At 72.0% G+C, this 179107-nt stretch carries 154 protein-coding genes, 2 tRNA genes, 1 pseudogene and 2 riboswitches; of the genes and pseudogenes, 88 read left to right on the forward strand and 69 right to left on the reverse strand.

Translation table 11 applies throughout. The annotated features are described in order from the left end of the window. Window positions 1–143 precede the first annotated feature (143 nt). Window positions 144–1046 carry an oxygenase MpaB family protein gene (locus ABZ565_RS05280; RefSeq protein ID WP_361020654.1) on the reverse strand — a complete coding sequence of 301 codons (903 nt, stop codon included), beginning with the start codon at window positions 1044–1046 and terminating at the stop codon, window positions 144–146. A 141-nt stretch (window positions 1047–1187) separates the two neighbouring features. Between ABZ565_RS05280 and ABZ565_RS05285 the strand changes: the two genes are divergently transcribed. After that, window positions 1188–2084 carry an oxygenase MpaB family protein gene (locus ABZ565_RS05285; RefSeq protein ID WP_361020656.1) on the forward strand — a complete coding sequence of 299 codons (897 nt, stop codon included), beginning with the start codon at window positions 1188–1190 and terminating at the stop codon, window positions 2082–2084. Here ABZ565_RS05285 and ABZ565_RS05290 read toward each other — a convergent pair. Then, the gene (locus ABZ565_RS05290) at window positions 2047–3087 is read right to left on the reverse strand and encodes a LacI family DNA-binding transcriptional regulator (RefSeq protein WP_361020658.1); all 1041 of its coding nucleotides are present in this window, start codon (window positions 3085–3087) and stop codon (window positions 2047–2049) included. The genes ABZ565_RS05285 and ABZ565_RS05290 overlap by 38 nt on opposite strands. Before the next feature lie 227 nt (window positions 3088–3314). On the opposite strand from ABZ565_RS05290, the gene ABZ565_RS05295 reads away from it, so the two are divergent. Next, window positions 3315–4640 (forward strand): M14 family metallocarboxypeptidase, encoded by a 1326-nt coding sequence (locus tag ABZ565_RS05295; protein ID WP_361020660.1) that lies wholly within the window; start codon window positions 3315–3317, stop codon window positions 4638–4640. Between the two features lie 74 nt (window positions 4641–4714). Next, complete coding sequence (locus tag ABZ565_RS05300) at window positions 4715–6460, forward strand: BCCT family transporter (RefSeq protein ID WP_361020662.1); 1746 nt, start codon at window positions 4715–4717, stop codon at window positions 6458–6460. A gap of 50 nt (window positions 6461–6510) precedes the next feature. On the opposite strand, the gene ABZ565_RS05305 is transcribed toward ABZ565_RS05300, so the two are convergent. Next, on the reverse strand, window positions 6511–7434 hold the full coding sequence (locus tag ABZ565_RS05305) for an FAD-dependent oxidoreductase (RefSeq protein WP_361021146.1): 924 nt from the start codon (window positions 7432–7434) through the stop codon (window positions 6511–6513). A gap of 73 nt (window positions 7435–7507) precedes the next feature. On the opposite strand from ABZ565_RS05305, the gene ABZ565_RS05310 reads away from it, so the two are divergent. The 3 genes from ABZ565_RS05310 to ABZ565_RS05320 all read left to right on the forward strand — a co-directional run bounded on the left by ABZ565_RS05310 (window position 7508) and on the right by ABZ565_RS05320 (window position 11160). Beyond that, entirely contained in the window at window positions 7508–9145 is a 1638-nt protein-coding gene (locus ABZ565_RS05310; RefSeq protein ID WP_361020664.1) for an ABC-F family ATP-binding cassette domain-containing protein, read from the forward strand. A gap of 107 nt (window positions 9146–9252) precedes the next feature. Continuing rightward, window positions 9253–9927: a GntR family transcriptional regulator gene (locus ABZ565_RS05315; RefSeq protein WP_361020666.1), complete on the forward strand. Its 675-nt coding sequence runs from the start codon at window positions 9253–9255 to the stop codon at window positions 9925–9927. Between the two features lie 39 nt (window positions 9928–9966). Beyond that, window positions 9967–11160 (forward strand): amidohydrolase, encoded by a 1194-nt coding sequence (locus ABZ565_RS05320; RefSeq protein ID WP_361020668.1) that lies wholly within the window; start codon window positions 9967–9969, stop codon window positions 11158–11160. A gap of 138 nt (window positions 11161–11298) precedes the next feature. Here ABZ565_RS05320 and ABZ565_RS05325 read toward each other — a convergent pair whose 3' ends face one another. Both ABZ565_RS05325 and ABZ565_RS05330 read right to left on the reverse strand, forming a co-directional pair. Then, the gene (locus ABZ565_RS05325) at window positions 11299–13668 is read right to left on the reverse strand and encodes a Tex family protein (RefSeq protein WP_361020670.1); all 2370 of its coding nucleotides are present in this window, start codon (window positions 13666–13668) and stop codon (window positions 11299–11301) included. Window positions 13669–13821: 153 nt separating this feature from the next. Beyond that, on the reverse strand, window positions 13822–14679 hold the full coding sequence (locus tag ABZ565_RS05330; RefSeq protein ID WP_361020672.1) for a hypothetical protein: 858 nt from the start codon (window positions 14677–14679) through the stop codon (window positions 13822–13824). A 134-nt stretch (window positions 14680–14813) separates the two neighbouring features. On the opposite strand from ABZ565_RS05330, the gene ABZ565_RS05335 reads away from it, so the two are divergent. Further along, the gene (locus tag ABZ565_RS05335; RefSeq protein WP_361020674.1) at window positions 14814–15779 is read left to right on the forward strand and encodes a GlxA family transcriptional regulator; all 966 of its coding nucleotides are present in this window, start codon (window positions 14814–14816) and stop codon (window positions 15777–15779) included. Between the two features lie 23 nt (window positions 15780–15802). Then, entirely contained in the window at window positions 15803–16438 is a 636-nt protein-coding gene (locus ABZ565_RS05340; protein WP_361020675.1) for a DJ-1/PfpI family protein, read from the forward strand. On the opposite strand, the gene ABZ565_RS05345 is transcribed toward ABZ565_RS05340, so the two are convergent. Further along, window positions 16425–17186: an enoyl-CoA hydratase-related protein gene (locus tag ABZ565_RS05345; protein ID WP_361020677.1), complete on the reverse strand. Its 762-nt coding sequence runs from the start codon at window positions 17184–17186 to the stop codon at window positions 16425–16427. The two genes, ABZ565_RS05340 and ABZ565_RS05345, sit on opposite strands and share 14 nt — an antisense overlap. Before the next feature lie 78 nt (window positions 17187–17264). Between ABZ565_RS05345 and ABZ565_RS05350 the strand changes: the two genes are divergently transcribed. After that, window positions 17265–17900, forward strand: coding sequence for a DUF308 domain-containing protein (locus ABZ565_RS05350; RefSeq protein ID WP_361020679.1), 636 nt, complete (start codon window positions 17265–17267; stop codon window positions 17898–17900). Window positions 17901–18033: 133 nt separating this feature from the next. Next, window positions 18034–18489 (forward strand): ATP-binding protein, encoded by a 456-nt coding sequence (locus ABZ565_RS05355; RefSeq protein WP_361020681.1) that lies wholly within the window; start codon window positions 18034–18036, stop codon window positions 18487–18489. Window positions 18490–18511: 22 nt separating this feature from the next. Here the strand turns inward: ABZ565_RS05355 and idi are convergent, their stop codons facing one another. The 3 genes from idi to ABZ565_RS05370 form a co-directional block, all read right to left on the reverse strand. Continuing rightward, complete coding sequence (gene idi, locus ABZ565_RS05360) at window positions 18512–19105, reverse strand: isopentenyl-diphosphate Delta-isomerase (RefSeq protein WP_361020683.1); 594 nt, start codon at window positions 19103–19105, stop codon at window positions 18512–18514. Between the two features lie 157 nt (window positions 19106–19262). Beyond that, a complete protein-coding gene (locus ABZ565_RS05365; RefSeq protein ID WP_361020685.1) occupies window positions 19263–20201 on the reverse strand; it encodes a cation diffusion facilitator family transporter in 939 nt (312 codons plus the stop codon). 406 nt (window positions 20202–20607) lie between these two features. Further along, on the reverse strand, window positions 20608–20742 hold the full coding sequence (locus ABZ565_RS05370; RefSeq protein WP_361020687.1) for a hypothetical protein: 135 nt from the start codon (window positions 20740–20742) through the stop codon (window positions 20608–20610). Here ABZ565_RS05370 and ABZ565_RS05375 point away from each other — a divergent pair. The 18 genes from ABZ565_RS05375 to ABZ565_RS05460 all read left to right on the forward strand — a co-directional run bounded on the left by ABZ565_RS05375 (window position 20680) and on the right by ABZ565_RS05460 (window position 40667). Beyond that, a complete protein-coding gene (locus ABZ565_RS05375; RefSeq protein WP_361021148.1) occupies window positions 20680–22389 on the forward strand; it encodes a DUF5941 domain-containing protein in 1710 nt (569 codons plus the stop codon). The two genes, ABZ565_RS05370 and ABZ565_RS05375, sit on opposite strands and share 63 nt — an antisense overlap. Beyond that, window positions 22386–23123 (forward strand): phosphocholine cytidylyltransferase family protein, encoded by a 738-nt coding sequence (locus ABZ565_RS05380; protein WP_361020689.1) that lies wholly within the window; start codon window positions 22386–22388, stop codon window positions 23121–23123. The genes ABZ565_RS05375 and ABZ565_RS05380 overlap by 4 nt, the downstream gene beginning before the upstream one ends. Further along, window positions 23111–24172, forward strand: a complete 1062-nt coding sequence (locus ABZ565_RS05385) for an iron-containing alcohol dehydrogenase family protein (protein WP_361020691.1) — start codon at window positions 23111–23113, stop codon at window positions 24170–24172. Before ABZ565_RS05380 ends, ABZ565_RS05385 begins: the two co-directional genes overlap by 13 nt. After that, the gene (locus ABZ565_RS05390) at window positions 24150–24929 is read left to right on the forward strand and encodes a CDP-alcohol phosphatidyltransferase family protein (RefSeq protein ID WP_361020693.1); all 780 of its coding nucleotides are present in this window, start codon (window positions 24150–24152) and stop codon (window positions 24927–24929) included. Before ABZ565_RS05385 ends, ABZ565_RS05390 begins: the two co-directional genes overlap by 23 nt. Before the next feature lie 8 nt (window positions 24930–24937). Next, window positions 24938–25810 (forward strand): glycosyltransferase, encoded by an 873-nt coding sequence (locus ABZ565_RS05395; protein WP_361021150.1) that lies wholly within the window; start codon window positions 24938–24940, stop codon window positions 25808–25810. Between the two features lie 106 nt (window positions 25811–25916). Further along, window positions 25917–26846, forward strand: coding sequence for an ABC transporter permease (locus ABZ565_RS05400; RefSeq protein WP_164404262.1), 930 nt, complete (start codon window positions 25917–25919; stop codon window positions 26844–26846). Further along, complete coding sequence (locus ABZ565_RS05405; RefSeq protein WP_361020695.1) at window positions 26839–27624, forward strand: ABC transporter ATP-binding protein; 786 nt, start codon at window positions 26839–26841, stop codon at window positions 27622–27624. Before ABZ565_RS05400 ends, ABZ565_RS05405 begins: the two co-directional genes overlap by 8 nt. A gap of 439 nt (window positions 27625–28063) precedes the next feature. Continuing rightward, on the forward strand, window positions 28064–28984 hold the full coding sequence (gene hpnC / locus ABZ565_RS05410; protein WP_361020697.1) for a squalene synthase HpnC: 921 nt from the start codon (window positions 28064–28066) through the stop codon (window positions 28982–28984). Then, the gene (gene hpnD / locus ABZ565_RS05415; RefSeq protein ID WP_361020699.1) at window positions 28981–29934 is read left to right on the forward strand and encodes a presqualene diphosphate synthase HpnD; all 954 of its coding nucleotides are present in this window, start codon (window positions 28981–28983) and stop codon (window positions 29932–29934) included. The genes hpnC and hpnD overlap by 4 nt, the downstream gene beginning before the upstream one ends. A 149-nt stretch (window positions 29935–30083) precedes the next feature. Next, entirely contained in the window at window positions 30084–31472 is a 1389-nt protein-coding gene (gene hpnE / locus ABZ565_RS05420; RefSeq protein ID WP_361020701.1) for a hydroxysqualene dehydroxylase HpnE, read from the forward strand. Continuing rightward, window positions 31469–32572, forward strand: coding sequence for a polyprenyl synthetase family protein (locus tag ABZ565_RS05425; RefSeq protein ID WP_361020703.1), 1104 nt, complete (start codon window positions 31469–31471; stop codon window positions 32570–32572). The genes hpnE and ABZ565_RS05425 overlap by 4 nt, the downstream gene beginning before the upstream one ends. 105 nt (window positions 32573–32677) lie before the next feature. After that, window positions 32678–34681: a squalene--hopene cyclase gene (shc, locus tag ABZ565_RS05430; protein ID WP_361020705.1), complete on the forward strand. Its 2004-nt coding sequence runs from the start codon at window positions 32678–32680 to the stop codon at window positions 34679–34681. Next, complete coding sequence (locus tag ABZ565_RS05435) at window positions 34681–35331, forward strand: 1-hydroxy-2-methyl-2-butenyl 4-diphosphate reductase (RefSeq protein ID WP_361020707.1); 651 nt, start codon at window positions 34681–34683, stop codon at window positions 35329–35331. Before shc ends, ABZ565_RS05435 begins: the two co-directional genes overlap by 1 nt. 5 nt (window positions 35332–35336) lie before the next feature. Next, window positions 35337–36356, forward strand: a complete 1020-nt coding sequence (hpnH, locus tag ABZ565_RS05440; protein WP_361020709.1) for an adenosyl-hopene transferase HpnH — start codon at window positions 35337–35339, stop codon at window positions 36354–36356. 84 nt (window positions 36357–36440) lie between these two features. Next, window positions 36441–38369, forward strand: coding sequence for a 1-deoxy-D-xylulose-5-phosphate synthase (gene dxs / locus ABZ565_RS05445; RefSeq protein ID WP_361020711.1), 1929 nt, complete (start codon window positions 36441–36443; stop codon window positions 38367–38369). Then, complete coding sequence (locus tag ABZ565_RS05450; RefSeq protein ID WP_361020713.1) at window positions 38366–39763, forward strand: aspartate aminotransferase family protein; 1398 nt, start codon at window positions 38366–38368, stop codon at window positions 39761–39763. Before dxs ends, ABZ565_RS05450 begins: the two co-directional genes overlap by 4 nt. A 62-nt stretch (window positions 39764–39825) precedes the next feature. Beyond that, entirely contained in the window at window positions 39826–40434 is a 609-nt protein-coding gene (locus ABZ565_RS05455) for an XRE family transcriptional regulator (protein ID WP_361020715.1), read from the forward strand. A gap of 56 nt (window positions 40435–40490) precedes the next feature. Further along, a complete protein-coding gene (locus ABZ565_RS05460; RefSeq protein WP_018520240.1) occupies window positions 40491–40667 on the forward strand; it encodes a DUF6126 family protein in 177 nt (58 codons plus the stop codon). Between the two features lie 11 nt (window positions 40668–40678). On the opposite strand, the gene ABZ565_RS05465 is transcribed toward ABZ565_RS05460, so the two are convergent. Then, window positions 40679–41491: a tyrosine-protein phosphatase gene (locus ABZ565_RS05465; protein ID WP_361020717.1), complete on the reverse strand. Its 813-nt coding sequence runs from the start codon at window positions 41489–41491 to the stop codon at window positions 40679–40681. A gap of 409 nt (window positions 41492–41900) precedes the next feature. Further along, a riboswitch (cyclic di-AMP (ydaO/yuaA leader) is annotated at window positions 41901–42060 on the forward strand. Between the two features lie 3 nt (window positions 42061–42063). Here ABZ565_RS05465 and ABZ565_RS05470 point away from each other — a divergent pair. Together ABZ565_RS05470 and ABZ565_RS05475 are read left to right on the forward strand one after the other, a co-directional pair. Then, window positions 42064–42987, forward strand: a complete 924-nt coding sequence (locus tag ABZ565_RS05470; RefSeq protein WP_361020719.1) for a LysM peptidoglycan-binding domain-containing M23 family metallopeptidase — start codon at window positions 42064–42066, stop codon at window positions 42985–42987. Window positions 42988–43170: 183 nt separating this feature from the next. Beyond that, the gene (locus ABZ565_RS05475; RefSeq protein WP_361020721.1) at window positions 43171–43998 is read left to right on the forward strand and encodes an SGNH/GDSL hydrolase family protein; all 828 of its coding nucleotides are present in this window, start codon (window positions 43171–43173) and stop codon (window positions 43996–43998) included. Between the two features lie 19 nt (window positions 43999–44017). On the opposite strand, the gene ABZ565_RS05480 is transcribed toward ABZ565_RS05475, so the two are convergent. The 6 genes from ABZ565_RS05480 to ABZ565_RS05505 are packed head-to-tail and all read right to left on the reverse strand — an operon-like array spanning window position 44018 to window position 50182. Continuing rightward, window positions 44018–44911 carry an STM4011 family radical SAM protein gene (locus tag ABZ565_RS05480; RefSeq protein WP_361020723.1) on the reverse strand — a complete coding sequence of 298 codons (894 nt, stop codon included), beginning with the start codon at window positions 44909–44911 and terminating at the stop codon, window positions 44018–44020. 7 nt (window positions 44912–44918) lie between these two features. After that, window positions 44919–46274, reverse strand: a complete 1356-nt coding sequence (locus ABZ565_RS05485; protein WP_361020725.1) for an STM4012 family radical SAM protein — start codon at window positions 46272–46274, stop codon at window positions 44919–44921. Next, window positions 46271–47083 (reverse strand): STM4013/SEN3800 family hydrolase, encoded by an 813-nt coding sequence (locus tag ABZ565_RS05490; protein WP_361021152.1) that lies wholly within the window; start codon window positions 47081–47083, stop codon window positions 46271–46273. Before ABZ565_RS05490 ends, ABZ565_RS05485 begins: the two co-directional genes overlap by 4 nt. 43 nt (window positions 47084–47126) lie before the next feature. Then, window positions 47127–48272: an STM4014 family protein gene (locus ABZ565_RS05495; RefSeq protein ID WP_361020727.1), complete on the reverse strand. Its 1146-nt coding sequence runs from the start codon at window positions 48270–48272 to the stop codon at window positions 47127–47129. Further along, on the reverse strand, window positions 48253–49227 hold the full coding sequence (locus tag ABZ565_RS05500; protein WP_361020729.1) for an STM4015 family protein: 975 nt from the start codon (window positions 49225–49227) through the stop codon (window positions 48253–48255). Before ABZ565_RS05500 ends, ABZ565_RS05495 begins: the two co-directional genes overlap by 20 nt. 7 nt (window positions 49228–49234) lie before the next feature. Further along, the gene (locus tag ABZ565_RS05505) at window positions 49235–50182 is read right to left on the reverse strand and encodes an STM4015 family protein (RefSeq protein ID WP_361020731.1); all 948 of its coding nucleotides are present in this window, start codon (window positions 50180–50182) and stop codon (window positions 49235–49237) included. A gap of 175 nt (window positions 50183–50357) precedes the next feature. On the opposite strand from ABZ565_RS05505, the gene ABZ565_RS05510 reads away from it, so the two are divergent. Both ABZ565_RS05510 and ABZ565_RS05515 read left to right on the forward strand, forming a co-directional pair. Beyond that, window positions 50358–50684, forward strand: coding sequence for a hypothetical protein (locus ABZ565_RS05510; RefSeq protein ID WP_018100127.1), 327 nt, complete (start codon window positions 50358–50360; stop codon window positions 50682–50684). Window positions 50685–50774: 90 nt separating this feature from the next. Next, the gene (locus ABZ565_RS05515) at window positions 50775–51779 is read left to right on the forward strand and encodes a DUF6745 domain-containing protein (RefSeq protein WP_361020733.1); all 1005 of its coding nucleotides are present in this window, start codon (window positions 50775–50777) and stop codon (window positions 51777–51779) included. 36 nt (window positions 51780–51815) lie between these two features. Here the strand turns inward: ABZ565_RS05515 and ABZ565_RS05520 are convergent, their stop codons facing one another. Then, the gene (locus ABZ565_RS05520) at window positions 51816–52406 is read right to left on the reverse strand and encodes a TetR/AcrR family transcriptional regulator (protein WP_361021154.1); all 591 of its coding nucleotides are present in this window, start codon (window positions 52404–52406) and stop codon (window positions 51816–51818) included. 88 nt (window positions 52407–52494) lie between these two features. Further along, the gene (locus tag ABZ565_RS05525; RefSeq protein ID WP_361020735.1) at window positions 52495–53703 is read right to left on the reverse strand and encodes a Glu/Leu/Phe/Val dehydrogenase dimerization domain-containing protein; all 1209 of its coding nucleotides are present in this window, start codon (window positions 53701–53703) and stop codon (window positions 52495–52497) included. 360 nt (window positions 53704–54063) lie between these two features. Between ABZ565_RS05525 and ABZ565_RS05530 the strand changes: the two genes are divergently transcribed. The 6 genes from ABZ565_RS05530 (at window position 54064) to ABZ565_RS05555 (ending at window position 59639) form a co-directional block, all read left to right on the forward strand. Further along, window positions 54064–55332: an MBL fold metallo-hydrolase gene (locus ABZ565_RS05530; RefSeq protein WP_361020737.1), complete on the forward strand. Its 1269-nt coding sequence runs from the start codon at window positions 54064–54066 to the stop codon at window positions 55330–55332. Window positions 55333–55646: 314 nt separating this feature from the next. Next, a complete protein-coding gene (locus tag ABZ565_RS05535; protein ID WP_361020739.1) occupies window positions 55647–57527 on the forward strand; it encodes an ATP-binding protein in 1881 nt (626 codons plus the stop codon). A gap of 7 nt (window positions 57528–57534) precedes the next feature. After that, complete coding sequence (locus tag ABZ565_RS05540) at window positions 57535–57969, forward strand: roadblock/LC7 domain-containing protein (RefSeq protein ID WP_361020741.1); 435 nt, start codon at window positions 57535–57537, stop codon at window positions 57967–57969. Window positions 57970–57971: 2 nt separating this feature from the next. Then, a complete protein-coding gene (locus ABZ565_RS05545; protein ID WP_361021156.1) occupies window positions 57972–58343 on the forward strand; it encodes a DUF742 domain-containing protein in 372 nt (123 codons plus the stop codon). Further along, window positions 58321–59055, forward strand: coding sequence for an ATP/GTP-binding protein (locus tag ABZ565_RS05550; RefSeq protein ID WP_361020743.1), 735 nt, complete (start codon window positions 58321–58323; stop codon window positions 59053–59055). The genes ABZ565_RS05545 and ABZ565_RS05550 overlap by 23 nt, the downstream gene beginning before the upstream one ends. Further along, complete coding sequence (locus ABZ565_RS05555) at window positions 59052–59639, forward strand: GAF domain-containing protein (RefSeq protein WP_361020745.1); 588 nt, start codon at window positions 59052–59054, stop codon at window positions 59637–59639. Before ABZ565_RS05550 ends, ABZ565_RS05555 begins: the two co-directional genes overlap by 4 nt. Here the strand turns inward: ABZ565_RS05555 and ABZ565_RS05560 are convergent, their stop codons facing one another. The 5 genes from ABZ565_RS05560 to ABZ565_RS05580 all read right to left on the reverse strand — a co-directional run bounded on the left by ABZ565_RS05560 (window position 59640) and on the right by ABZ565_RS05580 (window position 67742). Further along, a complete protein-coding gene (locus tag ABZ565_RS05560; RefSeq protein WP_361020747.1) occupies window positions 59640–61562 on the reverse strand; it encodes a DUF2264 domain-containing protein in 1923 nt (640 codons plus the stop codon). Window positions 61563–61589: 27 nt separating this feature from the next. Beyond that, complete coding sequence (locus ABZ565_RS05565; RefSeq protein WP_361020749.1) at window positions 61590–63992, reverse strand: polysaccharide lyase 8 family protein; 2403 nt, start codon at window positions 63990–63992, stop codon at window positions 61590–61592. A 29-nt stretch (window positions 63993–64021) separates the two neighbouring features. Beyond that, window positions 64022–65404 carry a M60 family metallopeptidase gene (locus tag ABZ565_RS05570; RefSeq protein WP_361020751.1) on the reverse strand — a complete coding sequence of 461 codons (1383 nt, stop codon included), beginning with the start codon at window positions 65402–65404 and terminating at the stop codon, window positions 64022–64024. Between the two features lie 158 nt (window positions 65405–65562). Beyond that, window positions 65563–66657, reverse strand: coding sequence for a LacI family DNA-binding transcriptional regulator (locus tag ABZ565_RS05575; RefSeq protein ID WP_361021158.1), 1095 nt, complete (start codon window positions 66655–66657; stop codon window positions 65563–65565). A 95-nt stretch (window positions 66658–66752) separates the two neighbouring features. Next, a complete protein-coding gene (locus tag ABZ565_RS05580; protein ID WP_361020753.1) occupies window positions 66753–67742 on the reverse strand; it encodes a hydroxyacid dehydrogenase in 990 nt (329 codons plus the stop codon). A gap of 340 nt (window positions 67743–68082) precedes the next feature. On the opposite strand from ABZ565_RS05580, the gene ABZ565_RS05585 reads away from it, so the two are divergent. The 9 genes from ABZ565_RS05585 (at window position 68083) to ABZ565_RS05625 (ending at window position 79166) form a co-directional block, all read left to right on the forward strand. Next, complete coding sequence (locus ABZ565_RS05585) at window positions 68083–69105, forward strand: ABC transporter permease subunit (protein WP_361020755.1); 1023 nt, start codon at window positions 68083–68085, stop codon at window positions 69103–69105. 82 nt (window positions 69106–69187) lie between these two features. Then, window positions 69188–70048, forward strand: coding sequence for a carbohydrate ABC transporter permease (locus ABZ565_RS05590; protein ID WP_361021160.1), 861 nt, complete (start codon window positions 69188–69190; stop codon window positions 70046–70048). Between the two features lie 51 nt (window positions 70049–70099). Next, window positions 70100–71773, forward strand: coding sequence for an extracellular solute-binding protein (locus ABZ565_RS05595; protein ID WP_361020757.1), 1674 nt, complete (start codon window positions 70100–70102; stop codon window positions 71771–71773). Next, window positions 71770–73236 carry a M1 family metallopeptidase gene (locus ABZ565_RS05600; RefSeq protein WP_361020759.1) on the forward strand — a complete coding sequence of 489 codons (1467 nt, stop codon included), beginning with the start codon at window positions 71770–71772 and terminating at the stop codon, window positions 73234–73236. The genes ABZ565_RS05595 and ABZ565_RS05600 overlap by 4 nt, the downstream gene beginning before the upstream one ends. Then, complete coding sequence (locus ABZ565_RS05605) at window positions 73233–75428, forward strand: right-handed parallel beta-helix repeat-containing protein (RefSeq protein WP_361020761.1); 2196 nt, start codon at window positions 73233–73235, stop codon at window positions 75426–75428. The genes ABZ565_RS05600 and ABZ565_RS05605 overlap by 4 nt, the downstream gene beginning before the upstream one ends. A 119-nt stretch (window positions 75429–75547) precedes the next feature. After that, a tRNA-Pro gene (locus ABZ565_RS05610) sits at window positions 75548–75621 on the forward strand. Window positions 75622–75863: 242 nt separating this feature from the next. Continuing rightward, window positions 75864–76469: an HAD family phosphatase gene (locus tag ABZ565_RS05615; RefSeq protein WP_361020763.1), complete on the forward strand. Its 606-nt coding sequence runs from the start codon at window positions 75864–75866 to the stop codon at window positions 76467–76469. A gap of 180 nt (window positions 76470–76649) precedes the next feature. Next, window positions 76650–77639 (forward strand): Gfo/Idh/MocA family oxidoreductase, encoded by a 990-nt coding sequence (locus ABZ565_RS05620; RefSeq protein ID WP_361020765.1) that lies wholly within the window; start codon window positions 76650–76652, stop codon window positions 77637–77639. Window positions 77640–77720: 81 nt separating this feature from the next. Beyond that, entirely contained in the window at window positions 77721–79166 is a 1446-nt protein-coding gene (locus ABZ565_RS05625) for a glyceraldehyde-3-phosphate dehydrogenase (protein ID WP_361020767.1), read from the forward strand. 47 nt (window positions 79167–79213) lie between these two features. Here ABZ565_RS05625 and fusA read toward each other — a convergent pair whose 3' ends face one another. The 3 genes from fusA to ABZ565_RS05640 form a co-directional block, all read right to left on the reverse strand. Beyond that, the gene (gene fusA, locus ABZ565_RS05630) at window positions 79214–81298 is read right to left on the reverse strand and encodes an elongation factor G (protein WP_361020769.1); all 2085 of its coding nucleotides are present in this window, start codon (window positions 81296–81298) and stop codon (window positions 79214–79216) included. A 301-nt stretch (window positions 81299–81599) separates the two neighbouring features. After that, window positions 81600–81899: a hypothetical protein gene (locus ABZ565_RS05635; RefSeq protein ID WP_361020771.1), complete on the reverse strand. Its 300-nt coding sequence runs from the start codon at window positions 81897–81899 to the stop codon at window positions 81600–81602. 103 nt (window positions 81900–82002) lie between these two features. Then, entirely contained in the window at window positions 82003–82908 is a 906-nt protein-coding gene (locus ABZ565_RS05640; RefSeq protein ID WP_361020773.1) for a DUF2510 domain-containing protein, read from the reverse strand. Between the two features lie 177 nt (window positions 82909–83085). Here ABZ565_RS05640 and ABZ565_RS05645 point away from each other — a divergent pair, with 177 nt between their 5' ends. The 8 genes from ABZ565_RS05645 to ABZ565_RS05680 all read left to right on the forward strand — a co-directional run bounded on the left by ABZ565_RS05645 (window position 83086) and on the right by ABZ565_RS05680 (window position 90050). Continuing rightward, on the forward strand, window positions 83086–83826 hold the full coding sequence (locus tag ABZ565_RS05645; RefSeq protein ID WP_361020775.1) for a methyltransferase domain-containing protein: 741 nt from the start codon (window positions 83086–83088) through the stop codon (window positions 83824–83826). Between the two features lie 32 nt (window positions 83827–83858). Continuing rightward, window positions 83859–84278 carry a DUF4440 domain-containing protein gene (locus tag ABZ565_RS05650; RefSeq protein ID WP_361020777.1) on the forward strand — a complete coding sequence of 140 codons (420 nt, stop codon included), beginning with the start codon at window positions 83859–83861 and terminating at the stop codon, window positions 84276–84278. Between the two features lie 9 nt (window positions 84279–84287). Further along, window positions 84288–85331: a S66 peptidase family protein gene (locus tag ABZ565_RS05655; protein WP_361020779.1), complete on the forward strand. Its 1044-nt coding sequence runs from the start codon at window positions 84288–84290 to the stop codon at window positions 85329–85331. 81 nt (window positions 85332–85412) lie between these two features. Further along, window positions 85413–86147 (forward strand): FCD domain-containing protein, encoded by a 735-nt coding sequence (locus ABZ565_RS05660; RefSeq protein WP_361020781.1) that lies wholly within the window; start codon window positions 85413–85415, stop codon window positions 86145–86147. A 166-nt stretch (window positions 86148–86313) separates the two neighbouring features. After that, entirely contained in the window at window positions 86314–87081 is a 768-nt protein-coding gene (locus tag ABZ565_RS05665) for a (Fe-S)-binding protein (protein WP_361020783.1), read from the forward strand. Next, complete coding sequence (locus tag ABZ565_RS05670) at window positions 87078–88616, forward strand: LutB/LldF family L-lactate oxidation iron-sulfur protein (RefSeq protein WP_361020785.1); 1539 nt, start codon at window positions 87078–87080, stop codon at window positions 88614–88616. Before ABZ565_RS05665 ends, ABZ565_RS05670 begins: the two co-directional genes overlap by 4 nt. Then, window positions 88613–89245, forward strand: a complete 633-nt coding sequence (locus ABZ565_RS05675; RefSeq protein WP_361020787.1) for an LUD domain-containing protein — start codon at window positions 88613–88615, stop codon at window positions 89243–89245. The genes ABZ565_RS05670 and ABZ565_RS05675 overlap by 4 nt, the downstream gene beginning before the upstream one ends. Window positions 89246–89282: 37 nt before the next feature. Continuing rightward, window positions 89283–90050, forward strand: a complete 768-nt coding sequence (locus tag ABZ565_RS05680; protein WP_361020789.1) for a sulfite exporter TauE/SafE family protein — start codon at window positions 89283–89285, stop codon at window positions 90048–90050. A gap of 65 nt (window positions 90051–90115) precedes the next feature. On the opposite strand, the gene ABZ565_RS05685 is transcribed toward ABZ565_RS05680, so the two are convergent. Beyond that, on the reverse strand, window positions 90116–91645 hold the full coding sequence (locus ABZ565_RS05685; protein ID WP_361020791.1) for an amino acid permease: 1530 nt from the start codon (window positions 91643–91645) through the stop codon (window positions 90116–90118). A gap of 50 nt (window positions 91646–91695) precedes the next feature. Continuing rightward, window positions 91696–92682: a hypothetical protein gene (locus ABZ565_RS05690; RefSeq protein WP_361020793.1), complete on the reverse strand. Its 987-nt coding sequence runs from the start codon at window positions 92680–92682 to the stop codon at window positions 91696–91698. 341 nt (window positions 92683–93023) lie between these two features. Here ABZ565_RS05690 and ABZ565_RS05695 point away from each other — a divergent pair, with 341 nt between their 5' ends. The 3 genes from ABZ565_RS05695 to ABZ565_RS05705 are packed head-to-tail and all read left to right on the forward strand — an operon-like array spanning window position 93024 to window position 97145. Then, complete coding sequence (locus ABZ565_RS05695) at window positions 93024–94457, forward strand: FGGY family carbohydrate kinase (protein ID WP_361020794.1); 1434 nt, start codon at window positions 93024–93026, stop codon at window positions 94455–94457. A 40-nt stretch (window positions 94458–94497) separates the two neighbouring features. Further along, window positions 94498–95937 carry an NAD(P)/FAD-dependent oxidoreductase gene (locus ABZ565_RS05700; protein WP_361021162.1) on the forward strand — a complete coding sequence of 480 codons (1440 nt, stop codon included), beginning with the start codon at window positions 94498–94500 and terminating at the stop codon, window positions 95935–95937. Then, the gene (locus ABZ565_RS05705) at window positions 95934–97145 is read left to right on the forward strand and encodes an FAD-dependent oxidoreductase (protein ID WP_361020796.1); all 1212 of its coding nucleotides are present in this window, start codon (window positions 95934–95936) and stop codon (window positions 97143–97145) included. The genes ABZ565_RS05700 and ABZ565_RS05705 overlap by 4 nt, the downstream gene beginning before the upstream one ends. Before the next feature lie 12 nt (window positions 97146–97157). On the opposite strand, the gene ABZ565_RS05710 is transcribed toward ABZ565_RS05705, so the two are convergent. Further along, window positions 97158–97556 carry a hypothetical protein gene (locus tag ABZ565_RS05710; protein WP_361020798.1) on the reverse strand — a complete coding sequence of 133 codons (399 nt, stop codon included), beginning with the start codon at window positions 97554–97556 and terminating at the stop codon, window positions 97158–97160. Window positions 97557–97635: 79 nt separating this feature from the next. Then, window positions 97636–98130, reverse strand: coding sequence for a DUF309 domain-containing protein (locus ABZ565_RS05715; RefSeq protein WP_361020800.1), 495 nt, complete (start codon window positions 98128–98130; stop codon window positions 97636–97638). Window positions 98131–98240: 110 nt separating this feature from the next. Between ABZ565_RS05715 and ABZ565_RS05720 the strand changes: the two genes are divergently transcribed. The 3 genes from ABZ565_RS05720 to ABZ565_RS05730 all read left to right on the forward strand — a co-directional run bounded on the left by ABZ565_RS05720 (window position 98241) and on the right by ABZ565_RS05730 (window position 105528). Then, entirely contained in the window at window positions 98241–100874 is a 2634-nt protein-coding gene (locus ABZ565_RS05720; RefSeq protein ID WP_361020802.1) for an AAA family ATPase, read from the forward strand. A gap of 50 nt (window positions 100875–100924) precedes the next feature. Next, window positions 100925–100998 (forward strand) — tRNA-Pro (locus ABZ565_RS05725). Between the two features lie 636 nt (window positions 100999–101634). Further along, window positions 101635–105528: a glycoside hydrolase family 2 TIM barrel-domain containing protein gene (locus ABZ565_RS05730; protein WP_361020804.1), complete on the forward strand. Its 3894-nt coding sequence runs from the start codon at window positions 101635–101637 to the stop codon at window positions 105526–105528. A gap of 94 nt (window positions 105529–105622) precedes the next feature. Here ABZ565_RS05730 and ABZ565_RS05735 read toward each other — a convergent pair whose 3' ends face one another. The 4 genes from ABZ565_RS05735 to ABZ565_RS05750 are packed head-to-tail and all read right to left on the reverse strand — an operon-like array spanning window position 105623 to window position 111401. Next, entirely contained in the window at window positions 105623–107320 is a 1698-nt protein-coding gene (locus tag ABZ565_RS05735; RefSeq protein ID WP_361020806.1) for an ABC transporter family substrate-binding protein, read from the reverse strand. Window positions 107321–107345: 25 nt separating this feature from the next. Continuing rightward, window positions 107346–109472 carry an ABC transporter ATP-binding protein gene (locus ABZ565_RS05740; RefSeq protein ID WP_361020808.1) on the reverse strand — a complete coding sequence of 709 codons (2127 nt, stop codon included), beginning with the start codon at window positions 109470–109472 and terminating at the stop codon, window positions 107346–107348. After that, window positions 109469–110404: an ABC transporter permease gene (locus ABZ565_RS05745; protein ID WP_361021164.1), complete on the reverse strand. Its 936-nt coding sequence runs from the start codon at window positions 110402–110404 to the stop codon at window positions 109469–109471. Before ABZ565_RS05745 ends, ABZ565_RS05740 begins: the two co-directional genes overlap by 4 nt. Before the next feature lie 13 nt (window positions 110405–110417). Beyond that, entirely contained in the window at window positions 110418–111401 is a 984-nt protein-coding gene (locus tag ABZ565_RS05750) for an ABC transporter permease (protein ID WP_361020810.1), read from the reverse strand. A 584-nt stretch (window positions 111402–111985) separates the two neighbouring features. On the opposite strand from ABZ565_RS05750, the gene ABZ565_RS05755 reads away from it, so the two are divergent. Continuing rightward, window positions 111986–112114 carry an LPFR motif small protein gene (locus ABZ565_RS05755; RefSeq protein WP_275408390.1) on the forward strand — a complete coding sequence of 43 codons (129 nt, stop codon included), beginning with the start codon at window positions 111986–111988 and terminating at the stop codon, window positions 112112–112114. 400 nt (window positions 112115–112514) lie between these two features. Further along, a complete protein-coding gene (locus tag ABZ565_RS05760; RefSeq protein ID WP_361020812.1) occupies window positions 112515–113450 on the forward strand; it encodes a helix-turn-helix domain-containing protein in 936 nt (311 codons plus the stop codon). A gap of 242 nt (window positions 113451–113692) precedes the next feature. Here ABZ565_RS05760 and ABZ565_RS05765 read toward each other — a convergent pair whose 3' ends face one another. Continuing rightward, complete coding sequence (locus tag ABZ565_RS05765; RefSeq protein ID WP_361020814.1) at window positions 113693–115075, reverse strand: cytosine permease; 1383 nt, start codon at window positions 115073–115075, stop codon at window positions 113693–113695. Continuing rightward, a riboswitch (TPP riboswitch) is annotated at window positions 115066–115160 on the reverse strand. (Overlaps the previous gene by 10 nt.) Window positions 115161–115492: 332 nt before the next feature. Here ABZ565_RS05765 and ABZ565_RS05770 point away from each other — a divergent pair. Next, window positions 115493–115732 carry a hypothetical protein gene (locus tag ABZ565_RS05770; RefSeq protein WP_361020816.1) on the forward strand — a complete coding sequence of 80 codons (240 nt, stop codon included), beginning with the start codon at window positions 115493–115495 and terminating at the stop codon, window positions 115730–115732. Window positions 115733–115786: 54 nt separating this feature from the next. Here ABZ565_RS05770 and ABZ565_RS05775 read toward each other — a convergent pair whose 3' ends face one another. The 5 genes from ABZ565_RS05775 to ABZ565_RS05795 form a co-directional block, all read right to left on the reverse strand. Further along, on the reverse strand, window positions 115787–116281 hold the full coding sequence (locus ABZ565_RS05775; protein WP_361021166.1) for an FBP domain-containing protein: 495 nt from the start codon (window positions 116279–116281) through the stop codon (window positions 115787–115789). A gap of 58 nt (window positions 116282–116339) precedes the next feature. Further along, window positions 116340–116837, reverse strand: a complete 498-nt coding sequence (locus tag ABZ565_RS05780; RefSeq protein ID WP_361020818.1) for an NUDIX domain-containing protein — start codon at window positions 116835–116837, stop codon at window positions 116340–116342. Between the two features lie 63 nt (window positions 116838–116900). Then, window positions 116901–117800: a hypothetical protein gene (locus ABZ565_RS05785; protein ID WP_361020820.1), complete on the reverse strand. Its 900-nt coding sequence runs from the start codon at window positions 117798–117800 to the stop codon at window positions 116901–116903. Further along, window positions 117797–118804, reverse strand: coding sequence for an SPFH domain-containing protein (locus tag ABZ565_RS05790; protein WP_361020822.1), 1008 nt, complete (start codon window positions 118802–118804; stop codon window positions 117797–117799). The genes ABZ565_RS05785 and ABZ565_RS05790 overlap by 4 nt, the downstream gene beginning before the upstream one ends. Before the next feature lie 207 nt (window positions 118805–119011). Then, window positions 119012–119641, reverse strand: a complete 630-nt coding sequence (locus tag ABZ565_RS05795) for a TetR/AcrR family transcriptional regulator (protein WP_361020824.1) — start codon at window positions 119639–119641, stop codon at window positions 119012–119014. 132 nt (window positions 119642–119773) lie between these two features. Between ABZ565_RS05795 and ABZ565_RS05800 the strand changes: the two genes are divergently transcribed. Next, window positions 119774–120589, forward strand: a complete 816-nt coding sequence (locus tag ABZ565_RS05800; RefSeq protein WP_361020826.1) for a phosphatase PAP2 family protein — start codon at window positions 119774–119776, stop codon at window positions 120587–120589. Further along, window positions 120586–121521: a hypothetical protein gene (locus ABZ565_RS05805; protein WP_361020828.1), complete on the forward strand. Its 936-nt coding sequence runs from the start codon at window positions 120586–120588 to the stop codon at window positions 121519–121521. Before ABZ565_RS05800 ends, ABZ565_RS05805 begins: the two co-directional genes overlap by 4 nt. 32 nt (window positions 121522–121553) lie before the next feature. Here the strand turns inward: ABZ565_RS05805 and ABZ565_RS05810 are convergent, their stop codons facing one another. After that, entirely contained in the window at window positions 121554–122090 is a 537-nt protein-coding gene (locus tag ABZ565_RS05810; protein ID WP_361020830.1) for a PadR family transcriptional regulator, read from the reverse strand. A 43-nt stretch (window positions 122091–122133) separates the two neighbouring features. Next, window positions 122134–124149 (reverse strand): NADPH-dependent 2,4-dienoyl-CoA reductase, encoded by a 2016-nt coding sequence (locus ABZ565_RS05815; protein WP_361020832.1) that lies wholly within the window; start codon window positions 124147–124149, stop codon window positions 122134–122136. 234 nt (window positions 124150–124383) lie between these two features. On the opposite strand from ABZ565_RS05815, the gene ABZ565_RS05820 reads away from it, so the two are divergent. Next, window positions 124384–124908 (forward strand): DoxX family membrane protein, encoded by a 525-nt coding sequence (locus tag ABZ565_RS05820; protein ID WP_361020834.1) that lies wholly within the window; start codon window positions 124384–124386, stop codon window positions 124906–124908. 46 nt (window positions 124909–124954) lie between these two features. On the opposite strand, the gene ABZ565_RS05825 is transcribed toward ABZ565_RS05820, so the two are convergent. Then, complete coding sequence (locus tag ABZ565_RS05825) at window positions 124955–126589, reverse strand: FAD-dependent oxidoreductase (RefSeq protein WP_361020836.1); 1635 nt, start codon at window positions 126587–126589, stop codon at window positions 124955–124957. Window positions 126590–126614: 25 nt separating this feature from the next. Then, window positions 126615–127529: a diiron oxygenase gene (locus tag ABZ565_RS05830; protein WP_361020838.1), complete on the reverse strand. Its 915-nt coding sequence runs from the start codon at window positions 127527–127529 to the stop codon at window positions 126615–126617. Between the two features lie 620 nt (window positions 127530–128149). On the opposite strand from ABZ565_RS05830, the gene ABZ565_RS05835 reads away from it, so the two are divergent. The 5 genes from ABZ565_RS05835 to ABZ565_RS05855 all read left to right on the forward strand — a co-directional run bounded on the left by ABZ565_RS05835 (window position 128150) and on the right by ABZ565_RS05855 (window position 132118). After that, window positions 128150–129709: a pectate lyase gene (locus ABZ565_RS05835; protein ID WP_361020840.1), complete on the forward strand. Its 1560-nt coding sequence runs from the start codon at window positions 128150–128152 to the stop codon at window positions 129707–129709. 98 nt (window positions 129710–129807) lie between these two features. Then, window positions 129808–130857, forward strand: coding sequence for a YihY/virulence factor BrkB family protein (locus tag ABZ565_RS05840; protein ID WP_361020842.1), 1050 nt, complete (start codon window positions 129808–129810; stop codon window positions 130855–130857). A gap of 120 nt (window positions 130858–130977) precedes the next feature. After that, the gene (locus ABZ565_RS05845) at window positions 130978–131391 is read left to right on the forward strand and encodes a phage holin family protein (protein ID WP_361020844.1); all 414 of its coding nucleotides are present in this window, start codon (window positions 130978–130980) and stop codon (window positions 131389–131391) included. After that, on the forward strand, window positions 131388–131855 hold the full coding sequence (locus ABZ565_RS05850; protein WP_361020846.1) for a DUF3618 domain-containing protein: 468 nt from the start codon (window positions 131388–131390) through the stop codon (window positions 131853–131855). The genes ABZ565_RS05845 and ABZ565_RS05850 overlap by 4 nt, the downstream gene beginning before the upstream one ends. After that, on the forward strand, window positions 131852–132118 hold the full coding sequence (locus tag ABZ565_RS05855) for a DUF4235 domain-containing protein (protein ID WP_361020848.1): 267 nt from the start codon (window positions 131852–131854) through the stop codon (window positions 132116–132118). The genes ABZ565_RS05850 and ABZ565_RS05855 overlap by 4 nt, the downstream gene beginning before the upstream one ends. Before the next feature lie 67 nt (window positions 132119–132185). On the opposite strand, the gene ABZ565_RS05860 is transcribed toward ABZ565_RS05855, so the two are convergent. From ABZ565_RS05860 to ABZ565_RS05870, 3 genes are read right to left on the reverse strand one after another with little or no spacing between them, the layout of a single operon-like run. Beyond that, window positions 132186–132944, reverse strand: coding sequence for a metallophosphoesterase (locus tag ABZ565_RS05860; protein WP_361020850.1), 759 nt, complete (start codon window positions 132942–132944; stop codon window positions 132186–132188). Further along, window positions 132941–133195: a hypothetical protein gene (locus tag ABZ565_RS05865; RefSeq protein ID WP_361020852.1), complete on the reverse strand. Its 255-nt coding sequence runs from the start codon at window positions 133193–133195 to the stop codon at window positions 132941–132943. Before ABZ565_RS05865 ends, ABZ565_RS05860 begins: the two co-directional genes overlap by 4 nt. Then, window positions 133192–133887 carry a hypothetical protein gene (locus tag ABZ565_RS05870; RefSeq protein ID WP_361020854.1) on the reverse strand — a complete coding sequence of 232 codons (696 nt, stop codon included), beginning with the start codon at window positions 133885–133887 and terminating at the stop codon, window positions 133192–133194. The genes ABZ565_RS05865 and ABZ565_RS05870 overlap by 4 nt, the downstream gene beginning before the upstream one ends. Before the next feature lie 212 nt (window positions 133888–134099). Here ABZ565_RS05870 and ABZ565_RS05875 point away from each other — a divergent pair, with 212 nt between their 5' ends. Together ABZ565_RS05875 and ABZ565_RS05880 are read left to right on the forward strand one after the other, a co-directional pair. Further along, complete coding sequence (locus ABZ565_RS05875) at window positions 134100–134345, forward strand: DUF6480 family protein (protein ID WP_361020856.1); 246 nt, start codon at window positions 134100–134102, stop codon at window positions 134343–134345. A 153-nt stretch (window positions 134346–134498) separates the two neighbouring features. After that, window positions 134499–136154, forward strand: coding sequence for a catalase (locus ABZ565_RS05880; protein ID WP_361020858.1), 1656 nt, complete (start codon window positions 134499–134501; stop codon window positions 136152–136154). 50 nt (window positions 136155–136204) lie between these two features. Here the strand turns inward: ABZ565_RS05880 and ABZ565_RS05885 are convergent, their stop codons facing one another. Continuing rightward, entirely contained in the window at window positions 136205–137677 is a 1473-nt protein-coding gene (locus ABZ565_RS05885; RefSeq protein WP_361020860.1) for a non-reducing end alpha-L-arabinofuranosidase family hydrolase, read from the reverse strand. A gap of 303 nt (window positions 137678–137980) precedes the next feature. Between ABZ565_RS05885 and ABZ565_RS05890 the strand changes: the two genes are divergently transcribed. The 3 genes from ABZ565_RS05890 (at window position 137981) to ABZ565_RS05900 (ending at window position 142265) form a co-directional block, all read left to right on the forward strand. Continuing rightward, window positions 137981–139441 carry an endo-1,4-beta-xylanase gene (locus ABZ565_RS05890; protein ID WP_361020862.1) on the forward strand — a complete coding sequence of 487 codons (1461 nt, stop codon included), beginning with the start codon at window positions 137981–137983 and terminating at the stop codon, window positions 139439–139441. A gap of 125 nt (window positions 139442–139566) precedes the next feature. Next, the gene (locus ABZ565_RS05895; protein ID WP_361020864.1) at window positions 139567–141102 is read left to right on the forward strand and encodes a glycoside hydrolase family 43 protein; all 1536 of its coding nucleotides are present in this window, start codon (window positions 139567–139569) and stop codon (window positions 141100–141102) included. Between the two features lie 104 nt (window positions 141103–141206). Next, window positions 141207–142265: a LacI family DNA-binding transcriptional regulator gene (locus tag ABZ565_RS05900; RefSeq protein WP_361020866.1), complete on the forward strand. Its 1059-nt coding sequence runs from the start codon at window positions 141207–141209 to the stop codon at window positions 142263–142265. A gap of 36 nt (window positions 142266–142301) precedes the next feature. Here ABZ565_RS05900 and ABZ565_RS05905 read toward each other — a convergent pair whose 3' ends face one another. From ABZ565_RS05905 to ABZ565_RS05925, 5 genes are all read right to left on the reverse strand, one after another. Continuing rightward, a complete protein-coding gene (locus ABZ565_RS05905; protein ID WP_361020868.1) occupies window positions 142302–144098 on the reverse strand; it encodes a CocE/NonD family hydrolase in 1797 nt (598 codons plus the stop codon). Further along, window positions 144095–145594, reverse strand: a complete 1500-nt coding sequence (locus tag ABZ565_RS05910) for an alpha-N-arabinofuranosidase (RefSeq protein ID WP_361020870.1) — start codon at window positions 145592–145594, stop codon at window positions 144095–144097. The genes ABZ565_RS05905 and ABZ565_RS05910 overlap by 4 nt, the downstream gene beginning before the upstream one ends. A gap of 119 nt (window positions 145595–145713) precedes the next feature. After that, the gene (locus ABZ565_RS05915; protein ID WP_361020872.1) at window positions 145714–146607 is read right to left on the reverse strand and encodes a carbohydrate ABC transporter permease; all 894 of its coding nucleotides are present in this window, start codon (window positions 146605–146607) and stop codon (window positions 145714–145716) included. After that, a complete protein-coding gene (locus tag ABZ565_RS05920; protein WP_361020874.1) occupies window positions 146607–147629 on the reverse strand; it encodes a sugar ABC transporter permease in 1023 nt (340 codons plus the stop codon). The genes ABZ565_RS05915 and ABZ565_RS05920 overlap by 1 nt, the downstream gene beginning before the upstream one ends. A 10-nt stretch (window positions 147630–147639) precedes the next feature. Continuing rightward, window positions 147640–148929, reverse strand: coding sequence for an extracellular solute-binding protein (locus ABZ565_RS05925; RefSeq protein ID WP_361020876.1), 1290 nt, complete (start codon window positions 148927–148929; stop codon window positions 147640–147642). A 327-nt stretch (window positions 148930–149256) separates the two neighbouring features. Here ABZ565_RS05925 and ABZ565_RS05930 point away from each other — a divergent pair, with 327 nt between their 5' ends. The 6 genes from ABZ565_RS05930 to ABZ565_RS05955 all read left to right on the forward strand — a co-directional run bounded on the left by ABZ565_RS05930 (window position 149257) and on the right by ABZ565_RS05955 (window position 155339). Continuing rightward, window positions 149257–150804: a xylan 1,4-beta-xylosidase gene (locus ABZ565_RS05930; protein WP_361020878.1), complete on the forward strand. Its 1548-nt coding sequence runs from the start codon at window positions 149257–149259 to the stop codon at window positions 150802–150804. Window positions 150805–150888: 84 nt separating this feature from the next. Continuing rightward, window positions 150889–151770, forward strand: a complete 882-nt coding sequence (locus ABZ565_RS05935) for a fructosamine kinase family protein (protein WP_361020880.1) — start codon at window positions 150889–150891, stop codon at window positions 151768–151770. A gap of 376 nt (window positions 151771–152146) precedes the next feature. Next, window positions 152147–153724 (forward strand): hypothetical protein, encoded by a 1578-nt coding sequence (locus ABZ565_RS05940; protein WP_361020882.1) that lies wholly within the window; start codon window positions 152147–152149, stop codon window positions 153722–153724. A 145-nt stretch (window positions 153725–153869) separates the two neighbouring features. Continuing rightward, window positions 153870–154295: an aspartate 1-decarboxylase gene (panD, locus tag ABZ565_RS05945; RefSeq protein WP_361020884.1), complete on the forward strand. Its 426-nt coding sequence runs from the start codon at window positions 153870–153872 to the stop codon at window positions 154293–154295. Between the two features lie 30 nt (window positions 154296–154325). After that, window positions 154326–154679, forward strand: coding sequence for a GNAT family N-acetyltransferase (locus ABZ565_RS05950; RefSeq protein ID WP_361020886.1), 354 nt, complete (start codon window positions 154326–154328; stop codon window positions 154677–154679). 21 nt (window positions 154680–154700) lie between these two features. Then, window positions 154701–155339 (forward strand): aspartate/glutamate racemase family protein, encoded by a 639-nt coding sequence (locus tag ABZ565_RS05955; RefSeq protein ID WP_361020888.1) that lies wholly within the window; start codon window positions 154701–154703, stop codon window positions 155337–155339. A gap of 374 nt (window positions 155340–155713) precedes the next feature. On the opposite strand, the gene ABZ565_RS05960 is transcribed toward ABZ565_RS05955, so the two are convergent. From ABZ565_RS05960 to ABZ565_RS05990, 7 genes are all read right to left on the reverse strand, one after another. Then, window positions 155714–156148, reverse strand: a complete 435-nt coding sequence (locus ABZ565_RS05960; RefSeq protein ID WP_361020890.1) for a hypothetical protein — start codon at window positions 156146–156148, stop codon at window positions 155714–155716. Between the two features lie 2 nt (window positions 156149–156150). Then, the gene (locus ABZ565_RS05965; protein ID WP_361020892.1) at window positions 156151–156627 is read right to left on the reverse strand and encodes a MarR family transcriptional regulator; all 477 of its coding nucleotides are present in this window, start codon (window positions 156625–156627) and stop codon (window positions 156151–156153) included. 76 nt (window positions 156628–156703) lie between these two features. Beyond that, window positions 156704–158080: a diaminopimelate decarboxylase gene (locus ABZ565_RS05970; protein ID WP_361020894.1), complete on the reverse strand. Its 1377-nt coding sequence runs from the start codon at window positions 158078–158080 to the stop codon at window positions 156704–156706. Window positions 158081–158218: 138 nt separating this feature from the next. Then, window positions 158219–159835: a helix-turn-helix domain-containing protein gene (locus ABZ565_RS05975; RefSeq protein WP_361020896.1), complete on the reverse strand. Its 1617-nt coding sequence runs from the start codon at window positions 159833–159835 to the stop codon at window positions 158219–158221. A gap of 40 nt (window positions 159836–159875) precedes the next feature. Next, window positions 159876–160613 carry an MgtC/SapB family protein gene (locus ABZ565_RS05980; protein WP_361020898.1) on the reverse strand — a complete coding sequence of 246 codons (738 nt, stop codon included), beginning with the start codon at window positions 160611–160613 and terminating at the stop codon, window positions 159876–159878. 162 nt (window positions 160614–160775) lie between these two features. Further along, a complete protein-coding gene (locus ABZ565_RS05985; RefSeq protein WP_361020900.1) occupies window positions 160776–161891 on the reverse strand; it encodes a lytic polysaccharide monooxygenase in 1116 nt (371 codons plus the stop codon). A 191-nt stretch (window positions 161892–162082) separates the two neighbouring features. Continuing rightward, complete coding sequence (locus ABZ565_RS05990) at window positions 162083–163105, reverse strand: LacI family DNA-binding transcriptional regulator (RefSeq protein ID WP_361020902.1); 1023 nt, start codon at window positions 163103–163105, stop codon at window positions 162083–162085. 242 nt (window positions 163106–163347) lie between these two features. On the opposite strand from ABZ565_RS05990, the gene ABZ565_RS05995 reads away from it, so the two are divergent. Both ABZ565_RS05995 and ABZ565_RS06000 read left to right on the forward strand, forming a co-directional pair. Then, window positions 163348–164736: a cellulase family glycosylhydrolase gene (locus tag ABZ565_RS05995; protein ID WP_361020904.1), complete on the forward strand. Its 1389-nt coding sequence runs from the start codon at window positions 163348–163350 to the stop codon at window positions 164734–164736. Window positions 164737–165021: 285 nt separating this feature from the next. Next, window positions 165022–165606 (forward strand): TetR-like C-terminal domain-containing protein, encoded by a 585-nt coding sequence (locus tag ABZ565_RS06000; RefSeq protein WP_361020906.1) that lies wholly within the window; start codon window positions 165022–165024, stop codon window positions 165604–165606. Window positions 165607–165623: 17 nt separating this feature from the next. On the opposite strand, the gene ABZ565_RS06005 is transcribed toward ABZ565_RS06000, so the two are convergent. From ABZ565_RS06005 to ABZ565_RS06035, 7 genes and pseudogenes are all read right to left on the reverse strand, one after another. Beyond that, complete coding sequence (locus tag ABZ565_RS06005; RefSeq protein WP_361020908.1) at window positions 165624–165806, reverse strand: hypothetical protein; 183 nt, start codon at window positions 165804–165806, stop codon at window positions 165624–165626. Between the two features lie 47 nt (window positions 165807–165853). Next, a complete protein-coding gene (locus ABZ565_RS06010; protein ID WP_361021184.1) occupies window positions 165854–166309 on the reverse strand; it encodes a hypothetical protein in 456 nt (151 codons plus the stop codon). Between the two features lie 181 nt (window positions 166310–166490). Further along, a pseudogene (locus ABZ565_RS06015) lies at window positions 166491–166643 on the reverse strand (MerR family DNA-binding transcriptional regulator); the annotation flags it as partial. A 150-nt stretch (window positions 166644–166793) separates the two neighbouring features. After that, on the reverse strand, window positions 166794–168152 hold the full coding sequence (locus tag ABZ565_RS06020; RefSeq protein ID WP_361020910.1) for a GH1 family beta-glucosidase: 1359 nt from the start codon (window positions 168150–168152) through the stop codon (window positions 166794–166796). A 20-nt stretch (window positions 168153–168172) separates the two neighbouring features. Next, a complete protein-coding gene (locus tag ABZ565_RS06025) occupies window positions 168173–169081 on the reverse strand; it encodes a carbohydrate ABC transporter permease (RefSeq protein ID WP_361020912.1) in 909 nt (302 codons plus the stop codon). Then, complete coding sequence (locus ABZ565_RS06030; protein ID WP_361020914.1) at window positions 169074–170084, reverse strand: sugar ABC transporter permease; 1011 nt, start codon at window positions 170082–170084, stop codon at window positions 169074–169076. Before ABZ565_RS06030 ends, ABZ565_RS06025 begins: the two co-directional genes overlap by 8 nt. 10 nt (window positions 170085–170094) lie before the next feature. Further along, window positions 170095–171408: a sugar ABC transporter substrate-binding protein gene (locus tag ABZ565_RS06035; protein ID WP_361020916.1), complete on the reverse strand. Its 1314-nt coding sequence runs from the start codon at window positions 171406–171408 to the stop codon at window positions 170095–170097. Between the two features lie 145 nt (window positions 171409–171553). Here ABZ565_RS06035 and ABZ565_RS06040 point away from each other — a divergent pair, with 145 nt between their 5' ends. Continuing rightward, window positions 171554–172912, forward strand: coding sequence for an ROK family transcriptional regulator (locus ABZ565_RS06040; protein ID WP_361020918.1), 1359 nt, complete (start codon window positions 171554–171556; stop codon window positions 172910–172912). A gap of 32 nt (window positions 172913–172944) precedes the next feature. On the opposite strand, the gene ABZ565_RS06045 is transcribed toward ABZ565_RS06040, so the two are convergent. Together ABZ565_RS06045 and ABZ565_RS06050 are read right to left on the reverse strand one after the other, a co-directional pair. Further along, window positions 172945–174036, reverse strand: coding sequence for a LacI family DNA-binding transcriptional regulator (locus tag ABZ565_RS06045; protein ID WP_361020920.1), 1092 nt, complete (start codon window positions 174034–174036; stop codon window positions 172945–172947). Window positions 174037–174044: 8 nt separating this feature from the next. Then, complete coding sequence (locus ABZ565_RS06050; RefSeq protein ID WP_361020922.1) at window positions 174045–176579, reverse strand: glycoside hydrolase family 3 C-terminal domain-containing protein; 2535 nt, start codon at window positions 176577–176579, stop codon at window positions 174045–174047. Window positions 176580–176759: 180 nt separating this feature from the next. On the opposite strand from ABZ565_RS06050, the gene ABZ565_RS06055 reads away from it, so the two are divergent. Both ABZ565_RS06055 and ABZ565_RS06060 read left to right on the forward strand, forming a co-directional pair. Further along, window positions 176760–177725 carry a hypothetical protein gene (locus ABZ565_RS06055; protein WP_361020924.1) on the forward strand — a complete coding sequence of 322 codons (966 nt, stop codon included), beginning with the start codon at window positions 176760–176762 and terminating at the stop codon, window positions 177723–177725. Between the two features lie 121 nt (window positions 177726–177846). Continuing rightward, window positions 177847–179107 (forward strand): transglycosylase family protein (locus ABZ565_RS06060; protein WP_361020926.1); only part of this gene is annotated, 1261 nt, incomplete at its 3' end.

Here is a 179107-nt window from a genome sequence, read left to right on the forward strand (position 1 = left end):
TGGGCCTGGGCCGCGTCACCGAAGCCCGCGCCCGGGCCGAAGCCGCCCACGACGCCTGCCTGGCCTCCTTCGGCCCTGACCACCGCCGCACTGGGGAGGCCCGAGAACTGCTGGCCCGCTTCGACCCCGCCTGACCGGACGCCTCAGCCGCTCTCCGGGTCCGGCCGGACGGCGGCCTCGTCCGGCAGCGGTTCCAGCGGCCGGCTGCGCGCCCAGTGCGGCCCGAGCTCGTCCAGCCGCCAGCCGAACGGGTACGAACGCGGCCGCGGCCGGGACGGGAAGAGACGGGGCCTGGCCGGCATCAGGCGTACGCACCGCGCCCGCAGCCGCAGCGCCGCCGACGCCGAGGTCCGCATCCAGGGGGGCTGCGGCCGGAAGCCCAGCGCCCTCAGCAGCGGCTCATCGAGCAGCGCCAGCGAGAACCGGGCCACGAACGGCCGCAGCGGGCGCGGGTACCAGCCGGCCATCACCCGGAACGTGGCGCCGGCCACCCGCCGGTTCGCCGGGTCGTACGCGAACATCCGCTCCTCGTACGCGTCGAGCAGCCGCTCGAACTCCTCGTAGGTGTCGGGCACGTCCTCGATGCCCATCATCGCCCCGGTCTTCCGCCCCGCCTCAGCCAGCGCCCGCACCTCCTGCGCGCACAGCGGGCGCCAGCCGTACCGGTCGATCCAGCGCTTCGGCCCCACGACCGTCGTCGCCAGGACGTAACGGAAGTCGTCGTTCTCGATGCGGTACTTGCCGTGGATGCGGTTCAGATGCCGCGCCGCCGCCCGCCCCCGCTCCGAGTCGAAGCCGTCGACGGCCATCTCGTACCCGATCAGCACCGTGTCGTCGTACCGCTTCTGTCCGTTGCGCTCGAATTCCTGGGTACGGTCGAGGAGCTCGGAGATCCGGGGGACACCGTAATCCCGCAGGAACGCCACGCTGACGCCCTGGCGGTAGTCCCACGGGAACTCGTACTGGGAGATGAGCCGAAGGATCTCGGCGTAATCCCGCGCCGGATCCATCCGGCGGATCTCATGCAGGCGGCTGTACCGGCCCATGGTGCGCCCTCCTGTCCATGCCCCGGCTCCCACGCGCGTGTTCGGAACGATGTGACGGCACGTCTGTTCCGGAGAGTCAAAGTTACAAATACTATTGACTTGTTTCATCGATGCCGTCAACACCACCGCCGGGAGCACCCCATGAGCAGCAGGAACGACCCCGCGCCGCCCCCGCCCGGCGGCGTGCTGTGGAGCCTGTCCGGTGATGTACGGGCCCTGCTGATGCTGCCCGCCGCCCTCACCCTCCAGGTCGCCCACCCCGCCGTCGGCGCGGGCGTGGACGAGCACTCCGTCTTCCGTACGGACCCCTGGGGACGCGGCGAGCGCTCCCTCAGCTCGCTCCAGCTCTGGGTGTACGGAGGCGAGGAAGCCGCCGAGGAGGGGCGCAGGCTCCGCCGGCTGCACCGCACCATCCAGGGCAGCGACACCCGGGGCCGCCCCTACCACGCCCTGACCCCGGCGAACTACGCCTGGGTGCACGCCACCGGCTACCCCGTCTACCGGCACGGCGCCCGCTATCTGCTGCGTCCGCTCAGCCGCGAGCAGGAGCGCGCGCTGTACGCGGAATGGCTGCAGGTGGGCCGGGTGCTCGGCATCCACGACCGGGACATGCCCCGGACCATCGAGGAGTTCTGGCCGTACTACCGCGCCATGCTGGCCGAGGAGATCGAGAGGACCCCCGTCGTCGCGGAGCTCGTCGCCACCGACACCGCCGTCCCGCCGCCGGACCGGGGACCGTGGGCGCTGCGGCTGCTGCTCAGGGCGCTGTGGCCGGTGCTGCTCCCGCCGCTCGCCCGGTTCCGCTCCTTCCTGACCGTCGGGCTGATGCCGCCCGACGCCCGCGAGGCCATCGGCCTGGAGTGGACCGACGCGCAGGAGCGCGCCCTGCGGAGGTTCTGCGCGGTGGTCCGGCTGGTCGTCCCCGTCCTGCCGGAGCGCCTGCGCTACCTGCCCCGGGCCCGCCGCGCCCGGGCGGCATACCGGGCCCGCACGGGCGGGCTCAGGCCGAGGCGCGGCGGACCAGCCGCGTCGGCGTGATCACCGACTCCGGCCCCGTGCCCCCGTCCTCCAGCCGCTCCATCAGCAGCCGCACCATCAGCCGGCCCATCCCGACCACGTCCTGACGTATCGTCGTCAGCGGCGGGTCCGTCGCCTCGGCGACCGACTCCATGTCGTCGAACCCGACCAGCGCCACATCCTGCGGCACCCGCCGCCCCCGCTCCCGCAGCACCCGCAGCGCGCCCGACGCCATCAGGTCGTTCGCCGCGAACACCGCGTCCACGTCCGGCCGCCGTGCCAGCAGCTCGGCCATGGCCCGCGCGCCGCCCTCCACCGTGAAGTCGCCGTCCGCGAGCAGCGCGGGGTCGGCGTCCGGCAGGATGTCCGCGTAGCCGTCGATCCGGTCGAGCGCCGAGGTCTGATCGCGCGGGCCCGCGATGTGCGCGATGTGCCGGCGGCCGAGCCCGGCCAGATGCCGTACCGCCTCCCGGGCGCCGCCCCGGTTGTCGCAGTCCACGAAGGGCACCGCGTCGACCGGCGCGCCCGGCCGGCCGGGCCTGCCGCCGTAGACGGCCGGGACGCGGAAGCGCCGGATGGCGGCCGGGAGCTCGTCGTCGGTGTGCAGCGAGAAGGCCAGTACCCCGTCGACATGGCCCCCGCCCAGATAGCGGCTGACCCGCTCGAAGTCGCCCCGGCCCTCCACCAGCAGCAGCACCAACTGCGCGTCGTGTGCTTTCAGTTCCCGGCTGATGCCCCGGATGTGCTGGGAGAAGAACGGGTCGGAGAAGATCCGCACCTCGGGCTCGTCGATGATCACGGCCACCGCCCCGTTGCGCCGCGTCACCAGGGTCCGCGCCGCGTGGTTCGGGATGTAGCCCAGCTCCTCGACCGCCTTGCGCACCTGGTCCACGAGCGGCTGCCGGACGCCCGCGCCCCCGTTCACCACCCGCGAGGCCGTCGCCCGCGAGACTCCGGCACGGGCCGCCACCGCTTCCAGCGTGGGGCGCGCGTGGAGCGGGGCATCGGGGGACGGACCGGGCAAGGGACGCTCCTCTGTGGCACAGCGGGGGCGGATGCGGCCGGGGCGGGCCGATCGGCGCGAACAACCCCGCCAGCCTAGGGCCTTTCGTTCGGCCGGGCCCGGCCCGCGGGGGTGCCCGCCCGGCGAGCGCCGTGTCGGGGCCGACGGGCCGGAGCTGCCTGCCCGCTTCCGGAAATCGCCCGTGCACGGGTCTATCGCGGGCCACGGCGCCGCTGTACCTTCCGCCCATGCCGATCGCGCCGACGGCCGGGGGACGGCGGCTGCCCCGGCGCGGCCGTGCCCGCGATCTCGCCCTGGCCGTCGCCACCGCCGCCCTGACCGTCCCTCTTCTCACCGTCCCCTCGGACGCGGCCCGCACCCCCGCGCCCCGCACCGGCTTCGAGGTCTCCGGCGGGGCGCGCTGGACCCGGCAGTCCGAGGAGGCGTCCCTGCTCGCGGGAATCGCCCGGCGCGGCGACCGGGTCTCCGTGCGGCGGATCGGCACCACGGCCGGGGGCCGCCCCCTGCGCCTCGTCCGGATCGGCAGCGCCGACCCCGACGCGCTCACCGTGCTCGTGGTCTGCGGCCAGCACGGCGACGAGCCCGCCGCGCGCGAGGCGTGCCTGAGCACGGTCCGGGACCTCGCGTACGCCACCGACGACCGCACCCGCGCCCTCCTCGCCCGGACCGAGATCCTGGTCGTGCCCACCGCCAACCCCGACGGCCTCGCGGCGGGGACCCGGGCCAACGGCGACGGCGTGGACGTCAACCGGGACCACCTCGCCCTGCGCAGCGCCGAGGCCCGAGCCGTCGCCGCCGTCCTGCGCGACCACGAGCCCGATGTGATCGAGGACGTGCACGAGTACGCCGCGACCGCGCCGTACTACGACAAGGACCTGCTCGTCCTGTGGCCCCGCAACCCCAACACCGACGGACGGCTGCACGACGAGGCCCGGGCGCTGGCCCTGGACCGGGTGCGGCCCGCCGCCGAGGAGGCCGGCTTCGGCACCGGTGTCTACGGCGTCCGGACCGACCCGGTCACCGGCCACCCGGTCAAACGGAGTGCGGGCGACGGCCAGGAGCGCATCCTGCGCAACCTCGCCGGCCTCACCCACGCGGTCGGGCTGCTGGCCGAATCGCGTACGGACGCGCTCTCCGCCGAGGAGCGTGCCGACCCCGCCCTCGCCGCCCGCCGCCGTGTGACCTCCCAACTGGTGGTCCTCAAGGCGCTCTTCCGGTACGCGGACGAGCGGCGCGCGGGAATCGCCGCCGCCACCGCCGCCTCCCGCGCGGCGGGGGCCGAAGACCGGGGCCCCGTGTTCCTCGGGGGCTCGGACGACGAGGACCCGGGGCCGGGCGACACCCTCACCGAACCGCCCTGCGGCTACCGCCTCACGGAGGCGCAGTTCGCGGGCGTCCGGGACGAACTCGCGCTGCACGCCGTCACCTCCCGTCCCGACGGGGACGGGGCGTACGTACCCCTGCGGCAGCCGGCCCGGAAGCTGGTCCCGCTGCTCCTGGACGTACGGGCGACCTATCACCTCGTACAGGGGCAACCCGATACCGCTTGTTGATACCGAAAGATACGTCTTGGGTGTGGTACTGCCTACGGAGAGCGAATTGTCTGTTTCCGTGAAAGGTGCCATTCGTGTCGCAGGACGATCAGAGAACGGGCGGCAGAGGGGACGTGCCGGTGACGGCGGACCTCCCCGGCGAGCCGGCCCACGGCCGGCACCCCGTCACCGACCGGGTGGTGTTCGGCGTCACGGCCTGCCTCACCCTGGCCTTCGTCATCTGGGGGGCCACCGCCACCGACTCGTTGGAGAACGTCTCGGGCAAAGCCCTCACCGGCCTGATCCACAACGGCGGCTGGGCGTTCATGCTGGCCGCGTCCGGGTTCGTGGTCTTCGCCCTGTGGCTCGCCATCAGCCGGTACGGGAACATCACCCTGGGCCAGGAGGGCGAGGAGCCGGAGTTCCGCACCGTCTCCTGGGTCGCGATGATGTTCAGCGCCGGCATGGGCATCGGGCTGATGTTCTACGGGGTGAGCGAACCGCTCGCCCACTTCACGAACCCGCCGCCCGGCACCCGCCCCGCTGACGCGGCCGAGGCGCTGCAGACGGCGATGGCCACCACCCTGTTCCACTGGACGCTGCATCCGTGGGCGATCTACGCCGTCGTCGGCCTGGGCATCGCGTACAGCACCTTCCGGCGCCGCAGGCGGCAGACCATCAGTGCCGTCTTCGAGCCGCTCATCGGCCCACGCCACGCGCACGGCGGCCTCGGCCGGTTCATCGACATCCTGGCGATCTTCGCGACGCTCTTCGGCTCGGCCGCCTCGCTGGGTCTCGGCGCCCTCCAGATCGGCAGCGGATTCCACGAGCTGAACTGGAAGGAGAAGACCGGCACCGGCCTCCTCGTCCTGATCATCGCCGTGCTGACCGTCGCGTTCATCGCCTCGGCGGTCTCCGGTGTGGAGAAGGGCATCCAGTGGCTGTCGAACATCAACATGGTGCTCGCCCTGATCCTGGCCGTGTTCGTGTTCGTCGCGGGCCCCACCATCATCGTGCTCGACCTGCTGCCCACCTCGATCGCCTCGTACTTCGGCGACCTGCCGCAACTGGCCGGCCGCACGGAGGCGACCGGCGAGGGCAAGGTCGCCGAATGGCTCGGCAGCTGGACCGTCTTCTACTGGGCCTGGTGGATCTCCTGGACGCCCTTCGTCGGCATGTTCATCGCGCGGATCAGCCGGGGCCGCACCATCCGCCAGTTCATCGGTGGCGTCATTCTGGTGCCCAGCACCGTGAGCCTGATCTGGTTCGCCATCTTCGGCGGCACCGCCATCAAGCTGGAGGAGGCCGGGAAGCTCGGCGGTGCCGACACTCAGGAGGCCCAGCTCTTCGGCGTACTCCAGCAGTTCCCCGTCGCCACACTGATGAGCATCCTGGTGATGGTGCTCGTCGGCATCTTCTTCGTCTCGGGCGCCGACGCCGCGTCCATCGTGATGGGCACACTGTCCCAGAAGGGCATTCTGGAACCCGCCAAGTGGGTCGTCGTCTTCTGGGGCGTCGTCACCGGCGCGGTCGCGGCGATCATGCTCCTCATCGGCAACGGCAAGGGCGACGCCCTGGCGGGCCTCCAGAACCTGACCATCCTGGTCGCGGCGCCCTTCACCATCGTCATGATCTGCATGTGCGTGGCCCTGATGCGGGACCTGCGCGAGGACCCCCTGATCGTGCGCCGCGAGTTCGGCGTGGAGGCCGTGGAATCAGCGGTCATCGAGGGCCACGCCAAGTACGACGGCGACTTCGAGATCCGCATCGGTCCGGGCGGCAGCCAGATCACCACGGAACGCCACGACCGCGACAGCCCGGGAGGCTCCACCCCGGCCTGACGGGCCCGCCGGGGCGGGCGGGCCGACGGGGACCCGCCGCCCCCGGCCCCTCACCCCACCAACCGCGCCGCCTCCCGCGCGCAGCCCAGCGCCACCGTCACGCCCGCGCCCCCGTGTCCGTAGTTGTGCACCAGCCGAACGCCCCCGGCCAGGGACTCCGCCTCGATGCGGACCCCCGCGTCCCGGGCCGGGCGGAGGCCCACCCGGTGGCCGATGACCTTCGCGCCGGCGATCTCCGGGCGTACCCGGGCGCAGCGGGCCACGATCTCCTCGGCCGTACGGGGATCGGGCGCGGCGGACCAGTCGTCGGCCGTCGCCGTGCCGCCGAGCACCAGACGGCCCGGCTGCGGGAAGAAGTACGTGGTCTCGCTCGACGCCGGGCCGGCCTCCGTGAACCACTCCCGTATCCCCGGGTTCTCCACCAGCACCAACTGCCCGCGCACCGGGCGCACCCCGGCGTCCGGGACCAGGTCGCGGGCGCCGAGCCCGGCGCAGTTGACCACCGTCCCCGCCTCCGCGGCGGCCTCGGCGAACGTGGTGACCGTGCGGTGCTCGACCGCACCCCCGGCCGCCCGCACCCGGCCCTCCAGCCACGCCAGGTGCGCCGGCATGTCGATGAGCGGCAGCCTGCACCGCAGACCCTCGACCGTCTCCACGGCGTCCTTCAGCTCCCCGGCCCACGGCCCGAGGCCCGCCAGGCGCTCGCCCCGGTGGAGGCCGTCGACCAGGCGTACACCGGTCTCCTCCGGGCGTACGGCCAGCTCCTCGTACCATCGCAGCGCGGCCAGCGACCAGTCGCCGACGCGTTCCAGCGGCTCGATCCGGTAGGGCCACCACAGAGCGCCCGCCACGGCCGAGGTCGTGTCACCGGCCGGCTCCCGCGACCACACCCGCACCCGGTGGCCCCGCTCGGCCAGCACCTTCGCCGTGGTCAGCCCGCTGACCCCGCCGCCCACCACGATCACGTCCGCCACCACTGCCGCCTCCCGGTCCGCCTGCTTGCCCCGGACCTTAGACGGTGTCCCGCCGATTAGGATCTGCATCCTGATGACTGCCACTCTCGTCGCCAAGGATCTCGCCGCCGGACACGGCGACCGCACGCTGTTCGCCGGGCTCGACCTCGTGGTCGCCCCCGGCGACGTGATCGGTCTCGTCGGAGTCAACGGCGCCGGAAAATCGTCCCTGCTCCGGCTGCTCGCCGGTCTCGACCAGCCGGAGGAGGGCGAGCTGCGGCTCTCCCCGCCCACCGCCACCGTCGGCCACCTGCCCCAGGAGCCCGAGCGGCGCCCCGGCGAGACCGTACGGGAGTTCCTGGCCCGCCGGACCGGCGTCGCCGACGCCCAGACCGCCATGGACGCGGCCACGCAGGCCCTGGTCGACGGCGCCCCGGGCGCGGACGACGCGTACTCCGAGTCCCTGGAGCGCTGGCTCTCCCTCGGCGGCGCGGACCTGGACGAGCGGGCCGAGGAGACCGCCGCCGAGCTCGGCCTCACCGTCGGCCTCGACCTGCCGATGACCGCCCTCTCCGGCGGCCAGGCGGCCCGTGCCGGACTCGCCTCGCTCCTGCTGTCCCGCTACGACGTCTTCCTGCTCGACGAGCCCACCAACGACCTGGACCTGGACGGCCTGGAACGCCTGGAGAAGTACGTCTCCGGGCTGCGCGCCGGCACCGTCCTCATCAGCCACGACCGCGAATTCCTGATGCGCACGGTCACCAAGGTCCTCGAACTCGACCTGGCCCAGCAGCAGATCAACCTGTACGGCGGTGGCTACGCGGCCTACCTGGAGGAGCGCGAGCGCGCCCGGCTCCACGCCCGCGAGGAGTTCGAGGAGTACGCCGACAAGCGCTCCGCGCTGGAGAGCCGTGCGCTGATGCAGCGCTCCTGGATGGACAAGGGCGTCAAGAACGCCCGCCGCAAGGCCACCGACTCCGACAAGATCGGCCGCAAGTTCCGCAGCGAGTCCAGCGAGAAGCAGGCCGCGAAGGCCCGGCAGACGCAGCGCATGATCGAACGGCTCGACGTGGTGGACGAGCCGCGCAAGGAGTGGGAACTGCGCATGGAGATCGCCTCCGCGCCCCGCTCCGGCTCGGTCGTCGCCACCCTCCGCGAGGCCCGTGCCGTGCGCGGCGACTTCGTGTTCGGCCCCGCCTCGCTCCAGATCGACTGGGCGGACCGGGTCGCCATCACGGGCGCCAACGGTTCCGGGAAGTCGACCCTGCTGGCCGCGCTCCTGGGCCGCCTCCCGCTGGACTCGGGGCACGCGCACCTGGGCTCCGGCGTGGTCGTCGGCGAGGTGGACCAGGCGCGCAAGCTCTTCCACGGCTCGGAGACGCTCCTTGAGGCGTTCTGCGCGGCGGTCCCGGAGACGGAGCCCGCCGACGTGCGCACCCTGCTCGCCAAGTTCGGTCTGCGTGCCGACCACGTGATGCGCCCGGCGACCACCCTCTCACCGGGGGAGCGCACCCGGGCGGCGCTCGCCCTCCTCCAGGGCCGGGGCGTCAATCTCCTGGTGCTGGACGAGCCCACGAACCACCTGGACCTCCCCGCGATCGAACAGCTGGAGTCGGCGCTCGACTCGTACACCGGAACGCTGCTCCTGGTGACGCACGACCGCCGGATGCTGGAAGCGGTCCGCACGACGCGCCGGATCGAGGTGGCGGAGGGCCGCGTCACGGAGGTCTGACGAGACCTGGCATACCAAGCAGCGCATCAAGGTCGTTCGCGCCGGGGTATTCCTTAGGTACTCCCCATGATCGTGCCGCTTGGCATACCAGGTGTTACGGTCATCCGGTGACGACTCAAGCGAGCGACGGCTCCGGCGCCTCGCACGCCGACCGGGCCGAGCGGACGATCCGCGCGGGCATCCTCTCCGGCGGGCACCCGCCGGGCTCACGGCTGCGCGAGCGCGAGCTCTCCGAGAGCCTGGGCGTCTCGCGCATCCCGGTCCGCGAGGCGCTCACCCGGCTGACCGGTGAGGGCCTGGTCGTCATGTCCCCGCGCCGGGGCGCCTCGGTGCGCGACCTCTCGCTGCGGGATGTCGCCGAACTCTTCGACCTCCGCCTCAGCCTGGAGGTCTTCGCCGCCCGCCGGGCCGCCGAGGCGTGCGCGGCCGGGGGAGACGGGGAGCCGTTGCGGGCGGCGATGGAGGCGGCGGAGGCCGCCACCGCGCGGGGCGACGCGGCGGAGATCCCGGCGGCCAACACCGCCCTGCACGCGGAGATCGTCGCGATGACCGGCAACCGGCTGCTCCGGGACGCGCTGCAGCCCTCGCTCGGCCTGGTGCAGTGGCTGTTCAGCCTCACCGGCGGCCGCGACCCGCGCGTCCAGTGCGCGGAGCACCAGGACATCTGCGCGGCGATCCACGCGGGCAAGCCGGACCTGGCCGCGGCACTCGCGTACGCGCACATCGAGCGGGGGAGGGAGCCGTCCCTGACCGCCCTGACCGGGACGCTCCCGGCCGAGTGACCCCGTAGCACCCGCCCCCTCACACAGGAGAAGCGCCACATGCTGATCAGCGACGTCCGTCCGTGGGGCGGAGAGCCCAGCGACCTCACCGTGGAGGACGGGGTGATCACCGCGATCACCCCGCACGACCCGGCCCGCGCCGCCGCGGAGGACACGGTGGCCGGCCGGGGAAGGCTCGCCCTGCCGTCGTTCTCGGACGTCCACTGCCACCTGGACTCCACGCGCCTGGGCCTGCCCTTCCGCCCGCACATGGGCGCCCCCGGCGTCTGGGGCATGATGATGAACGACCGCGAGCACTGGCGCGAGGACGAGTGGGACGTCGCCCGCCGGGCCACGTACACTCTGGGCCGCATGATCGAGCGCGGCACCACCCGCGTGCGGAGTTACGCGCAGATCGACGCGGACTGCGGCCTTGAGCGGTTCGAGGGCGTCCTCGCGGCCAAGGAGGCGCACGCCGGGCGGTGCGAGGTCGAGATCATGGCGTTCCCGCAGGCCGGCCTCCTCCGCGAGAAGGGCGTGCCGGAACTGATGGACCGGGCCCTGTCCTCCGGCGCCGCCGTGGTCGGCGGCATCGACCCGTGCACCCTGGACCGCGACCCCGTACGCCACCTCGACATCGTCTTCGGCCTCGCCGAGCGCCACCACGCCCCGGTCGACATCCACCTCCACGAGCCGGGCGCCCTCGGGGTGTTCAGCGTCGACCTGATTCTGGAGCGCGTGCGCGCCCTGGACATGGCCGGCCGGGTGACGATCTCGCACGCCTACGACCTGGGGTCCGTCAGCGAGGCGACGACGCGCCGCCTGATCGAGGAGTTTGCCGAACTGGACATCGCGATGGCGACCGTGGCGCCCGCCCGGCACCACTCCCTGCCCCTGGCCGACCTGACCGCCGCGGGCGTCCGGGTGGGCCTGGGCGAGGACGGCCAGCGCGACTTCTGGTCCCCGTACGGCAACGGCGACATGCTGGACCGCACCTGGCAGCTGGCCTTCACGAACGGCTACCGCGCGGACGACCTGATCGAACACTGCGTGGCCGTGGCCACCATGGGCGGCGCCTCGATCCTCAGGAACGGCCCCGCCCGCCTGACCTCCACGACGGACCGCCCCGGCGTGACCGCGGGCGCGAGGGCGGACCTGCTCCTGCTGGACGGCGAGACGGTGACATCAGCGGTGATGGACCGCCCCGAGACCCGCACGGTGCTGCACGAGGGCCGAGTGGTGGCGGGCGGCTGACTCGCAGCCCCCCCGCAGGATTCCAGCATCACCGGCGCTTGAGGCGCGGGGTCCGGGGCGGAGCCCCGGTTACGGGAAGGGGCGGGGTGGGGAACAGGCCCGCCGCAGGCGAACCCCACCCGCACCTCACCCCACCCCCTACTCGCCCTTCAACAACCCCGCCCGCCGCAACGCATCAGCCATCGCCCCATCACCGCCCGAAGCGGCCGAAGGCCGCCCCGCACCACGCGACGAGGACCCGCCACCACGGCCGCCACCGCCCCCGCCCCCCTGCCGGGGCCGAGGCGGCCGCCCACCCCGCTCACCCCCGGACGACGCACCGCGGCCACCGGCCGCCTGCTCGTCGTCCAACCGCAGGGTCAACGAGATCCGCTTCCGCGGAATGTCGACCTCCATCACCTTCACCCGCACCACATCCCCCGGCTTCACCACATCCCGGGGATCCTTCACGAACGACCGCGACATCGCCGACACATGCACCAGCCCGTCCTGGTGCACCCCGATGTCCACGAACGCCCCGAACGCGGCGACGTTCGTCACGACGCCCTCCAGGACCATCCCGGACTCCAGGTCGCCGATCTTCTCGACGCCCTCCTTGAAGGTGGCGGTCTTGAAGGCGGGGCGCGGGTCGCGCCCCGGCTTCTCCAGCTCCTTCAGGATGTCCGTCACCGTCGGCAGCCCGAACTTCTCGGACACGAAGTCGTCGGCCCGCAACGACCGCAGGACACCCGTGTTGCCGATCAGCGCGGCCACGTCCCCGCCGGTCTTCTTCACCATCGCCCGCACCACCGGGTACGCCTCCGGGTGCACGCTCGACCCGTCGAGCGGGTCGTCGCCGCGAATGCGGAGGAAGCCCGCGCACTGCTCGTACGCCTTCGGACCCAGCCGGGCCACGTCCTTCAGGTTCTTGCGGGACCGGAACGGCCCATGCGCGTCGCGGTGCGCCACGATGTTCTCGGCGAGCCCCGAGCCGATGCCGGAGACCCGGGAGAGCAGCGGCGCGGACGCGGTGTTGACGTCGACGCCGACACCGTTCACGCAGTCCTCCACGACCGCGTCCAGCGACCGCGAGAGCTTCACCTCGGACAGGTCGTGCTGGTACTGCCCGACACCGATCGACTTCGGGTCGATCTTCACCAGCTCGGCCAGCGGGTCCTGGAGCCGGCGCGCGATCGAGACGGCACCGCGCAACGACACGTCCATGTCGGGGAGTTCCTGCGAGGCGAACGCCGAGGCCGAGTACACGGAGGCGCCCGCCTCCGAGACCATCACCTTGGTCAGCTTCAGCTCCGGATGCCTCGCGCACAGCTCACCGGCCAGCTTGTCCGTCTCCCGGGACGCCGTGCCGTTGCCGATGGCGATCAGCTCGACACGGTGCTCCCGGGCCAGCCGTTCCAGCGTGGCGAGCGACTGGTCCCACTTGTTGGCCGGGACGTGCGGGTGGATGACGTCGGTCGCGACGACCTTGCCGGTCGCGTCCACGACGGCGACCTTCACCCCGGTACGGAAACCGGGGTCGAGCCCCAGCGTGGCCCGCGTCCCGGCCGGCGCGGCGAGCAGCAGATCGCGCAGGTTCGACGCGAAGACGCGTACCGCCTCGTCCTCCGCCGCCGTACGCAACCGCAGCCGCAGGTCGATGCCGAGGTGCACCAGGATCCGGGTCCGCCAGGCCCACCGCACCGTGTCGGCCAGCCACTTGTCGCCGGGGCGCCCCCGGTCGTTGACGCCGAAGCGCCGGGCGACCATGTTCTCGTACGAGGACGGGCCGGGCGCGTCGGACGGCTCCTCCGGCTCCAGGACCAGATCGAGCACGTCCTCCTTCTCGCCCCGGAGCATCGCGAGGACCCGGTGCGAGGGCAGCGCGGTGAACGGCTCGGCGAAGTCGAAGTAGTCCGCGAACTTGGCGCCCGCCTCCTCCTTGCCGTCCCGCACCCGGGCCAACAGCCGCCCGCGCGTCCACATGCGCTCGCGCAGCTCGCCGATGAGGTCGGCGTCCTCCGAGAAGCGCTCGGTGAGGATGGCGCGGGCGCCCTCCAGGGCCGCCGCCGGGTCCGCGACGCCCTTGTCCGCGTCCACGAAGGCCGCCGCGGCGGCGAGCGGATCGACCGACGGGTCGTCGAGCAGGCCTGAGGCGAGCGGTTCGAGGCCGGCCTCCCGGGCGATCTGCGCCTTCGTCCGCCGCTTCGGCTTGAACGGGAGGTAGATGTCCTCCAGCCGCGCCTTGGTGTCGGCGGCCCGGATCCGCGCCTCCAGCGCCTCGTCCAGCTTGCCCTGCTCCCGTACGGACTCGAGGACCGCCGTCCGGCGCTCCTCCAGCTCCCGCAGATACCGCAGCCGTTCCTCGAGCGTGCGCAGCTGCGCGTCGTCGAGCATCTCGGTCGCTTCCTTGCGGTAGCGCGCGATGAACGGCACGGTGGACCCGCCGTCGAGCAGCTCGACGGCCGCCTTCACCTGCCGCTCGCGTACGCCGAGCTCCTCGGCGATCCTGCCTTCGATGGACGTCGTCACGGTTCTACCGACTCGCCTTCTCCTGCTGGCTGTGCTGGTCGGGCCCCGGGCCCGTCCATGGGGACGAGCCCGGAGTCACACGCCTGCATTGTGCCGGGTGGCCGGGCGCCGTGTCGCCCGGCCACCCCAGGGAGCGGTCCGCGGATTCGCGGGTCAGCCCGTCGCGCTCGCCGGGAAGGCGCCCGCCGCCGCTGCCGTGGCGAGGAAGCCGCGCCCCAGCTCGGTCAGCCGGGCCACACCCGGCCCGCCCAGGTGCTCGTACGGGCCCAGGTCCATCCGGTCCGTGGCCTCCTCCAGCTCCTTGCGCAGCGCGGCGCCCTCCTCGGTCAGCTCGCCCTCCGCCGTGAGCAGCCCGCGCCCGCGCAGCCGCTCCGACGCGTCCTCCCAGTCGGTGCGCCGCCAGCCCCGGCTGGACAGGATCCAGCGGATCGCCATGCCCTTGCCGGTCGCGGTGTGGCTGACCAGCGCTTCGAGCGGGTCCAGCTCAGCGGTGAGGAGCGCGGCGAGATGGGCGTCGCCCCGGTGCTCGCGGAGCAGCGCCGCCGCGTGCCAGTACGCCAGGTGCGGTTCGTCGGGCACCGGCAGACCGGCGTGCGCCGCGTACAGCGGCCGGGCGTGCCGGGTGCAGCCCTCCGCGGCGCGCAGGGCGAGCCGCGCGGCCTCGGCCATTTCGGGCGAGGCGATGATCTCCTCGCCGAGCAGCCGGCGCAGCGTCGCGTCGGCGGCGCGCAGCCGCGCGTCCAGGACCTTCGCGGGCGAGGCGATGTCCCAGATCGCGGGCACGTGCTGGGCCACGAGCGCGTGGTTGAAGTTGTAGAAGGTCGCGGTCACGGTGTCCGCACCGACCGCGCCCATCGCGGCGGCGCGGGTGGCGAAGTAGGCGGCCGCGGGGTCGTCTATCCCGATCCCGCCGAGCTCCTTGCCGAGGTCGGGGGAGAAGTAGAGCGAGGAGTGCAGCGGGTTCAGGGCGTTGTGGCAACGCCGCCCGGCACGGGGCGGGAGAGTACTCATGCCCGCACGTTACCGACTGGTTGGTACGGGCAGGAACCCCCTGGCCCACGTGAGCTGTGCCGCAGCCGGTGATGGCAGGAAAGGTGGGGAACCCGTCATTGCGGCCATCCCGGGGGCCGCCCAGGATGGCGGACATGAAGCAGCGATCCGTGCTCGTCGTCCTCTTCGACGGCATCCAGAGCCTCGACGTCACCGGCCCCATGGAGGTCTTCGCCGGGGCATCGCGCTTCCCGGACGTCTCGTACGAGCTGCGCACCGCCTCGCTGGACGGCGCCCCGGTCCGCACGTCCTGCGGCCTCACCCTGGTCCCCGACGGCAGCCTCGCCGACGCGCCGGAACCCCACACCCTCCTCGTCCCCGGCGGCGGGGGCACCCGGGACCCCGACCCCGCGCTCGTCCACTGGCTGCGCGCGCACGGGCCGCTGCCCGAGCGCCTGGTCTCCGTGTGCAGCGGGGCGCTGCTGCTCGCGGCGGCCGGACAGCTGGACGGGCACCGGGCGACGACGCACTGGAACGTCTGCGAGAAGCTGGCCCGCGAGCACCCGGCCGTCGAGGTCGACCCCGAGCCGATCTTCGTACGGGACGGCAGGATCGCCACCTCCGCCGGGGTCACCGCGGGCATCGACCTCGCGCTGGCCCTGGTCGAGGAGGACCACGGACGGGACGTCGCCCTGACGGTCGCCCGGCACCTGGTCGTCTTCCTGCGCAGGCCGGGCGGCCAGTCCCAGTTCAGCGCCCAGCTCAGCGCCCAGACGGCGCGCCGGGAACCGCTGCGCGAGGTGCAGCACTGGATCACCGAGCACCCCGGCGCCGACCTCTCCGTCGAGGCCCTGGCCGCCCGCGCCCGCCTCTCGCCCCGCCACTTCGCCCGCGCCTTCCAGGCGGAGACGGGGACCACGCCCGGCCGGTACGTCGACCGGGTCCGCCTCGAACACGCCCGCCGGCTGCTTGAGGACACCACCGACGGGGTCGCCGGGATCGCCCGCAGCTGCGGCTACGGCACGCCGGAGGCGATGCGCCGGGCCTTCGTCAAGGCGCTGGGCGCGGGCCCGGCCGAATACCGCCGCCGCTTCGGCACCCACACCCCCGCCCCCTCCTGACCCACCCGAGAGACAGGGAAACCATGCAGATCGCCATCGCCCTCTTCGACCGCTTCACCGCGCTGGACGCCGTCGGCACCTACGAGATCCTGTCCCGCACCCCGGGCGCAGAGACGGTCTTCGTCGCCGAACGGGCGGGGGCCGTACGCAACGACAACGGCAGCCTCGACCTGGTCGCGCACCGGACGTTCGACGAGGTCCCCGCCCCCGACCTGGTGATCGTCCCCGGCGGCCCGGGACAGCACCACCAGATGGAGAACGAGAACCTGCTCGGCTGGCTGCGCCGCGTGGACGAAACCACCACCTGGACGACCTCCGTGTGCAGCGGCTCGCTGCTCCTCGCGGCGGCGGGGCTCCTGAAGGGCCGCCGCGCCACCTCGCACTGGCTGGCGCTCGACCTGCTCAGGGACTACGGCGCCGAACCCACCGGCGAACGCGTCGTCTTCGACGGCAAGTACGTCACCGCCGCCGGCGTCTCGTCCGGCATCGACATGGGCCTCACCCTGCTCGGCCGCATCGCTGGAGACCGCACCGCCCAGGCCGTACAGCTCCTGACGGAGTACGACCCCCAGCCGCCCTACGACGCGGGGTCGCCGGACAAGGCGCCGGCCGACCTGGTCGAGGAGTGGCGGGGCCGGAGCCGCTTCATCCTCCAGTAGTCGCCCAGGTGAAGCGGGGCGCGCGGCGTTCCAGGAAGGCGGCGACCCCTTCCGCGGTGTCGCCGCTGCCCCGCGCCTGCGCGGCCCAGTGCGCGTCCCGGTCCTCGCGCCCGGCCGCGAATTCCTTGGCGGCCGCCTGGGTCAGCCGCGACCGGGACACCAGGGTGCGTACGTAGGCGGCGACCCGCTCGTCCAGCCCGTCGGCCGGCAGCACCTCGTCCACCAGGCCCGTCCGCAGCGCCCGCCCGGTGTCGATCAGCTCACCGGAGAACAGCAGGTGCTTGGCCGTCGCCGGACCCGTGAGGGCGACGAGGCGGCGGGTGGACGACGCGGGATAGACGATGCCCAGCTTGGCCGGGGTGACCCCGAACAGGGCGCCCTCCGCCGCGAAGCGCAGATCGCAGGCGGCGGCGAGCTGGCTGCCGCCGCCCACGCAGTAGCCGCGCACCGCCGCGAGCGTCGGCAGCGGGAACGCGGCCAGCGCCTCCTCGGCCGCCACGGCCAGGCTCTGCGGGTCGCGGCCGGGGTCCCGGAGCGAGGAGATGTCGGCGCCCGCGCAGAAGGTGTCACCCGCGCCCGTCAGGACCAGGGCGCCCACGGAAGGATCGGCGGCCAGCTTGTCGAGCAGCACCGGCAGGGCCTCCCACATGGCGGCCGTCATCGCGTTGCGCTTGGCGGGGTTGCTGATGACGACGGTGGCGACGCCGTCCGCGACGGTGTGCTCCAGCCGGGGTTCCGTACGGTCCATGGCCGGATGCTATCCGTGGTGTTCGAACCTACGATCAGGAAGGGGGCGCGAAGCAGGTACGCACCCGAGGAGCCCCACGTGGACGGTCCCGCACGCCAAGGCAGGAAGCTCAGCCGCAGCTTCGGCGGGCTGGCCCTGCTCGGCATCCTGCTCGTCGTCGCCGGCCTGGTGGGTCTCGTCTACACCGGTGTCGCGACGCTCACCTCGATGATCCTCTTCGGCTGGCTGCTCCTCGTCGGCGGTCTGGTCGGTCTGCTGCACGCCGTCCAGTCGCGCGGCACCAGCTACTTCTGGCTGGGCGTGGTGGTGGCCGCGCTCAACATCGCCGCCGGGCTCGTCGTCATCCGCCATCCGCACGGCACCGCCGAGGCGTTGACCATGTTCGCCGCGCTGCTCTTCCTGACCGGCGGGGTCTTCCGGCTCGTCGGCAGCGTGGTGGTGCGTGGACCGCAGTTCGGGTGGACGCTGCTCCAAGGCGCGTTCGGCCTGCTCCTCGGCCTGCTCGTCCTCTTCGACTGGCCGCACAGCAGCCTCTACGTGCTCGGCTGCTTCTTCTCGCTGGCCCTGCTCTTCGACGGGCTCGGGCTCATCGCCATCGGGATCGGCGGCCGGCGGATCGTCTCGATGGTCTCCGAGCAGATGACGCCAGGAGCGGACAAGGGAGAAGGAACGGACCCGCTCACCCATGACAGTCAGAAGCGGTCGGAAAGCTGACACTCTCGCGCGAATGAAGGCGAGTTCGGTCAACAGGAATCGACTTGTGTTCAATAGCACGGACCGGAGCAACCTCGGCCGCCACCCTGTACTCGACGTGAAGTCACTTCGAGTGGAGAGCGGGTACCGGACTATGGAGAGCCGCGGGAGTGTCCCCGCCCGGCCCGTGCCGTACGAAGGGGTCTGGCGGTTCACCGCCCCGGCCTCGGACGTCTCCGTACCCCGGGCCCGGCACGCCGTGCGTGATCTGCTGAAGCGCCAGAACGTGCCGATCGAGGACGACATCACCCAGGGCCTGCTGCTCATCGTCTCCGAGCTGGTCACCAACGCCGTCAAGCACGCGGCGCTGCTCTCGCCCGAGCTCGCCGTGGAGGTGGCCGTGGGCGCGGACTGGGTCAGGGTGTCCGTCGAGGACAACCACCCGTACCGCCCGACCGCGCTGGAGACCGACTACGCGCAGACCGGCGGCCGGGGCCTGCTGCTGGTCCGCGAGATCACCCGGGAAGCGGGCGGCACCTGCGACGTCGAGCACACCGCGGGCGGCGGCAAGGTCATCTGGGCTGCACTGCCGCTGCGCACCGCCCCCTGACCCGTCCGCCGCCGCACCGGACCTACCAGCCGGCGCCGTCCCCGGTCAGCTCGCGAATGGCGGGACGCGCGGCGTCCAGCACGGTCATGAACCACGCGGAGAACGGCTCACGGCCGTGCCGCTCGGCCAGCTCCGCCGCCGTCACGAAGGCCGTCCCGCCGACCTCCTCCGGATCGGGCCGCAGCCGCTCCTGCGCGAGCCCCACGAAGAGGTGGTTGAACTCCTGCTCCACCAGGCCCGACGCCGGGTCCGGGTGGTTGTAGCGGACGGTGCCCGCCTCGGCCAGCAGCGAGGGCGAGATCCCCAGCTCCTCGTACGTACGCCGGGCGGCGGCGGCGAAGGGCGCCTCACCCGGGTAGGGGTGGCCGCAGCACGTGTTGGACCAGACACCGGGGGAGTGGTACTTGCCCAGGGCGCGCTGCTGGAGCAGCAGCCGGCCCTGCTCGTCGAAGAGGAACACGGAGAACGCGCGGTGCAGCCGGCCGGGCGCCTGATGGGCGGCGAGCTTCTCCGCCGTGCCAATGGTGGTGCCGTTCTCGTCGACCAGTTCGAGCATGATCGCTTCCGCTGTGCCGTTCGACGAGGTGTTCGCCGCGGTGACTGGTGTGGTCGGCATACCCATCCTTCGCTGTGGTCCCGGCCCCGTGCAGCCGGTCCCGTCGAGTCTGCTCAAGTCTGCCGTACAAAAGCGGCTTGTCCGTACTTGAGGGCCTGGCATGTCCGCCCGCACACGTCCGCGAAACCCTACACCTCGGGCCGCATCGTCCCGGGTCTCAGCGGCAGAGCCTCGCCTCGTGCTGCGCGTGCCCGCTCGGCTCCAGCTGGAAGGTGCAGTGCTCCACGTCGAAGTGGTCACCGAGGCAGCCCTGGAGCTCGTGCAGCAGCTTCTCGTGGCCGATCGAGTCGAGCAGGTCCTGCTGCACCACGACATGGGCGGAGAGCACCGGCATCCCCGAGGTGATCGTCCAGGCGTGCAGATCGTGGACGTCCAGCACGCCGGGCAGGGCCGTGATGTGGTCGCGTACCTCGCCCATGTCGACGCCCGGGGGCGCCGCCTCCAGAAGCACGTTCAGCGTCTCGCGCAGCAGCCGCACCGTACGCGGGACGATCATGAGACCGATGACCAGCGAGGCGATGGGGTCCGCCGCCTGCCATCCGGTCGCCATGACGATGCCCGCCGACACCAGCACGGTCACCGAGCCCAGCGTGTCCGCCAGCACCTCCAGATAGGCGCCGCGCACATTGAGGCTGTCCTGCTGCCCGCGCGTCAGCAGCGAAAGCGACACCGCGTTCGCGACGAGACCCACCAGGGCGAACGCGATCGTGAGTCCGCCCCGGGTCTCCGCCGGGTCGATGAAGCGCCCCACGGCCTCGTAGAGCAGATAGCCGCCCACCCCGAGCAGCAGGCAGCAGTTGGCCAGGGCGGCCAGGATCTCCGCCCGGGCGTAGCCGAAGGTGCGGTTCGGGCCGGCCGGCCGGTTGGCGAAATGGATCGCCAGCAGCGCCAGCCCCAGCCCCAGGGCGTCGGTCGCCATGTGGGCCGCGTCGGCGATCAGCGCCAGGGAGCCGGACAGCACGCCGCCGACGATCTCCATGACCGTCACGGCCAGGGTGATGCAGAGCGCGATGCGCAGCCGCCCCCGGTGCGCGGCGGCCGCCGTGCCGGTGAGCGCCGGCCCGTGCGCGTGTCCGTGATCGTGCCCTGCCCCCATGGGGACGCCTCCCGGTCGTCTCGCGGACCCGGGCTTCCGGCCCGGGCCCTGCCAGTCAACTACGGGCGGGGGGTATCGGGCAACACGGCACTGAACACCGTTGTCAACGCCTCTGACCTGCGGGAACGAGTGCAGGTCAGAGCCTTGGTGCGGCGGGGTGCCACCCGGTTTTGTCAGGTGGGGTGGCCATCGACAATGATGATCGCGGGCGGAGCGCGTGGTCCGGCCCCGCCCGGAACGGGGCGCAAACGGGCAGTGAACTCGCGCTTCCGTTCATCCGATAGCCTCTGCCGACATGCCGCCGGCCGCTTCTGGCCGCACTGTCGCGTGCCGATCCGTGTCAGCACCCAAGGAGTGAGTTCGTCTGTCGACCGCCATTCTCACAGGTGCTCCGCTGCCCGGATCGTCACTGGAGGACGATCTGCGGTCGCTGGGCTTCGACGTCCGGACAGCCGTCGACGTCACCGAAGCGGCCACCCTGCTGGCCGCCGTCCCGGCGGCCCACCGCGTCGCCCTGGTCGACCCCCGCTTCGTCGGCCACCGCCACGCCCTGCGGCTCGCCCTGACCGACCCCCGCTTCCCCGCGGCGGCCGTGCCCGGCGCCCTCACCGCACAGGCCGAGGCGCGCCCCGCCCTGGTCGGCGCCCTGCGCGCCACCACCGACGCGGTCGGCGCCGGACTGCCGACGAGCGGTACCGCCACGGTCACCGACCGCACCGTGCCCGGAAGGCTCGCGGCGGCCATGGAGGCCGGGGGCACCCAGGTGCAGCGCCCGGAACTGGGCTCGCTCGTCGCCACCGTGCCCACCGACGAGACCTCCCGCGCCGCCGCCCGCTCGGACGTCGAGGCCGTGGACGACGAGGCGGTCCGCCTGCGCAGCGCGGTGAAGGCCCGCGACGGCTTCTTCACCACCCACTTCATCAGCCCGTACTCGCGCTACATCGCCCGCTGGTGCGCGCGCCGGGGGCTCACCCCGAACCAGGTCACCACCGCGTCCCTGCTCACCGCGCTGATAGCGGCCGGCTGCGCGGCCACCGGCACCCGGGGCGGCTACGTCGCGGCGGGCATCCTGCTGCTGCTCTCCTTCGTTCTGGACTGCACCGACGGGCAGCTCGCCCGCTACTCGCTCCAGTACTCCACGATGGGCGCCTGGCTGGACGCCACCTTCGACCGGGCCAAGGAGTACGCCTACTACGCGGGCCTCGCCCTCGGCGCGGCGCGCGGCGGTGACGACGTCTGGGCACTGGCGCTCGGTGCGATGGTCCTCCAGTCCTGCCGTCATGTCATCGACTTCTCGTTCAACGAGGCCAACCACGACGCGGTGGCGAACAGCAGCCCCACGGCCGCCCTCTCCGACAAGCTCGACAGCGTCGGCTGGACGGTCTGGCTGCGCCGCATGATCGTGCTCCCGATCGGCGAGCGCTGGGCGATGATCGCCGTCCTCACCGCCGTCACCACCCCGCGCATCGTCTTCTACGCGCTGCTCGTCGGCTGCGCCTTCGCCGCCTGCTACACCACCGCGGGCCGCCTCCTGCGCTCCCTGACCCGCAAGGCCCGGCGCACCGACCGCGCCGCCCAGGCCCTCGCCGACCTCGCGGACTCCGGCCCGGTCGCCCAGCTGATCGCCGCCCGGGGCCCGAAGATCGGCGGCGCCTGGACCGCCCCCGTGGTCGCCCTCGTCGGCACGGGCGCGCTGATCGCCGCCGCGCTCCAGCAGCCCTTCGGCAGCCGCCAGACGGTCATCGCCGCCGCCTTCTACGCGATCTGCTCCGGCATAGCCGTGGCCCGCCCCCTCAAGGGCGCCCTCGACTGGCTCGTGCCCCCGGTCTTCCGGGCCGCCGAGTACTGCACGATCCTGATCCTGGCCGCCCGCAGCGACATCGACGGGGCGCTCCCCGCGGCCTTCGGACTGGTCTCCGCCGTCGCCTACCATCACTACGACACGGTGTACCGCATCCGAGGCGGCACCGGTGCCCCGCCCCAGTGGCTGGTGCGCACGATCGGCGGACACGAGGGCCGGACCCTGGTCGTGGCCGTCCTCGCCGCCGCACTCACCGGAGCCTCCGGCTTCACGACGGCGCTCACCGTGCTCGCCGTGGCCGTGGCCGTGATCGTGCTGGTGGAGTCCATCCGTTTCTGGGTGTCCTCCGGGGCGCCCGCCGTTCACGACGAAGGAGAACCCGCATGATCGGCCTCGTACTGGCAGCCGGCGCAGGACGGCGCCTGCGCCCCTACACCGACACGCTGCCCAAGGCGCTCGTGCCGGTGGACGGCGACAAGACGATCCTCGACCTCACACTGGCCAACTTCGCCGGGATCGGGCTCACCGAGGTCGCGATCGTCGTCGGCTACCGCAAGGAGGCCGTCTACGCCCGCAAGGAGGAGCTGGAGGCGACGTACGGCCTGAAGCTGACCCTCGTGGACAACGACAAGGCCGAGGAGTGGAACAACGCCTACTCCCTGTGGTGCGCCCGTGACGTGCTGAAGCGCGGTGTGCTCCTCGCCAACGGCGACACCGTCCACCCGGTCTCCGTCGAGAAGACCCTGCTGGCCGCGCGCGGCGACGGCAAGAAGATCATCCTCGCCCTCGACACGGTGAAGTCCCTCGCCGACGAGGAGATGAAGGTCGTCGTGGAGGACGGCAAGGGCGTGCGCCGGATCACCAAGCTGATGGACCCGGCCGGGGCCACCGGCGAGTACATCGGCCTCACCTTCATCGAGGCCGAGGCCGCCGAGGAGCTGGCCGACGCGCTGAAGGCCACCTTCGAGCGCGACCCGGACCTCTACTACGAGGACGGCTACCAGGAGCTCGTCAACCGCGGGTTCACCGTGGACGTCGCCCCCATCGGTGACGTGAGCTGGGTCGAGATCGACAACCACGACGACCTCGCGAAGGGCCGGGAGATCGCGTGCCGGTACTGACCCGACTCATCCCGTCCCCGGTCTTCGTGGACATCAGCCGGGGCGCCATGCACGACCTGGCCGGTCTCCTCGCCGACCAGCGCATCTCCGCCTCCGGCAAGCTCGCCATCGCGATCAGCGGCGGCTCCGGGCTGGCCCTGCGCGAGAAGCTGGCCCCGGCCCTGCCGGGCGCCGACTGGTACTGCGTCGCCGGGGGCAACATCGACGCCGCGGTGCAGCTGGCCGACGACATCAAGGGCAAGCGCTACGACGCCGTGGTCGGCCTCGGCGGCGGCAAGATCATCGACGTGGCGAAGTACGCCGCGGCCCGGGTCGGCCTGCCGCTGGTCTCGGTCGCCACGAATCTCGCCCACGACGGCCTCTGCTCGCCCGTCGCCACCCTGGACAACGACAACGGCCGGGGCTCCTACGGCGTCCCCATGCCCATCGCCATGGTGATCGACCTGTCGGTGATCCGCACCGCCCCCGACCGCTTCGTACGCTCCGGCATCGGTGACGCGATCTCCAACATCTCCGCCATCGCCGACTGGGAGCTCTCGCACCAGGTCAACGGCGAACAGATCGACGGACTCGCCGCCGCCATGGCCCGTACCGCCGGCGAAGCCGTCCTGCGCCACCCCGGCACCGTCGCCGACGACGAGTTCCTCACCGTCCTCGCCGAGTCGCTGGTGCTCTCCGGCATCGCCATCTCGATCAGCGGCGACACCCGGCCCTCGTCCGGCGCCTGCCACGAGATCAGCCACGCGTTCGACCTGCTCTTCCCGAAGCGGGCCGCCAGCCACGGCGAGCAGGTCGGCCTCGGTGCCGCCTTCGCCATGCACCTGCGCGGCGCCGTGGACGAGTCCGGCCTCTTCTCCGACGTACTGCGCAGGCACGGCCTGCCGGTCACGCCCGAGGAGATCGGCTTCACCGCCGACGAATTCGTCCAGGCCGTCGAGTACGCGCCCCAGACCCGTCCGGGACGCTTCACGGTCCTGGAACACCTCAGCCTCTCCACCGACCAGATCAGGGACGCGTACGCCGACTATGCCAAGACCATCAGTAGCTGAACTCCGCCCGGTCGTTCACCCGCCGGGCGTCAAGGACCGGCGCAGCGGTGAACACTGGGCGGGCCGGATATACATGCGCGAGGTCTCCCTGCGCATCGACCGGTACCTGGTGAACACCAAGGTCACGCCCAACCAGCTGACCTACCTGATGACGCTGGCCGGTGTGCTGGCCGCCCCCGTGCTGCTCGTCCCGGGCATCTGGGGCGCGGTGCTCGGCGTGGTCATGGTCCAGCTGTACCTGCTGCTCGACTGCGTGGACGGCGAGATCGCGCGCTGGAAGAAGCAGTTCTCGCTCGGCGGCGTCTACCTGGACCGGGTCGGCGCCTACCTGTGCGACGCCGCCGTCCTCGTCGGCTTCGGCCTGCGCGCCGCCGACCTGTGGGGCACCGGCCGCATCGACTGGCTGTGGGCCTTCCTCGGCACGCTCGCCGCGCTCGGCGCGATCCTGATCAAGGCCGAGACGGACCTGGTCGGAGTCGCCCGCCACCAGGGCGGACTGCCGCCGGTCAAGGAGTCCGCCTCCGAGCCGCGCTCCTCCGGCATGGCGTTCGCCCGCCGGGCCGCCGGCGCGCTCAAGTTCCACCGGCTCATCCTGTGCGTCGAGGCGTCCCTGGTCATCCTGGTCGCGGCCGTCCTGGACGAGGTGCGGGACGACTTCTTCTTCAGCCGTCTCGCGGTCGCGGTCCTGGCGGGCATCGCCCTGCTCCAGACCCTGCTGCACCTCGTGTCGGTCATGGCATCGAGCAGGCTGAAGTGAGCACACCCATGAAACTCGGCGCGGTCATCATCACCATGGGCAACCGCCCGGCCGAGCTGCGCGCCCTGCTCGATTCGGTCGCCGCCCAGGGGGGCGACCGGATCGAGGTGGTCGTCGTCGGCAACGGCTCGCCCGTCCCCGACGTCCCCCCGGGCGTCCGCACCGTCGAGCTGCCCGAGAACCTCGGCATCCCCGGCGGCCGGAACGTCGGCATCGAGGCGTTCGGGCCCTCCGGCGCCGACGTGGACGCCCTGCTCTTCCTGGACGACGACGGGCTGCTGCCCCTCACCGACACCGCGGAGCTGTGCCGGAAGGCGTTCGCCGACGACCCCCGGCTCGGCATCATCAGCTTCCGCATCGCGGACCCGGAGACCGGGGTCACCCAGCGCCGGCACGTGCCGAGGCTGCGCGCCGCCGACCCGATGCGCTCGTCCCGCGTGACGACGTTCCTGGGCGGCGCCAATGCGGTGCGCACCCGGGTGCTGGCCGAGGTCGGCCCGCTGCCGGGCGACTTCTTCTACGCGCACGAGGAGACGGATCTCGCCTGGCGGGCGCTGGACGCCGGCTGGCTGATCGACTACCGCGCCGACATGGTGCTGCACCACCCCGCCACGGCCCCGTCCCGCCATGCCGTCTACCACCGCATGGTGGCCCGCAACCGGGTCTGGCTGGCCCGGCGCAACCTCCCCGCGCCCCTGGTGCCGGTGTACCTCGGGGTCTGGATGCTGCTGACCCTGCTGCGCAGGCCGTCCGGCGAGGCGCTGAAGGCGTGGTTCGGCGGCTTCCGGGAGGGCTGGCGGACGCCCTGCGGACCGCGCCGCCCGATGAAGTGGCGTACGGTGTGGCGACTGACCAGGCTGGGCCGCCCTCCGGTCATCTGAGAGGCTCCCCTCTGGGAGCATGAGGCGTATTTTTCTTGTCGGGACCTGTCCGCCCTGAGCCGCGCCCGCGACTGGCTGCGCATTTCGAATACGAGAGTTTCTTCTGGTGAGTGACACAACCCATGGTGGCGCGGTTGCGGTGAGCAGCCCGCCATCGGCCGACGACGGCCTGAGCGCGGCCGAGCTGGCCGCGAAGTACGGCCTCGCGGTCAGCGGTGCCCGGCCCGGACTCCTCGAGTACGTGCGCCAGCTCCAGGGGCGACGCCATTTCATCCTGGCGTTCTCCCGGGCCAAGCTGACCGCCCAGTACAGCCAGGCGAAGCTGGGCCAGCTGTGGCAGGTGGCGACCCCCCTCCTGAACGCTGCGGTCTACTTCCTCATCTTCGGGCTGATCCTCGGCACGAAGAAGGGGATACCGCAGGAGGTATTCATCCCGTTCCTGGTGACCGGGGTGTTCGTCTTCACCTTCACGCAGAGCTCCGTGATGGCCGGCGTACGCGCGATCTCCGGGAACCTCGGCCTGGTCAGGGCCCTGCACTTCCCGCGCGCCTCGCTGCCCATCTCCTTCTCGCTCCAGCAGCTCCAGCAGCTGCTGTACTCGATGATCGTGCTGATCGCGGTCACGGTCGGATTCGGCAGCTACCCCCGGCTCTCCTGGCTGCTGGTGATCCCCGCCCTGGTGATGCAGTTCTTCTTCAACACCGGACTGGCGCTCGCCATGGCCAGGATGGGCGCCAAGACCCCCGACCTGGCGCAGCTCATGCCGTTCGTCATGCGCACCTGGATGTACGCCTCCGGGGTCATGTTCTCCATCCCGGTGATGCTCGCGGACAAGCCGGCCTGGATCACCGACGTGCTCCAGTACAACCCGGCGGCCATCTACATGGACCTGGTCAGGTTCGCCCTGATCGACGGATACGGCTCCGAGAACCTGCCGGACCACGTCTGGGTGGTCGCCCTCGCCTGGTCGATCGTCGTGGGCATCGTGGGCTTCGTGTACTTCTGGAAGGCAGAGGAACGGTACGGCCGTGGCTGACGACAACACCGCGGGGCGCGTCCCCACCGTGATCGCCGACGACGTGCACATCGTGTACCGGGTCAACGGCGGCGGCGGTGGCAAGGGCAGCGCCACCGCCGCACTGAGCCGGATCATGCGCCGCGAGAAGGGCCAGGAGCGCGGGGTGCGCAAGGTGCACGCCGTGCGCGGGGTCACCTTCACCGCCTACCGGGGCGAGGCGATCGGGCTGATCGGGACGAACGGCTCCGGCAAGTCGACGCTGCTCCGCGCCATCGCGGGACTCCTGCCGACGGAGAGCGGCAGCGTCTACACGGACGGCCAGCCCTCGCTGCTCGGTGTCAACGCCGCGCTGATGAGCGACCTGACGGGCGAGCGCAACGTGGTGCTCGGCGGCCTCGCGATGGGCATGAGCCGCGAGGAGATCCGCGAGCGCTACGACGACATCGTGGAGTTCTCCGGCATCAACGACAAGGGTGACTTCATCACCCTGCCGATGCGCACGTACTCCTCCGGCATGGCCGCCCGCCTCCGCTTCTCCATCGCGGCCGCCAAGAACCACGACGTCCTCATGATCGACGAGGCGCTGGCGACCGGTGACCGCAAGTTCCAGATCCGCTCGGAGGCGCGGATCAGGGAGCTCCGCAAGGAGGCCGGGACGGTCTTCCTGGTCAGCCACAGCAACAAGTCGATCCGGGACACCTGCAACCGGGTGCTGTGGCTGGAGAAGGGTGAGCTCCTGATGGACGGCCCGACCGAGGAGGTCCTGCGGGCCTACGAACGGGAGACCGGCAAGTAGGACGCCCCGCGTCGCACGGCAACGGCCCCCGCAGGACCCTTCCGGCGGGGGCCGCGCCATGTCCGGACCGTGGACCGGAGTCCGGACATCCGCGCCTCGTCGTACGGCGGCCGTCGCGATCTCCTACCGCCGGATGACGTGAACGCGCTCCGGTGGGGGGAAAGTTGACGCGGGCCTCGGGTCCGGTGGACCGCGGCCCGTACCCCGGCGTTTGGATGAGCGTTGTACAACGTAAGCTGTACCGGTGCTGATTCGCCGCAAGTGGGGCGATACCGCCTGGGGGAACGGTCGGGAGCCGTCCTCGGCACTCGGATGGGCGGGCGGCGTGTCCGGAATGGGGTATTTTGGGTCAGCAGTGTAGAACGGGAGTTGTGACGGCTATGACGGAAGATCTCCCGCTCCGAGGTGCTCACGCCGTCCCCGCGCAGGGCGGTCCGCAGTGACCCGTACCCGGCAGACGCGGCTCGATACCGCCGCATCCGGAACCCTCGACAAAGCAGCCCACGAGAACTTTCCGGTCGCCCCCTTCTTCCTGCCGCGCGCCTGGCGCGACGACCTGATGGCCGTCTACGGCTTCGCCCGGCTCGTGGACGACATCGGCGACGGCGACCTGGCCCCCGGTGGCGCCGACGCCACGCACCTCGGCCTCGACCCGGCCCAGGGCGACGACAGGCTCGCGATGCTCGACGCGCTCGAGAGCGACCTGCGCCGCGTCTTCGCCACGACCGGCGAGACCCCGCACCACCCGTTGATGCGGGCGCTCCGCCCGACCGCCAGGCGCCGCGCGCTCACCCCCGAACCGTTCATCGGTCTCATCGAGGCCAACCGGCAGGACCAGAAGGTCCGCCGCTACGGCACGTACGAGGAACTCCTCGCCTACTGCGAGCTCTCCGCCAACCCCGTCGGCCGTCTCGTCCTCCAGCTCACCGGCACCGCGAGCCCCGAACGGCTGCGCCGCTCCGACGCCGTGTGCACCGCACTGCAGATCGTGGAGCACCTCCAGGACGTCGCCGAAGACCTCGGCCGCGACCGCGTCTACCTTCCGGCCGAGGACATGGCCCGGTTCCACGTCGCCGAGACCGACCTCGCGGCGCCCACCGCGAACGCGTCGGTCCGCTCCCTGATCGCGTACGAAGCGGAACGCGCCCGGGATCTGCTGAATGAAGGCACCCCACTGGTGGGTAGCGTCCACGGCAGGCTCAGGCTGCTTCTCGCCGGATTCGTGGGAGGAGGACGCGCCGCCCTCACCGCGATCGCGGCCGCCGGATTCGACGTATTGCCCGGACCACCCGGACCCACCAAGCCCAGCCTGCTGCGCGAAGTGGGAGTTGTCTTGCGAAATGCGCGGAGAGAGGGGTGAGCCGGACCGTGGAGGGACAGACGACGCACATGTCGGCACCGGTGCAGGCCGCTTACAGTTACTGCGAGGCGGTCACCGGACAGCAGGCGCGTAACTTCGCGTACGGCATCAGGCTGCTGCCGGCCGAGAAGCGGCAGGCCATGTCGGCCCTGTACGCCTTCTCCCGGCGCGTGGACGACATCGGTGACGGCGAACTGGAGCCGGAGACCAAGCGCGTCCGTCTGGAGAGCACCCGCACCCTGCTCGACCGCGTCAGGGCCGGCCAGGTCGAGGAGGACGACACCGACCCGGTCGCCGTCGCGCTCGCCGACTCCGCCCGCAGGTTCCCGCTGCCGCTCGACGGACTCGACGAGCTCATCGACGGCGTCCTGATGGACGTGGACGGCGCCGTCTACGAGACCTGGGACGACCTCAAGGTCTACTGCCGGTGCGTCGCGGGCGCCATCGGCCGCCTGAGCCTCGGCGTGTTCGGTACGGAGCCCGGCGCCCCCGGTGCCGAACGCGCCCCCGAGTACGCCGACACGCTCGGCCTCGCCCTCCAGCTGACGAACATCCTGCGCGACGTCCGCGAGGACGCGGGCAACGGCCGCACCTACCTGCCCGCCGACGACCTCGCCAAGTTCGGCTGCTCCGCGGGCTTCCAGCGGGCCACCCCGCCGCCCGGCTCCGACTTCGCGGGCCTCGTCCACTTCGAGGTCCGGCGCGCCCGCGCCCTGTTCGCCGAGGGCTACCGGCTGCTGCCGATGCTCGACCGGCGCAGCGGCGCCTGTGTGGCCGCCATGGCCGGCATCTACCGCAGGCTCCTCGACCGCATCGAGCGCGACCCCGAGGCGGTGCTGCGCGGCCGCGTCTCGCTCCCGGGCCACGAGAAGGCGTACGTCGCGGTGCGCGGCCTGTCCGGTCTCGACGCCCGGCACATCTCACGGCGCACGGCCCGAGGGCGTGTCTGAATGCGCCTCAGGTACATCTCGCGCACCATGTGCATCAAGGACGAACGCGGCGGACGGCGGGCAACCCCCGGCCGGGCGGCCGCGTCCCTGTCTGGGCAGGACCGATCCGAACAGGGCCGATGGGCAAGCAACCGGCGAGAGGGGGACGTGTGAACGACGACGCGCTGCGTCCGTCCCGCGCGGTGGTGATCGGCGGCGGACTCGCCGGTGTCACGGCGGCGCTCCGCCTCGCCGATGCCGGGCTTGACGTGACCCTGCTCGAAGGGCGGCCCCGGCTCGGCGGGCTCGCCTTCTCCTTCCGCCGGGGCGAGCTGACGGTCGACAACGGGCAGCACGTCTACCTGCGCTGCTGCACCGCCTACCGCTGGTTCCTCGACCGGGTCGACGGCGCCCGCCTCGCCCCGCTGCAAAACCGTTTGGACGTGCCCGTTCTGGACGTCGGGCGGCCCGCGGGCCCCCGGCTCGGACGGCTGCGCCGCAACGCGCTCCCGGTCCCGCTGCACCTCGCCGCCGGCCTCGCCGGGTACCCGCACCTGTCGCTCGCCGAACGCGCCGGCGTCGCCCGCGCCGCGCTCGCCCTCGGCCGGCTCGACCCGGACGACCCCGCCCTCGACGCCGTGGACTTCGGCAGCTGGCTCGCCCGCCACGGCCAGTCGCCGCGCACCATCGAGGCGCTGTGGGACCTCGTCGGCGTCGCCACCCTCAACGCCACCGCCCCCAACGCCTCGCTCGGGCTCGCCGCGAAGGTCTTCAAGACCGGGCTGCTCTCCGAACCGGGTGCCGCCGACATCGGCTGGGCCGCCGTGCCGCTCGGGGACATCCACGACACGATGAGCCGCAAGGCCCTGGACTCCGCCGGCGTCCGCACCGAACTGCGCACCAAGGCCCACGGCCTCGCCCGCACCGAGGACGGGCACTGGCTGGTGGACACCGGCGCCGAACGGATCGAGGCGGACTCGGTCGTCCTGGCCGTACCGCAGCGCGAGACCCACGCCCTGCTGCCCGAGGGCGCGCTCGACGCACCGGACAAGCTCCTGGAGATCGGTACGTCCCCGATCCTCAACGTGCACGTCGTCTACGACCGCAAGGTGCTGAAGCGGCCCTTCTTCGCCGCGCTCGGCTCCCCGGTCCAGTGGGTCTTCGACCGCACCGAGGCGTCCGGCCTCACCGGTCCGGGCCAGTACCTCGCGGTCTCCCAGTCCGCGGCCGGCGACGAGATCGACCTGCCCGTCGCCGAACTGCGCGCCCGCTACCTGCCCGAGCTGGAACGGCTGCTGCCCGCCGCCCGAGGCGCCGGCATCCGGGACTTCTTCGTCACCCGCGAGCGCACCGCGACCCTCGCGCCCGCGCCCGGCGTCGGCCTGCTGCGCCCCGGGACCCTCACCCGCGCCCCCGGACTCTTCCTGGCAGGTGCCTGGACCGCCACCGGCTGGCCCGCCACGATGGAGGGCGCGGTCCGCAGCGGCGCGGGTGCCGCGGACGCCGCACTCCTGGCGCTCGGCCGCCCCCACGAACATCCGCTGCAGGAGGCGGCATGAGCAGTACCACCGGAACAAGAGGAGAGTCAGTGACCCCGGCGAATCCGGCTTCCGACACCGTGGCGGACACCACGGACGTCACCGCGCTTCTGGAGCGCGGAAGGGCCCTTTCCGCGCCGGTGCTCCGGGCCGCCGTCGACCGGCTCGCACCGCCCATGGACACCGTGGCCGCCTATCACTTCGGCTGGATCGATGCCCAGGGCAGGCCCGCCGACGGCGACGGCGGCAAGGCCGTCCGCCCGGCGCTGGCCCTGCTGTCCGCCGAGGCGGCCGGCGCCTCGGCGGAGGCCGGTATCCCCGGCGCCGTCGCCGTCGAGCTCGTGCACAACTTCTCGCTGTTGCACGACGACCTGATGGACGGCGACGAGCAGCGGCGCCACCGCGACACCGTATGGAAGGTGCACGGCCCCGCCCAGGCCATCCTGGTCGGCGACGCCCTGTTCGCCCTGGCCTACGACATACTGCTGGAGCTCGGCACGGCCGAGGCGGGCCGCGCGGCCCGGCGCCTGACCACGGCGACCCGCAAGCTCATCGACGGGCAGGCCCAGGACATCTCCTACGAGCACCGTGAGCGCGTCACCGTCGAGGAGTGCCTGGAGATGGAGGGCAACAAGACCGGCGCCCTCCTCGCCTGCGCCTGCTCCATCGGCGCGGTGCTCGGCGGTGCCGACGACCGCACGGCCGACGTCCTGGAGGCGTACGGCCACCACCTCGGGCTCGCCTTCCAGGCGGTCGACGACCTCCTCGGCATCTGGGGCGACCCCGAGTCCACCGGCAAGCAGACATGGAGCGATCTGCGCCAGCGCAAGAAGTCCCTGCCGGTCGTCGCCGCGCTCGCCGCGGGTGGACCGGCCTCCGAGCGCCTCGGCGAGCTGCTCGCCGCCGACGCCAAGAGCAACGACTTCGACAGCTTCTCCGAAGAGGAGTTCGCCGCCCGTGCGGCGCTCATCGAGGAGGCGGGCGGTCGCGAGTGGACCGCCCAGGAGGCGCGTCGTCAGCATGCGGTCGCCATAGAGGTGCTGCACGGTGTCGACATGCCGGAACCCGTGCGGGCGCAGCTCACGGCGCTCGCGGACTTCGTCGTCGTACGAAAGAGATGATCACCATCTGGTCCATATGACTCGCAGTCGCCGGCCGGCGCCCCACGGGCGCCGGCCGACGGAGACCCCAGCACAGCAGAGGACCACCTGCACGAAGGGGAAGCCATGACAGCGACGACCGACGGAAGCACCGGGGCCGTTGACCCCCGCGCAGCCTCGGCCAGCCGAAAGACAACCGAATCAACGATCGCCGCGGACGCCGTACAGGCCGCCGCGCGGCGGGCCGCGGAACGCTCGGTGGAGCATCTCCTCGGCAGGCAGGACGAGCAGGGCTGGTGGAAGGGCGACCTCGCCACCAACGTCACGATGGACGCCGAGGACCTTCTGCTCCGTCAGTTCCTCGGCATCCAGGACCCCGCCACGGTACGGGCGGCCGCGGGTTTCATCCGCGGCGAACAGCTCGGCGACGGGACGTGGGCGACCTTCCACGGCGGCCCCGCGGACCTCTCCACCACCATCGAGGCCTACGTCGCGCTGCGGCTGGCGGGCGACCGGCCGGAGGACCCGCACATGGCCCGGGCCGCGGGCTGGGTCAGGGAGCAGGGCGGCATCGCCGCGAGCCGGGTCTTCACCCGGATCTGGCTGGCCCTCTTCGGCTGGTGGAAGTGGGACGACCTGCCGGAGCTCCCCCCGGAGCTGATGTTCTTCCCGAAGTGGGTCCCGCTCAACATCTACGACTTCGGATGCTGGGCCCGCCAGACCATCGTGCCGCTCACCATCGTGTCGGCGAAGCGGCCGGTGCGGCCGGCCCCCTTCGCCCTGGACGAGCTGCACACCGACCCCGAGAACCCGAATCCGCCCCAGCGCACCGCGTCGGCGCGGAGTTGGGACGGGCTCTTCCAGCGGCTCGACAAGGCGCTGCACGTCTACCACCGGTTCGCACCGCGCGGACTGCGCCGGGTCGCGATGAACGCCGCCGCCCGCTGGATCATCGAACGCCAGGAGAACGACGGCTGCTGGGGCGGCATCCAGCCGCCCGCCGTCTACTCGGTCATCGCCCTGCACCTCCTCGGCTACGACCTCGAACACCCGGTGATGCGGGCGGGCCTCGAATCGCTCGACCGCTTCGCCGTGTGGCGCGAGGACGGCACCCGCATGATCGAGGCGTGCCAGTCCCCGGTCTGGGACACCTGCCTGGCCACCATCGCGCTCGCCGACGCCGGGGTCGCCCCCGACCACCCGGCGCTCGTGAAGGCGGCGGACTGGATGCTCGCCGAGGAGATCGTCCGGCCGGGCGACTGGGCGGTGCGGCGGCCCGGACTGGAGCCCGGCGGCTGGGCGTTCGAGTTCCACAACGACAACTACCCCGACATCGACGACACCGCGGAGGTGGTCCTCGCCCTGCGCCGGGTCCGCCACCCCGACCAGGCCCGGGTGAACGCCGCGATCGAGCGCGGGGTGCGCTGGAACGTCGGCATGCAGTCCCGTAACGGGGCGTGGGGGGCGTTCGACGCGGACAACACCAGCCCCTTCCCCAACCGGCTGCCCTTCTGCGACTTCGGCGAGGTCATCGACCCGCCGTCCGCCGACGTCACCGGACACGTGGTGGAGATGCTGGCCGTCGAGGGCCGCGCCGCGGACCCCGTCACCCGGCGCGGCATCGAGTGGCTGCTGTCCGAACAGGACGCGAGCGGCGGCTGGTTCGGGCGCTGGGGTGTCAACTACGTCTACGGAACGGGGTCGGTGGTCCCCGCGCTGACCGCCGCCGGGCTGCCTCCGTCGCACCCGGCGATCCGGCGCGCGGTCGAGTGGCTGGAGTCCGTCCAGAACGACGACGGCGGCTGGGGCGAGGACCTGCGCTCCTACACCGAGGAGAAGTGGATCGGCCAGGGCGCCTCCACCGCCTCCCAGACCGCCTGGGCGCTCCTCGCGCTGCTCGCCGCGGGGCGCCGGGACACCGTCGCCGTGACCCGGGGCATCGCCTGGCTGACCGAGACCCAGCAGGCCGACGGCTCCTGGGACGAGCCCTACTTCACCGGCACCGGGTTCCCCTGGGACTTCTCCATCAACTACCACCTCTACCGGCAGGTCTTCCCGCTCACCGCACTCGGGCGGTACGTGCACGGCGACCCGTTCGCGGGCCGCACACCGACGCGCGAGGGGGCCTGATGGGAGAGGCGGGGCCGGCCGCCCCGCTGCTGATCGCCTGCGCGCTCGGCATCGAACAGCTCGCCCTGCGCACCGGCAGGGGGAGGGCGGTGGACGCCCCGGAGCGGGTCACCGTGCTCCGCACCGGCATGGGCCCCAGGGCGGCCGAGACCGCCGTGGCGCGCGCGCTGGGTCGGGACGGCGGGGCGCCGGACACCGCGGTCATCGCCTCGGGGTTCTGCGCCGGCCTCGCGCCCGGGATGCACCCGGGCGACCTGGTGGTGGCCGAGGAGACCCGGGCCGCCGGGGACCCCGTCCCGTGCACCGGTGCGGACCTGCTGGCCGACGCGCTGGCCAGGGCCGTACCGGGGCGCACCGTACACACCGGCCCGCTCACCGGGTCCGACCATGTCGTCCGGGGACATGAGCGGGCCGAACTGCGGGCCACCGGGGCGATCGCGGTGGACATGGAGTCCGCCGCGACCCTGCGTACCGCCCTGCGGTCCGGGCCACGCCCGGTTGCCGCCGTACGGGTGGTCGTGGACGCTCCGGAGCATGAGCTCGTCCGTATCGGCACGTTCCGCGGTGGAATATCGGCTTTCCGCGTTCTTCGTGCCGTCCTGCCGGCTTTCTATGAATGGCACCGATCTTTGCTGCTCCCCAGGAGGTGAGCCAGATGGCCATGCCGCTTCGTCAGTCCATCAAGGTTGCGACGTACCTCATTGAACAAAAGCTCCGCAAGCGGGACAAATTTCCGCTGATTGTCGAACTGGAGCCGTTGTACGCCTGCAACCTCGCCTGCGAGGGCTGCGGGAAGATCCAGCACCCGGCCGGAGTCCTCAAGCAGCGCATGCCCGTGGCCCAGGCCGTCGGCGCCGTGCTCGAATCGGGCGCTCCGATGGTCTCCATCGCCGGCGGCGAACCACTGATGCACCCTCAGATCGATGAGATCGTGCGCCAGCTGGTGGCGAAGAGGAAGTACGTCTTCCTCTGCACCAACGCGATGCTGCTGCGCAAGAAGATCGAGAAGTTCACACCCTCGCCCTACTTCGCGTTCGCCGTGCACATCGACGGGCTGCGGGAGCGGCACGACGAATCGGTCGCCAAGGAAGGGGTGTTCGACGAGGCGGTGGCGGCGATCAAGGAGGCCAAGCGGCGCGGCTTCCGGGTCACCACCAACTCCACCTTCTTCAACACCGACACCCCGCAGACCATCATCGAGGTGCTCAACTTCCTCAACGACGACCTCAAGGTGGACGAGATGATGATCTCGCCCGCCTACGCGTACGAGAAGGCGCCCGACCAGGAGCACTTCCTGGGCGTCGAGCAGACCCGCGAGCTGTTCAAGAAGTCCTTCGCCGGCGGCAACCGGAGCCGGTGGCGGCTCAACCACTCGCCGCTCTTCCTGGACTTCCTGGAGGGCAAGGCCGACTTCCCGTGCACCGCCTGGGCCATCCCCAACTACTCCCTGTTCGGCTGGCAGCGGCCCTGCTACCTCATGAGCGACGGCTACGTGCCGACGTACCGGCAGCTCATCGAGGAGACCGACTGGGACAAGTACGGCCGGGGCAAGGACCCGCGCTGCGCCAACTGCATGGCGCACTGCGGCTACGAACCCACCGCCGTCCTCGCCACCATGGGCTCCCTGAAGGAGTCCCTGCGCGCCATGCGCGAGACCGTCAGCGGCAACGGCTGAGCTGCGACACCCGGCCGGGCTCCCGCGCGGAGCCCGGCCATCACCGTGAGCAGGAACAGGACCACAGAGAGAGGGGGCCCGGGCATGACGCTGCTGCAGAGCATCCGGGGGCCGCACGATCTGAAGGCACTGAACGCGTCACAGCTCGGCGGACTCGCCGAGGAGATCCGCACCTTCCTGGTGCAGGCCGTGGCCAGGACCGGGGGGCATCTGGGCCCCAACCTCGGGGTGGTGGAGCTGACCATCGCCCTGCACCGGGTCTTCGACTCGCCCGTCGACCGCATCCTGTGGGACACCGGCCACCAGAGCTACGTGCACAAACTGCTCACCGGGCGCCAGGACTTCTCCAAGCTGCGCGGCAAGGGCGGGCTCTCCGGCTACGCGTCCCGCGAGGAGTCCGAGCACGACGTCATCGAGAACTCGCACGCCTCCACCGTCCTCGGCTGGGCCGACGGCCTCGCCAAGGCCAATGAGGTGCGCGGCCGTGACAGCCACGTCGTCGCCGTCATCGGGGACGGGGCCCTCACCGGCGGCATGGCCTGGGAGGCGCTGAACAACATCGCCGCCGCCAAGGACCGGCCGCTGATCGTCGTCGTCAACGACAACGAGCGCTCGTACGCGCCCACGATCGGCGGCCTCGCCCGCCACCTGGCCACGCTGCGCACCACCGACGGTTACGAGCGCTTCCTCTCCTGGGGCAAGGGCCTTCTGGAACGCACCCCCGTCATCGGGCAGCCGCTGTACGGGTCGCTGCACGGGGCCAAGAAGGGCTTCAAGGACTTCGTCGCCCCGCAGGGCATGTTCGAGGACCTGGGGCTCAAGTACATCGGCCCGGTCGACGGGCACGACACCGCCGCCGTCGAGGCCGCCCTGCACCGCGCCAAGGGCTACCGGGGCCCCGTCCTCGTCCACTGCATCACCGAGAAGGGGCGCGGTTACGCCCCCGCCCTGCGCGACGAGGCCGACCGCTTCCACACCGTCGGCGCGATGGACCCCCTGACCTGCGCCCCACTCGTGCCGGCCGCCGGTCCGTCCTGGACCTCCGTGTTCGCGGACGAGATCGCGGCGATCGGGGCGGAGCGCCCGGACGTCGTCGCGCTCACCGCCGCGATGCTGGACCCGGTCGGGCTGGCTGAGTTCGCCGAGGCGTTCCCGGACCGCGTCTGGGACGTGGGCATCGCGGAGCAGCACGCGGCGGTCAGTGCGGCGGGGCTCGCCACGGGTGGGCTGCACCCGGTCGTCGCCGTCTACGCCACCTTCCTCAACCGGGCGTTCGACCAGCTCCTGATGGACGTCGCCCTGCACCGGTGCGGGGTCACCTTCGTCCTGGACCGGGCCGGCGTCACCGGGCCCGACGGGGCCTCCCACAACGGCATGTGGGACATGTCCGTGCTCCAAGTCGTGCCGGGGCTGCGCATCGCGGCCCCGCGCGACGCGGACCGGCTGCGCGAGGAACTGCGCGAGGCGGTCGCCGTGGACGACGCGCCGACCCTGGTGCGGTACCCGAAGGAGTCGTTGGGGGAGGCGATCGAGGCGGTCGGCCGGATCGGCGGGATGGACGTGCTGCGGCGCGACGAGGACGCCGATGTGCTCCTCGTCGCCGTCGGCGTGATGGCCTCCGTCTGCCAGCGCACCGCCGAACTGCTGTCGGGCGCCGGCATCCGCTGCACCGTGGTGGACCCCCGCTGGGTCAAGCCCGTCGACGCGGCGCTGCCGCCGCTCGCCGCGGCGCACGGGCTCGTCGCGGTGGTCGAGGACAACAGCCGGGCCGGGGGCGTCGGTTCGGCGGTCGGGCAGGCGCTCCGGGACGCGGGCGTCGACGTACCGCTGCGCACCTTCGGCATCCCCGAGCAGTTCCTCGCGCACGGCAAGCGGTCCGAGGTGCTGGCCGACATCGGACTCACACCGGTCGAGATCGCCGGCCGGATCAGCGCCGTCACGGCCGCCCGGAAGGCGGCCGTCGGCACCGGGCACGACGTCCCGGGCAACGGGCACAAGGAGAGCGGGGCATGAAGGACGACGAGCCCAAGGGCTTCGATCTGGCGCGGCTCCTCGCCGAGCGCGGCGCCGAACGCTACGAACTGCACAGCAAGCACCTCAACCACCAGCTCCCGCGCATGCTGCACACCATCGGCTTCGACAAGGTCTACGAACGGGCCGAGGGCGCGCACTTCTGGGACGCTGACGGCAACGACTACCTGGACATGCTCGCCGGATTCGGTGTCATGGGTCTGGGCCGCCACCACCCCGTCGTACGCAAGGCGCTGCACGACGTCCTCGACGCCTCGCTCGCCGACCTGACCCGGTTCGACTGCCAGCCGCTGCCCGGGCTGCTCGCGGAGAAGCTGCTGAGTCACAGCCCGCACCTGGACCGGGTGTTCTTCGGCAACAGCGGCACCGAGGCCGTCGAGACGGCCCTCAAGTTCGCCCGCTACGCCACCGGCAGGCCGCGCGTCCTGTACTGCGACCACGCCTTCCACGGGCTCACCACCGGCTCCCTCTCGGTCAACGGCGAGGGCGGGTTCCGCGACGGCTTCGCCCCGCTGCTGCCCGACACCGCGATCCCGCTCGGCGACCTCGACGCACTGCGGCGGGAGCTGAAACGGGGCGATGTGGCCGCTCTGGTGGTGGAGCCGATCCAGGGCAAGGGGGTGCACGCGGCGCCGCCCGGCTACCTGCGCGAGGCCCAGGAGCTGCTGCACAGGCACAAGGCCCTCCTCATCGCCGACGAGGTGCAGACCGGCCTCGGCAGGACCGGTGACTTCTACGCGTACCAGCACGAGCAAGGGGTGGAACCGGACCTCGTCTGCGTCGCCAAGGCGCTCTCCGGCGGCTACGTCCCGGTCGGGGCGACGCTCGGCAAGGACTGGATCTTCAAGCGCGTCTACTCCTCGATGGACCGGGTCCTCGTCCACTCCGCGAGCTTCGGCTCCAACGCCCAGGCCATGGCGGCGGGGCTCGCGGTGCTGTCGGTGATGGAGGACGAGGAGACCGTCGCGCACGCGCGCCGCACCGGCGACCTGCTCCGCGAGCGGCTGTCCGCGCTCGTCGGGCGCTACGAACTGCTGCACGAGGTGCGGGGGCGCGGGCTGATGATCGGCATCGAGTTCGGCCGCCCCGCCTCGCTGAAGCTGCGGAGCCGGTGGACCATGCTCCAGGCGGCGCGCAAGGGCCTCTTCGCGCAGATGGTCGTCGTGCCCCTGCTCCAGAAGCACCGCATCCTCACCCAGGTCTCCGGCGACCACCTCGAAGTGATCAAGCTGATCCCGCCGCTGGTCATCGATGACGCGGACGTCGACCGCTTTGTGGAGGCGTTCACCGCCGTCATGGACGACGCGCACAGCGGTGGGGGACTGATGTGGGACTTCGGACGGACCCTGGTGAAGCAGGCCGTCGCCAACCGCTGAGGTGTTTTTGCCCCTGAGGCAAGAAATTTGCCTCAGGGGAAACAATTTGGCCCAATGGAGGCATGAACCCTCCGGACGACCTGGCGGCCGGCGAGCTGCCCGGTGTCGCGCCACGCCTGCGCGATCTGCGCCGAGGCCGTGGTCTCACCCTGGAGACCGCGGCCCAGCGGGCCGGGCTCTCGCCCGCCCACCTCTCCCGGCTCGAAACGGGCCGCCGCCAGCCCTCGCTGCCGATGCTGCTCCAGCTGGCCAGGATCTACGGTACGACGGTCTCCGAGCTCCTCGGCGAGATGCCCCCGGAACGTGACGCGATCGTGCGCGCCCGCCCGTTCGAGGGTGCGGCCGCCGACGGCTGGATGTACCAGCAGGCCGGCGGCTCCGGCCGGGCGATGCAGGCGCTGCGCGTCCGCGTCCCGTACGGAGCCCAGGGCGACCTGGTCCGCGTCCACCCCGGCGAGGAATGGCTGTACGTCCTGACCGGCCGCCTCCGGGTCACGCTCGGCGAGACGGTGCACGACCTCGGTCCCGGGGACGGCGCGCACTTCGACTCGCTCACCCCGCACCGGATCGCGGCTCCCGAACCCGAGGGCTCCGAGCTGCTCTTCGTGCACACCCTGCTGCAGAGCCCCGCCGCCGACCTGTGCCTCGGCGGCCCGGTCCACCGCAGCTGAGACGTTTCCGCCGCCGGACCCCCGGCAGCCCTCCCCGGCAGCCAGAGAGGCCAGTCATGTCCGATTCAGAGAATTACGACCCGCTCACCCCGGCCCCGCGCCCCGGCGCCGACACCCATGAGAAGAAGATGCCGCGGGGACTCGTCATCCGGCTCTTCGCCTACCTCGTGGCCGGGCACGTCATCGCCGCGTTCCTGTACCTGCTCTTCGCGGTCGGCATGCACAACCAGTAGGCCGAGCCGCCTCAGCTCTCGTCGAGGAGCCGGTCGCGCAACTGCTCACGGGTGGCGGGCGTGAGCTTCAGCCCGTCGGTGAGATAGCGGTCGGTGCCGCCCCAGGTCTCGTCGATGGCGGCGAAGGCCGCGGCGAGATAGTCGGGCTGGGCGCCGAAGAGCGGGTTCAGCAGCTCCAGCACCTCCGGGGACATCCCGGCCGCCGAGGTGTCGCTGCGCCGGATGCGGTAGCGGCGGTGCGCGTCGTTCGACTTCAGGTAGTCGGCCTCGATGGTCTCTCGCCCGACGCCCACCGCCAGCAGCGTCACCGCGATCGACAGCCCGGCCCGGTCCTTGCCGGCCGCGCAGTGCATCAGGGCGGGCACGCTGTCCTCGGCCAGGGCGTGCAGCACCCGGCTGTGCTCGGCGGTGCGCTCCAGGATGATCGAGCGGTACGAGGCGACCATCCGGCGGGTCCCCTTGCCGTCGGCCAGGATCGAGCGCAGCTGTGCCAGGTCGCCGTCGCGCACCATCCGCCAGAATTCCGCCCCGTCCGCCGGGTCGCTGAGCGGGATGCTCACATTCCGTACGCCCGGCAGCTCGATGTCCAGGCCGTCCAGCTTGTGGTCCGCCGCGTTGCGGAAGTCGAAGACCGTGTGCAGGCCGAGCCCGCCGAGGAACGCCGCGTCCTCGGCCGTGGCGTGCGCCAGGTGACCGCTGCGGTACAGACGGCCGTGCCGTATGCGGCGGCCGTCGGTGGTGGGCAGGCCGCCCACGTCCCGGAAGTTGCGGACACCGGTGAGAACGGGCTCCGTCGGCGGGGTCTGCGGCAGCTGCTGCGTCACGGTCACTCCTGGAGGCTCTGCCCCGGCGCGTATCGCCGACGGGCCCACGACCGCGACGATACGACATCGGTTCCTGGGGCAATCATTTCGGCCGCCCGCTCCGCGCCGATGCGGACGACAGGCGCGACATGTCCGTATTGCCGGTATATGCCGAACTTGCCCCGGTTGTGCGGGAGATGATCACCCGCTCGTGAGCGGGATCATATCCGTGACGGTGTGTGCTGGCGCCCCGGCTGGGTATTCCCCGTGCCGCGCGGAAAGCCAAGATCCGTAATCCACGGAGTGTGACCGGAATTCGGCACCGCAATTCCCCTGCGGAATCCGGTGCGGAAGCTGTGGCTTGTTTCCGCCGTCCCGGCTCGCTTACGTTCCATGTCCACCCGGACGGAACGCCCAATCCTGCCGCCGTCCGGGATTCGCACCCACTCACCGTGTGGCAGGAGCGGGGGAACCAGGTAAGCCGCCGACCGGGACGACCGGACGGCTAGGGGTGAAGTCGCGCCAGGCGCGGCCGGGCATCTCCAGCCCGAACCCGACAGCTCACCTCGCAGGCGCCGGAGAGGAAATTCTTCATGCCCAACTCGGGTAAGCACCGCCGTCCCAAGTCCAGCACCATAGCCCGCGGCGTCGTCGCCGCGAGCGCCGGCGGCGCCGTCATCGCGCTTCCGCTGCTCGGCGCCACCGGTGCCCACGCCGCGGAGCAGTCCGCCCCGGCCACGTCGCAGTCGGCCGCCGCGCACACCGCCCCGGCCAAGCCCGCGAAGAACACCGGCACCACCACCTACTCCGTGGTCTCCGGCGACTACCTGTCGAAGATCGCGGCCCAGCACCACCTCAAGGGCGGCTGGCACAAGCTGTACCAGGACAACCGCGAGGTCGTCGGCGAGAACCCGAGCCTGATCTTCCCGGGCATGAAGCTGACCCTCGGCGCCAAGGCGGCCCCCGCCGCCGCCACCCCGTCCAAGGCCCCCGCCGAGACGGCGGAGAAGACCGGGACGAAGGCCGCGCCCAAGGCCGAGACGAAGGTCGAGACCAAGACCGAGGCGCAGACGGAGGCCAAGACCGAGGCCCCGGCCGCCCAGGACAACGCCTCCGGCTACGTCCACCCGGTCCCGGGCAACCACACCACCGCCTACCGCGCCTCCGGTGCCAACTGGTCCAGCGGCAGCCACACCGGCATAGACTTCCCCGTCGCCACCGGCACCAGCGTGAAGGCCATCACCTCCGGCACCGTCGTCACCGCCGGCTGGGGCGGCGCCTACGGCAACCAGGTCGTCATCAAGCACGCCGACGGCCACTACTCCCAGTACGGCCACATGTCCTCGCTCTCCGTCTCGGCGGGCCAGACCGTGACCGCGGGCCAGCAGGTCGGCCTCTCCGGCTCCACCGGCAACGCCACCGGCCCGCACCTCCACTTCGAGGTCCGCACCGGCCCGGAGTACGGCTCGGACATCGACCCGATCGCCTACCTGGCGTCGCACGGGATCTACGTCTGATCCAGGCAGTACCGGCCCGGTGATCCGGGTCACTGAACGGCACAGAGGGACGACGCACGGCGGTGCGTCGTCCCTCTGCTTATTCCCCCTTTACCGAAAACTGACCGGGTGGTTTATCTCACCACCCGTCAACCCCTTATTACGGTCGCGTAGGTCACATTCCGGGGTGCAGGATATGCGGTTGTGGCAGACGATTCGAACAACCTTCAACAGGGCGTCATCGACCGACAGGGCGCCATCGGGTCGTACGCGGCGATTGGCGACAGCTTCACCGAGGGAGTCGGCGACCCCGGCCCGGACGGAACGTTCGTCGGCTGGGCCGACCGGCTCGCGGTACTCCTCGCGGACCGGCTCCCGGAGCCCGGCCCGGCGACCGGTGCCGGCTTCCGGTACGCCAATCTCGCCGTACGAGGACGCCTCCTCGACCAGATAGTCGAGGAGCAGGTGCCCCGCGCCAAGGAACTCGCCCCCGATCTGGTGAGCTTCTGCGCCGGCGGCAACGACATCATCCGGCCGGGCACCGACCCGGACGACGTGGCCGAACGCTTCGAGCGGGCGGTCGCCGACCTCACGCGGTCGGTCGGCACCGTCATGGTCACCACCGGCTTCGACACCCGTGGCATCCCCGTGCTGCGCCATCTGCGCGGCAAGATCGCCACCTACACCGCCCACGTCCGGGCCATCGCCGACCGCTACGACTGCCCGGTCCTCGACCTGTGGTCGCTGCGCTCGGTGCAGGACCGGCGCGCCTGGGACGGCGACCGGCTCCACCTGTCGCCCGAGGGACACACCCGGGTCGCGCTCCGCGCCGCCCAGGTCCTCGGCCTCGGCGTACCGGCCGACCCGGACCAGCCGTGGCCGCCGCAGCCCCCGCGCGGCACGCTGGAGATCCGCCGCGACGACATCCACTGGGCGCGCGAATACCTGGTCCCGTGGATCGGGCGGCGGCTGCGCGGCGAGTCCTCCGGGGACCACGTCGAGCCGAAGCGGCCGGACCTGCTCCCGCTCTGACCGGCCGCCTCCGCTGTCCTCAGCCGCCCCGCGACCGCGTCGCGGCGACCGGGGACAGCGGCAGCGTCGCCGGTATCCGCTCCAGGACCCCGCCCGCGAAGACGTCGTACAGCGGCAGCGTCTCCAGGTGCACATAGCCGATGTGGCAGTCGCAGACGGCGAGCGGGCAGGCTTTCGGCCCCAGCGCCCGGCGGTAACTGCCGTCGTACAGATTGCCCAGCTCCGCCCGGACGAAGTGGCAGCGGCGCACCGTGCCGTCCCCGTCCACCGAGATCACCGACTCACCGGTCCGGCAGGGCAGCCCCGCCGAGCGGTGCGGGTGGCGGCTGTACGGGAACAGCGGGTCGATCTCCGTCCACCGCTCCGCCTCCTCGTCCGTGTAGGTGTGCCCCTCGGCGGCGTTGACCCAGAGGTAGACCTCGTCGGCGAGCGCCGCGCGCAGCCGCCGTGCCTCGCCGAGATGGGCGTCGAACCCCACGACGCCCACGCTGTGCCGGACCCCGAGGTCCCTCAGCTCCGCGCACCGGCCGAGGAAACGCTCGTACGGCGTCTGCCCCGGGTGGTACGTGCACCAGAGCGCGATCCGCTCGCGGGCCGCCTCCGGCGCCTCGGCCAGCCAGCGCGTCCGGCCGCTCAGGTTCGTCTGGATCGCGACCCGGCGCACGTGCGGGAGGCCCGCCAGCTCGACGATCGCCCGGCGGTACCAGGAGCGCACCAGGCCCTCGCCCCACGGCGTGAACAGCACCGAGATCCGGTCACCGGTCTGCGCCGCCACCCACGCGGTGAACCGTTCGAGCGTCGCCCGGTCCGCCCGCAGCTGCTCCGGGGTGTCGCGCCGCTTGGCGAACGGGCAGTACGGGCAGTCGTAGTCGCAGGAGGCGAGCGGACCCCGGTAGAGAATCGTCAGGTCCACGGCCGGCTCACTTCAGCTCGTACGCGGCCATCGCGGCCCGCACGGCGGGGGAGAAGAGTTCAGGGCCCAGCGCGTCGGAGTACGCCAGCCCCTCCGGCGACAGCCGCAGCAGTCCCTCGGCCGGGGCCCCGCCGTCCAGCCAGCCCCGGGCCCCGAACCGGGCCAGCTCCTCCGGGAAGTCCTCGTACGGCGAGGTGCCGAACCGCTCGCGGTACTCGGCCACGGGCATGCCCCGCGCCTGGAGCACCGACTGGAGGAGATGGCGGCGGCGCGCCTCGTCCCCGTCGGTGTACCGCCCGACCTCGGCGCGGGAGAAGTCCTCGGTGGCCGTGTAGGCGTCGATGATGCCCCGGACCTCGTTCATCCGGACCGCGTAGTCGAAGGAGTAGTGCAGCCGCGAGGTGTAGGAGCGGGCGCCGCAGCCCAGGCCGATCATGCCGTCCGTCTGGCAGGCGTAGTCGTCGGGCCCCTCCGCGCGCGGGGCGCCGGCGCGGCGGAACATCCGCATCGACACCTGCTCGTATCCGTGGGCCAGGAGGTGGTCGCGGCCGGCCCGGTACAGGCGCAGGCGCTGCTCGTCCCAGGCGGCGTCGGCCTCGCCGGGGGAACGCCGGCCGAGGGCGGTCAGCGGGCGCACGTACAGCGGGTAGAGGTACAGCTCCTCCGGCCGCCAGCGCAGGGCCGCGTCCAGCGAGGTGTGCCAGCTCCGCTCGGTCTGGCCGTCTATGCCGTAGATCAGATCGATGTTGAGCACCGGTATCGAGGTGTCCCGGATGAGTCCGAGCGCCCGCTCCACGTCGGCCGCGTGCTGCGGGCGCACCGCCGCGCGGGCCTCCGCCGCCACGAAGCTCTGCACCCCGATGCTGATCCGGGTCGCGCCCCGCTCGGCGAGCACGGCCAGCCGGTCGGCGGTCGCGGTGGACGGGGACGTCTCCACGGACAGCGGCACGGACCGCAGACCGGCGCCCATCCGCTTCTCCGCGATGTCGCACAGCCGCTCCAGCTCGCCCGCCGTCAGAAAGGTGGGCGTGCCCCCGCCGAACGCCGCCGCCGCGAAGCGCACCGGCTCCGTGTCGCCCAGCGCGTCCCGTACCGCACTCGCCTGCCGGTCCAGCGCGTCCAGATAGCGCGAGGTCAGCTCGTCCGGGGCGCCGATCCGGGTGAAGAGGTTGCAGAAGCCGCAGCGGACCTCGCAGAACGGGATGTGCATATAGAGGGAGAGCGCGTCCTTGCGTTCCCCCGCCCACAGCTCGTCCAGCGCCGGCCGCCCGCCGGGCTGCTCGGCTAGCGGGCGGTACGCCGTCTTGTGCGGGTAGGCGTAGACATAGCTCTCGTACGGGCGGACGGTGTGCGTCAGGGTCATCGGGCGGTCCCCGGTTCCAGGAAGAAGTGGGCGTACGGGACGGTCCAGACGGACTCGTGGCCGAGCCGGTGACCGGCGTAGCCGTCGTCGCCGTAGGCCGTGCCGTGGTCGGAGCAGACGAGGGCGAAGGCACGGCGGCGGCTGCTCGCGGCGGCGAAGAGCCGGCCGATGTGGGCGTCCACGTATTCCAGGGCGGCGGCGTGCGTGGCACGGCTGTCACCGGCGTCGCGGGTCGCCCCGGGCCGGTGGAACCAGTTCGGCTGGTGGAGCGCGGAGACGTTGACGAAGAGGAAGAGCCGCTGCTCCGGCGGCAGGGCGGCGACCACCTCCTCGGCGCGGGTCACCTGCGCCTCGAACGAGGTGGGGGAGGCGACGCCGAACTCCGGCTCCCAGTGCGCCTCCTGGAACATCCCGGGGAGCACCGAGCCCAGCGGCCCCCGGAGGTTGAAGAAGCCGACTCCGCCGACGCACACCGTGCGGTACCCCTCCTTCGCGAGCCCCGACACCAGATCCGGGGTGTCGAACACGAAGGTGCGCTCCGCCGTGGTCTCGCTGCCGGCGAACCGCGCGGCGAACAGCCGGGGGTGTGGCCCGGGCGCGGCCGGGGTGGGCAGGAACCCCGCGAACATCGCCTGGTGGGAGGCGTAGGTGAAACTCCCCGGGGCGTGCCGCTTCTCCCAGACACCGCCCGGCAGATGGCGGGCCAGGTTCGGGATGCGCCCGGCGGCGGCCAACTCGGCCGCGACGTCGTACCGCAAGGTGTCCAGGGTGACGAACAGCAGGTCGTGACTGCCCACGACCTCGCTCATATCGGGGTCGGAGCAGTGCTCGGAGACGTGCTCGGCGCTGTACTCAGGGGGCGGTGCTGACACGGTCGTTCCTTGCTCGTTCCAGTACGGCGGCGATCTGCGCCGCGTAGGTGTCCAGGCCCTCGGCGCCGCTGCCGGGCAGACCGGTGAGGTTCGGCAGCAGGTCCCCGAAGGCGTTGACCTCGCCGACGGCGAAGCGCCGCCAGCCGGTCAGGGGCAGCAGGTCGACCCCGACGCACAGGGTGTCCGGGAAGGCGGCGGCGGCCCGCTCGCAGATGGCCAGGGCCTCGCCCCAACTGCCGCCCGCCGCCTCGACGGCCGCCCGCACCCCGGCCAGGTCGCCGCGCGCCCCGCCCAGGTGCAGATTGGTCATCGGTGAGGTGCTGGTGCGCACCACGGCGTGGGTGGCCCGGCCGGCGACCACGACGACGCGCAGGTCGGCGGCCCGGCCGCGCTGGGTGGCCTTGGGCACCCAGCGCTCGATGTGCAGCCCGTCGGGCGCCAGCGCGTCGATCACCGCCGCGACCTCGCGCTCCGTCGTGCACCGGCGGACCCGCAGCGAGTTGTAGAGCCGGCCGGCCGGGTCCCGCTCCACGGAGGTGGCCGCCCGGATCCGGCCCGCGCCGGCCGTCTCCACGGCCAGCACCCCGGAGGCCGAGGAGCCGTGCGCGGGCTTCACGAACACCCGGGGCATGCGGTGGGCGGCCATCAGGTCCCTTACGTCGTCCCAGCCGCGCACGGGCGCCCCGGCCGGTCCCGAGGTCGGCGAGGCGGGGACGGGCACCCCGGCCGCGTCCAGCACCCCGTGGCACAGCCGCTTGTCGAAGAGCGCCGCGATGTCGGCAGGAGCGTCCAGCAGTTGCGCGCCGGCCTCCCCGGCGGCGACCGCCACCTCGCGTACGGCGGCGGTGAACCGCGCGTACCAGAGGGCCGAACCCTCCACCCGGGCCGCGTCGTCGGCTCCACGCAGCAGCCGGTCCACCTCCGCGTCCTCGCCCGGGGACTCGATGCGCACGATCTCCCCGGGCAGGAAGCGCGCCCCGCCCCGCAGCACGCGGAGCCAGGAGACCGTACGCGCCTCGGGCAGGCCGGCGGCGGCCACCGCGTCTTGGAAGAGGGAGACGCGGCGGCTGCCCGGGTTGCCGACGACCGCGAGGCGCGGCGGACCGCTACTCGCTGACCGCGACATAGCGGGGCTCGTCCTCGTCGTCGGGGTCCCAGTCGTCCGCTTCGGAGAGGTCGACGTGGACGTCGTGGCGCTCGGACAGTTCCTTGAAGCGGTCCATCACCTCGTCGCTGAGGTAGTGGTGGTGCAGGTCCAGGCCCTCCAGATGGGTGAGCGGCTGTCCTTCGAGGAGGGCCAGGCCCCCCGCGTCGCTGAGGGTGCCCATCGAGAGCGCCAGGGACTCCAGCTGCGCGACGACCGGCGCGGAGGCGACCGCCACGGCGATCTCGTCCTGGATCTCGCTGTTCTGAAGTCCGAGATGACGCAGCCGGGGAAGGCTGCCCCCGGACAGCAGTGGGGTCATGTCCGCCACCGTGGCGTCGCCCGAGTACCACTGGGAGCCGAGCCACAGCTCCAGCCGCTCCAGCGCGGGCAGTTCACAGGCTCCGACCGCGCGCACGACATGACCGGGCAGACCGCCGGACTCGAAGCGCAGGGCCTTCAGGGCCTCGTGCCGCACCGGGTGCAGCTCCAGCGTCTCCTTGTCCAGCCCGCTGCCACCGCCCCGTACCACCAGCTCCTCCAGGCGCGGGAACGCCTGGAGCACCGGCGTGATGTCGCACATCTGGAGCCACGACACCTCGCACTCCTCGCCCACGACGTCGGCGAGGAACAGAGCGCGCAGCGCGGGGAAACGGGCCGCGTCCGAGGTGATCAGCTCCACCACGGGAGCCAGGGAGCTGTAGTCGCCGTCCCACCAGTGACCGATCACCAGGGCACGGACCTGCGCCGGGTCGACCTTTGCCAGGAAGTGCCTCCAGACAACGGCGAATTCATTCCCTTCCCAGCCACAGTCCAGCCGCCAGGCCATGGCGTCCGGCGTGGGCAGCGTCGCGGGCCACGGGCTGTCGTCACCCGGTTCCGGCAGGGTGAACACGGGCATGCCGTGGAAGGAGCAGGGGTGATTGATGCCGATCATCGCGCCGTCACTCCGACACCGTGACGTACCGGCCCGCCGGGCCCCGGTTGTCCCACGGCTCGCAGCGCTCCGAGAGGTCCACCCGCACCCCGTGCGGCGCCAGCGCCTCGGTGACGCGCCGCTCCATCGGCTCGGTGAGGAAGTGGTGGTGCAGGTCCAGCACATCGAGATGGGTCAGCGGCTGGCCCTCGAGCAGAGCGGCCGCCCCCTCGTCGCCGAGCGTGCCGCAGGACAGGTCCAGGGTGCGCAGCCGGGCGACCAGCGGGGCCGAGGCCATCGCGGTCGCGATCTCGTTCTGGATCTCGCTGTTGCGCAGGCCGAGGTGGTGCAGGGCGGGGAAACGCGTCCCGGCGAGCAGCGGGGCCAGATCCGACACGTCCGCGTCGCCGCCGTAGGCCGAGACACCGAGCCACAGGTCCAGCCGCTCCAGCGCGGGCAGTTCGCTCTCCAGGACACCGCGCACCACCTCGCGCGGCAGCCCGCCCGTCTCGATGGTCAGCGCCCGCAGCCGCTCGTGCTTCGCGGCCGGGAACACCAGCTCGGAGCCGCCGCGCACGCCCAGCTCCACCAGCGCGGGGAAGGCGTCGAGCAGCGCGGTGACATCGCTCTGCTCGATCCAGGAGATCTCCGCCTCCTCCATCGTCAGATCCCCGACGAACACCGCCTCCAGCGACGTCAGCCGGTCGGCGGCCGCGATGACGAGACCGATCGGATACGAGGACTTCTCCTCGTACGACTCGCCCCACTGCCCGATGATCAGGGCCCGGACGCCCGCCGGATCGACCTCCGCGAGGAAAGCGTCGAACTCCTCCTCCCAGGTCCCCTCGTCCTCGTAGGCGTCGATCGACACCCGCCAGGCGGCGGCATCGGCGGCGGGCCGGGGTCCGCCGTCCGTGCCGGACTGGAAATCGACGGCCGGAAGGCCGAGCAACTCGTGCAGGTGGTCCACGGACATGGCCCTGAGCTCCTGATGACGGCGACGGGTTGATGTCCGCAAGGTCTATCAAGGCCCACTGACAAAAGCGCGGCCGCCCCCGCCCGGGGCGGCTCGACGGCCGATTGTCAGACCCCCGCCGTAGCGTTTTCGATGTGGCCGGCACACCGGGTGCCGCCGCGGAGGGGAGAGGTCTGTGTACCGGCAGGGCGATGTACTGATCGTGCCACTGGAGGAGTCGGCGGTGCCCGCGCACCTCCTGGAGGCGGCGGGCGAACTGCGCGACGCGCGGGGCCGGCTGGTGCTCGCGCTCGGCGAGGTGACCGGCCACGCGCACGCCGTGCCGGGGCCCGGACGGCTGATCCGGGAAGGCGGGGTCTTCGGCCCGATGCTGCTCCACCTCCCCGAGGGCGGGCGCGTGGTCCACGAGGAGCACGCGACGATCCCGCTGCCCCAGGGCTGGTTCCGCGTGGTGCGCCAGCGGGAGTACGCGCCGGGGGCGGTCCGCATCGTCGCCGACTGAGCGACGGCGGGACGGGCACGGCGGCGGGACCGCACGGTGCGGGATCAGGGAATCAGAGCGGAACAGCGGAAGCAGGGGACGGGGAAACCGATGCAGTACGTGGACTCTTGGCGGGCCGTGGCGGCGGCGACGGGCGCGGCGGACCGGGCGGCCGCCGAGGACGGGGTGCGGCTCGCCTACCGCAGCGCGGGACTCGCCGAGCCGGAGGAGTTCGTCTGGGCCGGCTCGCCGAGGGAGGCCGTGGAGGCCGTCGGGAAGCTGACCGGCCCGGGGCGTTCCGTCCGCGACGAGGTGCGCACCCGCCCCTGGGCGGAGGAGCGGCGCCGGGTGTACGACGCGTTGGGCCCGGCCGGCTGGTCCGCCCTCTGGTCGGCCACCGGCGCCCAACTCTGGGAGACCACGGCGGGCCTCGCCGAGCGGATACGGGCCGGGGTGGTCGCCGACCTCGCCGGTGAGGACACGGACGCCGAGTCCCGGGTGCGCCTGATCCTGCTCGACGCGGTCCTCGGACAGCACGACGCGGCGTGGCTCGCCGCGTTCGACGGCCGGGGCGACCGGCTCGACGGACTGGCGGCGGTGGCGCGGAACGCGGGCTGGTGGTGGCCCTACGAGCGGGTCGTGGTGATCTGCGAGCGTCCGGAGGCCCTCCACCGCGACGAGGCGGGCCGCCTCGACCGGGGCGACGGACCGGCGCTCGCCTACCCGGACGGCTTCGCCCTGTACGCCTGGCGCGGCATGCCCGTGCCCGCGGAGTTCCTGGACGAGCTGGCCGCGCTGACCCCGAAGCGCATCCGCTCCGAGGAGAACGCGGAGCTGCGCCGCGTGATGCTGGAGTACTACGGCTACGACCGCTACCTCACCGAGTCGGCCGCCGAACCGGTCCACCGCGACGAGACGGGCATCCTCTGGCGCATCGCGCTCGCCGGTGACGAGGACGTCGTCATGGTCGAGGTGGTCAACTCGACGCCCGAGCCGGACGGCACCCACCGCACGTACTGGCTCCGGGTCCCGCCCAGGACCAGGACGGCCAGGGAGGGCGTCGCCTGGACCTTCGGCCTCGACAGCGATGTCTACGAGCCGCTTCGGCAGACGTGACCGGGGGAGGGGCCGGCGGAGCGAGGTGGAGCGCGGTCAGGCCGTCAGGGCCTCGTGGTCGATACCCAGTTCACGGGCGAGTGCCTGCTCGGTCCACTCCAGCATGGTCGCCCGGGACAGCGGACCGTTGTACGAGGTCATCTGCACGGCCAGTCCGTCCAGCAGGGCGGTCAGCCGCCAGGCCACGGACATCGGGTCGTCGCAGTGGAACTCACCCGCCGCCGCGCCCTCCTCGATGACCTCGGCCAGCTCGGCCTTCCACTGCTGGTCGAGATCGCCGGCCACATTGCGCAGCGCCGGGTCGCGGAGGGAGGCCGCCCAGCCCTCGATCCACAGCCGCCAGCCCTTGGCCTGGCCCGTCGGCGCGTACCAGCGGACGGCCGCGCGCAACCGGCGCACGGCGGTCGTGCGACGGCTCAACAGCGCGCGCAGATGGGCGAGATCGCTCTCGGCGGCGTGCGCGAAGGCGGCCGCCACCAGCTTCTCCTTGGTGGAGAAGTGATAGAGCACGAGCGCGTTGCTCACGCCGAGCACGGACGCCACATCGGCGATGCGCACGGCCGCGACACCGCGCACCTCGATCTGTTCGACGGCGGCACGCAGCAACTCCTCGCGCCGCTCCGCCACTCCCAACCGCACTCTCGCCACGCGGTCACCCTAACCAATGCCGGCCCGGGGGAGGTCGGGCGGACCGGGTACGGACGGACGGGCCCGGTCAGCGGTACCAGCCGAAGCGCTCGGCCATCACCGGCAGCCGGTCGGCGGCCACCGCGTGCGCCGCCGCCCGCGGTGTGCAGCCGTCCGCCTCCGCGCGGGCCAGCACGAGGCCGATCAGCTCGCGCATCGCACGCCGGGTGTGCGCGAACGCCTCGTCCGCGTCGGCCCCGATGTCACCGAACAGGGTCCACCACCACCAGGCGTTGGTCCCGGAGTTGACCACCACATCGGGCAGCACGGTGATCCCACGCGCCGCGAGCCTCGCCTCCGCCTCCGGCAGCACCGGCATGTTGGCGGCCTCCACGACCCAGCGGGCCCTGATCCCGGCCTGGTTCACCGCGTCCACGGCGTAGGACACGGCGGCCGGGACGAGCACCTCGGCGTCCTGGACGAGCCAGGCGTCGGCCGGCAGCTCCCGGTCGCCGGCGCACAGCGCGCCCCGGTCCACGGTGCCGTGCGCGTCCCGCGCGGCGAGCAGCGCCTCGACGTCGAGCCCGGCCGGGTTCGCGATCGTGCCCTTCACATCGGCTACGGCGACCACCCGCAGCCCCGCCCGGGACAGGAAGCGGGCGGTCGCCCCGCCCATGGTTCCGAACCCCTGGAGCGCCACCCGCGCGCCGTCGTACGCGACCCCGTCCCGGTCCAGCGCGGCGAGCGCCGCCTCGGCGACCCCGCAGCCGCCGACCAGCTCGTCCAGGCCGATGCCGTCCACCTCCAGGGCGAAGGCGTCGGCCAGCCGGCGCCGGGCCGCGGTCTCGTCCTCCAGCAGCGGGTAGACGGCCTGCACGGTGGAGACCAGCCCCGCTTCGGCCGCCGCGCGGTCCACCACGTGCTGGGAGAGGCCCAGGTCCTCACCGGTCGTCCAGACGTTCTCGATGTACGGGCGCATCGCCCGCAGATAGCGGACCAGGACGCCGTACGCCGCCGGGTCGCGCGGGTCGCAGTCGATGCCGCCCTTGGCGCCGCCCAGCGGTATGTAGCGGGACCCGGGCCGGTCCGCGTCGAAGTGCAGGGCCTCCTTCATCGTCATGCCCCGAGCCAGACCCGCCACCTCCTCCAGCGTGCAGCCCGGGCGCATCCGCAGGCCGCCGCTGGACACCCCGCGCACCAGCCGGTCCACCACGAGGTGGCCCCGGCAGCCGGTGGCGTGGTCGGTCCAGGTCAGCGAGATGAGCGGGGCGGGCGGGGACACCGGAGGCGTCGTCATCGGGAGTGCTCCTCGGTCGCTGTCGGCGGTCCTGGGCGGGCGGGTCCGGCGGGCCTGCGCCGGCGGCCGTATTACTGAATCGCCGGTCAGTATCGGGAGCCGGGGAGGGCCCTGTCAACGCGGCCTCCGCCGCCGCGCGGCCCCGGTGGCCGGAAGGCGCCGGTGCGCCGACGGCGTGAGGTGCGGTTCCGGTTCCCGCCGGGAACGGGGCGGCTTCCCACGTGCTCATGGCGAGCGCGCGTACGGACGGCGACGTGGGAAAGGCGGTCGGTGCGGAACGCCACCCACCCGGCTGTTCCGCTCTCGCACTGTCGTACCCCTTCGCCATAATGGGACGACCCCGACTCCTCAGGAGACCTCGTGACCGGCGCTGACCACAGCCTTCCGCTCCGCACCCGGCTGCGTGCGCTGCGCCCCGCTGCCTTCGGGGCCGACCCGGACGGCGCACGCATGGAGCGCATCCGCCGCTCGCCCAACTTCGCCGACGGCGTCTTCCAGAACCCGGTGGGCGCGCGGATCAGACCCTCCGGTTCCACCCTGGAATTCGCCCGGGTCTACTTCCGCAAGGAGGAGCGGGCGCTCCGGGCCCCCGCCGCCCCGGTGCCCGTGCACGCCACGACCGTCGCCGACCTCGCCCGGCCGCCCGCCTCCGGGCTCCGGATCACCTGGATGGGGCATTCCAGCGTCCTCGCCGAGATCGACGGCCGGCGCGTGCTGTTCGACCCGGTCTGGGGCGAGCGCTGCTCCCCCTTCGCGTTCGCGGGCCCCCGGCGCCTGCATCCGGCCCCCGTGCCGCTCGGCGCCCTGGGGCCGGTCGACGTGGTGGTGATCTCGCACGACCACTACGACCACCTCGACCTCCCGACGATCCGGGCGCTGGCCCGTACGGACACGGTCTTCGTGGTTCCGCTCGGCGTCGGCGCGCATCTGGAGCGCTGGGGCGTCGCGCCCGACCGGCTGCGCGAGCTCGACTGGAACGAGACCACGACGGTCGCCGGCATCGGCCTCACCGCCACCCCCGCCCGCCACTTCTGCGGACGCGGCCTGCGCAACCAGCAGCACACGCTCTGGGCCTCCTGGGCCGTCGCCGGACCCGAGCACCGGATCTACCACAGCGGCGACACCGGATACTTCCCCGGCTTCCGGGCCATCGGCGCCGAACACGGCCCGTTCGACGCGACCATGATCCAGATCGGGGCGTACAGCCAGTACTGGTCCAAGGACCGTACCGACGACATGCCGGAGCCGGGCGCCTGGCCGGACATCCACATGAGCCCCGACGAGGGCGTGCGCGCCCACCTCGACCTCCAGGGCGACGATCCCGGGGCGGGCGTCATGCTGCCGATCCACTGGGGGACGTTCAACCTCGCGTTGCACCCGTGGGCCGAGCCCGCCGAATGGTCGATGCGCGCCGCCGGGTCCGTGGGCGTCACCATGGTCTCCCCGCGCCCCGGCCAGCCGTTGGAGCCCGCCGATCCGCCGCCCGTCGAGCCGTGGTGGCGAGCCGTCGCCACCGAACCGGCCCCCGGCTGGGGCAACTGGCCCCCCGTGCACGTACAGCTCCACGAACCGGCGGGCAGCTCCGCCCCGGAGACCGGCAGGGACCGCGACCGGGCGCCCCAGCCCTGAGACCCGGCGGCATACGTTCCGGTCAGGCCCCCTCGGCCCACGTCGAGGGGGCCTTCGCGTGTCCGCGTCCCTGAAACGGGCCCGTCCGAATCGGTCGCCCGTGCGAGCGCTCATACCAGAGCGGGACGGATGGCGGGCAAGTTCCACAACTGCCCATCGCGGCCGCACTTCCGGCGACTACCGTGTGTGCCCGGTGATCAACGGTGGGCTCATATTCTCCGGGCCTGCCCGGCCGATGACCCGAGAATGCCCGACCACCGTAGGTGCCACCACATGAACGCAGATGCCTGGGGCCCCACGTACCGAGGACGCTGATGTCTCAACTTCGCGCACCCGACGCGCGACCGGATCGACGAGAGGGCGGGCGGCACGGCCGACCGGGCGCCCGTTCCCACTCGGCCGCGGCCAGACCACGCGCCGCCCGCCCCACCCCCGAGGCACGCATACGCCCTCAACTCCTGCGCACCGCCGTGCTGCCGGCCCTCGCGGTCGCCCTCGCCGGCGCCGCGGCCGTCATCTTCACCGCCCGCGCGGGCCACGCACGGCCGTCCACGGAACTCTGGATCGCCCTCGGCTCGGCGGCCGCCCTCGCGCTCGCCGCGGTGCTCGCCGCCTTCCTGGCCGCCAACCGGGCGGCCACCACGGTCTTCGGCCGCTGCCTCGCGCTGCGCCGGACCAGCGCCCAGGGCCAGGCCGAACTGCAACGCGTGGTGGAACAGCTGCGCAACGGCGAGCCCGTGTCCGTCCGGAGCGCCCCGCAGAGCCCGCCGTCCGGCGGGGACCCCTTCGAGCTGCTGGCCCAGGAGCTGGGCCGCCAGCAGGAGTCCGCCGTGGCCGCCGTCGTCCAGGCTTCCCGGCTCTCCGAGTCCAGCGGCGAGGACCAGAAGGTCGAGGTCTTCGTCAACCTCGCCCGTCGCCTCCAGTCGCTCGTGCACCGCGAGATCCAGCTGCTGGACGAGCTGGAGCACGAGGTCGAGGACCCGGACCTGCTCAAGGGCCTCTTCCACGTCGACCACCTCGCCACCCGCATCCGCCGACACGCCGAGAACCTCGCGGTGCTCGGCGGCGCCGTCTCCCGCCGCCAGTGGAGCAACCCGGTCACCATGACCGAGGTGCTGCGCTCGGCGATCGCCGAGGTCGAGCAGTACCCCCGGGTCAAGCTGGTCCCCCCGATCGACGGCACCCTGCGCGGGCACGCCGTGGCCGACGTCATCCACCTCCTCGCCGAACTCGTGGAGAACGCCACGGTGTTCTCCGCCCCGCACACCCAGGTCCTGCTGCGCGCCCAGCGCGTCACCGCCGGGCTCGCCCTGGAGGTCGAGGACCGCGGGCTCGGCATGCCGGGCGACGAGCAGAAGCGGATGAACGCCCTGCTCACCGACCCCGACCAGGTCAATGTCGCCCGCCTCCTCCAGGACGGCCGCATCGGCCTGTTCGTGGTCGCCTCGCTGGCCCGGCGGCACGGCATCGCCGTACGGCTGCAGAGCAACATCTACGGAGGCACCCAGGCCGTCCTGGTCCTCCCGCAGACCCTGCTCGGCGCCGACGAGGACGGCCCCGGCGAGACCGCGGACGCACCGCTCCCGCCCACCGGACCCGTGCACCGCCCACCGCCCCTGGAGGACCGCCCGGCACCGCGCGAGCCGGCGCCCGCCCCCGAGCCGGAACGCCGGCCCTACGTCCCCAGCCAGCAGCCCAGCCCGCACCGGACCCCCTCCCAGCCGGCCCCGGGCCGCCAGGGCGAGGCCCCGCCCCTGCCGCTGCGCGCCGAGCGCACGGACCGGCCGGCGGACGACGCACCACCCACGGCCGCGCCCGCCTCCGACGACGGGACCGCGCCGAAGACCGCGGCCGACCGGCCCCTGCTGCCCAGGCGCACCAACCAGGAGCACCTGGTCCCGCAGCTCAGGGAGGCCCCCGCGCCCAGGTCCGGGGACGAGCCCGTCCTGCACGACCCCGGGCTCGTCGCCGCCTTCCGGCGCGGCATCGACCTCGCCGAGGCCCGGGCCGAGGCCGAGCAGGAGCCCGCGCCCGATCCACCGGCCGGTGCCACGCACATGACGACGGCCGCCCAGCTGGGCGCACCGGCCCGGCCGCTCCCCGTCCGGGGCGCCGCCGCACCCGCGCGACTGCGCGGAGCCGGTGCCCACCCCGGCGACCACGACCCACTCGCAGCGAACCCCATCAAGGAGTAGATGCCCCATGGCGACCGATACGCCGTCCGGTCAGGTCTCGGACCTCGACTGGCTGCTGAGCGGCCTGGTCCAGCGCGTGCCGTACACCCGCAGCGCTGTCCTGCTCTCCGCCGACGGGCTGGTGAAGTCCCTCCACGGCATGGACGCCGACAGCGCCGACCACATGGCGGCGCTGGCGGCCGGCCTCTACTCGCTCGGCCGCAGCGCCGGGGCGAGGTTCGGGGACAACGGCGAGGTCCGGCAGGTGGTCGTGGAGCTCGACTCGACGCTCCTCTTCGTCGCGACCGCCGGCTCCGGCACCTGTCTGGCCGTCCTCGCCGGCCGCAACGCCGACGCCGCCGTCCTCGGCTACGAGATGACCATGCTGGTGAAGAGTGTGCGGCCCTATCTGATGACCCCGGTGAGACAGGCGGCCGGGACGCCGGGCACCGTGGGGCTGTGACCATGGCGGTCACCCAGGACGGGCCGCTGCTCGACGACGCGGCGGGCCGCCTCATCCGCCCCTACACGGTGAGCAACGGCCGTACCCGTCCCACGGCCGTGCTCGACCTGCTGTCCCTGGTGATGGCCACCGGGTCCGTTCCGCAGACCCACCTCGGCCCCGAGCACTCGGTGGCCCTGGGCCTGTGCGAGGGCCCCACCTCGGTGGCCGAGATCGCCGCACATCTGAGGCTGCCCGCCGTCGTGACCAAGGTCCTCCTCTCCGACCTGGTCGACTGCGGCGCCGTCACCGCGCACGCGCCCGCCTTCCATGACACGCCCACCGACCGACATCTGCTGGAGGCAGTGCTCGATGGCTTACGACGACAGCTCTGACGGCTACGGCTACCCGGACGGCTCCGGCTATGGCTACGGCTACGCGGACCACGGCTCCGGCGGCGGGTACGGGCAGGACACCGCCACCGCCGAGTACGCCGCGCCGCCGGCCGCGCCCGAGGGCTTCCCCGTCGCGTTGAAGGTGCTGGTCGCCGGCGGATTCGGCGTCGGCAAGACGACGTTCGTCGGCGCCGTCAGCGAGATCGCGCCGCTGAGCACGGAAGAGCTGCTGACCCAGGCGAGCGCCGCGACCGACAGCCTGGAGGGTGTCGAGTCGAAGACGTCCACCACCGTGGCGATGGACTTCGGCCGCATCACACTGGACGACCAGCACGTGCTGTACCTGTTCGGCACACCGGGCCAGGAGCGCTTCTGGTTCATGTGGGACGAGCTCTCGCAGGGCGCGCTGGGAGCGGTCGTGATCGCGGACACCCGCAGGCTGGAGGAGTGCTTCGCGGCCGTCGACTTCTTCGAGCGGCGCGGCATCGGATTCGTCGTCGCCGTCAACGAGTTCGACGGTGCCTACCGCTACGGCCCCGAGGAGGTCCGCGCCGCGCTCGACCTGTCGCCGGAGGTGCCGGTCGTCCTGTGCGACGCCCGCATCGCCAGCTCCGGCACCGGCACGCTGGTGACGCTGGTCCAGCACCTCATCAACGCCACCGACGACGCCGTGCCGCTCCCCGGACACGCCGGATTCGGGGCCCGGTCGTGATCCCGCGCGCCGCCGGGCGGCTGCTGCTGACCCCCGTCGACAGCGAGGCGCCCGCCCGCACCCGTCGGCTGCGCAGCCTCGGCCTGGGTGAGCGGGAGGACGCCTCGTTCGACAACTTCGACGCCTTCGCCGACCGGGTGGCCGAAGTGACGGACGTGCCGTTCTCGATGGTCAACTTCATCGACGGGAACCGCCAGTTCTACGCCGGACTGCACACCCCCGCCGGGACCCGCAAGGGCTCGGACCTGGGGGCCACCGCGGCGGGCAGCGGCCGCAGCGGCCGGTACGTGGCCCTCGACCACGGCTACTGCCCGCACGTGGTCGTCCGGCGCAAGGCGCTCGTTCTGGAGGACGTCTGCGACTACCCGCGCTTCGCGGGGAACCCGGTCGTGGACGACATAGGCATCCGCTCCTACCTGGGGGCACCGCTCATCGACCGCACCGGGATCGCCCTGGGCGCCGTCTGCGCCGTGGACACCGTGCCCCGCCCCTGGGGAAGGGCGGGGCTCGACACCATCAAGTCCCTGGCGCAGGAGCTCGTAGGCCATCTCGACCGCAGGGAGGACCACGCCCCCCGCTTCTGATCAGACCTCGACCGTGCGGCCGTCCAGGAAGCCCAGCGTCACCGCGTCCCCGGCCACCCGCACCCGTACGGCCGAGCGCAGGGCCTCCGGGTGGACACTGTCCCGGGACAGCACCACGAGCGTGACATGGACGGTGACGCCGCCCGGGTGGGGAGCGCTGCGCAGATACGGGACGGCCGAGTGCGGTCCGTACGCGTTGGCCTCGACGTCCCGCGCCACCTCGGCGTCCTCCGGCCCGCCGTCCCAGCCGTACAGCCCGACCACGGCGCTGGACAGGCCGTCGGCGGTACGGGCGAGCGCCCAGCCGGGCCCCGAGGTGGCGAACGGGCTCGTCGGGTGCGCGACGGCGTGGCCGCCCTCCCGGACCACGGCGCCCTCGGGCGCCTCGACCCGGTGCACCCGGATCTCCCACGGCCCGTGCAGCACGCTCGTCGTGGAGATCCGGTACGCGCGTTCGTCGCCCGGGAGCCGGGCCGCCGACCAGGACGCGGCGACGCGGTCCTCGCAGCGCACCGGGTGAATGCGGCGGCGCCGGGACGGGGTGCCGTCCGGGGCGAGGAGCGCCAGGTGATTGTCGATGTTCCGGGCGAAGGCGTGCGGCGCGGACTCCGGAGCGGTCGCCGTCGAGTACGCCAGCTTCGCGTAGTGCGGATCGTCCTCGCCCGCCCCCGCGTCCGGGTCGGTGCCGCCCGCTTCCGGGAGCGGGTTGTGGTCGCTGCCGTGGTTGACGAGCCGGACGATCCCGTCGTGCCGGGTACCGTGCAACAGCCAGCCGGGCGCCGGCAGCGCGGTGTACGTGTCGGACTCCTCGACGGGCAGCGGCAGTTCGCGCGCCGTCCACACCGCGTGGTCGGCCGGGAGCAGCAGCCCGAGGAAGCCCTTGCTCGCCCAGTACGGTGACGCCGGACCGGAGTACGGCTGTGTGGTGGGCAGGAACGTGTCGTACCAGCCCAGCGTCAGCAGCCCCCGTTCGTCGGGCACCCCGCGTTCCGCGAAGTGGCGCAGCGCCCCGGAGGCGAGGCGGCGGGTGAGCCCGGGCGCGAGCGGGGTGCAGTCCGCGAGGGCGCCCATCCACACCGGGGCCAGCGCCGCGAAGCGGTAGCACAGCGACCGGCCCTGGTGGACCGGGGCGCCGTCGGCGCCGAAGAAGTGGGGATAGTCCTCCAGGAAGCGGCCGAGGCGTTCCCGGTAGACGGCGGCCCGGCCTCCGTCGCCGTCCGGGCCGGCGATCCGCGCCCACAGCAGCGGGTACAGATGCATGGCCCAGCCGATGTAGTAGTCGAAGTTGCGCCCGCTGCCGTCGGTGTACCAGCCGTCACCGACGTACCAGTCCTCGATCCTGTCGAGGCCGCCCTCGATGTCGGACCTGCTGTACGGGGCGCCGACCGACGCCAGGAACTGCTCCGAAACCACCTGGAACAGACGCCAGTTGTTGTCCCAGGTGCGCCCGCCGACGAAGCCGGAGAACCAGTCGGCGACCCGCTCCTGCACCCGGGCGTCGAGCCGGTCCCAGATCCACGGCCGGGTCTCGTGCAGCGCGATCGCGACCGACGCCGCCTCCACCAGCTGCTGCGAGCAGTCCGTCAGGCGCGGCCACGCCTCCCCGCTCGACGGGTCGGTGCCCGCGGCGAGCCCCGCCGCGTACCGCTCGGTCAGCGCGGGGTCGACCGCTCCGCCCGCGCCCGCGATCCGGAACGCGGCCAGCAGGAACGACCGGGCGAAACCCTCCAGTCCGTCCGACACGACACCGGACCAGCTGTTCCGGCCGGGCAGCCGGTACTGGGCGAAGCCCGGTGTCGCGTACGGCGTCAGCGCGTCCAGCATCCGGTCGGCGGTCGCCTCCCAGTGGGCCCGGGTCCAGCCGGTGCGGGAGGACAGGATCCGGTCGGTGGGCGGCAGGTGCAGATGCGGGGCGACGGACATGGCGGTGGTGCTCCTGGTGTGTGCGGGTTACTGGACGAGTTCGGCGCGGTGGGTGCGGCCCCGGGAACCACCGACGGCGATGGTGAGCAACGGCCTGCGTCCCGGGGTGAGTTCGACGGTGTCGTCGGCCTCGGCCGCCCTGCGGACGGTGAACGGAAGGCCGACCGTGACGGAGGTCCCCGTCCGGCCCGGGTCGGCGACCGCCACGGACACCCGCGCACCCCGCCGCCGCACCAGGACCGTCGCGGGACCGGACGCGGTGATGCCCGCGGCCGTACCGGCGGCCCAGAAGTGCACGGCGGTCAGGCCGGTCCTGCGGTCCTCCACCGCCTGCGCGGTGGCGTCGTTGGCGAGGACGCGCACCGGCCGGGACGCCGACCAGACGGCGGTCGCCGCCGCGGAGGCACCGGGCAGCAGCACATAGGCGTACCCGGCGCCGTCGGGCGAGGGGCCGTGGTCGAGCCAGAGGGTGAGATAGCGGCGGGTGACGGGGTCGGTGCTGCCGCCGGTGTCCGCGCCCGTGTCGATGGCCCGCCAGGTGCCGGTGCGCTCCTCGCGCAGGGTGTGCAGGGCGGCCCCGCCGGGCAGCACATAGCCGCCGACCCCCTCGATGTGCGCCCAACGGGCCTGGCCGGGGGCGCCGTTGCGGCCCTGGCCCCCCGGGCGCGGGATTCCGTCCACGAGCAGCCGGTTGCGGCCGTCCGCGCCCAGGTTGCGGTTCTCGATGACCGTCTCGACCGGGCGGCCGTCGTCCGAGGTGATGCCCGCGCCGAGTGCCACGACGGTGTTGTCCAGCAGGAACCACGCCTTCCTGGCACGCAGGCTGCTGCCCGGGGCGCCGATCAGCTCCATCGCGGCGGCGCCGTAGCGGCCGTCCAGCGCGGCGCCGCCCGCCACCGCGTTCGGCGGCCGGTAGGTGGAGGTTCCGGCGCCGGTGCCGAGGTCGTCGCGCGGGCGGGTGTCGACCGTGGTGCCCGGCAGGCGGTACGGATCGACGGTCGGCCAGAAGCCGTCGTTGTACTGCCCGAGGTCGTCGCCGTCGTAGAGGTACGTCATGCCGTCGCCGGTGTACCAGCCGTGCAGGTTCTCGCCGTTGCCCGCCTCGTACGCGGAAATGCGCTTCGAGGACAGCGAGAGGGTGCAGGCCCAGCCGGGGCGGCGGTGGACGACGCGGTCCATGTCGGCGAAGACGAAGCTGCCCGTGGTGCGCGGGGCGGCGGGCACCTCCCGGTCGGCCAGCACCGCCTTGGCCAGGGCGAGCTGGGGCAGGGTGGCCAGCGAGGTGAACGGGGTGGTGCGGTTGCGGGTGAGCCAGCCCTTGACCAGCGAGCGCCAGCGGTCCGCCAGGCCGGCCGGGGCGCCGGTCGCCAGGAGCAGGATCGCGGCGACGGCCGCCACCCCGTCCCGGTGGTCGCCCGCCCGCTCCCGGGACACGGCGCGGCCGCGCACCGCGTCCATCATCAGCCCGTCGAAGATCACCGGGACGAAGCTCCGCTCCACGGCCTCGTACATCACCGACACCTTCGGGTCGGCCACCGCCCAGGCGGAGCCGGCCAGGAGCGAGAGCAGCCAGGCGGCGCCGCCGAGCAGCACGGTGCCGTAGGAGCCGGTGTACGCCACCACCGAGTGCTGGACGAACGAGCCGTCCTCGTAGAACCCGTCGCCCGAAGTCGTGTAGCGGAAAAGGCTGTTGCGGCCCGAGTCGCGTACGTCGGAGAGCGCGTCTCGGGCCGACGCCACCTTGTCCGCGTCCTTGCCGAGCAGCCCGCGCAGCGCCACGATCACCGCCTTGTCGGTGCGGTTGGCGCCGGTCTCCGGCAGTGTGGGGGAGTTGGTGCGGCGGTCCGCGTCGGGGCAGAACCGGTCGACGACCGCGAGGTAGTCCGCGAGATCGGCGGCCGGCAGCCGCTCGCGCAGCAGGACGCAGCAGTCCATCAGCGCGCGCGGCGCCCCGATCTCCCAGAACCACCAGTTGCCGGTCTCGCGCGCCGCGGGGTGGTAGGCCGAGTCGTACGCGAACCGCAGCGCCCCGAGCAGCGCCTCGGCCGTCTCCGCGCTTCCGGAGAGCGCCGTGCCGGGTGTGGCCCACGCGACGGCGAGCGTGCGCAGCCGCGTGTAGCTCTGGCCGAAGTTGCCCGGGTCGGTGAGCGGCGCGAGATCGGGCCACAGCGCGGTCCGCCCAGCGGTCCGGTCCAAGGTGTCCCACAGGGCGCCCGCCGTGCTGTCCAGGGCGGCGACGCCGGCGGCGAAATCGGGGTCCGAGGGGTCGAACGCGCCGCCGGTGAGCAGGGTCTGCGCTCGGTCCAGGAGGACGTCGAAGTCGTTCACGGACTCCTCCTCGCGTGCTGCCGCCCGGGCGGCCCCTGCCGTCAGGACCACCGACGCCGTGGCGCCGCTCACGGCGAGAAGGGTCCTTCTGCTCAGTTGCATGATGACTCCCTTTCCTCGTCGTCGTGGTCTCAGTCGGAGAGCGTGCCCGGGTCGACGGGCGGCTGGGGGAGACGCAGCGCGGCGAGTTCGGCGCGGCCCGTCGCGTCGATGGGGAAGGCCCAGGTGTGCACGAAGAAGTCCGTCAGGTCGTAGCCCGCGATCCGGCTGGAGTAGGTGGCCAGGGCCCGGTAGCGCTTGGCGTCCTCGGTGTAGTCGGACTGCGGGTTCTCCTCGCGCACCAGCTTGTGCAGGCGCGGCCAGAAGTCCTCCCCGAAGGCCAGTTCCAGCTGGCGCAGCGGAACCAGCTTCTCGTACGCCCCGAACGACTTCTCGTACGACAGTCCGGCCGTCCCGAACTTCGCCCGGGAGCTCTGGAACACGGTGAGCCCGGTCGCCGGGTCGACGGTGAGCAGGTTCGACGGCTGCTCCAGGGTGCGCTGCGCGGCCAGCGAGTAGATGTTCACGGTGACCTCGGTGAGGCCGCCCGGCTTGTACGCCATCTGCTGGTGGAGGTGACCGAGCTCGTGGTACAGACCCCAGCCCCGGGTGCGCAGGCCCTCGACGGTGGTGGCCCGGTCCAGGTAGGCGCGCGGGAAGCCGTTGTAGCCGTGCGTGGCGTAGGCGCCGACGCCGGCGGGGACCTTGCTGACCTCGGTGAAGTGGTACGGCCCCGCCTTGCGCCGGTGCACCGCCCTGGAGCCGTCGAGCCCGCTGATCCGGGCGTGCGAGTCGATGATGGTCTCGACCAGCCGGAGCAGCGCCGCGTGGTCCTCGTCGCGGTACAGCAGGGCGCCCTCGCGGGTCAGCGTCATGATCGTGTGCGGGGCGTGCAGCTCCACCCAGGGCGACTCGGTCAGCGTGTCCAGCTGGTGCTGGTAGTCCGCCTCGCCGGTCCGGCCCAGCGTGAAGACGGGCATGCGGACGGCACCGGACCGGAAGAGCACGCCCGCCCGTTCGCCGCTCCCGGTGAGCGTCAGGTAGACCGGGCCGCCGTGCGGGTCGGTCACCGTGTTGGCCCCGGCGGTCAGCGGGTAGCTGCGGGGTTCGGTGACCACGCCGTAGTAGTCCCAGGCGCCGATCCAGAGCGTGGGGACCAGGTCGTCGTACGGCTGGACGGTCAGCGCGAGCGGGGTGCCGGCGGGCACGTACAGGCCGGTCGGCTGGAACTCCGAGCCGCGCAACGCCTGGGCGAGCCGCAGCCGTTCGGCCTCGGCGGCGGGGCGTCCGGTGACGGTCACGGAGACGGGGCGGGCGGTCGCGGGCCCGGCGTGGGCGGCGGTGGCGGTGAGGCCGAGGGCCGCCGCGGCTCCCGCGCCCGCCGCTGCGCCGAGGACGGCGCGGCGGCTCGGAGAGGAGGCGGTCCGGGGGGCGGGGGAGGCGGCCGGGGCGACGGACGGGGTGTGCTTACGCATGCGGAACTCTCCCTGCAGTCATGAACGAGGGGCGAAGGCGTGCGGAACGGTGGGGGGTGCCCCGTCAGCATGTAAGCGGTTGCTGTGGAGCCGCAAGAGGAGTCGGGAAGTTACTGTGATTTTCTATGGCCAACTGCGGACAGGCGGGAAGTAACCGGTCACTTGCGGAGCGGTCTGCCGGACCGCGGCGCCACGGAATCGCGTACCACGATGTGCGTGCCGAGCCGCAGCGCCCCGGTGGTCGGCTCCCGCCAGTCGTCCTCGTCCCCGCCGGACACGGCGAGCCGCACCGCCTGGCGGCCCATCTCCTCCAGCGGCACATGGACGGTGGTCAGCCGGGGGCGCAGCTCCTGGGCGACCGGGATGTCGTCGTACCCCACCAGCGAGACGTTTTTGGGCACCCGCACGCCCGCCTCCTCCAGGGCTTGCGCGGCACCGGCCGCCACCATGTCGTTGGCCGCGAACACGGCGGTGAACTCCGGCCCGTCCCGAAGGAGTTCGGCCATCCTGCGGTACCCGAAGCCACGGCTGAAGGCGCCCGGCTGGGCCAGCTCGGGATCGACGGGGACACCCCGCAGCTCCAGGGCGCGGCGGTGCCCGGCGAGCCGGTCGCGGGTGGTCGAGAGCCTGGGCGGACCGCCCAGGTAGAGGATGCGCTCGTGGCCCTGCATCAGCAGGTGGTCGGTGATCGCGAAGGCGCCGCCCTCGTTGTCGTACTCCACGGCGGCGGTCGGCGCGGACTCGCCGATCGGGGGCCGGCCGCACAGGACCAGCTTCGAGCCGCCCGCGTCCAGCTCGCGCGCCCGGCGGGCCAGCTCCGAGGTGTAGCCGCGGTCCGCGATGGAGCCGCCCACTACCACGACCGCGTCCGCCCGGCGCTCGTGCATCAGGTCGATGAAGGCCAGTTCGCGCTGCGGGTCGCCCTGGGTGCAGCAGACCAGGCAGAGGCGTCCGCCGAGCGCCGCCTCCCGTTCGACCCCGCGAGCGATGTACGCGTAGAAGGGGTCGATGACCTCGTTGACGATGATGCCCACGGTGCGGTTGGAGACCCCGGCCAGGGCGCGGGCGTGCGCGTTGACCACGTAGCCGAGCTCGCGCATGGCGGACTCGACGCGCTCCCGGGTCGCGTCCGCGACGGGGTAGTTGCGGTTCAGGACGCGTGAGACGGTGGCCGTCGAGACGCCCGCGCGCCGGGCGACGTCGGTGACCGTCGCCCGCCGCTGTCCGTCCCCGGCCGTGCTCTGCCGGCGCATCCGGCTCACCCCCTGAAGGCTGTTGTGTGACGACGAGCCTAGTGCCGTGGCGGGCGCGGCCGGCCGCGAAGCCGGAGCCCGTGGGGGAAGGGCGGTCACGCGATCCTCCCCAGGTCGGCCCGGTGCACGGGGTGCCCGAACGGCTCGCCCCGGGCGTACCGTGCCAGCTCGTCCACGGCGAGGGCGCCGAGCCGCCCCACCTCGTTGCCCTGGGCGCCCGCCAGGTGCGGGGTCAGGAACACGTTGGGCAGGTCCCACAGGGGGTGGCCGGGCGGCAGCGGCTCGGGCGAGGTCACGTCGAGGACCGCGTCGAGCCGGCCGCTGACCAGGTGCCCGGTGAGCGCCTCGGTGTCCACGAGCGGGCCGCGCGCGGTGTTGACGAGCAGCGTCCCGGGGCGCATCAGGCCGATCCGGCGGGCGTCGATCATGTTCCGGGTCTCCGGCGTGTCCGGCGCGTGCAGGGTCACCACGTCGCTCGTCGCCACGAGGGTGTCCAGGTCTACGGGGGTGACGCCGAGGAGGGCCGCCCCGGCCGCGCTCACGTACGGGTCGTGGAGGAGGACCTCCGCGTCCAGCGCCGTCCGCAGCAACTCGATCACGCGGAGCCCGATGCGGGAGGCGCCGACCACCCCGACGGTCAGGCCGTGGGTGCCGAGCCAGTGGTGGCGGTCCAGATCGGCGGCGGTGCGGTGGGTGCGGCGGGTCCGGTAGAGGCCCGCGAGCGGGAAGACACGCTTGGCGCCCATGATGATCGCCGCGAGGGTGTACTCGGCCACCGGTACGGCGTTGGCCGCGGCGGCCGACGAGACGACGATCCCGCGGTCGAAGGCGGCCGGGGACAGAAACGTCTTCACGGTGCCGGCCGCGTGGACGACGGCCCGCAGCTCGGGCGCCCGGTCCAGCAGCGCCGGGTCCACGGGCGGACAGCCCCAGCCGGTCAGCAGCACCTCCGCCCGGGACAGCGCCCGGGCGGCGGCCGGGGAGTCGAACTCGCTGATCACCGACGGATCGAGCAGTTCCGCGGTCTCCTCGAGACGCGACCGGACGGCGGGCGGGAAGACGTCGTCCAGCAGCCCCGTGCTCATGACCAGGACCGTGCGCGGCCGCCTCCCGGGCGGATCCGCTGCCTCGGTACCGGAACGGGCCGGTGCCTCTTCGGTGGTTCGCACCCTGCCTCCGGATAGTAATCGTGTTCTATCGAGTGACCGGCACGCTAGGGAGGTCGACGGCCGACCGTCAAGCGCACGACCTGCCCCAATGGGCTGTTAATACCGCTTTGTTAGCCTTCGCCGCCTCTGAATTCGCCCCGGAGGCCGACGGTCGGTGAAGACGTTCGCCCGGATCCCTTGACGCTTGGGTTAACCGCTTACTAACTTGCCGCCGCAGAAGGCACACCACGCGCCACCCAGCCGAACAGGACCCACCATGGCTGACACAGCACCCCCGCTGCCGCGCGAAAAGCGGCGAACGCGGCGAAAGCGGGCCGAGGAGCCCGCACCGCCGCCCGGCCCGGCCCTCGCCGCCCCGCACCGGCTCACACTCGGACAGCGCCTCAAACGCGACCGGGTGATGCTGCTGCTCACCCTGCCCGGCCTGCTCTACTTCATCGTCTTCCACTACGTGCCGCTGCTCGGCTACGTGGTGGCGTTCCAGGACTACCAGCCGTACCTCGGATACATGCACAGCGTCTGGGTGGGCTTCGCCAATTTCTCCGCGGCGTTCAGCGAACCGGCCTTCTGGAGCGCGACGTTCAACACGCTGGAGATCGCCCTCGTCCAGCTGGTGTTCTTCTTCCCGGTGCCCATCGCCCTGGCCCTGCTGCTCAACAGCATCGCCAGCGACCGCATCCGGCGCTTCGTGCAGAGCGTCGTCTATCTGCCGCACTTCATCGGCTGGGTCATCATCGTCTCGATCTTCCAGCAGATCCTGGGCGGCGCCGGCGTCCTGCCCGACGTCCTGGGCGGCATGGGCCTGCCCCGCTACGACATGATGAGCGACCCGGACGCCTTCCCCTGGCTGCTCACCCTCCAGGTGGCCTGGAAGGACGCCGGCTGGGGCACGATCATCATCCTCGCCGCCCTCCTCAACATCGACCGGCAGCAGTACGAGGCCGCCGCGATCGACGGAGCCGGCCCACGGCGCCGCCTGTGGCACGTGACGTTGCCGGGCATCGCACCCGTGCTCATCCTGCTGCTCATCCTCAACCTCGGGCAGATCCTCTCCGTCGGCTTCGAGCAGATCCTGCTCCAGCGCGACGCGGTCGGCCCGGACGCCGGTGAGGTGCTCGACACCTACGTCTACTACCACGGCATCAGGGACAACGACTGGGGCGTCGCCGCCGCCGTCGGACTCGTCAAGGCGGTCATCGGCACCGCACTCGTGCTCGGCGCCAACAAGTTCGCCCACCGACTCGGCCACGAAGGGGTGTACCGCGGTGCTGACCGCTGAGAAGAAGCGCGCCACGGCCCGGACCACCGCGCCGCAGGCCCCGCCCGCCCCCGTACGCAAGTCCGACGGCCGCCCGCCCTGGATGGAGCGCCCGACCCGCATCGGGCAGACCGCGAAGGCCGTCGCCGTCGTCGTGGTCGTCCTGGCCGTCGCGTACCCGCTCGTCGGCGTCATCGGGACGAGCTTCGCCTCGCAGACCGACATCATCAAGAGCTCCGGCCTCGTCCTGTGGCCGGACCACCCCACCCTCGACGCCTACCGCACGATCTTCACGGGCGGTGTCGTCAGCCGGGCCCTGATCGTGTCCGTGGGCATCACCGTCTTCGGCACCCTCGCCAGTCTGCTCGTCACCGTCGGCATGGCGTACGGGCTCTCCCGCCGCGAGGTCACCGGCTCCCGCTTCATCCTGATGACGGCCCTGTTCACCATGCTGTTCAACGCCGGCATCATCCCGAACTTCCTGCTGGTCAAGGGGCTCGGCCTCTACGACACGTACGCGGCGCTCGTCATGCCCACCTTGGTCAGCGCCTTCAACCTGGTCGTCCTGCGGTCCTTCTTCATGAACCTGCCGGAGGAGCTGTACGACGCGGCGAAGGTGGACGGCGCCGGGGACTTCCGCATCCTGGTCCGCATCGTCCTGCCGCTGTCCAAGGCCGTCCTCGCCGTCATCAGCCTCTTCTACGCGGTGACGTACTGGAACGCCTTCTTCAACTCGCTCCTGTACCTCAACGACTCCGACAAGTGGCCGCTGCCCATGGTGCTGCGGACCTACGTCCTCCAGGGTCAGAGCCTCGACGCCGCGTCGGCCGGCGAGGTGCTCGCCCCGCAGCAGGCCGTGCAGATGGCGGTCCTGGTGATCGCGGTCGTCCCGATCCTCTGCGTCTACCCGTTCCTCCAGCGCTACTTCACCAAGGGCGTGCTCACCGGAGCCGTCAAGGGCTGAGCGCAGCTGCCGCCCCCCGCTCCTTCCCTTCCCTCTTCCAAGGAGATCCAGGTGTCGAGCTCCACCCCCATCAACCGCAGAGCACTCCTCCGACTGGGCGCAGGCGTCGGCCTCGGGCTGGCCGCGGCCCCGCTGCTCACCGCCTGCGGCGACGGCGGCACGACCGCGAAGGCCGAGGCGAAGAGCGCGTCCCTGCTCCCGCACAGCGCCGTCCGCAACATCGGGCTCAAGCCCGACCTGGAGGGCACCGCGGCCGGTGTCCCGCAGGGCTTCTTCAGCTATCCGGCCAAGCCGCTGCGGGCCACGAAGGGCACTCCGCTGAAGGGCGCGAAGGCGATCAGCGCCACGATGGAGACGTTCTCGCCGCCGCCGCCCTCGCGCGGCAAGAACGTGGCCTGGCAGGAGATCGAGAAGCTGCTCGGCGCCCGGGTGGACATCACCGGTGTGCCCTCCGACGACTACAGCACCAAGTTCTCCACGATGGTCGCGAGCGACAGCCTGCCCGACCTCTTCATGTACCCGGAGAGCGGCGGCGTCGACAACAAGGCCGCCTTCCTCCGGGCCAAGTGCGCCGACCTCACCCCGCACCTCGCCGGGGACGCGATCAAGGACTACCCCAACCTCGCCGCCATCCCGGAGGCCGCCTGGCAGGGCGCGATCTTCGGCGGCAAGCTCTACGGCATCCCGATCGCCCGCTCCGGGACCGGCGGTGCCGGCTTCTACCGCCACGACCTGTTCGAAGAGGTCGGCGTCACCAGCCTGGATCAGATCACCGACCTGGACCGTTTCGTGGAGGTCTGCAAGGAGCTGACCCGGCCCGAGAAGGACCAGTACGCGATCATCGCCGGGGCCACCGGCGTCATCGCCATGTCCGCCGGGGCCCCCGCGTCCTGGCGGCTGGACGAGAAGACCGGCACATTCACCCTCGACCTGGAGACCCCGGAGTACCGCAAGGCGGTCGAGACGGCCCGGCTGCTGTACAAGGCCGGCTGCTACTACCCGGGCACCCTCCAGATGTCCGGGGCCCAGAAGGCCCAGTACACGGACATGTTCAAGAACGGCAAGGGCGCGTACGTCTACGACGGCATGCCCAGCTACCTGGCACCCGGTGTCGGCTACGTCGCCACGATGAAGGCGATCAACAAGAAGTTCGACCCGCGCCCGTTCGTGCCCGTCGGCAAGGACGCCGTGACCTGGATGGACAACGTCGCACTCCAGAACACGCACATCAGCAAGGCGTCCGGCGACCGGGTCAAGGAGATCCTGCGGTTCGCCGACTTCGCGGCCTCGCCGTTCGGCAGCCTGGAGTACACCCTGATCAACTACGGGGTCGAGGGCAAGGACTTCACCCGCGACGCCAAGGGCAACCCGGCGCTCACCAAGCGGGGCACCCAGGACGTCACCGTGCCCTGGAAGTTCACCGCCTCCGCGGTCCCGGCGGTCTTCAGCGCCGACTCCGAGCAGGGCGTGCGCCATGTCCACGACGCCTTCACCAAGATGATCCCGATGATGGTGCCGGACGCGACGCTCCGCTACTCCTCGCCCACCTGGGACTCCAAGGGCTACGGCAGCCTCAGCACGCTCAAGGGCGATGTCATCAAAGACATCGTCGCCGGCCGCAAGCCGATGTCGGCCTACGACCAGCTGGTCAAGGACTACCTGGCCAAGGGCGGCGAGAAGGCCCGCGGCGAGTTCGAGGAAGCCTTCCAGAAGGGGAAGAAGTGACCACCCGACGCTCGGTCCTCGCGCTCGGCGGCGCCGCGGTCGCGGCAGCCGTCGCCGTCCCCGCCCTGGGCACCCCCGCCGCCGCCCGGCCGCACGGCTTCCACCCGGAGCCCGGCTCGGACGGAGTCGGCGACCCGCTCTTCCCGACCCTCGGCAACGGCGGTTACCAGGTCACCCACTACGACCTGACCTTCGACTTCACCCCGGTGACGTACGACTTCACCGCCACGGTGAAGATCAGCGCCGAGGCCACCCAGGACCTGTTCGCCTTCAACCTGGACACCGACGGCCACACCATCGACGCCGTCACCGTCGCCGGCCGCCCCGCCACCTGGCGGCTCGCCGCCGGCCGGAGCGGCCAGGAGCTGACCGTCACCCCGGCCCGCCCCCTCCGCGACCACCAGGCGTTCACCGTCGAGATCCGCTACCGGGGCAACGGCAAGGCACCCCGGCTCGGCCTCACCGGCTGGCGCTTCGGGAGCGACGGGGGCTTCGCCTCGGCCGCCCAGTCCTCCCGCGCCGACACCTTCCTGCCCTGCAACGACACCCCCTCCGACAAGGCGACCTGGACCTTCCACATCAGCGCCCCCGAGGGCTTCGTCGCCACCGCGAACGGCGAGCTGACGCACCGTACACCGCGCGCCGACGGCTCCACCGTCTGGCACTTCGCCCTCCGCGAGCGCATGGCCACCGAGCTCATCGGCATCGCCGTGGTCAAGGGCACCTACCTGTACGGCAGCAGCCACCGCGGCCTGCCCCTGCGCCACATCGTGCCCCTGGGCCAGGAGGACACGTACGCCCCGGTCGTGGCCCGCACCGCCGACCATCTCGCCTGGCTGGAGGCGAAGTTCGGCCGCTACCCGTTCTCCGTCTACGGGGTGCACATCTACGACGGCTACACCGACGCGCTGGAGAACCAGACGCTGTCCCTCTTCGGAACCAACTGGTTCAAGCCCAACGCCCAGGGGCAGCCCGGCTACGAGACCACCATGGTCCACGAGCTCGTCCACCAGTGGTTCGGCGACTCCGTCACCCCGCACGACTGGGAGCAGGCCTGGCTCAACGAGGGCCCCGCCGTGTACTACGCCGGTCTGTACGGCGAGGAGCGCGGCTGGTCCGTCCTCGCGGACAAGATGAAGGCCACCTACGAGAAGCTCGACGCCGTCCGCGCCGCCGACGGCCCGCCCGGACTGCCCAAGGCGCTCGGCGGCACCAACATCTACGACGGCGGCGCCCTCGTCCTCTACGCCCTGAACCAGCGCATCGGCCGGCGCTCCTTCGACACGGTGATGCGTGAGTGGGTGAGGCGCTTCAAGGACTCCACGTACACCTCGGAGCAGTTCATCCGGCACACCGTCGAGGTCACCCGCGACCGCTCCCTGGACCCGTTCCTCCGCGACTGGCTCTTCGGAGCCGTCAACCCGCCCATGCCCGGCCACCCCGACTGGAAGGCCACCGCGTGAACCGCCCCCTGAACGTCGTACGAGCCACCGCCGCATCCGCCACCGCGGCCCTGCTGACCGCCCTGCTCGCAGCCCCGTCCGCCGGGGCCGCGCCCGCGACCCGCACCCTGTACGCAGCCCCGGACGGCCGCGGCTCCGCCTGCACCACCGCCCGCCCCTGCACCCCGGAGGGCGCCCGCGACCTGGCCCGCACCGAGCACCGCCGCGAGGTCCGGGTCCTCCTCAAGGACGGCACGTACCGGCTCGACGCGCCCCTGGAGCTCGGCGCCGCCGACTCCGGCACCACCTGGGCCGCCGCCCCCGGCGCCCACCCGGTCCTCTCCGGCGGCCGGGACCTCACCGGCTGGCGGAAGAACCCCGACGGCACCTGGACCGCCGCCGTCCCCGCCGGTGTCACCCCGCGCCAGCTCTTCGTGGACGGCCGCCGCGCCACCCGCGCCCGGGGCGAAGCGTGCCCCGCCGCCACCTGCGACGCCACCACCACCGGCATGACCGGCGCCACCGCCACCGGCATCGACCACTGGGCGCACCCCACGGACGCCGAGGCCGTCATCCGCGTCCGCTGGCGCAACTACCACTGCCGGATCGCGGGCGTCAGCGGCGACACCCTCACCTTCGCCCAGCCCTGCTGGACCAACTCCGCGAGCGGCACGCAGCGCACGGGCCCCTCCTGGGACACCACCACGGTCGACTCGGGCCGCTACAGCGGTGTCGCGTTCTTCGAGAACGCCGCCGAACTTCTCGACGAGCCCGGCGAGTTCGTGTGGAACTCCGCCGGCCGCACCGTCACCTACCTCCCGCGCAAGGGCGAGAACATGCGCCACGCGCGGGCCGTCACCCCGCACACCGAACAGCTGCTCACCGTGGACGGCGCCCATGACCTCACGGTCAGCGGCATCGGCTTCGCGTACGCGGCCTACCGGCAGCCCGGCACCGACGAGGGCTACGCGGGGATGCAGGCCGGTCTCACCCTGACCGGAGCCACCGGCCCCGTCGACCACGCGGGCCGCTACTACACCAAACCGGCCGCCGCCCTCACCGTGCGCGGCGGCCGGCGGGTCACCGTCGACTCCGCGGACTTCACCCACCTCGGCGGCGCCGGAGCGATCCTGGAGGCCGGTACCAAGGACAGCGCGCTCACCCGCTCCACGTTCACCGACCTCTCCTCGGGCGCGGTCTACGTCGGCGACACCGAGCCCCTGCCCGAACCCGCACTCGCCGGGGAGCGCAACACCGTCGCGTACAACACGATCAGCCGCACCGGTGTCGAGTACACCGACGCGGTCGGCATCTGGGCCGGCTACGAGGCTGAGCTCACCGTCGACCACAACAGCCTGGACCACCTCCCGTACTCGGCGATCTCCGTCGGCTGGGGCTGGAACCAGCCCGAGGCGCGGAAGTCCGTGCTCCGCGACAACAAGGTGACGGACAACCGCATCACCGACGTCATGGAGGTCGCCCGGCAGCAGCACGACGGCGGCGCCATCTACACCCAGGGCGCCCAGCCCGGCACCGTCGTCAGCGGCAACTACATCAACCGCTCCGCGTACGGCAACACCGAGCGCGACGGCAACGGCATCTACCTGGACGAGCAGTCCTCGTACATCACCGTCGAGAACAACGTCATCACGCGCATCGGCTACAAGTGGGTGTCCAACTGGGCGGACTACGGCATGCAGAACACCGCGCGCGGCAACTGGACCGACACCGCCGCCCCCGCCCTCGGCGGCACCGGCTCCGTCATGACCGGCAACCACACCGGCCTGGACCGCCTCCCGGCCGACGCACTCGCCGTCGCCGCCCGCGCCGGCGCCCACGGCGGCCCGGTCGAGCAGCTGCGCACCGACCTCGCGCGCACCGGCACGGCCACCCAGTCCTCGACGGACGCCACCGCCACCGCCGCGCGCGCCCTGGACGCCGACACCAACACCGACACCCGCACCCTCGCCGAGCCCGGCGCCTGGTGGCACGTGGACCTCGGAGCCACCCGCCACATCCGCCAGGTCGAGGTCTGGAACGACGCCTCCACGACGACGTCCGACTTCGACATCGTCACCGACGACACCACGGTCCACGTCAGCGGCAAGGCCTTGCGCCCCACCGTCGTGAACCTGGACAGCCGCACCCGTACAGTCCGCATCGTGAAGACCGGCACGGGCCGGGTCGGCCTCTCCCAGGTATTGATCCACTGACCGTGACCGTGGGGACACGGTGCGCGGCGAACGGGAAAGCGGTTCGTGACCACCCGATGAAGTGCGGTATTGTTCTCATGCACGTTCGGCCAGGGGGAAACCCCAGGTCAGGCGGGCATCGGGACGTGGCGCAGCTTGGTAGCGCACTTGACTGGGGGTCAAGGGGTCGCAGGTTCAAATCCTGTCGTCCCGACTGGAGACAGTCGTAGATCAGGGCCGGTGCTGGAGGAATCCAGCACCGGCCCTGATGCGTTTCCGGCCGGGCGCCGCGACCGGGACCGGCGGTCAGGCGGTCCGGACCCCCTGGGCGCGGTCAGCGGCCGGCGTGCCCGAGCTGTCGCGCCCGTAGGAAAAGACGAACTCCCCCTGGGCCACCGAGCATCCGACGCTCCGGTTCGGGAGAGTGAGCACGGCCCCGGAGCTAGGCTGCCGCCCATGACGAAACCGCGGGCCTTTCTCTTCGATCTCGGCGGCGTCGTGTGCCGCTTCCACCCTGAGCGGCGGCTCGAACTCCTCGGGGCGGCGTGTGGGCTTCCCGCGCGGCGCGTCGAGTCGGAGCTGTACGGCTCAGGGCTGATCCCGGCCTGGGACCGTGGGCAGGGGAGCGCCGACGACGTCGAGCGGGAGATCCGGCGGCGCCTCGGCTTCGCCGGTACGGCGGAGGAGTTGCGTCGCATCTGGTGCGGGGCATTCGAGCCCGACCCCGAGGTCCTCGCCGCGGCCGACCTGGTACGGGATCGTCCGACGGCCCTGTTCACCGACAACGACGCGTTGCTGCGCGCAGGGCTGCCCGAGTGGCTGCCCGAGGTGAACGACCGCTTCGACGTGCTCGCCTTCTCGTGCGCGCTCGGCGCGACCAAGCCCGCCGACGAAGCCTTCGAGGGCGCGCTCGGGCTGCTCGGGGTCGCCCCCGGCGAGGCGTTCTTCGTGGACGACCGGGAGGCCAATGTCCGGGCGGCCCGTGAGCTCGGGCTGACCGCAGTGGTCTTCGAGGGCGGTGCGGCGCTCCGGCGGACGCTGGAACGGCTGCTGGCTGGGTGAGCCGGGAGGCGCGGGCGGGCCTCGCCGCTGGACGTTGGCCCCGCCGTACGGGAGCCCTGCGAGACGCCCAGGAACTGCCCGGAGTACAAAAGCTTGACCGAGGCGCGATCGGCGACGATACAAGGACGAAGATCAGGAGCGTCGGCCAGCCGGCCCCATCCGCCCCGGAGGCACCCGCGCATGCGCATCGGACTCATCGGAACGGGCCGCATCGGCACCTTCCACGCCGCCACCCTCGCCACCCTGCCCGCCGTCGACCGCCTCGTCCTGCATGACGCCGTGGAGCGGCAGGCCCGCGAGCTGGCCGGAAAGCTGGGCGCCGACTGGGCGGGCGACCTGGACGCGCTGCTCGGCTCCGGGCTGGACGGCGTAGTGATCGCCGCCCCCACCGCCGTCCACGACACGCTCATCCGTGCGGCGGCAGCCGCCGGGGTGCCCGTCTTCTGCGAGAAGCCGGTCGCCGCCGGCCTCGACGCCACCCGCGCCCTGCTGGCCGGAACCGCCGGCTCCGGGGTGCCGCTCCAGGTCGGCTTCCAGCGCCGCTTCGATGCCGGGTACGCCGCCCTGCGCGACGCGGTCGCGGCCGGGGAGCTGGGCTGGCTGCACACCGTACGGGCGTGCACCGCCGATCCGGCGCCCCCGCCGGCCGGATACCTGCCGCTGTCCGGCGGCATCTTCCAGGACTGCGCCGTGCACGACTTCGACAGCGTCCGCTGGGTCACCGGCCGCGAGGTCGTGGAGGTCAGCGCCGTCGGGGCCAACCGGGGCGACGACTCCTTCGCGGCGGCCGGTGACGTCGACACCGCGGTCGCCGTCCTCACGCTCGACGACGGCACACTCGTCAGCTGCACGGCCACCCGCTACAACGGCGCCGGATACGACGCGCGCATGGAGCTCGCCGGCTCGCGGTCCACGCTGGCAACCGGCTACGGCGACCGCGCGCCCCTGCGGACCACCGCCGACGGACCGCCGTCCGGCGCCGCTCCGTACGACGGGTTCCTGAGCCGCTTCCACGACGCGTACGTCGCCGAGATGGCGGCCTTCACCGAGGTCGCGGCCGGGCTCCGGCCCAGCCCCTGCACCGGGGCCGACGCCCTGGCCGCGCTGCTGATCGCGGAGGCCGCCGACCGTTCGCGGCGCACGGGGCGGCCGGTGCGGGTGGGGGAGTGAGGGCGGGGGCCGGACCGGGGTGAGGTATCGAATGAACGTCTGGTTACCATATGAGCGCCGCCTAGCTCGAAAGATAAACCTGTGACTGTCAATGACGACGCGTTCACCAACTGGAAGAACCGCGAGGAGATCGCGGAATCGATGATTCCGATCATCGGCAAGCTGCACCGCGAGCGGGATGTCACCGTGCTCCTGCACAGCCGCTCGCTGGTGAACAAATCGGTGGTGAGCATCCTCAAGACCCACCGATTCGCCCGGCAGATCGACGGCGCGGAGCTCTCGGTCACCGAGACCCTGCCCTTCCTCCAGGCCCTCACCACCCTCGACCTGGGCCCCTCCCAGATCGACATCGGCATGCTCGCCGCCACCTACAAGGCCGACGACCGGGGCCTCAGCGCGGCGGAGTTCACCGCGGAGGCCGTCGCCGGCGCCACCGGGGACAACAAGATCGAGCGCCGCGAGGCGCGCGACGTCGTCCTCTACGGCTTCGGCCGCATCGGGCGTCTGCTCGCCCGGCTGCTCATCGAGAAGGCGGGCTCCGGCAACGGCCTGCGGCTGCGCGCGATCGTGGTCCGCAAGGGAGCGGGCCAGGACATCGTCAAGCGCGCCTCACTGCTGCGCCGCGACTCCATCCACGGCCAGTTCCAGGGCACGATCACCGTGGACGAGGCCAACAACCGGATCGTCGCCAACGGCAACGAGATCCAGGTCATCTACTCGGACGACCCGACCTCCGTCGACTACACCGCCTACGGCATCGACGACGCCATCCTCATCGACAACACCGGCAGGTGGCGCGACCGCGAGGGCCTGTCCAAGCACCTGCGGCCGGGCATCGCCAAGGTCGTGCTGACCGCCCCCGGCAAGGGCGACGTCCTCAACGTCGTGCACGGCGTCAACCACGACATGATCAAGCCGGACGAGCAGATCATCTCCTGCGCCTCCTGCACCACCAACGCGATCGTGCCGCCGCTGAAGGCGATGGCCGACGAGTACGGCGTCCTGCGCGGCCACGTGGAGACCATCCACTCGTTCACCAACGACCAGAACCTGCTGGACAACTACCACGGCTCCGACCGCCGCGGCCGTTCCGCGCCGCTCAACATGGTCATCACCGAGACGGGCGCCGCCTCCGCCGTCGCGAAGGCGCTGCCCGACCTGGAGGCGACGATCACGGGCAGTTCGATCCGCGTCCCGGTGCCGGACGTCTCGATCGCCATCCTCAGCCTGAAGCTGGGCCGCGAAACCACCCGCACCGAGGTCCTCGACCACCTCCGCGAGGTCTCGCTGACCTCCCCGCTCAAGCGGCAGATCGACTTCACGACCGCCCCCGACGCGGTGTCGAGCGACTTCATCGGCTCGCGCCACGCCTCCATCGTCGACGCCGGCCCCACCCAGGTCGACGGCGACAACGCGATCCTCTACCTCTGGTACGACAACGAGTTCGGCTACTCGTGCCAGGTCATCCGGGTCGTGCAGTACGTCTCCGGCGTCGAGTACCCGACGTTTCCGGTGCCGGTCGCCTGACGCACGGCAGGTCCCGCCCGCCGTTGTGGCGGGCGGGACCCGTTCCGTCAGCCGGTCCCGGGGACCGTGGCGGCGGGCGCGGGCGCGTACCCGGTGGCCCGGGTGGTGAACGTGCCCCGGCCCTGCGTACGGCTGCGCAGCCGCGTCGCGTAACCGAACAGCTCGGCCAGCGGCACGGTCGCCGTCGCCACCGCCGCACCGCCGCGCGTGGTGGACCCGGAGACCCGGCCGCGCCGGGCGGCCAGGTCGCCGAGCACCCCGCCGACCGCGTCACCGGGCACGGTGACCGTCACCTCGACCACCGGCTCCAGCAGCACCATCGCGCTCGCCCGCAGGGCCTCCCGCAGTGCGAACCGCCCCGCCGTGCGGAACGCCATCTCCGAGGAGTCCTTGGGATGCGTCGCGCCATCGGTCAGCGTCACCCGCACCCCGGTCACCGGATGCCCGCCGAGCGGCCCCTCGGCCAGCGCGTCCCGGCAGCCGGCCTCGACCGCCCGCACATACTCCTGCGGCACCCGGCCGCCCACGACGGCCGAACCGAACGCGAACTCGGCCGCCTCCTCGCCGTCCCCGGCCGCCAGCGGTTCGACGTCGATGACGACGTGCGCGAACTGCCCGGCCCCGCCGTCCTGTTTGACGTGCCGGTAGACCAGCCCGGACACCCCGCGCACCAGCGTCTCCCGGTGCGCTACCTGCGGCCGGCCGACCCGGACGTCCAGACCGTGATCGCGGCGGATCTTCTCCGCGGCCACCTCCAGATGGAGTTCGCCCATGCCCGAGAGAACCGTCTGACCGGTCTCGGGGTCCGTGCGCACGACGAGCGACGGGTCCTCCTCGGCCAGCCGGACCAGGGCGGCCATCAGCCGCTCGGTGTCCGTGCTCCGCCGCGCCTCCACCGCCACGGACACGACCGGGTCGGCCACCGTGGGCGGTTCCAGGACCAGTGGGGCACCGGGCGCGCACAGCGTCGCACCCGGGCGGACGGCCTTCGGGCCGATGACCGCGACGATGTCACCGGCCACTGCCGCGTCCACGTCCACATGCCGGTCCGCCCGGACCCGCAGGATGCGCCCGACACGCTCGGTGCGCCGGGTGGTCGCGTCCAGCACCGTCTCCCCCTTCCGGATCGTTCCCGCGTACACGCGCAGATACGTCAGCCGGCCCGTCGCGGTCGCGTTCACCTTGAACGCCAGCGCGGCGAACGGCCCCTGGGGATCGGCGGCCCGCTCCTGCTCCGCCCCGTCGAGCACGCCCCGTACCGGCGGCACATCGAGCGGGGAGGGCAGATACGCGACGACCGCCGCCAGCAACGGCTCGACACCCCGGTTGCGGTACGCCGAACCGCACAGCACCACGACCCCCTCACCGGTCCGTGTCAGGTCCCGCAGCGCCCCGGTCAGCGTCTCCGCCGACAGCTCGGAGCGTTCGCAGAACTCCTCCAGGGCCGCCGGATGCAGCTCCGCCACCGCCTCCTCCAGGAAGCGCCGGCGTCGGGCGGCCTCCTCGCGCAGCCCGGCGGGCACCTCGCCCTCCTCGTACGCGTCGGCGCCGTCCGCCCACACCAGGGCGCGCATGCGCACCAGGTCGACCACCCCGCGGAAGGCGTCCTCCGCCCCGATGGGCAACTGCACCACGAGCGGGACCGTGTGCAGCCGGTCCCGGATCGAGGCGACCGCGGTGTCCAGGTCCGCGCCGGCCCGGTCCAGCTTGTTGACGAAGGCGATGCGCGGGACGGAGTGCCGGTCCGCCTGGTGCCACACCGACTCGCTCTGCGGCTCCACCCCGGCGACCGCGTCGAACACCGCGATCGCGCCGTCGAGCACCCGCAGCGAACGCTCGACCTCGTCGGCGAAGTCGACGTGCCCCGGGGTGTCGATGAGGTTGATCCGGTGACCGTCCCAGGTGCAGCTGACTGCCGCGGCGAAGATGGTGATGCCGCGGTCCCGTTCCTGGGAGTCGAAGTCCGTGATGGTCGTGCCGTCGTGGACCTCGCCGCGCTTGTGGGTGGTGCCGGTGGTGTAGAGGATGCGCTCCGTCACCGTGGTCTTGCCGGCGTCGACATGGGCGAGGATGCCCAGGTTGCGGACGGTGGTGAGCGCGGTGGCGGAAGAACGGTGCTGGTGGGTACGCACGGCCGGTGGCCTTTCGGGATGATCCGGAAGAAAGCGGCGCGATACCCCCGGACGAAGCGGCCCGGACGCGGGCCGACGGGCCCGCCCAAGTGACTGAGCGTCAGAAGTAAAGCGGGGACCGGGTGTTCGTCACGGGGTCCGGGGCCGGCCGCGCAGCCGGCGCCCGGTGGCGCGAGACACCAGGATCACCTCGAACCGCGACGGGGGGACGACGGCGGCGGTGCGATGACGCACGGCGGTCTCCCCTCAACGGTCACGGCGGACGCGCCGACGGAGGGCCGGCGCGCGGTGTGCGGCGAGTCTAGGGAATCCGGGGTGCGCGGGGGAACCGGTTTTTCGGCCGGGTCAGTACGGGACCCAGGGGCCGCCAGGCGGTACGGCACCGGCGCAGGGCACTCCGGCCGCAGCCGCGCCACTCGGCGGGCGAAGGCCCCACGCCCCGGCCGCCCCGGGTGATCAGGGCGTTCACCGGGGTGTGCGGGTCCAGCGCCATTGTGCGCGCGAACAGCACACCGATCACGAGCGGGGTGAGCGAGAGGGCCAGGGTGGTGCCGGCACTGGTGACGTGCCGGATGCGGAGGCGCTGGGCGTCGGGAGCCATGACACCATTTCAGCGGCGGCGCCCCGGGCCGGGATCGGGGAACGTACTCAGACCGCACGGCCCGGATACTCACCCGGGCCGTGCGGTGCGCCCCGCCGGACGCTCAGGCGTTGGTGCCTGAGCCCCCGCCGGACGCCGCCTTGATGCCCTTGGTGATCTTGTCCAGGACGGACAGCGAAGGCGCCTTGCTGTTGATGTCGAAACCGGAGCGGATCACCACCAGCATGTCCTTGGCCAGCGGGGACGGGAAGGCCAGCGACTCGACGTAGCCGTCGTCGCCGTTCTTCGTCACCACCTTCCAGCGCACCCGGTAGCCCTGCTGCCCGGCCACCGTCACCGCCTCGGACTTCAGCTCCTCGTGCGAGGTGATGCCGCCGTAGATCTTCTCGCCGTAGGACTCGTCGGCGTTGGACTCGATGTCCTTCTCGGCGGTGGCCTTCGCCGTCTTGGTGGTGAGCTTCAGCGCCTCGGCCGGGGCGGAGAATATCCCGCCGCGCACGCACGTCTGCTTGGTGTCACCGGGGCAGGCGTAGGACCCGGTGGTCACCCCGGCACCCATGCCCGACTCGCCCTTCCAGCCGTCGGGGACCGGGATGCTGATGCCGCTCGCCAGGTCCGTCGCGTACCCCTCCTCGATCTGCGGCTGCCCCTGCTCCGGGGACTCACTGCCACCACCGTTGCCGCCGTCGCCGCGCTCGTCGCCTTCACCCCCGCCGCCGCGCTGCCGGTCGGGTCCGGGGGAGGGGGAGCCGGACGGGGCGGTGGCGGCGGTGTCGCCCTTGCCGTCCGAGTCGTCCGTCAGCAGATAGACACCGCCTCCGATGGCGGCGAGCACCACCACGGCGGCGGTGATGCCGGCCCCCACCCGTATGCGCCTGCTGCGGACGGCCGCCGGCGGTACGCGCAGATGGTCGGTCCACTGGGTGCCGTCCCACCAGCGCTCGTGGCGGGGGCCAAATCCTGAATACCCGGGGTCTGGATGCCAGCCGGGCGGGCTCGTCTGGGTCACGCCCGACACGGTAACCGGACTGCCTGAGAATCCTATGAACTGGGTGGGTGATCCCCGCAGGCCGGCGGCCGGGCAGCCAGCCGCCTTCCTTGGTCTAGACAAGTGGAGGGGGTGTCGCTAGCATCCGCCGACGAGGTGCGGCGGACCCGCCTGACCGCGCCCGGAAGTGAGGGCCCCATGGAAGCGACCGCCCCCGACCGTCGTTTCGCCGAGGACTACCGCCTCGCCCGGGAGATACCGCGCGACGGGCTGACCGCGTGGCGCGCCGCCGTCGCCGCCGAGGTGGAACTCGCACCGGGCGACACCGTCCTGGACGTGGGCGCGGGCACCGGTTCCTTCGCCTCCGCCTTCGCCGACTGGTTCGGTGTCCGGGTCCTCGCCGTGGAACCGGCCGCCGCCATGAGGGCACTGATCCCCCGGAACGCACTGATCGAGGCGCTGGACGGGCGGGCCGAGGCGCTGCCGGTGGCGGACGGCTGCGCGGACGCGGCCTGGCTGGGGTCGGTCGTCCACCACATCGGCGATCTGCCCGCCGCCGCACGGGAGTTGCGCAGGGCCCTGAAGCCCGGCGCCCCCGTACTCATCCGCAACTCGTTCCCGGGCCGGTGCGCAAGGGACCTCCGGGTGCGCTTCTTTCCCGGCGCCGAACGCATCGTGGACGGCTACCCGACGGTGGAGCAGACGTGCGCCGCGTTCGCCGGGGCCGGCTTCTCCCGCGTCGCCCTGCACGCGGTGCCGCAGCAGAGCGCGCCGAACCTCGCCGCGTTCGCCGACCGGATCAGGCGGGACACCGACGCGAAGCTGCGGGACCTCGGCGACGACGAGTTCGAGCGCGGGATGCGCCGGCTGCGTACGGCGGCGGAACAGGAGCCGGACCGGCCCGCCGTGAGCTGGATGGACCTGCTGGTCCTGGTCTGACGGCCCGCGCCGCCGACGTAGAGTCGGGCGGCATGAAGCTGAGCGACGAGGAGGGGCGGGCCGTGCGGGCCGCCATGGCGGGCGAACTGCGGCTGCTCGACCCGGTGGTGCGGGCATCGCCCGAGGCGGTGACGGAACTGCTCGACCCGGAGTTCACCGAATTCGGCGCGTCCGGACGCCGCTACGACCGCGCCTCCATCCTCGCCGTCACCTCCGCCGTCGAGGACGACGACCCCGGCCCGGACGTCCACGACCTGTCCGGCAGCCTGCTCGCCCCCGACCTGGTCCACCTGACGTACGTCACCGAACGGAACGGCCTGCTGTTCAGGCGCAGTTCGCTGTGGCGCAGGGCTGGTGAGCAGTGGCGGATGTACTTCCACCAGGGCACCCCGGCCGGCCCGGCGCGGGGCACCGCCGAAAATGCTGCGGACACCCCCGGCGGCGCTGCGTAGGCTCACCCGATGACACGTTCCCGCTACCCGTCCAAGCCCCGGCCGGGAGACCGCGTCGCCGTGCTCTCGCCCTCGTCCGGACTGCCCGGCATCCTCCCGCTGCCGTACGAACTCGGCCTGCGCAGGCTCCGCGAGGACTTCGGCCTGGAGCCGGTGGAGTACCCCTGCACCCGGAAGATGGGCTCCACCCCGCAGGAGCGCGCCGCCGACCTGCACGCCGCGTTCGCCGACCCGGACATCAAGGCCGTCATAGCCAGCATCGGCGGCGACGACCAGATCACCGTGCTGCCGTACCTGGACCGCGAACTGCTGCGCGCCAACCCCAAGCCGTTCTTCGGCTACAGCGACAACACCAATCTGCTGGTGTTCCTCGACAACCTCGGCATTGTCGGCTATCACGGCGGCTCGGTCATGGTCGAGTTCGGCCGCCCCGGCGCACCGCACCCGCAGACGGCCGAGTCCCTGCGGGCCGCGCTCCTCACCCACGGCGCGTACGAGCTGACGCCGGCGAAGGAGAGCGGCAGCGTCAACCGGCCCTGGGAGGACCCCCGCACCTTCGACCACGAGCCGGACCTGCTCCCCGCCGACGGCTGGACGTGGCACAACGCGGACCGGGTGGTCGAGGGGGCGAGCTGGGGCGGCAACCTGGAGATCCTGGCCTGGATGCTCATGGCCGACCGGGAGATCCAGCCGCCCGAAGCGTACGAGGGCCGGGTGCTGTTCCTGGAGACCTCCGAGGAGATTCCCGGCGCCGACGAGGTGTACCGCATCCTGCGCAACATGGGGGAGCGGGGCCTGCTGCGGCGCTTCCCCGCCCTGCTGATGGCGCGCGCCAAGAACTGGTCCTTCGACCAGCCGCTCGACGCGGAAGCCGGTGCGCTGTACTGCCGGGAACAGCGGGAGGCGGTGCTGCGCGCCCTCGCGGAGTACGCCCCGGACACCATGGCCGTCTTCGACGTCGACTGCGGCCACACCGACCCGCAGATGATCATCCCGTACGGCGGCACCATCCGGGTGGACGGCGTGGCCCGGCGCATCGTCGTGACGTACTGACGGGGCGGCCTCCGGTTTGTGGTCCGACCACACACCATGTGTGACATAGTTGGATGTTCCGACCGGAACAGAGGATGGCCCATGCCCGTCGACTGGGAGCCCGTACGGCAGTCGCGCACACACGAGCTGGTGCTCCAGAGCATCGAGCAGCGGGTGTTCGCCGGTGACCTCAAGGCCGGTGACCGCCTGCCGCCCGAGCGGGAACTCGCCCCTGTCCTCGGCGTCAGCCGGTCGGCGCTCCGCGAGGCGCTGCGGGTGCTGGAGACCATCGGTGTGCTGGTCGCCCAGCCCGGCCGGGGGCCGGACGCGGGTGCCCGCATCGTCCGCAACCCCGACGACGCGCTGGGCCGGCTGCTCCGGCTCCACTTCGCCCTCGGCAGCTACAGCCTCGGGGACATGCTGGAGGCCCGCGTGGTGCTGGAGCGGTCCAGCGTCGAGGCGGCCGCCCGCCACGCCGCACCTGCTGCTCTGGACGAGGCCGAGGAACTGGTCGTACGCATGGGGGCGCCGGGTATCGGGGTGCCCGAGTTCAACGACCTGGACACCCGGTTCCACGTCCGGATCGCCCGGAGCTCCGGCAACGCGCTGACCTCGACGCTCACCTCCGCCGTCCGCGAGTCCGTCCGGCCGCTGATCCTGCGCGCCCTTGAGGCGGAGCCCGACTGGCCGGCCACCGCCGCCGCGCTCAACGCGGCCCACGCCGAGCTGCTGCGACTGGTCCGCGCGGGCGACGGGGCGCGGGCGGCCGACCTGGTCGAGGCCCACATCAGAGGGCTGCACGGCACCCTGGTGGACGATCCGGGCGCCGAAGCCTGATCCGTACGCGAAGAGCCGCCGCACCGGCACCCGATTCCGGGAGTTCGTCGCGGCGGCTCTTTCGTATGCGCGCGACCTACGACGCCTTGAGGAGCGAGCGTAGTATGGTCGGACCATAAGTCGGACGCACGGCGCCCGCCCACCCAGAGGCATGATCGGGAGACCCATGCGCATCGGACTCTTCGCCACCTGTCTGGGAGACACGCTCTTCCCCGAGGCGGTGAAGTCCACCGCGGTGCTGCTGGCCCGGCTCGGTCACGACGTGGTGTTCCCGCCCGGCCAGACCTGCTGCGGCCAGATGCACGTCAACACCGGCTACCAGCGCGAGCCCGTCCCGCTGGTCCGCAATTTCGCCGCCCAGTTCGGCGACTCCTCCATCGAGGCCGTCGTCATGCCGTCGGGCTCCTGCGCCGGATCGGTCCGCCACCAGCACGAGATCGTCGCCGAGCGCTACGGCGACGCGGCGCTGCGCGCGGGCGTCGCCACGGTCAAGGCGAAGACGTACGAGCTGTCCGAACTCCTGGTGGACGTGCTGGGGGTGACCGATGTCGGGGCGTACTTCCCGCACCGGGTGACGTACCACCCCACCTGCCACTCGCTGCGCATGCTCAGGGTCGGCGACAAACCGCTGCGGCTGCTGCGGGCCGTCGACGCGATCGACCTGGTCGAGATGGAGGAAGCGGATGCCTGCTGCGGCTTCGGCGGCACCTTCGCCGTGAAGAACGCCGACACCTCGACGGCGATGCTCCAGGACAAGATGCGCAACGTCACCGCCACCGGAGCCGCCGTGTGCACCGCCGGCGACTCTTCCTGCCTGATGCACATCGGCGGCGGGCTCTCCCGTATCAAGGCCGGAACGCGGACCCTGCACCTCGCCCAGATCCTCTCCTCCACCCGCACCTCGCCGCACGTCCTGACGGAGGCCGCCCGATGAGCGCAACCTTTCTCGGCATGCCCGCGACGCCGCCCCGCTCCCCATACGGCACGGGGAACCTGCGCGGCGACCGGAAGTTCCCCGCCGCCGCCCACGACGAGCTGCGCAACGAGCAGCTGCGCCGCAACCTCGGCCGCGCCACCCACACCATCCGCGCCAAACGCCTGAACGTCACCGGCGAACTGCCCGACTGGGAGGAGCTGCGCGACGCCGGATCGGCCATCAAGACCGACACCATGAACCGGCTCCCCGAACTCCTGGAGGAACTGGAACGCAACGTCACCGCACGCGGCGGCACCGTCCACTGGGCGCGCGACGGCGTCGAGGCCAACGAGATCGTCGCCCGGCTGGTCCAGGAGACGGGCAGCGACGAGGTGATCAAGGTCAAGTCGATGGCCACCCAGGAGATCGGCCTCAACGAACACCTCGAATCCCTCGGCATCACCGCGCACGAGACCGACCTCGCCGAACTCATCGTCCAACTCGCCCACGACAAGCCCTCGCACATCCTCGTCCCCGCCATCCACCGCAACCGGGACGAGATCCGGCAGATCTTCCTCAAGGAGATCCCGGGCGTCGACCCGGCCCTGGACAACGTCCCCGCCCACTTGGCCGCCGCCGCCCGCGCCTACCTGCGCGAGAAGTTCATGACCACCAGGGTGGCCGTCTCCGGAGCCAACTTCGGGATCGCCGAGACCGGCACCCTCTCCGTCGTGGAGTCCGAGGGCAACGGCCGCATGTGCCTGACCCTCCCCGACACGCTGATCACCGTCATGGGCATCGAGAAGGTCCTCCCGCGCTACCAGGACCTGGAGGTCTTCCTCCAGCTCCTGCCGCGCTCCTCCACGGGCGAGCGGATGAACCCGTACACCTCGATGTGGACCGGTGTCACCCCCGGCGACGGTCCGCGGACCTTCCACCTGGTCCTCCTCGACAACGGCCGCACCGCAGCCCTCGCGGACCGGATCGGCCGCGAGGCGCTGAACTGCATCCGCTGCTCGGCCTGCCTCAACGTCTGCCCGGTGTACGAACGGGCCGGCGGGCACGCCTACGGATCGACCTACCCCGGGCCGATCGGCGCGGTCCTGACCCCGCAGCTCGCCGGCATGGACGCCGCCAAGGACGACCCGAACAGCTCGCTGCCGTACGCCTCCAGTCTCTGCGGGGCCTGCTTCGACGCCTGCCCCGTCAAGATCGACATCCCCTCGCTCCTGGTCGAGCTGCGCCACCAGCACACCGAGCGGTCCGGCACCACCGCCGAGAAGCTGGCCATGAAGGCGGCGGGCGCCGTGATGGGCCGGCCCAAGGTGTACACCGCCGCGCAGAAGGCGTCCCGGCTCGGCCGCGTCCTGGCCCGGGACGGGAAGCTCCCGGCACTGCCGCCCCCGCTCAGCGGCTGGAGCGACAGCCGCGACACCCCCGCCCCGCCGAAGCAGACCTTCCGCGCCTGGCTGGCCTCGGCCGAGGGTACGGCCGCCATGCGCGAGGCGTCCGCCGAGCACACCCGCAACCAGCAGCAGGAGGAGGGCGAATGACGACCGCCCGTGACATCGTGCTCGGCCGCGTCCGGGACGCGCTGGCCCTCGCGCCCGCCGGGGAGACACCCGTCCCGCGCGCCTACCGCACCGGACGCACCCTCCCCGACGAGGAACGCCTCGCCCTCTTCACCGACCGGCTGGTCGACTACAAGGCGGAGGTCCACCCGTGTACCGCCGACCGGACCGCCGAGGTCGTCGCCGAGGTGCTGCGGGACCGGGGAGCCGAGCGGATCGGTGTGCCCCCGGGGCTCGACACCGGGTGGCTGGCCGCGTACGACGGCGAGGTCCAGCAGGACTCCGCGGACATCCCGGCGCCGCGCCTGGACGCCCTCGACGGTGTCGTCACCGCGTCCGCCGTCAGCTGCGCCGAGACCGGCACCATCTTCCTGGACGGCTCGCCCGACCAGGGGCGACGGGCGCTGTCCCTCGTGCCCGACCTCCATGTGTGCGTGGTCGACCTGTCGGCCGTCGAGGTGGGCGTGCCGGAGGCGGTGGCCCGGCTGGTGCCGGAGCGCCCGACGACGCTGATCAGCGGGCCCTCGGCGACCTCCGACATCGAGCTGGAGCGGGTCGAGGGCGTCCACGGCCCGCGCACGCTTGCGGTCGTGATTCGCACAGACGTTTAGGTGATCATGCCGGGCGGGATTACGCTCTCTGCCTGGCATGGACACACTTACCCTCTGGCAACTGGCGGCGCTGGCCGCGGCGTCCGCACTCGTCGGCTTCTCCAAGACGGCCGTCAGCGGCGCCAACACGATCAGCCTCGCGGTCTTCGCGGCGGTCCTCCCCGCCCGCGAGTCCACCGGGGTGCTGCTCCCGATCCTGATCGCCGGCCACGTGCTCGCCGTCCTAGTCTACCGGCGGCACGCGCACTGGCCGACCCTGCTGCGGCTCTTCCCCGCCGTCGCGGTGGGCGTGGTGGCGGGGACCCTGTTCATGATGTGGGCCGACGACGCCACCGTGCGGACCTCGATCGGCGCGATCCTGGTCTTCATGGCCGGGGTCACCGTCTGGCGCCGCCGCCGGGCGGAGACCGTCGCGGAGCCCGGCGCGGAGGACGGGCCGCCGAGCGCCGGTGAACGGCTCAAGGCACGTTCGTACGGGGTGCTCGGCGGTTTCACGACCATGGTCGCCAACGCGGGCGGCCCGGTGATGTCGCTCTACCTCCTCTCGGCCGGATTCCGGAAACTGGGCTTCCTGGGCACCTCGGCGTGGTTCTTCCTGATCGTCAACACCTCGAAGGTGCCGTTCAGCGTGGGCCTCGGGCTGATCGACGGGCACTCCCTGCTCCTGGACGCCTGCCTGCTGCTCTTCGTGCTCCCGGGCGCCTGGGTCGGCCGCCGGTGCGTGGACCGCATCGACCAGCGGCTCTTCGAGCGCATCGTCCTGGCCGCCACCGTCGTCGGCGGGCTCCAACTCCTCCTGACCTGACGGCGTTACGCGGACGGCCCCCGCGGACACGCGTCCGCGGGGGCCGACGGCCGGACGCAGGCCGGTCAGATGATGCCCTCCTCGATCTCCGCCTGCTCGCGCGCGTTCCCGTACGCCGACGGCGTGCCGTACGAGCGACGCGCGACGAACCACCACACCGTGGCCAGGACCAGCACGGCGACCAGGGCGATCGACGCGTAGTTCATCGAGTCGATGGTCACCGGGGACGACTGCGGCAGCAGGAACAGCACGGTCACGATCGCCACCCACACCACGGCGATCCAGCCGACCGGCTTCGACCAGCGGCCCAGGTGCCACGGCCCGCGCTGGAAGCGGCCCCCGGCGCGCAGCTTCAGGAAGATCGGGATCGCGTAGGCGGGCGTGATCCCGATGACGTTGATCGCGGTCACCGCGCCGTACGCGGTCTTCGAGTAGAGCGACGGCAGGGTCAGCACCCCGGCGACGGTCACCGACAGCCACACCGCCGGCACCGGCGTCTGCGTCCGGGCGCTCACCTTCCGCCAGAGCGAGGAGCCGGGCAGCGCGTTGTCCCGGCTGAAGGCGAACACCATCCGGCTGGCGGCGGCGACCTCCGCGTTGCCGCAGAACAGCTGCGCCGCGATCACGATCAACAGCATCACCGTGGCGCCCGAGGTGCCCAGCGCGTCGATCAGGATCTGCGCGGGCGGCACACCGGTGGCGCTGTCCTGCGTACCGGCGTAGTCCTGGATGGCGAAGGTGAGCCCGGCCAGCAGCACGAAACCGGCCACCCACGACACCCAGATCGCCCGGACGATGCCGCGCGCCGCCGAGACCGAGGCGTTCGAGGTCTCCTCCGACAGATGGGCCGAGGCGTCGTAGCCGCAGAACGTGTACTGGGCGAGCAGCAGCCCGATCGCCGCCACGTACAACGGGTTGTGCCAGCCGGTGTCGTTGACGAACTCGGTGAAGACGAATGAAGGCGACTGGTGGTGCGCGGGCACGATCGCCAGGACGGAGACGATCACCGCCACACCCGCCAGGTGCCACCACACGCTGATCGAGTTCAGGATGCTCACCAGCCGCACCCCGAACAGGTTGAGCACCGCGTGCAGCAGAAGGATGCAGACGAAGATGATCATCGTCTTGCCCGGGGTGGGCGTGAAGCCCCACTGGAGGTTCATCAGCGCGCCCGTGAACAGCGCGGCGCCGTAGTCGATGCCCGCGATGGCACCGAGCAGCCCGAGCAGATTCAGCCAGCCGGTGTACCAGCCCCACTTGCGGCCGCCCAGCCGGTCCGCCATGTAGTACAGCGCCCCCGAGGTCGGATACGCGCTCGTCACCTCGGCCAGCGCCATCCCGACGCACAGCACGAACAGGCCGACCCCGGCCCAGCCCCACAGCATCACCGACGGGCCGCCGGTCGACATGCCGAAGCCGTACAGGGTCATGCACCCCGACAGGATCGAGATGACGGAGAAGCTGATGGCGAAGTTGCCGAACCCGCCCATGCGGCGGGCCAGGACCGGTTGGTAGCCGAGCTCACGGAGCCGCTGCTCCTCGTCCTTCGGTGCGCTGGTCCCGGCACCCTTGCGGGGCGAGGTGGACACGGACATGGGGACCTCCTGGGGTGGGTGGGCAACTCGGAAACGGCGGGGGAGGGTGCTCAGCCGGGGTCCGCCGCCAGCGCACGGGCGCGGGCACGCACGAAGACCTCCTCGGCACCGCCGGGGCCGTCGGGCGTACGGGAGCGGCAGGCCCAGGGCAGCGAGGTGAAGTACGGGCCCAGCTCCCGGAACACCTCGGCCGCTTCGGCGAACCGGAGCGCCCCCCACAGGGCGTGCGCCAGGTGGTTGAGGTCGGGCAGGGCGCGGGTGGCGGCGGGGGCGCGCCGGTACCAGACCTCCAGAGCGCGCAGGGCCTCGCGTTCGGCGTCCTCGGTGACCCAGTGCAGGTCGAGGGCCTTGTCGTGGTCGTGCTCGCGGCGGTAGCGCTCGACCCGGACGTAGAGCGGGAGCACATGAAGGGCGGAGCCCTCGGGCGCCGTGGACGACGCCCACTGCACGAAGTTCACCGCCTCGACGAGTGTGCCGCCGGCCCTGCGCGCGTACACGAACTGGAGCATCCGGTGGTACGCCTCGCGGTTGTACGGGTCGCGCCGGTCGGACTCGGCCAGCAGCCCCCACGGGCCGGGGAACAGCATGGGCCCGGGCGGCGGGAGCCGGTGCTCGGCGAGGCGCTGGTCGTCGTCCAGCTGGGACAGGGCGAGGAGGCACACCCAGGGCACCGGGTCGGCCGGTGCGGCGTGCGCCGCCGAACGGCACGCCTCCCACGCCTCCTGCCAGAGCTCCCGGCCGCTGGGGTGGCCGGAGCGGTTGGCCCGGACGGCCCGCTCGACGGCGACCCGGGCGCGCATCACGGCCGCGGCGGTGCTCTCCGGCTCCTCGGTCAGCCAGGTCCGTATCGCGTCCGTCCCCGCCGCGACCGCGCCGAGGACCTGAGTGCGCTGGGTCCACAGGGCCCAGTCCGGGGTACGCGCCAGCAGGTCGCGCATGGCGATCCACCGCCCGGTGCGTAAGTCCTGTAACGCCGCGCGGAGTTCATTGTCATGGCCGGCCGGATGGTAAACCGGCCGGAATTCACCGTTGGCCATGGACGCGCTCGGGACTGGGTGCGGAATTCATCGATCCTCAGGGATTATTGCGGCGTAGAAACAGTTGAAGTACGAACCGCTTTTGGGCTTTCGGTTGCTGTTCGGCGGTGAGTGTAGAGCCCTTTGCGCGGAACTCTCGAACGAATCATTGATTCCACCCAAGTCGCTTGCCGGTTACTCGTGTTGGCGCGGCAGCGATCCCTTCCCGCCGCCTTCGAACGGTTCCGGACATACGGTCTGCGAGCGCTTGACGCCACCGCTGGGCTGCATCACTGTGGGTGGTCGCGACCGAAGATCACCATTCCGTTCGAGCGCCAGGCTCGCGTACCGCTGGAGAACCGATGGCAGGCCCGGTGCTGGCAATCGACCAGGGCACATCGGGAACGAAAGCGCTGGTGATCTGTCCCGAGCGAGGCGTCATCGGTTCCGGTTCCGCCCCCGTGCGGCCCCGGTACGGTCCCGGCGGAGCCGTCGAGACGGACCCGGCCGAATTACTCGCATCGGTGGTCGCGGCCGGCCGGCGGGCCCTGGCCGAATCGGGCGGCCCCGTCGATGCCGTCGGGCTCGCCAACCAGGGCGAGACGGTCCTCGCCTGGGACCCGGACACCGGGCGCCCGCTCACCGAGGCGATCGTCTGGCAGGACCGCCGCGCCGCGGACGTCTGCGCGGAACTCGCACCCCGCGGCGAGGAGCTGCACCACCTCACCGGACTCCCTCTCGACCCCTACTTCGCCGCCCCGAAGATGGCCTGGATCCGCCGCGAACGGACCCGCGAGGGAGTCGTCACCACCAGCGACGCCTGGCTCGTCCACCAGCTCACCGGAGCCTTCGTCACGGACGCCGCCACCGCCGGACGCACCCAGCTCCTCGACCTGGACCGCGTCGCCTGGTCACCGCAGGCGCTGGACGCCTACGGCCTCGGCGACGAGCGGCTGCCGGCCGTGACCGACGCCGCCGGGACCTTCGGTACGACGCGGGTGTTCGGCGGCGACATCCCGCTCACCGGACTCCTGGTCGACCAGCAGGCCGCCCTGCTCGCCCAGAGCGCCCTGGACCCGTCGGTCGCCAAGTGCACCTACGGGACCGGCGCGTTCCTCCTCGCCGGGACCGGCGCTGCCCCGCGCCGCAGCACCGGCGGGCTGGTCAGCTGCGTGGCCTGGCGGCTCGGCGGGCGCACCAGCTACTGCCTGGACGGCCAGGTCTACACGGCCGCCTCCGCGGTGCGCTGGCTCACGGACCTCGGGGTGATCGCCGGCGCCGCCGACCTCGACCCGGTCGGCGCCACCGTCCCGGACGCCGGCGGCGTCACCTTCGTCCCCGCGCTCGCCGGGCTCGCCGCCCCCTGGTGGCGGAGCGACCTGCGCGGCTCGGTCACCGGGCTCGGCCTGGACACCTCGGCCGGGCACCTGGTGCGCGCCCTGTGCGAGGGGATCGCCGCCCAGGTGGCCGAGCTGGCCGCCGCGGTCACCGCCGACCGGGGCACACCGCTGTCCGTCCTGCGCGTCGACGGCGGCCTCACCCGCTCCGCCCTCCTCATGCAGACCCAGGCCGACCTGCTGCAACGCCCCGTCGAGGTGTCCGCGCTCCCCGACGTCACCGCGCTCGGCGTCGGAGCAGTGGCCCGCATGGGCGCCGACCCCACGCTCCCGCTCGCCCGGGCCGTCCCCGGCTGGACACCGGCCGCCGTCTACGAACCACGCATCGGCCCGGACGAGGCGGCCGAACGCCTCGACGTGTTCCGGACCGCCGTGCGCCGACTGCTGGAGCGAGCGTGAGAGGCCCGGTACCGGCCGCTTCCCCGTGCGTGAGCACCACGTGGTAGCCCCGGCCGCACCCACCGTCACCCGCGCCGGGCACCCGCTCCCCGACGCCCCGCCGTACGACGTCACGGTCATCGGCGCCGGAGTCGTCGGCACCGCCATCGCCCGCGAACTGGCCCGCCGCCCCCTGCACACCGCCCTGGTCGAGGCCACGGACGACATCGCCAACGGCACCTCCAAGGCCAACACCGCGATCCTGCACACGGGGTTCGACGCCGCCCCCGGCACCCTGGAAGCCCGCCTCGTGCGCGAGGGGCGGCACCTGCTCTCCGCGTACGCCGCCCGCACGGGCATCCCCGTCGAACGCGTCGGCGCCCTCCTCGTCGCCTGGGACCGGGAACAACTCGACGCCCTGCCCGGCCTGCTGGCCAAGGCCGAGCGCAACGGCTACCCCGCGGCCCGGCTGCTGGACGCCGAGGAGACCGCCGCGCGCGAACCCCACCTCGGGCCCGGCGCGCTCGGCGCACTGGAGATCCCCGACGAATCCGTCATCTGCCCCTGGACCACCCCGCTCGCCTACGCCACCGAGGCGGTCCGGGCCGGGGTCCACCTCCACCTGGACTGCCCCGTCCAGGACATCGCGTACGCCGACGGGCCGCACGGCGGGGGCCTGCACACCCTCACCACCGGCCGGGGCACCCTGCGCACCCGCCTGCTGATCAACGCCGCCGGGCTGCACGCCGACGCGATCGACCGGCTGCTGGGCCTCGACACCTTCACCGTGCGCCCGCGCCGGGGCCAGCTCATCGTCTTCGACAAGCTCGCCCGCGACCTGGTCCGCCACATCCTGCTGCCCGTCCCCACTGCCGCCGGCAAGGGCGTCCTGGTGGCGCCGACCGTCTTCGGCAACGTCCTGCTCGGCCCCACCGCCGAGGACCTGGACGACAAGGAGGCCACCGAGTCCACCGCCGAAGGGCTCGCCCTGCTGCGCGAGAAGGGGCGTCGCGTCCTGCCCCGGCTGCTCGACGAAGAGGTCACCGCCGTCTACGCGGGACTGCGGGCCGCCACCGGTCAGGAGGACTACCGGATCACGGCGCACCCGGACCGTGCCCTCGTCACCGTCGGCGGTATCCGCTCCACCGGACTCACCGCATCCCTGGCCATCGCCGAGTACGTGGTCTCCCTCCTCCCCGACGCCGGACTCGACCCGGGAGAGCCCGCCGAACCGGCCCCGCTCACCATGCCCGGTCTCGGTGAAGGGGCCGCCCGCCCCTACCTGGACGCCGAGTTGATCGCGCGCGATCCCTCGTACGGCACGGTCGTCTGCCACTGCGAACGCGTCACCGAGGGCGAGATCCGCGACGCCCTCGCCTCGGTCCTCCCGCCGCGCTCGGCCGAAGGGCTCGCCCGCAGGACCCGGGCCGGCAACGGACGCTGCCAGGGCTTCCACTGCGGGGCCGCGCTCCGCGCCCGCATCGAGGGGGCCCGCCCATGACCCGCCGCGAACGCCGCGTCGATGTACTGATCGTCGGCGCCGGACCGGCCGGCCTCGCGGCGGCGGCCGGTCTCGCCGCCGCCGGGGTGCGGCGCGTGGAGGTCCTGGAGCGCGACCAGGCGTTGGGCGGCATCCCCAGGCACTGCGCCCACGGCGGATTCGGTACGCGCGCGAGCGGCGATCTCACGGGTCCCGCGTACGCCCTGCGCTGCGCGGCCGAGGCACGCGCGGCCGGCGCCACGCTCCGTGCCGGCATCACCGTCACCGGCTGGGCCGGGCCCCGTACGCTCGACGCCACCGGCCCCGGCGGCCTGGAACGCGTCACCGCACGGGCCGTCGTCCTCGCCACCGGCGCCCGCGAACGCCCCCGCGCCGCCCGGCTCGTCCCCGGCACCCGCCCGACCGGCGTCTACACCACCGGCGAACTCCAGCAGACCGTCCACCTCCACCACCAGCGTGTCGGCACCCGCGCCGTGGTCGTCGGCGACGAGCCGGTCAGCCTCGCGGCGGCCGACACCCTGCGCACCGCCGGGGTCCACCTCGTCGCCCGCGTCACCGAGCACCCGCCCCGGCCCTTCGCCGCCGTACGGCCGGCCGGCGGGGCACCCCTGCTCACCCGCACCACCGTGACCGCCCTGACCGGCCGCCCCCGCCTCACCGGAGTCCGCGTGCGCCACGCGGACGGGCGGACCGCCACCCTGGCCTGCGACACCGTGGTCTTCACGGCCGACTGGATCCCGGACCACGAACTCGCCCGGCGCGGCGGCCTCCCGCTGGACCCCGGTACGAGGGGACCCGCGCACGACCCCGCCCACCGCACCGGACAGCCGGGGGTCTTCGCCGTCGGGAACCTCCTGCACGGCGGGGAGAGCGCGGCCACCGCCGCCCGCGAGGGCCGGGCCGTCACCGGGCCCGTGCTGGCCCACCTCGCCGCCGGGACCTGGCCGGCGAGCGGGCCGCCCCTCGCCGTCGCCGCACCGCTGGAATGGGTCGCCCCCAACCTCACCGGGCCCGGCGGGCGGCGGCTCCGGCTGCGGACCGGCGGGCGGCTGACCGTACCGCTGCTCGTCGTCAGCCAGGACGGGGCACCGCTGCACCGGGAACGCCTGGCGCGCTCCGTCGCGCCGGGCCGCTCCTTCTCCCTCACCGCCGACTGGCTGGGGCGCGTCGACCCGCGGGGCGGCACGGTGCGCATCCGGATCGCGTGACCCCCGTACCGCTCAGGGAATCAGCAGCCAGTCCGACCCGATCGCGGCGACCAGCCCGGCGGCCAGCAGCCAACTTCCCAGCCGGGTACGCCCGTTCCGGCTCAGCTCGATCACGATCCCGCAGAGGATCAGCGCCAGCCCGTACACGCCGACCACCAGGACGGAGGCGCGGCTGGCGAGCCGCAGCCCGAGCACCACCGCCATCGCCACCATGCCGACCGAGGAGAGCACGACGCGCAGCCGTCTCGCCTGCCGCGGGGTCAGCCGGCGCTCACCGGCGTCCTCACTCTCCGCGAGACCGTCCGCGAGGTCGTCGTCCCCGGCGTCCTCGGCCGGGTCCCCGGCGGGGGTTTCGGCGGTGTCCCCGGCTATCGGGGCGTCCACGGCTCGGTCCTGGTCAGAAGTGCTCATGACGCGCGATCGTAATGGTTCCGCCCCGGCCCGTTCGCCGTTGTCAACCAACACCGTCGAAAGCAGGCCGAGTTGTGCCTCACGGTTGCCCCGCCCGCAGCCTCGGTGCCTCCGCCGCCGCGTCCACCGGCCCCGCGCCCGTACGCTCCACCCGCGCCGCGAGCTCCCGCGCCCAGCCGGTCAGCTCCCCGAGCCCCATTCCGTGCGTCTCACCTCCTCCGTACGCCTCCAGCGCCGCCGCGCCGCGCCGCAGCAGCCGCGCCCCGCCCGTCGCGTTGCCCCGGGCGGCATGGGTCAGGCCCACGGCCAGCTGGGCGAGCCCGCGCCACAACTCCCGTTCCCCGTCCGGGCCCGCCTTCCAGGCGTCCTCGAAGACCTCGTGCGCGTGGAACGGCATCCCCGCGTCCAGCAGCCGCTGCGCCTCCTGGACGGTCTCACCGGCGGTGCGTGCGACACCCTCCGGCTGGCGTTCCACCCCCGGCGTCCCGTACGGCAGCGGGCGCCCCAGCCCGTCACGGGGGCGCGCGTTGTGCGCCCGTCCCTCGGAGTCCCGGTCCCTGCTTGTCTCGTTCACGCCCCCGATTGTGCCCCGCACCTGCGGCGAACTGTCCGAACCACTGTCCGTGGGACCCCGCGCGCGACTAGGCTCGACCACCATGGTCACCACTTTGGGGGAGGGTAGGCATGAAGCCGTCCCGGCCGCTTTATGAGCGCGAACCGGAACTCGCCACTGCCGCACAAGCCATCGACGCGCTCTGCGGGGCGCAGGCCACCGGCGGGCTGCTGATTTACAGCGGCGAGGCAGGCATCGGCAAGACCGCGCTCCTGGACGAGATCCGGGCCATGGCGGCGGACCGGTGCACCATCTGGTCGGCACGCGGCGGTGAGACGGTCACCTCGGTGCCGTTCCACGTCGTACGGCAGCTGCTCCAGCCGGCCCTGGGCCAGTTCCCGCCCGACGACGTACGGGCCCTGTTCGGCCCCTGGTTCGACAGCGCCGCCCCGGCCCTGGGACTGGCCGAGCCCTCCGGGCCGCAGCCCGATCCGCAGGGTGTGCGCGACGGCCTCGACTACGTCGTCAAGCGGCTCGCCTCCCGGCTCAGCCACCGCCCGCTGCTCCTCATCATCGACGACGCCCACTGGGCGGACGGCGAATCCCTCGCCTGGCTCTCCTCGTTCACCGCCCGCCTCGGCGACCTGCGCGTCCTGGTCGTCCAGGCCCACCGCCCCGAGGAGCTGGCCGCCCGCGAGGCCGCGCGCAACGCGGCCGACGGCCATCCCGCGCAGATCCGCGTCGCCCTGCGCGCCCTCACCCCGGACGCCACCGCGGAACTGGTCCGCGCCACCCTCGGCGAGCACGCCGACGACCCGTTCTGCCGCGAGGTCTGGGCCGTCACCGGCGGCAACCCGTACGAGGCGGTCGAGCTCGTCGCCAAGGTCCAGGACAAGGAGCTGGCCCCGCTGGAGGAGTCCGCCGGGCTCCTGCGCGAACTCGGCGCCTCCGCCCGGGGCAGCGGCCTCGTCGCCCGCCTCGAACGGCTCGGCACCAACGCCAACCGGTTCGCCTGGGCGGCCGCCGTCCTCGGCACCGAAATCTCCCAGGATGTTGCCGCGTCCCTGGCCGGGATGAGCTCCGCCGAGGCCGCGGACTGCACGGCCCGGCTGCGCGAGGCCCGTATCGTCACCGGCTTCGACCCGCTTGAGTTCGTGCACCCGCTGATCGCCTCGGCCGTCTACCGCTCCATCCCGCCCGCCACCCGCACCGCGATGCACGGCAGGGCCGCCTGGGCCATCACCAACGCCGGGCTCGGCCCCGCCGCGGCCTCCCGCCACCTGCTCGAAGTCCACCCGGACGACGACCAGGAACTCGTCGCGCAGCTGCGGGCCGCCGCCGAACAGCACCTCGCCGTCGGCGCCCCCGAGGCCGCCCGGCGCTGCCTGGAGCGCGCGCTCGAAGAGCCGCCGCGCCACGACGTACGCGCCACCCTGCTGTACGAGCTGGGCTGCGCGACGCTGCTCAGCTCCCCGGCCACCACCGTGCAGCACCTTCGCGCCGCCCTGGACATGCCCGGCCTCGTGGACGAGCTGCGGGTCGACGCCACGTTCCGGCTCGCCGCCGCGCTCTCCCACAACAACCAGCTCAAGGAGGCGGCCCTGGCCCTCGCGGCCGAGGCCGAGCGCACGGCACCCGGGCCCGGCCTGATGCGGCTCCAGGCCGCCCACTTCCTCTGGGAGGGCATGCAGGCCACCGAGGAGGACGGCCCCGGCCGCTCGCGCCGGCTCGCCGCCAACGCCGACCACCTCACCGGCCGGGACAACGCCGAACGCGCCCTGCTCACCCTCCGCGCCTTCGACGCCATGCTGCGCGGCGAGAACGCGGAGGTCATCGTCGACTTCTGCGAGCGCGCCCTCGTGGACGGCCACCCCGCACGCGGACTCGGATGGACCGATTCCGAGTGGGGCTTCGAGCTCCCCGCCATGGTCGGGATCACCTACGCCTTCACGGACCGGCTCGACCGCGCCGAGGAGCTGTTCGGCGAGGCGGTCCGGGCCTTCGAGATCTCCGGCTGGAGCGGCGCCCACCTGGCCTTCGCGCACACCCTGCTCGGCCTGGTCCACCGCCGCCGGGGCCGTCTCGCCGAGGCGGAGGGCTTCCTGCGCGAGGGACTGCGCCTCGCGGACCGCGTCGGCAGCGGGCTCCCCGTCCACTGGGACGCGGCCTGCCTGCTCATCGACACCCTGCTCGCCCGGGGCCGGGTCCCCGAGGCCCGCAAGATCGCCGACCACTACGACTTCGGCCTGCCCTACCCCAGCGCCATGGTGCTGCCGGACGCCCCGTGTGTCCGGGGCCGCCTGCTGCTGGCCGAAGGCCGTACGAAGGAAGCGGTGACCGAGCTGGAGGCGGCCGGGCGCTCGCTGGAACCGCGCGGCAGGTTCAACGGCATCTGGGGCCCCTGGGCCGGCGACCTGGCCCGCGCCCTCGCCGACGAGGACCCGGGCCGCGCCGCCCAGCTCGCCAACACCGCCCGGGTCCACGCGGAGCGGTTCGGCACGGAGACCGCCATCGGCGAGGCCCTGCGCTGCGTGGCCCTCTTCGCGCGCCCGGAGGAGTCCGTACACCTCCTCGGCGAGGCGGTCCGCCACCTGGAGGCGTCACCCTCCGGCTACGAGTTCGCCCAGGCGCTCGTCGACTACGGCATCGCCACCCGCTCGCCCCGCGAACTGGCCCGCGCGCACAAACTCGCCACGGCCTGTGGCGCGGAAGGACTGGCCGCCCGCGCCCAGCAGGCACGCGCGTCGATCCGGTCCACCGAGTGAGGTAATGTTTTCCCTGCAGCCGCCACCCGGCCGGACCGGGTCAGTGGCAGCGGGACGTGGCGCAGCTTGGTAGCGCACTTGACTGGGGGTCAAGGGGTCGCAGGTTCAAATCCTGTCGTCCCGACGGAAACGTCGAAGATCAGAGGGGTCCTTCGGGGCCCCTCTTGATCGTTTCCAGAGGTGCCGTCTCGCGATTTCTCCCCCACGCTGTTGATCGAGGTCACCCGGTCAGTACGGCCGGCTTCTCCGAATCCGCCTTCTACGACTGCGGGCCGGGGTGCACGTCACATCTGCTGCGGGCAGGGGGCGCCGCAGTGGTCTTGGATGTGGACATGGAGCCTTGAAGGCTCGGCTCGTCACGCAAAGCACTGCGACCCGCTGCTCATCGAGGTGACATCGGCTCTGCCCCGGCCTCCGATGAGCACGGGCACATGGCCCTGCCCGTTCTCGGCGCTCCGCCAGTTTGCTGGGCAGTCGATCGAATCCGTGCAGCCGACCTCACGGTGAACGTGCAGGCACCGGCCCACGTGACAACGCGTCGCTTCGTCGATTTCGGAACACCGCGGCAGATCATTTCGTCACCTCGGTGGGCGGTCGCGAGGAGGTATGAAATGCCGCCCGCGGGATTTTCTCGTCAGAAACCAACAGAACCTGACGTCGTTATTGTGTTGGTTGTGTTCCCTTTCTAGAGTGGGTGCGTCGTCCCAGGAGCACCCACCCCACCCGGTTGCACATCTCGGCGTACGAGGAAGGTCCTGCCATGGCCCGTCCGACCCCGTCCCCCCACCCGCACCGCGGTTCCGTCAGCCGTCGCCGTCTGCTGGAGGCAGGTGCGGCCGTGCTCGGCGGCCTCGCTCTGTCCGGCGGCCCACGCCTTCCCTCCGCCTTCGCCGCCGAGGCACCGGCCGGCCAGGAGTGGAACGGGCACATCGACGTCTTCCGTCTCGGGACCGAGCCGCCGCACACCACCCTCATGCCGTACGCGAGCCTCAAGCAGGCACTGGCCGCCGACCGCTCCACATCACCGTGGCGTCAGAGTCTCGACGGCACCTGGAAGTTCGCCTACGTGGAGCGGCCCGCCGACAAGCAGGCAGACTTCTACCGCACCGACCTCGACGACTCCGGCTGGGAAACCACCCCGGTTCCCTCGGTCTGGCAGCTGCACGGCCACGACAGACCGATCTACGTCAACATCACCTACCCGTGGTGGGGCGCCAACGGCCTCGGCGAGGACGCCCAGCCGCCCGCCGCGCCGACCCTGTACAACCCCGTCGGCCAGTACCGGCGCACCTTCACCGTGCCGAAGGGGTGGGCGGGCAGGCGGGCCTTCCTGCACTTCGAGGGCGTCAAGGCAGCGCACTACGTATGGATCAACGGCCACTTGGCCGGCTACCACGAGGACTCGTACACCCCCGCCGAGTACGACATCACCCCGTACCTGAAGGACGGGACCAACCAGATCGCCGTCGAGGTGTACCGCTACTCAGACGGCGACTGGCTCCAGGACCAGGACATGATCCGGCTGAGCGGCATCTTCCGGTCCGTGTACCTGTACTCGACGCCCGGCGTCCACATCAGGGACTTCAAGCTCGACACCCCGCTCGGCGACGACCACACCACCGCCCGGCTGTCCGTCACCGCACACGTGCGGGACTACGCGGGCGACGCCGGTGACACCGCCTACACGGTCGAGACACAGCTGTACGACGCCGACGGGCACCCCGTATGGGCACGGCCGCTGACCGCGGGCGCGACACCGGCCGGCGGCGAGGTGACCGTGACGGCCGAGAGATCCGTACCCGCACCGCGCCTGTGGTCCGCCGAGGACCCCTACCTGTACACGGCGGTCCTCCAGCTCAGGGACCGTTCCGGCAAGGTCGTGGAGACACTGTCGCACCGGGTCGGGCTGCGCGAGTTCGCGCTGACCGACGGTTTGATGCACATCAACGGACAGCCGGTCACCTTCCGCGGGACCAACCGCCACGAGATGCACCCGGTGCGGGGCTCGGCCCTCAGCCGCGCCGACATGGTCGACGACATCAAGCTCATCAAGCGGCTGAACATCAACTCCGTACGTACCTCGCACTACCCCAACAACCCGCTCTGGCTCGAACTCGCCGACCAGTACGGTCTCTACCTGGTCGACGAGACCAACCTGGAGACGCACGGCATCAACAACGCGTATCCGGGCGACCGGCCCGACTGGACCGCGGCATGCCTGGACCGCGCGCGGAACATGGTCCACCGCGACAAGAACCACGCCTGCGTGGTCATCTGGTCGCTGGGCAACGAGGCCGGCTCGGGCTCCGCCTTCCGCGCCATGCACGACTGGATCCGCTCCTACGACCCGACCCGCGTCATCCAGTACGAGGGCGACGACAGCCCCGGCACCAGCGACATCCGCTCCCGGATGTACGAATCGCCGAGCCGGGTGGAGGCGCGGGCGAAGGACACCTCCGACACCCGGCCCTACGTGATGATCGAGTACGCCCACTCGATGGGCAACTCGACCGGCAACTTCACGGAGTACTGGGACGTCATCCACCGCTACGACGTCCTGCAGGGCGGCTGGATCTGGGACTTCGTCGACCAGGCACTCGCCTGGCCGGCCCCCACGCGCAAGCTGCTCGGCGAAACGGGACCCGCCGGACTGACCGGCGAGATCATCAACCCGTCGGGCTCCTTCAGCCGCGAGCACGGAGTGAGCGGCGCGACCGTCTTCCCGCGTGACGACCGGCTCGACCTCACCGGCTCGCTCACCCTGGAAGCCTGGATGACCCCGCACGTCCGCGGCTTCCACCAGCCGATCCTGGCCAAGGGCGACACCCACTACGCCCTGAAGCAAGCCGACAAGGGCCTGGAGTTCTACATCTACGCGAACGGGCAGTGGGTCGCGGCATCCTGGACCACACCGGAGGACGGCTGGACCGGCAGGGAGCACCATGTCGCGGGCGTCTACGACGCGGACGCGGGAACGCTGACCCTGTACGTGGACGGCGTCGCCCGGGCCACGAAGAGCACGGCCCACCGGCCGGACGGCAGCACGGCGCCGCTGTCGCTCGCCGGTGAGGTGGAGAACCCGACACGCGAGTTCAGCGGCACGGTCCGCCGGGCCCGGGTGTACGCACGCGCCCTCACCTCCGCCGAGCTCGGCGATGAGGAGCGCGGCCCGGGAGACGACGGCGTGTGCTTCTGGTTCGACGCCCGGACGACCCGCTATCAGCAGAAGAAGTCACGGGCCGAGACCTTCTACGCCTACGGTGGCGACTGGGGCGACAACCCCAACGACGGAGCCTTCTCCGGGGACGGTATCGTCCTGCCGGACCGCCGTCACACCGGCAAGGCGGCTGAGGTCAAACGGCTCTACCAGCCGATTCGCACGAGGCGTGCGGACGGGGCCGCGCCCGGCGAGGTCACCCTCGTGAACGACAACCTCTTCACCAGCCTCCGTACCTACAACGCCAGTTGGGAACTCTCGGCCGACGGCGAGACGGTGCGGCGCGGCCGCATCGGCCGCGACCAGCTCGACGTGCCCCCGAGGTCCGAGAAGACCATCACGCTGCCCGTGCGACTCCCCGACAACCCCGCCGCCGGAACCGAGTACTTCCTCCAGCTGTCCTTCACGACCAGGGAACGCACCCCCTGGGCGGACGCGGGGTTCGAGGTGGCGCGTATGCAACTGCCGCTCGGTGCCCGAGGCCCCGTTCCCTCGCCGGTCCCCTCGGCCGGAACCCCCGAGTTGTCGTTCCGCGAGAGCACGACGGACGTCACCGTCACGGGCCGCGGCTTCAAGGTCGTCGTCGACCGGTCGACCGGACTCATCACCTCGTACGAGGCGGCCGGTACCCGGCTCCTCGATTCCGGCCCGGTGCCCAACTTCTGGCGCGCCCCGACGGACAACGACCAGGGCAACGGACAGCATGTCCGCAACCGGACCTGGCGGGACGCGGGCGCCCGGCGCGAGGTGACCGGGGTGACCGTGCGCGGGCACGGCGGGCACGCGGTCGAAATCACGGTCGAGGGAACGCTGCCGACGAGCACTCCGTCGGCGTACACCACGACCCTCACGGTCTTCGGCAACGGTGAGATCAAGGTCGAGAACACCCTGGCCCCCGGTGCGACGAGCCTCCCGTACATCCCCGAGATCGGGACGATCCTGCACCTGCCCGCTGCCCTGGAACACCTCCACTACTACGGGCGCGGCCCGGAGGAGAACCACTGGGACCGCAAGGACGGTACGGACGTGGGACGTTGGTCGGGAACCGTCACGGAGCAGTGGACCCCGTACCTGCGCCCGCAGGAGAACGGCAACAAGACCGATGTGCGCTGGGCGGCGCTCACCGACCGGCACGGCCGCGGCCTGCTCGTCAGCGGCGACGGGCTCCTGGAGGTCAACGCCTCGCACTTCACCCCGGAGGACCTGTCCGTGGGCGCCCGCCACGACTACCAGCTCACCCCCCGTGATGAGGTCGTCCTGCGGGTCAACCACCGGCAGATGGGCGTCGGGGGCGACAACAGCTGGGGCGCGCAGACGCACGACGCGTACAAACTGCCCGCCGACCGGGAGTACACGTACACCTACCGGCTGCGCCCCCTCACCGACGTACGGCAGGCCGCGAGCCTGTCACGCCGGCGCACGGAGCTGAGCCGGTAGGACCGTCGTGCGGACACGGCACCGCCCGGCAGACCAGTGGTCTGCCGGGCGGTGCCGTGCTCCGGGGTTCCGAGTGGCGGAACCCCGGAAGGGATTACTTCTGCCAGCCGATGAGCTCGGGAGCGCCCATGTTTCCGTAGTGCCCGTAGAACTGGGCGGCGCCGAAGTTGGCGAGGCCCTTCTTGACGGCCCAGATGGTGGGGCCGTTGTGGATCGGCATGATGCCGTAGGTCTCCATGGCCTTCTTCTCGACCTCGTTACCGGCCTTGATCTGCTCGTCCAGGGTCGGCAGGTTGGTGACGCCCTTGGTCTCCTCGTCCATGCTCTTCGGGACCGAGCGCGAGACGTTCAGCGTCGAGTCGGAGCAGTACATCTGGCAGATGTAGAGCAGGCCGTTCGGGTCACTGGAGATGAAACCCATGCCGAAGATGTCGAAGGCGCGCTTGGTGAACACCTTGTTGAAGTCGGCGGACGGGTGCGCCTCGACGTTCACCTTGACGCCGATGTTCTTCATCATCTGGGCGATGGCGGTGGCACGCGCCTTGACGGTGGAGCTGTCGCCGATGGTCGGGAAGCTCAGCTCAAGCTTCTTGCCGTCCTTGGCGCGGACGCCGTCCGAGCCGGCCTTCCAGCCTGCGGCGTCCAGTTCCTTCTTCGCCTTCTCGGCGTCGAACTTCACCAGGTTGCCGAAGTTGTCCTGGTACCCCTTCTGGAAGGGGTAGAGGTTGAAGGAGCCAGGCAGGGGCTCGGTGTAGCCCATCCCCTGGAAGGTGATCTTCGCGAGCTGGGAGCGGTCGATGCCTTCCATCACGGCCTTGCGCACCGCGAGGTCCTTCAGCTGCGGCGAGGTGCTGTTGAAGACCAGGAGGTTGTTCGCGGTGGTCGTGCCGCGGCGCAGCTCGGTGCCCTTCACACCCTTCACCTGGTTGAGCTCCTCCGCGTTGGCCGCGGAGACCCCGTCGATCTGGCCGTTCTTGAACGCGTTGATGCTGGCGCTCGCCTCCATCTGGACGAAGGTGAACTCGTCCAGATGTGCTTTCTCGCCCCACCACTTGGGGTTGGGCTTGTAGGTGACGGTGCCGCCCTTGGCGTCGAACTTGGAGATGGTGTACGGACCGGCGCCCCACTCCGCGTGCGGCTTGCCCACGTACGCCTTGTTGAAGTCCCCGGGCTTGGCGATGTGCGGGTTGACGAGCGAGGAGAAGAGGGACTTCCAGTAGACGAACGTGCCCTTGTAGGTGACGACCGCCTGCTTGGCGTCCTTGCCCTGCTTCACGCCGGTGATGCTGGAGTACCCGTCGGTCGAGCTGACGTTGTACTCCTTGTTCTTCCCGTTCTGGGCGGTCCAGGTGTCACGGAAGGACGTCCAGTCGATGTCCTTGCCGTCGTTCCACTTGGCCTTCGGGTTGATGGTGTACGTGACCTGGGTGTTGCCACCCACCGTCTCCTGCTTGACGTCGGTCAGGTAGTCCTTGTTGAAGGTGATGTTGCCCTTCGGGTCATTGAAGGACAGTTGCGGCATGTAGAACCAGGCGATCTTCGCAGTGTAGAGCGACCCGTCACCGTTCAGCGCGTTGAGCTGGTCGGGGATCTCCACGATGGGGAGGGTCAGCTTGCCGCCCTGCTTCAGGTTGCTCGCAGGCTGGGGGTTGTACGAAGTCAGGACGTCCTTCTCGGCGGTGGCGCCCTTCGACTTCGGCTCCTTGGAGTCGTTGGAGTCGCTGCTGCACCCGGTGAGGACGAGAGACGAGGCGGCGGCGAGCGCCACCAGGCTCAGAGAGATTTTTCTCATGACGGCCTTGGCCTTTCTGGCTTGGTTAGTTGTCGGCAGACGTGGTCGTGCCCGCGAAGTGGCATGCGTCGCGGTGGTCCGGGTCGCCCCTGTCGGTGAGCAGGGGAGTGACCCCGCGGCACCGTTCCTTCTGGGGCTCCGACAGCGTGGCGTGAAGGGGGCACCGGGAGACGAACCGGCAGCCCGGCGTCTCGTCGGTGGGGCTCGGAAGGTCGCCCTGCAGCAGGACGCGTTCGCGCGTGCGCTCGGCCACCGGGTCGGGCAGCGGGATCGCGGAGAGGAGCGCCTTGGTGTACGGGTGCCTGGGGTTGTCGAAGACGGCGTCGGTGGTTCCGATCTCGACGATCCGGCCCAGGTACATCACCGCCACCCGGTCGGAGATGTGACACACCACCGACAGGTCGTGGGCGACGAAGAGGTACGACAGACCCAGCTCGGCCTTGAGCTCGTTGAGCAGGTTGATGACACCGGCCTGCACCGACACGTCGAGCGCCGAGACCGGCTCGTCGAGCACCAGCAGCCGGGGCTTGGTGGAGAGCGCCCGCGCGATGCCGATGCGCTGCCGCTGACCACCGGAGAAGGCCGAGGGGAAGCGGTCGCGGTGCTCGGGGTCGAGCCCCACCAGCTCCATGAGTTCCGCGACCTTGGTGGTGAGCACCTTCTTGTCGCGCTCGCCCGCCGCGCGCAGGGGCTCCGCGAGGATGTCGAAGACCGTCATGCGGGGGTCCAGCGCGCCCATGGGGTCCTGGAAGACCATCTGCATGTCGCGGCGGACGGCGTTGATGTCCTGCTTCCGCTTCAGTCCGGCCGTGTCCCGGCCGCAGACGGCGATGCTGCCCTGCTCCGGCGGCTTCAGTCCCATGATCTCCAGCAGGGTGGTGGTCTTCCCGCATCCCGACTCGCCGACCAGGCCGAGCGTCTCGCCCTCGCGGATGTCCAGGTCGATGCCGTTGACGGCGAAGACCGTGCCCACCTTGCGCTTGAGCAGGCCGCCCTTGGTGAGCGGGAAGGTCTTGGTGACCCCGGAGAGTTCCAGGACCCTGGGCCGGTCCTCGCGGGGGACGTCCGCGACGCGGTCCTCCCGCACGGCCGGGACCGGGAAGATCGGCTCGCCGCCGATGGCGCCGTCCTCGATCTCCTCGGCACGCCGGCAGGCGGCGGAGTGTGCGGCACCGGTGCCGGCCTCGCCGATCGTCAGCAGCGGCGGCTCGGCCTCCCGGCAGGCGTCCTCGACCGCGGGGCAGCGCGCCGCGAAGGGACAGGCGTCGGGCAGGTCCACCAGCAGCGGGGGAGTGCCCGGAACCGGCGTCAGGGCCTCCCGGTCGCGGTCGTCCAGGCGGGGAATCGCGCCCATGAGGCCGATGGTGTAGGGCATCCGGGGCTGAGCGAAGAGCTCGTCCACCCCGGCGTGCTCGACCGGACGTCCGGCGTACATCACCATGACGTCGTCGGCGGAGCCGGCCACCACCCCGAGGTCGTGGGTGATCATGATGACCGCGGCGCCGGTCTCGCGCTGGGCCGTCTTGAGGACGTCCAGGATCTGTGCCTGGACGGTGACGTCCAGGGCGGTCGTCGGCTCGTCGGCGATGATCAGGTCGGGATCGTTCGCGATGGCCATGGCGATCACGGCCCGCTGCCGCATACCGCCCGAGAACTCGTGCGGGAACCCCTTGGCCCGGCGGTCCGGGTTGGGGATGCCAACCAGGTCCAGGAGCTCGACGGCCCGCTTCCAGGCGACCGCGGACGAGATGTCCTGGTGGATCTGCAGGGACTCGACGATCTGGGCCCCGATGTTGAAGATCGGCGTGAGCGACGAGAGGGGGTCCTGGAAGATCATGCCGATCTGCCGGCCGCGGACCTTGGACATCCGGCGGTCGTCCAGGTCGAGGAGGTTCTTCCCGTCGAGCAGGATCTCGCCGGTGACCGACGCGTACTCGGGAAGCAGCCCCATGACGGCCATCGACGTGACGGACTTGCCGGAACCCGACTCGCCCACGATTCCGAGGGTCTTGCCGCGGTGCAGGTCGAAGGAGACACCGCGTACGGCGTCCACCCGGCCGGACTCCGAGGGGAAGGCCACCTTCAGGTCGCGCACGGACAGCAGGGCACGCTGGGTTCCGGGCTCGGTCTTGACTGCGCGCTGCTCGATCATGCGCGGCCTCCAGACTGCGATGTGGGGTCCAGGGCGTCGCGCAGACCGTCACCGATGAGTGCCATGGCCACGGTGAGCAGGACGACCAGGGCCGCTGGAAGGTAGAACAGCCAAGGGGCGGTGGACAGGGTGTTCTGCCCGTCGGCCAGCATGGAACCGAGGGACACATCGGGCTGCTTGACGCCGAACCCGATGAAGGAGAGCGCCGTCTCGGACTGCACGGTCGAGGCGACACCGAGGGTGAACGTCACGATCAGCAGGGACCCGATGTTCGGCACCAGGTGGCGGACGATGGTCCGGATCGCGCTGACGCCCATGAAACGGGCCGCCAGCACATACTCGCGTTCCCGCAGGGACGTGGCCAGGGACCAGATCACCCGGGCGGTCAGCATCCAGCCGAACAGCGTGAGGACCACGACCAGCACCTTCCACTCACCGCGGTAGTGCGTACCGACCAGCGCGATGATGAGGAACGAGGGCAGGACGAGCAGGAAGTGCACGAAGCCGAGCATCGCCCGCTCGACCTTGCCGCCGAAGTAGGCGGCGGTGGTGCCGAAGAGACCGGCGATGGCGGTCGTCATGAGCGACACCGACACGGCGATGATCAGCGACCTGCCGAGGCCGTGCACGAGCTGGGCGTAGACGTCGTTGCCCGCGCCGTTGGTGCCCAGGAGATGGCCGCCGACCCCAGGTGCGACGGAGAGAGCGGTGAAGTCCGCTTCCTCGTAGTTCCAGTCGGTCAGGAACCGGCCGAACAGCGAGAAGAGCACCAGCAGGACGAACAGGATGAGTCCGCCGAGCGCGGGCTTGTTGCGCGCGAAGCGGCGCACGTAGAGCCTGGTCGGAGAGAGGCGCTTCCCGCCGGTCGCGCCGGGCTCCAGTACTTCGGCGATCTCCGGGGCCTCTTCGGGGGCGGTTCCGGCGCCGGGCATGTTGATGGCCACGTCAGCTCACCCTGATCCTGGGGTCGAGGGCCACGACGACGAGGTCGGCCAGGATCGCGCCGATGGCCGTCATGAGGGCACCGAAGGCCGCGACGGCGACGGCGCCGTGCACATCGTTCGTGCTGATGGTCTTGGCGAAGTACTCACCCATGCCGTGCCATGCGAAGACGGTTTCCGTGATCACCGCGCCGGTGAAAAGGGCGGGCATCGCGAAGGCGACCTGGGTGGCGACGGGAATGATCGAAGTCCGCAGCCCGTGCCGGTAGATGGCCTGTTTCCGGGTCAGCCCCTTCGACCGTGCGGTGCGCACATAGTCGGAGTTGATGTTGTCCAGCAGGAGTGAGCGCTGCAGCAGGTGGTATCCGGCGTACGAAATGAATGTCAGCGACACCGTGGGAAGGATCGCGTGCACCACTCTCGACCCCAGCACCGGCCAGAACCCGGAGACTTCGGGACTCTGCGCTCCGGCGACCGGCAGCAGCGTGTCGCCGAGGGACTGGTTGAGCCAGATGGCCGCGAGCACCACGCCGAGCGAGGCCACGGCGGAGGGGGTGTTGAAGGAGATCACGGAGATGCCCTGCCACACCCGGTCGCCGGCCTTGTACTGGCGGGAGGCGGTGTAGACACCGAGCCCTACGCCGATGACGATGGACAGGATCGTCGAGGCGATGACCAGCTGGCCGCTGACGAAGATCCGGTAGGCGACCTGGTCGTTGACACTGCCCCCGGTCGGCGACTGACCCCAGTCGAAATGGGTCACGATCCCGGAAATCCAGTCCCACCACCGATCCAGGATCGGCTTGTCCGGATTGAGATTGAATTGTGCCAGCGATCGGTTGATCTGGGCTGGTGTTCGAGGCGGTCGCAACGCGGTGTAATTCGACGCGGGCTTAAGGAATGCATTGGCGAGGAAATACGTCAGGTTGGTTGCGACTGCGATCATCAAAAACCAGCCGACTGCTTTGCGGGCGATATAACGCAGCACTGTGAGCCGGCCTTTCTTGAAAGTTGGCCCGCAGATCCGGTGTGTGACCGGACGCTTGGCCGCGTTGACCGGGCCCCGGGTTGCGAGCGCTCGGACGGGATGTGCGGACTCTCGAGGTCAGAAAATGACTGGTGCGGAGACGCCCCTGTGGGGGAGTCTGTTGTGTGCCGACGGTGCTGCACGGGTAGGAGCGCCGAGGGCGGGTGGTGCGCCGGGCATGAAGCGTCAACCTTGCGTTGTAATGAGTCAATTCATGGCGGCTGCCCGATTCGGCAGCGCCTGTGCAGACGATTCCAACTGCCTGTGGGTGCGTCAAGGCTGGTCAGGTCGCGATCCGGTTAAATCGAATCCGCATATCGGTCATATGTTGCGAAAATTTTCAACGTCGTGGTGGACGCGCGGAGACCGGTAACTCGGTATGCCTTCAAAGGGTGTAAAGGCCACTCATATGGCCATGTGGGCCTTTCGGGACCTGTTGGCCTGCGCTGCGCCTGACGTTTCTCCGCCGAGAGCCCGGGTACCCGGTGGCAGACAGAGGACCGCGGCACTCCGGCGGAGGGGTGCGACCGAACAGAGGAGTAGCCATGCTGAAGGCGATCGCAGATGTGTTCCGTTCCATCGGCGGCGCCATCGCCACGGTGGTCACGCTGCCCTTCCGGGCCGTCGCACGGCTGTTCAGCGGCGCATCGAGCACCGCCCACGGCCACCACTGAGCGCGCGCCGACTCGTCGTTGCGGGTACCCGAAGGGCGGTTCCGGAGAAATCCGGAACCGCCCTTCGGTATTCCCGGGGGAACGCAGGTACGCCGATGGCCCTGGAGGTGACCGCAAGGGCTTCTGCCCTCACCCGGAGTGATGTGCTTGCGATGAGGATGCCCACGGCTCCCGCCCGGGTGTTGGCATCGCGTGCACGGTTATGTGGCACCCCGCGCAGACCTTCGCGGCGCCCTGAAGGCCCAGGCGGCCGGCGGGGCAGGCAGGCCCATGTCCGCGCCGCGCCACGCGTTCGAGCTGCTGCGGAGCTGTCGTGCACCCGATCTATTCTGTCCCTCGCGCCGCGTCGGTCCGGGGGAGGAGACGGCGCGTGGGGCGCACATGACGAGGGGGCTCCTGCATGTCGAACGCCAAGTCGGATCCGAAGAACCCGGCACCGGATGCCACGGCAACGGCCCGCGCACAACTGGGCGCTGAGATGCGGAGGATCAAGGAGGGTGCCCGGCTCAGCTTCGGCGGGCTGGCTGACCGTACGCACTACAGCCGCTCCTCGTGGGAGAGGTTTCTCAACGGCAAGCAGCTGCCGACCCCCGTGGCGGTCGAGGAGCTGGCGGCCGTGGCGGGCACCCCGCCGGAACCCCTGCTCGACCTGCTGGCCAGAGCGGGCGCGCCCGTCATGGAGCCGGTGCCGGTCACGGGCGGCCGGGACCGGCCGACGGCCCCGCACACCGCCGCCGGTGACACGGCCGCCGGGGCGGCGCGGACGCCGGGCGAGCGGCCCGGGGTGTCATGGCGGCGGCGCTGCGCGGTCATCGGTTACATCGCGGCGGGCGCCCTGATGGGCTCGGTGGCGACCGGGCTCCTCTCCCCGTACCTCGCGGGAGCGGACCAGGTCCCGGACGCCGCGAAGACCCGCACCGAGAGCAAGAAGGCGGGCGGACAGGGCGCGGACCTCGTCCCGGGCGCCGGCGACATCCGGGTCAAGTGCACATCGGACACCTGCTGGCGCAACGATCCCCAGGCCATGGAGTGCCAGTGGGACGCGAAGACCGCCAAGAGCACCTACCTGCGCGGCATGCAGATCGAACTGCGCTACAGCGCCGCCTGCCAGGCGGTCTGGGGCCGGATCGAGGGCGGGGCCGTCGGTGACAAGGTGATCATCAAGGACGCCCGGGGAATGGAGCTGGACGCCCTCATCCGCTTCGAGCACGACTCGTACACCAAGATGCTCGGGGTCTCCGAGGAGGCGCCGCTCGACTCCATGAGCGTGTGCGGGGAGATCCCCTCGGAGAAGCAGATGCAGTGCGCGCCGACGGGCACGGCCCGGATGCCCTGACGGCTGCAGCGCGCCCCGGCCCGACCCGCACCGGCCCGTCCACCGGGTGCTCGGCGAAGCGCTCGCCGGTCGCGGGGGCGCGTGTGGTGAAGGCGGCGGTGGCAGTGTCGTCGGTCGTCGGGGCGCCATTTCGCGGGAGTACCGTGTGAGTCGAAGATACTGAAACTGTTGAAGTGCTTCATGGGGTCAATACCGCTGACGGACCCGGAGGTTGAGGCGTCGGCGAGGGTGGGAAGAGTGGGTCAGCGCGGCCGGCGCATCCGCAGCGGGGCGTACACCACGAGCGCCGCGAGGAAGGCCACCCCGTACGCCAGGTCCGCCCCGTGCAGCGCCTCGGCCACCGGGCCCACGTACAGGCCGGTGCTCATGAACGGCACCGCCGCCGCGAAGGCCGCGGCGAACGCGGCGAGCGCCGGCCACCAGGGGCGCGGCCGGGCGTGCTCGGCGGCGAGGTCGACGGGTGCGCCCCGCCGGGCCCGGGCGCGGGCCAGCCAGTCCACGGAGACGATCGCCACGAAGCCGGGGATCCAGTAGCCGACGAGGAGCAGCACGTTCTGGAAGCGGGCCGTCGTGTCCGCCGCGTGCATCCACAGGACCAGCGGGAAGCCCAGGGCGGCGGCGAGCGCCGCGGCCGCCGGGCGCGGCAGGCGTACCCCCATCGTCTGCAACGCGAGCGAACCGCTGTAGTCGTTCATCGCGTTGCTGCACAGCGCGGCCAGCGCCACCGCGAGCAGCCCGAACGCCCCGAGCGCACCCCCGCCGAGCAGCGCGTCCACGCCGCGCGCGGTCTGGTCCGTGAAGACCGAGGCGCCCCACAGTCCGATGGCCTGGACCGCCACGAAGGACGCGCTGATCCCGCCCAGCGTGCACCAGAACATGCGCGCCCGGGACGTCTCGCGCGGCAGATAGCGGCTGAAGTCGCTCGCGTACGGCGCCCAGGACAACGCCAGGCTCAGGGCGACGGTGCAGGTCAGGACGAACGCCCCGGCCCGGTCGGCGCCGTGCACGGCGGAGGTCGTCACCGGGTCGGCCCCGTCCAGGAGCTTGGTGGCGAGCACGGCGAAGGCGGCGGCCAGGGCGAACGTCATGACGGTCTGGAGCCGGTGGATGACCTCGTAACCCAGCACCCCCAGCGCGCCCTGCGCGGCCATCATGACCAGGACCCCCAGCCAGAACGGCCAGCCGCACAGCTGCGCCAGCGCGTCCCCGCCGAACAGGCCGATCAGGGCGTCCCAGGCGATGGACGACAGCCATTGCAGCGCGCCCGGCAGCACCACGCCCGGCCCGAACGCCAGCCGCGCCAGAGGCAGCTGGCCGGAACCGGTGCGGCTGCCCCAGGTGCCCAGATACGCGGTCGGCGCGGCGCCGACGAGGGTACCGAGCACGACGGCCGCGAGGGCCGTCGCGAAGTCCAGGCCGAGCGCGATGCCGACGGTGCCGGTGAAGACGCCGGTCATGGTCAGGTTGGGCGCGAACCAGACGGTGAACAGCCGGCCCGCCCGGCCGTAGCGGCGGTCCTCGGGGACCGGGGCTATCCCGTGCGCCTCGACGCGCAGATCGCCGGGGGCGGTGGGCATGCGCCCGCCGAAAGCGGCGCGCTCGTCCTGGGCATGGGGCAACGACATGAAGACATCCCTCCGCCAGTGCTAACTGGTTCAGGTTCGACGGGTGTGATCTCAGCCCCTGCGCGGGGCACCCCGTGTCCGGTGTGGCGGCCAGGATAGCGCCGGCCTGCACGATGTCGTCGCGGGGGTCGGTCCGCGGGCCGGTCCGGGAGTTCCGCCAGGTCCAGGCCCGTCGAGCGCGGCCGGTTCCCCGTGGACCACGACGCGCTCCGGGCCCGCCCGGGCGGCGAGCAGAGCGGGTACGGGGATCAGTCCCTCCAGGCAGGCCCGGCCGCCGCGGTGGCACGGCTTGCCCTCGGGGCCGCAGCCGGTGTGCCGGATCTCGTCGGCCGCCCCGGCCGCCCCGGCCGCCCCGGCCGCCCAGGCCGCCCCGGGCCTCGTGGACGCGGACCGGCTCGCTCAAGAGCGACCGGCCGGGTGTGCGCCGGTACCGCACCACGGCCCGGCTTCAACCATGTCGTCCCGCAGCGGGAGTTCGTCATCCCGTCCGGCTTCCTGGAACCGCGCGGCGTCAACACCGTGGCGCTCACGGTCACGGCCGAGCGGACCGGCGTCGGCCCGGACCCGGTCCGGCTGGTGAATCAGGTCACCGTGCTCGGGGGCGTCGGCGGCGGACAGGACCCGGCGCCGGACTGCGCGGACCTGTTCACGAGGTGACGGACGGGCGCGCGCCCCGGACGTCCACCGGGGCGCGCGTCCGCGGCGTCCGGCTCAGCTGAAGAGCTTCGTCACGAACGCGTGGAGGTTGTCGACGGTGCGGGCGATCTGCTCCTCCGTGGTCAGGCTTTCCTTGAACCGGGCCCCGGAGGCCACCGCCTTCTTCCCGCGCACGTACAGCGAGCAGGCCAGGTCGGTGCACATGTACAGACCGACGGAATTGCCGTCGCGCCCGGCGGGACCGGTCTTGCGGGCGGTCATCAGGGACACCCCGCTGCCCGGGTGCGTGGTCAGGCAGAGCGAGCACATGCTCCGATGCAGGAAGCCGCGCTGCTGGGACGGGAAGCGCAGCGAGATCCCGGCGGGCTTTCCCTCGTGCTCGGTGACGATGTAGCTGCGTCCCGGCGCGGACAGGTCGCGCCAGCCGAGGAAGTCGAGGTCGTCCCACGGCAGCTCCTCGAAATCCCGGGGGAGCGGCAGACGCTTGGCTTCCCCCTTGGAGCAATTCACGAACGATGAGCGGATGTCCTGCTCGGTCAGGGCCTTCATACCCACGAAGCTAACTGTGCCTATGGTTCCTAGGCAAACGATTAATTCGGTTAGGGGCTCACCTGGGGCTCTTCGGTGCGAGGGGGAGCCGGTGCACGGGCGGGTGGGGGATACCCAGGTCCGGGCGCCAGGTCGCGAGGATCTGCGCCGACGGGTCGAAGAGCGGCGACGGCAGCGCGTCGAGCGGGGTCCACTCCCAGGTGCTGATCAGATGCGGCTCGGTCACCCGTGCCGTGCCGGTGTCCACGCGCACCAGGGCGGCCATCGTCACGCGGTTGATCCCGCCGAGGGCGTCGTGCAGCATCGCGAAGACGGTGACCTCGTCCTCGGTGACAACCAGCCCGGTCTCCTCGCGCAGTTCGCGCACGGCCGCCGCCGCGACGGACTCCGGCACCGGGTCGACCTTGCCGCCGGGCAGCTCCCAGGTGCCGCTGTGGTGCCGGCCGAGCAGGATCCGGCCCAGCGCGTCCTGCACGACGACGCCGACCCCCAGTGCCGCTTGGGCCCGGGGCGGCAGGGTGTTACGGGAAGGGGCGACGGGGTTCTCGGTGGCCATGCTGCTCCTCCGGAGGGGACGGTGGGCGTCGAGCCTACGGGGGGGCCGCGCCCGCCCCGTAGCTCATACCGTCAGCCGCAGCGAGGTCTCCGAGACGCCGAGCCGTACGCTCTGCCCCCACGTCAGCTCCAGCGCGTCCGCCTCCATCCCGTCGCCGAACACCACCACGCGGTCCGACTCCACGGTCAGCCGCAGCCCCTGGCCGGGCCCCAGCTCGCCCGAGACGAACGACGTACCCGTCGACGGCGAGGGCCACGCCTCCCGGACGAACCAGAGCAGCCGGGGATCGGCGGGCCCGGGCAGCGGGAGGGTGCTGCGGCGCTCCTGCCAGAGCGAGCGCAGCCAGCCGGTCGCCCCGGTGCCGGTGCCGACCAGGACGCCGGAGGACGCCTGCGGCTCGGCGGGGGAGTCCGCCGTGTCGGGGCCGAGCCGGTAGCGGGCGGTCTGATGGCCGGGCGGGCCGAGGTAGACCTCGTTCAGGGCGAGCAGCCGCTGCGTGTCGTCCGCCACCGCCTCCACCATCGTCAGCGCGTCGGCCCGGCCGCCCGGCGCCACGGCCGCCCGCATCAGCGCCGCCGCGTCGGCAGGCCGGTGGCGCACCAGTACGCCCGGATTGCGGCCCGGGTCGGTGTCGATGCCGATGACCGGCTGGCCGGAGAGGTACTTCGCGGCATTGGCGACCAGGCCGTCCTGCCCGACGACCACCACCACGTCCTCGGGCGCGAACAGGAACCGGTCCAGGTCGGCCCGCTCCACCCGGCAGTGCCGCCAGGTGAGCGGAACGGCCGCCGCCACATCCGCCAGGGCCTGCCGGGTGCGCTCGTGCCGGCGGGCCACCTCCTCGATGGACCGGCCCCGCGCGGCCAGGACGAACGCGGCCTGGCCGCGCGTGCCGTGGCGGGCGAGCAGCTCCTCGTACTCCGTGGTGCGGTGGACCAGGACCGCCCGCGGGGCCAGGCTCACGCCCCGGCCTCCGGGCGGCCCAGCTTGCTGAGCAGGCCCGTGAGCACGTCCGGCGACAGGGTGAGGCTGTCGATGTGCGGCAGGTTCTCGGCGAGCCGGGTGGCCGCCAGCGCGTGCAGCGTCCCGGCCTCCACCTCGCCGTGCGCCCGCAGCCAGGCCGCCTGGGCCTCGGCGCGCGCCGCGCCCACCTGCCGGGCCGCCTCGGCCTCGGCCCCGGCCAGCCGCACCGTGCGGGCGGCCTCCGCCTCGGCGCGTACCCCGTCGGCGGCGGCGCTCTCCTCGGCCTCGCGGCGGGCGTTGGTGCCGCGCTGCTCGACCAGCTGTTCCTCGCGCCGGGCCAGCTCGATCTGGCTGGCGAGCTCGTTCTCGGCGATGGTCCGCTCGCGCTCGACGGCCACGGCGCGCCGCTCGTACGTGGCCCGGTCGGCCTCCTGCTGGATCTGCTCGCGGGCGGGGGTGCGCAGAGCGCGCTCCACCTCGGCCTCGGGGCGGATGGCGACGACGCGCACGGCCACCACGTCGATGCCGGTGGCGGGGAGCCTCGGCTCGGCGGCGAGACCGGCCGCCACCCGCTCGCGGACGGCGGCGACGCCGTCCACCAGGGCGCCGGCCAGCGGGGTGCGGGCCAGCACGTCCAGGGTGTGCTGCTGGGCGGTCTCGGTGAGGAGGGTGGCGATCTGTTCCAGGGGTGCGCCGCGCCAGGCGCCGGTGTCCGGGTCGACGGAGAAGTCGAGGCGGGCGGCGGCCTCGGCCGGGTCGCTGATCCGGTAGGTGACGGTGGCCTGGACCGTGACGTCCTGGAAGTCGGAGGTGCGCGCGTGGAACGCCATGGCCAGCTCGCGGTCGTTGACCGGCACCTCGGAGAGCGCGGCGCTCAGCGACCGGTACCAGAAGCTCAGTCCGGCGCCGTCGTGGGCGAGCCGGCCGCGCTTGTGGTGGCGGATGTGGGCGGTGGGCGCCGAGCGGAGATGGCGCCAGCCGAAGCGGCGGGTGATGTCGGCCATGGGGACCCCCTGATCTCTTTTTCGTCATGACGACGATAACGAGCTTTCCGCCTTATCGTCAAGAGGACGATAGGAGGGGGTGCCAGGTACACGAACGGCCGGTGACTTCGGAGAAGTCACCGGCCGGCCGGGTTGCGCGCCGCCCCCGTCCCCACGGTGCGGCGCGGGCGGGCCGCCGCCATCCGCTCGGACGACGGCCCACGTCTGTCAGGACCCGGACGCCGGGGCGTCCAGGCCGAGGGCGGGAAGCACCGCGCCCTCCACGAAGCGGACGAGGTAGGTCTCGTCCGCATGGGCCCCCGCCAGCATCGGGCGGGCCCGCATCACGCCGAGCAGCTGCGCGGAGACGAACTCCGCCGCCGGGTTGTCCGGCGCCACCTCGCCGCGCTCCACCCCGCGTCGTACGATCGCGTCGATCGCGGCCAGCTCCGGCAGGATCAGCGACTCACGCAGGGCGCACAGCAGCTCCGGGCTCTGCAGCGCCGCATGGCTCAGCGCCAGCATCAGCGGCGTGTCGCGGCCCGCGCCCTCGCCGATCGCCCGCGCCGCCTCCACCAGGTCACCCGCCAGCGAACCGGTGTCGATCTTCCGCAGGGCGCCGCGCCGGGTGCCGTGCAGGGCGGCCACCACCAGCTCGGGCTTCGAGCCCCACTGGCGGTAGAGCGTGGACTTGCCGCAGCGGGACCGGGCGGCGACCCCCTCCATGGTCAGCGACTCATAGCCGTTCTCCCTCAGCATGTCGAGCACGGCGGTGTAGAGCTCCTGGGCCCGCTCCGGCGTGATCTTCGAGCGGCGCTGCGCGGGGGGCTGCTCCTGCTCGGTCTGCTGCGGCGACATGTGCTCTCCCTCTCTGCGACTCTGCGACGAGGTCCATCGATACGCCAGTGTACCGATACGCCGACGTATCGGTACACTGGCGTATCGATAAGGGCGGACGACCGCCGAGGAGCATCAGCGAAGGGGCACCGGATGAGGTACGCCGGCAACACGCCCGCCGATCGGAAGCCGGACACGTATGCCCGCCCGCCCCTGGTCCGCGAGCTTCTGCTCGTCGTCGGGCTCTTCCTGATCTACAAGCTCGGCCGCCAGGCGGCCAACGGCCATGTGGACGAGGCGTTCCGCAACGCGGGCCACGTCTGGGACGTCGAGCGCGCCGTGCACCTGCCCGGCGAGGGCGCCGTCCAGGGCCTGCTGCTGCACGACGAGTCGCTGATCCACCTGGCGAACACCTACTACGCGACCGTGCACTTCCCGGCCACGCTGCTCTTCCTCGTCTGGCTCTACTGGCGCAGCCCCCGCCACTACGTCTGGGCACGCCGGGTCCTCGCCGCGCTCACCGGCGCCGCGCTCGCCCTGCACCTGCTCTTCCCGCTCGCCCCGCCGCGCCTGCTCGCCGCCGCCCACCTCGTGGACACCGGCCGGGTGTACGGACCTTCGGTGTACGGGGCGCAGCCGGCCACCGACTCCATGGCCAACCAGTTCGCCGCGATGCCCTCGCTGCACTTCGGCTGGGCCGTCATGGTCGGCGCCGGGCTGGTCGTCGCGACCCGCTCCCGGTGGCGCTGGCTGTGGCTGCTGCACCCCGCGATCACGCTGTTCGTCATCGTCGCCACCGCCAACCACTACTGGCTCGACTCGATCGTGGTGGCCGCGCTGCTCTCCGTATCACTCGCCGCGCTCCGCCTCCCGCGCGCCGAACCGGTCCGCCCGCCGCAGCCGTGGCCGTCCGTCGTACGGCAGCGGGAGCACGCCGCCGCGTACGCCGCCTCCGGGGCGCACCGGTGAACGCCACCCTCGCGGCCGTCGCGCTCTCCCTCGTCTCCGCCGCCGCCTACGCCGCCGCGGCGGTCGCCCAGGCCCGGCTGGCCGGCCGCACCGCGCCCGGCACCGGCACGCTCCGGCTCCTCGGGCGCGGCGCCTGGTGGTGCGCGGTCGGCCTGAACGCGGGCGGTGCGCTGCTGCATGTGGCCGCCCTGAAGTACGGCCCGCTCACCCTGGTCCAGCCGCTCGGCGCGCTGACCCTGGTCGCGGCCGTCCCGCTCGGCGCCCGGGCCGCGGGCCGCCGGGTCACGGTCACCGAGTGGCGCGGCACGCTCCTGACCCTGCTCGGCCTCGGCGCCCTGCTCCTGACGGCGGGCGGCGCTGCCCCGCACGAGACCCTGACCATGACCGAGGCGCTGGCCGTGGGCGCCGGGACCATGGCGCTCGTCGCCGGGCTCAGCCGCCCCGGCGCCCGCCCCGGCCTGCGGCACGCCGCGGCTTCGGGCATCACGTCCGGCGTCGCCTCCGCGCTCACCCAGACCCTCACCGTCGCGGTGACCGACCACACCGGACCGCTGCTCGACGCGCGCCTGGTGGTCGTCGCCGTGCTGGTCTCCGCCTTCGCGATGGGCGGGCTGCTGCTCTCCCAGACCGCCTACCGGGGCGGGCTCGGGGCCCCGCTCGCCGTCGTCACCCTCGCCAACCCGGTCGCCGCCGCGGCCATCGGCCTGGCGCTGCTGGGGGAGCGGTTCCAGGGCGGACCGGCCGGTTTGGTCCCGGCGCTGCTCGGCACGGTGGCGGCGGTCCGGGGCGTGGTCCTGCTCACCCGGGCCCACGCGCAGACAGCGCCTGCGGTGGCCGGTGCCCCGACGGCCGGGCCGTCGCGGGTGGTCATCAGCAGCCCGCGCGTCGTGCGCCGCGAACAGCGCCGCCGGGTGGGTGCGGGGCGCCACTGATTTCGTACGCGGTACGAGTGGCGGGGCGCCCCTCACGCCGGCTTCGGGTAGTCCTCCAGCGCGCGGGTGATCCACCCGATCCAGAAGTTCTCCAGGTCGATGCCGCCCCGCAGCACCAGGTGCCGCAGCCGGTCCCCGGGTGTGTCCCGCTCCGGCGGAAAGTCCCGGATCTCGATCTCCCGGTACTCCGCCAGCTGCCGCCGGTGGAGTTCCAGATGGCGGCGCAGCTCCGCGTCGAGGCCGGGCGCCCCGACGACTGCCGCCGCCCGCATGCGCAACAGCAGCGGATCGCGGACCTGCTTGGGGTCCTCCTGCCGGGCGACCCACGCGGACAGCGCCTCGCGGCCCGCCGGCAGCACCTCGTACTCCTTCTTCTGCCCCCGGGCCGGCTGCGCGGGCTCCAGTGCCCTGATCTGCCCGGCCTGCTCCAGCTTGCCCAGCTCGCGGTAGATCTGCTGGTGCGTCGCCGACCAGAAGTAGCCGATCGACCGGTCGAACCTGCGGGTCAGCTCAAGCCCCGACGAGGGTTTCTCCAGCAGGGCGGTGAGGATCGCGTGCGGCAGTGACATGGAGTGCATCCTAGGGACGGCCGGGCAGGCCCGGCCGTCCGGTTCAGAGGGCGGCGGCCAGCTTCGTGCCCTGCCGGATCGCGCGCTTGGCGTCCAGCTCGGCCGCGACGTCGGCGCCCCCGATCAGATGCGCGCCGCGGCCGGCGGCGAGCAGTTCCTCGTACAGGTCCCGGCGCGGGTCCTGCCCGGCGCAGAGCACGATCGTGTCGACCGGCAGTACGTGCCGCTCGTCGCCGACCGTGAGGTGCAGGCCTTCGTCGTCGATCCGGTCGTACGTGACGCCGGCGGTCATCGTGACCCCGCGGTGGCGCAGTTCGGTGCGGTGGATCCAGCCGGTGGTCTTGCCGAGGCCCGCGCCGACCTTGCTGGTCTTGCGCTGGAGGAGATGGACGGTGCGCGTGGTCTTCGGGCGCTCCGGGGCCGCGAGGCCGCCGCGCCCCCGGTACTCGGTGTCGACGCCCCACTGACGGAAGAACACCTCCGGGTCGAGGCTCGCCTCCTCGCCGCCGTCCGTCAGGAACTCCGCCACGTCGAAGCCGATCCCGCCCGCCCCGACCAGCGCGACACGGTCGCCGACCGGTGCGCCGTGGCGCAGCACGTCGAGGTAGCTGACGACGCTCGGGTGGTCGATGCCGGGGATCGCGGGCGTGCGGGGCGTGACCCCGGTGGCCACCACGACCTCGTCGTATCCGTCGAGGTCTCCGGCGCCGACCGGGGTGTCCAGCCGCAGCGTGACCTTCTCCTCCGTGAGCCGGGTGCGGAAGTAGCGCAGCGTCTCGTTGAACTCCTCCTTGCCGGGGACCCGGCGGGCCACGTTCAGCTGACCGCCGATCTCGTCGGCGGCGTCGAAGAGCGTCACGTCATGGCCCCGCTCGGCGGCCGTGACCGCGCAGGCAAGACCGGCGGGTCCGGCGCCGACGACGGCGACGCGCTTGCGGGTGCGGGTCGGCGACAGGACGAGTTCCGTCTCGTGGCAGGCGCGCGGATTGACCAGGCAGGAGGTGACCTTGCCGCTGAAGATGTGGTCCAGGCACGCCTGGTTGCAGCCGATGCAGGTGTTGATCGCGTCCGCGCGGCCCGCCGCCGCCTTCGCGACGAAGTCCGGGTCGGCGAGGAACGGGCGGGCCATCGACACCATGTCCGCGCGGCCCGACGCGAGAACCCGCTCGGCCACCTCGGGGGTGTTGATGCGGTTGCTCGTCACCAGCGGTACGGAGACGGCCCCGCGCACCTTCTCGGTGACCCAGGTGAACGCGGCCCGGGGCACCGAGGTCGCGATGGTGGGGATGCGGGCCTCGTGCCACCCGATGCCGGTGTTGATGATCGTCGCGCCGGCCGCCTCGATCTCCCGGGCCAGCCGCACGACCTCGTCCAGGGACGAGCCGCCGGGCACCAGGTCCAGCATCGAGAGCCGGTAGATGATGATGAAGTCGTCGCCGACCCGCTCGCGGACCCGGCGCACGATCTCGACGGGGAAGCGGATGCGGTTCTCGTACGAGCCGCCCCAGCGGTCCTCGCGGTGGTTGGTCGCCGAGGCGATGAACTCGTTGATCAGATAGCCCTCGGAGCCCATGATCTCGACGCCGTCGTACCCCGCGCCGCGGGCCAGCGCCGCCGCCGTCACGAAGTCCTCGATCGTCGCCTCGACCTCGTCGTCGGTCAGGGCGTGCGGCGTGAACGCGCTGATCGGCGCCTGGAGCGCGCTCGGCGCCACCAGGCCCGGGTGGTGCGCGTACCGGCCGAAATGCAGGATCTGCATGGCGATCCGGCCGCCCGCCTCGTGCACCGCCGAGGTCACCCGGGCGTGCTCGGCCGCCTCCGCCTCGGTGGTCATCTTCGCCCCGCCGGGGAAGGAGCAGCCCCGCTCGTCGGGTGCGATGCCGCCGGTGACCATGAGGCCGACCCCGCCCCGGGCGCGCTCGGCGTAGAAGGCCGCCATGCGCTCGAAGCCGTTCTCGACCTCTTCCAGGCCGACGTGCATCGACCCCATCAGGACCCTGTTCGGCAGGGTGGTGAACCCCAGGTCGAGCGGGTTCAGAAGGTGCGGATACGGGCTCATGCGGCGGCTCCTCGCTGTGGCGTCGCCCCAGTTCTAAACCACCGCCGCGCCATTGTGCAACAAGTTGCACAATGGCATTCGTTGCACTGTGTCACGGCTCACGCCCCGGGGTGAGCCACCCGGATGGAGTAACACCGCGGTCCGCGGGTGCCGCGGGGCGCGGAGAGTGGTGTCGTACGGAATCGAGGGGCCCGCGCCGTCGGGGCGGGGCCCCGGAACCCACCGGAGACCCCCATGGGCTGCGTCAACCGTCACGACCTCGGTCTGCTCGTCCTGCGCGTCGGCACCGGCGCGGTGCTCGCCGCGCACGGAGCCCAGAAGCTCGTCGGCTGGTTCGGCGGCGGGGGAGTCGAGGGGACCACCGCCGCGATGGAGGCGATGGGCTTCCACCCGCCGAAGCACAGCGCGATCGCCGCCGGGCTCGGCGAGGCGGGCGGCGGCGTGCTGCTCGCCCTGGGCCTGGCCACACCGGCCGCCGGCGCGGCGGCGGCCGGTGCGATGGCGGGCGCGGTGGCCGTCCACGCACCCGCGGGCTTCTTCGCGCAGGGCGGCGGTTACGAGTACCCGGCGTTCCTCGGCTTCACCGCCGCCGCGATCGGCCTGACCGGCCCCGGCCGCTACTCCGTCGACCACGCGACCGGGCACGCGTTCAACCAGGCGTGGACGGTCGCACTCGCCTTCGCCGGCAGCGCGGCGGCGGCCGCGGCGGTGGTCGGCCGGCGGGCCCGGGCCCAGGTGCCGGAGCCGGAGGAGTTCTGAGCGGGGGCGCCACCCCGAAGCGGCGCCCCCCCAGCGGCACGTCGCCCTAGCGGCGCCCCTTCGACGCCGCGACCAGCTCCGGGATCGTGCCGAACTTCACCCGGGGGCGGCCCCCGTCCCGGCCCCGCGCCCGCTCGGCCCGGTCGATCGCGGCCAGACCCCGGGCGTCGACCACCTGGCGGGCGCGGCCACGGACCAGCCGCCCGAACGCCTTCACGGGGTGGGCCGGGGAGGGGAGCGCGCCGGCGACCGCGTCCGCGAGCAGCGTGCCGACCGTCTCGGCGGCGCAGGTGCGGTTGGCGCCGATACCCCCGGAGGGCCCCCGCTTGATCCAGCCGACGACATAGGTGCCGGGCATCCCCGCCACCCTGCCGCCCTCGTGCGGCACCGTGCCGCTCGCCTCGTCGAAGGGCAGACCGGGAAGGGCCAGGCCCCGGTAGCCGATGGCCCTCAGGAACAGCTGCGCCGGTATCGCGGACTCGCCCCCGTCCGCCGTGACCCGGACGCCCGCCACGTCGTCCCGGCCGGTGATCTCCACAGGCGACGAGTGGAAGCGGAGCACGATGCGCCGCCCCCCGGCGGGCGGGTTCGTCCAGTCCACGCGCTCCCGGCGGACCCCCCGCAGCACCGCGGCCGCGGTGCCGGACGCCGCACCCTCGATCGCGGGGCCGATGCGCGGATCGTGGTCGTCCACCACCAGTTCCACACCCGGCAGATGCTTGAGCGCGAGCAGTTCGGACGACGTGCAGGCGGCGTCCTCGGGACCGCGCCGCCCGAGCAGCACGACCTCGCGCACCCCGGAGCCGCGCAGCGCGGCCAGCGCGTGGTCGGCGATGTCGGTGCCCGCGAGTTCCGCCGGGTCCGCGACGAGGATGCGCGCCACGTCGAGCGCCACGTTGCCGTTCCCCGCGACGACCACCCGCTCGGCCCGCGACAGGTCCACGGCGTCCGGCGCCACCTCGGGGTGCGCGTTGTACCAGGAGACGAACGAGGTCGCCGCGATGCTCGACGGCAGGTCCTCGCCCGGGACGGCGAGTCGGCGGTCGGCGCCGGCCCCGACCGCGTAGATCACCGCGTCGTGGTGCGCGGACAGCTCCTCGGCGGAGATGTGCGTACCGACCTCGACGCCGAGGTGCATCCGCACCCGGGGGTGGGCGTGGAACCGTGCGAAGGTCTCGCCGACCCCCTTCGTCCCCGGGTGGTCCGGCGCGACGCCGTACCGGACGAGCCCGCCGGCCACCGGAAGCCGGTCGATCAGGGTCACCTCGGCGTTGGTGTGCAGCAGCAGGTCCTCGGCCGCGTACATCCCGGCGGGCCCGGTGCCGACGACCGCGACGCGGATCGGCGCGAAGTCGGACGGCAGGCTGCGCGTGAACGAAGGGGCGCCCCAGGCATGGAAGTTGGGCCCGGTGGCGGGCTCCGGCCGCCGGTCCGCGTAGTAGGCCGCGTTGATGGCGGCGTACTCCTTGCGCGCCCCGAAGAGGCTGTCCACCGGGAAGATAGCGTCCACCGGGCAGGCGTCGGCGCAGGCCCCGCAGTCGATGCAGGTCTCCGGGTCGACGTACAGCATCTCCGTACGGCCGAAGTCCCGCTCCTCCGGCGTCGGGTGGATGCAGTTCACGGGGCACACGGCGATACAGGTGGCGTCGTTGCAGCAGGTCTGGGTGATGGCGTAGGTCATGGTCGGCTCGGGCTCTCGGCTCGGGTCAGATCAGGTCGGCGCGCTTGTAGAAGAACAGGGCCGGCTTCGTCAGCAGACGGGCCGAGGCCAGGAACTCCATCAGCCCCGAACAGCTCGACCGCATCAGGGACTTGTGGTGCTCGTTGGTCTTCGCCTCGGCCCGCGCCCGGGCGCCGTCCAGGCCGGCGTTCGCGTAGACGTCCCGGTTCACCATGCTGGTGACGATGTAGTACGAGGCGATCGCGACGACGAGCGCGTTGAGGTGGCGGCGCACCGGGCCCGCGTCGCGCAGGCGCCTGCGGGTCTCGTCGCGGGCGAACTTCATGTGGCGGGACTCCTCCACCACATGGATGTTGTTGATCGTGCGGACGAACGGCGCGACGCGCTCGTCGCGCATCCAGTCGCGCTGCATCACGTCGAGCACCTCCTCCGCCACGAGGATCGCCGCGTACGCCGCCTCGCCGAAGGCCAGGGTCTTGAAGGCGCGGCCCAGTTCGAGCACCGGGCGGCGCGGCCGGTAGGCCGGTGCGCCCAGCTTCGCCGCGCCCCGGGCGAACATGATCGAGTGCCGGCACTCGTCGGCGACCTCGGTCAGGGCCCACTGGAAGCGCGGGTCGGTCGGGTCCTTGGCGTACATGTCGCGCAGCACCATCTGCTGGAGGATCATCTCGAACCAGATGCCGGTGCTGGCGACGGAAGCGGCCTCCTGGCGGGTCAGTGCTTTTCGTTGATCCTCCGTCAACTCGCCCCAGTACGCGGTGCCGTAGAGCGTGCTCCACTCGGGACTCGCCCCGTGGTGGTCCGTGTCCAGGGGGGTGTTCCAGTCCACCTCGGTGGCAGGGTCGTACGACAGCTTCGCGGACGAATCGAGCAGGCGCCGGGCGACGTCCCGCTCGGCGGCCCGGTCCTGGTCCTCCGGCCGGACGGTGCTGCTTGCCATGCTGCGGCTCCTTGACTCGAGAGATCGACCCCGGCGCCGTCCGGCCCTCATCGTGTACGGCCCGGTGAGATCGCCGGCCGTCGGACGCCGCCCTCGCTTGTTAGACGCGGCGTCTAGCAAGCTGTTAGACGGAAGGTATAGCAAGAGCCGCGCGCCCACTACCCCCGCGTAGGAAATTGCCACGTTCTCTCCACGGTGCGGGCGGGCTCGCGGAGTTGGTGCGGCCCTGGGCCCGGCGGCCCGGCCGGTGCGCCGGGCACGCCCCCGGGCTCCCCGGCGTCCGGTTCGTGGTCACCGGCGCCGTCCAGCCGGTTGTCCGGGCGGGGAGGGGGTCCGCCGTCGTTACGACCCGGTTGGGCCGTGAACGTCACGGTCTTGTCGTGCCCAAATCAAGAAAGCGCCTTCTTTCGACGTTCACATCCTTGTCCTCTCCTCATCGACGTGCCTATTCTCTGCGTTCAGAAAGCGCTTTCCCCCTCTGTGAGTCGCACGACGGCAGGCGTCACACCGCGGCACGACCCGCGGACTGCCCGCACCACCGCGGTACGCGGAACCGGCTCCCGGCACACATCCGCGCACGCGCTCCAGCACCCGTGAACCGACGACGAATGGGAACGAACATGAGGCGACCAGTCGCGCTGCGACTCTCCGCGGCGCTGTCCACGATGGCCCTGGCGGCCGCGGCCGGAGCGGTCCTGACGATGCCCGAGGCATCCGCCGCCGTCGCGGGCGGGGCCACGGGCTACGCGAGCCAGAACGGCGGTACCACCGGCGGCGCGGGCGGGCAGACCGTACGGGCCACCACCGGGACCCAGATCCACCAGGCCCTGTGCGGCCGGGCCAGCAGCAGCACCCCGATCACCATCGAGGTCGAGGGCACCATCAACCACGCCAACACCGCCAAGGTGTCCGGCGACAGCTGCAACACGGCGGCCGGTGTCATCGAGCTCAAGCAGATCAGCAACGTCACCATCGTGGGCGTCGGCAGCGGGGCCGTCTTCGACCAACTGGGCATCCACATCCGCCAGTCCAGCAACATCATCATCCAGAACGTGACCGTCAAGAACGTCAAGAAGTCCGGCTCGCCCACCTCCAACGGCGGCGACGCCATCGGCATGGAGAGCGACGTCCGCAACGTCTGGGTCGACCACGCGACCCTGGAGGCGTCCGGCGGCGAGGACGACGGGTTCGACGGCCTCTTCGACATGAAGGACAACACCCAGTACGTGACGCTGTCGTACAGCACCCTGCGCAACTCCGGCCGGGGCGGCCTCATCGGGTCCAGCGAGACCCAGCTCGACAACGGCTACGTCACGTTCCACCACAACCTGTACGAGAACGTCGACTCCCGCACACCGCTGCTGCGCGGCGGGACCGCCCACATCTACAACAACTACTACGTGAAGCTGAACAAATCCGGGATCAACTCCCGGGCCGGCGCCCACGCCAAGGTGGACAACAACTACTTCAAGGACTCCAAGGACGTCCTGGGCACCTTCTACACCGACGCCACCGGGTACTGGCAGGTCAGCGGCAACATCTTCGACAACATCACCTGGTCCGAGCCCGGCGAGGAGAACCACCCGGCCGGCCCGAACCCGCAGTCCAACACCTCGGTCAGCATCCCCTACGCGTACACCCTCGACGACGCCTCCTGCGTGCCGGCCATCGTGACCAGCACGGCGGGCGCCGGCAAGGGACTCAAGGTCTCGGACGGCGACTGCTCCACGACCACCCCGACGCCGGACCCGACCGACCCCACCCCGGACCCGACCGACCCGACGCCGGACCCGACCGACCCGACCACGCCCACCGGCACCAACCTCAGCCTCGGCGCGGGCTCGGACGGCTCCAGCAAGGCGAGCGGAACCAGCTACGGCAGCGTGCGCGACGGTGACCTGAGCACCTACTGGTCGCCCTCCGGCACGACCGGCTCCATCTCCGTCAAGTGGGGCTCCGCCACCACCGTCTCCTCCGTCAACATCCGCGAGGCCGCGGGCGCCCAGGGCGTCATCGGCGCCTGGCGGCTGCTGAACGCCGACACCGGTGCGGTGCTCAAGACCGGCAGCGGAGCCGGCACGATCTCCATCCCGGCCACGTCCCTGAGCAAGATCACCTTCGAGATCACCTCGGCCAGTGGCACACCGAGGATCGCCGAGTTCGAGACGTACGCGGGATAGCGGCCCCTCCCGCACAGCCGGGCCGGTCCGGGGAGCACCACCTCCCCGGACCGGCCCTTTGCACACATGAGTACCGCTCGGCGGGCAAACCGCACCGTATGAAGCGGACACCACACCCCGGCACCGGCCGGGAAGAACACCACCACGGCGGCGACGTACCCGCACCGGACGTGGGACCCGGCGAGGAAGTGGAGGAGCGGGCCCCCGACGAGCCGACCGAACTGAGCGGCCGGTCCTGGCTCGCCGTGCTGCGCTCCACCGCGAAAGAGTTCAAGGACGACGAACTCGCCGACCGGGCCGCCGCGCTCACCTACTACGGAGTCCTGTCGCTGTTCCCGGCGCTCCTGGTGCTGGTGTCCCTGCTGGGCATCGCGGGGGAGTCCGCCACCCGGCGGGTCATGGAGAACCTGCGCGAACTGGCGCCCGGCTCGGCCCGCGACATCCTCACCGACGCGGTGAGCCGGCTCCAGGGAAACGCCGGAGTCGGGTCCGTCATGGCCGTCGTCGGGCTGGCGGTCGCCGTCTGGTCGGCCTCCGGGTACATCGCCGCGTTCATCCGCACATCGAACGCCGTCTACGACCTGCCGGAGGGCCGGCCGGTCTGGAAGATCCTGCCGCTGCGCCTCGCCCTGACCGTGACGCTGATGGTTCTCGCCTGCGCCAGCGCGCTCATCGTCGTCTTCTCGGGCGCCCTCGCCCGGCAGGCGGGCACCGCCCTCGGCATCGGCGAAACCGCGCTCACCGTGTGGTCGATCGCCAAATGGCCGGTCCTGGTGCTCCTGGTCGTCGTCATGATCGCGCTGCTGTACTGGGCCGCCCCGAACGCCAAGGGGCGCGGCTTCCGGTGGATCACCCCGGGCAGCTTCCTGGCGCTGCTGGTCTGGCTCGCCGCGTCGGCCGGCTTCGCGTTCTACGTCGCGAACTTCGCCTCGTACAGCAAGACCTACGGCGCCCTCGCGGGCGTCGTCGTGTTCCTCGTGTGGCTGTGGATCACCAACCTCGCGATCCTGCTCGGCCTCGAATTCGACGCGGAGATGGCGCGTCGGCGCGCCATCGCCGGCGGACTGCCCGAGGACGAGGAGCCGTACGTGGCGCCCCGCGACACCCGTGCCTGGAGCGAGGAGGACCGTCGCCGGATGGAGGAATGAACAGGGTGGTATCCGGGCGGTCACAGGGTAGCCGTGCCAGGACCGGCACACGCGTCGCTGCGCCGGACGGATGGGCGCGGCCCGCGATTCGGACGATCGAGGAAGGCAAGGTGACCTCGTATGAGCACCATGGAGCGTCAGGCCCACGCCACCGACGAGTCGGTGAACGTGCTGGTTTCGCGTGCCTCGCAGCAGATCTCGGAGCTGGTCCGCGACGAGATGCGGCTCGCCCGGGCGGAAATGACCCGGAAGGGCAGGCGGTACGGCAAGGGCGGCGGCCTCTTCGGCGCCGCCGGCCTGCTGGGCTTCCTGACGGCCCAGGCCCTGGTGGCGACGTGCATCGCCGCCCTCGCGTCGGTGCTGCCGGTGTGGGCGGCGGCCCTGGTCGTCACGGCGGTGCTGGCGGTCGTGGCCGCCGTCGCCGCCCTGGCGGGTAAGCGGCAGTTCGCCGAGGCGGGGACGCCGGCACCCGGGCAGACCATCGACAGCGTCAAGGCCGATGTGGCAGAGATCAAGGAAAAGGCACACCGATGACCGACACACACCGGACGGACGACGGAGACCCCACCCCCGAGGACCTGCGCAGGCAGGTCGAGCACACCCGTGACGAGCTCGGGATGACCGTGGAGGCGCTGGCCGCCAAGGCCGACATCAAGGCGCAGGCGAAGGAGAGGACGACCGCTGTGAAGCAGCAGACCGCGGAGAAGGCCGCCCTGGCCACCGGCCAGGTACGCGACAAGGCGGCACTGGTCGCCCAGAAGCTGAGGGAACGCACGCCCGACCCCCTCCTGGAGAAGACGGCACAGGCCGCCGCCCAGGTACGCGAGAGCGCGGCCAGGGCCGGACAGTACGCGGCGGACAAGGCGCCCGAACCCCTGCGGGACACCGCGGGCCAGGCCGCCACCGCGGCGCGCACCCACCGCACGCCGCTGCTCGCGGCCGGGGCGCTGATCGTCGCGGTCATGCTCGTCCGCCGCGGCCGGGGCCACCGCCGGTGAACGCGGCCAAGATCGCCTACAAGCCGGTCGGCCTCGTCCTGGGCGCCGCGGGCGGCATGATCGCCGGCATGGCGTTCAAGCAGGTGTGGAAGGCCATCGAGGGCGAGGGCGACGCCCCCGACGCCATGGACGAGGACCGCCGCTGGAAGGAGATCCTGCTCGCCGCAGCCGTCCAGGGCGCGATCTTCGCCGTGGTGAAGGCGGCGATAGAGCGTTCCGGCGCGGTGACCGCCCGCCGCCTGACGGGCAGCTGGCCGGGCTGACGCGGCGAAGCGAAGCGGAGGGGGCCGGCGCCGTGTCACAGGCGCCGGCCCCCTCCGCGTACGGGACCTACCGGCTGCCGGCCGCTGCCTTCCCGCCGCTCCGGTCGCCGTGCAGGTGGTACACGTGGAACGCCTGGCGGATGACGGGCTGGGCGACATTGCGCACCGGGACGCCACCGCTGGTGATCCCGTGCTCGGTGCCCGCGTGCGCATGCCCGTGGACGGCCAGGTCCGCGCCCGCCGCGTCGATCGCCTCCGCCAGCAGATAGCTGCCCAGGAAGGGATAGATCTCCAGCGGCTCGCCCGCCAGCGTGTCCGGCACCGGCGCGAAGTGCGTCAGCGCGATGCGCTCCTCGCAGCCCTGCCCGGCCAGCTCCTCCAGCGAGGTCCGCAGCCCGTCGGCGCAGCGGCGGGTGTACCGGATGAACTCCTTCATCAGCGGCTCGCCGAACTCACCGCCGCTCCGCCCGGCGAACCCGCCGCCGAACCCCTTGGTGCCGGCGACCCCCACCCGCCGCCCCCCGGCCTCGATCACGGTGCCCTCGCCCTCCAGCACCCGTACACCCGCCTCGCGCAGGACGGCGGTGACCTCGTCGGGCCGTTCGTCGTGGTGGTCGTGGTTGCCGAGCACGGCGACGACCGGGACCGGGAGGCCGGTGACCTCGCGGGCGACGACCCGGGCCTCCTCCGGTGTGCCGTGGCGGGTGAGGTCACCGGCCAGGAGCAGCAGGTCCGCGCAGTCGCCCAGCGTCTCGAACGCGGGACGGAGGACCCCTTGACTCTCCGGGCCCATGTGGATGTCCCCGACGGCGGCGACGCGGATCATACGACCTCCTCCGGGTGGTCCGGGGCCGCCGCCTCGGCCACGACGACGTCGTAGCGGACCGTCAGCCCGGCCAGCTCGTCGCTGACCGTGTCCATCAGCTCCGCGCGGCAGTGGGCGGTGGGTACGGTGCCGATGACCGTCACGGACGAGCCCCGGTTCTCGATACGGATACCGAGGTCGGCCGTCTCCTCCGCGGCGAGCCGTTCCTTCAGATGGGCGATGCGGTACTCGATGTCCGGCGGGGCGTTCATCGTTCTCCTCCTTGCCCGGCGGCTTCCTGCCCGGTGGTTTCCTGCGCGGCGGCTTCCTTTGCGGTGATGACTCCGAGGCGTTCCAGCAGGTAGAGGAAGGCGCTCGGCATCGGCGACTCCCCGAACTCCCGGTGCAGCGCCGGCCAGTCGACCTTCTCGCGGAGCTGCCTGGCGATCGGCAGCACGGCGCCGAAGTCGCAGTGGTGCTCGGAGAAGGCGGCCAGCAGCGACCGCATCAGATCGGTCGGCGCCAGCACCGGCATGTGCACCGAGTCCACGGAGAGGTCCACGGCCCGGCCGAGCAGTCCGGGGCCGACGGGCCGGCCCCCGAGTTCATGGATGAGGTCGATGTCCTGGCCCAGACACTTGGCCTTGACCAGCCAGTCCTCGGGCGGCGTGAACACCGGAAGACCGGCCTTCTTCAGCGTCGCCGCGACCGCCTCCGTGTCCTCGGGCAGGACGCAGAAGTCCGCGTCGTGCTGGAGGTTCCCGGTCCCGCCGTGCGCGTAGACGGCGACGCTCCCGGCCAGGGCGAAGGCGTGCCCACCCCGCTTGAGGAGCACGGCGACCTGCTTGGCCGCCTCCAGGATGGCCTGGTTCAGGTCGGGCGGCAGCTCCTGCGCCGGGGCCTCGTGGTGCGCCGAGTCCCCGGCGGGCCGGTCGGGGGTGGTGTCCTTCGCGTTCCGTGTCACCTGCTGCTCCGTTCCCGGACGCCCGGCCGCCGCACCGGTCGGGCGGGCCGGCCGTCTCCGACGTTCCTGCCCAGGGAGAAACCGGTACCCGGTCCGGCGCTTCCGACACGGGCCGCGCGATGTGACCGTTCTACCGCAGGGGCCCCGGCGCCACCTCTTCGCCGTTGGCCGTGGGCGGGCGAATTCGGCGGTCATCGGGGAACGTGGATCACATGACTCCTTCGCAGACCCCGGACCCGGATCCGGAACCCCGCGAGACCACAGGACCGGAACGCGGCGGCGGAGTGCCGCCGGGGGAGACGCCGCCCGCCGAGAGCGGCCTGTCGGGGGCGGGGCCACAGGACACCACGTACAACCCGCCCAAGGGCTGGGCGAAGGCCCCGATGGCCCTGATCATCGGCGTGACGATCCTCATCGCGGCGTTCTTCCTGGTGTACGCGATCATCCTGCTGCTCTGACCCGGGGGAGGGGCGACCCGAACGGCCGAACCCGCCGCAGCGGGAAGGCCGTGTCCGCGCGCCCGCACGCGCGGTCCGCCCTGCCGGGTGCGTAAACCTCGCATAGCTTGATGAAAAGGCGCATAGGTACACGTTCCGAAGGAGTCGACGCACGTGACGGACGTATCGAGCAGGGGCCCCGCCGCCGGGGACGAGCGAGAGACGCTGACCAACCGGCAGGGCCACCCCGTCCACGACAACCAGAACCAGCGCACCGTCGGCGCGCGCGGCCCGGCCACGCTGGAGAACTACCAGTTCCTGGAGAAGATCAGCCACTTCGACCGCGAGCGGATCCCCGAGCGCGTCGTGCACGCCCGGGGCGTGACCGCGTACGGCTGGTTCGAGGCGTACGGCGCCTTCGGCGACGAGCCCATCGCCCGCTTCACCCGCGCCAAGCTCTTCCAGGAGCGCGGCAAGCGCACGGACGTCGCGGTGCGCTTCTCGACCGTCATCGGCGGCCGGGACTCCTCCGAGGCGGCGCGCGACCCGCGCGGCTTCGCGGTGAAGTTCTACACCGAGGACGGCAACTGGGACCTCGTCGGCAACAACCTGGGGATCTTCTTCATCCGGGACGCGATCAAGTTCCCCGATGTGATCCACGCGCTCAAGCCGGACCCCGTCACGTTCGAGCAGCAGCCCCGGCGCATCTTCGACTTCATGTCGCAGACGCCCGAGTCCATGCACATGCTGGTCAACCTGTTCAGCCCGCGCGGCATCCCGGCGGACTACCGCCATATGCAGGGCTTCGGCGTCAACACGTACAAGTGGGTCAACGAGGCCGGCGAGTCCTTCCTCGTGAAGTACCACTGGATGCCCAAAGCGGGTGTGCGCAGCATGACCGAGGAGGACGCGGCCAACGTACAGGCCGACAGCCTCGGCCACGCCACGAAGGATTTGTACGAGGCGGTGGGGCGCGGCGCCCACCCGGAGTGGGAGCTGCTCGTCCAGCTGATGGACGACCACGACCATCCGGAGCTGGACTTCGACCCCCTGGACGACACCAAGACCTGGCCCGAGCAGGACTTTCCGCCCAGGGCGGTCGGGCGGATGGTCCTCGACCGGATGCCCGAGAACTACTTCGCGGAGAACGACCAGATCTCCTTCGGCACCGGTGTGCTGGTGGACGGGCTGGACTTCTCCGACGACAAGATGCTGGTGGGCCGCACCTTCTCGTACAGCGACACCCAGCGCTACCGCGTCGGGCCCAACTACCTGCAACTGCCGGTCAATCAGGCCAAGAACGCCACCGTGCGCACCAACCAGCGCGACGGTCTGATGACGTACCACGTGGACGGCGGCGGCGGGAACCCGATCGTCAACTACGAGCCGTCCATCACGGGCGGTCTGCGTGAGGCGAGCCCCGTGCACGAGGAGGTGGGCCCCGAGGTGCGCGGCCGGCTCACCCGCAAGCGCATCCCCCGGACCAACGACTACCTTCAGGCCGGGCAGCGCTACCTCCTGATGGAGCAGTGGGAGCGCGACGACCTCGTGCACAACCTCGTCGACCTGCTCTCGCAGTGCGACCGGCCGGTCCAGGAGCGGATGGTCTGGCACTTCCTGCTCGTGGAGAACGAACTGGGCCTCAAGATCGGCGAAGGGCTCCGCATCACCCCCGCGGACGTCAAGGGCCTGGAGCCGCTGCCCGGCCAGAACCTCACCGACGAGGACCGGCAGCGCCTCTCCCGCCTCGGCGACAACCCGCCGCGCGACGTCACCGGCCTGACGATGACCCACTGCGTCCCCGACGAGCGCCACGTCGTCACACGCTGACGCGACCGGCCCTCCCGCGCGTCCGCCGCGGGAGGGCCGGCCGGGTGCGGTCAGCGCTTCAGCGTGAGCAGACCGGGGCGGTAGGGGAGGAGACCGTAGTCACCGCCGGACTGGGGGCTGCGGCCCTGGTAGAGCAGCTGCAGGTTGCAGGGGTCGACGGTCATGGTCTGGTCGGGGCCGGTGCGGATCAGTTCGCCGTGGCTGATGTCGTTGGTCCAGGTGGCGCCGCTGTTGGCCTTGCCGGCGAAGGGGTTGCTCTCGGTCGCGGCCTGCGGCGTCCACGTGCCGTTGAGGCTGGTGGCCGTGAACGAACGGAAGTAGCGGCCCTGGGCGCCGATCGCCTCGACCATCATGAGGTAGCGGTTCTGGCCCGCCAGCTTGTACACCTGCGGGGCCTCGAACAGGTTGTTCGTCGTGTCGCTCATGACCACGGTCGAGGACGAACCGAAGCTGCCCGGGAAGTTCCCGATCGGCATGCTCGCCCGGTAGATCTTGCCGTTGTCACCGGCGAAGAACAGGTACATGTTCGTCCCGTCCCCGATGAGCGTCTGGTCGATCGGTCCCGTGCCGGAGCCGCTGATGCTCCCCGAGAAGAGGGTCTGCGGGGCCGACCAGCCGTTCGCGTTGGTGGGGTCGTTCGACGTCCGGTACGAGAAGGCGGTCGCGCCCCACTGGTAGGTGAGCACCCAGATGTTCTTCGGCGCGAAGTAGAAGAGCGTGGGTGCCACGGTCCCGGAGGACATCGCGTTCTGCCCGGCCGACGCCATGTCCGACCAGTTGGTGAACGGGGTGAAGTTCATGGACCCCCAGCTCGACCCCGTGTCGTGCGTCGTCGCGTAGACGAGCTGCTTGCCGTTGTACGGGACGACGGTGAAGTCCTTCAGCGAGACCCATCCGGACCTGGGCTGCGCCAGCGCGCCCGTGGAGCTCCACTGGTACGAGGACGGGAGCTCACACGTACCGGTTCCGGGGTTCTCGTCGCCGACCTTCACCAGCTTCCACTGCTGGTTGGTGCCGCCCCAGTCGTCGTACTGCACGACGTTCGCGCCGTCGGCGGTGGAGGCGCCCTGCACTTCGAGGGCCTTGCCGCTGTGGCGCGAGATCAGCCGCACGTAGCCGTCACTGCTGTCGGCCAGCCGCCACTGCTGATTGGTGGCGTTCAGGTCGGACCACTGGACGATCGAGCCGCCGTTCGCGGTCGACCAGTTGTAGACGTCGAGCACCTTGCCCGAGTGGCGGGACCTGACGCGGTAGTAGCCGTCCCCGGAATCGACGAACTGCCACTGCTGCTGGGCCTGGTCGTTGCGGGACCACTGGGTGATACGGGCACCGTCACCGGTCGCCAGGTTGTAGACGTCCAGCGCCTTGCCGCTGTTGCGGTTGACCAGGACGTACGAGGCGTTGGAGTCGACGGTCGCGGCGGCCGCGGGCTCGGCACCGAGGAACGAGGCGACGAGCAAGAACGGCGCGAGGACGGCGAGCAGGCGTCCTCGGCGGAAGGGGAACGAGAGGCGAAACCGCATCTGGGGACCTCCTGGGGCAGGGATGCGAGGGCACGGGACGCCGTCGAAACATTTCGAGCAGGGCCCGTTGTGTGGTGCCACAAGCTAGAAATGTTAGCGCTCACAGTCAAGGTGTTCGGCGGAATCTCTCGCCGAGAACCCGACTTCGATGGTTTCGAAATGTTTCGACCCGGACTCAGAAACATTCTCGGTGAGAAGTATTGACGATCCACTGTCAAACCCCCAATCATCCGTTGCTGAGCGGGCCACGCGGTCCGCCGTGCTTCGGTCCTTCCGCGATCCCCCTACCGAGGAGGCACAGCCATGGGCTCCTACGCCCTTCCGAGATCCGCTCTCAGCCGGCCGTTCCGCGCACTGCTCCCGGCGCTGCTCGTCGGCGTCCTGGGCGCGTCCGCCGCGCTGGTCGCGCCGTCGGAGGCACACGCCGCCGAGACCACGCTCGGTGCCGCCGCGGCGCAGAGCGGGCGCTACTTCGGCACCGCCATCGCCTCGGGCAAACTCGGCGACTCGGCGTACACCTCCATCGCCTCCCGCGAGTTCAACATGGTGACCGCCGAGAACGAGATGAAGATCGACGCGACCGAGCCGCAGCGCGGCCAGTTCAACTTCAGCTCGGCCGACCGCGTCTACAACTGGGCGGTACAGAACGGCAAGAAGGTGCGCGGCCACACCCTGGCCTGGCACTCCCAGCAGCCCGGCTGGATGCAGAGCCTCAGCGGCAGCACGCTGCGCCAGGCGATGATCGACCACATCAACGGTGTGATGGGCCACTACAAGGGCAAGATCGCCCAGTGGGACGTCGTGAACGAGGCGTTCGCCGACGGCAGTTCGGGCGCCCGCCGCGACTCCAACCTGCAGCGCACCGGCAACGACTGGATCGAGGCCGCCTTCCGCGCCGCGCGCGCCGCCGACCCGAGCGCGAAGCTCTGCTACAACGACTACAACGTCGAGAACTGGACCTGGGCGAAGACCCAGGCGATGTACAACATGGTCAAGGACTTCAAGCAGCGCGGCGTGCCGATCGACTGCGTCGGCTTCCAGTCGCACTTCAACAGCGGCAGCCCGTACAACAGCAACTTCCGCACCACGCTGCAGAACTTCGCCGCCCTCGGCGTCGACGTGGCCATCACCGAACTCGACATCCAGGGCGCCTCGGGCTCGACCTACGCCAGCGTCGTCAACGACTGCCTGGCCGTCTCGCGCTGCCTCGGCATCACCGTATGGGGCGTACGCGACAGCGACTCCTGGCGGTCCGGGGACACACCGCTGCTGTTCAACAACGACGGCAGCAAGAAGGCGGCGTACACCTCCGTCCTGAACGCGCTCAACAGCGGCTCGTCCACCGATCCCGGTGACGGCGACGGTGGCGAAGAGGGCGGGCAGAGCGGACAGCTCAAGGGCGTCGGCTCCGGCCGCTGCGTGGACGTGCCCAACTCCGGCACGTCGGACGGCACCGCGGTCCAGCTGTACGACTGCCACGACGCGACCAACCAGAAGTGGGAGCAGACCGCCGCCGGTGAGCTGCGGGTCTACGGCAACAAGTGCCTGGACGCCGCAGGCAGCGGCAACGGCGCCAAGATCCAGATCTACAGCTGCTGGGGCGGCGACAACCAGAAGTGGCGCCTCAACTCCGACGGGACCATCGTCGGTGTCCAGTCCGGACTCTGCCTCGACGCCGTGGGAGCCGGCACCGCCAACGGCACGCAGCTCCAGCTCTACTCCTGCGCGAACGGCAGCAACCAGCGCTGGTCGCTGTCGTCCTGAGACGGCCCGCCGCTGTCCTCCTCCCCGGCCGGGGAGGAGGACAGCGCTGACCGTCCAGAGGGCCGCCGCCGTCACGGCGGCGGCCCGGGCGCGGCTCCGGAGCGGTCGAAGGGAAGATCTTTCACGTGCACACGTACCACAACCCGGTCGTCAGCGGGTTCCACCCCGATCCGAGCGTCTGCCGGGTCGGCGACGACTACTACCTGGTGTGCTCCAGCTTCGAGTACTTCCCCGGGTTGCCGCTCCACCACAGCAAGGACCTCGTCCACTGGGAGCACATCGGCAACGTGCTCGACCGGCCCGGCCAACTCCCGTTGCCCCTCCCCGGGGCCAAGGCGTCCGGAGGTCTGTACGCCCCCACCATCCGGCACCACGGAGGCCGCTACTGGGTCATCAACACCAACATCGACGGTGGCGGCAACTTCGTCGTCTCCGCCGAGCGGCCCGAGGGGCCGTGGAGCGACCCCGTATGGATCAACCTGACCGGGATCGACCCCGATCTCGCATGGGAGGAGGACGGCACCTGCTGGTGCGCCTTCTCCGGCCCGGCCGGAGGCATCAACATGGCCAGGGTCGACCCGGTCACCGGCGAGGTACTGGAAGGGCCCTTCCCCACGTGGTCGGGCAGCGGTCTCAAGTTCCCCGAGGCACCGCACCTCTACCGCATCGGCGACTGGTGGTACCTGCTGATCGCGGAAGGCGGCACGGAACGCGGCCACAGCGTGTCCATCGCCCGCAGCCGCTCGCCGCGCGGCCCCTGGGAGGGCGCACCCGCCAACCCGCTGCTGTCCCACAGCGGGACCGCCCGCTCCATTCAGAACACCGGCCACGGGGACCTGGTGCAGGCTCCCGACGGCAGTTGGTGGATGGTGCTGCTCGGCGTCCGCCCACGTGGCTTCACCCCCGACGTGCACGTGCTCGGCCGCGAGACGTATCTGACGCCCGTGGAGTGGGACGACGACGGCTGGCCCGTGGTCGCCGCCGTCCCCGAGAGCCACGCGGCCCCGGGCGGCGCCTGGCACCCCGTCCCCGCCCCGCCCGCCCGCGACGACTTCGACGGACCCGCTCTCGCACCGCACTGGATCTCGCCGTTCACCCGCCCCCAGGCATCCTGGTCGCTCACCGAACGCCCCGGCCTGCTCGTCCTCCGGGCCACCGGCCCCACCCTCGACCGCCCCGGGTACACCTTCGTCGGCCGTCGCCAGCAGCACCACGACTGCCGCGTCACCGCCATGACCGACCCCGGCACGGGCCGCGGCGGTCTCTGCGTGCGCCTGGACGAGGCCCACCATTACGAGGTGGAGGCGGGCGACGGCGAGGTCTCCGTCGTCGCCCGCATCGGGCCCCTGCGCCAGACCGTGGCCCGCGCGCCGGCCGCCGCAGGGCCGCTGCGCCTCACCGTGACGATCCGTACGCACGACCTCGTTCCCGCCTCGCCCCACCTCACGGACGGCGGCACCACGGGCCCCGACACCATCGCCTTCTGGCTGGGCGACCCGGAGGCGCCGGACGCCCGGCCGCTCGCCGAACTGGACGGGCGCTACCTGTCCACCGAGGTCGCCTGCGGATTCACCGGCCGGGTGATCGGCATGTACGCCACCCGGGGCTCGGTGGCGTTCGACTGGTTCGAGTACGTCCCCGCCCTGCTGCCGTCCGTATGACGCGCGGCCGCATCCGAGATGTGTCCGGACGGGCCGGCGTGCCCCGCCCGAAGCGCCGTTCGGCCCGCGAAGGGGGCCCTCGCCGCTTGGGCTAACCTTTTCCCATGCCGCCTCGACCAGCCGGATCGCGCCCCACCCTGTCCCTGGTGGCCAAGACCGCCGGTACGAGCGTTCCCACCGTGTCCAAGGTGCTGCGAGGCGGAACGGACGTCTCGGCGGAGACCCGCGCCAAGGTCATGGAAGCCGTGCAGGCCGTCGGCTACACCCGCCGCGCCGGGGCCAAGGGCGAGAAGGGGCGGGACGAGAGCGGTCTGTCCCAGGTGCTCGACCTGGTGGTCACCCACTTCGAGGGATCGTGGGCGAACCTGCTGATAGCCGGGGTCGGACGTGAAGCGGCGGCAGCGGGGCTCGACGTCGTCCTGACGCTCGCGCAGCCGCACGGCGACTGGGTGTCACGGCTGCTGAGAAGGCGCACCATCGGGGTGATAGGGACGCTGGTCGACCCCGCGTCACAGCAGTTCGGCGCGCTTTTCGCCGCGGGTGTTCCCGTCGTACTGATCGATCCCATGAGCACACCGCCCTCCGGGGTGGCGAGCGTGGGAGTGGCCAACTGGGAGGGTGGCCGCATGGCCGCCGAACATCTCCTGTCCCTCGGGCACGAGAGGATGGGAGTGGTCGCAGGACATGCCCGCCACCTCTTCAGCAGGGCGCGCGTCGACGGTTTCCGTGCGGCCGCCGACACCATGACGGCAGGCAGTGCCACGGTTTCGGTGGCCCACGGTGCGTGGAACCGGGCGAAGGCGGTGACCGCCACCCACGCCCTGCTCGACGGCGATCCGGGGATCACGGGCATTTTCGCCTGTGCCGACTCCATGGCACTCGGCGTCTACGACGCACTGGCGGCCCGGGGTCTGCGGATCCCTGAGGACATCAGTGTCATCGGCTTCGACGACCTGCCCGAGGCGCAGTACATCACCCCCGGGCTGACGACCGTCAGACAGCCGAGCACCGAGCTGGGCGCCGCAGCCGTCAAGCTGCTCATCGACCTCGCCCGGAGCGAGGACGGCGGCGCCCGGTCACCGGCACGCATGGAACTGGCCACGGAGTTGGTCGTCCGGGCGTCCACCGGCCCCGTCACGGCGACCGCACCGGCGCCCCGCTGACCCGCGCGGGCAGGGGCCCCGGCCTCCCCGCCCACGTCAGGAAGGTGCGGGCGTCACGACCTGGAGGACGAGGCGGCTCGGACGGGCGGCGCCATACCGGATCGTGTACTCCGCGACGACGGGCTCCGCCGCCTGTCCGGCCGGCTCGAAGACATTGCGTCCGACGTCCCAGCGCGGTGACGAACTCGGTGCGACGTCGACGCGCACCCGGTGGCCCGGCAGGAACGTGTGCGCCGTCGACCAGAGATCGATCACGAACTCGTGATCCCGGCCCGGCTCCAACGGCCGTCTCCCGCCCACACCCGTGACCGGGTCCACGGACCGCGCCGACCCCCGCTGCGCACCGTCGGTGACGACGCGACTGACGCCGTCGGGGCCCTCATCGCACACCCTCACGACCACGTCCGCGTCAGTCCCCGTGGTCGAGAGATGGACGACGGCGCGGACCGCGCCCATCACGGTGAGTTCCCCGGCGAGCGGCGCGGTGCGCCAGGAGACCACATCCGGGCGCGCCTCGATCGCCGCCTGGTCGGCGGGCCCTGCCCCGAACGGCCCGAAGAGGAGCACCGGCCCGCCGCACGTGGGCACGGGGCACGCCGGATCGCTCGTCAGCCGCCGCTCGCCGGCCCCGGCCGCCCCTGTGGTCAGCCTGCCTTCCGCACTCAGGTACAGCTCCAGCGTCCGGGTGCCGGGCGGAGGGAACTCCTCCAGGTCGGTCCACCGGTTCGCGCCCATGAGGAACACCCGCACCGGCGGCAAGTCCGCCGCGGCAGCCCGCAGAGTTTCGCCGAACCACGCCAGATGCTGCGTGGTGAGGTCGCCGTGGCCGCCGAGAACGTCGGCGGACGCCCCCGGTCCGAAGTCCGCGCCGGCCGTCCGGCCCGAGTAGTCGTCGTGAGTCCAGGGGCCGACCAGAAGGCGCGGGGCCGGCCCGCCCAAGTCCGCCGCACGGCGCACCAGCCGCCGGTGGAGTTCCAGGGTCGAGCCGAGGAAGACGTCGAACCATCCGCCGATCAGGAAGGCCGGTACGTCGACCGCGTCGATCCGGTCGACGACCTTCCCCTCGCGATGACGTCCCGACCCGAGCGGCTCCCGCAGCAGTTCCAGACCCCATGCCACGATCGCCTCCGCGTCCTGCCCGGCGTACGGGGCCCCGGCCCGGAACGCGGAACCGTTGGTGACCGCCCGCTCGGTGGCCTCCCACCGTTCCCTCTCGGCTTCCCGGTCGCGTACGGAACCGATGCGCGCGATCAGGTCCGGGGCGATCGCGTAGTGGGTCCACGCCAGCGTGCTGCCGATCTCCGGCACCCCGCCCCGGAAACGGAAACCGTCGAGCGCCGACATCGCCGGCGTCATGGCCGGGGCGATCGCCCGCAGCGCCGGTGCGCCTCCGAGAAGGGCGGCGAACTGGGTGTCCGAGGCGTAGGAGGCGCCCCACATCCCGACGGTGCCGTCGCACTCGGGAAGCGCCGCGAGCCACGCCACGGTGTCCGCGCCGTCGTCCACCTCCTGCGCACAGGGGACGAACACCCCCGCGGAGCCGAAGCGGCCCCGGACGTCCTGGAGCGCGACGAGGTACCCGGCGGCGACGAGCCGCCCGACGTCGAGCATTCCCTCGCGCTCCTCACGGGTGACGTCGTAGGGGTGACGGGTCAGCAGAGCCGGCCAGGGGCCGTGTCCGTGCGGAATGAGCAGCAGGGTGCGCAGGTGCGTTCCATCGCGCAACGTGCACGTCGTCTCGCGGCGTTCGGCGACCGGGCCCCGCGGTTCGTCCGGGGGGCCGGTGCCCCGGAAACCGGCCTCCCCTTGAGCCGCGCTCGTGCCGTCGCTCACCGCAGGGCGACCGCAGTCCAGGAGGTCGGCGGCAGCTCGATGCTGAGGAGCCCGTCGGCGAGTGCCGCGCCGGTGTTCGTGGCCGGGGTCACCCGGTCCCGATGGGCGAGCGTGTTCTTGGCGTACACGTCGGAGTCGGCGAGGGTCACCGCCTCCGCGATGCGTGAGCAGCCGAGGCTGCGCACGTCCACCGTGACCTCGGCCGCCTCCGCGATGTCGCGGTTGACGAGGAAGACCGCGGCCCGGTCCTCGTCGGCGGTCGCGACGGCGTCGATGACGGATGCCTCCCCGTAGCGCGCCGTCTCGTACGTCGGGGCGTCGATCAGGGGGCGGAGAACCTCGCCGGTGGCCAGCCGGCTCGTGATCGAGAACGGGTAGAAGGTCGTCTGCCGCCAGGCCGGGCCGCCGGGTTCCGTCATGATCGGCGCGATCACATTGACGAGCTGGGCCAGGGACGCCGAGGTGACGCGGTCGCTTCGGCGCAGAAGCGTCATCAGCAGGTTGCCGACGACCACGGCGTCCGCCACGGTGTAGGTGTCCTCCAGGAGACGGGGCGCGTGCTGCCACTCGTCATGGATCTTGTCGGACTCCTGGTGCTCCTTGAGGTACCAGACGTTCCACTCGTCGAAGGAGACGTCGATCTTCTTGGACGAGCGCTTCTTGTGCCCCACGTGGTCGGCGGTCGCGACGACGGTGTCGATGAAGTAGTCCATATCGGTCGCCGAAGCGAGGAAGGAGCCGAGGTCGCCGTCGTGCTCCTGGTAGTACGCGTGACAGGAGACGTAGTCGACGTGGTCGTAGCTGTGCTCCAGTACGGTGCGTTCCCAGTCGCCGAAGGTCGGCATGGCCGATCCGGAGGAGCCGCAGACGACAAGTTCGAGGTTCTTGTCGGCCCGCTTCATGGCGGCGGCGGTGCGGGCGGCCAGCTTGCCGTAGTCGTCCGCCGTCATGAACCCGGTCTGCCAGGGCCCGTCCATCTCGTTGCCGAGGCACCACATGCGCACGTCGTGCGGTTGCGGAGTCCCATGGGCGACGCGTAGGTCCGACAAGGTCGTGCCGGAGGGGTGGTTGGCGTACTCGAGCAGGTCGAGTGCGGGCAGGATGCCCCGGGTGGCGACGTTGACGGCCAGCATCAGCTCGGAGTCGGTGAGCCTGAGCCATCTGGCGAACTCGTCCAGACCGACCTGGTTGGATTCGAGCGAACGCCAGGCGAGGTCGCGGCGCACCGGCCGTTTCTCGCGCGGGCCGACGGAGTCCTCCCAGCGGAACCCGGAGACGAAATTGCCGCCCGGGTAGCGGATGGTGGTGCTCCCGAGTTCCCGGACGAGATCGACGACGTCCATGCGGAACCCGTCCGCGTTCGCGCTCGGATGACCCGGCTCGTAGAGACCGGTGTACACGCACCGGCCGAGGTGCTCGACGAACGAGCCGAAGGTGCGGCGCTGGACAGGGGCGATGACGGCCTGCCTGTCGAGTTCTATGTGGGCGCGGGGCAATGCGGCGGTCCTTTCGCGGTGATGGCGGGTGCCGGGCGGTGGGCATCGGCAGCGGCCCGCCCCCGCCGAGGGGTGCGGCAGGGGCAGGGACGGACGGTCCGGCGGGCCGGATGCCTGCGTCAGCCCTTCACGGCGCCGGTGAGGCCACCGACGATGCGCCTCTCGAATACCGAGAAGAAGATCAGTGCGGGCAGCATGGCGAGTGAGGTGAAGGCGAGGACCTTCGCGGTGTCCGTGGAGTACTGGGAGGTGAAGACCTGGACACCGAGCGGCAGGGTGTAGTTCGCCTGCGTGTTGAGGATGTACAGCGGCAGGATGTAGTTGTTCCAGCTGCCCACGAATCCGAGGATGCCGACGGTCACCACACCGGGCAGTGACAGCGGCAGCACCATGCGGAAGAAGAATCCGAGCCGGCCCAGTCCGTCGATCGCGGCGGCCTCCTCGAGCTCGTTCGGGATGGCTCTGAGGAACGGCACGAGGATGATGACGGTCGTCGGCAGCCCGAAGGCGATCTGCGGGATGATCACGCCGAGCAGGCTGTCGACGAGTCCGAGGTCCTTGATGACGAGGTACAGCGGAGTGATCGCGATGACCATGGGGAACATCAGGCCGGCGGCGAACAGGGAGTACATCGCTCCCTTGAGCTTGAAGTCGTAGCGGGCGATGACGAAGCTCACCATCATCCCGGCCGCGACGATGCCGACGGTGCTGGCGATCGCGACGATGAGGGAGTTGGCGAACTCGCCCCAGAAGACGTTCGACTTGAGGATGCCGGTGTAGTTCCCGATGACCCAGGGTCGCGGGAGGCCGGCCGGGTCCGTGGTGATCTGCGAGTTGCTGCGGAATCCACCGAGCACGATGTAGAGGACCGGTGCGACGCAGACCCCGACGAAGAGCAGCGCGACGAAGTAGGTGACGGGGCTGCCCCACTTCCGCGGCGCGTCGCGGCGGACGGCGGGTGCCGCCGGCTCCGGCGCGGGGGACATCCGGGAAACTGTGGTCGTCACGCTCATCACACGGTCCCTTCGGTGACGGCGCCCCGGAGGTCGCGGCGCAGGACGAAGCGCTGGTAGATCAGGGCGACGACGAGCGAGATGACGAACATGACCACCGCGACGGCGCTGCCGTACCCGTAGTTACCCGCGTTGCGGCCCTGGGCGAGCATGTAGATCGCCATGGTCGAGGTGCCGGTCGTGCCCGAGACGTACGGGCCCCAGATGATGTAGACGAGGTCGAACAGCTGGAGTGAGCCGATGATCGACAGGAAGGCCCAGATGCGGATCGTCGGCCCCAGCAGCGGCAGCGTGATGCGGCGTTGGATCTGCCAGTAGGTGGCACCGTCGATCTGCGCGGCCTCGAAGATCTCCTCGGGGATCGACTGCAGGCCGGCGAGCATCAGGATCACCGCGAAGCCCACGTACTTCCACGTGATGATGACGACCAGGGTCCAGATGGCCAGGTCCGGGTCGGCGATCCAGTCGGCCGCCAGGGAGCCCAGGCCCACCCGTTCCAGCAGGCCGTTGGCGGCTCCGTTGCTCTGCAGGATCAGGCCCCAGCCGATGCCGACGATGATCTCGGACACGATGTAGGGCACGAAGATCAGGACGCGGATGGCCGAGCGGCCGCGGATCTTCTGGTTGAGCAGCAGTGCGAGGGCGATCGCGATCGGACCCTGGACGACCAGTGAGAGCACGAGAAGCAGACCGTTGTGCCACAGGACGTCATGGAACGCGGGGTCGGTCAGGATCAGTTTGTAGTTGCTCAGGCCGACCCAGTCGGTGGGGTCTCCGTAGCCCTTCCACCGGTAGAACCCGTAGTACGCGGCGAGCACGATCGGGAAGATCACGAACGCCAGGAACAGGATGACCGCCGGTGCGGACAGAACCGTGATCTCCAGTCGCATCCTGGCACGGCCTCGGCGGTGGGCAGCCGCTCGTGGCGGAGCCGGGGTCGCGGACTTCGCCGCACCCCTGGCTCCTCGCATGCCCTGCGACTGGCGGCCGTGGGCCGGGTCAGCGCCCAGGGTGTCGCTCATGTGTGCTTACTCAGCCCTTCTCGGCGGCGGCTTCGACGTCCTTCACGATGTCGCCGGCAGTGCCCTTGCCGGCCATCAGGTTCACGACGGCGATGTTCATGGCGTTGCCGACGTTCTGGCCGTAGACGGTGTCGAGGAACTGCATGGAGTACGCCGCCTTGTTGAACGCCCGCAGCGCCGAGATGTTGTAGGTCTCGGTGACGACGCCCTGGGCGGCCTTGTTCACCGGAACGGTGTCGAATGCCTCCCCGTACGCCTCCTGCTGCTCCTTGGTCACGACGAACCGGAGGAAGTCCGCCGCTTCCTTCGGTGCGTTCTTCGCGAGGGAGTAGCCCCCGGCGCCGCCCATGATGGCGGTCGGGTCGCCCTTGCCGCCGGGCACGGCGGGGAAGGGGAACCACCCCAGATCGGGGAGCTGCTTCTTGTTCGGCGTCAGGTCGGCGATCACAACGGGGTCCCAGTTGCCCATGAGTTCCATGGCCGCCTTGTGGTTGGCGAGCATGCCGGCGGAGGATCCGGCCCCCTGCTGCGACGTCGCCGTCAGGAAGCCCTTCTGGAAGGGCTCGTGCCCCAGCAGACCGGCCAGGTCCTCGCCCGCCTTGTCCCAGCACGGGTCGTCGAAGGTCAGCGACTTGGCGGCTTCCTGCATGGTCTCCTGGCTGCACTCGCGCAGGACGAAGTTGTAGTACCAGTGCGCGGCCGGCCAGGCGTCCTTGGCGCCGACGGCGATCGGTGCGACCTTGATCGCCTTCAGCTTGGCGACGGCGTCATGGAGCTCGTCCATCGTCGTGGGCGGCGAGGTGATGCCGGCCTTCTTGAACAGGTCCTTGCTGTAGTAGATGCCTTCGGGCTGCGTGTCGAGCGGCATCGCGTAGACCTTGCCGTCGATCGATACGCCTTGCAGGGCCGCCTCGCCCACGTTCGCCCTGTCGGTGTCCGTCAGGTCCAGTGCCCGGATCTGCCCGGCGTCGACCATGGCCCGCATCTTGCCGCCACCGCGCTGGAGGAAGATGCTCGGCGCGGAGTTCGAGTTGAGCGCGTTCTGCAGCTTGCCGTCGAGGTCCTCGTTCTGGACCGACTGGATCTTGACCGTGACGTCCTGGTGCAGGGCCTGGTACGCCTTCGCGGCATCCTTCCAGTACTTGGCCCCGCGACCTTCCATGGCATTCGTCCAGACGGTCACGGTGGCATGCCCGTCGGACGTACCGCTGCCGTCGCCGCCGCCTGCGCAGCCGGCAGCGGCGAGTGCGACGCACAAGCCGATCGCGGCACCGGTCGTGCTGCGGATTCTCCTCGTCATCGTGGGAACTCCTGATCTGTTGCCGGTGATCCAACTGCTGGGTTTTTTGCGCAAATTAATGAGCCACCCATGAGGTAGGTGCAAGGTCTACCGCCTGAAATGAACACTGAGCAACCATTAGTTTTCGCAAGTTGCGCGATCGTTATCGATCGTTTCGATCCTCGTGGGAGCGAGGTGCGAGGGGGATGCCGAAGACGACCGGAGGGTCCGCTCGGCGTCTTGACACCGCTTTCCCGATCTCCCTACGGTGCGCAGCACATTGAGCGAGCGTCGGCCTTCGGCCCGTCCGTACAGGCGCGCGCCGCACCGCAGCAGAGGAACCCCACCATGCGGACCGTCGTCCCCCGGCAGCCGACAGCCCGGCTCTCCGACGCCTGGCGCCATTGCGTCGGCACCGGCCGCCTTGATCTCGCGCTCCGGCGCGACTACCAGGATTCGCTTGCCCTCGTTCAGCGCGACATCGGCTTCCGGTACATCCGGGGGCACGGTCTGCTCAGCGACGGGATGGGCATCCACCACCCCTACGACCACGTCGGCGAGCGGCGCGTACGCCACGCCTTCACGTACCTCGACCAAGTGGTGGACGCCTACCTGGAGATGGGCATCGCACCCTTCCTCGAACTCGGATTCATGCCCTCCGGGCTCGCCTCGGGCGACGACACCGTCTTCTGGTGGAAGGGCAACATCACTCCTCCCCGTGACGAGAGGGAGTGGGCGGACCTCGTCCGGGCTGTGATGGGGCACCTGATCGACCGCTACGGCGCCGACCAGGTGCGCCGGTGGCCGATCGAGGTGTGGAACGAACCGAACCTGGCCCCGTTCTGGGCTTCCGACCAGGACGGTTATCACCGCCTGTACGAGGTGACCTCGCTGGCCGTCAAGGAGGTCGACGCCGAGCTCCAGGTCGGCGGCCCCTCGCTGGCGCCGGGCTACCAGGACGAGTGGATCCAGCGCTTCGCGGAATTCGTGGACGCTCGCGACCTGCCCATCGACTTCGTCAGCCGTCACGCCTACTCGTCCGGTCCCGTCCAGGCCGTGCCGTTCGGCGCTCATCAGACGCTCATGCCGGCGTCGGCGCTGCTGGAGCAGTTCGGGGCCCCGAGGCGGCAGTTGGCGGGCACCGGGCTCGCGGAGCTGCCGGTGCACATCACGGAGTTCAACTCCTCGTACCGGCCGGACAACCCGATCCACGACACCGCGTTCCACGCGGCGTACCTGGCCCCGGTACTCGTGAACGGCGGTGACCTCGCGGACTCCTTCTCGTACTGGACCTTCAGCGACGTCTTCGAGGAGGTGGGCATACCCACGGCGCCGTTCCACGGCGGCTTCGGTCTGCTGACACACCGGCAGATCAAGAAACCCACGTACCACTTGTACGCATTCATGGCGGAGATGGGTGAGCAGGTGCTCGCGCGGGGCGAGGACCACCTGGTGACCCGGCACGACGACGGGCGCGTCACGGTGCTGGCCTGGGCACCGGCCGACCCGGCGGGCGGTGACCCCGTGAGCGGGCACACCCTCCGGCTCTCCCTGCCCCTCGGGGCCCCGGACGCGCGGAACTCCGCCTACGTCCGTCGCCGCTCCGTGAGCGAGGAGGCGGGCAACCCCTGGGCCGCCTGGTGCGAGATGGGGCGGCCGCTCGCGCCCGGCCACCGGCAGCTCGACGCCTTGCGCGAGGCGGCCGAACCGGCCCACTCGCACGGCAACGTACCCGTCGTCGGCGGGCGTGCCGACGTGCACCTCGTCCTGGGCCGGCACGAGGTGACCCTCGTGGAGCTCACACCGGTCACCGACGAGACGCCCGAGTGGTGGAGCGAGGACCGCCTGTACGGGCTCGGCGGTGCGGGCGTCGGTGCCTTCGCGGACCACGAGTGAGCACTGCGCCGCACCGCGTGAACGAGCCGCGTCCGGCTGGGCGCCGGCCGTCTGGATGCTGCACCGACGGAGAGGAGCACAACGGTGCCGAAGTCGACCGTCCCCCTGCGGGACCGCCTCCACGCGGCGGGCCTGACCGACGTCATCGCGATCGAGCCGACCACGGGAGGCTTCGCCGCGACCGGAGGGCTGGCCCGCCGCGCTGACGGTACGTCGGTGTTCGTCAAGGCGTTCGACGAGTCACCGTCGGACGACGTCTTCGCCGCGGAGGCCGAAGGGCTCACCGTGTTGAGCGAGGCGGGCGGCATCACCACACCCGAGGTCGTTCTCGCCGACCGCGACGTGCTCGTGCTGTCCGTGCTGCGGCCCCGGCCGGAGACCGAGTCGTTCTGGGAGCAGCTCGCGCACGTGGTGGCCCATCTGCACACCGCGACGCGGCACACCCGCTTCGGGTGGCACCGTGACAACTGGCTGGGGCGTCGTCCGCAGGTGAACACCTGGGCCGACGACGGTTTCGAGTTCTTCGCCCGGAACCGTCTGCTGCGCTGGCTCGGCGAGCGACGTGTCGAGGAAGCACTCGACGCCGCGGACCGGGCGGCGCTGGAGCGGCTGTGCGACCGGCTGCCGGACCTGCTGCCGGCCGCGCCCGCGTGCCTGACGCATGGCGACCTATGGGCGATGAACGTCATGGCCACCCCCGACGGGCGGCCCGCGCTGATCGACCCGGCCGTGTCGTACATGTGGGCGGAAGTCGACCTGGCCCATCTGTGGACGACGTCGCCCCCGCCCGAATCGCGCGTGTTCTTCGAGGTGTACGCGGAGCTGACCGGACTCGACCGGGACTGGCGCGCACGGATGCCGATCCTCCAGTTGCGCCAGCACCTGGCCGTCATCGCCCAGTTCGACGCGGACTGGGGTGCCGCGGATCTCGTGCGTGCCACGCTCGCCCCGTTCCGGCGGTCCTGAGTCCGCCGAGGGGGCACCGCGGCGCCGGGTGCCCGGGCGTAGTGATCCCCGGAGCTCCGGGGAACGCTGACCGGAGACGCGCGTGCGACGTCCCCCCACAAGGCGGTGATCACGGCGACGACGGCCAGGTCACACCTACCGCGGCGCGGGCACCGGGACCTGCCACCTGATCATGACCGTCCACCTGCCCCGGCCACCACCTGACGCCTGCCGGCGGGCGCGCCGACGACCCCGCACGCCCGGCACGCCGACGGCCCACCGCCCCTGCGGTGCTCCGGCCGGCCGGCGTCAATGAACGATCTTCCCGCCGTACCCCTTCCGTTGGCCCTGCCCGATTACTCTCCACTCGCCCGGTCCGGCACAGGAGAGGTACGTCATGAGCGCCCCGGTCCACCACGCCCCGGCCCAGCAGTCGGCGACAGCTCCGCCCCGGACCCGGCAGCACAGGGACCCGGACCGGAACCGGACCGGAACCCCGTCCCTCATGTCGCCGGGCCACCCCCTCCTCGCGATTCAGTCCAGCTTCGGCAACCGGGCCGCGATCGCGGCGGTGCAGCGTGCCGGCGAAGCCGCCGAGGGGAAGGAACCGGAGAACGCCGGCCCACCCCCCGGACCGAAGAGCTATCGCGACCGGATCGCCGCGGTCCTCGACAAGCTCAAGAAGAACCTCGAACTCATCGACACCTTCGTCAAGGGCGTCCACGTCCCCGCCAACGCGGGCTTCGCCCAGCAGGCATCCGCGACAGCGAGCGACGGCCTCAAGCACTCGACCGGCGCATCCGGGACCGCCGCCGCGTCGGAGAACCTCGTCACGGAGACCGCCGGTGCCGTCCTCAGTGGCATGGAGGCGGTCAAAGCCAGGAAGGACGCCGCGAAGCACAAGGACGGGGCCGCCTTCCACACGGCGGACAAGAAGGCCAACTCCAAGATGGCCGACGCGGTCGTCGGTGCCGCCGGAGCGGGGAACTACGCCCTCGGCATCGCCAAGGAACTGACCAAGGCGCAGCTGGCGGCGCACGCCGCGACGGCGTCCGAGGCGAGCGGTATCGGCTCCAGCGTCGTCGGAGCGGTGAAAGGCGCCCGCGCGGCAACGCGTGTCGGGCTGACCGCTCGCAAGTACCACGCCTTGAAGGGCCTCGAAAGGCACGACCGCACCGATGAGGGAGCGATGGCCCGGCTGAACCAGGCGCGGCAGGAAGCCGAACAGGCCGCGGATGACGCCTACGCGGCACTGGACGGCCACTGGGACCACGAGGGCGAGGACCGGATGGCGCGCGTTTCCGAGGCCATCGACGCGGCCTGGGCGGCAACGGGCGCCGCGCGTGACGCGGCGGCCGACATGCGACGGGCCGAGGACGCGAACACGATGAACACCGTGCACACCTACGCGCTGGGCAAACAGCGCAACAAGATGGGCAAGCAGGCGTTCACCGCCGTGGGCGAGTCCGCCAAGGCCGCGGGCGGCATCGTGACGGCGGTCGCCGCCACCGCGGGAGGAGCCGGCCTGGCGAGCAATCCGGTCGGCTGGGGCCTGGCCGCAGGGGCGGCCGGCCTCATCCTCGGCGTCACCGCCTACAAGGCCGGCCGCGCGGGCATGAAGCGTTACGACGGGGTCCGCCACCCGGAACGCTGGGCGGCGGACGAGACCCCGGCCGCGCCCGCCTCCCGGCCGGAAGCACTGAAGGAGGCCCTGAAGTTCTGGAAGAAGGTGGAGAACGGCGAACGCCAGGCCATGGCGCGCAAGATCTACGGACTGGCGGCGGGCACGGACATCGAGGGGAGCGGCGAAACGTCGGCAGCCATGCGCGACTCGGCCAGAGCCCTCCTCATCGCTCTCAAGGCCGGCCCCACCCACCACCGCCAGACCCCGGAGGAGTGGGCCGACTCCCTCAACGACCCGGCGAAGAGCGCCGCGTGGGTCAAGGAGATAGCGGAGCAGCTGTCCTCGGCCTGACGGGCGGCGCACGGCCGCGTGCCGTCGGCCCGTCACGCGAAAAAGCCGGGGAACGCTGCCCCGGACACGCGACGCGCTGTAGGCTGGGGAGCCAGCCCTTGACCTGCAACAACGCGGGCAGGGAGCCGTCCTTCAGGAGCCCCGCATGCTGCGCACCATGTTCAAGTCCAAGATTCACCGCGCCACCGTGACCCAGGCCGACCTGCACTACGTGGGTTCCGTCACCGTCGACGCCGAGCTGATGGAGGCCGCCGACCTGCTGCCCGGTGAGCTCGTGCACATCGTGGACATCGACAACGGGGCCCGGCTGGAGACGTACGTCATCGAGGGCGAGCGCGGTTCCGGGGTGATCGGGATCAACGGGGCCGCCGCCCACCTGGTGCACCCGGGTGATCTGGTCATCCTCATCAGCTACGCCCAGGTCGAGAATGCCGAGGCGCGCGCCCTCGTCCCGCGTATCGTGCACGTCGACGCGGACAACCGCATCGTCGCACTCGGTGCCGACGCCTCCGCGCCCGTGCCGGGCAGTGACACCGAGCGCAGCCCGCACGCGGTGCCCGCGGCGCGCTGAGGCGGCTCGTCGAACGAGGGGCAATCCGCCATGGCAGAGCAGACCGGGCCCGAGATCCGTGACGACCGGGCGGCCGGCAAGCTGTCCGCGTACGAGGACGGCGAGGCCGTCGGCGTCATCGCGTACTTCGTGCTGGACGGTGAGCCCGCCGGGCTCGTCGCCGTCCATACGGTCGTCGGGTCCGGGCATGAGGGCAAGGGCATCGGCGGTGCCCTGGTCAGGGAGTTCTACGCCATGGCGGGGCGCGAGGGCGTGCCCGTCGTGCCGTTGTGCCCGTACGCCGCCACGTGGGCCTCGCGCCATCCCGACGAGGCCCCCGAGGCGCCCGAGGGGCTGGTGGAGCGCGCGAAGACGCAGCTCGCCTCGCACCCCGAGCTGTACTGAACCGGAAGGAGCCGCCCGGCCATGACGCTCGCGCTGCTGCACACCTCGCCCGTCCACGTCCCGGTCTTCGACGCCCTGCGTGACGCCGACCACCCGGGAACGGTCCTGCGCCACGTCGTACGCGAAGAGCTGCTGACCACGGCGGCGGCGCTGGGGCCCGAGGCGGTGGCCGACGAGGTGGAGGCGGTGATCGCGGACCTGGCGGCCGGAGGGGCGGACGCCGTGCTCTGCACCTGCTCGACCATCGGGGCCGTCGCGGAGGCCGCGGGGATCGCGGTCGGCGTCCCCGTCCTGCGCGTCGACCGGCCCATGGCGGCGGCGGCCGTCCGGGCGGGCCGGGTCACCGTCCTCGCCGCCCTCGCCTCCACCCTGGAGCCGACCCGGGCGTTGCTGGCCGAAGAGGCGGCCGGCGCCGGTCTGCCGGGGGCGGACGTGCGCACCGTGCTGGTGGGTGGTGCCTGGGAACGCTTCACGGCGGGGGACAACGACGGCTTCCTCGACCTGGTGGCGGCCTCGGCCGACGCCGTGTGCGACGCGGATGTCATCGTGCTCGCCCAGGGCTCCATGGCCGGCGCGGCCGAGCGTACGACCACCGGCATCCCGGTCCTGTCCAGCCCGCGCCCCGGCCTGGCGGCCGCCGTGGCGGTCGCGGAGCGGTGACCCGGCGGGGCCGATGAGTCGTTCGTACGCAGCATGTTCCGCGTCCGTACGTATGGGCTCGCCGGGCGCGGGCAGCCGCTCCGGGAGACGGTGGAAGAGGTCCACCCCCGAACGTTCGGAGGCCCGAGATGACTCATCCGTTCCCCGACCCCGTCCCTCCGGCGCCGACCCCGGGTCCGCTGCCGGAGCCGACGCCACCGGCGCCGACCCCGCCCGCGCCCACACCCCCGGCACCGACGCCGCCCGCGCCCGCTCCGCCAGGGCCCGCGCCCGATCCGATCCCGCAGCCGCCCTCGCCGAACCCCGACCCGGTGCCGCCGCCCGAGCCCGAGCCGTCACCGGTCTGACCGGGCCGCTCCGAAGGCCGTGTGCCGTCAGCCGGCGGCCAGCATCGCGTTGGCCCGCGCGGTCACCTCGGTCAGCACCCGGCCCGCCACGGCCAGGTCCTCGGCCGGCAGGTCCCCGTACAGCGCGGCCGCGATGTCGGCGACGCCCGCTTTGTAGGACTGGACCCGTGCGTCGGCGTCGGGGGTGAGCGCCAGCACGCCCCCGGGCCGCTCCTCCAGCAGCCCGGCGGACGTCAGTGCCCCGACGGTGGCTTCCGCCGCCACGTGGTCGAGCTTCACCGTGCTGGTCAGGCGCTCGATCAGCTGGGTGCGCTCGATGGCCCCGCCCGTGGCGTCGGCGGCGTTGAGCGCCAGGGCTTGGTGGAAGGTGGTGCCCTGCGTCAGCAGTCGTTCGGCGAGGGCCCGGGTGGCGTAGTGGGCCATGCCGATGACCTGGCCGTTGACAGCGGGTGCGGTGGTCATGATTACTCCTCGCGGTGAGCGGTGACTGGGGGAACCGGCACGTCGAGCAGGGCCGTCAGCGCTTCGGTGAACGCCTCGGTGTCCTTGCCGCCGATACCGCCGAGGGGCGCGAGCAGCCCGTTGACGAGCTCCCGCACCACCGCGACCGCGCGGCCGGTCGTCGCGCGGCCCTGCTCGGTCAGCGAGAGCCGGACGGCCCTGCTGTCCGAGGGGTCGGTGGTCCGTTGGACCAGGCCCGCCGCCTCCAGGGCGCGGGCCAGTTTCGAGACGTAGAGCGCTTCGAGTCCGGTGTGGTCCGCCAGCGCACGCTGACTCGGCCGCAGCCCCGCATGCTCCATGCCCTGGAGGGAGGCGACCAGCGAATACTGCGCGTGCGTCAGACCCAGCGGTGTCAGCGCCCGGTCGATGGCCACCCGCCACTTCATGGACAGGCGCCAGACCAGGAATCCCGGGGTCGCGCCCTCGATCGCGTTGCTCATGGCAGATACAGTACATCGCTATTATGTCCATGGCTACTAAATCCCGGGAAGCCGTCGAAGCGCGCGTACCGTCGGCTCAGTCCCCCAGGTCGAGCAACGCGTCGGCATGCGCGAGGCCGCTCTCGGCGGAGACCGAGTCCAGCGACTGGGCGTCCCGTACCGGCGCGAACCGCACCACCGGCTCCTCGCGGCCGCTGGTACCGGCGAGGTCGAACCCGTACACCGCCGGGCGCGGCAGACTGTTGTACGACCACGGGGTGGAGAAGTAGTACGCGCCCGTGTCGTACAGCACCACGTAGTCGCCCGCCCGCAGTTCGGGCAGCTCCCGGGCGTGCGCGACGACGTCCCCGGCGAAGCAGCACGGCCCCGCGATGTCCTGGACCACCGAAGGCCCGTCCTTCGGCCGCCCCTCGGCGTCGAAGGCGCCGACCCGCAGGGGCCAGGCCTCCGGCATGAAGACCGTACGGGTGGCGGTCTGCGCCCCCGCATGGGTCAGCGCGATACGGCGGCCGCCGGCGTCCTTCGTGTACTCGACCAGCGCACCGATGAAGCCGTTCTTCGCGAGCAGGGACCGTCCGAACTCGGTGACCAGCTCGTACCGCCCGTCGAACAGCCCGGGCACGGCCGCCCGCAGCGCCGCCGCGTACGCGGCGAAGGTGGGGCGCACCTCGTCGTCGGCGAAGTTGACCGGGAGGCCACCGCCGATGTCGAGCCCGGTGACCTGCCGACGGCCCAGCGTCTCGTTGATCTCCTCGGCCAGCCGGTACGTCTCGGCGATCCCGGCCGCGATCAGCTCCAACGAGCAGCCCTGAGAGCCGACGTGGGCGTGCAGCCGGGTCAGCCACGGGTGCGCGGCGAACGCCTTCACCACCTGTTCGCGCGCGCCGGGATCGCGCAGCGCCACGCCGAACTTCGACGTGGCCGTGGCCGTGCTCATCGCGCCGATCGAACCGCCGCCGACCTGCGGGTTGACCCGGAGGCCGATGTCGGACACCGCGTCCGACGGGCGCAGCGAGGCGATCCGGTCCACCTCGTCCAGGTTGTCCGCGTTGATCGCCACGCCCACGGCCAGGGCGCGCCGGATCTCGTCCCGGGTCTTCGCGGGGGAGTCCAGCACGATCTTCGACGGCGCGAACCCGGCGTCCAGCGCGAGCCGGAGCTCACCCGGGCTCGCGACCTCGCAGCCCATCCCGCACCGGGCGAGCAGCCGCAATACCGGGACCAGCGATGACGCCTTCGCGGCGAACGTGTGCAGCACGGCAGGCACCCCGGGGAACGCCTCGTGCAGGGCGGCGACCGACGCGCGGACGCCGTCCGTGTCGATGAAACCGGCGACCGGGCTCGCCTCGCCGAGCAGGCCGGCGGCCACGGCGTGGCGGACCACGGCCGCGACACGCGCGGAACCCGCCGGGGTCGAAGGGGACAGGGCGGAGGAAGGCGGAGAAAGGCTCATGGAGCCAGAGTCGGCGATGGGTGCCCCCAGGTCTCTGTCCGGGCGGCCAAGAACGGTGCGCTTCCTTGTCCGGTCGGCCAAGTGGTCGGGGCGGCCGACCGGCGGTGGGGAACCGCAGCCGTACGAACAGACCGCAACCTACCCGCTGAGCCGGACGGCGAGCGTGACCAGGAGCCTGGTGTCGGGGTCGTCCAGGTCCACCCCGAACCGCTCCCGGGCGCGTCGCAGCCGGTAGCGCAGCGTGTTCGGATGGACGACCAGGCGCGCCGCCGCCCGCGCCACGTCCCCCGACGCGTCGAGATAGGCGGCCAGCGAGCGGACCAGCTCGCCCCCGGCCGCCAGATCCGCCCGGACCAGCTCGTGCACGGGCCCCCGCCCCGCCTCCCAGACCGGCCGGGCGGCGTCCAGGATCCTGGCGATGTCCAACGAGGGGCCCACGCCCGCCGCGTCCGCCGACCGCTGGGAGCCCCCCGCCGCCGCCCGCTCGCGCAGCACCCGCACGACGAGCAGGGCCTCGTCGCACGACTCCCGCACCCCGGCCGCCCCGGCGGCCACCGGCCCGGCCCCCGCCAGCACCCCGGCGTCCTGCGCCTGGCCCGCCAGCTCCCGGGCCAGCGCCGCCGCGCCCCGGTCCGGCCCGGAGTCCACGGGCAGCAGCACCAGCAGCCGCTCCCCGTCGCGCAGCACGCGCACGGACGGGCGGTACGTCGCCGCCTGGAGCGCGGCCACATCGAGCGTGCGGTCGCCGGGGCCGGGCGCGGCGGTGCGGGGTTCGGCGACCACGACCGCGCAGGCGGCGTCGGGGGAGAGGCCGAGCGACCAGGCGTGCGTACGGGCGTCCCCGTCCCCGTACAGCAGTCCGCGCAGGGCGAGTTCGCTGCGGCGGGCGGCGCCGCTCTCGCGCAGCCGGTGCCGCACCAGCAGGGGAGCGGCGACCTCGGCCGCCCGGCGCAGGGCGTCCCGTGCGTCCGGGCGCAGCGGACGGCCGTCGCCGGCCACCCAGATCGAGCCGAGGACCTCCGGGCCGCTGCGGACCGCGATGATCAGGCGCTCGGGTCCCTCGGCGTCGGCCGCGCGGTGGATCACGTCCAGGGACGTCCACAGCGTCCGGAGCAACCCGCTGCGCCGCAGCTCCGCGACCCGCCACTCCGGGACCCGGCCGCCCAGGATGGTGGACCGGCGCAGCACATCGGCGTCGGGGCCGGTGGCGGAGTGGGCCAGGACCCGCAGCCGCGTGTCCTCGATGGTGATCGACCCACCGGTGTACTCGGCGACGGCCGCCGCGAGCGCGCTGAGGCTCTCCGGCCCCCCGGCCGCCATGCGCCCCGCCGCCCCGTCGTCGGCGCCCGCGCGGGCGCAGGCCAGCGCGGAACGCAGCAGCGCGGCGGCGTCCGTCCAGTCGGCCCACTCCGCGCGGACGAGCAGGGCGACCCCCGCCTCCTCGGCGGCGGCGAGCACCTGCGGCGCGGCGGCCACCCCCTCCACGGCGCGCAGCACCACGCCGGACGCCCCGCGCCGAGCGGCGTCGCGGACCGGGGCGGCGGCTTCGGGGGACGAGGCGGGCGCCCCGGTCACCAGGACCAGGCAGCCGTCCAGAGACCGGTCCGGGCCCTCGTCGCCCACGGCCACATCGCGCACCCCGACGTCACGGCCCGAGGGCGCGAGCAGCAGCCGCAGGCTGCCCCCGTCGTCGAAGGCGAGGAGCTCGCGCAGTGCGACGGACGGCTCCGGCGGGAGGGCGGCACGGCTCGTCATGGCAGCCGAGCATACGAGCACCCGGTGCGCGGGGCCGGGCTCACTCGTCGTTGAGGTCGCTCCGGTTGCACGCCAGGACCCCGGCCGTGCCCGCCAGCCGTGCGGTCAGCGCGTCGGGGTCGCCGCGGCCCTGCACGCTCAGCGCGATCTCCACGGTCCCCTCGGCGTCCTGCGAGCGCCGCCGCCGGTATCTGCCGGAGCCGGAGAGCGTGGTCAGCTCGGACACGGCGAACCCGGTCTCCGTACAGTGGTTGACCAGCTCACGCAGGGCTCCGACGCCCTCGGTGTACGTGATGCGGTAGCCGACCGACGCGTTGCGCAGGGCGGGGAGCCGGTGGGCGAGGGGGCGTACCCCGTAGGACACCAGGAAGTAAGCGAGCGTGGCCAGCGTCGCGAGCACGGGCAGCCCGGCGCCGGCCGCGCAGCCCACGGCGGCGGTGAGCCAGATGGAGGCCGCCGTGGTCAGGCCCCGCACCGACCCCCGGTGGACGAAGATGACGCCGCCGCCGATGAAGCCGAGCCCGGAGACGATCTGGGCCGCGACCCGTGACGGGTCCAGCTCCACCTGGCCGGTCACCACGACGTCGGAGAAACCGAACTTGCTGACCAGCGTGAAGAGCGCGGCCCCGAGCCCGACGATCGTGTAGGTGCGCAGGCCGGCCGCCTTCTGGCGGATCTCACGCTCGATCCCGATCGCGCTCGACAGGACGAACGCGATGCCGAACTGCGCCGCGTGCGTCCAGTTCTGACCGAACGGTTCGTTGATGTCGAGTGCCACGCGGCCTCCCTGCCCGTCCGGCGGAACATGATCGGACAGAGTCCACCGTACCCGCCCATTCGGGGCCCGCAGGGGTGTGGCAGGGCGGTCACGGGTCAAGGGCACGGCAAGAAGGCGGCGGTTCCCGTGCCGCTCGGGAACCGCCGCCGTCCGCGTCAGGGGCTACGGGTTGACGCAGCCGATCGAGCCGACGGGGAAGTCATTGCCCGTCGAGGTCGCCGTGAAGCCGAAGGTGACGCTGCCGTCCGGCGGGATCGACCGGTTGTAGTCGGCGTTCTTCACCGTCAGCGTGCCGTCGGACGCGGTGCTCAGCACCCCGCTCCACACGCTGCTGACCTTGGTGCCGGTACCGGGCTTCCACTGCACGGCCCAGCCGTCGAGCGCCGTCGTGTTGTGGTTCATGACCTCGACGGACCCCTGGAAGCCGCCGCTCCAGGAGTTGGTCACCTTGTAGACGGCCATGCATCCCGCGTGCGGGTCGGTCGGGTCGGTCGGATCCGGCGTCGGGTCCGTCGGGTCCGGGGTCGGGTCGGTGGGGTCCGGGTCGGGCGTGCTGCCCGACCCGCGGATGCCGGTGACCTCGCCGTGCCCGCCGTCGAAGACGATGTCGGAGCAGGAGAAGAAGTTCTCCTGGCTGTCCGAGCGCACCCACTGGATGAACATCACCGCGTCACCCGAGCGGCCCGAGGGCAGGGTCAGGTCCCAGTAGTAGTGACCGCCGTCGGTGCCCGGCGAGCCCACCGCGGGCGGGTTGGTCACGGTCTGGATCAGATCGAGATCGTCCCAGCCCAGTTCGGTGGTGGGGGAGTACCCCGGCTTGGATACGTACACCCGGAAGGAACCGGGGTGCGCGGCCCAGTTGCTGTGGTCGACCTCGATCTTGGCGCCCGAGGTGAGGTGCGTACGGGGCCAGTCGCCGCGCGGCGCGTTGTAGCCGGTGAAGTTGTACGGGGAACGGTCGCCGGCGCTGCACAGCTTGCCGTCCGGGACGTAACCCTGGCCCCGGCCGCCCGCGTTGGAGTCGAGCACCGCGAACCAGTTGTACAGGGAGCTCGCGCCGCTCTCCGCGAGCGCGGCCTTGCACGCGGGGTTGGTCGGGTCCAGGGAGCCGGTGCTCGTTTTGGCGTCCAGCCAGCAGAGGTAGGTGCGTGAGCCCGGCGACATGGTGACACCGTGGGCCTGCGCGCTGCTCTGCCCCAGCAGGGTGAAGGCGATACCGCCGAGCAGTGTCGCCAGCACCGCCGCCAGGGAGGCGAGTTGTGTTCTGCGTCGTGCCATGGTGTCTCCTTCTGCGGGTGCGGGGGCTGTGGGGGGAGACGGGGGAGGTGCGAGTGGGAGCGCTCCCATTTGTTCGTTGGTAGGGGACTGTAAGGGACGGTCGTGTCCCTGACAACCCTGTGGGCGGCATCGGCCGAAACGGGCCGCGGCTTGCGCATGCGCCAACAGCTGTTTACCAACTGTGCGGTGGATCAACCGGATTGACGCACCATCAGCCGCGTACGCAGGATGACGTGGTGCCAGGCGACCTTCGGCCGGCTCATCTCCTCCAGCAGCAGCCGTACCATCGCCCGGCCGATCTCCTCCATCGGCTGGCGGACCGTCGTCAGCGGCGGATCGGTCTGCTCCGCGAGCTCGAAGTCGTCGAAGCCGACCACCGCCACGTCCTCGGGGACCCGCCGCCCCGCCGCGCGCAGCGCGGCCAGCGCCCCGGCGGCCATGCTGTCCGACGCGGCGAACACCGCGTCGACCTCCGGGTGCCGCTCGATCAGGCGGACCATCGCGCGCTGCCCGCTGGCCTCGGTGAAGTCGCCCTGGGCGACCAGGGACGGCGGCTCGGCGCAGCCCGCCTCGCGCAGGGCCTCCCGGTAGCCGCGCAGCCGGCACTGGGCGACGTACATCTCGGGCGGACCGGCGATCGCGGCGATGGTCCTGCGCCCGCCGCGCACCAGGTGGCCGACCGCGTCCCGCGCCCCGCCAACGTTGTCGGCGTCCACGTAGGTGACCCGCTCGTCGCCCGAGCGCCGGCCGAGCAGCACCGTGGGCACCCCGGCGTCCGCGAGCATGTCCGGCAGCCGGTCCTCGGCGCTCACCGACATCAGCAGCACCCCGTCGACCCGGCCGCCGCGCACGTACTCCAGGAGCCGCTGCCGTTCGGTGTCCGTGCGGACGAGGGTGAGCAGCAGTTGCACGCCCCGCTCGTCCAGGGCGTCCCCGACCGCGCGCACGATCTCCGAGAAGAACGGCTCCCCGAACAGCCGCCAGTCCGTCTTCGTCATCACCAGGGCGACGGCGCCCGCGCGCTGTCCGGCCAGGGAGCGTGCGGCCAGGTTGGGCACGTAACCCAGCTCGTCGATGGCGCGCTGCACGGCGCGTCGGGTGGACTCCCGGACGCCCGCGGCGTTGTTGATCACTCGGGAGACCGTGCCCCGGCCCACCCCGGCGAGTGCCGCCACCTCTTCCAGCGTCGGCGTGCCGGAACCCCTGTTCAGCATGGACCACCCCCAAGAGCCACCGATCCTACGGCCCGGAGGGTGGGCGGCCGAAGGAGTCGGAGCAATTGACGGCGCTATCGGCTCCCAGTTCTGGGAGCGCTCCCAACTTTATTTGTGCATGACAGCGTCGGATGCCTATGCGTGGGCCCCGGCGGCGTGTACGGTCTCGGGCCGATGGGTTCTGGGAGCGCTCCCATCCAGTTGTTCCTCAGTTGTTCCCCTTTCGAACGAGGAGAAATGCTGTGAAACGCTTCTTGGCTCTACTGGCGGCCGGTGCCACGGGCATGGGCCTGATGGTCCTGGCCGGCCCCCCGGCGGCGGCCGCCACCGGATGCAAGGTGGAATACACGGTCGCCAGCCAGTGGGAGGGCGGCTTCCAGGGCGGGGTGAAGGTCACCAACCTCGGTGACTCCGTCAGCGGCTGGCAGCTCAAGTTCACGCTGCCCGGCTCGGGCCAGAAGGTGGTCCAGGGCTGGAACGCCACCTGGTCGCAGTCCGGCTCCACGGTCACCGCCGCCCCCGTCGACTGGAACCGCACCCTGGCCACCGGCGGCACGGCGGACCTGGGCTTCGTCGGCTCCTTCTCGGGCGCCAACCCGGCGCCCACGGGCTTCACGCTCAACGGTGTCGCCTGTACGGGCACGGTCGGCGGCGGGGGCGACGACGACGATCCGCCGCCCGCCACGGGTGACGGCACCCCGGTGGGGACCAACGGCCAGCTCCACGTCTGCGGCGTGAACCTGTGCAACCAGTACAACCGCCCGATCCAGCTGCGCGGCATGAGCACGCACGGCCTCCAGTGGTTCAGCCAGTGCTACAACAACGCGTCCCTGGACGCGCTGGCCAACGACTGGAAGGCGGACCTGCTGCGCACCGCCATGTATGTGCAGGAGGACGGCTACGAGACCGACCCGGCGGGCTTCACCAGCAAGGTCAACAGCCTGGTCGACATGGCCGAGGCCCGCGGCATGTACGCCCTGATCGACTTCCACACCCTCACGCCGGGCGACCCGAACTACAACCTGCAGCGCGCCAAGACCTTCTTCGCGTCCGTCGCCGCCCGTAACGCCTCGAAGAAGAACGTGATCTACGAGATCGCCAACGAGCCCAACGGCGTGAGCTGGGCCGGCATCAAGAGCTACGCCGAGCAGGTCATCCCGGTCATCCGGGCCGCCGACCCCGACGCGGTCGTCATCGTCGGTACGCGCGGCTGGTCGTCCCTCGGTGTCTCGGACGGCTCCAACGAGAGCGAGGTCGTCAACAGCCCCGTCAACGCCACCAACATCATGTACGCGTTCCACTTCTACGCCGCCAGCCACAAGGACAACTACCGGGCGACGGTGAGCCGGGCCGCCTCGAAACTCCCGCTCTTCGTCACGGAGTTCGGCACGGTGAGCGCCACCGGTGGCGGCACGCTGGACCGGTCGAGCACCACTGCCTGGCTGGACCTCCTCGACCAGCTGAAGATCAGCTACGCGAACTGGACCTACTCGGACGCCAATGAGAGCAGTGCCGCCTTCAAGCCCGGCACCTGCGACGGCGGCGACTACAGCAGCAGCGGCGTGCTGACCGAGTCGGGCGCGCTGCTCAAGTCCCGGATCAGCACCCCGGACAACTTCCCCACCAGCTGATCCGCGAGACGCGGGGCCCCGGCGGCGGCCGGGGCCCCGCATCCGTGCGTCCACCGGCCGGACCTTGACACCCCGTCGACGGCGGCGAGACACTGGGATCACCCCTGGGAGAGCGCTCTCCCAGGCTTCCCGGCCGCCGCGTCGACCCACTGCCCGCTGTCGGCGCGGTACGGAGGCCCGCGGTGGTCACGGCTGGTCACGGCCAGCCGTGACCACCGCGGGCTCCTGTGTATATTCGGCGAGGCGAAGCCAAGGGGTCTGGGAAACACGTCGGCAGGGGTGGACATGGCGCGCGCGGGGCTCACGACCGAACGGGTCGTGGCGGCTGCGGCCGATCTGGCGGACTCGGCCGGCTTCGACAAGGTCACCATCTCCGCACTGGCCCGGGGCTTCGGCGTCAAGGACGCGAGCCTCTACTCCCATGTCAGGAACCTGGGCGACCTGCGGACCCGCGTCGCACTCCTGGCCGCCGAGGAGTTCATCGACCGGATCGAGGCGGCGGTGGCCGGCCGGGCCGGGAAGGACGCGCTGTTCGCGTTCGCCGACGCCTACCGGACCTTCGCGCTGGAGTGCCCCGGCCGGTACGCCGCCACGCGCTACCGCGTCGACCCCGCGATCGTCGCCGAGGCACCCGCGTACCACCGCACCCTCCGCACTACGTCCGCGATGCTGCGCGCGTACGGCCTGACCGACCCGGACCTCACCGACGCGGTACGGCTGCTGCGCAGCACCTTCCACGGCTTCACCGATCTGGAGGCCGAGGGCGGCTTCGAGGCCTCCCGGCCGGTGCAGGCCTCCTGGGAACACGCGGTCGAGGCACTGCACTTCCTGCTGTCGAACTGGGCGTCGGCGACCGGGGCGAAGGACTGACCTGCCCTCGGCTTCTCTCAAGGCATCCGGTGCATGCGGGAGAAGGTGACGGCGGCCTGGACCGCCAGTGCCACCGGCAGGGCCAGGAGAACGGCCCACGGGGCCACACCGACCGCAGCCAGGAGGCAGAGGACGGGGAGGGTGAGGAGTGTGGGGACGGCTGAGGCCAGCGTGATACGGATACGCGTTCGTCGGTTCATCACCGAGCTCCTTGAGGCAGATGCGGGTCGACCAGGGCGGGGATACGTCAGCCGGAGTTCCGGCGAGCGCGGTCCAGGTATGCGGCCGGCTCCCGCCAGTCCTCGGCGGGAGCAGCGGGTTCCCCCGGCATAACCGCCGGGTCGTCGTGCCAGGCGGCTTTCACTCCGGCGGAGATGCCGGCATCGCCGCCGGTGAACAACGCGCTGAGCTCATCCATCCGGGACACGATCCGGCGGACCTGTTGGTCGGTGGCGGGAGTTCCGGCCGTACGGAGCCGGTCCGCCCGGCGGTACAACTCGGGCCACTCGACTTCGAGCAGGTAATGCCGCGCGGGCCCCAGCGCCGCGGCACGGGTCCGCAGAACCCGCATCTGTTCGGAGTCCAGGTGGCGGTCGAGGGCGTGCTCGCCGTCCGGGTCGGCGCGGCCGATCGCCCGCAGCGCATCGACCAGGGCCGTGGCCGGCGAAGCCTGTCCGGCCGACAGCTCCACGTCGAGTCGCACGAGCCGGTCGCGCAGGGCACCGAGCGCCTCGATGGACGTCTCGACAGCGGCCAGGTGATCGCGGACCAGCCGCGTCGGATCGACACCCGCGTCGAGGCAGAGGCGATGGTGTCCAGCGCCGGCCCCGACTGCGGAGCGCCAGCACCTGGTACAGACGCGCGAGGTCGGCCTCGGTGTACTCCCTGTGTCCTCCCGCGGTGCGCCGGGAGGGGCTGAGCAGGCCGATGGTGTCCCAGTGGTGCAGGGTGCGTACGGTCAGCCCGCTGGCCTCCGCGAGGCGGCCCACTCGCCAGGATTCGCTCGTCGCTTCGCGCGTCATGGTTCCACGATGCATCCTTACACCGCGTGAGGTTCAAGCCGGAGACCTCATGAATTCCTGCCCGGGCTCGGCACGGGCGTCCCGACAGCTCACCGCCCCACCGCGAAACCCCCGGCGGCGGCGGTGGTCCGTCGCGGCCGGGGGCTGTCCGGGCGGGTGACCGGGTCAGGCGGCCTTGCGGGAGCGGGGAGCCGACGCTTCGCGGATCAGCTCCGCGTAGCGGCGGCCGCTGGTCTTGACCGTGCGGCGCTGGGTCGCGTAGTCGACGTGGACCAGGCCGAACCGCTTGTCGTAGCCGTACGCCCACTCGAAGTTGTCGAGGAGCGACCAGGCGAAGTAGCCGGCCAGCGGTACGCCCTTGCGGACGGCGCGGGCGCAGGCGGCGAGGTGTTCCTCCAGGTACTGCGTGCGCTCGGGGTCGTGCACGGACCCGTCCGGGAGTACGACGTCCTGGTAGGCGGAGCCGTTCTCCGTGACGTAGACGCGCTCGACGCCGTACTCCTCGGTCAGGCGCAGCAGCAGCTGCTCCAGGCCCTGTGCGTGCACCTCCCAGTCCATGTGGGTGTGGCGGGACCCGGGCAGGTACACCTGCTTGGCGTGCGGGACCGGGCCGGACGGGTCGGCGGTGACGACCTGGCGGAAGTAGTAGTTGACGCCCAGCCAGTCCAGCGGCGCGGAGATCAGCTCCATGTCGCCCTCCTGGACCGGGAGTTCGACGCCGTACAGGTCCACCATGTCCTGCGGGTAGCCGCGCCCGAGGATCGGGTCGAGCCACCAGCGGTTGGTGTGCCCGTCACCGCGCGCCGCCGCCGCCCTGTCGGCCTCGCGGTCGGTGGCCGCTTGCACGGGGCTGAGGTTGTTGACGATGCCGACCCGGGCGTCGGGGGAGATGCCGCGGATCGCCCGGACCGCCAGGCCGTGGCCCAGGTGCAGGTGGTAGGAGGCCCGGACGGCGGCGGTCAGGTCGGTGAGACCCGGTGCCATCGTGCCCTCCAGGTGGCCGATCCACGCCGAGCACAGGGGCTCGTTGAGGGTCGCCCAGTCCTTGACGCGGTCCCCGAGGCGTTCCACGACGACCGAGGCGTACGCGGCGAAGTGCTCCGCGGTCTCCCGGACGGTCCAGCCGCCCCGGTCCTGGAGGGCCTGCGGCAGGTCCCAGTGGTAGAGCGTGGCGAACGGGGTGATCCCGGCCTCCAGCAGCCCGTCCACCAGCCGGTCGTAGAAGTCGAGGCCGGCCGCGTTGACCGGTCCGTCGCCGCCGGGCACGATGCGCGGCCAGGCGAGCGAGAAGCGGTACGCGTTCGCGCCCACCTCCTTGATCAGCCCGATGTCCTCCGGGACCCGGTGGTAGTGGTCGCAGGCCACGTCGCCGGTGTCGCCGCCGGCCACCTTGCCCGGGGTGTGCGAGAAGGTGTCCCAGATGGAGGGGGCGCGGCCGTCCTCGGCCACGGCTCCCTCGATCTGGTAGGCGGCGGTGGCGACGCCCCAGGTGAAACCGGCCGGCAGGGCGCTGAGGTCGTTCACGGACTTCCTTTCCGGGGCGGTCACTTGACGGCTCCCGCGGTCAGGCCGGCCACCAGGTAGCGCTGGAGGAGCAGGAAGCCGGCGACGATCGGCACGCTGACGACGAGCGAGGCGGCCATGACCTGGTTCCAGTACACGTCGTTCTGGGTGGCGTAGCCCTGGAGGCCGACGGCCAGGGTGCGGGTGGTGTCGTTGGTCATGACGGAGGCGAAGAGGACCTCGCCCCAGGCCGTCATGAACGCGTACACGGCGACGGCCACGATGCCCGGCACGGCGGCCGGCACCACGACCCGGAACAGGGCGCGGATCGGCCCGCAGCCGTCGACGAGCGCGGCCTCGTCCAGGTCCCGGGGGATCGAGTCGAAGTAGCCGATGAGCATCCAGATGGAGAACGGCAGCGAGAACGTCAGATAGGTGAGGATCAGACCGCCGCGCGAGCCGTACAGGGCGACGCCCGTGCTGTTGCCGATGTTGACGAAGATCAGGAACAACGGCAGCAGGAAGAGGATGCCCGGGAACATCTGGGTGGAGAGCACCGTCACGGTGAACACGCGCTTGCCGCGGAACTTGTAGCGGCTCACCGCGTACGCCGAGAACACCGCGATGATCACCGAGAGGACCGTCGCAGCGCCCGCCACGATCAGCGAGTTCACGAAGTAGCGGGCCAGCGGGACGGTGTCCCAGATGTCGATGTAGGGCTTCACGGTCAGCCCCGACGGGATCCAGTGGAACTTCCCCGACACGTCCTGAAGCGGCTTCAGCGAGCTGCTGATCATCACGTACACGGGCAGCAGGACGAAGGCGGTCAGAAAGGTCAGGATGGCCCGGCGGATCCACAGGAAGGACTGCGGCGCTGCCATCGGGGAACGGTGGCGCGAGCGCCCTGTCGTCTTGGCGGGCAGCACGGACGGCTGGGCAGGGCTAGGCATCGGCACCCTTCCTTCCGCGTGAGGTGATGAACAGGTAGACGGCCGTCACGACCAGCAGGAACAGCAGCAGCAGCACGGACATCGCGGAGCCGGTGCCGAAGTTCCAGGTGACGAACGAGGACTGGTAGATGTGGATCGAGATCAGGTCCGCGTTCTCCGGTGCGGCCTTCCCGAACAGCACGTACGGGGTGTTGAAGTCGTTGAACGTCCACAGGAAGAGGACGAGCACCAGGACCTGGTTGACCGGGCGCAGCGAGGGCAGCGTGATCTTGCGGATCTGCTGCCAGATGCCGGCGCCGTCGATCGAGGCGGCCTCGTACAGCTCGCGCGGGATGTTCTGGAGCCCGGCCATCACGATCAGGAAGGCGAAGGGCCAGCCCTTCCAGACCGAGACGATGATCAGCGCGTAGATGCTGTTGTCCCCGATCAGCCAGAACGACGGCTGGTCGGTGAGCCCGAGCTGGTCGTGGAGCACGTGATTGACCAGGCCGTTGTCGCGCTGGAACATGAAGGCCCAGGTGATCACGGCCGCGTAGACCGGCAGGGCGTACGGGACGAGGAAGATCGCCCGCAGGAAGCCCCTGCCGCGGAAGTTCTCCTGCAGCATGATCGCCGCCGCGACCCCGAACAGCCATGCCAGGCCGACGGCGAAGAACGTGAAGACGCAGGTGACGAAGAACGAGTGGAGCAGTGCCTCGCCGATCGGGGCGTTGACGTCGACGGCGATCTTGTAGTTGTCGAAGCCACTCCAGGGCGCCCCGCCCCAGTTGTTGATGTAGAACTGCGTGAACTGGCGGAAGCTCATCACGATTCCGATGATCATTGGAATCACATGGACGAGGAGTTCGAGCAGGACGGCCGGCAGGAGCAGGAGGTAGGGCAGTCCGCCCTGGCGGATCCGGTCGGGGATGCGCGGCAGTCTCCCGCGCACACCCCCGCTGCCCCGGCTCGTCACCCTGTCCGACTTTTCCTGCAGGCTGTCGGTGGTCACGGTGGCGGTCATGAAGGGTGCCTTACTGCTGCATCGTCTGCTGGGCCTTTTCCAGGCGCGCCTTGACGGATTCGGTGGTCACGGGGCGGCCGGCCGCCGCGTCGGCCCACAGCTCCTTGACCGCGGTGCCGACGGCGGTCTCGAACTGCGACTCGTTGGGGACCTGCGGCAGCGGAGCCGCGCTCTTGGCCAGCGTGTCGCGCAGGACCGCGAGGTCGGGCGCCGAGAACGCCTCGTCCGCCTGGGCGGTCTTGACCGGCGGGATCGAGCCGTAGGTCTTGTTGAGCAGCTTCTGCTCGGCGTCGCTCGTCATGAACTTCACGAACTTCTTGGCGCCGTCGAGGTTCTTGGTGTTCTTGAACACCGCCATGTTGATGCCGGCGACCATGGAGTTGGTGTTCTCGCCCGTGCCGGGCGTGCCGGAGGGGACGGGGACGGGGGCGGCGCCCCACTCCTCGGGCTTCATGCCCTGCGCGGCGAAGGTGGATGCGGCGGCCTGCCACAGCACCATGGCGGTCTTGCCCTTGGCGAAGTCCGTCAGGGACTGGTTCTGGGCGTACTCCGCGTTGCCCGGGGCGATGATCTTGTCCTTGGCCATGAAGTCGATGTACTGCTTCACGGCCGCGACCGCGCCGTCCGATGTGAAGGTCGGCTTGCCCTCGGCGTCGAAGAAGTCGGCGCCGTGCTGCTGGCCCAGGACGAACGTCTGGTGGATGTTGTTGGAGAGGTTGGAGCCCTCGGCGCCCAGCCCCCACTTGCCGTTCTTGGAGAGCTTCTTGCCGTCCGCGACCAGCTCGTCCCAGGTGGCCGGGGGCTTCTCGATCCCGGCCTCGGCGAAGCTCTTCTTGTTGTAGTAGAGGGCGTACGCGAGTGAGTACAGCGGGACTGCGGCGGGGTCCTTGCCCTCCGCGCCGGCCGAGGCGACCGCGGAGTCGACGAACCGGTCACGGCCGCCGATCGCGTCGAAGTTCTCCTTGCTCCAGGGGAGCAGCGCGCCGGTCGCCTGGAGCGAGGCCGTCCAGGTGTTGCCGATGTTGAGGACGTCCGGGCCCTGGCCCGACGTGGTGGCGGCGAGGATCCGGTTGAGCAGGTCGGCCCACGGCACGACCTCCAGCTTGACCTTGATCCCGGTCTCCTTCTCGAACTTCTTCAGCTCGGGAGTCAGGATCTTCTTGTCGGCCTCGATGCTGGGGCCCTGGTTGGAGGCCCAGTACGTGAGGGTCTTGGGCGAATCGTTGCTGCCGCCGCCCGAGGACGTACCGCCTCCGCAGCCGGTGACGCCGGCGGCTATGGAGATCGCGAGGGTGACGGCTGCCGCGGCTCTGATGGTGCGCATACGGGATGGCCCCTTTCCGGGGAGGAAGGCTGTGTTCGAGACCCGAACGACCTTCAGGGCTTAATTTATGACGTGATTTAAGAGGTGAGGGAAGGTCGCGTCAAGTCCCGGGGTCGCGGTATGTTTCCGCCAGGGAAGGAGCCACATGGCTGAGCGCAACAGACGGACCGTGCGTGACCTGCGACGCGGCAACCGGTCGCGGGTATTGCAACGGTTGTATTTCGACGGCCCGCTGAGCCGCCAGGAGCTCGGTCCCGCGACCGGGCTGAGTTCGGGTTCCATCAGCAACGTCGTCGCGGAACTCTCCGCGGAGAACCTGCTGGAGGAGGCCGGTGTCGTGGACTCCGACGGCGGCCGCCCCCGCACCCTGCTGCGCGTCGCCCCCGGCGGCGGCCTCCTCGTCGGCATCGACATCGGTGAGACCCGGATCAGGGTGGAGCTCTTCGATCTCTCCCTGACCGAGCTCGCCCGCACCGAGCGGCTGCTCGCCCAGCACGGTTACGACGTGGACCGCATCGTCGGCCATGTCCGCAGCGGCGTCGCCGACGTGCTGCGGGACGCCGGTGCCGACCCGCACCGGCTGCTCGGCATCGGAATCGGCGTCCCCGGCATCATCGAGCGCCATGCGCCCGACGGCGTCGTCGGCGACGTGGGCTCCGTCGTCCACGGCCAGACCATCGACTGGAGCGCCGTCCCCTTCGAGCGGCTGCTCCGGGACGCCGTGCGGGTGCCGCCCGAGGTCCCGTTCTTCATCGACAACGGCGCCAAGACGCTCGGCCAGGCCGAGATGTGGTTCGGCGGCGGGCGGGGCGCGGGCGCCTCCGCGATCGCCCTCATCGGTTCCGGCGTCGGCGCCTGCGTCAACCACGGCGACCTGCTGGACGAGGACCGCAGCAGCCAGGCCCTGGAGTGGGGCCACAGCACCGTGCAGCTGCGCGGCCGGCGCTGCCGCTGCGGCTCGATCGGCTGCCTGGAGGCGTACGCGGGCGCCGAGGCGATGCGCGAGCGCTGGCAGGAGGCGGGGGGCCCACTGCCCGCCGACGCCGACGACGAGACCGCGCTCGCCGCGCTCCTCGCCGCCGCCTACCCGCCCCCCGGGGCCGAACCCGACCCGGTGGCGGTCGCGCTGCTGGACGAGACGGCCGAATGCCTGGGCGCCGCGCTGGGCGACCTGATCAACCTCTTCCTGCCCGAGCGCATCCTGCTCGGCGGCTGGGCGGGCCTCCTCATCGGCCCGCACCTGCTGCCCGACATCCGGCGGTACGCCCAGGAGTACGCGCTGAAGCACGCCGCGGCCCGGACCACCATCGAGATGGGCCGCCTCGGCCCGGACGCGGTCACGGTCGGCGCGGCGACCCTGCCCCTGGCCGACTTCCTGGCCCGCGGCGGCAGCCGCCCCTCACCGGCACCCCGGACCGGCCCCGCGGCACCGGCGCTCCGGACCCCGGCGGACGCCGTGCGCAGCAGGGAACGGCCCAGGACGGGGCAGGGCGCGGCCGGGTGAGCGGGCTTTCGGCCGGACTGCGGGAGCGGGCCCTACGCCGAGTCCCGCACCACCAGCGAGGGTTCGAAGATCACGGATGTCGCGGCACCCTCCGGCTTGCCCAGCCGCTCGATCAGCAGCCGGGCCATCTCGGCGGCCATCGCCTCAACCGGCTGGCGGACCGTGGTGAGCGGCGGACGGCAGGCCAGGGCCGCGCTGCTGTCGTCGAAGCCGATCACCGCGACGTCCTCCGGGACCCGCTTGCCGCGCTCCCGCAGGACGTGGCAGGCACCCGTGGCCATCAGGTCGTTGGCCGCGAACACCCCGTCCAGGTCCGGGTGCTCGGCCAGCAGCCGCTCCATCGCGGACTCGCCGCTCTCCTGCGTGAACCGTCCCTCGGCGATCGCGATGTAGGGGTGCCCGTTCTGCGTCATCGCGTCCCGGAAGCCGGCCAGCCGCTCCTGCACCGCGGGCACGTCGAGCGGTCCGGTGATGGTCGCGATCCGGCGGCAGCCCCGGGCCAGCAGATGCTCGGCGGCCAGCCGCGCGCCGTCCTGGTGGGCGACGTCGACATAGCTGATCCGGGCCGCGCGCGCCGGGCGCGCGTACAGCACGGCGGGCAACCCCGCGTCCGTCAGCATGCCCGGCAGCGGGTCCTCCGCGTGCGTCGAGACGACCAGCGCGCCGTCGGCGCTGCCCTGACGCAGGAACGCCACCACGTCCTCCCGCGCCCGTGACGTCTCGGCGAACATCAGGACCGGGTGCATCCCGCGCGGCCGCAGGTAGTTGACGACACCGGTCACCACCCGCCCGAAGAACGGGTCGGCGAAGACCTGCCCGGTGAACGAGGCCCCCGCGCCCCCGTCCGCCTCGTCCGGCGCGGTGTCCTCCTCCGCCTCCGGCTCGACACCCGCGCCGGACACCACCAGCGCGATGGCGTCGGTGCGCCGGGTCACCAGCGAGCGTGCCGCCCGGTTGGGCGCGTAGCCGGTGGAGGCGACCGCGCGGCGCACCGCCTCCTGGATCACCGGGTCGACATTCCGTACGCCGTTGATCACCCGGGAGACGGTGGCGCGGGAAACGCCGGCCGCCCTCGCTACGTCCTCAAGGGTGGGAGTTCCGGCCGGTCGCAGATCATCCGTCATGAGCGCATTTATAGCATCAGCGGAGAGCGCTCTCCATCGTGCTCCGAACCGTTACCGGATCCTTTCCCGGCCGAGTCCGCACCCGGCCGCGCCGCGACCTCCGCGGTCAGCGGCAGATCGCCCGCGGAACGGCCCCCGAGCAGCGTGAACGCACCGGCCTCCGTCTCCCACCCACGCCCCCCGGGTGACCAGTGGGCCAGCGCCCGCCCGTCCACCCGGACCACCGCGACCGTGCTCTCCCCGGGCTCCGCCTCGACCGCCGCGTAACCGATGAGCTTGCGCACCGGCCGCTCCACGGCGGAACCGCCGCGCGCCAGGTAGACCTGCACCACCTCACGCCCGCGCCGCCGTCCGGTGTTCCGCACCCGCACCCGCACGTCGAACGGCTCCCCGGCCCGCACCGCCGCCGGGGCCGTCAGCTCCTCGTACGCCCAGCCGGTGTACCCGAGCCCGTGGCCGAACCAGTACGCCGGAGCGGCCCCCGACCGCAGCCAGGCCCGGTAACCGATGTGCGGGCCCTCCGCGTAGTGCAGCCGCCCGTCCGCATCGGGCGCGGTCCCGAGCACCGGTACGTCGTCCTGGGCGGCGGCCCAGGTGGTCGGCAGCCGGCCGCCGGGCTCGGCGCGCCCGAGCAGCATGTCGGCCAGCCCGTCCCCCGCCTCCTGGCCCGGGAACCAGGCGAGCAGCAGCGCGGGCACCCGGGTGTGCCAGGGCAGGGCGACCGGGCCACCGGCGTTGACCACGACGACGGTGCGCGGGTTGGCCCGCACCACCGCCCGCACCAGCGCGTCCTGGCCCTCCGGCAGGTCGAGGCTCTCGCGGTCGTGCCCCTCCGACTCGCTCTGCTCCGTCGTGCCCACGACCACCACCGCGACGTCGGCCGCGCGTGCGGCGGTGACCGCTTTGGCGAGCGCGGCGGCCGCGTCGCCGGCGGGCGGGGCGGCGGCGAGGACCGTCGCGACCCCCGTTCCCGGGGCGAGCGAGCGGAGCGCGACCACCTCCACCTCACGGCCCGCCGTCAGTTCCACGCGGACCGTGTGCAGCGGCGGGGCGACGTGCACCCGGGTCGGGTCGTCGCTGTCCAGCGGGAAGGTGCCGGACAGCACCTCCCGGCCGTCGACGGAGAGCGAGATGTCGCCCCAGCCGCCGACCGCCCAGGTCCACATGCCGCTCTCGGCGGGCCGGTACAGGGCCCGGACCTCCACCGCGGCGGCGCCCTCGGCCGGAACGGACGGCTCCACGATCCGCCCGGACAGCCGGTGCTCCGCGTGGAGTTCGGCACCGCGCGCGTCGAGCAGCCGCACGAGCACCCCGGGCTCGCCGTCGCGCGGATCGCGTGCCCGGTCGCGCCCGAGCGGTTCGGGCCGGCCGGACGGGGGAAGGCCCGGCCGGTACGTCACCGCCGCCACCCCGTCGAGCGCCCGCTCGATCCCGGCCAGCGGGGTCACCACGTGCTCGGGGAACACCTCCGCGCTGCCGCCGCCCTGGATGCGTACGGCGGTGGCGTGCGGACCGATGACCGCGACGGACGTCAGCGCCGCCGCGTCGAGTGGCAACAGCGCGCCCTCGTTGCGCAGGAGTACCGCCCCGGCCGAGACCGCGCGCCGCAGCAGGGCACGCGCGGCGCCCGGAGCCACCGGGGGGCGGTGAGCCGGGTGGCCGGACCGGTGCGCGGCCGGGCGGCCGCCACCGAGGGCGCCCACCCGGCGGGCCAGCCGCAGCAGTCTGCGTACCTTGTCGTGCACGACGCCGACGGGGACCAGCCCCTGTTCGAGCGCGGCGAGCAGGCCGGCCGCCCAGGGGCCGTCCGGACCGGGCATCGCCAGGTCCTGGCCGGAGCGGGCGGTCTCCAGCAGGGTGCGCACGCCTCCCCAGTCCGAGACCACGAGGCCGTCGAAGCCCCAGTCCTCCTTGAGAGGGTGCTCCAGGAGCGGGGACGCGGACATGGTGACGCCGTCGACCTTGTTGTACGCGGACATGACCGCCCAGACCCCGGCCGCGACGGCTTCCTCGAACGGGGCGAGATACACCTCGTGCAGGGTGCGTTCGTCCACGCGGACGTCGACGGTCAGCCGGTCCGTCTCGGCGTCGTTGCCGACGAAGTGCTTCGCGGTGGCGGCCACTCCGCCCGACTGGATGCCCCGGATGAGCGCCGCGCCGGTGCGGCCGGTGAGCAGCGGGTCCTCGGAGAAGCACTCGAAGTGCCGGCCGCCCAGCGGGGAGCGGTGCAGGTTGAGGGTGGGGGCCAGGAGCACGTCGACGCCCTTGCGCTGCGCCTCGACGGCGAGCAGTGCGCCCAGGTCGGTCAGCAGCCGTTCGTCCCAGGAGGCGGCGAGCGCGGTGGGGGAGGGGAGGACGAGCGAGGTCTCGCGTTCGTCCCAGGTCTCGCCCCGGACGCCGGCCGGGCCGTCGGAGAGGGTGAGCGCGCGCAGCCCGGCGGCCGGTTCGGCGTGTGTACGCCAGGTGCTGGCTCCGGTGAGCAGACGAACCTTCTGTGCCGCGTCGAGCTTGTCGAGCAGCGGTTCGGTCTCTTCGTCCGTCATGCGGCCATGCTCCTTCGCGCACCGCGCTCCCACATATCGGAGAGCGCTCTCCCGGCTGTCGCGCCCAGCGTCCCCGGTCGCCGCCGACCGTGTCAATGGGGGCCCTGCGCGGGCCGGTTGGAGCAGACCGGTCCAGGGGCGGGCCCTAGGATGCCCCCGGTCCTCGTCCTGGGGGGAAACATGAGAGCCATGCGCGTCACGGGCGTCGTCGCCCTCCTCGTACTCCTGGCCGCGTGCGGCGGCAACGGCCCCGGTCCGGAGCCGAGCGCGTCCGCATCGCCACCCGTGTCGGTCGGGCTGGAGAGCATCGGCAAGCCGGGGGACACCCGCCTCGGGCTGGCGATGCACCTCTCCAACGAGGGGCGCACCCGCCCCGGAGTCGTCGTACGGGTGCACATCGGGGCCGCCCGGCCCGGCGACCCCCTCCCGGACCTGGAGGAGAGGTCGGACGCGGGGTGGAAGGACATCGCGCTCACCGCCGACCGGGACGGGCGCGGTTCGGCCGGCGCGTTCCGGATGAACCTGCCGAAGGGCGGCCTGCTCGGCTTCCTGGACGTCACCCCGCACGCGGGACCCCGCATCGAGGGCGACGAACTCACGGTGGACGTCACCCTGACCGACGGTTCCCGGACACTCGCACGCGGCCACGGATCCGTGCGGCCGGCCACCCTGTCGCTCGACCGCGCCACCGTGGACGAGCCCGCCGCACTGGGGCACGGGCGCTGGGCCGAGGTGACGTACACGGCCGTCAACCACTCGCACAGCGCCTACCCGCAAGCCCAGGTCCAGGCCGAGTTCGGCGCCTGCGAGGCCGGACCCGACAACCCGGCCGAGGGGGCCGTCTGCTCCGGCTCGCGGCGCCATGCCGTCACCACCCGGCTGCGCACCCAGTGGTACGACGACGGCCGCTGGAAGGACGTGTCCGCGCCGGACGACGGCACCCCGCTCGCCGAGACGCTCACCCTGCCGTTGGGGGGTCTGCCCGAGGACTCCGGGCGGAAGGTCCGGCTCAGGTTCGCCGGAACCGGGGACCTCGACGGCAAGGACCGCCTGCTCACGCTCACGGCGCGGGTCAACGGCAAGGCCGTGGGCGCCTCGGAACGTTCCTTGGGAACCGCGCGGCCGCTGACCTTCGCCCTGGGCTGACCGCGCCGCGGCCGCGCTGCGCGACGATGGCCGAAACGTACCGTGGTCTTGTCATCACCCGCTGTCTGCACATAAGTTGACCGCTTGCGACATGTCCTACAGCCAGTGGGGGAGCCACGTCATGGCCGCGAACGGACGGCACCGCAGATACCAGCCGAGCCGCATCAACCGGGCTTCGCTCACCGTCACGGCAGGAGGGGCCGGCCTCGCCCTCCCGCTTCTCACGGCCGCCTCGGCGGGCGCCGCATCGGCGGACGTCTGGGAGAAGGTCGCCGCCTGCGAGTCCACCGGCAACTGGCACATCAACACCGGCAACGGCTACTTCGGCGGACTGCAGTTCACCCGTTCGACCTGGGCGGCCTACGGCGGCACGGTCTACGCGGCGCGCGCCGACCTCGCCACCAGGGACCAGCAGATCGCCATCGCCGAGAAGGTGCTGGAGGGCCAGGGCCCCGGCGCCTGGCCGGTCTGCTCCGGAAAGGCGGGCCTGACCCGGGGCGGCGCCACGCCCGACGTCAGCCCGCAGAGCGAGCGCACGGCGAGCGTCTCGACCCCGAAGAAGCCGGACCGCGCGACGTTGTCGTCCCGCCGGACGCAGACCGAGCGGGCCGCACCCGCGGCCTCCCCGACCACGGTGCCGGGCAAGCGCGATTCGTACACCGTGACGCCCGGCGACTCGCTCTCCGGGATCGCGTCCGACCAGCACCTCCAGGGCGGCTGGCAGCGGCTCTACGCGGCGAACCGCCGGGTCGTCGGCGACGACCCGGACCTCATCTTCCCCGGCCAGCGCCTGAGCTTGACAGGGACGCCCAGGACGGCCACGAAGGCCCCACCGAAGACCGCTTCGAAACCCGCGCCCAAGGCGACCCCGAAACCCGCTTCGAAACCCGCGCCCAAGGCGACCCCGAAGCCCGCTCCGAAACCCGAGCCGCAGCGGAAGCAGCAGGCCGAGCCGCAGCCGAAGAAGACGCAGCCGCAGCGGACCGAGACCCGCAGGACCCAGACGCGCAAGACGGAGCACGCGCAGAAGCACAGCGGGCTCACCGCTCCCGTCGTGGCCCGCACCGGCACCCCGTACCACCAGGCCGGTTCCTGGTCGAGCGGCTACCACACGGGCGTCGACTTCCCCGTCCCCACCGGCACCTCCGTCAAGGCGATGGCGGCCGGCACCGTCGTATCGGCGGGCTGGGCGGGACCGTACGGCTACCAGGTCGTCATCCGGCACGGCGACGGCAAGTACAGCCAGTACGCCCACCTGTCCTCGCTGCTCGTGCGCGGCGGGCAGCACGTCGGCGGCGGCCAGCGGATCGCCCGCTCCGGCGCCACCGGCAACGTCACAGGCCCGCACCTGCACTTCGAGGTCCGCACCGGCCCCGACTACG

This window comes from Streptomyces sp. NPDC016469 (genome assembly GCF_040632905.1).
Taxonomy (GTDB): Bacteria; Actinomycetota; Actinomycetes; order Streptomycetales; family Streptomycetaceae; genus Streptomyces.

Coding starts and splice junctions, on each gene's coding strand:
- shc (WP_361020705.1), top strand. CDS start 32,678: ATGACAGCGACGACCGACGGAAGCACCGGGGCCGTTGACCCCCGCGCA.
- ABZ565_RS05735 (WP_361020806.1), bottom strand. CDS start 107,320: ATGAGAAAAATCTCTCTGAGCCTGGTGGCGCTCGCCGCCGCCTCGTCT.
- ABZ565_RS05330 (WP_361020672.1), bottom strand. CDS start 14,679: ATGAGTACTCTCCCGCCCCGTGCCGGGCGGCGTTGCCACAACGCCCTG.
- ABZ565_RS05730 (WP_361020804.1), top strand. CDS start 101,635: ATGGCCCGTCCGACCCCGTCCCCCCACCCGCACCGCGGTTCCGTCAGC.
- ABZ565_RS05690 (WP_361020793.1), bottom strand. CDS start 92,682: ATGGCCAACGGTGAATTCCGGCCGGTTTACCATCCGGCCGGCCATGAC.
- ABZ565_RS05285 (WP_361020656.1), top strand. CDS start 1,188: ATGAGCAGCAGGAACGACCCCGCGCCGCCCCCGCCCGGCGGCGTGCTG.
- ABZ565_RS05820 (WP_361020834.1), top strand. CDS start 124,384: ATGGGCTGCGTCAACCGTCACGACCTCGGTCTGCTCGTCCTGCGCGTC.
- ABZ565_RS05650 (WP_361020777.1), top strand. CDS start 83,859: ATGAAGCTGAGCGACGAGGAGGGGCGGGCCGTGCGGGCCGCCATGGCG.
- ABZ565_RS05660 (WP_361020781.1), top strand. CDS start 85,413: ATGCCCGTCGACTGGGAGCCCGTACGGCAGTCGCGCACACACGAGCTG.
- ABZ565_RS05620 (WP_361020765.1), top strand. CDS start 76,650: ATGCGCATCGGACTCATCGGAACGGGCCGCATCGGCACCTTCCACGCC.
- ABZ565_RS05355 (WP_361020681.1), top strand. CDS start 18,034: ATGGAGAGCCGCGGGAGTGTCCCCGCCCGGCCCGTGCCGTACGAAGGG.
- ABZ565_RS05320 (WP_361020668.1), top strand. CDS start 9,967: ATGCTGATCAGCGACGTCCGTCCGTGGGGCGGAGAGCCCAGCGACCTC.
- ABZ565_RS05310 (WP_361020664.1), top strand. CDS start 7,508: ATGACTGCCACTCTCGTCGCCAAGGATCTCGCCGCCGGACACGGCGAC.
- ABZ565_RS05990 (WP_361020902.1), bottom strand. CDS start 163,105: ATGCTGAACAGGGGTTCCGGCACGCCGACGCTGGAAGAGGTGGCGGCA.
- ABZ565_RS05830 (WP_361020838.1), bottom strand. CDS start 127,529: ATGGCAAGCAGCACCGTCCGGCCGGAGGACCAGGACCGGGCCGCCGAG.
- ABZ565_RS05670 (WP_361020785.1), top strand. CDS start 87,078: ATGAGCGCAACCTTTCTCGGCATGCCCGCGACGCCGCCCCGCTCCCCA.
- ABZ565_RS05765 (WP_361020814.1), bottom strand. CDS start 115,075: ATGTCGTTGCCCCATGCCCAGGACGAGCGCGCCGCTTTCGGCGGGCGC.
- ABZ565_RS05345 (WP_361020677.1), bottom strand. CDS start 17,186: ATGGACCGTACGGAACCCCGGCTGGAGCACACCGTCGCGGACGGCGTC.
- ABZ565_RS05955 (WP_361020888.1), top strand. CDS start 154,701: ATGACGCTCGCGCTGCTGCACACCTCGCCCGTCCACGTCCCGGTCTTC.
- ABZ565_RS05545 (WP_361021156.1), top strand. CDS start 57,972: ATGGCGGTCACCCAGGACGGGCCGCTGCTCGACGACGCGGCGGGCCGC.
- ABZ565_RS05340 (WP_361020675.1), top strand. CDS start 15,803: ATGCAGATCGCCATCGCCCTCTTCGACCGCTTCACCGCGCTGGACGCC.
- ABZ565_RS05680 (WP_361020789.1), top strand. CDS start 89,283: ATGGACACACTTACCCTCTGGCAACTGGCGGCGCTGGCCGCGGCGTCC.
- ABZ565_RS05450 (WP_361020713.1), top strand. CDS start 38,366: ATGAAGGACGACGAGCCCAAGGGCTTCGATCTGGCGCGGCTCCTCGCC.
- ABZ565_RS05925 (WP_361020876.1), bottom strand. CDS start 148,929: ATGACGAGGAGAATCCGCAGCACGACCGGTGCCGCGATCGGCTTGTGC.
- ABZ565_RS05795 (WP_361020824.1), bottom strand. CDS start 119,641: ATGTCGCCGCAGCAGACCGAGCAGGAGCAGCCCCCCGCGCAGCGCCGC.
- ABZ565_RS05380 (WP_361020689.1), top strand. CDS start 22,386: ATGATCGGCCTCGTACTGGCAGCCGGCGCAGGACGGCGCCTGCGCCCC.
- ABZ565_RS06000 (WP_361020906.1), top strand. CDS start 165,022: ATGGCGCGCGCGGGGCTCACGACCGAACGGGTCGTGGCGGCTGCGGCC.
- ABZ565_RS05575 (WP_361021158.1), bottom strand. CDS start 66,657: ATGCGCCGGCAGAGCACGGCCGGGGACGGACAGCGGCGGGCGACGGTC.
- ABZ565_RS05335 (WP_361020674.1), top strand. CDS start 14,814: ATGAAGCAGCGATCCGTGCTCGTCGTCCTCTTCGACGGCATCCAGAGC.
- ABZ565_RS05710 (WP_361020798.1), bottom strand. CDS start 97,556: ATGAGCACTTCTGACCAGGACCGAGCCGTGGACGCCCCGATAGCCGGG.
- ABZ565_RS05455 (WP_361020715.1), top strand. CDS start 39,826: ATGAACCCTCCGGACGACCTGGCGGCCGGCGAGCTGCCCGGTGTCGCG.
- ABZ565_RS05515 (WP_361020733.1), top strand. CDS start 50,775: ATGCAGTACGTGGACTCTTGGCGGGCCGTGGCGGCGGCGACGGGCGCG.
- ABZ565_RS05570 (WP_361020751.1), bottom strand. CDS start 65,404: ATGCGTAAGCACACCCCGTCCGTCGCCCCGGCCGCCTCCCCCGCCCCC.
- idi (WP_361020683.1), bottom strand. CDS start 19,105: ATGCCGACCACACCAGTCACCGCGGCGAACACCTCGTCGAACGGCACA.
- ABZ565_RS05485 (WP_361020725.1), bottom strand. CDS start 46,274: ATGACCCTGACGCACACCGTCCGCCCGTACGAGAGCTATGTCTACGCC.
- ABZ565_RS05810 (WP_361020830.1), bottom strand. CDS start 122,090: ATGTCACTGCCGCACGCGATCCTCACCGCCCTGCTGGAGAAACCCTCG.
- ABZ565_RS05920 (WP_361020874.1), bottom strand. CDS start 147,629: ATGAGCGACACCCTGGGCGCTGACCCGGCCCACGGCCGCCAGTCGCAG.
- dxs (WP_361020711.1), top strand. CDS start 36,441: ATGACGCTGCTGCAGAGCATCCGGGGGCCGCACGATCTGAAGGCACTG.
- ABZ565_RS05615 (WP_361020763.1), top strand. CDS start 75,864: ATGACGAAACCGCGGGCCTTTCTCTTCGATCTCGGCGGCGTCGTGTGC.
- ABZ565_RS05815 (WP_361020832.1), bottom strand. CDS start 124,149: ATGAGCCCGTATCCGCACCTTCTGAACCCGCTCGACCTGGGGTTCACC.
- ABZ565_RS05900 (WP_361020866.1), top strand. CDS start 141,207: ATGCCGCCTCGACCAGCCGGATCGCGCCCCACCCTGTCCCTGGTGGCC.
- ABZ565_RS05425 (WP_361020703.1), top strand. CDS start 31,469: ATGAGCAGTACCACCGGAACAAGAGGAGAGTCAGTGACCCCGGCGAAT.
- panD (WP_361020884.1), top strand. CDS start 153,870: ATGCTGCGCACCATGTTCAAGTCCAAGATTCACCGCGCCACCGTGACC.
- ABZ565_RS05840 (WP_361020842.1), top strand. CDS start 129,808: ATGAAGCGGACACCACACCCCGGCACCGGCCGGGAAGAACACCACCAC.
- ABZ565_RS06040 (WP_361020918.1), top strand. CDS start 171,554: ATGGCTGAGCGCAACAGACGGACCGTGCGTGACCTGCGACGCGGCAAC.
- ABZ565_RS05835 (WP_361020840.1), top strand. CDS start 128,150: ATGAGGCGACCAGTCGCGCTGCGACTCTCCGCGGCGCTGTCCACGATG.
- ABZ565_RS05975 (WP_361020896.1), bottom strand. CDS start 159,835: ATGACGAGCCGTGCCGCCCTCCCGCCGGAGCCGTCCGTCGCACTGCGC.
- ABZ565_RS05755 (WP_275408390.1), top strand. CDS start 111,986: ATGCTGAAGGCGATCGCAGATGTGTTCCGTTCCATCGGCGGCGCCATC.
- ABZ565_RS05390 (WP_361020693.1), top strand. CDS start 24,150: ATGCCAAGACCATCAGTAGCTGAACTCCGCCCGGTCGTTCACCCGCCG.
- ABZ565_RS05540 (WP_361020741.1), top strand. CDS start 57,535: ATGGCGACCGATACGCCGTCCGGTCAGGTCTCGGACCTCGACTGGCTG.
- hpnH (WP_361020709.1), top strand. CDS start 35,337: ATGGCCATGCCGCTTCGTCAGTCCATCAAGGTTGCGACGTACCTCATT.
- ABZ565_RS05395 (WP_361021150.1), top strand. CDS start 24,938: ATGAAACTCGGCGCGGTCATCATCACCATGGGCAACCGCCCGGCCGAG.
- ABZ565_RS05740 (WP_361020808.1), bottom strand. CDS start 109,472: ATGATCGAGCAGCGCGCAGTCAAGACCGAGCCCGGAACCCAGCGTGCC.
- ABZ565_RS05965 (WP_361020892.1), bottom strand. CDS start 156,627: ATGAGCAACGCGATCGAGGGCGCGACCCCGGGATTCCTGGTCTGGCGC.
- ABZ565_RS06055 (WP_361020924.1), top strand. CDS start 176,760: ATGAGAGCCATGCGCGTCACGGGCGTCGTCGCCCTCCTCGTACTCCTG.
- ABZ565_RS05950 (WP_361020886.1), top strand. CDS start 154,326: ATGGCAGAGCAGACCGGGCCCGAGATCCGTGACGACCGGGCGGCCGGC.
- ABZ565_RS05685 (WP_361020791.1), bottom strand. CDS start 91,645: ATGTCCGTGTCCACCTCGCCCCGCAAGGGTGCCGGGACCAGCGCACCG.
- ABZ565_RS05280 (WP_361020654.1), bottom strand. CDS start 1,046: ATGGGCCGGTACAGCCGCCTGCATGAGATCCGCCGGATGGATCCGGCG.
- ABZ565_RS05825 (WP_361020836.1), bottom strand. CDS start 126,589: ATGACCTACGCCATCACCCAGACCTGCTGCAACGACGCCACCTGTATC.
- ABZ565_RS05500 (WP_361020729.1), bottom strand. CDS start 49,227: ATGATCGGCATCAATCACCCCTGCTCCTTCCACGGCATGCCCGTGTTC.
- ABZ565_RS05745 (WP_361021164.1), bottom strand. CDS start 110,404: ATGCCCGGCGCCGGAACCGCCCCCGAAGAGGCCCCGGAGATCGCCGAA.
- ABZ565_RS05875 (WP_361020856.1), top strand. CDS start 134,100: ATGACTCCTTCGCAGACCCCGGACCCGGATCCGGAACCCCGCGAGACC.
- ABZ565_RS05645 (WP_361020775.1), top strand. CDS start 83,086: ATGGAAGCGACCGCCCCCGACCGTCGTTTCGCCGAGGACTACCGCCTC.
- ABZ565_RS05695 (WP_361020794.1), top strand. CDS start 93,024: ATGGCAGGCCCGGTGCTGGCAATCGACCAGGGCACATCGGGAACGAAA.
- ABZ565_RS06025 (WP_361020912.1), bottom strand. CDS start 169,081: ATGCCTAGCCCTGCCCAGCCGTCCGTGCTGCCCGCCAAGACGACAGGG.
- ABZ565_RS05780 (WP_361020818.1), bottom strand. CDS start 116,837: ATGGCCACCGAGAACCCCGTCGCCCCTTCCCGTAACACCCTGCCGCCC.
- ABZ565_RS05525 (WP_361020735.1), bottom strand. CDS start 53,703: ATGACGACGCCTCCGGTGTCCCCGCCCGCCCCGCTCATCTCGCTGACC.
- ABZ565_RS05435 (WP_361020707.1), top strand. CDS start 34,681: ATGGGAGAGGCGGGGCCGGCCGCCCCGCTGCTGATCGCCTGCGCGCTC.
- ABZ565_RS05675 (WP_361020787.1), top strand. CDS start 88,613: ATGACGACCGCCCGTGACATCGTGCTCGGCCGCGTCCGGGACGCGCTG.
- ABZ565_RS05365 (WP_361020685.1), bottom strand. CDS start 20,201: ATGGGGGCAGGGCACGATCACGGACACGCGCACGGGCCGGCGCTCACC.
- ABZ565_RS06050 (WP_361020922.1), bottom strand. CDS start 176,579: ATGACGGACGAAGAGACCGAACCGCTGCTCGACAAGCTCGACGCGGCA.
- ABZ565_RS05930 (WP_361020878.1), top strand. CDS start 149,257: ATGCGGACCGTCGTCCCCCGGCAGCCGACAGCCCGGCTCTCCGACGCC.
- ABZ565_RS05790 (WP_361020822.1), bottom strand. CDS start 118,804: ATGGCCGACATCACCCGCCGCTTCGGCTGGCGCCATCTCCGCTCGGCG.
- ABZ565_RS05885 (WP_361020860.1), bottom strand. CDS start 137,677: ATGCGGTTTCGCCTCTCGTTCCCCTTCCGCCGAGGACGCCTGCTCGCC.
- ABZ565_RS05535 (WP_361020739.1), top strand. CDS start 55,647: ATGTCTCAACTTCGCGCACCCGACGCGCGACCGGATCGACGAGAGGGC.
- ABZ565_RS05915 (WP_361020872.1), bottom strand. CDS start 146,607: ATGAGCGTGACGACCACAGTTTCCCGGATGTCCCCCGCGCCGGAGCCG.
- ABZ565_RS06005 (WP_361020908.1), bottom strand. CDS start 165,806: ATGAACCGACGAACGCGTATCCGTATCACGCTGGCCTCAGCCGTCCCC.
- ABZ565_RS05940 (WP_361020882.1), top strand. CDS start 152,147: ATGAGCGCCCCGGTCCACCACGCCCCGGCCCAGCAGTCGGCGACAGCT.
- ABZ565_RS05890 (WP_361020862.1), top strand. CDS start 137,981: ATGGGCTCCTACGCCCTTCCGAGATCCGCTCTCAGCCGGCCGTTCCGC.
- ABZ565_RS05760 (WP_361020812.1), top strand. CDS start 112,515: ATGTCGAACGCCAAGTCGGATCCGAAGAACCCGGCACCGGATGCCACG.
- ABZ565_RS05590 (WP_361021160.1), top strand. CDS start 69,188: ATGGAGCGCCCGACCCGCATCGGGCAGACCGCGAAGGCCGTCGCCGTC.
- ABZ565_RS05635 (WP_361020771.1), bottom strand. CDS start 81,899: ATGGCTCCCGACGCCCAGCGCCTCCGCATCCGGCACGTCACCAGTGCC.
- ABZ565_RS05775 (WP_361021166.1), bottom strand. CDS start 116,281: ATGAAGGCCCTGACCGAGCAGGACATCCGCTCATCGTTCGTGAATTGC.
- ABZ565_RS05845 (WP_361020844.1), top strand. CDS start 130,978: ATGAGCACCATGGAGCGTCAGGCCCACGCCACCGACGAGTCGGTGAAC.
- ABZ565_RS05655 (WP_361020779.1), top strand. CDS start 84,288: ATGACACGTTCCCGCTACCCGTCCAAGCCCCGGCCGGGAGACCGCGTC.
- ABZ565_RS05560 (WP_361020747.1), bottom strand. CDS start 61,562: ATGTCCGTCGCCCCGCATCTGCACCTGCCGCCCACCGACCGGATCCTG.
- ABZ565_RS06030 (WP_361020914.1), bottom strand. CDS start 170,084: ATGACCGCCACCGTGACCACCGACAGCCTGCAGGAAAAGTCGGACAGG.
- ABZ565_RS06035 (WP_361020916.1), bottom strand. CDS start 171,408: ATGCGCACCATCAGAGCCGCGGCAGCCGTCACCCTCGCGATCTCCATA.
- ABZ565_RS05970 (WP_361020894.1), bottom strand. CDS start 158,080: ATGAGCCTTTCTCCGCCTTCCTCCGCCCTGTCCCCTTCGACCCCGGCG.
- ABZ565_RS05865 (WP_361020852.1), bottom strand. CDS start 133,195: ATGAACGCCCCGCCGGACATCGAGTACCGCATCGCCCATCTGAAGGAA.
- ABZ565_RS05550 (WP_361020743.1), top strand. CDS start 58,321: ATGGCTTACGACGACAGCTCTGACGGCTACGGCTACCCGGACGGCTCC.
- ABZ565_RS05565 (WP_361020749.1), bottom strand. CDS start 63,992: ATGCAACTGAGCAGAAGGACCCTTCTCGCCGTGAGCGGCGCCACGGCG.
- ABZ565_RS05490 (WP_361021152.1), bottom strand. CDS start 47,083: ATGAGCGAGGTCGTGGGCAGTCACGACCTGCTGTTCGTCACCCTGGAC.
- ABZ565_RS05860 (WP_361020850.1), bottom strand. CDS start 132,944: ATGATCCGCGTCGCCGCCGTCGGGGACATCCACATGGGCCCGGAGAGT.
- ABZ565_RS05800 (WP_361020826.1), top strand. CDS start 119,774: ATGAGGTACGCCGGCAACACGCCCGCCGATCGGAAGCCGGACACGTAT.
- ABZ565_RS06045 (WP_361020920.1), bottom strand. CDS start 174,036: ATGACGGATGATCTGCGACCGGCCGGAACTCCCACCCTTGAGGACGTA.
- ABZ565_RS05580 (WP_361020753.1), bottom strand. CDS start 67,742: ATGAGCACGGGGCTGCTGGACGACGTCTTCCCGCCCGCCGTCCGGTCG.
- ABZ565_RS05460 (WP_018520240.1), top strand. CDS start 40,491: ATGTCCGATTCAGAGAATTACGACCCGCTCACCCCGGCCCCGCGCCCC.
- ABZ565_RS05505 (WP_361020731.1), bottom strand. CDS start 50,182: ATGTCCGTGGACCACCTGCACGAGTTGCTCGGCCTTCCGGCCGTCGAT.
- ABZ565_RS05665 (WP_361020783.1), top strand. CDS start 86,314: ATGCGCATCGGACTCTTCGCCACCTGTCTGGGAGACACGCTCTTCCCC.
- ABZ565_RS05470 (WP_361020719.1), top strand. CDS start 42,064: ATGCCCAACTCGGGTAAGCACCGCCGTCCCAAGTCCAGCACCATAGCC.
- ABZ565_RS05585 (WP_361020755.1), top strand. CDS start 68,083: ATGGCTGACACAGCACCCCCGCTGCCGCGCGAAAAGCGGCGAACGCGG.
- ABZ565_RS05720 (WP_361020802.1), top strand. CDS start 98,241: ATGAAGCCGTCCCGGCCGCTTTATGAGCGCGAACCGGAACTCGCCACT.
- ABZ565_RS05705 (WP_361020796.1), top strand. CDS start 95,934: ATGACCCGCCGCGAACGCCGCGTCGATGTACTGATCGTCGGCGCCGGA.
- ABZ565_RS05985 (WP_361020900.1), bottom strand. CDS start 161,891: ATGGCACGACGCAGAACACAACTCGCCTCCCTGGCGGCGGTGCTGGCG.
- ABZ565_RS05850 (WP_361020846.1), top strand. CDS start 131,388: ATGACCGACACACACCGGACGGACGACGGAGACCCCACCCCCGAGGAC.
- ABZ565_RS05295 (WP_361020660.1), top strand. CDS start 3,315: ATGCCGATCGCGCCGACGGCCGGGGGACGGCGGCTGCCCCGGCGCGGC.
- ABZ565_RS05960 (WP_361020890.1), bottom strand. CDS start 156,148: ATGACCACCGCACCCGCTGTCAACGGCCAGGTCATCGGCATGGCCCAC.
- ABZ565_RS05495 (WP_361020727.1), bottom strand. CDS start 48,272: ATGTCGCGGTCAGCGAGTAGCGGTCCGCCGCGCCTCGCGGTCGTCGGC.